The sequence below is a fragment of the Pseudarthrobacter sp. TRD_SC_9 genome, assembly GCF_055361265.1.
This window is the reverse complement of record NZ_CM143956.1, coordinates 228,536-455,922: the sequence shown is the minus strand read 5'-3', so window position 1 is coordinate 455,922 and position 227,387 is coordinate 228,536. Positions and strand designations below refer to the sequence as shown.

General features: G+C 63.2%; 215 protein-coding genes, 1 tRNA gene and 2 pseudogenes (2 of these 218 running past the window's edge). 74 read left to right on the top strand and 144 right to left on the bottom strand.

The window, feature by feature from the left end:
- Positions 1-249, top strand: partial view of an alpha-amylase family glycosyl hydrolase gene (locus tag ACWA13_RS02125; RefSeq protein WP_463936488.1) — the end only. The gene continues 2,823 nt to the left of window position 1, outside the view; the window shows 249 of its 3,072 coding nt (coding positions 2,824-3,072); its start codon lies beyond the left edge, outside the window; the stop codon is at positions 247-249.
- Positions 250-344: 95 nt separating this feature from the next.
- Here the strand turns inward: ACWA13_RS02125 and malQ are convergent, their stop codons facing one another.
- Positions 345-2,600, bottom strand: a complete 2,256-nt coding sequence (gene malQ / locus ACWA13_RS02120) for a 4-alpha-glucanotransferase (RefSeq protein ID WP_463936486.1) — start codon at positions 2,598-2,600, stop codon at positions 345-347.
- A gap of 238 nt (positions 2,601-2,838) precedes the next feature.
- Between malQ and ACWA13_RS02115 the strand changes: the two genes are divergently transcribed.
- Positions 2,839-3,288: a DapH/DapD/GlmU-related protein gene (locus ACWA13_RS02115; RefSeq protein ID WP_463936485.1), complete on the top strand. Its 450-nt coding sequence runs from the start codon at positions 2,839-2,841 to the stop codon at positions 3,286-3,288.
- 131 nt (positions 3,289-3,419) lie between these two features.
- Here the strand turns inward: ACWA13_RS02115 and ACWA13_RS02110 are convergent, their stop codons facing one another.
- The 7 genes from ACWA13_RS02110 to ACWA13_RS02080 form a co-directional block, all read right to left on the bottom strand.
- The gene (locus tag ACWA13_RS02110) at positions 3,420-4,760 is read right to left on the bottom strand and encodes a right-handed parallel beta-helix repeat-containing protein (protein ID WP_463936484.1); all 1,341 of its coding nucleotides are present in this window, start codon (positions 4,758-4,760) and stop codon (positions 3,420-3,422) included.
- Positions 4,761-4,786: 26 nt separating this feature from the next.
- Positions 4,787-5,725, bottom strand: coding sequence for a carbohydrate kinase family protein (locus tag ACWA13_RS02105; RefSeq protein WP_463936482.1), 939 nt, complete (start codon positions 5,723-5,725; stop codon positions 4,787-4,789).
- Between the two features lie 33 nt (positions 5,726-5,758).
- The gene (locus ACWA13_RS02100) at positions 5,759-7,342 is read right to left on the bottom strand and encodes a glycoside hydrolase family 32 protein (protein WP_463936481.1); all 1,584 of its coding nucleotides are present in this window, start codon (positions 7,340-7,342) and stop codon (positions 5,759-5,761) included.
- A 39-nt stretch (positions 7,343-7,381) separates the two neighbouring features.
- Complete coding sequence (locus ACWA13_RS02095) at positions 7,382-8,425, bottom strand: LacI family DNA-binding transcriptional regulator (protein ID WP_463936480.1); 1,044 nt, start codon at positions 8,423-8,425, stop codon at positions 7,382-7,384.
- Positions 8,426-8,506: 81 nt separating this feature from the next.
- Positions 8,507-9,460, bottom strand: coding sequence for a carbohydrate ABC transporter permease (locus tag ACWA13_RS02090; protein WP_463936478.1), 954 nt, complete (start codon positions 9,458-9,460; stop codon positions 8,507-8,509).
- A complete protein-coding gene (locus ACWA13_RS02085; RefSeq protein WP_463936476.1) occupies positions 9,460-10,347 on the bottom strand; it encodes a carbohydrate ABC transporter permease in 888 nt (295 codons plus the stop codon). Before ACWA13_RS02085 ends, ACWA13_RS02090 begins: the two co-directional genes overlap by 1 nt.
- A 78-nt stretch (positions 10,348-10,425) precedes the next feature.
- The gene (locus tag ACWA13_RS02080) at positions 10,426-11,703 is read right to left on the bottom strand and encodes an ABC transporter substrate-binding protein (RefSeq protein WP_463936474.1); all 1,278 of its coding nucleotides are present in this window, start codon (positions 11,701-11,703) and stop codon (positions 10,426-10,428) included.
- Between the two features lie 389 nt (positions 11,704-12,092).
- Between ACWA13_RS02080 and ACWA13_RS02075 the strand changes: the two genes are divergently transcribed.
- Positions 12,093-13,406 (top strand): NosD domain-containing protein, encoded by a 1,314-nt coding sequence (locus tag ACWA13_RS02075; RefSeq protein ID WP_463936472.1) that lies wholly within the window; start codon positions 12,093-12,095, stop codon positions 13,404-13,406.
- A gap of 66 nt (positions 13,407-13,472) precedes the next feature.
- Here the strand turns inward: ACWA13_RS02075 and ACWA13_RS02070 are convergent, their stop codons facing one another.
- The 15 genes from ACWA13_RS02070 to ACWA13_RS02000 all read right to left on the bottom strand — a co-directional run bounded on the left by ACWA13_RS02070 (position 13,473) and on the right by ACWA13_RS02000 (position 25,717).
- Entirely contained in the window at positions 13,473-14,543 is a 1,071-nt protein-coding gene (locus tag ACWA13_RS02070) for a HoxN/HupN/NixA family nickel/cobalt transporter (protein WP_463936471.1), read from the bottom strand.
- A complete protein-coding gene (locus ACWA13_RS02065) occupies positions 14,543-15,457 on the bottom strand; it encodes an urease accessory protein UreD (RefSeq protein ID WP_463936470.1) in 915 nt (304 codons plus the stop codon). Before ACWA13_RS02065 ends, ACWA13_RS02070 begins: the two co-directional genes overlap by 1 nt.
- Positions 15,454-16,071, bottom strand: coding sequence for an urease accessory protein UreG (gene ureG, locus ACWA13_RS02060; RefSeq protein ID WP_463936468.1), 618 nt, complete (start codon positions 16,069-16,071; stop codon positions 15,454-15,456). Before ureG ends, ACWA13_RS02065 begins: the two co-directional genes overlap by 4 nt.
- A 16-nt stretch (positions 16,072-16,087) precedes the next feature.
- Positions 16,088-16,768 (bottom strand): urease accessory protein UreF, encoded by a 681-nt coding sequence (locus ACWA13_RS02055; protein ID WP_463936466.1) that lies wholly within the window; start codon positions 16,766-16,768, stop codon positions 16,088-16,090.
- On the bottom strand, positions 16,749-17,234 hold the full coding sequence (gene ureE / locus ACWA13_RS02050) for an urease accessory protein UreE (RefSeq protein WP_463936464.1): 486 nt from the start codon (positions 17,232-17,234) through the stop codon (positions 16,749-16,751). The genes ACWA13_RS02055 and ureE overlap by 20 nt, the downstream gene beginning before the upstream one ends.
- Before the next feature lie 8 nt (positions 17,235-17,242).
- Positions 17,243-19,000, bottom strand: a complete 1,758-nt coding sequence (gene ureC, locus ACWA13_RS02045) for an urease subunit alpha (RefSeq protein ID WP_463936462.1) — start codon at positions 18,998-19,000, stop codon at positions 17,243-17,245.
- Positions 18,997-19,368, bottom strand: coding sequence for an urease subunit beta (locus ACWA13_RS02040; RefSeq protein WP_463936460.1), 372 nt, complete (start codon positions 19,366-19,368; stop codon positions 18,997-18,999). Before ACWA13_RS02040 ends, ureC begins: the two co-directional genes overlap by 4 nt.
- Before the next feature lie 7 nt (positions 19,369-19,375).
- The gene (locus ACWA13_RS02035) at positions 19,376-19,678 is read right to left on the bottom strand and encodes an urease subunit gamma (RefSeq protein WP_463936458.1); all 303 of its coding nucleotides are present in this window, start codon (positions 19,676-19,678) and stop codon (positions 19,376-19,378) included.
- A 174-nt stretch (positions 19,679-19,852) separates the two neighbouring features.
- A complete protein-coding gene (locus ACWA13_RS02030) occupies positions 19,853-20,428 on the bottom strand; it encodes an HhH-GPD-type base excision DNA repair protein (protein WP_463936457.1) in 576 nt (191 codons plus the stop codon).
- Positions 20,429-20,431: 3 nt separating this feature from the next.
- Positions 20,432-21,718, bottom strand: coding sequence for an Nramp family divalent metal transporter (locus ACWA13_RS02025; RefSeq protein ID WP_463936455.1), 1,287 nt, complete (start codon positions 21,716-21,718; stop codon positions 20,432-20,434).
- 166 nt (positions 21,719-21,884) lie between these two features.
- Complete coding sequence (locus ACWA13_RS02020; RefSeq protein WP_463936453.1) at positions 21,885-22,076, bottom strand: DUF2795 domain-containing protein; 192 nt, start codon at positions 22,074-22,076, stop codon at positions 21,885-21,887.
- Between the two features lie 11 nt (positions 22,077-22,087).
- On the bottom strand, positions 22,088-22,966 hold the full coding sequence (locus ACWA13_RS02015; RefSeq protein WP_463936451.1) for a glycosyltransferase family 2 protein: 879 nt from the start codon (positions 22,964-22,966) through the stop codon (positions 22,088-22,090).
- Positions 22,967-22,985: 19 nt separating this feature from the next.
- Positions 22,986-23,402, bottom strand: coding sequence for a CBS domain-containing protein (locus ACWA13_RS02010; RefSeq protein WP_463936449.1), 417 nt, complete (start codon positions 23,400-23,402; stop codon positions 22,986-22,988).
- A gap of 226 nt (positions 23,403-23,628) precedes the next feature.
- Positions 23,629-24,633, bottom strand: coding sequence for a LacI family DNA-binding transcriptional regulator (locus ACWA13_RS02005; protein WP_463936447.1), 1,005 nt, complete (start codon positions 24,631-24,633; stop codon positions 23,629-23,631).
- A 178-nt stretch (positions 24,634-24,811) separates the two neighbouring features.
- Positions 24,812-25,717 carry an EamA family transporter gene (locus ACWA13_RS02000; RefSeq protein WP_463936446.1) on the bottom strand — a complete coding sequence of 302 codons (906 nt, stop codon included), beginning with the start codon at positions 25,715-25,717 and terminating at the stop codon, positions 24,812-24,814.
- Between the two features lie 88 nt (positions 25,718-25,805).
- Between ACWA13_RS02000 and ACWA13_RS01995 the strand changes: the two genes are divergently transcribed.
- Positions 25,806-26,303: a MarR family winged helix-turn-helix transcriptional regulator gene (locus tag ACWA13_RS01995; RefSeq protein ID WP_463936444.1), complete on the top strand. Its 498-nt coding sequence runs from the start codon at positions 25,806-25,808 to the stop codon at positions 26,301-26,303.
- A gap of 71 nt (positions 26,304-26,374) precedes the next feature.
- On the top strand, positions 26,375-27,379 hold the full coding sequence (locus ACWA13_RS01990) for a family 43 glycosylhydrolase (RefSeq protein WP_463936442.1): 1,005 nt from the start codon (positions 26,375-26,377) through the stop codon (positions 27,377-27,379).
- 6 nt (positions 27,380-27,385) lie between these two features.
- Here the strand turns inward: ACWA13_RS01990 and ACWA13_RS01985 are convergent, their stop codons facing one another.
- The 12 genes from ACWA13_RS01985 to ACWA13_RS01930 form a co-directional block, all read right to left on the bottom strand.
- Positions 27,386-27,940, bottom strand: a complete 555-nt coding sequence (locus ACWA13_RS01985) for a cysteine hydrolase family protein (protein ID WP_463936440.1) — start codon at positions 27,938-27,940, stop codon at positions 27,386-27,388.
- Between the two features lie 90 nt (positions 27,941-28,030).
- Complete coding sequence (locus ACWA13_RS01980; protein ID WP_463936438.1) at positions 28,031-28,321, bottom strand: CDGSH iron-sulfur domain-containing protein; 291 nt, start codon at positions 28,319-28,321, stop codon at positions 28,031-28,033.
- Complete coding sequence (locus ACWA13_RS01975) at positions 28,318-29,325, bottom strand: glycosyltransferase family 2 protein (protein ID WP_463936437.1); 1,008 nt, start codon at positions 29,323-29,325, stop codon at positions 28,318-28,320. Before ACWA13_RS01975 ends, ACWA13_RS01980 begins: the two co-directional genes overlap by 4 nt.
- Positions 29,322-30,353: an iron-containing redox enzyme family protein gene (locus ACWA13_RS01970; RefSeq protein ID WP_463936435.1), complete on the bottom strand. Its 1,032-nt coding sequence runs from the start codon at positions 30,351-30,353 to the stop codon at positions 29,322-29,324. The genes ACWA13_RS01975 and ACWA13_RS01970 overlap by 4 nt, the downstream gene beginning before the upstream one ends.
- A 184-nt stretch (positions 30,354-30,537) precedes the next feature.
- A complete protein-coding gene (locus ACWA13_RS01965; protein WP_463936433.1) occupies positions 30,538-30,807 on the bottom strand; it encodes a hypothetical protein in 270 nt (89 codons plus the stop codon).
- Positions 30,808-30,993: 186 nt separating this feature from the next.
- Positions 30,994-31,710: an AAA family ATPase gene (locus tag ACWA13_RS01960; RefSeq protein WP_463936431.1), complete on the bottom strand. Its 717-nt coding sequence runs from the start codon at positions 31,708-31,710 to the stop codon at positions 30,994-30,996.
- Between the two features lie 66 nt (positions 31,711-31,776).
- Complete coding sequence (gene arfA / locus ACWA13_RS01955) at positions 31,777-33,294, bottom strand: arabinosylfuranosidase ArfA (RefSeq protein WP_463936429.1); 1,518 nt, start codon at positions 33,292-33,294, stop codon at positions 31,777-31,779.
- Between the two features lie 78 nt (positions 33,295-33,372).
- The gene (gene araA / locus ACWA13_RS01950) at positions 33,373-34,890 is read right to left on the bottom strand and encodes an L-arabinose isomerase (protein WP_463936428.1); all 1,518 of its coding nucleotides are present in this window, start codon (positions 34,888-34,890) and stop codon (positions 33,373-33,375) included.
- Positions 34,891-34,924: 34 nt separating this feature from the next.
- A complete protein-coding gene (locus ACWA13_RS01945; protein ID WP_463936426.1) occupies positions 34,925-35,617 on the bottom strand; it encodes an L-ribulose-5-phosphate 4-epimerase in 693 nt (230 codons plus the stop codon).
- Positions 35,614-37,383: a ribulokinase gene (gene araB / locus ACWA13_RS01940; RefSeq protein WP_463936424.1), complete on the bottom strand. Its 1,770-nt coding sequence runs from the start codon at positions 37,381-37,383 to the stop codon at positions 35,614-35,616. Before araB ends, ACWA13_RS01945 begins: the two co-directional genes overlap by 4 nt.
- Before the next feature lie 111 nt (positions 37,384-37,494).
- Complete coding sequence (locus tag ACWA13_RS01935) at positions 37,495-38,511, bottom strand: LacI family DNA-binding transcriptional regulator (RefSeq protein ID WP_463936422.1); 1,017 nt, start codon at positions 38,509-38,511, stop codon at positions 37,495-37,497.
- 189 nt (positions 38,512-38,700) lie between these two features.
- Positions 38,701-38,773: transfer RNA gene (locus ACWA13_RS01930), tRNA-Lys, on the bottom strand.
- Between the two features lie 146 nt (positions 38,774-38,919).
- Here ACWA13_RS01930 and ACWA13_RS01925 point away from each other — a divergent pair.
- The 3 genes from ACWA13_RS01925 to ACWA13_RS01915 all read left to right on the top strand — a co-directional run bounded on the left by ACWA13_RS01925 (position 38,920) and on the right by ACWA13_RS01915 (position 41,564).
- A complete protein-coding gene (locus ACWA13_RS01925) occupies positions 38,920-39,579 on the top strand; it encodes a hypothetical protein (protein ID WP_463936420.1) in 660 nt (219 codons plus the stop codon).
- Between the two features lie 355 nt (positions 39,580-39,934).
- Positions 39,935-40,552: a DUF47 domain-containing protein gene (locus tag ACWA13_RS01920; RefSeq protein ID WP_463936418.1), complete on the top strand. Its 618-nt coding sequence runs from the start codon at positions 39,935-39,937 to the stop codon at positions 40,550-40,552.
- Between the two features lies 1 nt (position 40,553).
- Positions 40,554-41,564, top strand: coding sequence for an anion permease (locus ACWA13_RS01915; protein ID WP_463936416.1), 1,011 nt, complete (start codon positions 40,554-40,556; stop codon positions 41,562-41,564).
- Positions 41,565-41,627: 63 nt separating this feature from the next.
- Here ACWA13_RS01915 and pstB read toward each other — a convergent pair whose 3' ends face one another.
- From pstB to pstS, 4 genes are all read right to left on the bottom strand, one after another.
- A complete protein-coding gene (pstB, locus tag ACWA13_RS01910) occupies positions 41,628-42,407 on the bottom strand; it encodes a phosphate ABC transporter ATP-binding protein PstB (RefSeq protein WP_463936415.1) in 780 nt (259 codons plus the stop codon).
- Positions 42,408-42,476: 69 nt separating this feature from the next.
- A complete protein-coding gene (gene pstA / locus ACWA13_RS01905; protein WP_463936414.1) occupies positions 42,477-43,586 on the bottom strand; it encodes a phosphate ABC transporter permease PstA in 1,110 nt (369 codons plus the stop codon).
- Positions 43,587-44,522 (bottom strand): phosphate ABC transporter permease subunit PstC, encoded by a 936-nt coding sequence (gene pstC / locus ACWA13_RS01900; RefSeq protein WP_463936413.1) that lies wholly within the window; start codon positions 44,520-44,522, stop codon positions 43,587-43,589.
- Between the two features lie 112 nt (positions 44,523-44,634).
- Positions 44,635-45,750, bottom strand: coding sequence for a phosphate ABC transporter substrate-binding protein PstS (pstS, locus tag ACWA13_RS01895; protein ID WP_463936412.1), 1,116 nt, complete (start codon positions 45,748-45,750; stop codon positions 44,635-44,637).
- Between the two features lie 237 nt (positions 45,751-45,987).
- On the opposite strand from pstS, the gene ACWA13_RS01890 reads away from it, so the two are divergent.
- Positions 45,988-46,749: a class I SAM-dependent methyltransferase gene (locus ACWA13_RS01890; RefSeq protein WP_463936410.1), complete on the top strand. Its 762-nt coding sequence runs from the start codon at positions 45,988-45,990 to the stop codon at positions 46,747-46,749.
- Positions 46,750-46,778: 29 nt separating this feature from the next.
- Positions 46,779-47,906 (top strand): FUSC family protein, encoded by a 1,128-nt coding sequence (locus ACWA13_RS01885; protein WP_463936409.1) that lies wholly within the window; start codon positions 46,779-46,781, stop codon positions 47,904-47,906.
- Here the strand turns inward: ACWA13_RS01885 and ACWA13_RS01880 are convergent.
- The 6 genes from ACWA13_RS01880 to ACWA13_RS01855 form a co-directional block, all read right to left on the bottom strand.
- Positions 47,903-48,925 carry a Gfo/Idh/MocA family protein gene (locus ACWA13_RS01880; protein WP_463936408.1) on the bottom strand — a complete coding sequence of 341 codons (1,023 nt, stop codon included), beginning with the start codon at positions 48,923-48,925 and terminating at the stop codon, positions 47,903-47,905. The two genes, ACWA13_RS01885 and ACWA13_RS01880, sit on opposite strands and share 4 nt — an antisense overlap.
- Before the next feature lie 47 nt (positions 48,926-48,972).
- Positions 48,973-49,989, bottom strand: coding sequence for a LacI family DNA-binding transcriptional regulator (locus ACWA13_RS01875; RefSeq protein ID WP_463937993.1), 1,017 nt, complete (start codon positions 49,987-49,989; stop codon positions 48,973-48,975).
- Positions 49,990-50,081: 92 nt separating this feature from the next.
- The gene (locus ACWA13_RS01870) at positions 50,082-51,509 is read right to left on the bottom strand and encodes a GH1 family beta-glucosidase (protein ID WP_463936407.1); all 1,428 of its coding nucleotides are present in this window, start codon (positions 51,507-51,509) and stop codon (positions 50,082-50,084) included.
- Complete coding sequence (locus ACWA13_RS01865; RefSeq protein WP_463936405.1) at positions 51,509-52,447, bottom strand: carbohydrate ABC transporter permease; 939 nt, start codon at positions 52,445-52,447, stop codon at positions 51,509-51,511. The genes ACWA13_RS01870 and ACWA13_RS01865 overlap by 1 nt, the downstream gene beginning before the upstream one ends.
- Positions 52,444-53,475 (bottom strand): carbohydrate ABC transporter permease, encoded by a 1,032-nt coding sequence (locus ACWA13_RS01860; RefSeq protein ID WP_463936403.1) that lies wholly within the window; start codon positions 53,473-53,475, stop codon positions 52,444-52,446. Before ACWA13_RS01860 ends, ACWA13_RS01865 begins: the two co-directional genes overlap by 4 nt.
- Positions 53,476-53,548: 73 nt before the next feature.
- Positions 53,549-54,805, bottom strand: a complete 1,257-nt coding sequence (locus tag ACWA13_RS01855; RefSeq protein WP_463937992.1) for an ABC transporter substrate-binding protein — start codon at positions 54,803-54,805, stop codon at positions 53,549-53,551.
- A gap of 352 nt (positions 54,806-55,157) precedes the next feature.
- On the opposite strand from ACWA13_RS01855, the gene radA reads away from it, so the two are divergent.
- Both radA and ACWA13_RS01845 read left to right on the top strand, forming a co-directional pair.
- Positions 55,158-56,534: a DNA repair protein RadA gene (gene radA, locus ACWA13_RS01850; protein ID WP_463936401.1), complete on the top strand. Its 1,377-nt coding sequence runs from the start codon at positions 55,158-55,160 to the stop codon at positions 56,532-56,534.
- 42 nt (positions 56,535-56,576) lie between these two features.
- Positions 56,577-57,071 (top strand): NUDIX hydrolase, encoded by a 495-nt coding sequence (locus ACWA13_RS01845; protein WP_463936399.1) that lies wholly within the window; start codon positions 56,577-56,579, stop codon positions 57,069-57,071.
- Positions 57,072-57,074: 3 nt separating this feature from the next.
- Here ACWA13_RS01845 and ACWA13_RS01840 read toward each other — a convergent pair whose 3' ends face one another.
- Positions 57,075-58,688 (bottom strand): peptide chain release factor 3, encoded by a 1,614-nt coding sequence (locus tag ACWA13_RS01840; protein ID WP_463936398.1) that lies wholly within the window; start codon positions 58,686-58,688, stop codon positions 57,075-57,077.
- 282 nt (positions 58,689-58,970) lie between these two features.
- Between ACWA13_RS01840 and ACWA13_RS01835 the strand changes: the two genes are divergently transcribed.
- On the top strand, positions 58,971-59,216 hold the full coding sequence (locus ACWA13_RS01835; RefSeq protein ID WP_463936397.1) for a hypothetical protein: 246 nt from the start codon (positions 58,971-58,973) through the stop codon (positions 59,214-59,216).
- Positions 59,217-59,317: 101 nt separating this feature from the next.
- Here the strand turns inward: ACWA13_RS01835 and ACWA13_RS01830 are convergent, their stop codons facing one another.
- The 4 genes from ACWA13_RS01830 to ACWA13_RS01815 form a co-directional block, all read right to left on the bottom strand.
- Positions 59,318-60,121, bottom strand: coding sequence for an ABC transporter permease (locus ACWA13_RS01830; RefSeq protein ID WP_463936396.1), 804 nt, complete (start codon positions 60,119-60,121; stop codon positions 59,318-59,320).
- A 12-nt stretch (positions 60,122-60,133) separates the two neighbouring features.
- Positions 60,134-61,060: an ABC transporter permease gene (locus ACWA13_RS01825; protein ID WP_463936394.1), complete on the bottom strand. Its 927-nt coding sequence runs from the start codon at positions 61,058-61,060 to the stop codon at positions 60,134-60,136.
- Positions 61,061-61,180: 120 nt separating this feature from the next.
- Complete coding sequence (locus ACWA13_RS01820; RefSeq protein WP_463936392.1) at positions 61,181-62,377, bottom strand: extracellular solute-binding protein; 1,197 nt, start codon at positions 62,375-62,377, stop codon at positions 61,181-61,183.
- Between the two features lie 47 nt (positions 62,378-62,424).
- Entirely contained in the window at positions 62,425-63,423 is a 999-nt protein-coding gene (locus ACWA13_RS01815) for an ABC transporter ATP-binding protein (protein ID WP_463937991.1), read from the bottom strand.
- Positions 63,424-63,658: 235 nt separating this feature from the next.
- Between ACWA13_RS01815 and ACWA13_RS01810 the strand changes: the two genes are divergently transcribed.
- The 3 genes from ACWA13_RS01810 to disA all read left to right on the top strand — a co-directional run bounded on the left by ACWA13_RS01810 (position 63,659) and on the right by disA (position 66,527).
- Entirely contained in the window at positions 63,659-64,423 is a 765-nt protein-coding gene (locus ACWA13_RS01810; protein ID WP_463936390.1) for a winged helix-turn-helix domain-containing protein, read from the top strand.
- Positions 64,420-65,190, top strand: a complete 771-nt coding sequence (locus tag ACWA13_RS01805; RefSeq protein WP_463936388.1) for a cache domain-containing protein — start codon at positions 64,420-64,422, stop codon at positions 65,188-65,190. Before ACWA13_RS01810 ends, ACWA13_RS01805 begins: the two co-directional genes overlap by 4 nt.
- A gap of 260 nt (positions 65,191-65,450) precedes the next feature.
- A complete protein-coding gene (gene disA, locus ACWA13_RS01800) occupies positions 65,451-66,527 on the top strand; it encodes a DNA integrity scanning diadenylate cyclase DisA (RefSeq protein WP_463936386.1) in 1,077 nt (358 codons plus the stop codon).
- A gap of 70 nt (positions 66,528-66,597) precedes the next feature.
- On the opposite strand, the gene ACWA13_RS01795 is transcribed toward disA, so the two are convergent.
- The 8 genes and pseudogenes from ACWA13_RS01795 to ACWA13_RS01760 all read right to left on the bottom strand — a co-directional run bounded on the left by ACWA13_RS01795 (position 66,598) and on the right by ACWA13_RS01760 (position 75,285).
- A complete protein-coding gene (locus ACWA13_RS01795; protein ID WP_463937990.1) occupies positions 66,598-67,257 on the bottom strand; it encodes an IS30 family transposase in 660 nt (219 codons plus the stop codon).
- Positions 67,258-67,299: 42 nt separating this feature from the next.
- Positions 67,300-67,485: pseudogene (locus tag ACWA13_RS01790) on the bottom strand (helix-turn-helix domain-containing protein); the annotation flags it as partial.
- A gap of 226 nt (positions 67,486-67,711) precedes the next feature.
- Positions 67,712-68,386 carry a hypothetical protein gene (locus ACWA13_RS01785; RefSeq protein ID WP_463936385.1) on the bottom strand — a complete coding sequence of 225 codons (675 nt, stop codon included), beginning with the start codon at positions 68,384-68,386 and terminating at the stop codon, positions 67,712-67,714.
- 83 nt (positions 68,387-68,469) lie between these two features.
- The gene (locus ACWA13_RS01780; RefSeq protein ID WP_463936383.1) at positions 68,470-69,756 is read right to left on the bottom strand and encodes an ABC transporter substrate-binding protein; all 1,287 of its coding nucleotides are present in this window, start codon (positions 69,754-69,756) and stop codon (positions 68,470-68,472) included.
- Positions 69,757-70,974: 1,218 nt separating this feature from the next.
- Positions 70,975-71,130: pseudogene (locus tag ACWA13_RS01775) on the bottom strand (DapH/DapD/GlmU-related protein); the annotation flags it as partial.
- Between the two features lie 491 nt (positions 71,131-71,621).
- The gene (locus ACWA13_RS01770; RefSeq protein WP_463936382.1) at positions 71,622-72,644 is read right to left on the bottom strand and encodes a hydroxyacid dehydrogenase; all 1,023 of its coding nucleotides are present in this window, start codon (positions 72,642-72,644) and stop codon (positions 71,622-71,624) included.
- A gap of 189 nt (positions 72,645-72,833) precedes the next feature.
- Complete coding sequence (locus ACWA13_RS01765; RefSeq protein WP_463936380.1) at positions 72,834-73,898, bottom strand: LacI family DNA-binding transcriptional regulator; 1,065 nt, start codon at positions 73,896-73,898, stop codon at positions 72,834-72,836.
- Between the two features lie 103 nt (positions 73,899-74,001).
- Complete coding sequence (locus ACWA13_RS01760; protein ID WP_463936379.1) at positions 74,002-75,285, bottom strand: class I SAM-dependent methyltransferase; 1,284 nt, start codon at positions 75,283-75,285, stop codon at positions 74,002-74,004.
- Positions 75,286-75,359: 74 nt separating this feature from the next.
- On the opposite strand from ACWA13_RS01760, the gene ACWA13_RS01755 reads away from it, so the two are divergent.
- From ACWA13_RS01755 to ACWA13_RS01745, 3 genes are all read left to right on the top strand, one after another.
- Positions 75,360-76,322 (top strand): HhH-GPD family protein, encoded by a 963-nt coding sequence (locus ACWA13_RS01755; protein WP_463936378.1) that lies wholly within the window; start codon positions 75,360-75,362, stop codon positions 76,320-76,322.
- 101 nt (positions 76,323-76,423) lie between these two features.
- Entirely contained in the window at positions 76,424-76,852 is a 429-nt protein-coding gene (locus ACWA13_RS01750) for a DUF3592 domain-containing protein (RefSeq protein WP_463936377.1), read from the top strand.
- 38 nt (positions 76,853-76,890) lie between these two features.
- A complete protein-coding gene (locus ACWA13_RS01745; protein ID WP_463936375.1) occupies positions 76,891-77,397 on the top strand; it encodes a hypothetical protein in 507 nt (168 codons plus the stop codon).
- Here ACWA13_RS01745 and dhaM read toward each other — a convergent pair.
- The 18 genes from dhaM to ACWA13_RS01655 form a co-directional block, all read right to left on the bottom strand.
- Positions 77,377-78,087 carry a dihydroxyacetone kinase phosphoryl donor subunit DhaM gene (dhaM, locus tag ACWA13_RS01740; protein ID WP_463936373.1) on the bottom strand — a complete coding sequence of 237 codons (711 nt, stop codon included), beginning with the start codon at positions 78,085-78,087 and terminating at the stop codon, positions 77,377-77,379. The genes ACWA13_RS01745 and dhaM overlap by 21 nt on opposite strands.
- Entirely contained in the window at positions 78,084-78,713 is a 630-nt protein-coding gene (gene dhaL / locus ACWA13_RS01735) for a dihydroxyacetone kinase subunit DhaL (protein WP_463936371.1), read from the bottom strand. The genes dhaM and dhaL overlap by 4 nt, the downstream gene beginning before the upstream one ends.
- A gap of 2 nt (positions 78,714-78,715) precedes the next feature.
- On the bottom strand, positions 78,716-79,717 hold the full coding sequence (dhaK, locus tag ACWA13_RS01730; protein ID WP_463936369.1) for a dihydroxyacetone kinase subunit DhaK: 1,002 nt from the start codon (positions 79,715-79,717) through the stop codon (positions 78,716-78,718).
- A gap of 89 nt (positions 79,718-79,806) precedes the next feature.
- Positions 79,807-80,322, bottom strand: a complete 516-nt coding sequence (locus ACWA13_RS01725; protein WP_463936367.1) for an amino-acid N-acetyltransferase — start codon at positions 80,320-80,322, stop codon at positions 79,807-79,809.
- A gap of 103 nt (positions 80,323-80,425) precedes the next feature.
- The gene (locus ACWA13_RS01720; RefSeq protein WP_463936365.1) at positions 80,426-82,918 is read right to left on the bottom strand and encodes an ATP-dependent Clp protease ATP-binding subunit; all 2,493 of its coding nucleotides are present in this window, start codon (positions 82,916-82,918) and stop codon (positions 80,426-80,428) included.
- 34 nt (positions 82,919-82,952) lie between these two features.
- The gene (locus tag ACWA13_RS01715; protein WP_463936364.1) at positions 82,953-83,711 is read right to left on the bottom strand and encodes a thioesterase II family protein; all 759 of its coding nucleotides are present in this window, start codon (positions 83,709-83,711) and stop codon (positions 82,953-82,955) included.
- Entirely contained in the window at positions 83,708-84,409 is a 702-nt protein-coding gene (locus ACWA13_RS01710; RefSeq protein ID WP_463936362.1) for a beta/alpha barrel domain-containing protein, read from the bottom strand. Before ACWA13_RS01710 ends, ACWA13_RS01715 begins: the two co-directional genes overlap by 4 nt.
- Positions 84,406-85,116, bottom strand: a complete 711-nt coding sequence (locus ACWA13_RS01705; protein WP_463936361.1) for a hypothetical protein — start codon at positions 85,114-85,116, stop codon at positions 84,406-84,408. The genes ACWA13_RS01710 and ACWA13_RS01705 overlap by 4 nt, the downstream gene beginning before the upstream one ends.
- Complete coding sequence (locus ACWA13_RS01700; RefSeq protein WP_463936359.1) at positions 85,113-86,255, bottom strand: acyl-CoA dehydrogenase family protein; 1,143 nt, start codon at positions 86,253-86,255, stop codon at positions 85,113-85,115. The genes ACWA13_RS01705 and ACWA13_RS01700 overlap by 4 nt, the downstream gene beginning before the upstream one ends.
- Before the next feature lie 9 nt (positions 86,256-86,264).
- Positions 86,265-86,639: an ectoine synthase gene (locus ACWA13_RS01695; RefSeq protein WP_463936358.1), complete on the bottom strand. Its 375-nt coding sequence runs from the start codon at positions 86,637-86,639 to the stop codon at positions 86,265-86,267.
- On the bottom strand, positions 86,620-87,453 hold the full coding sequence (gene trpA / locus ACWA13_RS01690) for a tryptophan synthase subunit alpha (RefSeq protein WP_463936357.1): 834 nt from the start codon (positions 87,451-87,453) through the stop codon (positions 86,620-86,622). The genes ACWA13_RS01695 and trpA overlap by 20 nt, the downstream gene beginning before the upstream one ends.
- A complete protein-coding gene (locus ACWA13_RS01685; protein ID WP_463936355.1) occupies positions 87,450-88,493 on the bottom strand; it encodes a hypothetical protein in 1,044 nt (347 codons plus the stop codon). The genes trpA and ACWA13_RS01685 overlap by 4 nt, the downstream gene beginning before the upstream one ends.
- Positions 88,494-88,495: 2 nt before the next feature.
- Positions 88,496-88,768: an acyl carrier protein gene (locus tag ACWA13_RS01680; protein ID WP_463936354.1), complete on the bottom strand. Its 273-nt coding sequence runs from the start codon at positions 88,766-88,768 to the stop codon at positions 88,496-88,498.
- A gap of 63 nt (positions 88,769-88,831) precedes the next feature.
- On the bottom strand, positions 88,832-90,265 hold the full coding sequence (locus ACWA13_RS01675; protein ID WP_463936352.1) for an AMP-binding protein: 1,434 nt from the start codon (positions 90,263-90,265) through the stop codon (positions 88,832-88,834).
- The gene (locus ACWA13_RS01670; protein ID WP_463936350.1) at positions 90,262-91,137 is read right to left on the bottom strand and encodes a MaoC/PaaZ C-terminal domain-containing protein; all 876 of its coding nucleotides are present in this window, start codon (positions 91,135-91,137) and stop codon (positions 90,262-90,264) included. Before ACWA13_RS01670 ends, ACWA13_RS01675 begins: the two co-directional genes overlap by 4 nt.
- Positions 91,116-92,339: a beta-ketoacyl-[acyl-carrier-protein] synthase family protein gene (locus ACWA13_RS01665; protein ID WP_463936348.1), complete on the bottom strand. Its 1,224-nt coding sequence runs from the start codon at positions 92,337-92,339 to the stop codon at positions 91,116-91,118. Before ACWA13_RS01665 ends, ACWA13_RS01670 begins: the two co-directional genes overlap by 22 nt.
- A gap of 9 nt (positions 92,340-92,348) precedes the next feature.
- On the bottom strand, positions 92,349-93,575 hold the full coding sequence (locus ACWA13_RS01660) for an aminotransferase class I/II-fold pyridoxal phosphate-dependent enzyme (protein WP_463936346.1): 1,227 nt from the start codon (positions 93,573-93,575) through the stop codon (positions 92,349-92,351).
- A 138-nt stretch (positions 93,576-93,713) separates the two neighbouring features.
- Positions 93,714-94,679: an AraC family transcriptional regulator gene (locus ACWA13_RS01655; protein WP_463936344.1), complete on the bottom strand. Its 966-nt coding sequence runs from the start codon at positions 94,677-94,679 to the stop codon at positions 93,714-93,716.
- A gap of 144 nt (positions 94,680-94,823) precedes the next feature.
- Between ACWA13_RS01655 and ACWA13_RS01650 the strand changes: the two genes are divergently transcribed.
- Positions 94,824-95,366 (top strand): anthrone oxygenase family protein, encoded by a 543-nt coding sequence (locus ACWA13_RS01650; protein ID WP_463936342.1) that lies wholly within the window; start codon positions 94,824-94,826, stop codon positions 95,364-95,366.
- Between the two features lie 35 nt (positions 95,367-95,401).
- On the top strand, positions 95,402-98,992 hold the full coding sequence (locus tag ACWA13_RS01645) for a BTAD domain-containing putative transcriptional regulator (protein WP_463936340.1): 3,591 nt from the start codon (positions 95,402-95,404) through the stop codon (positions 98,990-98,992).
- 1,055 nt (positions 98,993-100,047) lie between these two features.
- Here ACWA13_RS01645 and ACWA13_RS01640 read toward each other — a convergent pair.
- From ACWA13_RS01640 to ACWA13_RS01625, 4 genes are all read right to left on the bottom strand, one after another.
- Positions 100,048-100,932 carry an NAD(P)H-binding protein gene (locus ACWA13_RS01640; RefSeq protein ID WP_463936339.1) on the bottom strand — a complete coding sequence of 295 codons (885 nt, stop codon included), beginning with the start codon at positions 100,930-100,932 and terminating at the stop codon, positions 100,048-100,050.
- Positions 100,933-100,985: 53 nt separating this feature from the next.
- Positions 100,986-102,374: an alpha/beta fold hydrolase gene (locus ACWA13_RS01635; RefSeq protein WP_463936338.1), complete on the bottom strand. Its 1,389-nt coding sequence runs from the start codon at positions 102,372-102,374 to the stop codon at positions 100,986-100,988.
- 13 nt (positions 102,375-102,387) lie between these two features.
- Complete coding sequence (locus tag ACWA13_RS01630) at positions 102,388-103,875, bottom strand: FAD-binding protein (protein ID WP_463936336.1); 1,488 nt, start codon at positions 103,873-103,875, stop codon at positions 102,388-102,390.
- Between the two features lie 74 nt (positions 103,876-103,949).
- Positions 103,950-105,509 carry a flavin-containing monooxygenase gene (locus tag ACWA13_RS01625; RefSeq protein ID WP_463936334.1) on the bottom strand — a complete coding sequence of 520 codons (1,560 nt, stop codon included), beginning with the start codon at positions 105,507-105,509 and terminating at the stop codon, positions 103,950-103,952.
- 238 nt (positions 105,510-105,747) lie between these two features.
- Between ACWA13_RS01625 and ACWA13_RS01620 the strand changes: the two genes are divergently transcribed.
- The 5 genes from ACWA13_RS01620 (at position 105,748) to ACWA13_RS01600 (ending at position 109,052) form a co-directional block, all read left to right on the top strand.
- Entirely contained in the window at positions 105,748-106,011 is a 264-nt protein-coding gene (locus tag ACWA13_RS01620; RefSeq protein WP_463936333.1) for a hypothetical protein, read from the top strand.
- Between the two features lie 3 nt (positions 106,012-106,014).
- Positions 106,015-106,995 carry a 3-oxoacyl-ACP synthase III family protein gene (locus tag ACWA13_RS01615; RefSeq protein ID WP_463936332.1) on the top strand — a complete coding sequence of 327 codons (981 nt, stop codon included), beginning with the start codon at positions 106,015-106,017 and terminating at the stop codon, positions 106,993-106,995.
- A complete protein-coding gene (locus ACWA13_RS01610) occupies positions 106,992-107,750 on the top strand; it encodes an SDR family NAD(P)-dependent oxidoreductase (protein WP_463936331.1) in 759 nt (252 codons plus the stop codon). The genes ACWA13_RS01615 and ACWA13_RS01610 overlap by 4 nt, the downstream gene beginning before the upstream one ends.
- 76 nt (positions 107,751-107,826) lie before the next feature.
- Positions 107,827-108,306, top strand: a complete 480-nt coding sequence (locus ACWA13_RS01605; RefSeq protein ID WP_463936330.1) for an anthrone oxygenase family protein — start codon at positions 107,827-107,829, stop codon at positions 108,304-108,306.
- Complete coding sequence (locus tag ACWA13_RS01600; protein WP_463936329.1) at positions 108,303-109,052, top strand: 4'-phosphopantetheinyl transferase family protein; 750 nt, start codon at positions 108,303-108,305, stop codon at positions 109,050-109,052. The genes ACWA13_RS01605 and ACWA13_RS01600 overlap by 4 nt, the downstream gene beginning before the upstream one ends.
- Positions 109,053-109,136: 84 nt before the next feature.
- On the opposite strand, the gene ACWA13_RS01595 is transcribed toward ACWA13_RS01600, so the two are convergent.
- The 3 genes from ACWA13_RS01595 to lysS all read right to left on the bottom strand — a co-directional run bounded on the left by ACWA13_RS01595 (position 109,137) and on the right by lysS (position 111,251).
- Complete coding sequence (locus tag ACWA13_RS01595) at positions 109,137-109,463, bottom strand: histone-like nucleoid-structuring protein Lsr2 (protein ID WP_463936328.1); 327 nt, start codon at positions 109,461-109,463, stop codon at positions 109,137-109,139.
- Between the two features lie 139 nt (positions 109,464-109,602).
- Positions 109,603-109,779 (bottom strand): hypothetical protein, encoded by a 177-nt coding sequence (locus ACWA13_RS01590; RefSeq protein ID WP_463936327.1) that lies wholly within the window; start codon positions 109,777-109,779, stop codon positions 109,603-109,605.
- Positions 109,780-109,781: 2 nt separating this feature from the next.
- Positions 109,782-111,251, bottom strand: a complete 1,470-nt coding sequence (gene lysS, locus ACWA13_RS01585) for a lysine--tRNA ligase (RefSeq protein WP_463937989.1) — start codon at positions 111,249-111,251, stop codon at positions 109,782-109,784.
- A 186-nt stretch (positions 111,252-111,437) separates the two neighbouring features.
- On the opposite strand from lysS, the gene ACWA13_RS01580 reads away from it, so the two are divergent.
- Both ACWA13_RS01580 and ACWA13_RS01575 read left to right on the top strand, forming a co-directional pair.
- Positions 111,438-112,346, top strand: coding sequence for an alpha/beta fold hydrolase (locus ACWA13_RS01580; protein WP_463936326.1), 909 nt, complete (start codon positions 111,438-111,440; stop codon positions 112,344-112,346).
- A 79-nt stretch (positions 112,347-112,425) separates the two neighbouring features.
- The gene (locus tag ACWA13_RS01575; protein ID WP_463936325.1) at positions 112,426-113,259 is read left to right on the top strand and encodes an alpha/beta fold hydrolase; all 834 of its coding nucleotides are present in this window, start codon (positions 112,426-112,428) and stop codon (positions 113,257-113,259) included.
- 100 nt (positions 113,260-113,359) lie between these two features.
- On the opposite strand, the gene ACWA13_RS01570 is transcribed toward ACWA13_RS01575, so the two are convergent.
- The 12 genes from ACWA13_RS01570 to ftsH all read right to left on the bottom strand — a co-directional run bounded on the left by ACWA13_RS01570 (position 113,360) and on the right by ftsH (position 124,771).
- Entirely contained in the window at positions 113,360-114,835 is a 1,476-nt protein-coding gene (locus tag ACWA13_RS01570; protein WP_463936324.1) for an MDR family MFS transporter, read from the bottom strand.
- Between the two features lie 126 nt (positions 114,836-114,961).
- Positions 114,962-115,525, bottom strand: coding sequence for a type 1 glutamine amidotransferase domain-containing protein (locus ACWA13_RS01565; RefSeq protein WP_463936322.1), 564 nt, complete (start codon positions 115,523-115,525; stop codon positions 114,962-114,964).
- A 110-nt stretch (positions 115,526-115,635) separates the two neighbouring features.
- The gene (gene panC / locus ACWA13_RS01560) at positions 115,636-116,538 is read right to left on the bottom strand and encodes a pantoate--beta-alanine ligase (protein WP_463936320.1); all 903 of its coding nucleotides are present in this window, start codon (positions 116,536-116,538) and stop codon (positions 115,636-115,638) included.
- Positions 116,539-117,492, bottom strand: a complete 954-nt coding sequence (locus ACWA13_RS01555; protein ID WP_463936319.1) for a Rossmann-like and DUF2520 domain-containing protein — start codon at positions 117,490-117,492, stop codon at positions 116,539-116,541. It lies immediately after the preceding gene.
- On the bottom strand, positions 117,485-119,083 hold the full coding sequence (locus ACWA13_RS01550; RefSeq protein ID WP_463936318.1) for a PH domain-containing protein: 1,599 nt from the start codon (positions 119,081-119,083) through the stop codon (positions 117,485-117,487). The genes ACWA13_RS01555 and ACWA13_RS01550 overlap by 8 nt, the downstream gene beginning before the upstream one ends.
- Before the next feature lie 41 nt (positions 119,084-119,124).
- Complete coding sequence (locus tag ACWA13_RS01545) at positions 119,125-119,637, bottom strand: PH domain-containing protein (protein WP_463936317.1); 513 nt, start codon at positions 119,635-119,637, stop codon at positions 119,125-119,127.
- A complete protein-coding gene (locus ACWA13_RS01540; protein WP_463936316.1) occupies positions 119,618-120,208 on the bottom strand; it encodes a DUF3180 domain-containing protein in 591 nt (196 codons plus the stop codon). Before ACWA13_RS01540 ends, ACWA13_RS01545 begins: the two co-directional genes overlap by 20 nt.
- A 4-nt stretch (positions 120,209-120,212) precedes the next feature.
- Positions 120,213-120,749, bottom strand: a complete 537-nt coding sequence (gene folK / locus ACWA13_RS01535; RefSeq protein WP_463936314.1) for a 2-amino-4-hydroxy-6-hydroxymethyldihydropteridine diphosphokinase — start codon at positions 120,747-120,749, stop codon at positions 120,213-120,215.
- Positions 120,746-121,105: a dihydroneopterin aldolase gene (gene folB, locus ACWA13_RS01530; RefSeq protein ID WP_463936313.1), complete on the bottom strand. Its 360-nt coding sequence runs from the start codon at positions 121,103-121,105 to the stop codon at positions 120,746-120,748. The genes folK and folB overlap by 4 nt, the downstream gene beginning before the upstream one ends.
- 2 nt (positions 121,106-121,107) lie before the next feature.
- The gene (folP, locus tag ACWA13_RS01525; RefSeq protein WP_463936311.1) at positions 121,108-122,028 is read right to left on the bottom strand and encodes a dihydropteroate synthase; all 921 of its coding nucleotides are present in this window, start codon (positions 122,026-122,028) and stop codon (positions 121,108-121,110) included.
- Positions 122,029-122,038: 10 nt separating this feature from the next.
- Positions 122,039-122,701: a GTP cyclohydrolase I FolE gene (gene folE / locus ACWA13_RS01520; RefSeq protein ID WP_463936310.1), complete on the bottom strand. Its 663-nt coding sequence runs from the start codon at positions 122,699-122,701 to the stop codon at positions 122,039-122,041.
- A gap of 9 nt (positions 122,702-122,710) precedes the next feature.
- Entirely contained in the window at positions 122,711-124,771 is a 2,061-nt protein-coding gene (ftsH, locus tag ACWA13_RS01515) for an ATP-dependent zinc metalloprotease FtsH (RefSeq protein ID WP_463936309.1), read from the bottom strand.
- Between the two features lie 358 nt (positions 124,772-125,129).
- Between ftsH and ACWA13_RS01510 the strand changes: the two genes are divergently transcribed.
- Positions 125,130-125,963 carry an endonuclease domain-containing protein gene (locus ACWA13_RS01510; RefSeq protein WP_463936308.1) on the top strand — a complete coding sequence of 278 codons (834 nt, stop codon included), beginning with the start codon at positions 125,130-125,132 and terminating at the stop codon, positions 125,961-125,963.
- 185 nt (positions 125,964-126,148) lie between these two features.
- Here ACWA13_RS01510 and hpt read toward each other — a convergent pair whose 3' ends face one another.
- From hpt to dacB, 4 genes are all read right to left on the bottom strand, one after another.
- Positions 126,149-126,700 (bottom strand): hypoxanthine phosphoribosyltransferase, encoded by a 552-nt coding sequence (gene hpt / locus ACWA13_RS01505; protein WP_463936307.1) that lies wholly within the window; start codon positions 126,698-126,700, stop codon positions 126,149-126,151.
- 26 nt (positions 126,701-126,726) lie between these two features.
- The gene (gene tilS / locus ACWA13_RS01500; RefSeq protein ID WP_463937988.1) at positions 126,727-127,764 is read right to left on the bottom strand and encodes a tRNA lysidine(34) synthetase TilS; all 1,038 of its coding nucleotides are present in this window, start codon (positions 127,762-127,764) and stop codon (positions 126,727-126,729) included.
- A gap of 131 nt (positions 127,765-127,895) precedes the next feature.
- Complete coding sequence (locus ACWA13_RS01495; RefSeq protein ID WP_463936306.1) at positions 127,896-129,014, bottom strand: zinc-dependent metalloprotease; 1,119 nt, start codon at positions 129,012-129,014, stop codon at positions 127,896-127,898.
- 68 nt (positions 129,015-129,082) lie between these two features.
- The gene (gene dacB, locus ACWA13_RS01490; protein WP_463936305.1) at positions 129,083-130,558 is read right to left on the bottom strand and encodes a D-alanyl-D-alanine carboxypeptidase/D-alanyl-D-alanine endopeptidase; all 1,476 of its coding nucleotides are present in this window, start codon (positions 130,556-130,558) and stop codon (positions 129,083-129,085) included.
- Positions 130,559-130,714: 156 nt separating this feature from the next.
- Between dacB and ACWA13_RS01485 the strand changes: the two genes are divergently transcribed.
- Entirely contained in the window at positions 130,715-131,206 is a 492-nt protein-coding gene (locus tag ACWA13_RS01485; protein ID WP_039239147.1) for an inorganic diphosphatase, read from the top strand.
- A gap of 100 nt (positions 131,207-131,306) precedes the next feature.
- Here the strand turns inward: ACWA13_RS01485 and ACWA13_RS01480 are convergent, their stop codons facing one another.
- From ACWA13_RS01480 to ACWA13_RS01470, 3 genes are read right to left on the bottom strand one after another with little or no spacing between them, the layout of a single operon-like run.
- The gene (locus ACWA13_RS01480) at positions 131,307-133,118 is read right to left on the bottom strand and encodes an ABC transporter permease (RefSeq protein WP_463936303.1); all 1,812 of its coding nucleotides are present in this window, start codon (positions 133,116-133,118) and stop codon (positions 131,307-131,309) included.
- Positions 133,115-134,185, bottom strand: coding sequence for an ABC transporter ATP-binding protein (locus ACWA13_RS01475; protein ID WP_463936301.1), 1,071 nt, complete (start codon positions 134,183-134,185; stop codon positions 133,115-133,117). The genes ACWA13_RS01480 and ACWA13_RS01475 overlap by 4 nt, the downstream gene beginning before the upstream one ends.
- A 41-nt stretch (positions 134,186-134,226) precedes the next feature.
- A complete protein-coding gene (locus tag ACWA13_RS01470) occupies positions 134,227-135,303 on the bottom strand; it encodes an extracellular solute-binding protein (RefSeq protein ID WP_463936300.1) in 1,077 nt (358 codons plus the stop codon).
- 234 nt (positions 135,304-135,537) lie between these two features.
- Here ACWA13_RS01470 and ACWA13_RS01465 point away from each other — a divergent pair, with 234 nt between their 5' ends.
- The 5 genes from ACWA13_RS01465 to ACWA13_RS01445 all read left to right on the top strand — a co-directional run bounded on the left by ACWA13_RS01465 (position 135,538) and on the right by ACWA13_RS01445 (position 140,781).
- On the top strand, positions 135,538-136,062 hold the full coding sequence (locus ACWA13_RS01465; protein WP_463936298.1) for an adenylyl-sulfate kinase: 525 nt from the start codon (positions 135,538-135,540) through the stop codon (positions 136,060-136,062).
- 48 nt (positions 136,063-136,110) lie between these two features.
- Positions 136,111-137,448 carry a carboxylesterase family protein gene (locus tag ACWA13_RS01460; protein ID WP_463936296.1) on the top strand — a complete coding sequence of 446 codons (1,338 nt, stop codon included), beginning with the start codon at positions 136,111-136,113 and terminating at the stop codon, positions 137,446-137,448.
- Between the two features lie 110 nt (positions 137,449-137,558).
- A complete protein-coding gene (locus ACWA13_RS01455; RefSeq protein WP_463936294.1) occupies positions 137,559-138,842 on the top strand; it encodes a hypothetical protein in 1,284 nt (427 codons plus the stop codon).
- Between the two features lie 2 nt (positions 138,843-138,844).
- Complete coding sequence (locus ACWA13_RS01450) at positions 138,845-139,591, top strand: ABC transporter ATP-binding protein (protein WP_463936292.1); 747 nt, start codon at positions 138,845-138,847, stop codon at positions 139,589-139,591.
- Entirely contained in the window at positions 139,588-140,781 is a 1,194-nt protein-coding gene (locus ACWA13_RS01445) for an ABC transporter permease (RefSeq protein ID WP_463936290.1), read from the top strand. Before ACWA13_RS01450 ends, ACWA13_RS01445 begins: the two co-directional genes overlap by 4 nt.
- 57 nt (positions 140,782-140,838) lie before the next feature.
- Here ACWA13_RS01445 and ACWA13_RS01440 read toward each other — a convergent pair whose 3' ends face one another.
- The gene (locus ACWA13_RS01440) at positions 140,839-143,220 is read right to left on the bottom strand and encodes a phosphoketolase family protein (RefSeq protein WP_463936287.1); all 2,382 of its coding nucleotides are present in this window, start codon (positions 143,218-143,220) and stop codon (positions 140,839-140,841) included.
- A 127-nt stretch (positions 143,221-143,347) separates the two neighbouring features.
- Between ACWA13_RS01440 and ACWA13_RS01435 the strand changes: the two genes are divergently transcribed.
- Positions 143,348-143,947 carry a hypothetical protein gene (locus tag ACWA13_RS01435; protein ID WP_463936285.1) on the top strand — a complete coding sequence of 200 codons (600 nt, stop codon included), beginning with the start codon at positions 143,348-143,350 and terminating at the stop codon, positions 143,945-143,947.
- A 38-nt stretch (positions 143,948-143,985) separates the two neighbouring features.
- Here ACWA13_RS01435 and ACWA13_RS01430 read toward each other — a convergent pair whose 3' ends face one another.
- Positions 143,986-144,873 carry an HAD family hydrolase gene (locus tag ACWA13_RS01430; protein ID WP_463936283.1) on the bottom strand — a complete coding sequence of 296 codons (888 nt, stop codon included), beginning with the start codon at positions 144,871-144,873 and terminating at the stop codon, positions 143,986-143,988.
- Positions 144,874-145,112: 239 nt separating this feature from the next.
- Here ACWA13_RS01430 and ACWA13_RS01425 point away from each other — a divergent pair, with 239 nt between their 5' ends.
- The gene (locus ACWA13_RS01425) at positions 145,113-146,123 is read left to right on the top strand and encodes a hypothetical protein (protein ID WP_463936281.1); all 1,011 of its coding nucleotides are present in this window, start codon (positions 145,113-145,115) and stop codon (positions 146,121-146,123) included.
- 74 nt (positions 146,124-146,197) lie between these two features.
- Here ACWA13_RS01425 and serS read toward each other — a convergent pair whose 3' ends face one another.
- The gene (gene serS / locus ACWA13_RS01420; RefSeq protein WP_463936280.1) at positions 146,198-147,478 is read right to left on the bottom strand and encodes a serine--tRNA ligase; all 1,281 of its coding nucleotides are present in this window, start codon (positions 147,476-147,478) and stop codon (positions 146,198-146,200) included.
- A gap of 90 nt (positions 147,479-147,568) precedes the next feature.
- Here serS and ACWA13_RS01415 point away from each other — a divergent pair, with 90 nt between their 5' ends.
- The gene (locus tag ACWA13_RS01415) at positions 147,569-148,675 is read left to right on the top strand and encodes a diacylglycerol/lipid kinase family protein (protein ID WP_463936278.1); all 1,107 of its coding nucleotides are present in this window, start codon (positions 147,569-147,571) and stop codon (positions 148,673-148,675) included.
- On the opposite strand, the gene ACWA13_RS01410 is transcribed toward ACWA13_RS01415, so the two are convergent.
- The 3 genes from ACWA13_RS01410 to ACWA13_RS01400 form a co-directional block, all read right to left on the bottom strand.
- On the bottom strand, positions 148,672-148,872 hold the full coding sequence (locus ACWA13_RS01410) for a hypothetical protein (RefSeq protein WP_463937987.1): 201 nt from the start codon (positions 148,870-148,872) through the stop codon (positions 148,672-148,674). The genes ACWA13_RS01415 and ACWA13_RS01410 overlap by 4 nt on opposite strands.
- 133 nt (positions 148,873-149,005) lie before the next feature.
- The gene (locus ACWA13_RS01405; protein WP_463936277.1) at positions 149,006-149,332 is read right to left on the bottom strand and encodes a rhodanese-like domain-containing protein; all 327 of its coding nucleotides are present in this window, start codon (positions 149,330-149,332) and stop codon (positions 149,006-149,008) included.
- A 78-nt stretch (positions 149,333-149,410) separates the two neighbouring features.
- Complete coding sequence (locus ACWA13_RS01400; RefSeq protein WP_463936275.1) at positions 149,411-149,965, bottom strand: DUF4190 domain-containing protein; 555 nt, start codon at positions 149,963-149,965, stop codon at positions 149,411-149,413.
- Positions 149,966-150,180: 215 nt separating this feature from the next.
- Between ACWA13_RS01400 and ACWA13_RS01395 the strand changes: the two genes are divergently transcribed.
- The 3 genes from ACWA13_RS01395 (at position 150,181) to pgm (ending at position 154,883) form a co-directional block, all read left to right on the top strand.
- Positions 150,181-151,650 carry a peptide MFS transporter gene (locus tag ACWA13_RS01395; protein WP_463936273.1) on the top strand — a complete coding sequence of 490 codons (1,470 nt, stop codon included), beginning with the start codon at positions 150,181-150,183 and terminating at the stop codon, positions 151,648-151,650.
- 72 nt (positions 151,651-151,722) lie between these two features.
- Positions 151,723-153,126 carry an amidase gene (locus ACWA13_RS01390; protein WP_463937986.1) on the top strand — a complete coding sequence of 468 codons (1,404 nt, stop codon included), beginning with the start codon at positions 151,723-151,725 and terminating at the stop codon, positions 153,124-153,126.
- Between the two features lie 83 nt (positions 153,127-153,209).
- The gene (gene pgm, locus ACWA13_RS01385) at positions 153,210-154,883 is read left to right on the top strand and encodes a phosphoglucomutase (alpha-D-glucose-1,6-bisphosphate-dependent) (RefSeq protein ID WP_463936271.1); all 1,674 of its coding nucleotides are present in this window, start codon (positions 153,210-153,212) and stop codon (positions 154,881-154,883) included.
- A 236-nt stretch (positions 154,884-155,119) separates the two neighbouring features.
- Here the strand turns inward: pgm and ACWA13_RS01380 are convergent, their stop codons facing one another.
- Positions 155,120-155,725 (bottom strand): malonic semialdehyde reductase, encoded by a 606-nt coding sequence (locus tag ACWA13_RS01380; protein ID WP_463936269.1) that lies wholly within the window; start codon positions 155,723-155,725, stop codon positions 155,120-155,122.
- Positions 155,726-155,929: 204 nt separating this feature from the next.
- Here ACWA13_RS01380 and ACWA13_RS01375 point away from each other — a divergent pair, with 204 nt between their 5' ends.
- From ACWA13_RS01375 to ACWA13_RS01365, 3 genes are all read left to right on the top strand, one after another.
- Complete coding sequence (locus ACWA13_RS01375; protein ID WP_463936267.1) at positions 155,930-157,294, top strand: uracil-xanthine permease family protein; 1,365 nt, start codon at positions 155,930-155,932, stop codon at positions 157,292-157,294.
- Positions 157,295-157,368: 74 nt separating this feature from the next.
- On the top strand, positions 157,369-158,478 hold the full coding sequence (locus tag ACWA13_RS01370; protein WP_463936265.1) for a VanZ family protein: 1,110 nt from the start codon (positions 157,369-157,371) through the stop codon (positions 158,476-158,478).
- Positions 158,479-158,754: 276 nt separating this feature from the next.
- Positions 158,755-160,260 carry an amino acid permease gene (locus ACWA13_RS01365; protein ID WP_463936264.1) on the top strand — a complete coding sequence of 502 codons (1,506 nt, stop codon included), beginning with the start codon at positions 158,755-158,757 and terminating at the stop codon, positions 160,258-160,260.
- Here ACWA13_RS01365 and ACWA13_RS01360 read toward each other — a convergent pair.
- Positions 160,257-161,189, bottom strand: a complete 933-nt coding sequence (locus ACWA13_RS01360) for a LysR family transcriptional regulator (protein ID WP_463936262.1) — start codon at positions 161,187-161,189, stop codon at positions 160,257-160,259. The two genes, ACWA13_RS01365 and ACWA13_RS01360, sit on opposite strands and share 4 nt — an antisense overlap.
- A 51-nt stretch (positions 161,190-161,240) precedes the next feature.
- Here ACWA13_RS01360 and ACWA13_RS01355 point away from each other — a divergent pair, with 51 nt between their 5' ends.
- Positions 161,241-162,608 carry a glucarate dehydratase family protein gene (locus ACWA13_RS01355; RefSeq protein ID WP_463936260.1) on the top strand — a complete coding sequence of 456 codons (1,368 nt, stop codon included), beginning with the start codon at positions 161,241-161,243 and terminating at the stop codon, positions 162,606-162,608.
- Complete coding sequence (locus ACWA13_RS01350) at positions 162,602-163,648, top strand: 2-hydroxyacid dehydrogenase (RefSeq protein WP_463936258.1); 1,047 nt, start codon at positions 162,602-162,604, stop codon at positions 163,646-163,648. The genes ACWA13_RS01355 and ACWA13_RS01350 overlap by 7 nt, the downstream gene beginning before the upstream one ends.
- Here the strand turns inward: ACWA13_RS01350 and ACWA13_RS01345 are convergent.
- From ACWA13_RS01345 to ACWA13_RS01320, 6 genes are read right to left on the bottom strand one after another with little or no spacing between them, the layout of a single operon-like run.
- A complete protein-coding gene (locus tag ACWA13_RS01345) occupies positions 163,627-164,349 on the bottom strand; it encodes a sulfite exporter TauE/SafE family protein (RefSeq protein WP_463936256.1) in 723 nt (240 codons plus the stop codon). The genes ACWA13_RS01350 and ACWA13_RS01345 overlap by 22 nt on opposite strands.
- Positions 164,346-165,371, bottom strand: coding sequence for an ABC transporter ATP-binding protein (locus ACWA13_RS01340; protein ID WP_463936254.1), 1,026 nt, complete (start codon positions 165,369-165,371; stop codon positions 164,346-164,348). The genes ACWA13_RS01345 and ACWA13_RS01340 overlap by 4 nt, the downstream gene beginning before the upstream one ends.
- On the bottom strand, positions 165,364-166,485 hold the full coding sequence (locus tag ACWA13_RS01335) for an ABC transporter ATP-binding protein (protein ID WP_463936252.1): 1,122 nt from the start codon (positions 166,483-166,485) through the stop codon (positions 165,364-165,366). Before ACWA13_RS01335 ends, ACWA13_RS01340 begins: the two co-directional genes overlap by 8 nt.
- Positions 166,482-167,471 carry an ABC transporter permease gene (locus tag ACWA13_RS01330; RefSeq protein ID WP_463936250.1) on the bottom strand — a complete coding sequence of 330 codons (990 nt, stop codon included), beginning with the start codon at positions 167,469-167,471 and terminating at the stop codon, positions 166,482-166,484. Before ACWA13_RS01330 ends, ACWA13_RS01335 begins: the two co-directional genes overlap by 4 nt.
- 8 nt (positions 167,472-167,479) lie before the next feature.
- Positions 167,480-168,409 (bottom strand): ABC transporter permease, encoded by a 930-nt coding sequence (locus ACWA13_RS01325; RefSeq protein WP_463936248.1) that lies wholly within the window; start codon positions 168,407-168,409, stop codon positions 167,480-167,482.
- A 28-nt stretch (positions 168,410-168,437) separates the two neighbouring features.
- The gene (locus ACWA13_RS01320) at positions 168,438-169,994 is read right to left on the bottom strand and encodes an ABC transporter substrate-binding protein (protein WP_463936246.1); all 1,557 of its coding nucleotides are present in this window, start codon (positions 169,992-169,994) and stop codon (positions 168,438-168,440) included.
- Positions 169,995-170,292: 298 nt separating this feature from the next.
- Between ACWA13_RS01320 and ACWA13_RS01315 the strand changes: the two genes are divergently transcribed.
- The 5 genes from ACWA13_RS01315 to ACWA13_RS01295 all read left to right on the top strand — a co-directional run bounded on the left by ACWA13_RS01315 (position 170,293) and on the right by ACWA13_RS01295 (position 175,625).
- A complete protein-coding gene (locus ACWA13_RS01315) occupies positions 170,293-171,243 on the top strand; it encodes a 2-hydroxyacid dehydrogenase (protein WP_463936244.1) in 951 nt (316 codons plus the stop codon).
- Complete coding sequence (locus tag ACWA13_RS01310) at positions 171,240-171,632, top strand: universal stress protein (protein WP_463936242.1); 393 nt, start codon at positions 171,240-171,242, stop codon at positions 171,630-171,632. The genes ACWA13_RS01315 and ACWA13_RS01310 overlap by 4 nt, the downstream gene beginning before the upstream one ends.
- Positions 171,633-171,739: 107 nt before the next feature.
- The gene (gene kdgD, locus ACWA13_RS01305; protein WP_463936240.1) at positions 171,740-172,654 is read left to right on the top strand and encodes a 5-dehydro-4-deoxyglucarate dehydratase; all 915 of its coding nucleotides are present in this window, start codon (positions 171,740-171,742) and stop codon (positions 172,652-172,654) included.
- Positions 172,655-172,686: 32 nt separating this feature from the next.
- On the top strand, positions 172,687-174,300 hold the full coding sequence (locus tag ACWA13_RS01300) for an aldehyde dehydrogenase (NADP(+)) (protein WP_463936238.1): 1,614 nt from the start codon (positions 172,687-172,689) through the stop codon (positions 174,298-174,300).
- On the top strand, positions 174,297-175,625 hold the full coding sequence (locus tag ACWA13_RS01295; protein ID WP_463936236.1) for an enolase C-terminal domain-like protein: 1,329 nt from the start codon (positions 174,297-174,299) through the stop codon (positions 175,623-175,625). Before ACWA13_RS01300 ends, ACWA13_RS01295 begins: the two co-directional genes overlap by 4 nt.
- A gap of 58 nt (positions 175,626-175,683) precedes the next feature.
- On the opposite strand, the gene ACWA13_RS01290 is transcribed toward ACWA13_RS01295, so the two are convergent.
- Positions 175,684-176,262, bottom strand: a complete 579-nt coding sequence (locus ACWA13_RS01290; RefSeq protein ID WP_463936234.1) for a TetR/AcrR family transcriptional regulator — start codon at positions 176,260-176,262, stop codon at positions 175,684-175,686.
- A 186-nt stretch (positions 176,263-176,448) separates the two neighbouring features.
- On the opposite strand from ACWA13_RS01290, the gene ACWA13_RS01285 reads away from it, so the two are divergent.
- A complete protein-coding gene (locus tag ACWA13_RS01285; protein WP_463936232.1) occupies positions 176,449-177,321 on the top strand; it encodes a poly(ethylene terephthalate) hydrolase family protein in 873 nt (290 codons plus the stop codon).
- A gap of 139 nt (positions 177,322-177,460) precedes the next feature.
- Here ACWA13_RS01285 and ACWA13_RS01280 read toward each other — a convergent pair whose 3' ends face one another.
- A complete protein-coding gene (locus ACWA13_RS01280) occupies positions 177,461-177,976 on the bottom strand; it encodes a hypothetical protein (RefSeq protein WP_463936230.1) in 516 nt (171 codons plus the stop codon).
- A gap of 189 nt (positions 177,977-178,165) precedes the next feature.
- Between ACWA13_RS01280 and ACWA13_RS01275 the strand changes: the two genes are divergently transcribed.
- From ACWA13_RS01275 to ACWA13_RS01265, 3 genes are all read left to right on the top strand, one after another.
- Positions 178,166-178,699 (top strand): DUF6328 family protein, encoded by a 534-nt coding sequence (locus tag ACWA13_RS01275; RefSeq protein WP_463936228.1) that lies wholly within the window; start codon positions 178,166-178,168, stop codon positions 178,697-178,699.
- A gap of 63 nt (positions 178,700-178,762) precedes the next feature.
- Positions 178,763-178,900, top strand: a complete 138-nt coding sequence (locus ACWA13_RS01270) for a DUF6766 family protein (RefSeq protein ID WP_463936226.1) — start codon at positions 178,763-178,765, stop codon at positions 178,898-178,900.
- On the top strand, positions 178,879-179,352 hold the full coding sequence (locus ACWA13_RS01265; protein WP_463937985.1) for a DUF6766 family protein: 474 nt from the start codon (positions 178,879-178,881) through the stop codon (positions 179,350-179,352). Before ACWA13_RS01270 ends, ACWA13_RS01265 begins: the two co-directional genes overlap by 22 nt.
- An 18-nt stretch (positions 179,353-179,370) precedes the next feature.
- Here ACWA13_RS01265 and ACWA13_RS01260 read toward each other — a convergent pair whose 3' ends face one another.
- Positions 179,371-180,507: a glycerate kinase gene (locus ACWA13_RS01260; RefSeq protein WP_463936224.1), complete on the bottom strand. Its 1,137-nt coding sequence runs from the start codon at positions 180,505-180,507 to the stop codon at positions 179,371-179,373.
- A gap of 212 nt (positions 180,508-180,719) precedes the next feature.
- Between ACWA13_RS01260 and ACWA13_RS01255 the strand changes: the two genes are divergently transcribed.
- On the top strand, positions 180,720-180,983 hold the full coding sequence (locus ACWA13_RS01255; RefSeq protein ID WP_463936222.1) for a hypothetical protein: 264 nt from the start codon (positions 180,720-180,722) through the stop codon (positions 180,981-180,983).
- Positions 180,984-180,989: 6 nt separating this feature from the next.
- On the opposite strand, the gene ACWA13_RS01250 is transcribed toward ACWA13_RS01255, so the two are convergent.
- The 3 genes from ACWA13_RS01250 to ACWA13_RS01240 form a co-directional block, all read right to left on the bottom strand.
- Entirely contained in the window at positions 180,990-181,736 is a 747-nt protein-coding gene (locus ACWA13_RS01250; protein ID WP_463937984.1) for a glycerophosphodiester phosphodiesterase, read from the bottom strand.
- Positions 181,737-181,805: 69 nt separating this feature from the next.
- On the bottom strand, positions 181,806-182,051 hold the full coding sequence (locus ACWA13_RS01245) for a hypothetical protein (protein WP_463936221.1): 246 nt from the start codon (positions 182,049-182,051) through the stop codon (positions 181,806-181,808).
- Between the two features lie 84 nt (positions 182,052-182,135).
- Positions 182,136-182,960: a Cof-type HAD-IIB family hydrolase gene (locus ACWA13_RS01240; RefSeq protein WP_463936219.1), complete on the bottom strand. Its 825-nt coding sequence runs from the start codon at positions 182,958-182,960 to the stop codon at positions 182,136-182,138.
- A gap of 137 nt (positions 182,961-183,097) precedes the next feature.
- On the opposite strand from ACWA13_RS01240, the gene uraD reads away from it, so the two are divergent.
- Both uraD and uraH read left to right on the top strand, forming a co-directional pair.
- Positions 183,098-183,595 carry a 2-oxo-4-hydroxy-4-carboxy-5-ureidoimidazoline decarboxylase gene (uraD, locus tag ACWA13_RS01235; RefSeq protein ID WP_463936218.1) on the top strand — a complete coding sequence of 166 codons (498 nt, stop codon included), beginning with the start codon at positions 183,098-183,100 and terminating at the stop codon, positions 183,593-183,595.
- Positions 183,592-183,933, top strand: a complete 342-nt coding sequence (gene uraH, locus ACWA13_RS01230) for a hydroxyisourate hydrolase (protein ID WP_463936217.1) — start codon at positions 183,592-183,594, stop codon at positions 183,931-183,933. The genes uraD and uraH overlap by 4 nt, the downstream gene beginning before the upstream one ends.
- Here the strand turns inward: uraH and ACWA13_RS01225 are convergent.
- Together ACWA13_RS01225 and ACWA13_RS01220 are read right to left on the bottom strand one after the other, a co-directional pair.
- A complete protein-coding gene (locus ACWA13_RS01225; protein ID WP_463936216.1) occupies positions 183,918-184,451 on the bottom strand; it encodes a GNAT family N-acetyltransferase in 534 nt (177 codons plus the stop codon). The two genes, uraH and ACWA13_RS01225, sit on opposite strands and share 16 nt — an antisense overlap.
- Before the next feature lie 18 nt (positions 184,452-184,469).
- Positions 184,470-185,273 carry an aminotransferase class IV family protein gene (locus tag ACWA13_RS01220; protein ID WP_463936214.1) on the bottom strand — a complete coding sequence of 268 codons (804 nt, stop codon included), beginning with the start codon at positions 185,271-185,273 and terminating at the stop codon, positions 184,470-184,472.
- A 25-nt stretch (positions 185,274-185,298) separates the two neighbouring features.
- Between ACWA13_RS01220 and ACWA13_RS01215 the strand changes: the two genes are divergently transcribed.
- A complete protein-coding gene (locus ACWA13_RS01215) occupies positions 185,299-185,685 on the top strand; it encodes a MerR family transcriptional regulator (RefSeq protein ID WP_463936212.1) in 387 nt (128 codons plus the stop codon).
- 330 nt (positions 185,686-186,015) lie between these two features.
- Here the strand turns inward: ACWA13_RS01215 and ACWA13_RS01210 are convergent, their stop codons facing one another.
- The 5 genes from ACWA13_RS01210 to ACWA13_RS01190 all read right to left on the bottom strand — a co-directional run bounded on the left by ACWA13_RS01210 (position 186,016) and on the right by ACWA13_RS01190 (position 191,778).
- Positions 186,016-186,243, bottom strand: coding sequence for a hypothetical protein (locus ACWA13_RS01210; protein ID WP_463936211.1), 228 nt, complete (start codon positions 186,241-186,243; stop codon positions 186,016-186,018).
- Between the two features lie 293 nt (positions 186,244-186,536).
- Positions 186,537-188,345: an anthranilate synthase family protein gene (locus ACWA13_RS01205; RefSeq protein ID WP_463936209.1), complete on the bottom strand. Its 1,809-nt coding sequence runs from the start codon at positions 188,343-188,345 to the stop codon at positions 186,537-186,539.
- A complete protein-coding gene (locus ACWA13_RS01200) occupies positions 188,335-189,000 on the bottom strand; it encodes an isochorismatase family protein (protein WP_463936207.1) in 666 nt (221 codons plus the stop codon). Before ACWA13_RS01200 ends, ACWA13_RS01205 begins: the two co-directional genes overlap by 11 nt.
- A 2-nt stretch (positions 189,001-189,002) precedes the next feature.
- Positions 189,003-190,187: a 3-deoxy-7-phosphoheptulonate synthase gene (locus ACWA13_RS01195; RefSeq protein ID WP_463936206.1), complete on the bottom strand. Its 1,185-nt coding sequence runs from the start codon at positions 190,185-190,187 to the stop codon at positions 189,003-189,005.
- A gap of 76 nt (positions 190,188-190,263) precedes the next feature.
- Complete coding sequence (locus tag ACWA13_RS01190; RefSeq protein ID WP_463936204.1) at positions 190,264-191,778, bottom strand: MFS transporter; 1,515 nt, start codon at positions 191,776-191,778, stop codon at positions 190,264-190,266.
- A gap of 389 nt (positions 191,779-192,167) precedes the next feature.
- On the opposite strand from ACWA13_RS01190, the gene ACWA13_RS01185 reads away from it, so the two are divergent.
- From ACWA13_RS01185 to ACWA13_RS01160, 6 genes are read left to right on the top strand one after another with little or no spacing between them, the layout of a single operon-like run.
- Positions 192,168-193,094, top strand: a complete 927-nt coding sequence (locus tag ACWA13_RS01185) for a helix-turn-helix transcriptional regulator (protein WP_463936203.1) — start codon at positions 192,168-192,170, stop codon at positions 193,092-193,094.
- A gap of 21 nt (positions 193,095-193,115) precedes the next feature.
- Positions 193,116-196,481, top strand: coding sequence for a thioester reductase domain-containing protein (locus tag ACWA13_RS01180; RefSeq protein WP_463936201.1), 3,366 nt, complete (start codon positions 193,116-193,118; stop codon positions 196,479-196,481).
- Positions 196,482-196,500: 19 nt separating this feature from the next.
- Positions 196,501-197,133 carry a 4'-phosphopantetheinyl transferase family protein gene (locus ACWA13_RS01175; protein ID WP_463936199.1) on the top strand — a complete coding sequence of 211 codons (633 nt, stop codon included), beginning with the start codon at positions 196,501-196,503 and terminating at the stop codon, positions 197,131-197,133.
- A 31-nt stretch (positions 197,134-197,164) separates the two neighbouring features.
- Entirely contained in the window at positions 197,165-198,409 is a 1,245-nt protein-coding gene (locus ACWA13_RS01170) for a beta/alpha barrel domain-containing protein (protein ID WP_463936198.1), read from the top strand.
- Positions 198,406-199,332, top strand: coding sequence for a ketopantoate reductase family protein (locus ACWA13_RS01165; protein WP_463936197.1), 927 nt, complete (start codon positions 198,406-198,408; stop codon positions 199,330-199,332). Before ACWA13_RS01170 ends, ACWA13_RS01165 begins: the two co-directional genes overlap by 4 nt.
- Entirely contained in the window at positions 199,329-200,714 is a 1,386-nt protein-coding gene (locus ACWA13_RS01160) for an MFS transporter (protein WP_463936196.1), read from the top strand. Before ACWA13_RS01165 ends, ACWA13_RS01160 begins: the two co-directional genes overlap by 4 nt.
- A 301-nt stretch (positions 200,715-201,015) precedes the next feature.
- Here the strand turns inward: ACWA13_RS01160 and ACWA13_RS01155 are convergent, their stop codons facing one another.
- On the bottom strand, positions 201,016-201,498 hold the full coding sequence (locus tag ACWA13_RS01155) for an HIT family protein (RefSeq protein ID WP_463936195.1): 483 nt from the start codon (positions 201,496-201,498) through the stop codon (positions 201,016-201,018).
- 368 nt (positions 201,499-201,866) lie between these two features.
- Between ACWA13_RS01155 and ACWA13_RS01150 the strand changes: the two genes are divergently transcribed.
- The 6 genes from ACWA13_RS01150 (at position 201,867) to ACWA13_RS01125 (ending at position 207,113) form a co-directional block, all read left to right on the top strand.
- The gene (locus ACWA13_RS01150; protein WP_463936194.1) at positions 201,867-202,679 is read left to right on the top strand and encodes a class I SAM-dependent methyltransferase; all 813 of its coding nucleotides are present in this window, start codon (positions 201,867-201,869) and stop codon (positions 202,677-202,679) included.
- Positions 202,680-203,418: 739 nt separating this feature from the next.
- The gene (locus ACWA13_RS01145; RefSeq protein WP_463936193.1) at positions 203,419-203,850 is read left to right on the top strand and encodes a LexA family protein; all 432 of its coding nucleotides are present in this window, start codon (positions 203,419-203,421) and stop codon (positions 203,848-203,850) included.
- Positions 203,843-205,141, top strand: a complete 1,299-nt coding sequence (locus tag ACWA13_RS01140) for a Y-family DNA polymerase (RefSeq protein ID WP_463936192.1) — start codon at positions 203,843-203,845, stop codon at positions 205,139-205,141. Before ACWA13_RS01145 ends, ACWA13_RS01140 begins: the two co-directional genes overlap by 8 nt.
- A 34-nt stretch (positions 205,142-205,175) precedes the next feature.
- Positions 205,176-205,559, top strand: coding sequence for a hypothetical protein (locus ACWA13_RS01135; RefSeq protein WP_463936191.1), 384 nt, complete (start codon positions 205,176-205,178; stop codon positions 205,557-205,559).
- A gap of 47 nt (positions 205,560-205,606) precedes the next feature.
- Positions 205,607-206,113, top strand: a complete 507-nt coding sequence (locus ACWA13_RS01130; protein WP_463936189.1) for a metallophosphoesterase family protein — start codon at positions 205,607-205,609, stop codon at positions 206,111-206,113.
- 49 nt (positions 206,114-206,162) lie between these two features.
- On the top strand, positions 206,163-207,113 hold the full coding sequence (locus tag ACWA13_RS01125; RefSeq protein WP_463936188.1) for a leucine-rich repeat domain-containing protein: 951 nt from the start codon (positions 206,163-206,165) through the stop codon (positions 207,111-207,113).
- 402 nt (positions 207,114-207,515) lie between these two features.
- Here the strand turns inward: ACWA13_RS01125 and ACWA13_RS01120 are convergent, their stop codons facing one another.
- Genes ACWA13_RS01120 through ACWA13_RS01105 form a run of 4 tightly spaced genes read right to left on the bottom strand, consistent with a single transcriptional unit; the run spans position 207,516 to position 211,234 of the window.
- Positions 207,516-208,304 carry an SDR family NAD(P)-dependent oxidoreductase gene (locus ACWA13_RS01120; protein WP_463936187.1) on the bottom strand — a complete coding sequence of 263 codons (789 nt, stop codon included), beginning with the start codon at positions 208,302-208,304 and terminating at the stop codon, positions 207,516-207,518.
- A 40-nt stretch (positions 208,305-208,344) separates the two neighbouring features.
- Positions 208,345-209,379 carry an NAD(P)-dependent alcohol dehydrogenase gene (locus tag ACWA13_RS01115; protein WP_463936185.1) on the bottom strand — a complete coding sequence of 345 codons (1,035 nt, stop codon included), beginning with the start codon at positions 209,377-209,379 and terminating at the stop codon, positions 208,345-208,347.
- Complete coding sequence (locus tag ACWA13_RS01110; RefSeq protein ID WP_463936184.1) at positions 209,376-210,191, bottom strand: iron-sulfur cluster assembly protein; 816 nt, start codon at positions 210,189-210,191, stop codon at positions 209,376-209,378. The genes ACWA13_RS01115 and ACWA13_RS01110 overlap by 4 nt, the downstream gene beginning before the upstream one ends.
- Positions 210,191-211,234: an amidohydrolase family protein gene (locus ACWA13_RS01105; protein ID WP_463936183.1), complete on the bottom strand. Its 1,044-nt coding sequence runs from the start codon at positions 211,232-211,234 to the stop codon at positions 210,191-210,193. Before ACWA13_RS01105 ends, ACWA13_RS01110 begins: the two co-directional genes overlap by 1 nt.
- A gap of 168 nt (positions 211,235-211,402) precedes the next feature.
- Here ACWA13_RS01105 and ACWA13_RS01100 point away from each other — a divergent pair, with 168 nt between their 5' ends.
- On the top strand, positions 211,403-212,908 hold the full coding sequence (locus tag ACWA13_RS01100; RefSeq protein WP_463936182.1) for an AAA-type ATPase lid domain-containing protein: 1,506 nt from the start codon (positions 211,403-211,405) through the stop codon (positions 212,906-212,908).
- Between the two features lie 1,083 nt (positions 212,909-213,991).
- On the opposite strand, the gene ACWA13_RS01095 is transcribed toward ACWA13_RS01100, so the two are convergent.
- The 4 genes from ACWA13_RS01095 to ACWA13_RS01080 form a co-directional block, all read right to left on the bottom strand.
- On the bottom strand, positions 213,992-214,570 hold the full coding sequence (locus ACWA13_RS01095; protein WP_463936181.1) for a dihydrofolate reductase family protein: 579 nt from the start codon (positions 214,568-214,570) through the stop codon (positions 213,992-213,994).
- 762 nt (positions 214,571-215,332) lie between these two features.
- On the bottom strand, positions 215,333-216,019 hold the full coding sequence (locus ACWA13_RS01090; RefSeq protein WP_463936180.1) for a hypothetical protein: 687 nt from the start codon (positions 216,017-216,019) through the stop codon (positions 215,333-215,335).
- Positions 216,016-216,288 (bottom strand): hypothetical protein, encoded by a 273-nt coding sequence (locus tag ACWA13_RS01085; RefSeq protein ID WP_463936179.1) that lies wholly within the window; start codon positions 216,286-216,288, stop codon positions 216,016-216,018. The genes ACWA13_RS01090 and ACWA13_RS01085 overlap by 4 nt, the downstream gene beginning before the upstream one ends.
- A gap of 21 nt (positions 216,289-216,309) precedes the next feature.
- A complete protein-coding gene (locus ACWA13_RS01080) occupies positions 216,310-216,951 on the bottom strand; it encodes a hypothetical protein (protein WP_463936178.1) in 642 nt (213 codons plus the stop codon).
- A gap of 85 nt (positions 216,952-217,036) precedes the next feature.
- Here ACWA13_RS01080 and ACWA13_RS01075 point away from each other — a divergent pair, with 85 nt between their 5' ends.
- Positions 217,037-217,669: a TetR/AcrR family transcriptional regulator gene (locus ACWA13_RS01075; RefSeq protein ID WP_463936177.1), complete on the top strand. Its 633-nt coding sequence runs from the start codon at positions 217,037-217,039 to the stop codon at positions 217,667-217,669.
- 231 nt (positions 217,670-217,900) lie between these two features.
- On the opposite strand, the gene ACWA13_RS01070 is transcribed toward ACWA13_RS01075, so the two are convergent.
- On the bottom strand, positions 217,901-218,272 hold the full coding sequence (locus ACWA13_RS01070) for a hypothetical protein (RefSeq protein WP_463936175.1): 372 nt from the start codon (positions 218,270-218,272) through the stop codon (positions 217,901-217,903).
- 219 nt (positions 218,273-218,491) lie between these two features.
- On the opposite strand from ACWA13_RS01070, the gene ACWA13_RS01065 reads away from it, so the two are divergent.
- Positions 218,492-219,928 (top strand): fibronectin type III domain-containing protein, encoded by a 1,437-nt coding sequence (locus tag ACWA13_RS01065; protein ID WP_463936174.1) that lies wholly within the window; start codon positions 218,492-218,494, stop codon positions 219,926-219,928.
- A 536-nt stretch (positions 219,929-220,464) separates the two neighbouring features.
- Here ACWA13_RS01065 and ACWA13_RS01060 read toward each other — a convergent pair.
- The 5 genes from ACWA13_RS01060 to ACWA13_RS01040 form a co-directional block, all read right to left on the bottom strand.
- Positions 220,465-221,124: a nucleoside/nucleotide kinase family protein gene (locus ACWA13_RS01060; RefSeq protein WP_463936172.1), complete on the bottom strand. Its 660-nt coding sequence runs from the start codon at positions 221,122-221,124 to the stop codon at positions 220,465-220,467.
- A gap of 455 nt (positions 221,125-221,579) precedes the next feature.
- Positions 221,580-222,374 carry an SDR family oxidoreductase gene (locus ACWA13_RS01055; protein WP_463936171.1) on the bottom strand — a complete coding sequence of 265 codons (795 nt, stop codon included), beginning with the start codon at positions 222,372-222,374 and terminating at the stop codon, positions 221,580-221,582.
- 53 nt (positions 222,375-222,427) lie between these two features.
- Positions 222,428-225,301, bottom strand: coding sequence for a molybdopterin-dependent oxidoreductase (locus ACWA13_RS01050; protein ID WP_463936170.1), 2,874 nt, complete (start codon positions 225,299-225,301; stop codon positions 222,428-222,430).
- 2 nt (positions 225,302-225,303) lie between these two features.
- Entirely contained in the window at positions 225,304-226,266 is a 963-nt protein-coding gene (locus ACWA13_RS01045) for an FAD binding domain-containing protein (RefSeq protein ID WP_463936168.1), read from the bottom strand.
- Positions 226,257-227,387 carry the 3' portion of an XdhC family protein gene (locus tag ACWA13_RS01040; RefSeq protein ID WP_463936167.1) on the bottom strand. Its footprint extends 75 nt past the window's final position, so only the last 1,131 of its 1,206 coding nucleotides appear in the window; its start codon lies beyond the right edge, outside the window — the gene reads right to left on this strand; its stop codon occupies positions 226,257-226,259. Before ACWA13_RS01040 ends, ACWA13_RS01045 begins: the two co-directional genes overlap by 10 nt.

Sequence of the window (227,387 nt, the reverse complement as noted above, 5' to 3'; positions counted from 1 at the left end):
TGCGATGCGGATTGGCTGCCGGACTGCGCGGCGGCCCATATGTCGCTCGATCCCGCCGATCTGGTGTGGAAGAAGACGGTGGACCTGCCGGCGGGCTCGTACGAGTTCAAGGCAGCGTTGAACGAGTCGTGGACGGAGAACTACGGTGCCGGTGGAGTGGCCAACGGCGGCAACGTCCAGTTGGCGCACGACGGCGGCCCGGTCACCTTCCGCTATGACCACTTCACGCACCTGATCACGGCCCACTGACCGCGAGCCCCGGTCCTTCCCGTCCCAACTAAGTAGCAGTAGTTGCCCTTTAGAAGCCTCTAAACGGTGACAAGTGCTACTTAGTTGGGGGCGGGTCAGGCCTTCCGGAGGGACTTTTCGACGGCGGCCAGCAGCCGGTTGAAGCGGGCGTTGCCTGGCAGATTATCCAGTGAGACTGCTTTTCCGTCCGCATCGGCCAACGGCACCTGCCAGTTCGGGTAGAGCGCCTCCGTGGTGCCCGGCTGGTTCTGAACCCGCCGCTCCCCTACTGCATCCACCAGTGCAACACCCAGCAGTACCGATGGCGTCTGGGCCAGCAAAAGGTGCAGGGCCTCGATAGTGCGCTCCTCGGTTCCGCTTGGGTCGCTCTCGATGGAACCTTTACCTTTCACCCGGGCAGGCAACAGGCGCCGTTCTTTCAGCAGGTCCATCATCTTTGCCAGGGAGGCCTCATGGTCAGTTCTCTCGTCCGCCTCGGACCGCTCCAGGATCCCCAGCCTGCTGCGCAAAGCAACATGTTCCCCGGCGAGATAGCCGGCGGTAGGCGGAAGGTCGTGGGTATTGACGCTGGCGAGTGCCTGCACCCGGTACTTTTCCGGTGGAAGGGGAGATTCGCCGTCGTATTCGAACCAGAGGATGGAGGTACCCAGGATGCCGCGGCTGGCGAGGTAGTCCTGCACCCACGGTTCAAAGAGACCAAGATCCTCGCCAATCACCACGGCACCGGCGCGGTGGGCCTCCAGTGCCAGCACACCGATCAGCGCGTGGTGGTCGTACCGGACGTAGGCACCGTCTGCGGGGCTGCTGCCGGCTGGAATCCACCATAGGCGGAACAGTCCCAGGATGTGGTCCACCCGGATTCCGCCGGCATGGCGCAGCACTGTTCCCAGCATGTCGCGGAATGGCCGATAGCCGGCTTCTGCGAGCCGTTCCGGGTGCCACGGCGGTTGGCCCCAGTCCTGGCCCTGCTGGTTATACATGTCAGGCGGGGCGCCCACACTGGCACCGGGCGTCAGAACGCCCCGCAGGGTCCAGGCATCAGCACTGCTGTGATCCACTCCCACGGCCAGATCGTGAACAACTCCCAGCCGCATCCCGGAACGCATGGCTGCACGCTGGGCGTCTTCCAGCTGCTCATCACAAATCCACTGCAACCAGCGGTGGAAGTCGATGCGGCCTGCCAGCTTTGCCCGCTTGGCCTCCGCCCGCTTGGTGCCGACGGCGGACTCCGCATCCTGCCAAAATTCCTGTCCGGGCCCGGTCTTCTCCCGGATCGAGGACCACAGGGCAAAATCGTCCAGGCCCTTGCCGGTTTCGGCGCAGAACTTGTCCAGGGCTTCCTGCCGCGCAGCCGAACGCCTAACCTTGAAGACCAGTTCCAAGGCCTCCAGTTTTGCCTTGAAGGCCTTATTACGATCCAGCCTGTCGGCATCTGCGTTGAGTTTTTTCACCTGCCTGAGAAGCTGGTCCACCACGGCGCGCTTCTTAGGTTTGAGGTAGGCAAACTCCGGAATGGCTTCAATCCGGATGTACAGCGGGTTGAAGAAACGCCGCGAGGACGGAGAGTAAGGAGAGGGCTGGAGCGGCGGAACCGGCTCCGCCGCGTGCAGCGGATTGACCAATACATAATCCGCGCCACGGCTGCCGCTGAGAGCTGCCAGATCGGCCAGGTCCGCGAAATCGCCAATTCCCCAGGACCGCTTGGACCTCACCGAGTACAGCTGCGCCGCTAGCCCCCAGCCGCGGCGTTCATGCAGCGGCTCAGCGGTGTGAAGGCGGGCCGGAACAACGATCAACGCCCCGCTGGCCCGGAGGTCATCCGATGAGGCGTGCAACGTGTGATAGCCAAGAGGCAAGTCCGCAGGTACTTCGAACGTCGCGCGTCCCACCTGGTGACCATCGACGTCGGCCGGCAGCACCCACACGTCCTGCTGTTCGGCGGCAGAGACTTCCCCGTCCTCACGCTCGATCGTGAGGCGGGCGGGCCTGCCATGCGGGACGTGGACCGGAACCGTGGCGGATTCGCCCTCGGTCACGACGACGGTGGGCGGCACCATCCGTCGCCAGGGCGCCAGTTCGGCGTCGCGGAGGGCCTTTTCGATGAGTTCCTCAGTATCTGCCTGGACGCCCAAGGCTGCCAAGACCTTCACCAAGGTTTGGTCCTCGACTTTGTGCACCACATCGCCCCAGCCGAGGAAGGAGGTACCCACGCCGTGGGCAGCGGCAAGCTGCTGGAGCGGCGTCTTGGGCTCGTCCGGTTCCACGGGGCCGGGGGCTTCCGCTTCATCCGGTGCAGGAAATTCTGCCGCCGCTGCCATAGGAAGGGTTGTCTGCTGGTCCGGAGTGTTCATGGACGTCCGCCTCGTCTTGATGTGCCAGAACTTACGCTGCTGCCTGGCGCATGCTGATCAGCATCCGCGCAAACCTTTGGTCCGATTATTGCAGGGCATACAGGCATTTCCTCAACGCTGGGGATCGACTGCGCGGGAGTAACGAAATGAACACCGTTCGACGGCGCAAACTCAACGGGAATCCTGTGGCCCTCTCGACCGTTAAGACTTATGAACAACTCGTCTGTAAAGGAACCGAATGAGCAGGAAGTTTGAGTCAGTAGAAGACGACGCCGGCAAGGTCACCCGCTACGTCCGGCACCTGAATGGTGGTGGGCTGGTAGCGCCCGGAGCCGCCGTCGCCGATAATGTGCGGATCGGTTCCATGAGCTATGTGGAGCCCGGCGCCAGTATCGGGTCCGGAGCCCGGATCGGCCGGGGCAGCTGGATTGACCGCGGTGCCAGGATTGGCGATCGCGTGGTCATTGGTGACGCGGTGCATGTTGGCCACGGAACGGCTATTGGCAACCGCGTCCATATCGGCAGCCACGCCCGGATCGGCTCCGGTGCCGTCATTGGCCACGGAGCTCTTGTCCATGCAGACACGATCGTGCCTGATGGTGCCCGGATTCTGGCCGAGCCCGAGCACGGCCGCCCTGCCCCCGGCAAGCGCCGCCCCACGCGCAAGCAGCACGGCCTGGCCGCATAGCAGCACGGTCTGAGCGCTCCAAAGCCGCCCCGCAACCCTGAACTTCGACTCCTCCTGCCCGCCGGAAGCTTGAGGAACTAAGCCAATATGCGTGCGACCTGAGCTGGTAGAGACGCAAGATCGTTCGACGCCTAAGAACTGACCGTGGGGGTGGCTCTGAAGGCGTTAACGGCCCTGTCCGCGCTAACTTGGGCGTCGCTTCCGGAATCGAGGATGGTATTCCGAGTCGATTCAGAGTGGACCATGACTGCCGTGACTGCGAGGCCTTCGGAGGCCTCGGTGGTCAGCAGTGCGTCCACCTGCGCTGCGAAGCAGGAGTCACTGGACCTGGCGTGGACGTCCATGGCCACCACGTGGTTGTTGGAGACGAAGTTGCCCGTGCCCTCCTTCAGCCGAATAATGACAGGCGTGGCACCCGCCGGACGGATGCTCTGTGCGTCGATGACTTCGGAAAAGTGGTTGCCTACTACCGAGTTGTTGCTGCCGCTGACGCTGAGAAGTCCGGTGAGGTCGTCCAACCCGTTGTCCACTCCCAAGAAGGGGGTCCAGGGTTCATGGTCGCGGAGGAAGTGGTTTGTGGCCACGAGGTTTTCCGAACTATTTGCCTCAAGGATCACCATCCCGGGGTAAAAGGAGTGCAGGCGGTTGTTGGTGACGCTTGAACGGGTGACACCCTTGAAGTGGACGCTGCTGGCGCCCCGGGGGAAGACGTTGTTTGCGGTGATCAGGAGCCCGCCGTGGTTCTCTGCGTAAATTGAGTGGCCTTTGAAACCTGCTCCCACCAGGTTGTCGGTAATCTTTGATGCCTGTCCCCAGCCCCGCAGCTCAATGCAGCTTCCGCATTCGGCGATGAAGTTGTCGTGGATGGACAGCGCGTCCGCGTTGTAGATGGTGAGGGCGTTCTCCAGATAGACGAACCCCATGCCGGTGACGCGGAACGAGTCATTGGCACTCGCGGCGTAGATGCCGGTCTTGCCGTTCAGATAGGTGTTTTCTGCCTGCAGTCCCGAACCGTCCGCGCTGAAGTGCAGCCCGTCGATGCAGAAGTTGGAGAACTCCACCGAGCTGATCCGCGGGCTTCCGCTCCGTTCGACGTAGAAGGCAGCGCCCTTGGCTTCATTTGCGTCGCCGGCGGGGGGCAAATCGACAATGATCCGGCTCCCGCCAGGCCACAGCTCATGCAGGTCTGCCCACTCCTCCTTGGGAACGTTGAACCGGATACTCGACGACGTGAAGCCGTGTCCCGAACCCTCTATCCGAAGGAAGCTGACATCTATCACCACCTGGGTGCGAAGGTGGTAGTCCCCAGGCGGAAGGTAAATCACCGCGCCCGGCTTTCCGCCGTCGTTCACATCAGTGGCGGACTGCCGTTCCTTGACGTCAGCAATGATGCTGTTGATGACTTCACCGACGTCCTTGGCAGGATTCCCGACAGGCCATGTAGTCACGTCATAGTAGTTGTTGCTTGGCATGGGCTCTTCTCCTTGTGTACTGGTTGTCATGGTGCCACTGCCTGATGCTCCGGGAGTTCCGCCTGCAGTTCCTCTGACGATGGAGGGTTCGCGCCGGCACGGCGCACTGTAATGGCCGCTGCTGTGGCAGCCATCCGACCCAGTGATTCCACCACGGACGGTGCCAGCCCGTCTGCTCCCCGCATGAGGAGTCCATAGATCAGGGCGGACATGTATGAGTCGCCGGCGCCGATGGTGTCAACTACGACAGACTTGACCGCGGGAACTACTACCTGCGCGGCAGGCGTCGTGAGCAAAGATCCTTCCCCTCCCCTGGTGACGGCGACGAGTCCTGGCCCGAATCCAAGAATGCGATGCACGATGTCTTCCATGGGCAGTCTCGGATAAAGCCACTGTGCATCCTCGTCACTGAGTTTGACGACCCCCGTGAACGGGACGAGTTCTTCGAAGGTTTTTCTCGCCTCTGCCTGGCTGCCGAGCAGTGCAGGGCGGATGTTGGGATCGAGGGTTACCAGACAGCGCTCATGTGATTGCTCAAGGAGCTCTCTGACTACTGCCGCTCCCGGCGCCTGAAAGGCCGCGATCGAACCGGTGTGCAGGATCCTCGGGAGGGTGGCCGGGGTGATCTGCGGTAAGTTCCAGCGGATGTTGAAGTCATAGTGTGCCGACCCGTCGGAAGCCAGGGTCACGGTTGCCGTCGCGGTTTCGCCGGAGCCCTTGGAACCAGGCAGCAGATCAACGCCCGCGCTTCGCAGGTGCTTCTCGATAGCCGCGCCGTGGGTGTCGTCACCGATCGAGGTCAACAACGCCGTAGTCACACCCAGCCGCCCGAGCCCGTAAGCCACGTTCGCCGGCGACCCGCCGGCATGCTTCACAGTGCCCCGGGACGAGACAACAATGTCCACAAGGGCTTCACCCACAACAACAACGTCAAGGCCTGGGCTGAAGTCATCTTTCGTGTGCATTCTTCGACCTTTCATAAGTTACCCATATGCCAGTCAGGTAAGGGTTGAGACCGTAAGTTTCAGTACCGTTGCCAAATCGCCCCCGGCTTCCAGCCGGTTCTCTTTGTTCTCGGCGTTCGGGAAGATGAGGTCAGTCAGGACAACCGTGCCGTTCTGAGCAAAGACCTCCACAGAGCACTGGTCGATGACGATCTGCAGCTTGAGTTCGCCGTCCTCAAGGACCAGAGGGGCTGACTCAACGGAGGGGAACTTTTCGTGGAAATCCGTGTTGCCTGACCGCCTGCGGTCCAGGACAAGCCGGCCAGTGGCGGCGTTGTAGCTCAGCTCGGTACCAGCGCTTCCGTCATCATTGGCGTACAGATGGAAGGCCACGTGCCCGGCGCTTCCGGGGAGGATAGCCGCCTCGATGACCTGGGCGCTGCCGGGTGCCGCATCCGGCAACCGCAAGACAGAATCCTGCAGTTCGAAGGGGCCTGCGATTATCTGCTCCACGGCAGCGGACGGCTCTTCTCCTGCAGAGTGGCCGGCCAGGACAGGCTGCTGGACCAGGCGGACTGAGCCGTTGACTGCGGTGAGGCTTATTACGCGGGCGAGGGTCATCGAGGACCGCCAGGGGGCGGTGGGCAGCTGGTTCGCGTAGTCCCAGTTGTTCATCCAGCCGATGATGATGCGCCGGCCATCCTGGACGTTGCTAAAGGACACGGAGGCGTAGCAGTCACGCCCCCAGTCCAGCCAAAGGCATTGCTGCAACGCTGCAGCGACCGAGGCGGAGTCGCCCAGGGCGCTGACTCCGGCCGGCGCTGCGACCGAACCGGCGTCCGGGATAAACCGGATGCCATCAAACTGCCCCACGAAGTACTGGCCCCCGGAACCTCCGGCCACCGCGCCGGGGTTGACGTTGACGATCAAGACCCATTTAACGTTGTCCGGGTCCTCGTCCACAGCCAGGGGAAAGAGATCGGGGCACTCCCATTCGCCCTGATCAGCGTTCAGCGGGCCGAAGTCGCTGAGGAAGTCCCAGGTCTTGAGGTCTTCCGAACGGTAGAAGACCACTTTCTGGTGCTGCGCTTCGACCGCGGTCATGACCCAAAAGGCGCCATGCTCGCCCTGATAGCGGAACACTTTCGGGTCGCGAAAATGCGCGGAATTCCGGGTGAGGACCGGGTTATGGTCGTACTTGTGCCACGTCATTCCCGCGTCGGAACTATAAGCGAGGGACTGCGCCTGCGTGCCGTGGTGTTCAGAAGCGGACTTGTAGGCGCTGGTGTAGATCGCGACGAGGGCGGGTGCGTCCGCCGTGCCCAAGCCGGAGGTGTTTCCGTGGTCCACCACCACGCTGCCCGAGAAGATGTCCTCTGTCTCATCGCATGCAATGGCAACAGGGTGTTCCGTCCAGTGGAGCAAGTCACGGGAGGTGGCGTGGCCCCAGGACATGTTGCCCCACACGTTCCCGTACGGGTTGTTCTGGAAGAAGAGGTGGTACAGGCCGTTGTGGAAAACCAGGCCGTTGGGGTCGTTCAACCAGGTGTCTTTAGCGGTGAAGTGGATGGCCGGACGAAACCGGGTGGTCCCGTTCGGAGGTGTTTCCGGGCGAGCAGCATCAAGGAAAGTGGACATGTACGTGCGGTCCTCTGGGAAGTGGAAAGGGGCTGGCTGCTAATCCCGCGGCGCCGTTATGGAGTCGCGACCCACCAGCGGGCAGCTCAGGATGGTCGGGTGAAATGCCATGAGGGTCAGATCTGTCTTCCCTTCGACGGCGTCAATTAGGTGCTCGGTGGCCCAGGCACCCATCTCGTAGTGGGGCAGGGCCACGGTGCTGAGGCCCGGGTAGAGGTTGGCTGCGATCAGTTCCTGGTCATCGAAGCCGACGATGGAAACGTCGGCGGGGATGCTGAGTCCCAGCTCGGCGGCGGCGCGGTAAGCTCCCATCGCCATTCGGTCGTTGTAGCAGAACAAGCCGGTGGGCCGGTCCTTACGTGCCAGGATCCGCCGGGCCGCCTCATAGCCGCCCTGAACCTCGGAGACCTCGGACTCGACAGGAGCCGCGGCACCGTCAAGCCCTGCTTCAGCCAGCATGGCCCGGAAGGCCTGGAGCCGCTGGCGGGTTGCCGGGACATCGTCGGTGTTGTTGATGAAACCAATACGGGTGTGGCCCGCCTCCAGGAGCGCACCCACGGCGGCGCGTGCACCGCCGTCTTCGTCTGGAATCACGGCTGTGATGTTTGTGCCGCTGGCCACCGAGTCCACCAGTACGGAGGGCACGCTAACCAGGTTGTCCGGCAGTTCCACGATGCGGTGGTACATGGTCGCGTAGAGGATACCGTCCACCCGGCGTTCCAGGAGGGCCTCGACATCAGCGCGCCGGGATTCGAGGCTCGCCGAGCCGGAGGTATTAACGATCATGAGGCCGTACCCCCGGGCCTTGGCGGCCTCGTCAGCACCGAGGATGATGCGGCCGGCGTGGGGCGTCGTCGCAATGTCCTCGCTCACCAGGCCGAGCATCCCGGTCCGCTGCGTGCGCAGGGCCTGGGCAAGGCGGTTCGGGCCGTAGCCGAGCTCCTCAGCGGCGGATTTGACCTTATGTCTGGTTTCGGGGCTGACCCGGGCGTAGGAAACGTCGTTTAGCACGTGGGAGACAGTTGTCACTGACACGCCGGCGGCGACGGCCACGTCCTTGATGCCGATGTTCTTGTTGCTCATCTGTCTCCCACGTCCTTATGGTTTGCGATGCCCTGTGTGAAGCCCCTGGGCGTCATCAGTAGGCTACTCGGTGTTGGTGACCTAGCCCTTGACCGCGCCGAGCGTCATGCCTGCGACGATCTTGCGCTGCAAGAGGAGGGTCAGGAGGATAACCGGGATGGAATAGACGGCGGCCAGCGCCGTCATGGATCCCCAGTCCAGGCCGAACTGGGTTTGGAAGTTGGCTATCACCACGGGCGTCGTCTGGGAACGGATCGCTGTCATCAGGAGTGCGAAGAGGAATTCGTTCCAAGAGGCCAGGAAGGCGAAGATCGCGGTGACGGCGATGCCGCCGGAGACGACCGGGATCACCACCCGCCACAAGGCGCCGAGCCGGCTGCAGCCATCCACCGTGGCAGCTTCTTCCAGATCCTTCGGTACCGATTCGAAAAAGCTGGCCATCAGCCAGATCGAGAGCGGCAGCGAGATGGTGGTGTGGGCGATGGACAGTGCGATTGGTGTATCGGACAGCCCCACGGATGCCATCATCGAAGCCAGCGGAATCCCAATCGCCACCGGAGGTACCATTCGGGTGACCAGGGCGGCCATGATGAAGATCCGGCCGCTGAGGGTCTTGTACCGGGTGATCCCATAAGCAGCCGGTACCGCCAGCACCAGCGACAGCGCCGTGCTGATGATGGCTGTTTGGATGCTGTTGATGAAGGAGGCCAGTACTCCGCTGCGGCCCAGAGCGTTGGTGTAGTTCTCCAGTGTCCATTCCCGGGGAAGGATGGTGGGCGGCACCGCGATGGTATCGATCGGGGTCTTGAAGGATGTGAAAAGCAGGTACAGAAACGGGAAACCGTAGAGCACCATGGCAACTGCCAGCAGGATCCACAGCAGGGTCCTGGTGCTCCGCCGGCCCGCTTCCAGGCCTTCACGGTTGACGCCCCGGCGCTTGCCGCCGCTGCTGCTTCCGGTGGTGGGTACGGAAGGTCCGGCAACCGCTGAAGATGCCTTTTCGCCGTCGTTCTTGATTCGCTCCGCGACACGCATTAGTTGTCCTTTCCTGGCCGCCAGATGGTGGACACAGCGACGAACGCGACGGCGAGCATGGCCAGCAGGTAGAGGGTACCCATGGCGCTGGCCAACCCGGGGTCACCAAAGCGGATCATGGTCCGGTAGACCAGCAGGCTCATGGTTTCCGAGGCGGACTGGGGACCACCGTTGGTTTGGATGAGGATGGAGTCGAACGCACGCGCCGCGTCGATTCCACGAACCACCAGTGCGACGGCGATAACCGGCCTCAGGAGCGGGAGGATGATGCGGAAGAGCATGGCCGGTGCACGGGCTCCGTCAAGGCGTGCTGCCTCGATCAGGTCCCCGGGGATGTTCTGCAGCCCGGCGAAGAGCACCAGGCACATGAACGATGTGGTCAGCCAGATGTCGGGAACGGCTACGGAGTAGAGCACGATGTTCGGGTCTGACAGCCAGCCGATCTGGTTGGGGTTGGACAGGATGCCTGCCTGGTGCAGGAGGGTTCCGATGAGGCCGAAGTTGTCGATCATCAGGAACTTCCAGAGGAGGCCTGCAACGATGGGCGCGATCATCAGCGGGTACATGAACACGGTCCGCCAGAGCTGGGAGCTTCGGCCCAGGGTGGTGAACAGCAGCGCCATTCCAAGGCCCAGGGCGAACTCGAGGGTGACCACGATCAGGGTGTAGGCCAGGGTCCGCCAGCCGGCGCCAATGAAGGCCTCGGAGGCGAATGCCCGGAAGTAGTTATCCAAGCCCACGAAATCGCGGGGGCCGCCGGCGATGGGGGAAATCTTGAAGAAGCTGTCCGCGACGAGGCGGAACAACGGGAAGGCCACGAATATTGCCAGGAACAGCGCCGCTGGTGCCATTAGGAACAATGCGAAGCGGCGATCGGAGATGCGCACGGTTTTCTCTTCCGGTGGTTGGGGTCGCGGCCGGCACTGGACTTGCTGTGCTCTTCGGCAGGTGCCGGCCGCGGGGTCTTACTTGAGGAGGTCCTCAATCTGCTTTTTGGCGTCGGAGAGGAGTGCGGCGGAGTCACCGCCGGCCACGGCCTTCTGCAGCATGGGAACCAGGACGGTGTCCACGATCTGCTGCCACTTCTCGGTGGCCGGACGGGTGGCGGTCGCTTCGCCGTTGAGGGTTTTGATCAGCGGGCCGAAACTCTCGTAGCCTTCCTTGTCCTGGTACTCCTCAAAGGCGGAGATTCGGGAAGCCAGACCCAAGCTGGATTCGATTCCCAGGCTGTTGTGGTCGTAGGCACACTTGACGAACCTCTTGGCCGCCTCGATGTTCTTGGTGGCTTTCGGGACCGTTAGGTACCAAGGGCCAGGAACGCCGCCAATGCCGGCAGACCCGGCGATCATGGGAGCGGTTCCCACATTGCCTGCCACCGGGGAGTCCTTGGGGATCTGACGGTAGGCGTGGGCCCAGAACCGGGTCATGGCGGTCTGGCCCTGGTTGAACAGGTTCTGCGCGGCGGCCCAGTCCACCTGGGCAGCGCCGGAGGGAGCGTACTTGGCGAGGCCCACGTAAAAGTCCAGGGCTTCCTTGTGGGCGGCGTTGTCAATAACCACCTTGTCCCCGTCCAAAACCATGGGTGAGCCGGCCTGCAGGACGTGGGCCAGCCATTCTGTTTCCACGCCGCCCTTGACGTCCGTGCCGTACATGCCGTCCCTGGTAAAGAATTCAGAGATGTCCTGGTACTGCTTCCATGTGGTGGGGGCAGCCAGCTCGTAGCCGTACCTGGACTGGAAGTCGGCCTTGTTCGCGGCGTCCTCGAACAGGTCCTTCCGGTAGAGGATGATTTCAGCATTTGTCCAGGCGGGGAAACCAACGTAGTGCCCGTCCACGTTCGCTTCCTTGACGAGGGACGGAAAGATGTCTTTCTTCGCCTCGTCCGTGAAGATCTCGTCGAGGGGCTGGAGGGCATCCTTGAAACTGGGCAGCCAAACGGAGTCCAGGGCGGCCACATCGAAGGAGACGGTGCCGGACGAGAACTCGCTGGAAAGCCGGTTGAACATGCCGTCGTAGGGCAGTTCGACGAAATTGACGTCAACGCCGGCGTCCTTTTTGCACTGTTCGGCGACGCCTGTCAGTTCGGCGCGGCCGCCGGCTTCGACCAGGACGTTGACAGTGTTGGTGCTGGCGCTGCCGGTAGACGTGTCCGGGCCCCCGGCGCCACATGCGGAGGCGGCCAGTGCGACGGCGGTGCAAATGCCGCCGGCGGCTATCCTATTGATGAATTTACGAGTGGACATCGCTGTCGACTCACTTTCTATTGGACGGAATGGGGAGTGTGATCTAAGCTGACAAATCGTTTTGCCAAAACGACTTGGCAATCACCATACGCAGGGTCTCTTCGACGTGTCAAGGGTCACTGCGGTGCCAAAAACCCGGGAAACTTTGGCGTTGACAGCCATTGGTCTCCCCTCCTAGCCTCGATGTATCCGGCGAACCAAATCGTTTTGGCAACAGTCTTTAGTCGTCCGGCTTCATCACGACAAAGAACTCTTCCCTCTGAAGGCGCGCAGCGGAGGGCATTAAGACACCTCCGCACTGTGTAGCTAGAACGGATCCTTGCGGTTCCGGATGCCCACACATTCCACGATGCAATAAGGAGACAGCGTTGACATACAAAAATTCGGAATTGGTTGACCCAAGCCGACGCAGACTGCTGGGCGCTGGCGCTGTTGCCACCCTGACGGGAGCGCTGGCTTTAGGCGTCACAGCACCAGCGCAGGGCACCGAAAAGCCGAAAGAAACAAACATCTACGATGTCACGTCCTGGAAGATCCAGGGCCAGCCAAAGGTGACGGCACGCGTCGACATCGGCGCAGTCATCAATGACATCATCGCGGACATCAAAAGGCGCCAGACCACAACAAACACCAGGCCAGGCGCCGTAATCACGATCCCCCCGGGCGACTACGATCTTCGAACTCAAGTCGTCGTGGACATCAGTTACCTGACCATTGCCGGCTTTGGCCATGGGTTCTTTTCCCGCAGCATCAAAGACAATGTAGACACGTCCGGGTGGCTCGAACTGCAACCCGGCGGCAGCCACATTCGCGTCCTTACTGCGTCAACATCTCCCCAGGCCTTCCTCGTACGCCGGGAGGGAAGCCCTCGCCTGTCCGGCATCATTTTCCGCGACTTCTGCCTTGACGGCGTGGAGTTCCCGCCAGACGGTAACAGTTACCGTAACGGCAGGACTGGCATCGAAGTCGCATCAGACAACGACTCCCTCCACATCACGGGCATGGGTTTCGTATATCTTGAACACGCGCTCATAGTCCGTGGCGCCGACGCTCTCCGTGTTCACGACAACATGATCGCTGAATGCGGCAACTGCGTCGAACTCACAGGAGCAGGCCAGGCGACAATCGTCAGCGACAACCTCATGGGAGCCGGACCGCATGGGGTCACTCTCCTGGCAGAAAATCACGAAGGTCTTCTTATCACCGGCAACAACCTGTTCCCCCGGGGCAGGAGCCTGATCGAACTGACTGGCTGCAACAGATGCTCAGTGACCTCGAACAGATTCCAGGGATTCTTCCCCGGGATGATGCGACTCATCAACAACTGCAAGGAAAACCTCATCACCAGCAACCACTTCCGACGGGGGATGGAAGGCTTCCCACCGTTCCTCGGAACATCCAATGGCCTGGATGACCTTTACGGCGTGGTTCACATCGCCGGGGACAACAACCTTTTCTCCAACAACCTCATCGCATACGACGTTGCACCCGACAGGATCGTCCCGCCGAACGCCCAACCAACAATGATTCTCATCGCCGGGGGTGACAGCAACGTAGTGGCAACCAACCATGTTGTGAGCAGTGTCGAAGCACAGAACGTCGTTCTGGACGCTTCCGCAGTCCGCTCAAAAGTGTTGGACAGCGGCCCCGCTTCGAAGATCACTTCCCACAGTGCCGATACTGCTATTCGACCAACGCCCTAGGCTGTAAGCAATTTAGCCGTCTTCACTGCCAGTCCCTCAGCGGTGAAGACGGCTATGCCATGAAGCTCACGGGGCGGTCCGGCCCAGGCGCAGAAGGTGGTTTGCGCCCCACGCCGCCAGCAAAAGGCCAACCAGGAGCAACCCGGCGTGCCCCAGGTCAATGGAACCAAGCCAGGTGGTGAGCGGATCGTCCAACACAAACGCCGCATTCGCGAAGCCGCCCAGCGTGATCACGGCGATGAACAGGGCGGACACGGCAGAGATCCCGGTGACTACAGCGTTGAAGCCAAGCTTCCGCAGCGGGTCATCCAGCGCAGAGCGGTACATCCGCATCATGGCCACGCCGTTGAGCGAATCGCACAGGGTCATCGCAGCGGTGAAGGCCAGCGGCAGCGCGAGCAACGCCAGCGGGGACACCCCGGCGAGCGAGGCCGCCGTGGTCATCACCAGCAGCCCGATCGTTGTGGCAGTATCAAACCCGAGCCCGAACAGGAACCCGATCACGTAAATGTTCCGCGGCCGCCGCACTCGGGACAGCGGCCTGGCCAGCAGCCGCGCCACCAGCCCTTTTGCTTCGAGATCGTCGACGGCGATGCTCCCGCCGCCGCGCGCACTCCTGTACACGCCGGCCGCACGCATAAAGGCGGAGCCGTTGTAAAGGCCCATCGCCAGCAGGAACAGGCCCGAAACGCCGCTGCCGATCAGCCCCAGCACCAGGTTTCCGGCTGTTCCGTCCTCCATGAATTGCCCCACTGCAGAAGCACCGGCAATGACCAGCACGCCCGCCAGGATCACCACCGAGCTGTGCCCCAGACTGAAGGCGAACCCCACGCTGACCGGATCCTGCCGTTGGGCCACGAACTTGCGTGTGGAGTTGTCGATAGCCGCCAGGTGATCCCAGTCGTAACTGTGCTTCACACCGGCCAGGTATGCAGTGAGCACCAATCCCAGCACTATCGGTTCGCCACCTGGAATTGACATGCCGGCTGAGGTCCCAGCGGACATCCCCAGGAGCAAAAGTATGACGGCGGCACCATGGAGTGCGGCCACCGCGCCGAAGGTGAACAGCAACCGCGTCCGGAAGGGCAGGTGCTCCCGACGGCGGTAGAACGAGGCGAACTCCGTCAACGTCGTCATCAGTACTTCCTCAGGTTCAGGGGCTGTTGCCCGTACCAGCGATTTCGAAGATAGCCAGTGCAGGCGCCCAGCAGGTGGTTCAGCTCCCCCGTACTGTTGGACAACGCCCGGAGGACCAGTCCGGTGGTGCCGGCCAGCGTACGCGTCAGCGAGATCCCGGTATACGCGCCGTGTCCGGCTGCCAGGTGGTGGAGTTCATCGGCGAGCGCCTGGTCCACGCGGGGATCAACCACCAGAAGTGATCCCAGGTGGGTGTAGCCCTCCATAAAGCCCAATCCGGTCACGTCCGCCGAGGGTGGCCGGATCAGCACGTTGTCCAGCGCCAGGAGGTCGCTGCCGTGCCCGGCGCCTATCCGGATTTCAGTCCGCAGCCGCAGCTCCTCGTAACGGAACGATGCCCCATCCGGGGACCACCCGGGCGTCACCACCTCGGCTATCACCAGGCTGGACGTCGGACTCATGGTGATGTGCGTGTGCTGCCGGTAGTTGGCCTCGCGGTAGGCAATAAGCTGGTCCGGCAACAGTTCCAGCCGCGCCCCCTCCCCCAGCCGCACAGTCATCCGCTGCTCAGCAAAGGACCCAGGAGTCCGGTAGACCTTCGTGGCGGACTGCGTCGTCAGCAGCAGATCAGCCCCTGCTTCAACCTCCATATCGAGTAAGTAGAGGTCAGCGCCCAGGTAAGCTCCGCCGGGATTCACCATGACATAACAAACCTGCCCGCTGTCATCCAGGTAATGCGGCCGCAACACTCTCAGAGCACCCTGATGAAACTGCTGCGAAGCGACGGACCGTCCGTTGCGGTCGCCAATCACCAGGTTGAGGACTCCGCGGGGTTCCGGCGATTGAGCCTGTCGAAATCCACGGGTCTCGACAGGCTCGACCACCGAAGGCTCGGCCACCGGCATCGTGGTCATGAGGCGAGGTCGAGCATCAGGACGTCGCGGCGCACCCACTCGATCACGCCGTCGAGCCCCTCATCTGTTTTGAGGTTGGTGAAGCAGAACGGCTTGGCGCCCCGGAACTCGCGGGAGTCCCGCTCCATGACGGAGAGATCCGCGCCAACATGCGGGGCCAAATCGGTCTTGTTGATAATGAACAGGTCCGACTTGATCATGCCCTGGCCGGCTTTGCGCGGGATCTTCTCGCCCTGGGCCACGTCGATGATGTAGATGGAGAAGTCCACCAGTTCGGGGCTGAAGGTGGCGGAAAGGTTGTCGCCGCCGGATTCCACAAAGATGACCTGCAGGTCCGGGTGCCGTGCCTTCAGCTCCTCGATAGCTGCGGTGTTCATCGAAGTATCCTCGCGGATGGCGGTGTGCGGGCAGCCGCCCGTTTCGACGCCGATGATCCGGTCCTCGGGCAGGATTCCGTTGACGGCGAGGATTTTGGCGTCCTCGATGGTGTAAATGTCATTGGTAATGGCGGCCATGGAGATGTCAGTACTCATGTGCCGGGTGAGCCGCTCCACCAGTTGCGTCTTTCCGGCTCCGACGGGCCCGCCGATGCCGATTTTGATGGGTTCAGACATGTTTCCTCCTCAAGGGTCAGCTCATGAACATGCGGGCGCGTTGGCGTTCGTGCCGCATTTGTGAAATTTCCAGCCCGGGGCTGATGGCACCGAAGTCGTCCGGAGCGAGGTGCGGGACCTTTTCGACGGCGGCAGCGACGTCGTCGGCCGCTTTCCGCAGCAACCGCTGCCCTGCGTTCTGGCCCAGCGGGATGGCCCGCACCGCGTTCTGCGTCAGGGAGGTGACGGCGGCAAAAAGGTACGCGGCCAGCGCTTGGGTCAGCGGCACGCCCAGGGAACGCGCGATGACGGCAAACGCCAGCGGCTGGTGGCCGGCGGCCTGTCCGGTGGTCACCAGGTCCCGGTACAGCGCCAGCGCCGGTGACGGGAAGACGTCCTGGCCGATCTCGAGCAACCGGGTGCCCATCTTGATACTGGCCTCGCGGACCTGGCGTGGCAGCAGTTGAGCCGTGAGCTGGGAGTCGAGTTCGCCAACGGGTACTCCTTCATAGGAAAAACGGATGGCCAGGCCGTCCGAATAGGTCAGTTGTTGCGCCACAAACGCGGAAAGCCAGGTCCCGAAAGAGGCCTCGTCGTGGACCAGCCCGCGCTCGATATACCCCTCGAAGCCCAGCGAATGCGCGAAGGCCCCGGTAGGCAGTGCGGAATCGGTGAGCTGCTGCAGGGCCAGCTGGTAGCTAGTGGCTGTGTTCGGCATGGCGGAAGGGGACAGGCATCACGCGGTCCTGCCGTTCATAAGGGACGCCAACGTGTTTGAGGTAGTCCACCACAGTGTGGTCGTACTGGCACACCATCACCTCGGCGCCGTACTCGGAAGAGGCATCAAAGAACTGCGCCTGCAGGTGCCGGTTGCCCAGCGAATGCGCCACTACCCCCATCTCGTAAACGGACCGCGGAGCAATGACCAGGACGTCTGTGGGCAACACTGACACCACAATCATGTTGGTCTCGGCCACGTGCAGGATGTCGCCATCGCGCAGGTCCCCGGCAGTGGAGGGCAGCCTGATGCCGAGCTCCTTGCCGTGATCCGTCGTAACCCGCTGGATGCGCTTGACCAGCTGGGCACTGGGCAGGACTACTTTCTCCTTGTGGTGGCGGGACAGAACCGCGGCTTCAGCGACGGGCAGTTCGTGGAGGTTTCCTAGAATCTTCTCAATAATCACAGTGGCTCCTAAAAGAGGAAGTAGCGCTGCGCCATGGGCAACTCATCCGACGGCTCACAGGTGACGTCCTCGCCGTCGACCGTTACCTGGTAGGTTTCCGGATCCACCTGGATATCCGGAGTGGCACCGTTGTACTTGAGGTCCGCCTTGGTCAGCGTCCGGATCCCGGAGACCGGGCGGATCACCTTCTGCAGGCCCAGCTCTTCAGGAACACCGGCATCGATCGCGGCCTGCGACAGGAAGGTGATGGACGACTGTTGCAGCGCCTTGCCGAACGTGGCAAACATGGGGCGCATGGTGCGCGGCTGCGGCGTCGGGATGGAGGCGTTGGCGTCCCCCATGAGGGCGTAGGCGATCTGGCCGCCCTTGAGAACCAGCTCCGGCTTGACCCCGAAGAACGCCGGATCCCACAGCACCAGGTCCGCGAACTTGCCCACCTCCACGGAGCCGATGGAGTCCGCCATGCCCTGCGCGATCGCCGGGTTAATGGTGTATTTGGCCACGTAGCGCTTGAGCCGGAAATTGTCGCTGTCCACTGAACCGTGCGCCGCGCCTGTTTCGTCCTTCAACACCCCGCGCTGCTTCTTCATCTTGTCCGCCACCTGCCAGGTGCGCGTGATGACCTCCCCTACCCGGCCCATCGCCTGCGAATCGGACGAGGTGATGGAGAAAATGCCCATGTCCTGCAGCACGTCCTCCGCGGCGATGGTTTCGGCCCGGATCCGCGAATCGGCGAAGGCCACATCCTCGGGGATATCCGGGTTGAGGTGGTGGCAGACCATCAGCATGTCCAGGTGCTCTTCGATGGTGTTCCGCGTGTACGGCAAGGTGGGATTGGTGGACGCAGGGAGCACGTTGGGCAGCCCGGCAATTTTGATGATGTCCGGAGCATGCCCGCCGCCGGCGCCTTCGGTGTGGAAGGTGTGGATCACCCGCCCGTCGATGGCTGTGATGGTGTCCTCCACAAACCCGCACTCGTTCAGGGCGTCAGTGTGAATGGCCACTTGGACGTCGTATTCGTCGGCGACTTTCAGGGAATTGTCGATCGCCGCCGTCGTGGTTCCCCAGTCCTCATGGACTTTGAGCCCCACGGCACCGGCACGGATCTGCTCGGCAAGGGGTTCGACGGCGGACGCGTGGCCTTTGCCGAGCAGGCCGATGTTGACGGGCAGCCCCTCAGCCGCCTGCAGCATCCGTTGAATGTGCCACTTTCCGGGAGTGACGGTGGTGGCTTTGGTCCCCTCCGCCGGGCCGGTGCCGCCGCCCACCATGGTGGTGACGCCGCTGGTCAACGCCGTGGGCACCTGATCCGGGGAGATGAAGTGGATGTGGCTGTCGATCCCGCCGGCCGTGAGGATCTTTCGCTCGCCGGCAATGATCTCCGTGCCGGCGCCGATCACAATGTCCACGCCGTCCATGATTTGCGGGTTGCCGGCCTTGCCGATCGCGAAGATGTGTCCGTCGCGGAGGGCAACGTCTGCCTTGTAGATACCGGTGTAATCCAGGATCACGGCGTTGGTGATGACGGTGTCCGGAACGGCGTGTTCTGCGCCGGTAGCGGCGCCGTTGCCATCGCGGGTCAGCTGGCCGTTCTGGCCCATGCCGTCGCGAATCACCTTGCCGCCGCCAAACACCACTTCCTCGCCGTAGACGGTGAGGTCTTTTTCAATTTCCAGGAAAAGTTCAGTGTCCGCCAGCCGGATCGCGTCGCCCGTGGTGGGCCCGTAGAGGTCCGCATACTGTTTACGCGGCAGGTCGAAACTCATGGCCGGCTCCCCTCTTCAGGTGCGGATGCGGTGGTGACGTTCGGCTCCTGGCGCGTGCCGCCGTCGAGCTTTCCGTTTACTTTGTTACTGAGCCCGTACACTTCACGGTTGCCGGCAAGCTCCACCAGCCGGACCGTGCGGGAGTCGCCGGGCTCGAAGCGGGCGGCGGTGCCGGCCGGGATGTCCAGCCGGCGGCCGTAGGCGGCATCGCGGTCAAACTCCAGGGCACTGTTGGCCTCGGCGAAGTGGTAGTGCGAGCCCACCTGAATGGGCCGATCGCCGCGGTTGACCACCTCGACGGCGATGGCTTCACAGCCGGCGTTGCAGGCAACGGGCTCCGGGCGGAGCCGGTATTCTCCGGGAATCATGGCACTCCTAGCGGATGGGATCGTGGACGGTGACCAGCTTGGTGCCATCCGGGAAGGTGGCTTCGATCTGGACGTCATGAATCATTTCCGGCACGCCTTCCATCACGTCGTTCCGGGTGAGGAGGGTGGTTCCGTAGCTCATCAGTTCGGCGACGGTGCGGCCGTCGCGGGCGCCTTCGATGAGTTCGTAGCTGATGATGGCTACCGATTCGGGGAAGTTCAGCTTCAACCCGCGGGCCTGGCGGCGGCGGGCAAGGTCAGCTGCCACCACAATCATGAGCTTTTCCTGCTCACGGGGCATCAAGTGCATGGCGGATCCCTTCAACATCCAGGCGAAACGGCGTGGGTTCAGCGTAGGGGCCGCACGTTTCAGGGGCGTTTCGGGAATGTCTCCGGCAAGGTCCACCCAACCCAACTAGCTCGCATTTAAAGCAACTGAAATGGCGTTTTGAGTGCATTAAAAGCAAGCCAGTTGGGTAAGGGGTTACGTCTTGGCGGCTTTGGCTGCTGCCTTCGCTGCCTGCTTGCTGGCCCGCACCTTGGCCAGCGACTCGGGGTCCACGATGTCCGCGACGGAGGTGTAGGAGCCTTCCGCACCGTAATGCCCGGCGGCTTCACGCCAGCCCGGTGCCTTGAGCCCGCACTGCTTGCCCAGCAGTGCGAGGAAGATCCTGGCTTTCTGGTCTCCGAAACCGGGCAGTTGCTTCAACCGGCGCAGCACCTCGGGCCCGTCCGGATCGCCCTTCGTCCAAATCGCTGAAGCCTCGCCGCCCCAGTCCCCCTCAACAGTTGCCGCAAGAGCCTGGACCCTGGCGGCCATCGATCCGGGGAACCGGTGGACGGCGGGGCTCTGTTTGAACACCTCCAGGAACTCCTGGGGATCGTAGGCTGCGATGACGGCAGGATCCAGGGTGCCGATCCGGTCACGGATCTTCTGCGGCCCCGCGAAGGCTGACTCCATGGTGACCTGCTGGTCCAGCAGCATGCCGGTCAGCAGCGCAAAAGGGTCCGAACCCAGCACGGCATCTGCGTCCGGGTTCCCGGTAATGTGCAGTTCCACGTTTTACCCTCCGATGGCCTTCTGGATGGTGGTGACGAGCTGATAGCCGCCAAGCACAATAAACAGGACGGCGATGATTACCAGGGCCGTGTTGTGGTGCCAGCGGTTCCGCCAGGTGGCAGGAATCCCATATCTCTGCATGTTCAACAGAGGCAACAGCGTGACCGCGAGGAACGGCATGAACAAGGCACCCAGGACGCCATAGGCCAGGACCAGGCCGATAGGCTCGTCCAGCATCAGCAGCAACATGGACGGGAAGGTCAGCCAGATCAGATAGAAACGGAAGTACTTTCCCTTCAGCCGGGCATCAGGGTGGTCCGAGCCCTTGTTCCTTGTGTTCGCCCAGAAGTCCGCGAACATCAGGGAGACGCCGTTCCACACACCCAGGATGGAGGAGAAGGCAGCGGCGAAGAAGCCCCACAGGAAGGCGATGCCAATAACGTCTCCGTAGCGGTCCTGCAGCACGCCGGTCAGATCCAGCAGGCCCTTATCTCCAGCGGAGATGCTGACACCAGCCACCTGCACCACTTCGACGCCCACGATCAGCATCGAGAGCACGAAAATACCAGTCATCACGTAAGCCATGGTGTTGTCGATCCGCATCACCCGCATCCAGCCTGGGGTAATCCAGCCTTTTTCGCGCAGCCAGTAGCCGTATGCAGCGAGAGTGATGGTGCCGCCTACCCCGCCTGCCAGCGCCAGCGTGTAGAAGAGTCCGCCGTCCGGGATCATCGGGATCAGTCCAGTGAACATGGCGGGAATATTGGGGACGGCTATCACGGCCAGCCCCACTATGGTGATAAACATCAGGCCCACCAGAACCGCTGTTATTTTCTCAAACACGGCGTACCTGTTGAACCACACCATCACGAAGCCGGCAAGCCCGGTGCCGATAGCAAAGACCCAAAGCGGAACTGCCGGAAAAAGCGCGGCCAATGGCAGGGCGGTAGATGACATGGCCGAAGCGCCGTACACAATGCCCCAGATCATGATGTAGGGCCCGAAGTACCAGACGGGCCACCGGCCCAGGGAACGCCAGCCCTGGAAGATCGTCTTGCCGGTGGTCAGGGAGTAGCGCCCCGCGCCTTCAACCAGGACAATTTTGAGCAGGATGCCCAGGATGACTGCCCACAGAAGCATGTATCCGTACCGGGAACCCGCGGCCAGCGTTGCGACCATGTCCGCCGCGCCCACACCGGTTGCTGCCACCACAAGCCCCGGGCCGATGATCTTCCATTTGTGGATGCGGGCCCGCTCCTCAGAGTCGGCGTGCGCAGTTTTCTCTGCCATGGAAACCTTCCGGTGCGACCGGCCCCGCTTCGCGGCCCGGCAATGGGTGACGTAAGCAAATGTTAGCGCGTCACCTCCCTCTGACACCCGGTACCCGCTCCTGAACATGCGTTACCACCTCCGCCTGCGGCGCGACGAAGGCGGAGGTGGTACCAGTTGCGCGCAGCTAGCCGGAAACGGCGGAGCTGACGGCGGTGGGACTGTCGAAGTCCTGATCAGGCAGGCCCTCGAGCGCCTTCAGGACGTCGCCGTCCGCTCCGGACTCCTTGGCCTTGTCCAGCAGTGCCGCCTTGCTGGCGGGATATTCAATTCCGCTCAGGAACTTCTGCACTTCGATGGGGGTGGGGTTGCTGTTCATCGTTCCGCCTTTCATTTCTGATGTGAAAGAACCTCTTCATTCAGCACGTATTGATGTGCTTCCACGGAGCGGTCAGTGACCGTGGTGGGTGATTCGAGGTGGACCGCTCCGGATGGCAGGATGCCTGCGCCCCCGAACCGCTCCATGGTTTTCCATTGCGCCAGGACGTCCTCGCCCGCGTGGTTGGGGGGAAGGATCTGCCAGAATGTGAATCCGCCGGACTCCACAAGTGCTGTCCGGTCGTACAGGACGCAGCCGCCAACCCAGGCAATTCGGTACGCCATCCACTCATCATCGTCGAGGTCCAGCTCATGGCTGAGGTGCGCCAGGTTGGCGGCGTTGTGGAGCGGCCAGCGCTGGAACCCGGGAGTTTCCGGGCGGACGTATTCAGGCTCCACCGTTCCCGCCCAGGGCTCGAAGGTAGCGACTTCTTCAGGCCGGGAGTCGTCAAGGTAGGACAAGCCCTGGGGAGCCATTCCGACGAAACCGCACTTGAGGGCGTCCATTGCCGATACCATCCGCTGCAGCGCGCCGGGCTCAAGCCAGATGTCGTCGTCGAGGTATAGGACCCGCGCGGCACTCGAGTTCTCCAGCAGGAACTGCCGGTGCTCCGCCAGGCCCCGTGCCGGCACGTGCCGCAGCAAGCTCACCTCACGGCCCTGGGCGCGCAGCACCCGCACTATGGCAAGGACGGCAGGGTGGGCCCAGCCGGGCTGGCCCCTTGATTGATCGCTGATGACCACCCGGAAGTCCGGGCGGGCCTGGGCGGCAAGGCCCGCGAGCGTTACGGCAAGTTCATGAGGCCGCTCAAAACTCGGGATGAGTACTTCCAGATCAGCAATGGCCGCCGTTGGCGGGGCGGCCCACCGCGCAGAATTGCGCCTGCCCATGTTCGTCCCCCTTGGCCGCCTAGTAGGAAATGAAAGCTACCAATTCCCCGACTCTGTCCTCCGGATAACTGCGTGCAATATCAGCTTGGGAGACGATACCGACGAGGTCGTGGCCGTCAATGACCGGGAGGCGGCGCACCTGGTACTCCTGCATGGTACGGATGGCTTCTTCCACCGAATCATCGGCCCCCACGGTGACGGGCTTGCCCTGGGCGAAGTCGCCTGCTGAATGGGCTTGTGGATTGCCGCCGTCGGCGATGCACTTAACCACGATGTCCCGGTCCGTGATCATTCCCTTAAGCCGGTTGTCTTCCCCGCAAATGGGCAGCGCTCCGACGTCGAGTTCCTTCATTTTCCTGGCAACAACTTCGAGGTTGTCCCGTTCGCCGACGCATTCGACTCCGCCGGTCATGATGTCCCGTACAACTGTAGGCATTGCGACGCTCCTTCTTGCGAAAAGTGGCGTCGAGGGTCCTTGCGGAGCAGAATGCGAAGGCTACGCTCAACGCCCTTACTTTTGCTGTGAGTTTCCCATTGAATTTTTGCCTTGGAGGACCGGTCCGGTTCCTGAGCTGCAGTCCACGTTCAGGCTAGTGCTGGCTACTACTGTGGGCAAGGGCTGGAGCAATGGTTACCACCGGCCCCGCCTTGTCGCTTCCTGCTCAGGGGGCCGAGCTGCGGATTTCCAGCGTAAAGTCCGCCTCGATGTGCACGCCATCCGGCGAGGTTTCCTTGCCATCTATCCGGTTTAGGAGGAGCCGCAGGGACCGTTGGGCGATCTCGTCCGTGCCGGGGGTCACCGTGGTCAGGGACGGCGAGGCATAACTCGCTTCATCGATGTTGTCGAAGCCGGCCACGGCCACATCCTCGGGCACCTTCACGCTGCGGACCAGCAACTCGTGCATCGCGCCGAGCGCCACCGCATCGTTGAGGCCAAAAACGGCATCGAACCTGATGCCCCGGGACTGGAGGGAAGCAACTGCTGATGCGCCGCCGTCGCGCCGCCACTGGCACTGCACCACTAGCTCCGGATCAAAAGAAACCCCCGCTGCCGCGAGCGCTGCCCGGTAGCCGTTCAGCCGCAAACCGGGACTTCCGGCGTCGTCCGTTGCTTCGGCACCGAGGACGGATATCCGACGGCGGCCTCCCGCGAGAAGGTGGGCGGTGACAGCCTGGGCGGCTTCATGGTTCTTCATGGTGACCAGGTCCAGGCGCGGATCCAGGACGTGTTCGCCGAGCAGGACCAGGGGTTTGCTGCCGCGCCGGGCAACGATGGTCTCCGGCTCCAGGGTCAGCGGCGTGAACAGCAGGCCGTCCGTGAGCTGGCGGAAGGGCCCCTGGAGGGCAGCCAGCTCGTTGGCTGCCCCGGCGTTGGATTGCTCAACCAGCACCCGGTAGCCCGCCTCCGAGGCAACAGTCATCAGCCGCGATGCCAGCTCGGCGTAGTACGGGACGGAAAGGTCGGAGAGCACCAGGCCCAGCATGCGGGTCTTGCCTGAGCGTAGGCTGCGGGCTGTCAGGTTTGCCTCGTAGCCCAGCTCCTCTATGGCCTTCTGGACCTTTGCCTTGGTGGAGTCCCTGATGAATTCGTAGTCGTTGAGAACGTTGGAGACGGTCTTCAGGGAGACGCCGGCCGCCCGGGCAACATCATGCATGGTGACGGCCAAGAGGTGTTTCCTTACTCGCGGAGTGTTTGTAGATACATCGTTGCAGAAACACTACGTCCCTGGTGGGCCGCTTGCCGCTTCGACCAGGCAAGCCGGATGACCCGCGACCTTTCCAGGGCAGATCGTCAGCGTCCAGCCGGGCTTGAACGGACTTCCCGCACCGTGTTGCAGCGCTCCGCTAGCGGGGAACACCGAGTGGCTGCGCCGTAGCCCTCCTGGTTCCGTACAGCCCGCTTCCCGGGGGTATTTGGCCGCCGACTATCGCAGCAAGGGCCAGGGCGAAACCGATCAGCTGGACGGCACCCAGGGTCTGCCCAAGGATGAGCGCTCCGAGGACCGCGGCAACCAGCGGCGAGAGGAGTCCCAGCACGGCCACTGACGCCACCGGCAGACGGCCGATGCCGCGGAACCAGAGCGTGTAGGCGAGGAGCCCGCCAATGATGCCGAGCCAGGCGAAACCGGCCAGGGCCGGGCCATCGATGGCTTCCGGCACGCCCTCGAAGGCCAAGGTGATGGGCAGGAGGAACAGGCCGCCGGCGGTGAGCTGCCAACCAGTGAGACCCATCGCCGATACCCCCGGCGGCCGTCCCCACTTCTTGGCGAGGGTGATCCCAAGGCCCATGGAAGCAGTCCCCAGCAGCCCGGCGGTGACACCGACCGCGTCGAGTGCGGCCGCGGCACGCAGGACCACCAAGGCGACGCCAATAACGCCGAGGATGCCCCAGCCGAACCGCCAGAAGGAGAACCTCTCCCGGAGCAGGACGACAACCAGGCAAGCGACAACAAGGGGCTGCGCCGCTCCCAGTGTGGCCGCTACGCCGCCGGGCAGCTGGTAGGCGGCCACGAAAAGCAGCGGGAGGAAGAGGCCGATATTGAGCACACCCAGGACGGCGGACTTCCACCACCACGAGCCCCTGGGAAGCGTGCGGGTCAGCGCGATTGCGATTAAGCCCGCCGGCAGGGCCCGCACCAGGGCAGCAAACAGCGGATGACCGGGCGGGAGAAGCTCGGTAGTAACGACGTACGTTGTTCCCCATACTGCCGGCGCGATCGCTGTGAGCAACGTGTCCCCAACCCTGCCCATAAGAACTCCTTAACGTTGAACTATTCAACCCTGAACACTTTAGGTACTACAATTGACATCGTCAACAGCCAAAGCTGAAAGGTTCCCCGTGGAAGACAGTGTGGACCGCATCATTGCCCAATGGAATGTGGTGCGGCCGGGGGTGGATGTAGCCCCGATGGGCATCCTTGGCCGGCTCTCGCGCCTCACGCGCGTAGTGGAACGTGAACTGCAGGTTGTCTTCTCGCAGTACGGCCTGCAGCGTGGAGAGTTCGACATCCTGGCGACAATCCGGCGTACGGACATCGAGGGCCGGGGTCTTACGGCGGGAGAACTGGCCCACAGCACCATGGTCACGTCGGGTGCAATCACCAACAGACTGGACCGGCTGGTTGCAAAGGAACTGGTCACCCGGGAAACGGACCCGGATAGCCGGCGCACCATTCGAGTTGCCCTCACGCCACAGGGGCGGAAGATGATCGACGCCGCCCTGGAGGATCACGTAGCCAACGAGGAACGCATCCTCGGCGGACTAAATCACCGGGAGCGCGGCCAGTTGGAGGGGTTGCTGCGGACTTTCCTCAACAGCCAGGAAACTAGAGGCTGACGTCCAGGGCAAGCTGCCACGGGCCGAAATGTCCTCTACCATCCAGGTTTACAACGTTATACAATCGCGGGATGACGCCTGCCGCACCACTGTTCCGTTGCCCTGTTTTCGACGGCGCCGCTGATCCCACGGTCATCCACCGCCGGGGAACGGACGAATGGTGGATGTTCTACACGGCGCGCCGCGCGACGCTGACCACAGCGGGTTGCGACTGGATCACCGGCACCCGGATCGGCGTCGCGGTTTCAACCGATGCCGGTGCTACCTGGACCTACCGGGGTGTGGTGGAGGGGCTGGACCCCGCGGACTCCCCCGGCCTGAACACGCACTGGGCTCCCGAGGTGGTGTGGCACGCCGGGCAGTATCATCTCTTCCTGACGTGGGGGGCCGGTGCCCCAGGGAGCTGGGCCGAAAAGGTCGAGCGCCGGCTTGTCCACTACACCGGGGCGGACCTGGTGGACTGGAAGTATCAGGGAACTCTCGACGTCGGATCCCCCAATGTCATTGACGCCGCCTTCGCCGTGGTCTCGGACGGGACGCCGCGGCTTTGGTTCAAGGACGAAATGGACGGTTCCACCACGTGGTCCGCGGTGTGCAGCAGCGACGATCTGAATGACTGGCAAACCGAAGGCCAGGTAATCGGGCTGCCTGCCCATGAAGGGCCCAACGTCTTCAGGCTGGGCGGCTGGTACTGGATGGTGGTGGACGAATGGCGCGGCCAGGCCGTGCACCGTTCCGCAGACGGGCTCGCCTGGCAACGGCAGGAATCCAACGACGGCCTGATCCTGGACCGGCCCGGCAGCGGAGCGGACGATGCCACCTATGGCCGGCATGCCGACGTCGTGGTCCAACATGCCGGCTCCAACGGCACCTCGGAAGACTTCGCCTACATTTTCTACTTCACCCATCCGGAGTGGCAGGATACCGACATGGTGAGCGGCCTGGAAGACCCGGAGCGGGCAGTCCGCGAACAACGAACCAGCATCCAGGCGGCCCTGCTGCACGTGGAGGACGGCGTGTTGGTGTGCACTCGAGACCTTGACTCGCCCGTGCGGCTGGACCCGGCCCTGCTGTAGGGCGGGCTAGTCGGCGGCCAGGTCCGCCAGAATCTCTGTGTTGGACTGGACGGCTTGGCGGTATTCGTCCGTGAGGATCCTCAGCGTGTCTGCCTCGGCTTCCTTGTCCTCAGACGTCATGGCATCCTGCGCATAAGTGACGCGGAGGTTCCTGGCAAAGGCGTCAGCCGCGGTGTGTGCCAGGCAGTTGTGCGAGGAGACGCCGGCCAGCACCACCCGCTCAACGTTCCAGTTGCGGAGCCGGGCCAGCAGGTCAGTGTCCACAAAGGCACTGTCGCGGGTCTTGACCAGTTGCGGGTGGCCGTCTGCCTGCAGGCCCGGCACAAACTCCGCCTGCTTGCTGCCGCGGAAGATAAACCCTTGGTCATCGTCCAGCATGTTCAGGGTCCAGGTGGATTTGTCGCGCTCATGCTCCGTGCGGACCAGCAATACTTTGTGGCCCGCGGATCGAAAACCAGCAATCAGCTCGTTGCACCCGCTGACCACTTGCTCCTGGTTCGCGCCCAGTCCCGGGTCCTCGAAAAAGGCGTTCTGCATGTCGATCACCAGCAGTGCTTTCACACGTTCCTCCTCCATAATCCTGGAAAAATAAGCCTAAAAGAGGGCGGCCCGAACGCAACAGGCTTGCCCCAAGGCTTAGGGATCATCCCGTCAATCGCCCGTGCCTGATCCGTCTGCTTTTTTGTCAGCGGACGCCGGAGGTTTGGGCTCTGTTCGGAATCCGTTGAACTTGTGTGTCCCGTCGCAGTACGGCTTGATAGCTGACCCGCCGCAGCGGCAAAGTGCCACCGTCCGGCGCTGCCTCGGCAGGAGTTCACCCGTGGTGGAGACGATGTCGAAGTCTCCACGCACCAGCAGGGGCCCGTCCGGGCAGACGACGATGACTTCCCCCGCGTCCCGTTGGGTGGCAGGCTTTTCCGGGCCGGATGTTGGGACGGTCATGATGTTGTTTGCCTCTTTCGTAACTGGGCTTGAGTATGTGCTGCGACTTTAAGCCGGGATCCGGCGTAGGGGACCCCGCCGGTCAGGCGCATGGCGAGGGCGGCCCAGATGGTGAAGGCCCGTTCACAGAACCATAGTGGCGCCCATAGTGCAGAACCGGCATCGAACACCTGCGTTCCGTCATTTCGCCGTCGCCCGCACTCCGCTGCCAGGCACAGTGCGGCGAAGAGTCCCGCCAGAGGCCAGGGCCTGCCCGCAACGGCTTTGCGTAACGCCAGCACGAGGACGGGCAGGTAAAGCAGCTCCACGACCAACCGCTCGGGCTGGGCGAAGTCGTCATAGGCCTGCCGCACCCGCTGACGCAGGAAGTGTGCACTCTCGGGAGGAATCCTTCGCACGAACAGGTCCCCGGCAATCAGCTCACGTCCTCCGCCAGCCCGGATGGTCCGCAGCATCTCCAGGTTCTCGAAAAGGACGCCTGCGTCATAGCCATTCGTAGCCAAAAGGGCCGAGCGGCGCACGCCGAAGGTACCCGGGTAGTCATTGCCAAAAGCCCGGTTAAGGAGTGTGCGGGATGTGTCCCACCGGGCGTGCCAGGGCAATGGCCGGAAGTAGTTCTGGGGCCGGACCACCTCGGCGTCCGCAAGGAGTTCCAGCAGACGAGCCACTGTCCTGCGGTCGTACCGCACATCGTCGTCGGCCAGCACCATCAGCTCGGTGCTCGCGTGCCGCAGGCCGGTCAGGACGCCGAGAACCTTGCCGTTGGCGGGACTTCCACCTGCGTCCGGAGAGCCATGGGACGGGACCTCAGGAGGCAGGTGGCGCACTCCAGGCGGAAAGCGCTTTGCGTGCTCAGCGAACAGTGCGGAGGGCGAACCATCAATGACAAGGACTGACATGTAGCCGCTGAGCTCCGTCAGGTAGTCCACCAACTCCTCCAGGCCGTCGTCGGACTTCCAGCGCAGCGGGAGGATGTATGTAGCCGGCGGGAGGGCAGCGCTCATGCCGGCAGCATCAGGGGCAGCCGCAGTGACGACGCACCGTTCTCCCAAGCGGTGATGATTTCCTCAGTGAGCCACTGATCAACCACCAGAGCAGCAGCTGCCCCGAAATAGATGTCCGGCAGCAGCGCCGGTTCCGCCTCGAACAGTCCACCTGCAAGGTCCCTGCCGGCAATCTGCTCGTGCACCGCGTCAGCCTCCACATGCTCATCGAAGTACCCGGTAGCTGACTCGTCGAAGCCGTGCCGGCGGAAGCCCCGGCTGTAGAGCCTGTTGGGCTGCGATGACGTCATCTCGTAGGCGGCAAGGTGCCCGACGATGGCCCCACGCAGGCGCCTGTTGAGGCCGAACATCGACATCATGTTCACCGAAGTCAAGGAGAGCGCGGGGACGGCGTCCACATATGCCCCGTAGCTGTCGTCCAGATCCAGGGTTCGCATGGTCCGGGCGAACAGGGCGGAGTGCATCCGCTCCGGGCGGCCGCCGCCGTATTCGTCGGCCTGGATCTCCACAAGCGCCGCCTTGGGGCGGCCGGCGAGCCGTGGAATGGCGAAGGTGTGGGGGTCGGCTTCCTTGAGCTGATAAATGGATTTGTGGATCAGGAATTCCCGCAACTGTGCCAGGTCCGCCTTTCCAGCAAGGAAGCGGGACATGCTGGGTCCGCCGTCCTTACCGGTGAGCTCAAAAAGGACGGCAGCGACCGCATCGCTGTCCGCTGCGTCCAAGGGCGGAAGCTCCACGGCCACCCTAAGCGCTGCCTCAAAGACTTCTTCGATGCTTTGCCGGCAGGCAATCAGCCCCGGATTCCATTCCCACCGCTCATCTACGCCGTCAAGCCCGCCATAGTGGAGTTCATAGAGGCAGAACAACGCGAGCTGCAGATCTTCATCAGTCGCTATGTTTTCGTGCTGTTCCAGTGCGGCGGTGACCGCTGGCATCAGGGCAGCTGCGGCGTCGCCGTTTCCCGGCTCTTCGTGCAGTATGTCCAGCAGTGCTGTGCTGACTGGTCCTCTGGGGGATGGCAACTTCAACTGGAGGCTCCTAATCCAGAGCAGCTGATTGTCGACAGCTGCTCTTCAACACAACACTTCACCAAAACCGCACCATCGCGGCAATGCTCAGTATACTGACGAATCTCGAACAGGGCGCAGGCCGGCAGGTGTGCTGCCCCTGACCGGTGCCGCCGGGCGGCAAGGCGCTGTGTTTCAGCTGTGCTCAAACAAGGCTGGGATGGCTTGAAAGAATGTAGTCAACAGCGGCCGGGCCCGTCATGGTGAGCCCGCGCCATACACGATCACCGCCACTGGTGTAGCCCAGCGCCTTCAAGGCCACCCAGAAGTCCTTCTCCTCACCGGGCTCTTCCTGATTGAGCGCGCACCAGCACAGGAACATGCCCCATATGTCGTCGCCGCGAAGGCCCGCTTGTTGCTCATGATTCCGCACGATGCATTCGGACAAGAACCGGGGGAACTTTACATCGCTCATATTTGTAATCCTTCGGCGAGAGACTTCGAACTGCGGGCGCGCCAGCGGAGCGGCGGCAACCCGTCACTGGCACCGGTAGTTCGGAGCGATCCACGCCATGGATGGGTAGCAGTTTTTTGGCGACGTTTCCGGCAGCCGAGTCAACCCCGGTGGGGACACTGCGAAAGCAGTAAACCGGCCCTTGTTTCAAAGGTGGCGCAGATACCTTTCCGGACCTTCCATGAATGACCTCCAGTTGGACACCAGTTCCAGCTCTTCCCACTCCTGGCGCCGCAACCCCCACGGCCCCACTTCGAGGATCTGCGCGCCCGGCAGCGCTGCCAGGACAGGTGAGTGGGTGGACATGATGACCTGAGAGTTGCCCTCTGCCAGAAGATCCTTCAGGACAGATAGAAGGCTGAGGCAACCAGCGAAGGACAAGGCAGACTCAGGTTCATCAAGCACCCAGAGACCCCGGCCACGGAAGCGGTCCAAGGCCAGTTCCAGAAACGACTCGCCATGGGACATATCGTGGAACGCGATGTCCCTCTTCCCCGGGTTCAATTCCAGATAGGTGAAAAAGCCGTGCATGGTCTCGGCCCGCAGGAAATAGCCACGCCGGGTTGCGCCGGCGTTCCGGACCAGCTGCAGGTGATCTGCGAGCAGGGATTCCGTGGCGCGGGTAGTGTGCCGGGCCCCCGTGGAACCACCTTCCGGCGACAGCCCGTAGGCCAGAGCAATGGCTTCCACCAAGGTGGACTTTCCGGACCCGTTCTCCCCCACGAATACTGTGGCGGGCGTTAGGTCCAGCCCCTGGTCCAGGACCTGCGCCACCGGAGGCAGGACCGCTGGCCAGCGGCCACGGTCCAGCGCATGGGCCGGATCTTCGGCCAGCCGCCGGATCGGAAAGTTATGCGCGGGCATGCCCCATTCTTGCAGTCCCCAACCTAGGGCGTGCCCGCGCTGCTTTCCTCTGCCTCTGGGAATCCCTTACTTGACCGCCAGCCGGATCATTGACCAGGACACGGCCGGCAGCTGGGCGGTGAGGCGGCCGGCGTCGATCTTCACACTGACGTTCCCAGCCGGCAGGACCGACGTCGAATCGTCAGCGGTTGCCTGCCAGTACGGGTCCTTATTGGAGTATGTCAGCGCCTCGATGACGGTGGCGTCGCCCAATCCGGCGACTGCGGCGTCGAGATCCAAGGCGTCCGTGGCTGATCGGTTCACGGCAAACACCACCGCTTCACCGGCGTCGGCATCGTAGGTGGCAACGGCGGACAATGCCGGGAAACCGGCAGTGGTTCCGCCGCTGAGCAGCGGGGATTCGACGGCGAGCTGCAGCACGGTGCCCGCGGCGTGCCGGGAGGTCAGGGCGAACGGGTGGAAAGTCGTTTGCTTCCATGCACGGCCGGCGGGCTCGGTCATGATCGGCGCGATCACGTTCACCAGCTGCGCGAGGCTCGCCGAGTGCACGCGGTCGGTGTTGCGCAGCAGGGTGATCAGGAGGTCACCCACGACGACGGCGTCCGCCACGGTGTAGCGGTCCTCCAGCAGGACCGGGGCTACCGGCCAGTCCCTGCCCGTGGGAGCCTTCGACTCCGCGCGGCTCATATGCCAGACGTTCCACTCATCAAAGGAGATGTTGACCTGCTTGCTGGACTTCTTCACCGACTTCACGTGATCGATATGGCTCACGATGTCTGCGATGAAGCTTTCCATTCGCTGGCCCGCGGAAAGGTGCTCCTGCAGGTCGCCGAAATCCTCGAAGTACTGATGGGCCGAAATCAGGTCAACCAGTTCATAGGTCTCGGTCAGGACCACCCGCTCCCACTCGCCAAAGGTCGCCATGGTGGGTGCGGAGGAACCACAGGCCACCAGCTCAAGGTCCGGGTCGATCATGCGCATGCCACGGGCTGTGTCTGCGGCAAGGCGCCCGTATTCGAGGGCGTTCTTATGGCCGATTTGCCACCAACCGTCCATCTCATTGCCCAGGCACCACATTTTGATGCCGTAGCCGTTTTCCGCGCCGTTGGCCTTGCGTTGATTGGAAAAGGCCGTACCACCGTCGATATTGCAGTATTCCAGCAGGTCGAGCGCTTCCTGTGTTCCGCGGGTGCCCAGGTTGACGGCCATCATGGGTTCCACGCCTGCCTCGACGGACCACTTGGCAAACTCGTCCACGCCCACCAGGTTGGGATCGGTGGAATGCCATGCCAGGTCCAGGCGGGCGGGACGCTGTTCCACCGGGCCGACGCCGTCCTCCCAGCGGTAACCGGAAACGAAGTTGCCGCCCGGATAGCGCACGGTGGACACACCCAGCTCGCGTGTCAGCTCAAGAACATCCGTCCGGAAGCCGTCTTCGTCTGCTGTGGGGTGCTCCGGCTCGAAGATCCCGGTATAGACGCACCGCCCGAGGTGCTCGACGAACGCCCCGAACGTTCGCGGCCGGACCGGACCTACCGTAAAGGCAGGATCGATGGTGACTTTTGCTGTTGCCGGTGCGTCCACGAACACGTCCTCGCTAGATTTACAACGTTATAGAAACATTGTTGGTGCTAGCTCCCCCCGGCGTCAAGGCGTTCCTGGCTAGATCTTTCCTGCCAACCGGTAATACGCGGCGTTCCAGGCAAGTTCTTTCTTGAACCCCTTGAGGGTGGTGCCCTCATCGATCGTCAGCAACTCGGTCTCCGCAATTTCTGCGAAGTCCTCGAAGACTTCGATCCCCACGGCAGTGCTCAACACGGTGTGGTGCGCAGCGCCGGCCGTGAGCCAGGCCGCAGCAGAGGTCGCAAAGTCCGGCTTGGGCTGCCACAGCGCGCGGGCCACAGGAAGGTTGGGCAGCGGCTGGTCCAGGTCGACCACGTCCACCACATTGGCCACCAGGCGGAAGCGGTCGCGCATGTCCGACAGCGCCACAACAACGCCCGGCGAAGCGTCCGTATCGAACACCATGCGGACGGGGTCTTCCTTGCCGCCGATACCCAGCGGGTGGATCTCCACGCGTGGTTTGCCTGCGGTCAGCGAGGGGCAGACCTCCAGCATGTGGGCGCCCAGGATTTTTTCCTCCCCGGGTACCAGGTGGTAGGTGTAGTCCTCCATGAGTGATGCGCCGCCGGGCAGCCCGGAGCCCATTACCTTTGCTGCGCGGACCAGGATGGCGGTCTTCCAGTCGCCCTCGGCGCCGAACCCGTAGCCGTCCGCCATCAGGCGCTGGACTGCCATGCCAGGCAGCTGGCGCAGCGTTCCCAGGTCCTCGAAGGAGGTGGTGAAGGCAGCCGATCCATTGGCTTCCAGCATGGCCCGCAGGCCCAGTTCGATCTTCGCACTGTAACGCAGCGACTCGTGCCGGTCACCTCCGCTTTGCAGCTCCGGCGCCACCTCGTAAAGACGCTCATACTCGGCAACCAAAGCGTCGACGTCGGGCTCTGCGGCGCCGTGCACAGCATCGGCGAGCTCGTTGACGGACCAGGTGTTCACGGAAACGCCAAACCGGAGTTCTGCTTCCGTCTTGTCGCCTTCAGTCACGGCCACGTTGCGCATGTTGTCGCCGAACCGGGTCAGCTTCAGGGTGCGCACGGCCGCCCAGCCGGCAGACGCGCGCTGCCATGCACCTACCTGGCGCTGGACTTCAGGGTTGGACACGTGCCCGACGACGGTCTTCCGCGGCACACCGAGGCGGGTCTGGATGTAACCAAATTCGCGGTCGCCGTGGGCGGCCTGGTTGAGGTTCATGAAATCAAAATCGATGTCCGCCCAGGGCAGCTCCACGTTTGCCTGGGTGTGCAGATGGAGCAACGGCTTGCGGAGGAGGTCCAAGCCCTGGATCCACATTTTCGCCGGGCTGAACGTGTGCATCCAAGCCGTGACGCCAATGACGGCGTCGTTCGAGTTTGCCTCGAGGGCAGTGCGCCGGATCGCGTCCGAATCCGTCAGGACCGGCTTCCAGATAATTTTTACCGGCACCTCGGCGGAGGCATTCAGAGCGTCGGAAATCTCCTGCGACTGGGAGGCCACCTGCTTCAGGACGTCCTCGCCGTAGAGGTGCTGGCTGCCGGTCAGAAACCAGACTTCGTAGTGGTCAAGGCTGGTGGTTGCTGCATTCATCAAGGACTCCTGGAAAATTTCGGGCACGACGGCGTCAGTTGCCGTAGACGTTCTGGTAACGGTCATAAAGCGAGCTGATCTGCGCAGGATCAATGGGCAGCGGTTCTCCCAGCTGCCGGGATATATGAACGGTGCGGGCGACTTCCTCGCACATCACGGCTGCCTTGACCGCAGATTTGGCATCACGGCCGATGGTGAAAGGGCCATGGCTTTTCATCAGGACTGCTGGAGAGTTGGAGTTCTTCAGCGTCTCCACGATGCCCTGGCCAATCGAGTCATCACCGATCAGCGCGAAGGGACCCACCGGAATTGGTCCGCCAAATTCGTCAGCCATCATGGTCAGAACGCACGGGATTTCCTCACCCCGGGCAGCCCAGGCCGTGGCGTAGGTGGAGTGGGTGTGAACCACGCCGCCGACGTCGGGCATGTTCCGGTAGACGTACGCATGCGCTGCCGTATCCGACGACGGCGAAAGGGGCGGATTGCCCCAGTTGCCTTCGGCATTGCCGTCCACGGGCACCCCGAACAGGTCCGTAACCACCATGTTCGCGGGGGTCAGGTCGTCATAGGAGACACCGGAGGGCTTGATCACCATGAGCTCGTGGCCGGGAACCCGGGCCGAAACATTGCCAGCAGTCCAGACCACCAGTTCGTAGCGGGTCAGCTCGGCATGCAGGGCGCACACATCTTCGCGGACCCGGGCGATGACATCCAGAAGCGCGCTCATGCCGAAACTCCTGCCGGGGTTGCAGCGTTCGCGGAGGCGTCTGGCGCCGTGTCCGCTGGCCCCGCGGGTTTGCCAGCATTGCGCCGGATAGCCTTGAGCCTGTGCATCACGTTATTGGTGCCCCGTCCGAAGTAGTCGTGCAGCGTCCGGTATTCCTCGAACAGGACGTTGTAGGCGGCTACGTTTTCCGGAATCGGTACATAGACGTCGCCCGGTTCTGCACCCATGGCGGCGGCTGCCGCGCGGATGTCCGGGTATTCCCCGGCGGCTACCGCGGCGTGAATAGCGGAACCAAGCGCCGGACCCTGTCCCGAACCGATGGTGGAGAGCTGCAGGCCGGTGATGTCAGCGTAGATCTGCATCAGGAGCCTGTTCTTCAGCAGGCCGCCGGCCACGATGAATTCCTTGACCGGAACCCCGGAATCGCGGAAGGCGTCAACGATGGTGCGGGTGCCGAAGGCTGTGGCTTCCAGCAGTGCGCGGTAGGTGTCCTCGGGCTTGGTGGCCAGGGTCTGGCCCACCACCACACCGGAAAGTTCGTGGTCCACCAGCACTGACCTGTTGCCTGAATGCCAGTCCAGAGCAATCAGGCCATGCTCGCCGATCGCTTGGCGGGCGGCCAGTTCGGTGAGGTATTCGTGGATGCCCAGGCCTGCTGCTTCGGCAGCCTGGTGGTATGCGGGAGGCACGCCGTTCTTGGTGAACCAGCCGAAGATGTCGCCGACGCCACTCTGACCGGCTTCATAGCCCCAGAGCCCTTCGACGATGCCGCCGCCCACCACGCCGCACATGCCAGGGACTTCCCGCAACTCTGAGCCGCTCATGACGTGGCATGTGGACGTGCCCATGATGGCTACCAACTGGCCGGGTTCAACGGCCTTGGCTGCCGGTGCCGAGACGTGCGCGTCAACGTTGCCTACGGCGACTGCGATGCCTTCCGGAAGGCCTGTCCAGGCGGCGGCTTCGGCAGTAAGCCGTCCTGCTGCTTCACCGAGGCGGCCGATACGATGTTCCACTTTGTCGCTGACAAAGCTTGCGAAGTCAGGGTTCAAGGCCGAGAGGAAATCCTCGGACGGGTAAGCGCCGTCCTGGTAGATGCCCTTGTAACCGGCGGTGCAGGCGTTGCGCACGTACTGGCCGCAGAGCTGCCAGACAATCCAGTCAGCCGCTTCCACCCAGTGGTCCATGGCAGCATAAAGTTCCGGATCCTCTTCCAGGAGCTGCAAGCCCTTGGCAAACTCCCATTCGGAGGAAATCAGGCCGCCGTAGCGGGGCAGCCAGCTTTCACCCCGCTCTGCAGCCAACTGGTTGATCCGGTCCGCCTGCGCCTGGGCCGCGTGGTGGCGCCACAGTTTCACGTAGGCGTGCGGGCGGTTGGCGTAGCCCTGGACCTCATTCAGAGGGGTGCCGTCCGCCAGGGTGGGCACCATGGTGCAGGCGGTGAAGTCGGTGGCGATACCAACCACCTTGGCAGGATCGATTCCTGCGTCAGCAATGGCGGCCGGCACTGCATTGCGGAGCACCTCGCGGTAATCGTTGGGCACCTGAAGGGCCCACTCACGCGGAAGAGTGGCGCCCGCGTTATCCACGGGCAGTTTGTCAGTGACCACGGCGTGCGGATAATCAAAAACCCCGCTGCCCAGTTCCTTGCCATCCCGGACCCTGACTACCAGGGCCCGGCCGGACAGCGTGCCATAGTCCACGCCGATGACATACTTGTCCGCTTCTGTACTGCTTTCGCTTACGACGCCTGCGCTGCCGTCCATAATTCCTCCAAGTCACTGCGGCCGGAGTGATGGCCTGTCTCAATTGTGAGCGCTAACAAGCTGCACTGTCAAGAGCACGGGACCATCCTTCCACTTCCCGCAGCCGCAGAATCAGGCTGCAGGTGGTGCCGTGCTTTCCCTGGCCACCAGTTCAGGTGTGACCACTGTGGAACTGGCGGCGGCGCCGTCCTCGATTTTGCGAAGCATAATGTCCATGCAGCGCCGCCCCAACTCCTCAAAATCCTGCCGCACCGTGGTGAGCGGCGGGCTGAAGTAGCCCGATTCAGGCTGGTCGTCGAACCCCACTATGGAGACGTCGTCGGGCACGGCAACGCCTGCCTCACTGAAAGCGCGGAGGACGCCCAACGCCATCTGGTCATTGCCCACGAACACGGCTGTGGCAGTGCGCTCGGCTGCCAGACGACGGCCCAGCTCATAGCCGCTGCCTGCACTCCAGTCACCTTCCAGCAACAAGTCATCATCCAGCCCGCCCTGCCGCAGCGCGGCCCGCCAGCCCTCCGCACGGGCGGCACCGTCGATCCAGTCCTTGGGTCCGGAGACGTGGGCAATACGCCGGTGGCCCTGGGAAATGAGATGCCCGACGGCGGCCTCCGCCCCACGCCGCTGGTCCACCATGGCGCCACTGACCTTCGCATTCCCCGTGGACCCGACGGCCACCACGGGCACTCCGGTGTTGAATTCCTCCAGGACGTTCAGCGTCTGGGTGTGGGGCACCAGCACCACAATCCCGTCCACGGACTGGTCCATAAAATGCCGCAGGGCGTCTGCAATGGACTCGCTGCTGACTGAGCGGAGCGCTGCGATACTCACAAAATAACCGGCGTCACGGGCGGCCTGTTCAACACCGAGAAGCGTATGCGCAGGACCGTACTGGGAGAGCTCGCTGGCCAGGACGCCGATCGTCTGGGACCGCCGGGTAACAAGGCTCCGCGCCGCACTGTTCCGCCGGTAGCCCAGCTCCGCTATGGCAGCTTCCACTCTTTCCCGCGTGGCAGCACTGACGTTGGGGTGGTTATTGACCACCCGGGACACAGTCTGGTGCGATACGCCGGCGCGCTGTGCGACGTCCTCCAAACGGGGCAGCCGGCCGCTGCTGGTCTTGGTCATGTATCCATTCTCAGTGAAGACGCGCCGAAACGCTGCGAAGTGGCAGTTCACGGCCGTGTTCACAGCTGGTGGCTGCCACGGAATGTCATCTGGCGGCGCCGGCGAACTGGTTGGCGGCTTCGGCAACCCGGTTGTTGTACTCAAACGAAAGCAGGCCAGAGACGGCGTGTCTCTGACCTGCGAAAAGGGTGGGCCCTGTGGGGCTCGAACCCACGACCCACGGATTAAAAGTCCGATGCTCTACCAACTGAGCTAAAGGCCCCAGCCAAGCGCAGAAAACCACACTCAGCCCAGTCCATTTCTGGACGTTAACACTGTACCCCACGCCCGCCGCGGCCGCGGACCAGCCAGCCCATGGAGATGGCCCGGCGCTCGATTCACAAGAAGCGCAGGAGTAGCGTGGGGAACATGAACGAGCAACCAGCCTCAAGTTCCAGGGCAAACATGCCCCGCCAACACAAGCCCAAGCTCTTCGCGCCCATCGACTTTGAGCCCTTCGCCGGCGGCGCTGATCCCGCCCGGGTCTCCGAGGCCGCACACTTGGCCGCACAGGCGCTGGTGCGCCATGGCCGGGACAGCGACGACCCCCAGATCACCGAGCGGCTGGTGAAACTGACGGACGAGCAGGGCCTGGACGCCATCGCCGAAATGTGGGCGGAAAGCCCCGCCCGTTCGCTTCCGGGCGCCCTGTGGCGTTTGTACGCGCTCAGGGCCGCAACCGTCCAGGACCCTGAGCGGATTTCCGTGTATTTCCGCGCCGGACGGGACACTGCGCAAGTCTCGAACGTTGTTGCGGGAGCAGCGGAACCGCCCGGAGCCGAGGAAATGCGGACCATGGCGGACGCCATCCTTTCCGGAGCGTTCGACGGCGAGTTCGATGTCGCGCTGGAACGTTCGGCCGCCTTCTGCCGGGTCGTGGCCCTCGGTCAGGCCACCATCGCTGACGGCGCCGAGCACAGCAACGAGGGTCATGCGAGCAAGCTCACCCGCAACTCCAACCAGCTCGTGAAAACAGCCGAGGACCTGGAACATGCCGCCAACGCCTGGCGGCTGGGCGAGCTGGATTAAGCGCCAATTAGAGGCCAAGACCGCGCCGCTGTCAATGTTGACTTGGTCCGCGCAAAGTAGAAAACTGAGATCGGTGCCGAACCGCGAAACCCCCGGGCTTCAACAATTAGCCGCCTAGAGCGGCCTACCGCCGAGAGGCGTATCCGGTTCGGCACCATTTTTCTGCCCGGCATCTCCTCGCCGGAGCATTGCGGTCCGCTGACGCATCGCGCCACCCCTCGAAGTCCTTGCAGGCGCCGAGACTTTACTACCGGTTCGACGATGGCGGTAAAGTAAGCTGCAGTTTGCGGGCCGACGTCAAGTCACATCGCGCACTGTTCCAGCCCCAGTAACCCTTCCGGAGACCGGTAACCACGTGAAGCTGCGCCTTTTTCCCCAGGAGCCCGCCGGGCTGATTCTGCTGTCCCAAATGGCGCGGCAAATCGTGTTGGCCAGCGGTACCCTCTCCGAGATTCTCGGTGTGCCGGCCAGCGAACATGCGCACCTGGTGGACACCATGCACGAACACGAGGCCAAATCCAACGAGCTCCACTTCGCGCTGCTCACCCACATGCGCACCAGCTTCGTCAATCCGCTCCCCCGCGAGGACATGTACTCCCTGTCCCGGTTCCTGCATGAGGCTCTGGAGCGGCTTGATGCCGCCGCCGAACTGGTTGCCCTCTACAAGTTGGAACGGTTGCCCAAGCGCGCCGCGGACCAGCTGGAAATCATCAGCCGCCAGGCCGAGCTCACGGTTGACGCCATGCGCCGGCTTGACGATCTGGACGATCTGGAGGACTACTGGATCGAGATCCTCAGGCTTGCCAAGCGCGCCGAACGGACCCACAGGGTGTGGGTAGCGGACCTCCTGGCGGACATGAAGGGCGCCCAATACGCGCGGCACCGGGACATCGCTAACCAGCTGGTGGACGTTTCCCGGGACCTGCGCCGCGTTGCCACCCAGGTGGGCAGCATCATCGTCAAGGAATCCTGACGTGACACCAGCTCTCTTTGGCGTGGTGGTTCTTTTCACCGCCGCGTTCAGTTTCGTGAACGGCTTCAGGGATGTCTCTACCGCCGTCGCCCTGGCTGTCCGGACCCGGGCCATGACACCCAGCATCGCCGTCCTGCTGGCCGCTTTCTTCAATCTGCTGGGTGCCCTGCTGAGTGCCACCCTGGCTGTCTCGGTGGCGCAGCACTGGGTGACGCTACCGGAGGGCGTCAGCGGGCTGAGCATCGTGATCTCGGGTTTGGCCAGCGCCGTCGCCTGGGGAGTGCTTACCTGGTGGAAAGGCATTCCGTCGTCTTCAACCCATGCACTGGTTGGCGGGCTCGCCGGTGCCGGCGTGGCCAGTGTCGTCGTGGGCGGCAATACCGTCGGGGGCGTTGATGAGTCGCTGCTGTTCCAGGTGGTTCTTCCACTGCTGATCTCGCCGGTTATAGCTTTTGCAGGCGCCTATACATCCGTGCTGCCCCTCGTCTGGGCCACCCGGTTCGCCCAGCCCAACATTATCAACCGCAGGTTCCGCCGCGCCCAGTGCGTTGCCGCAGGAGCGGTCGCCTTCGGCCACGGGCTTCAGGACGGCCAGCGCGTCAGCGCCGTGCTGTTGCTGGCCATGATCTCCGCAGGGTATTACGACGGCGGGATCCCCCTCTGGGTGATTCTCTTGACGGCCCTGACCATCACCGCGGGGACGCTCTGTGGGGGTTGGCGAATCTCGCACACCCTGGGCTACAAGCTGACCCGGATTGATCCGCTGCGTGGCTTCGTGGCCCAGACGTTCAGTGCCGTAGTGCTCTTCGTCGGTGCCATTGCGCTGCACTGGCCGGTGTCCACCACACACTCGGTAACTGCAGCAGCACTGGGCGCCGGAGAGACCCAAAGGTTCGCCTCCACCAACCGGCGCCTGGTGATCCGGATCCTCGGCTATTGGCTGCTGACTCCTGTGATCACGGCAGCCCTGGCGTTCATTATTGAACTGGCGTTGTCGCCAATGTCCAAATGACAGCGGCCACGGATATCTCCGTGGCCGCTGGTTAAGAGCCGGGTCCTGGCGTGCCGGTGGGCTTTATCCGAAGCGGCCTGAGACGTAATCCTCGGTGGCCTTCACTGAAGGATTGTTGAAGATGGTGGAGGTCTCGGCGAACTCGATCAGCTTGCCCGGCTTGCCGGTACCCGCAATGTTGAAGAACGCCGTCTTGTCCGACACGCGCGCGGCCTGCTGCATATTGTGCGTCACGATGACCACGGTGTACTGATCCTTGAGCTCGTTGATGAGGTCCTCAACGGCGAGCGTGGAGATGGGGTCAAGGGCTGAGCAGGGCTCGTCCATCAGGATCACTTGAGGCTCCACGGCGATGGCCCGGGCGATGCAGAGCCGCTGCTGCTGGCCACCGGAAAGGCCGGAGCCGGGCTTCTCGAGGCGGTCCTTGACCTCGTTCCAGAGGTTGGCGCCGGTCAGCGAACGCTCCACCAACGCATCGGCTTCGCCCTTGGAAATCCTCTGGTTGTTCAGCTTCACGCCCGCCAGCACGTTGTCCCGGATGGACATAGTGGGGAATGGGTTGGGACGCTGGAAAACCATGCCGATCTGAGAGCGGACCATGACCGGATCCACTCCGGGGCCGTAGAGGTTGTCACCGTCCAACAGGACTTCGCCTTCAACGCGGGCCCCCGGGAGGACCTCGTGCATGCGGTTCAGGGTCCGCAGGAACGTGGACTTGCCGCAGCCTGACGGGCCAATGAAAGCCGTGACGGATTTGGCCTCGATGTTGATGTTGACGCCTTCTACGGCAAGGAAGCTGCCGTAGTAAACGTTCAGGTCCTTGACGTCGATGCGCTTAGACATGGTGTTCCTTCACTGCTGAGAGTATGAATTAAGTCTAGCCACATGCCTGGTGCGGCAGGTGAAATTTTTCTAGCGTCCAGTCTTGGGGGCGAAGGCCTTGGCAATCAGCCGGGAAGCCAGGTTCAGGGCCATCACCAGGATGATCAGCACCAGCGCGGCGCCCCAGGCACGCTGCGTCGACGGATCCGGGTTGGACGGCGACGTGGGATTGAGGATCTGTGTGTAGATGAACGTGGGCAGCGATGCCATCCAGCCGCCGAACACGTTGCTGTTGATGTTGGTGGCGAAGCCAGCCGTGACCAGGATCGGAGCGGTCTCGCCGATAACGCGGGCGATGGCCAGTGTGACGCCGGACGCGATGCCGGAGATCGCCGTGGGGATAACCACCTTCAGGATGGTCCGCCATTTGCGGACGCCCAGGGCGTAAGCGGCTTCACGCAGTTCGTTGGGCACGATCTTGAGCATTTCCTCGGCAGAGCGAACTACCACCGGGATCATCAGGACGGAAAGCGCGACGGCGGCTACTGCGCCGGTTTTGGTTCCCGGTCCGACGATCGCGAAGAAGAACGCTGCCGCGAAGAGACCTGCCACGATCGACGGAATACCTGTCATTACGTCCACGAAGAACGTGATGGCCCGGGCCAGCCGGCCGTCGTTGCCGTACTCCACAAGGTAGATGGCGGTCAGGAGACCAACCGGTACGGAGATGACGGTGGCAAGAAGAGTGATCTGGATTGTGCCCAGGAGAGCGTGGTAGATGCCGCCGAGCACGGGGGTTCCGTCTTCAACCGCCCTGTTGTCATAGACGCCGGTGACGCCGTTCATGGAGCTGGTCAGGAACCCGGGCGTGATAAGACCGGGAACGCCGTTGGCCAAGACTGTCCAGATCACGGAGATCAGGGGAAGCAGCGCGATCAGGAACGCGCCCACCACCAGGCAGGTGGCCAGCTTGTCCTGGGCCTTGCGTGCGCCTTCGACGGCACCGCTCCAGCCCACCAGGCCGATGGTGAACAGGATGGCGGACACCAGGCCCCAGCCAAGGGCGTTGAATCCGATCAGTGCAAGGATTGCGGCGCCCAGGAGCAGGGCTGCACCAAGGACGACGTACGGCGCGGCCTTGGGCAGCTGGCCCTTGGTAAGGGCCGAGCGCTTACGAACGGGAGTAAGGGTGGACGTCATTTAGTTGGCTCCCGAGAATTCTTTATGCCGGCTGATGATCCAGCGGGCGATCATGTTCACAGCGAGGGTGATGACGAAGAGGATCAGGCCCGCTGCGATCAGCGTGCTGACCTTGAGGCCGGAAGCTTCAGGGAAGTTCAGCGCGATTTCAGCAGCGATGGTCTGGTTGCCGGACTGGATCAGGCTGGCAGTCAGCGCACCGGAGGAAAGCACCAGGGCAACTGCCATGGTCTCGCCCAAGGCACGGCCCAGGCCCAGCATGATGGCACTGATGATGCCAGGCCGGGCGAAGGGCAGCACGGTCATCCTGATCATTTCCCACCGGGTGGCTCCAAGTGCCAGTGCGGCTTCCTCGTGGAGCTTGGGCGTCTGCAGGAAGATTTCCCTGGACAACGAGGTAATGATGGGAATGACCATCACGGACAGGACAATGCCTGCGGTGAGGATCGTTTTGCCGGTGGCGGAGGCGGGTCCGGCGAAGATGGGCAACCAGCCCATGTTCTCCGCGAGCCAGATGTATGCCGGTGAGATCTGCGGAGCCAGGAAGGCGGCACCCCAGGCGCCATAGACCACGGAAGGAATTGCCGCCAGGAGGTCGATGACGTAGCCCAGGCCGGACGACAGCTGCCGTGGTGCGAAGTGGGAGATGAAGAGTGCCACGCCGATGGAGATAGGAGTGGCGATGGTAAGGGCAATCAGCGCCGCGATCAGGGTGCCGATGACGATGGGCCAGATGTAGGCGAAAAAGCCCTCACCGCCCTGGATCTCGTCCGCGGGGGCAGTGAGCGCCGGAATGGCCTGAACCACCAGGAACAGGGCAACACCGAACAGGACAGCCAGGATCAGGCAGCCGGCGGCCATGGTTGCCCCGGAAAACACTTTGTCACCAGCGCGGCCTGCGGCAGCTCGTGAACTTGTCAGGGAGGTGGCGGTCATTCCCGACCCTTCGGATTGTGGTGGCGCTGGGACAGCTGAAAGCTGGGCGGACAAAGCCAAGTTCCCCGCCCCGCCTCTCGGCGCGGCGGGGAACTTGGTTCAAAGCCAGGTATTAGGACTTGACCTTGATGGTTTCGATGGCCTTGACGGCCTTCTCTGCGAGCTCCGCGGAAAGCGGTGCCGACTTGGCGGAGTCAGCAGCTGCCTGCTGGCCCTCTTCCGAGACTACGTAGTTCTCGAAGGCCTTGACCAGGTCAACGGTCTCCTGGCTGTCGTAAGCGGAGCAAACGATGTGGAAGGAGACGAGGACGATCGGGTAGGCGCCCTCATTGGTGGTCTTGCGGTCCAGCTTGATGGAAAGGTCGTTGGCGGTGCGGCCTTCAACGGGGGTACCGGCGTCAACAGCCTTGGCGGCGGCTTCGGCGGAGATCTTGGTGAAGGTCTCGCCAACCTTGATCTGCGCTACGCCCAGCTTGCCGCTGACAGCGGAGTCATCAGCGTAGGTGATGGCACCGGGGGTGTCGGTGACGGTCTTGACCACGCCGGAGGTGCCCTTGGCGTTTTCGCCCTGCAGGGAAGCAGGCCAGACGCCTGCAGCCTTGTCCGTCCAGGTCTCCGGAGCAGCAGCTGCGAGGTAGTCGGTGAAGTTGCTGGTGGTACCGGAATCATCGGAGCGGCTCACCGGGGTGACCGCAAGATCCGGAAGGTCGACGCCCTCATTCAGGGCGGTGATGGCGGGATCGTTCCAGGTGGCGATCTCGCCGCGGAAGATCTTGGCAACCGTGGTGGCGTCAAGCTTGAGTTCGGTGATCCCCGGCAGGTTGAACGCGATGGCGATCGGGGAGATGTAAACCGGGATGTTCAGCGCGCCTTCGGGGCCGCAGATGGTCTTGGAGGACTCGTACTCTTCGTCCTTCAGGTAAGCGTCAGAGCCGCCGAACTGGGCCGAGCCATCCAGCAGCGCCTTGCGGCCTGCACCGGAACCGTCCGGGGAATACTGCACGGTGGCGCCGGTGTTGGCGGCTGCGAATTCGGTCTTCCAGGCATCCATTGCCGCGCCCTGCGCGGAGGAGCCGATGCCGGTCAGCGTGCCGGTTACTGCAGCGCCGGTGGAGTTATTGGTGGGCGCGCTGCCGGTGACGTTGTCTGAACCACAGGCGGTAAGCGCGAGTGCGCCGGCTGCGATAGCGGCAAGTGCCGCGTGGCGGCCAAAGCGTTGTGCCTTCACTGAATGTGCCCCTTCCAGGGAATCTCATGTGGGTGGAGGATCCGGAGGTTGCCCGCCACGCCGATGCGTACGTTTTGTACCTCAATTGAAGTTAGGCGCGCAGGGTTACGAGACTGGCCTCCCAGAATGAACGGAAGGTTAACGACGGCGGGACAGTGGGTTACATCTGCCGGGTCGCTATTGCATAGATCACATTCTCGGATTTATGGCGTGGAATGGCAAGTGGACAATGGCTCCATGACACGTGCCGACTTGCTGGACCGTCTCCGCCAAGTTCACGCGACGGCCGGGATGCAGGGCTGGGATTTTTCGATCCTCGATGGGCGGGTGGAAAGCGACAATCCGCCATGGGATTTCGAAGCTGACTGCCTCGACAGGCTACGTACCGCGGAACGCGTTCTGGATCTGGGCACCGGGGGCGGCGAACGCATCCTGCGCCTGGCCTCCCAGCCGCCGGTAGGCCGGCTTCCACACCTGGTCGCCACGGAGGGGTGGAAACCGAACGTAGCGGTGGCCCGCAGGAACCTCGCCCCGATCGGCGTCGAGGTTTTTGAGTACAACGCCCACGCTGGAGACACGCTCCCCTTCGACGATGCTTCCTTTGACCTCATCATGTCCAGCCACGAGCCGTTCGACGCCGTCGAAGCCGCGCGGGTCCTTGCGCCGGGCGGGACACTCCTCAGCCAGCAGGTGGACGGGCGGGATGCGCAGGAACTGCGCGACTGGTTCGGCGCCACGCCGCAGTATCCGAAGGCGCGCCTTGCGGTTGAACGGGAAGCTTGGACCAAAGCGGGGCTCGCCGTCGAGTTGGCCGAGGAATGGTCTGGCTCCATGGAGTTTGCCGATCTGGACGCACTGGTGACGTTCATGGCCCTGGTCCCCTGGAACGTCCCCGGCTTCCGCATCGATGACCACCGGGTAACCCTCCAGGAACTGGACCGGCGTGGCCCCCTGCGAGTGACCCAGAGGCGCTATCGCCTCTACGGACGCAAGCCTTAGGTTATCCACCTGGCAAATACACTGGTCTCATGGCCCTCGCGAACCGTCTGAGCACAAGCAGGCGATTCCTGCATGGCCGGTTACGCACCGGCGTCATCCGAAGCCGGAATTCGTTGCTTCCCGCGATCCAGATGACGGTCTGCGCGGTGGGTGCCTACGCCTTCGCGGAGTATGTGCTTGGCCATTCCGGTCCGCTGTTTGCAGCTACGTCGTCGCTGATCGCACTCGGCTTCTCCCGTGAACCCCGGCTGCGGCGTGTGGTGGAGGTTGGCCTGGGCTGCACCATCGGGATCGCTGTAGGTGACCTGCTCCTGCACTGGCTCGGCAGCGGAATCTGGCAGGCCGCCGTCGTACTTCTTTTCTCCATCCTGCTGGCCAGATTCCTGGACAGCGGCAATATTTTCACCACCCAGCTGGCGCTTCAGTCGTTGTTGGTGGTGCTGCTGCCGGCCCCTGAAGGGGGCCCGTTCACCCGCAGCCTCGACGCGGTGGTGGGCGGGCTTTTTGCCCTGATAGTCACCATCCTGATTCCCAGGGATCCCCGCCGGGAACCGCGTAAGGACGTCCGAAACCTGCTCCACGAGCTGGCTGAGGTGCTTCGTGAATGCGCCGAGGGCCTGGCCAAGAGCGATTCCACCCTGGCCTGGCATGCCCTGGTGCGCGGGCGCAGCTGCCAACCGCTGGTTGACGGCATGAGGCAGTCACTGCGATCCTCCGGCGAAGTAGCTACGCTCTCCCCCGCCTACCGACGGCATCGTGACGAGCTGGAGCGGCTGCAACAGTCCCTCGATTTCATCGACCTCGCGTTGCGGAACAGCCGCGTCTTCGCCCGCAGGCTCACCAGCGCCATCAACCATGCAGCCCTGTCCGACGCCGCCACAGAAGCGATCGCGGAGGTACTGCAGGAGACCGCCGCCGCTATTGACGAACTCTCGCTGGGCCTTGCAGAAACCCACGACGGCGCCCGCCGCGCCCATCTGCGCACCGCCCGACGGAACCTGAGTGAGGCTGCGCTGCGGGTCCACCCGAAGATGCTGGGGGTGGAGCGGCTGGAAGGCGAAACCGTGGTGATGTTGCTCCGGCCGCTCATGGTTGACCTGCTGGAGGCCACGGGAATGGACGGCCAGGAGGCCAGAGACCTGCTGCCGGAGCTCTAGGTTGCCTGGTCGTTGGGGTAGCTGACGCCCATCTGCTGCCGTGCCTCGTCCAGGAGCTGCATGGTCCTGATGCTGTCCGCCCAGGGCATGAGCGGGCTCTCCTGAAGGCCGGAACGGATGCACCGGCCCGCTTCGCGGAGTTCGTGGATAAAGCCTTCGGTGTCTTCCTCGAACCGCTCAATCCGGGGCACGCCGTCCTGGCCACAAACCTCCAGCTGGCGGGGGTTGTACAGCGGAGAGCCGGTGCGCAGCCAGCCCTTGCTGCCGCTGATGGTCACCATGCCTGGCCCGTTCGCCTGCAGCGAGGAGGTCAGCTGGGCAGACGCGCCGTCCGGGTAGCTGAGGGCCAAGGTGTTCTGGACGTCAACACCGTCCTCGTTGAGATGCCCGGCAGCCTTGAGGCCGGCAGGGAAACCAAGCGCACCGATTGCCCAGGTGAGTGGATAGATCGCGAGGTCCAAAAGCGCTCCCCCGCCTGCTGCCGGGTCCCACAGCCTGTCCGCGGGATCATAGGCCGCCGCAAATCCCAAATCTGCCTGCACCCAACGGACCTCGCCGATCGCACCGGACCGGAGCAGTTCGAGGGCGCGCTGCGTTGCCGGGAGGAACCTGGTCCATACCGCTTCCATGAGGAAGAGCCCGCCGTCACCGGCCAGCCGGACAAGATCCTGTGTTTCCCGGGCATTGACGGTCAGTGGCTTCTCACACAGCACGTGCTTGCCGGATTTCAACGCCGCCTGGGCCACCTCCAGGTGCTGGGCGTGCGGCGTGGCGATATAGACGACGTCCACCAGGGGGTCATCGAAGAGCTGCTGGAAGCCGGTAATTCCCGCTTTGTCGTGGTAACTGGCCGCGAAGCCGAACTTAGCGGCGAAGGTGCTTGCCGCCGCTTCCGTGCGTGAGCTGACGGCGTGGAGCACGGCGCCTTCCAGGCGGGCGAGGTCGCTGGTCACCCGGTGGGCGATCCTGCCCGTGGCTACAACGCCCCAGCGCAGGGGACGGTCCGCAGTCAATGTCATGGGAATGCCTTTCGGTAGCCTGCCGTCAATGAGGAGGAACGCAGGTGCTAGGCAGATTCCCTTAGCACCAGCGAGGTATGGATCTGGGTGACATGTTCCGTGGGTTTACCTTCAATCAGGCTCACCAGGGTCTCCGCCATTTTCTTGCCCATCTCAATGATGGGGTGGTGCACGGTGGTCAGTCGCGGGGTCACGGACGTCGCAAAGGAGTCGTCGTCGAACCCCACCACCGCAATGTCTTCCGGAATGCGCAGGCCCCGCTGGTGCAGGACGGTATAAGCGCCCGCCGCCATTTGATCGTTTGCGACAAAGACACCGTCAATCGGCTTGCCACGGTCCAGCAGCCGACGCATGGCGGTGGCGCCGGAAGCCAGGGTGAAATCGCCGTATTCCACCAATGAATCGTCCAGGCCGGCGTCTGTCACGGCTTTTCGCCAGCCACTCAACCGGTCCACACCCGGCGGCATGTCCTGCGGTCCGGCAATAGTTGCAAGGTGTTTGCAGCCGCGGGCGGCCAGTACGGCAGTAGCACCCTCTGCGGCAACTTCGTTGTCCACCTCCACGTAGTAGCTGGCGGTTTCGCCAAAGGGCTTGCCTGCAAACACCATGGGCAACCGTTCGCTCAGGTGGGTCCAGGAACGGTCCCCCATGTGGTGCGAGACCACCAGGGCCCCTGCCACATTCCCACCCAGGAGGAAGGCCCGGGTCTTTTCCGGCTTGGTTTCGGAAGCAATGACCATATTCAGCGTGTAGTCGGTGTCCGCCAAGTGGAGGACAACACCCTGCACCACGGAAGCGAAGAACGGGTCAGCAAAGACCTTGGACGTCGATTCAGGAACGATCAACGTCACCGAATTGGGCCGCCGGCTGGCCAGCGACCTGGCCGCACGGTTGGGCGTGTAGTTGATCGCCTGGATCGCCGTGCGCACCTTGGCAGCGATGTCCGGGTCGACGCTGGGCACCTCATTGACTACACGTGAAACGGTGGCACGGGAGACCCCGGCCAGCGCCGCCACCATTTCAAGCGTGGGCGCCGGCCGGCTGCCGCTGTGGTCCTGCTTCACTATGGTCACTCCGTGATCTCCAGCCATCCCTAGGGACTCCAGTTTAGGCTGGCAGGGGAAGCCCCCCCCCGGCCCGGAGTGGGTTTCCGTTATCAGGCGTGCTGCTGTAGGTTCTGCCGCGAGGCCGCGATCAGCCGGGCATAGGCCTTGCCACTGTCCTTCACTGTCCGCTCCAGCGTTTCATAATCAACCCGTATGATGCCGAAACGCTTGCCGTAACCCCAGGACCATTCGAAGTTGTCCAGCAGGGACCACACGAAGTAACCGCGGACGTCGGCGCCCTGATCGATTGCCTCACCCACTGCTGCGACGTGGTCCAGGATGAACTTTGTCCGTTCCTCATCGTGCACGGCACCGTCCGGGCTGACGGTGTCCTCGTAAGCTGCACCGTTCTCCGTGATGTACAGCGGCGGCAGCGTCGGGTACTCCTCGCCCAGGCGGACCAGGAGTTTCCTTAGGCCGTCCGGGTTCACCTCCCAGTTCATAGCCGTACGGGGCAGCCCCCGGCTGGGAAACGAGATGTGCTCGGAACCGATCCACGGCGATGAGGTTGCACGCTCAGCACCGCCGGAATGTCCGTCGCCGCCCTCGTCCGCGGGGTGCCCGCTGATGAGGTCATCGTGGTAGTGATTCACGCCCAGGAACTCCAGGGGCGCACTGATGATCTCCAGGTCGCCGGGCTGGATGACTTCCTGGAGCCCGAAAGGTGCCAGGTCCGCCAGGGTGTCCGCAGGGTAGCTGCCGCGAAGGATAGGATCCAGGAAGATCCGGTTCTGCAGCGAGTCGAAACGACGGGCCGCGTCCAAATCAACGGGATCGTTGCTGTCCCGCGGGATGGAGTTACTCAGGTTCAGGGTGATGCCCAGATTTTGCGCGCCGAGCTCCCGCAGAGAGTTAACGGCCAAGCCGTGCGCGAGGTGCTGGTGGTGCACTGCGGCTATGGCTGCACGTGGTTCCTGCCGGCCCGGCGCATGGACTCCTGAGCCGTAACCCAGCAGCGACGAGCAGAAGGGCTCGTTGAATGTGGTCCAGTGCTGCACCCGGTCCCCCAGCGCCGCGTACACATCATTGGCGTACTCGACGAACCGGTAGGCGGTGTCCCTGTTGGCCCAGCCGCCCTTTTCCTCAAGCGCCTGCGGAAGGTCCCAGTGATACAGGGTCAGCCAGGGCAGGATTCCCGCTTCCAGCAGTTCGTCCACCAGGCGGGAGTAGAAGTCCAGCCCCTCGCGGTTGACTTCCCTGTCCCCCGGGCGCACCCGTGCCCAGCTGGTGGAAAAGCGGTAGGAATCCAGGCCGAGTTCCTTCATCAGCCGCACGTCCTGCGGCATCCGGTGGTAGTGATCCACCGCCTGCTCCAGGTTCTCGCCGTTGGCGATTGCTCCCGGGACGCGGGCAAACTCGTCCCATACGGAATCCTCCTTGCCGCCTTCGTGGCCGGCACCCTCAATCTGTGCTGCCGCCGTCGCGGATCCCCAGATAAAGCCTTCCGGCCATTGCCGTGTATTCGTTGGTGCTGGCATTAGCCCTTCACTGCTCCTTGCATGATTCCTGATATGAGTTGTTTGCCTGCCAGTGCGAAGAGCACCAGCAGCGGGAGCGTGGCCAGAACTGCACCGGCCAGGACCACAGAATAGTCCACATACCGTGCTGATTGCAGCTGGCTCAGCGCCGTTTGAAGAGTGGGATTGCCGGGGTCCAGCACCAGCAGCGGCCAGAGGAAATCGGTCCAAGCGGTCATGAACGTAAACAGGCCCAGAATGGCCATGCCGGGGCGGGCGGCCGGGATGGCGACGTGCCAGAAGGTGGAGATCATGCTGGCACCGTCCATGCGGGCGGATTCAATCAGCTCGTCGGGGATCACGTCCACCAGGTACTGCCGCATAAAGAACACCCCGAAGGCGGTGACCAGGGTGGGTACCACCACGGCGCCGATCTCGCCCGTCCAGCCCAGGGTCCGCATCACCATAAAGAGCGGGATGATGCCCAGCTGGGTAGGAATGGCCATGGTGGCCACCACCATGAGCATGAGTCCGTCACGGCCGCGGAAACGGAGCTTGGCAAAGGCGTAACCGGCCAGGGTTGAAAAGCCCACCACGGAGATCGTAATGATGCTTGAAATGAGCACGCTGTTGCCCAGGGCCAGCCAGAACGGAATCGTGTCGAAGACTTCGGCCACGTTCTTCCAGAAGTTTCCGCCGGGGAGCAACGGCGGCCAGGTCTCGCCCAATGCCTCATTGGAGCGGCTGCCGATGACCGCAGACCACCACAGCGGGTATGCCGAGGACACCAGGAAAGCCAGCAGCAGGCCGTAGCTGAGGAAACCGGGTCGCGTGCCGGATCCCAGGAGGCGTTGCCGGAGCGGCACAGGACCGGCGGCCCGCCCTGCAGCGGCAGCGGTTTTGGTGGCGGCAGCTTCAGCGGCGGTACCGCCGGGCCGCATCCTGTCGATGATGCTCATCGTTTGGTCCTTTCAATGCGTTTCCGGTCGCCACGCGTCAGCCGGGTTTTGGGAACCCTGGGACCATCCGCCGTCGCGATTCTTCGGGAGATCAGGTAGTTGAATACGCCGAACAGGACGATGATGAGGAACAGGAGCCAGGCGATGGTTGAGGCCTTGCCGAAGTTCTGCCGCTGGAAGGCCATCTCCCAGAGGTACAGGACGGTGGTTTGGAACTGCCGCTGCGAACCTCCTGCGGCTACCGGATCGAACAGGCGCGGTTCGGTGAAGATCTGGAGGCCGCCGATGGTGGCGGTAACAACCACGAACACCATAGTGGGCCGGATGCTGGGGAGCGTGATGCTGAAGAACCGACGCAGGGCCCCGGCGCCGTCAAGGGCTGCCGACTCGTACAGGTCGCGTGGGACTGCCTGCATTGCCGCCAACAGGATCAGCGCGTTGTAGCCTGTCCAGCGCCAGTTCACCATGGTGGCGATGGCGACGTGGCTAGGGAAAGTCTCGTTCTTCCACATCACGGGATCCAAGCCGAAGTTGCCCAGAATGTTGTTGATCAGGCCGTACTGCTCTCCGAACAAGTTGGTGAAGATCATGGCAACCGCCACCGGAGTGACGACGTAGGGCAGCAGGACGCTCATGCGCCAGAAGGTCTTGGCCCGCAGGTTCTGGTCCAGCACGGCGGCGAGGAAAAGCGCCACCGCCAGTTGCGGGATGGCAGAGAGCAGAAAAATGCTCAAGGTGTTGACGAGCGAATTCCAAAAGAAGCGGTCCTGCAGGACTTCCACAAAGTTACCCAGCCCCACAAAGTCCCCTTGGCCCTTCAACAGGTGCCAGTCGTAGAGGCTCACGACGAAGGTGTAGACGAGTGGGAACAAACCCACCAGCGCAAAGAGGATAAAAAACGGGGCGATATAGAGGTAGGGGGATGCCTTGACGTCGAAGACGTTCAGGCGCTGCTTGAAGGTGGGCTTGGCTTTTGTCACGGCGCTCCCTCGGGGAGTACTGGCCGGGCGGTTCACAGTGGTTGTCATGTTCTCTCGCACTCTTTCGCAGTCCATGTGCGGGCCCCACGGCGTGCGCCGGAGGACCCGCACATGGTGTTCGCTAGTTGTTGACGACCAGGTCGTTGAGGAGCGTGAGTGCTTCCTTCCACGCAGCATCAGCGCCGGCGGTTCCGGTGTCGAGCATCTTCAGGGCCGGACCGAACACGTTCTCCTGGATCACTGAATCGTCCGGACCCTTGAACTGGGCCACGACACCCTTGGCGCGGTTGGCCAGAATGACGCCGGTCGGAGCATTGTTGAAGATCACGTTGGGCGTCGCATCCTTGACCAGCTTTTCCTGCGCCTTGAGGGTGCTGGGGAAGTTGTTGGCGGCCGCGGACTGCTTGACCTGCTGTTCCGGAGCGGTCAGCCAGGCTGCGAGCTTGGCGGCTTCTTCGGGGTGCTTCGAGGTCTTGGGTACGGAGAGGAAGGCACCGCCCCAGTTGGAGGCGCCGCCGGGGAACACGTCGGCGAAGTCCCAGCCGCTATCTGCCCCGCCGCCTGCAGATTCAAGCTGACCCTTGATGGTGCCCAGCATCCAGCCGGGGCAAACGAACGTAGCGAAGGAACCGTCAGTGAAGGCCTTGCCGTTGCCCCAATCGAACTGCGTCTGGTTCGCGGAAAGGCCGGAGGCCGTGCCGTCGGCCAGCATCTCGAAGCGGGCCTTCATTTCGGAGTTGCCGTCGACGTTAAGCTCGCCGTCCTTGGTGTAGTAGCCCTCTTCCATCTGGTTCACCATGGAGTTCCAGACGAAGCCGGACTGGTCATACCAGGCCTTGCCCGTTGCTGCCTTGTACTGCTTGCCCAGCTCAAAGTACTTCTCCCAGGTGGCATCTTCGCCGCCGAACAGTTCAGCTACGGCTGCGCGGTCGCTGGGAAGGCCGGCGGCTTCGAAAAGCTTGCCGTTGTAGCAGAGGCCCTGCGGTCCGATGTCCGTGCCATAGCCAATCACGCGGCCTTCGGGATCGGTGCCCTGCTTGAACTTCCAGTCCACCCAGTTGTCCTTGATGTCCGCTGCGCCGTGCTCGTTCAGGTCAACAAACTGGTCCGAGACCTCCATGATGGAGCCGAGCCAGCCTTCTTCGATGGCGGTGACGTCGCTGAGGCCGGAGCCTGCTGCCAGCTTGGTGAAGGCGTCGGTGCGGGCGTTGGCGCCGCGGTCAATGTTGGTGGCCTTGATCTTGATGCCGGGGTTGGCCTTCTCGTACTCCCCGTAGAGGTCGTTATAGCCAAAGGTTCCAAAGGTGGTGACCGTCAGTTCCAAGGGGTTGTCTGCGCTTGCTGTCTGTCCTGAATTACTGGAGCAGCCTGAAGCCATAAGGGCCAGGGCTGCTGCTCCCGCTATTGCGGCAGCGGTATTGCGGCGTGAGAATTTCACGATCACTCCTTTGTGGGGGACGTTCTTGGAAGGGCGAGAGAGCGCTCTCTTGCAAGTTCCATAACCGTAGGGGTGATAGGCATCACTGTCAAGAGAGCGCTCTCTAGGACTCCGTTCCGCTGCTCTCCCGGGTTGAGACCAGATTGCGCAACTTTTGCGTTTCCCGGGCTGTCCGCACCGCGGAGACTCAAGGGCTGAGGCATTTGGTGCGGCTAAAAGTTACGCATTCCGGTCAGCGTCCCTTTGCCGCCGTCGAACGTCTTTGTCTGTCCCCGCAGCTAGGGTGGAACGCATGGCAACAAAGACATCCCGGGCCGCCAAGGCGCCCGCCTACAAATGCGCCGAATGCGGTTGGACCGCGGTCAAGTGGGTTGGCCGCTGCGGCGAGTGCCAGGCCTGGGGCACTGTTGAGGAATCCGGTACCGCTGTAGCACGCACGACGGCGGCAACAACAGTTCTGCAGCCGGCCCGCCGGATTGCCGAGGTGGACGCCACTACCGCGGCATTCCTGCCCACTGGCGTTGATGAGCTGGACCGGGTTTTGGGCGGCGGCCTGGTTCCGGGCGCCGTCATCCTGCTGGCCGGTGAGCCAGGCGTGGGCAAGTCCACCTTGCTGCTGGACGTTGCCGCCAAGTTTGCCCGCACCGCCCAGGACGTCCTGTACGTGACGGGCGAAGAATCCGCGGCGCAGGTGAAGCTCCGCGCGGAACGGATCGACGCCGTCGCTGATTCGCTGTACCTCAGCGCGGAAACGGACCTTGGCCAGACGTTGGGACAGGTGGAAAAGATCGAGCCCCGGCTGCTCATTGTGGACTCGGTCCAGACTCTCAGCAGCGCGGATGTGGACGGCAGCGCCGGTGGCGTCTCGCAGGTGCGTGAGGTCGCGGCGTCCATCATCGCTGCGGCCAAGCGCCGCAACATGACCACACTACTGGTCGGCCACGTAACCAAGGACGGCTCCATCGCCGGACCACGCCTGCTGGAGCACCTGGTGGACGTGGTGTGCCAGTTCGAGGGTGAGCGGCATTCCCGGCTGCGGCTGCTGCGGGCAGTGAAGAACCGCTACGGCCCCACAGACGACGTCGGTTGCTTTGACCTGAACGAGGACGGCATTGTGGGCCTGGCGGACCCCAGCGGGCTTTTCGTCAGCCGCACCAAGGAGCCCGTGTCCGGCACGTGCATCACCGTCACTATGGAGGGCCGCCGCCCACTCCTGGCTGAGGTGCAGTCGCTGCTGGCGGAAAGCGCCAACTCGCAGCCCCGCCGCGCCACCAGTGGGCTGGACAGTTCACGGGTTTCCATGCTGTTGGCGGTGCTGCAGCAGCGGGCCGGCTGCCTGCTGCACAAGGACGATTCCTACGTGGCCACGGTAGGCGGCGTGAAGCTCAGCGAACCGGCCACGGACCTGGCGGTGGCGCTGGCCGTGGCCTCGGCGAAGGCCCGCAAGCCGCTGCCAATCCGGCTGATTGCCTTCGGTGAGGTGGGGCTGGCAGGCGAGGTCCGGCCGGTGCCCGGAATCAACCAGCGCATCCAGGAGGCCCACCGGCTGGGCTTCACTCACGCCGTGGTTCCGGCCAGCCACACCGGGCCAGGTCCTATTCCGGCCGGCTTCTCCGTGCGCGAAGTGGAACACCTGACCGAGGCCCTGACCCTGCTGATCGGGAGCTAGCAGCCAGGCTTTTCACACACAGCAACTGGTTTTGGAGGGGCAATGACAGTTCGGAGCGCAGGCATTCTGCTGTACCGGCATTCTGCGGTACCGGTTGCGCGGGAACAGGACGCCGCGGAACTGCAGGTATGGATCGCCCACATGGGCGGGCCGTTCTGGTCCAGGAAGGACGCCCGTGCCTGGTCAATCCCCAAGGGCGAATACCTCGAGGACGAAGATCCCCTGGTGGCGGCCCTGCGTGAATTTGAGGAGGAGATGGGCGCTCCTCCCCCGGTGGCCCGCTACGTACCGCTCGGGGAATTCCGCCAGCCTTCGCGCAAGATCATCACGGTGTTCGCGGCAGAATCCGATTTCCGGCCGGAGCGCATCGCCAGCAACACCTTTCCCCTCGAATGGCCCAAGGGTTCGGGCAATGTGCAGCAGTTCCCGGAAATCGACGACGCCCGCTGGTTCAGCGAAGCAGATGCCCGCATCAAGCTAGTGAAGGGCCAGCTGGCCATCCTGGACGCGCTGGTCCAAAAGGTCAGCGGGGGTTGATCCCTACTTCGCGGGGTTGTGCGTTCCGATCGGCGCAAGGCTGAGGTCCGGGTAGTTCTTCTCGATCCGGCGCAGGGCCCAGACGTCGTTGAACAGGGCCAGGTACTCGCCGTCGGACCGCAGCAGCACCTCAGCCCCCTGGACGTTGGCGAGCACCGGCATGGCGTCCGGCGTCGTAATCCTTGCCATGGAGTAGTTCAGGCGCTCCAACCGCATGGGGGCGCTAAAGTCGTGGGCCATGCGGTCCTCCACCACCTCGAACTGCATGGGGCCGACGGCGGCAAGCACCGGCGCCTGGTCACCGCGGACGTCGGAGCGGAGCACCTGGATGACGCCCTCGTGCTCCAGCTGCTCGATGCCGCGGCGGAACTGCTTGAAGCGGCTGGGGTCCTTGGACCGTGCCACCTGGAAGTGTTCGGGGGCGAACAACGGGATGGCCGGGTATTCGACGGGTTCCTCGACGAACAGGCTGTCCCCCACACGGAGCGAGGACGCGTTCACCAGGCCAACAACGTCGCCGGGGTAGGCCTCGTCAATCACTTCGCGTTCGCGGCCGAACACCTGCTGCGCATATTTGGTGGCGAACGACTTTCCGGTGCGGGTCTGGGTGACCACCATGCCGCGCTCGAAAACGCCGGAACAGACGCGGATAAAGGCAACGTGGTCCCGGTGGGCCTTGTTCATCCCGGCCTGGACCTTGAAGACGAAGCCGGAGAAGGGAGCCTCAACGGGGCGGGGTTCGCCGTCGACGTCCGGGCGGGGGGCGGCCGGAGGGGCGAAGTCGACCAGGGCATCCAGGAGTTCTTTGACGCCGTAGTTCAGGGCGGCAGAGCTGAAGAGGATGGGCGTGGCCTCACCGGCGTGGAAGCTTTCGACGTCGAACTCCAGGTTCGATTCGATGACCAGGCCGGCTTCATCGACGGCGTCCGTCCAGTTGCTGCCCTGGGTTTCCGCGGCTTCCTCCGGGGTTAGGTACTCGGTGAGGGCAATCTTGGCCCCGGCGTTGTTGCGCTCGAAACGGGCAAAGCGATCGTTCTTCAGGTCCCAGACGCCACGGAAGTCGCCGGAGATGCCTACGGCCCAGGTCAGCGGCATGGGCTGCAGGCCCGTGCGCTCGGTGATCTCGTCCATCAGCGCCAGCGCGTCCAGGCCAGGGCGGTCCCACTTGTTGATCACGGTGATGATGGGGAGGTTGCGCTGCTTGCAGACCTCGAAGAGCTTCATGGTCTGGGTTTCCAGTCCCTTGGCTGCGTCCACCAGCATCACGGCACAGTCGACGGCGGCCAGGACCCGGTAGGTGTCCTCGGAGAAGTCCGCGTGCCCGGGGGTGTCCAGCAGGTTGATCACGGTGTCCCGGTAGGAGAACTGCAGGGCCGCAGAGCTGATGGAGATACCGCGGTCCTTCTCCATCTGCATCCAGTCGGACACAGTCTCCTTGCGGTTGGCCTTGCCGCTGGATGCGCCGGCTGTGCCGATGACTTTTGCGTGCAGGGCCAGCGCCTCGGTAAGTGTGGATTTGCCGGCGTCGGGGTGGGAAATAACAGCAAAGGTCCGACGCCGGGCCGCCTCTTTGTGAATCTCGTGGACTCGGGCGGGGCTCAGGACATCTTGGGACACGGTGCTACTTTCGCTGCGGCGGGGAACCTGCCGCCTTGTTGGGGCGCTTGACTGGGTTTTGCATCTGACTTCGCATCAGTATTTGCATCTGGGAGGCTTTGGCAGGAATGGATCGGCTGACAAGCCAAGTTCCAGTTTATCGCAGGGGTGGCCTGCGGCCGAAGGCGCCACTTAACCCGGGCGAAACGCTGAATTCAAGACGGCGAAATATCCGCCAGGTACTTTGGTCCGGTGAACACAATTATTGGGGTTTTTTCACGTTCGGAACGGGACTGATCCGTCATGTCCTCCGCAGCCCTTTCAGGCCTTTTCTTTGATCCACTGGCTTCGTCCGGCGCCGCTGTTCCGGCGGCAGCCACCGCAGCTGTGCCTCCGGCCCAAAGCGAGCCAGCGCCGGATGCTCCGCCGGCCCTGACCCGCAGGCCGGAGAAGACGCACCGGTCGGAGAACCGCGCTGCTTCCCTGCAGGAGGTCCGCAGGGATCTTGAGCGGCTGTCCCGCCGGCGGGCGGCGGGACAGCGGCCCTGACCTGGCACCTCACGATGGTCAGCCAGGCTCATTGAGCCTCGTTTCCATGCCGCTGCCCGGCGCCTTGGCGGTCCACGTTGCCCGGCTGGACGTCACCTGAGTCATTTCTTGTGGTCTCCGGTCATACGCTGGCTGAGGTAGACCGGAACCATGGACGCGAGAATCAGCAGGGCAGCGATCACGTTGACGACCGGCGCCTGATTGGGCCTGGCCATGTTGTTGAAGATCCAGATCGGCAGGGTCTCCGTCCCGGGAGGAGCGGTGAATGTGGTTACTACGATCTCATCGAAGCTCAACGCGAACGCCAGCACCCCACCCGCCACGAAAGCGGACCGGAAGCCCGGGAAGGTAACCGTGAAGAAGGTCTTCACTACATTGGCTCCCATGTCCATGGCCGCCTCTTCCAGTCCCCTGTTGATTCGGCCGAGCCGGGCCTGCACGTTATTGAAGACCATCACGATGCAAAATGTTGCGTGCCCCACAATCACGGAGAACAGTCCCAGCCCAATGCCGATCGGTTCAAGCACCGTCTTGAAGGTGTTGTTCAAGGCGACGCCGGTAACGATGCCTGGCAATGCGATTGGGAGTACGACCAACAGATTCACAGTGTTCTTGCCGAAGAATTCGTAGCGCGAAAGCGCAAAGGCGATCATGGTACCCAACACGAGGGCGATGATCGTGGCCAGTGCGGCAACCCGCAGGGAGGTCCAGAGTGCCTCCCTGACGCCTTCGTTGTGGAAAGCGGCGCTCCACCAACGGGTAGTGAAGTCAGTGATGGGGAACGTGCCGGACGTTGAGGCATTGAAAGAATTCAGGACTACCAGCATCAGCGGCAGGTAGATGGCTGCCATTATCAGACCGGCGAAGAGCCGCAAGGAAAGTTTGGCGGAGGATGAAAATCTCATGGACTCGGGCTCCTAAAGCTGCTTGAGGGCGCCGGACTTGCGGGCGAGGAATAGATACAGGACAACGACGACGATCGGCACCGTGCCGAATGCGGCCGCAAGCGGAGGATTCAAGTTGATATTCGAGGCGATCACGGTGCCAATGACCTGCGTCTTGCCGCCTACGAACTGCGCCGCGATGTAGTCTCCCAGGCTCAAGGAGAAGGTGAAGATAGACCCGGCGATGAACGCCGGCTTGAGGAGCGGGATGGCCACGGTCCTGACAGTTGCCCAGGCTTTCGCACCCAAGTCTGAAGAGGCGTCAAATAGGTTGTCCGGGATCTGGCGGAACGCTGAATACACCGGAACGGCCATGTAAGGGAACCACAAGTACGCCAAAGTCACTATCAGGGCCGGGGTACCGTAGCCGGGGCCGGTCATGCCCAACGGCGCCAACAGCCAATCGAGCGGACCACCATTCATGAACGTGATCCGCCACGAGAACACCTTCACCAGGTAGCCTGCCCAAAGTGGCAGCGTTATGCCGACTGCGAGCACGGCACGCACCGTTGGAGATGCCACCTTCGCCATGTACAGGCCAAGCGGCAGTGCCACCACGGCGCACAGGACGGTCACGGCAAACGCGATTCCGATCGTGCGCAGGGCAGTGAGCTGATAGGCGGGAACCGTGAGGATCTCCAGAAAATTGTCCAGGGTGAATGCCGGGATCACCTTCGAGGTGAAGGTGTCCGTTGTCCAAAACGCAGTGACAAACAAGAGGACAAGCGACCCTATGTACAGCACGCCGAGCCATGCCAGCGGAAGGGTCAGCAACGCGGTCAACCTGAGCTTCGGCCTGGCGTAAAGGAGCCTGGAGATACCGTCGCCGTGTCGGCGGGGATGACCGTCCGGCGTGGGGGCGCCGGATATTACCTCCGGCTCGATCGTAGATGCTGCCATGGCGGTTATCGGCGGGTTTACCCGCCGTTCCTCCTTCGGAGTGGGGTGCTGACTGCGTGGGCAGGGTGGCGCAGCGCGCCGCCCTGCCCACGCCTGAATGGGGAAGCGGACGAATTGCTTCTAACCCTTGACCTCTGTCCAGGCCTTGGTCCACTCCTGGTAGTTGGTGCAGGTTGCATCGGTTCGGCCGTCAATGCACTGCTCGACCGGAGTGGTCCACATCCAGACCTGCTTGTAATAGTCCTCGTCAGTAGCGTGGAAGGTGGCGCAGTGTTCCTCGTTCTCTTTGGAACCCTCGCAGGCGAGCGCATTCGCCGGGGCCATGCCGAAGTTCTGGGCGATCTTGGCGTTTACGTCCGGGCTGGAGGCCCAGTCCATCCACTTGTACGCGCAGTTGGCGTTCTTCGTCTTTGAGGACAGCATCCAGGTATCGGACCAGCCGGTAGCACCTTCTTTAGGCAGAACAGACCCGACCTTGCCGCCGTCGGCCTGGGCGATGTTTACCACTACCTGCCATCCGGTACCCAGTGAAGCGGTACCTGATGAGATGGAAGAGGCTGCCTTCAGAGCGTCGTTCCAGTACTCTCCGGCAATCTTGTTCTGGGACTTGAGCAGCTCAACCGCCGCAGCCAACTGATCCTTATCCAGCGCGTAGGGATTGGTGATGCCCAGGTCCGGCTGGGTCGCCATCAGGTAGACGGCGGCGTCAGCGATGAAGATCGGGGAATCGTAGGCCATGACCTTCCCCGCGTACTCGCTGTTCGGATCCCAGGTGGCTTCCCACGAGTCCGGAGCTTCCGGAACTGCTTCTGTGTTGTACATCAACACGTTTGCACCACGGCCGATGGGAACTCCGTAGCTCTTGCCGTTAAGGGTGTCGTAAATCTGGCCCTTGAGGCCATCGACGATGTTGCCGAAGTTGGGGATCAGATCCGTGTTGATAGGGGCAACATCACCTCCCGCGATCAAGCGCAGGGATGCGTCCCCGGATGCCGAGACGAGGTCATATTCACCGGTGCGCATCAGTTGCACCATCTCATCGCTGGTTGCGCCGACCTTCCGGTTGACGCTGCATTGGGTCTGCTTCTCGAACTCGGTCACCCAGTCAGCGTCGGGGTTGGTGGAACCATCTTCAACGAAACCGGCCCAGGCAATGATGTTGACTTCGCCTTCGGACGCCCCTACCTCAGTGGCAGCAGGAATGTCGGGGACCTGGATGCCGCCGCTTGATGCCGCGGGTGTCGAGCCGCCGCATCCGGCCAAAACCAGGGAGAGTGCGGCAAGTGCTGCGAGCGGCAGGGCTTTGGTCGTATTCATGGGTACCTTCTTTCGTGGTGCGTGGTGATAACAGAGATGGCGCAGAACTAAACGGTGTAGTTGAAGCGGGACGGCCACTGGAGCCGGACGCGGTCCCCACGGCTTGCTCCGGACGCACGGGAATTGTTCTGTTCCTGAACGATGAGGGTTTGCCCGCCGTCGGTGCGTGCCACGTAGCGCGTAGCCGGACCCGTGTAGACGATCTCCTCGATTACCGCTTCCAGACTGGAGACATGGTCCGCAATAGGTGAAGAGTCATTGAGGTTCCGAACTTGGATCCGCTCCGGCCTGATGCTTAGCAGCGCTGTGGAACCTGTCAGTTGCCGTGCCAATTCGCCCTCCACCAGGTTGGTACTGCCCAGAAAGGAAGCGACGAAGCGGGTGCGGGGTCTTTCGTAGAGGTCTTCCGGCGTGCCCACTTGTTCGACAACACCCTCGTTGAAGACCGCAACACGGTCAGAAAGCGTGAGCGCTTCTTCCTGGTCGTGGGTAACGAAAACAAACGTGATGCCCACGGTGCGCTGTATTTGTTTGAGTTCGACCTGCATCTGCTCGCGCAGTTGTTTGTCCAGGGCGCCGAGCGGCTCATCCAGCAGCAGCACCTGCGGACGCAGTACCAGGGCTCGGGCGAGGGCCACACGCTGCCGCTGGCCGCCCGAAAGCTGCGAGGGCAGCCTGTCCGCCACGTGGGGCAGCCGGATCATCTCCAACGCCTCTTTGACCAGCCTGCTTCGCTCCGCTCGAGCGGTCTTGCGCAGCTTCAGTCCGTACTCAACGTTCTGCGCCACGCTGAGGTGGGGGAAAAGGGCGTAGTCCTGGAAAACGGTGTTGACGTTGCGCTCAAACGGCGCGAGGCGGGTTACGTCGCGTCCACCGAGGTCGATCCGGCCTGAGGTGGGCAGTTCAAAGCCGGCAATCATACGAAGCACGGTGGTCTTACCGGAGCCGGAAGGCCCCAGCAGTGAGAAAAACTCACCCCTCCGAATGTCCAGGTCCAGGCCTTTGACGGCAGCGAACTCCCCGAAGGTTTTCACCACATTGCGCATCGCAATGGCGGGCCTGCCAGCGGGGTCCGGGGTTTCCGGGGCAGAGGCTGCGGAAGCAGCGGGGGATGCTGTGGCTTGCACGGCTAAGGTCCTTCCCAACGATGACTGTGATGCGGGCTACACATCAGGAAGTTAAACATATGGAACCAGATGCTATATGTAAAGAGCATCACACCATGTAAATTTGGTAACGCAATGTGTAGTTAGTGGCGGCGGCTCAGGAAGGATTGAAGTTATGCCTCAAAACTCGTCGCCTCGTCAGCGCATGCTCTCCACCGTTTTTGCCCCATTGGGTGAGGCGGGTAAGGCTCAGCGGGTGCAGGACAGAATCGTCGAGGGCATCGCGGCCGGCGTGCTGCGGGACGGTGATCGCCTCCCGAGCGAAGCTGAATTGGCTTCCATGATGGGCGTCGCCACGGTCACGGCAAGGGAGGCCCTCGTCGGACTTAGGTCGCACGGGCTGGTGACGACCCGCCGAGGACGTGAAGGCGGCACCTACGTTACTGTCCCTGCTGGTCGCCGCGCCGAACTGGTACGTGCCCGCCTTCGGGGTATGAGCCGGGTAGAGGTTCGCGACCTTGCGATTCACTACCGGGCTATTGCAGCGACAGCGGCCGAGCTCGCAGCCGACTTTGCGGGACCCGAGGATGCCGGAGTACTGCACGGGATGCTACGCGGTCGCGGCTTCGGGGGAGCCGCGGTAGGAGAATTCTTCCTCGAACTGGCCGCGTTGAGCCAGTCTGCGCGGCTGACGCGTGAGTTCGGCCGGCTTCATAAAGAGTTCGGTCCACTGATGCTGCTGCTGCAGGAAGACGGAGAGTTCGACGCCACCATGGTTCAGTTGTGCGAGCGTATCGCCGACGCGGTGGCCTCAGCAGATGCCGCCGCCGCACGCGAGGCTGTGACTACCCAGATCCGAACGGGCCTGACAGCTCTCATTGACGAACACGCCCGGCTTGTTGACTCTCAACCGGATGACACCAAAAGGAGGACAGGATGAACGCCGTGACCGAATGGGCCGAGGAAGGTCCGGTGGATCCACTTAGCCGAGTAACGGGTTTTTTCGAATACATTCTCGCTGAAGTCTCAGGCTGGGTGCCTGTGCTGGCAGACCTGTTCCACGATCCGGGCCATCCCCCGCGGGCCAAGCAGCTCAATGTAGTCACGCGACCCTTGGCAGCCGCCCTGGTGAAAGGCCGCCGCTCGCCCGTAGTCGGAGCTGGATTCGTGGCCGCAGAAGACGCCCTGGCAGATGCCGCCTGGCACATGGCCTGGTGGCAGGGCGAAGCTATGGAACCGCTGGTACTGCTGTCAGCGACTTCCGCATCAGAGACCTACATGCGGCGCGAATGGTTCACCAGGCCGATGGAAACCGGGCAGTCACACGTCACCGGGCCATATGTCGATTTCCTATGCACGGATGAATACACCGTGACCATGACAGTGCCTGTGGCGGCAGCAGGCCGGAGGGTGGGAGTGGCAGGTGCAGATGTGTTTGTTGAGTCACTGGAACACCACCTTCTCCCGATGCTGAGGGCGCTGCATCCGGCTGCCAGCCTGGTCAACCAGGCTGGCAGGGTGGTGGTCTCGGCGGATGCCCAATTGGCCGCGGGCACTCTTTTGGCTCCCTACTCCCTGGCTGCAGGGCAGACCGTACGTCCACGGGGCGACTGGTACGCAGGCGCGGAGCTCCTCGTACTGCCCTGCGGGCGGCTGCCGCTGGCAGTCGTCCATCCAATCGCACTGGGTACCAGCGCAGACCGCTGAAACGCCGTCGGTCGCACCTCGCACTGCCTGAGTCGAAGGACGGGCAAAATGCCCACCGGCCGGCCGCCGTCGAACCCTATTCCGGTAGCGGTCTCGAAACTCCCCGACGGGGCACTTTGGGGCTTGCCCGTGCGGTTGTTGGCGATCTTTACCTCTATCATGGTGCTTGCGGGAAAACGTGCACTTTGGCCTCTCGCCAACAGACCGCCGAAAACGGCATCTTTGCAGGCATTGGCCTGCACCATTGAAGGGAAACAAGCATGGCTCGGAGCCCCGAAGAATCGCTCAAGGCGACTCTGGGCAGGGTGGCTCCCGGCACGCCGTTGCGCGATGGCCTCGAACGCATCCTCCGCGGTCGGACCGGCGCGCTGATCGTCCTTGGCTCGGACCGCACCATCGAATCCATCTGTTCGGGCGGCTTCGACATCGGAATCGACTTCTCCCCCACAAGGCTCCGTGAGCTGGCCAAGATGGACGGTGCCATCATTTGCGACAGGGACGCCGGCAACATCCTCCGCGCCGCGGTCCAGCTGGTCCCCGATTCCAGCATCGAAACCCAGGAATCCGGCACCCGGCACCGCACTGCTGAGCGCGTGGCCATCCAGACGGGTGTGCCCGTGATCTCCGTGAGCCAGTCCATGCAGATCATCGCGCTGTACGTCAACGGCCTGCGCCACGTGTTGGAAGGTTCCGAGAAAGTCCTGGCCCGCGCCAACCAGGCCCTCGCCACGCTGGAGCGCTACCGGTCCCGCCTGGACCAGGTCACCAGCTCGCTGTCCGCGCTGGAAATCGAAGCCATGGTCACCGTCCGGGATGTCGCCGTCACCCTCCAACGCCACGAAATGGTGCGCCGGATCTCCGAGGAAATCTCGCAGTACGTCCTGGAGCTTGGCGAGGACGGCCGCCTCCTGTCCCTGCAGCTGGACGAGCTCACGGTGGGCCGTGGACCGGGCAGTGACGTCATCATTCGCGACTACGCCGGCCCGAACGCTTCTCCTGAGGACATCGACGGCGCGGTCAGCGCCCTGGTGAACCTGGGCCCCACTGAACTGATCGACCTTGGCAAAATTGCCGGGATCATTGGCTTCGCCGGCGGCGTGGACAGCCTGGACGCCGTGGTGCAGCCGCGCGGCTACCGGCTGCTGTCCGGACTCAAGGCCGTTCCCAAGGCCGTGGCGGACAGGCTGGTGGACCACTTCGGGGGTCTGCAGCACCTGATGGCTGCCACCATCGAGGACCTCATGACCGTGGACGGCATCGGCGACCAACGCGCCCGCACGGTCCGCGAGGGACTCAGCCGGATGGCAGAAGCCAGCCTGCTGGACCGGTTCCTGTAGCCCTCTACTGACTGGCATTTAACGCACTCATAACCCGTTGATGTCAAGGGGTCCTTGCAACACGTGCGGCTTATGCCGCGGCTTGTTCGAGTAGTTTAGCCATTCGGTTAGCTGGCGTGTCCAGGCCCAGTGTGGGCCTGGGCCGCTGGTTGAGCACCTGGGCTACATCGGCGAGGTCCTTTGCGGTATGGGAACCAAGATCGGTGCCTTTGGGGAACCAGTGGCGTAGTAGCCGGTTCGTGTTTTCGTTCGTTCCGCGTTGCCATGGCGAATGCGGATCACAGAGGTAAACCGGGGCACTTAGTTCCATCCGGATCCGGTCGAACTGAGCTATTTCCGTTCCCCGGTCCCAAGTGATTGACCGACGCAGGTGCTCGGGAAGAACCGCCATTTCCCGTAGCATCGCCTCGGTGACGGACTCGGCAGTATGGTCGATTGGTAAGTGCAGCAAGATCACGAACCGTGTGTTGCGCTCGACCAGGGTCCCAATTGCCGAGCCGGAGTCCTTGCGGAGCTGGCCCCGGGACTGGACGTATAAGCACTGGTAGATCGTCTCGTGGCTGATCTGCATGCTTCTATCATCAGGGTTCTCCTGCCGCAGTATCTTCGCAATCAGGCCAGGACTCCACCCCTTGTTGAGCGTGGCCTCGATCGCCTCTGACAGATCAGCACTTACGATCTTGAATGCCTTCGGCCGGCGGGCCTTGAACCGGGCATTCTGCTGAGCCACCCGGGCACGGTAGACACCATCAGGACCGGTGTTACGCCTCAGTTCCCGACAGACCACCGAACGGTGCCGACCTAACCCGGAAGCGATCCTCGCCTGCGAGTGCCCAGCCCCGATTCCTGTCTGTATCAGAATTCGCTCGTCCAGACTCAATGGATGCCCAGGACCCGACGGGCCCTCCACGCTCACGAGGACATCGATGCCACCCAGACGGCCGAAACTAAGGTTCATGCCCCCAGCCTGCTGCCACCATCTCGCGCCGGCCTCCCGTGACACGCCCACCAGCCGGCACGCTCCTGACATCGACGCCCCCGCAGCCACCAACTCAATCAGCCGCTCTCGAACCTCACGCGGTGTATAACGACCATCGACCACAACAACAACCCCTCAGTAGGGTGTTGCAACGACCACTGGACTCCGCCCCCGTTTTCACAACGTTAAATGCCAGCCGGTTGGGCTATTCGAGCTGGAAGACCGCTTTCTGGCTGGTCCGGGCCCCCAGCTTAGCCACATACACGTAGTACGCTCCGCCGGATCCGGGCACCGCGGCGACGGGCTCGCAGCCCTCCACGCTGCGGTTCCGCTGCCAAGGAAAATTGGCACTTTCGCTCTGGCCCGGCTGGATTATCTTCACCAGGTCCTCACTCTTTGCCTGGCAGTCCCGGGAGGAGAATATCCTGTCCGTGCCGCTGGTTATCAGGAACTCCATTTGCGACGTTCCCATGTTCACTTCGCAGGCAACCGTTCCGCCGTTGGTAACCTGCAGCGTCAACATGGGCATTTCAGTCGCTGCGTAGGTGGTCTTGTCCGTAGCCGCGGCTACCGAAACCAGGCTTTGGTCACAAGTGGGCGTGGACGGCGCCGTGGGGCTTGGCTCTGCACTGGGGGCCGACGGCGGGTCCACGGCTGGCGCAGTCTCGGCGGCTGCCGGCGAGGTGCTTTGCGTGGACGACGCCGGCTGGCTGGATCCGCTGAATGCGCCGGCAGCAGCGAGCATGGCCAACAGCATGGCCAACACCACAAGGAAGGCACCACCTACAACCAGCCGGCGACGCCTGTACACCGCCGCGCTCGCGGGCCGCTTTGCTGCGGGGCGGGACTTGCCGCTTGACGATTTACCTTGCCTGACCATTCTCCTAGGCTAAGGACGCCCGCTGTCTCCGCGGGTATCCCACGCCGTAGGGCGGGCCAACGGTGCGGTGGGAAAGCTGCACCTCAGGCGTTCTGCTTTATGAGGTCTTCAGCTTCTTTGAACCACGAGTCGACCGCGCTGTCCAATGACTCCTTCCCATAGTTCAGGTCTGAATTAACGCGCTTGAACGAGGTTTCGAGGGTGCCGAAGCCGACAATTGGAGGCTCGGGGGCGTCCTTGAGGTACTGCTCGATGGACTTTTCGTAAGCCATGACGGCGGCGTCCGTTCCCGTGTAGGTAATCCCATCGCGTTGGGCTTTGGATGCGGGGATTCCGCGGGATGTTTTGAAGATATCCCCCACCCGAGGGTCGTTAACCATGAAGTTTATGAACCTGGCAGCGCCGTCCTTGTTCTTTGTTTTGGCGCTGGCCACCATCAGCTGTGACGGCTTCAGGAACAGTCCCAGGTTGTCGGGGCTGTCCGATGGCACCGGGAGGAGCTTCAGGTCCTTGGCGCCGCTGTCCGACATATAGCCGGCCATGAGGTTGTCCCAGTACATTTCCGTTGCTGTCAGGTTGGCGCCGAAAGGGGATTTGGGAGCCACCTGTGCCACCCGTTCTTCGGGTATCAGGGCAGGTGTGCCGCGCAAATCGGATGTCAGATTCCACCACTCACGGAGATCGTCTTTTGTGAAGCCTAGCTTGCCGTCGGCGGTGAACGCCTCGGTGTTTTTCTGCCGCAGCCATATGTTGAACATCCACCAAATGCCCGTGAAGTCCGCCGATCCATAGACCGTCCCCCCACTGTTGGAACCCACCTCCCGGAGGAATTCCTTGTATTCGTTGTAAGTCCAGTTTCCGTCCGGCTCAGCAACGCCCAGGGAAGCGAGCTTTGCCGGATCGTAGAACACTCCGAAGGCGTTGGTGCTGTTGGGGATCCCGTAGGTTTTACCGCGGACCTGCCCCGAAGGAAGCAGCGATTTCTCGAAGCCGCTGGTGTCGATGTTGACCGTGCCAAGATCAAGCAGTTGCTGACGCTGGGCGTAGTCGCGCAGGAAAATGAGGTCGAACTGCATGACGTCGGGCAGGCCGCCACCGGCGGCCTCCGTCGCCCGTTGCTGGAAGTAGCTCGCACCGTCCGAAAAATTGCCGTTGACCTTGATGCCGGGGTTGCTTTCCTCGAACAGGGCGATGGCTTTGCGAGTACGTTCTGCCCGGTCTTCATTGCCCCACCAGGTGTAGCGCAGGGTAATCGGGTTTTCTGCAGAACCGTCCGGACTTGATGTCGAGGCGCCGCAAGCAGCCAGGGCTACGGCGGATGCGGATCCGGCCGCAATGGTGGTGATAAACGTCCTTCGGTTAATAGTCATGAGAGCCTCCTTGCTCTGTTACTGCAGTGCACTTGGCACGGCACAGGCTGCTGCCGGAAACCGGCAACAGTACTGCGTGTGATGGTTTGGGTAGTGCGTTTACATTGTGGGCAGAAGGAAGGCCGGTTCGGGCCGGTGGACGCCGCGGGGCCGGTAGCCCAGCGCTTCCGCCGATCCCACCACATCAGCCAGGTACCAGATGATGGCGAGCCACATCTCGGTGCCCTGGAGTCCTGCCCGGTTCTGGCTGCCAGCGTCTGCTGACACACTGAAGGCCATTCCGGCGCCCGGCTGCCAGTGGGTCAGGGCTTCTTCCAGTTGGGCGGCAGCCCAAGCCCGGATGTCCTGCTCACGATGGTTGGTCTGCTTCCGGGCCAGCCACAACGGATGGACAACATCCAGGACGTTGCAGGCGTTCTGCTTTCCGTGGGCGAAGTAGCGGGGATCGGCGCCGTGCAGAAGTACCGTGTCGATCAGCTTTTCAGCGTGCGGAACCGGAAGCCCGAATTGGGCGAAGGTTCCGCGGGTTAGCCGATAGTAGCCATTGACTATTTTCAGCCGCGTGTCATCTGACGGGGTGCCCCATGTTCCTGTTGCGGGGTTGATCCGGGTTAGGAGCCAGCCGAAGAGCGCCTCGAGGGAACCTGCCGCTCCAGGGTGGTTCTGCGCGAGGTTCCAGTAGGTGGCGGTTCCCCATGCATCAACCCAGGCCCCCGATTCCCAGGCTTCTTTCCGCCAGGGCAGCGTGTCCAGCGCTTCCGTCAGCTCCGAGGGCCCGACGTCGGCAGTAGCCCTGATCGGGTAGGGGAAACGGGCTCCAAGGAGGTCCAGGGCGTATCCCACGGAGAGGATGTGATACGTCACGGGCCCGTTGCCAAAAGCCGGTTCGCGCTCCTGCGGAAGCCCGTCTGCTCCGAACTCCGGAACAAGACCCGTCATCGGGTCCTGGAGGGAGGCCAAAGCGCGGACGTGCTCTTCAGGCGTCAACTGAGGAGGCGAGGACCGGAGGAGAAGATCGTAAAGCTCGATGGCGTCGCAGTGGGCACGCACCGTTGGTGCCGCCCCCGGCTGGTCCACGAAGCGTCCCCGCCCGTCGCGGTGCTCCCAGGATGCGGCGATGATCTCTGGGGCCTCGGCACGCGCAATTTCGGCGAAACGGGCAAGCCTGGTATCCAGTCTTTCGCCACTGACGGCAGGCCGCCCTGCCGACGTGGATCTTCTGTCGCGTAGTTGTCTGGCTGGATTACCGCCGACGATTGCCCAGGCAGGTACGTCCTTGGTGACGACCGCCCCGGCAGCGATGACTGCATGGGAACCTACAGTGACGCCGTCGAGCACCACCGCATTCGAACCGATCCAGACGTCATCGCCGATCTGGATCCCTTTGCTGGTGAGCGGTTGCCGGAAGACGGGCTCGGATGGATCCATTGAGTGGTTGAACCCCAGAATTGAGGTGTGGGCGCCGATCCGGACCGCGTCGCCCATGCTGACCGCGCCCCGGACCACCGTGAAGGCGTTCACGGTGCAGTTCCCGCCCATCTCAATCACGCCGGTCACGTAGGCATGCGCAGCGATCAGCGACTCCGCACCCATGATCAGCTTCTCAGGATCCACCATGGCCGTAGGTGAGATGAACGCGTTCTCACCTATCCTGACAGTGCCCTGTTCCGCTAGCAGTTTCTGGTGCTCCAGTTGCGCCTGGCCTTCAGCATCGGAGGCGTTTGGCCAGAAAGTCCACGGTGAGTAGTCGTAGCTGAGGGCGTGTTGTACGTTCACTGTGTCTCCGCAATTGTTGGTTGATCGTGCTGCCGGTTCTCCCGGGGCGGTGAGCTGGAGATTCGCAGTTGCAGCACCAGTCCGCGATGTCATGCCACCACCTGCAGTTCGGAGCTCCGCACGGGGTACAGTTGGTCCCGCCCCTCGGCGAGACGGGCCACCTCGGCAACGGCCGCGGCACCCATACGCCGAAGTTCGTTACCCACGGAGCCTGCGATGTGGGGGGTGAGGACCACATTGTCCAGCTTGTACAAGACGCTGCCGACGGGCAAAGGCTCGGGTTCAGTGACGTCCAATACTGCGTTGATCCGCCCGGTCAGGAGCAGCGATTCCAGTGCTTCCTGATCTACGAGCGAACCGCGCGCGGTGTTGATGAACGTGGCCCCGTATTTCATGAGTTCCAGCTGATGCCTCCCAATCATCCCGACCGTTCCGGGCAGCAAGGGTGCGTGCAGTGAGACCGTATCTGCTCGTGCCATCAGGTCATCGAGGCCCACCAGGGTAACCCCCAGTGCTTCCGCCTCATGGATGCTCACGGTGGGGTCCGCGAGGAGAACCCGATGATCAAAGGCCTTGAGCCGTTCTAGAACCAGCCGGCCCGTTCGGGAGGCGCCGATGATACCCACGGTGCTCCCGCAGTTTCCCACATCTGCGGGAAGGACCTTTGGGTCAAAATCCTCCTGCAACCGGCGCAGCCCGCTGGCAGCGTAAAGCGCTTTTTTCCCGGCCAGGAGGATGAACGCCAAGGTAAATTCCGCGACAGGGACCGCATTCGCCTGGGCAGCCGTTGTAAAAGCTACGTCCCGGTCCAGACACGCCGGGTGCACATGCTGCTTGATGGTTCCGGCCGCGTGGGCAACGAGCTTTAATCGCGGTGCGCCATCAAGGACCCGTGTATCTATCGGTGGTGCTCCCCAACCAGTGATAACCGCGTCAACATCCGATAACACGCGCAGCGCTGTTGCAGAATGAAATTCCGCCAGCGGTTGTTCGTGGACAACATCGGCAACAGAGCGAAGGTGCTGCAGCACATCCTGCGGGAACAGCTGATTCATCAGCTCCGGCGAGCGCAGGGCAAAGGCTACCCGCGGTCGAAAACGTAAGCCGGTCATTTCGCGCTGCCACTCGGCCGACCGAATGCAGAAACTAAAAGCTCAAACCACTGTTGATTTGAAGCTGGTGATCGGCGAAACATAAGGGCTCCCGGTAGGCACAGACTCGAATAGCGGCGACTTGCTGCTTAATCGTCACGCGGCATCACCCTTCGGTCAATGGAAATCTGCCCGATCGATCACATTCGGTCAGCAGGTCGGAGCCGTCGTCGATTCCCGGACTACCAGCCGTGGAAGCAGGGAAACGTGCTGCGTCGGCATGTCGCCGGAGTCCCCGCTGTTGATGCGCGCGTCAAGCACAATCATTGCGGTTGCTCCAACAGCACGCTTTGGCGGGGAAACGGCAGTCAACGGAACGGCGCAGAACGCTGCAACCTCGTCATCGTACGCAACGACGGACAAGTGTTCAGGGACTGGGATATCCCTTGAGGCCGCGAGCTCCACCAACCTGGAAGCGTGTGTGTCCACATGGACAATCACCGCCGTCGTTCCTGTTTCCAGGCAGTCGTCCAGGAAAGCATTCAGGGCGGCGTCGGTGCCTGCCGGGTCAAGCGCGATATTGGGTAACGCCCTGTAGGGAGCCGCCACATGCAGGCCGAGCTGGTCCACCGCCTGTTGATAGCCTGCCTTGAGCCTGCCGGCCGTGGGCGTCTCCTCATGCATGGCGAGGCCGATGGACCGATGTCCCAGATGCGCAAGGTGGCGGACGGCGAGGGCCCCGCCGAACAAATGGTCCGATTGGACGCTGTCATACTCCTTTGACGTCTCCGGGTAGGTGAAAGACCGTTCCATCAACACCACAGGCACAGCAAGGGAATCCAGCCATTTCCCCGTTTGTCCGCCGGACGGTTCATAGCTGCTGGTAGTGAGAAGCAGCCCGCGGATTCCCAGTTCGACAAGCCGCCGCACCCGGTCCTTTTCGGTGTTCGGATCGTAGTGGGTGACCCCCAATACCAGCCGGGTAGCGAGCGAGCCGGCGGTAATTTCCGCCCCGGCGATGACGCGGGCGTAATAGTAATCTGACGTGGGCACCACCAGACCCGTGACCGAAGCCTGCGAAGAGTTGCGGCTGTCCCGGCCGGGCAGCGTCGCACCCCCATGCACTCTGAGCAGGAGGCCAGCGGAACACAGCCTGTTGATAGCGCGACGGGCGGTAATTTCCGATATCCCTAGCTCGCGGGCGAGCGCCATGGTCAGTACCCGGCCGTCGCGCCGTGCGATGTCCAGGATTAGGTGATCTCTCTCAACCGACAACACTTGACCGCCCCTACGTGTGTACTGATGGATTGATCATACGGTCACGAACGGTCGTTTGTTAATTTCTTAGATTGCGGGGATATGCACACTCAATGGGCGCCTAAATCCACTCCCTCCGGCGCAGCGGCGGATCCTCGCCGCCGGGCTTTTGCAGGAGCACCTGGTTCACACCCGTAAGCCTTTCTTCAAAGCCCAAGGCGCTTGATGCCATGTACAGCCGCCACACCCGGGCACGCCCGGGAGAGGTCAACCGCACCGCCTCGTCCCAGTTCTCTTCGAGGTTCCGTACCCAGGCCCGGAGGGTCAGGGCGTAATGACGGCGCAGGGCCTCGACATCCAGCACCTCGAACCCGCCGCTTTCCAGGGCAACCACCATGCCGGAGAGGCTGAGCATCTCTCCGTCGGGGAATACGTAGCGGGGAATGAATGAATCGGGGTCCTCTGCGGCAGGCCCGGCATTCCAGGAGATGGCGTGGTTGAGCAGCCGGCCGCCGGGGCGCAGCAGGCCGTGCAGCTGCGAGACGTAGCGAGCGAGCTGTGCCCGGCCGACGTGCTCTGACATTCCGATGGAGCTGATTGCGTCGTAGGGCCCGTCGATCACGTCCCGGTAGTCCTGGACGCGGATCTCCACCTGATCGGTCAGCCCGGCTTCCGCCACGCGCTTTCGTGCGCTCTCCGCCTGCTCCCCGGACAGCGTGACGCCAACGACCTTCACCCCGTAGCGCTTCGCGGCGTGCAGGGCGAAACTGCCCCATCCGCAGCCCACGTCCAGCACCCGCATTCCCGGCTTCAGCCCCAGCTTCCGGCAAACCAAATCAAGTTTGGCTTCCTGGGCGGCCTCCAACGGGGTCTCCGCACTGTCAAAGACCGCGCAGGAATAGACCATTGACGGACCGAGCACCAGGGCATAAAAGTCGTTGCCGACGTCGTAATGGTGTGAAATTGCCGCGGCGTCGCGCTTCTTGGAGTGCCTCCTGCCGTGCTTTTCGATCTTCACTTCCTCTGGCGGCGGTGCAGGCTCCGGCCCCAACGCGCCGAGCCCGATGGCGGTGGTAATGAGCGTACTGAGCTCCGCGACTGTTGGCTTGCTGAAGGGGCCCGGCTCCGCGAACTTGCCCTGTGAACTCAACGCTGCGAAGGTGGCAAAGATGTCTCCGTGCGCCACTATTTCGCCAGCAACATACGCCCGGCTCAGGCCTAGCTGCCCGGGTGACCAGAGGATCCGCCGCAGCGCCCGCCGCGAGGTGAATTCAACAAGCGGCGCACCCTCCGGACCGGATTCCGAGCCGTCCCAGGCCCGCAGCCGGATAGTGACCTGGTCCGCCCCCAGGACAATGGCCAGTGCTTTGGCCAGCCGTGGTGCTGCTCCCGGTGTCTTTGCCATGTTCATCGCCTCCTGCCCGGCGCATCAACTACAGTGTGTGCATCAAAGCTAATGCCATAACTCCCGCCCCGTCGATGGACACTCCTATCTTTCGCCAGGCACTTCCGGTCACGCCTGCCATCCATCGAGCCATCACCGACTGGTTTGCTGCCGAAGCCCGCGATCTGCCCTGGCGTCTGGAGGATTGCACACCGTGGGGAATCCTGGTCAGCGAGGTGATGCTGCAGCAGACCCCTGTGGTGCGCGTGCTGCCCGTCTGGAAGGACTGGTTGTCCCGCTGGCCCACTCCCGCGGACCTTGCCGCTGAGCCCGCAGGCGAAGCGGTGCGTCACTGGGGCCGGCTGGGCTACCCGCGCCGGGCGCTGCGGCTGCACGCCGCCGCCGTCGCGATTACAGACAGCCACCGCGGCGAGGTTCCCAAGGACTATGAAGCGTTGCTGTCCCTGCCGGGCGTGGGCAGCTACACCGCTGCCGCCGTCGCCGCTTTTGCATACGGCCGCCGCCAGACAGTAGTGGACACCAACATCCGGCGCGTCCATGCACGGCTCTTCAGCGGGACAGCCCTCCCGGCACAGGCGCTGACCGCAGCGGAGATGCGGCTGGCCGCCGATCTGCTGCCTGTCGACGCCGGGCCGTCGGTCCGCTGGAACGCTGCTGTTATGGAACTGGGCGCCGTGATCTGCACGGCCCGCTCCCCCAAGTGCGCGGACTGCCCGGTCCGGAGCGTTTGTGCCTGGCGTCTGGCAGGTGAGCCGCCGCCGTCGTACATTCCCAAAGGGCAGGCATGGCACGGCACGGACAGGCAGGTTCGAGGAGCCGTGATGGCGGTGCTGCGGCAGGCGGACTCCCCCGTCACCGCGGAACTGTTCCTGACACCGCCGGCGGACCTGGGACTGGGCCCGGAGGGCATCGCCGTTCCGCTGGCAGCCCTGCACCGGCTCAACGCGCCACCGGAGCAGCTGGACCGCGCTCTGCTGGGACTGCTCTCCGACGGCCTGGCAGAGATGTCCGACGCCGGTTACAGCCTGCCGTCGTGACCGCACCTTCGCCAGGAGTGCCGCCACGCAACTGGCATACTTTCTTGAGTGACTGAGACAGCCGCTGTTCCAGCCCTGACCATGCCGATCCGGGCGGACCCATGAGAACCGTAATGTACGTCGGGTGGGCGGTGTTTGTGGTGGTTGCGGTGCTCTCGGCCATCCAGATGGTGAGCAGGAGCCGGCAGCACGAGCGGGAAACCGCCGACTGGCCGCGGACGAATGCAACTGTCACAGGCCATATCGCCGGTTGGAGCAGGGGCGCGGGCGGTGCCAACAGGAACCGACGCTATTTCACCGCCTACCAGTTTCTGGACTCGCACGGGACGCTCTTCGCGGGTCAGTCGGAGATTCCGGGCGGTGAAATTCCCGTCCCGGGGAGCATCCTCGAGGTGGCCTACAACCCGGCGAATCCCAACCAGTCCTTCCACCAGTCGGACAAACCAAGGCAGACTCTTGGTTGCGCCATTCCCTTTATGGCAGCCATGGCAGTGGCTTTCTACTTCTTCATCGGCATCTTCCCCGATTAACCAGTGCCGGTCCAGCGCTCCGGGAATACCATGGAGCCATGTCCAGGGCCGCGGTACTGCTGATGGCAACTACGACGGCGTTACTCACCGCCGCGTGTTCGCCCGGGGACGCCGTGTGCCCGGAAATCGCTGCGGCGCCCGTCGTATCCGTCACCGTTGACCGCGCCTACGTGCCGCAGGTCCGGTCGCTGCACCTGAAGGCCTGCCAGGACGGAACCTGCACCGAGGGCCCGCTGGACCTGCAGCCGGGCTCCGTAAGTGTGGGCGGGGAATGCGATCCCCGTGGGGGCCCGCATGGCGTCTGCTCAGCCACTGCCTCGCCTGACGGGACTCTGCGGGGCATGCTGCTGCTGGGGCCGCTTACCGAATCGCCGGTGGACGTGACCCTGACCGGCGTAGGAAGTGACGGCGCGCCGCTGCCCCTGCGCACCCACACCATCACGCCCATCGTGTCGACGCCCTACGGCGAACAATGCGGCCGCTTCATATCCGCCTCGGTCACCCTTGACGCGGACGGCCTCAGTTCAGGTCTCGCCGAAGCCTGACCGCACCAGGTCGCCCACGTACTCCACGGCCTTCTCGGCATCCGGTCCGGACGCCTCCACCCGCAGCACGGAGCCCCTCCCCGCGGCGAGGGTCATCAGCCCCGTCATCGAGGAGGCATCGATGCCGTTGATGCTCACTTCGGCATCCAGCGAGGAAATTCCACCGGCGATCTTCGCCGCCGGCCTGGCATGCATCCCCGCCTGGTTCACCAGTTCAAAATCCCCTGTTGCGTCTGGCGTGGCATCGGGCGCGCCATCCGCTGTGCCTGTTTCTACTTCCGGGTCCCCTGGTTGGGTCCGTCCGGCACCGGCAAATGTGGCCGCAACCGCTTCAGCCGCTTCCCGGACGGCCTTGGCATCGGCTCCGCTTTGGGCGGCGACCGCAGCCGCCACGAGTCCTTCCACCAGCGGGGCGTCCGCCAGCAGGATTTCACCGGCCTCCTCAGCAAATTCAATGGCGGATTCGGCCGTCATCACCGCAGAACCAAGATCGGCCAGAACCACGGTTCCCTCATCCCCTGTTGCCCTGTCCAAGGCCTCCATGACCTTCTCCAGGCTGGTGCCGATCCTGCCGTCACCGGTTCCCCCGGCTGCGAGGATCTGCACGTCAGGTGCCATTTGCCCGGCAAGTTCCACGGCGCCGTCGGCGATCTTTTCGCTGTGCGACACCACTACCAGCCGCACGCTCACAGAGCCGCCTCCGCGGCCGCCCGCAGGATCAGCGCGCTGGACTCCGCCCCGGGATCGCGGTGCCCGGCGCTGCGCTCACCAAGATAGCTCGCCCTGCCCTTGCGGGCGACCAGGGGCTCCGTGGCTTCGGCCCCGGATGCGGCAGCGTCAGCAGCCGCCTGGAGGACTTCGCGCGGCGGGGCGCCATCGCCGGCTGCCTTCCGGGCAGCCTCCACCGCCGGCGTCCACGCGTCCACCATGGTTTTGTCCCCCGGCTCGGCTTTGCCCCGGGCCACAATGCCGCCGAGCGCCGCCTCCAGCGCATCCACCAGCAGCGAAGGTTCGACGTCGGCAGCGTCACCCAGCGCCGTTGACGCGCGCAGGAAGGCGGTCCCGTAAAGGGGACCGGCGGCCCCGCCAACGCTGGACATCAGCGCCATGGCCGTCATCTTCAATGCTGCAGCGGGACTCTCCGGCGGTGCCTCTGCGAGCTTGGCCATCGCCGCCTGGAACCCCCGGTCCATGTTCTCGCCGTGGTCAGAATCCCCGATGGCCCTGTCCAGATCGATCAGGCGGCCACGGTTTTCCTTCATGGCCTCAGCTGAGAGTTCCAGCCACTTCAAAGCCCACTTGGTATCCAGCCCCATGCTTACACTCCCCAACGCAGTGCGGCCGTGCGGACGGGCGCGTCCCAAAGTTCGGTCAGTTCATCATCCAGCCGGAGGACGGAAATGGAACAGCCCTGCATTTCCAGGGCTGTGATGTAATTGCCCACCAGCGAACGCGCCACCGTGATGCCTCGCTCTTCCAGGACCTTGGCGGCCCGGCGGTAGACGATGTACAGCTCGCTTTGCGGCGTTCCGCCCATGCCGTTGACAAAGAGCAGGACGCTCTCCCCCTGCTTGACATCAAGGTCGGTCAGGATGGGCCCGAGAAGGCGGTCCGTGATTCCATCAGCGCCTTCCATGGGAATCCGGTGTCGGCCTGGCTCGCCGTGGATGCCGATGCCGATCTCGATTTCGTTTTCTTCCAGGTCGAAGCTGGGCCGGCCCGCATGCGGCACGATGCACGCGGACAGGGCAACGCCCATACTTCGCACGTTGTTGTTCACCCGGCCGCCCAGTGCGGCCACGGCATCCAGGTCATCACCGCGTTCTGCGGCCGCTCCCGCGATCTTTTCCACCAGGACAGTGCCGGCAACACCCCGCCTGCCGGCGGTATACAGCGAATCCTCTACCGCAACGTCATCGTTGACCAGGATGGTGCGGACCTGCACGCCTTCGGCCTCGGCCATCTCTGCCGCAGTCTCGAAATTCAGGACGTCACCAGTGTAGTTCTTCACGATGTGCACCACACCGGCACCCGAATCGACGGCGAGGGTGGCGGGAATGATCTGATCCGGCGTCGGCGAGGTGAACACCGCCCCGGGCACGGCGGCGTCGAGCATCCCACGTCCCACGAAACCGGCGTGCAGCGGTTCGTGACCGCTGCCGCCCCCGGACACCAGCCCCACCTTGCCGGCCACCGGCGCGTCCTTGCGGGTGATGAACGCCGGTGTGGTGTTGACGGTCACGAGGTCTGGATGGGCCATCCCGAATCCTTCAACGGATTCTGCGACCACGGCTTTGGGATCATTGATGAGCTTTTTCATGGTGCTCCTGGGCTTCGTTTGGCTTCCTGGAGAGTGCGCTCTTGACCCTACTACCCGGAGACGGCAGCGCGGAAGGTCCGGGTGTGTTCTTAGCCTTCCAGCTGGCGGATCATCCGCGTGTTGCCCAGCGTGTTCGGCTTCACCCTGGCAAGGTCAAGGAACTCCGCCACGCCCTCATCATGGGAGCGTAAGAGCTCCGAATACACCACCGGGTCCACAGCGCTTTGGTCGGCCATGACCTCGAAGCCATGCCGCTTGAAGAAGTCCACCTCAAAGGTCAGGCAGAAGACCCGCGAGACCCCCAGCAGCCGGGCCTCCTCCAGGAGCCGCTCCACCAGGACATGCCCCACACCCCTGCCGCGCCAGGACTCATCCGTTGCCAGGGTGCGGACCTCCGCCAGGTCCTCCCACATCACATGCAAGGCGCCGCAGCCAATGACCGTGCCGTCAGAGGCCTCGGCGATCCGGAATTCCGGCAGGCTCTCGTAATAGGCGACTGTCTCTTTGGCCATCAGGATCCGCTGCTCGGCCAACGGAGCCACGAGTTCCTTGATGGCGGCGACATCGCCGGTACGGGCAGGGCGGATATGGAAGGAATCAGTCACACGCCTATCCTATGGTTGCCACGTGCGGGGAAAACGCAAAAGGCGTCCGGCGACTGTTTCCAGCCGGGGACGCCTTTGCGGTTACTGCCGCGGTTGCGGATTGCTACACGATCGGGGCAATCTCTGGGATACGCGGCTTGGCGTTGCCCTGGAACGTGAACTTGGCGTCGTCTCCTTCGCCATCCACGTCCACCACCACTATGTCGCCGGCGTGGAGCTCACCGAACAGGATCTTCTCGGAGAGCTGGTCCTCGATCTCGCGCTGGATGGTGCGGCGCAGCGGCCGGGCACCCATTGCAGGATCGTAGCCACGCGTGGCCAGGAGCCGCTTGGCTGCCGTGGTGAGTTCGATGCCCATGTCCTTGTCCTTGAGCCGCTTTTCCAGCCGGCCTACGAACAGGTCCACGATCTCGATGATCTCGTCCTGCGTCAGCTGCGGGAACACCACGACGTCGTCAACACGGTTCAGGAACTCGGGACGGAAGTGCTGCTTCAGTTCCTCTGTGACGCGGGCGCGCATCCGGTTGTAACCGGTCTGCGTGTCCGTGCCCGATTGGAAGCCGGTGGCAACGCTCTTGGAGATATCCCGGGTACCCAGGTTGGTGGTCATGATGATCACGGTGTTCTTGAAGTCCACCACGCGGCCCTGGGAATCGGTCAGGCGGCCGTCTTCCAGGATCTGCAGGAGCGAGTTGAAGAGGTCAGCGTGGGCCTTCTCAACCTCGTCGAACAGCACCACCGAGAACGGCCGACGGCGGACCTTCTCGGTCAGCTGGCCGCCCTCCTCGTAGCCAACGTAGCCCGGAGGGGCACCGAAGAGCCGCGAGACCGTGTGCTTCTCGGAGTACTCGGACATGTCCAGGGTGATCAGGGCTTCCTCTTCACCGAAGAGGAATTCCGCGAGCGCCTTGGCCAGTTCGGTCTTGCCGACGCCGGTGGGGCCGGCGAAGATGAACGAGCCGCCAGGACGCTTGGGGTCCTTCAGGCCTGCACGGGTGCGGCGGATCGCCTGGGACATCGCCTTGATGGCTTCGTCCTGGCCGACAACGCGCTTGTGCAGTTCCTCTTCCATCTTCAGCAGGCGCGAGGACTCTTCCTCGGTCAGCTTGAAGACCGGAATACCGGTGGAGTTGGCGAGCACCTCGGCGATGAGATCCTCATCAACCTCGGAGATGTCGTCCATGCCGCCAGACTTCCAGTGGCGTTCCTTCTGGGAGCGCTCGGTGATCAGCTTCTGTTCCTTGTCGCGGAGCGACGCGGCGCCTTCGAAGTCCTGCGCGTCAATTGCGGACTCCTTCTCCATCTTGAGATCGGCTATCCGCTCATCCATGGCCTTCAGCTCCGGGGGAGCGGTCATCCGGCGGATGCGCAGCCGTGCGCCGGCCTCATCGATAAGGTCGATCGCCTTGTCCGGCAGGAAGCGGTCCGAGATGTAGCGTTCGGCAAGGCTTGCGGCCGAGGCGAGGGCGCCGTCGGTGATCGTCACGCGGTGGTGTGCCTCGTAGCGGTCGCGAAGGCCCTTAAGGATCTCGATGGCGTGTGCAACCGAGGGCTCCTTGACCTGGATGGGCTGGAAACGGCGCTCCAGCGCTGCGTCCTTCTCGATGTGCTTGCGGTACTCATCCAGCGTGGTGGCGCCGATGGTCTGCAGCTCACCGCGGGCCAGCATGGGCTTCAGGATGGAGGCCGCGTCAATCGCGCCTTCCGCTGCGCCTGCACCAACCAGGGTGTGGATCTCATCGATGAAGAGGATGATGTCTCCGCGGGTACGGATCTCCTTGAGAACCTTCTTCAGGCGCTCTTCGAAGTCACCGCGGTACCGGGAGCCGGCTACAAGGGACCCGAGGTCCAGCGTGTACAGCTGCTTGTCCTTGATGGTCTCCGGAACGTCACCACGGACTATCGCCTGGGCCAGGCCCTCGACGACGGCAGTCTTGCCGACGCCGGGTTCGCCGATCAGGACGGGGTTGTTCTTGGTGCGGCGGGAAAGGACCTGCATGACGCGTTCCATTTCCTGTTCGCGGCCAATCACAGGATCCAGCTTGTTTTCGCGCGCTGCCTGGGTCAGGTTGCGGCCGAACTGGTCCAGCACCACGGAACCGGCGGGGGTGCCTTCGGGCTGGCTGGAACCGACGCCTGCGCCGGTGCTTTCCTTGCCCTGGTAGCCGGAGAGCAGCTGGATAACCTGCTGGCGCACCCGGTTCAGGTCAGCGCCGAGCTTGACCAGCACCTGCGCCGCAACACCCTCACCCTCGCGGATGAGTCCCAGCAGGATGTGCTCCGTGCCGATGTAGTTGTGGCCCAGTTGCAGGGCTTCGCGAAGCGAGAGCTCCAGCACCTTCTTGGCGCGCGGTGTGAACGGGATGTGACCGGACGGCGCCTGCTGGCCCTGTCCGATGATCTCCTGTACCTGCTCGCGGACGCCGTCAAGCGAAATGCTCAAGGACTCCAGAGCTTTAGCCGCAACGCCTTCACCCTCATGGATAAGACCCAACAGGATGTGTTCGGTTCCGATGTAATTGTGGTTCAGCATGCGTGCTTCTTCTTGGGCAAGCACAACTACGCGACGGGCACGGTCCGTAAATCGCTCAAACATTTCGCCACACTCCTAGCTACGACGTACTTTGATGCTACGTGGCTGGCTTCAAGTTGTGGAGCGTGTTCGCCACAGGGGAAACCCCGGCCAGTAATTCCAGGGCCTGCAGGCATCGGCCGGCTTCCTCAAACGGGAAGAAGTGCCCGCCGTGGAAGGCTTCAAGTTCCGGGAAAAGGGTGTAATCCTCCCAGCCGTGGACCACGTCCGGAGGCGCCAGCGGATCGGCAGTACCGCACCAGCCAATTAGCGGTACGGGCAGCGGGGCCCGGCGGCGCGCTGCCAGGTCCGGCCGGTATGTGGTGATGATCCGAAGGTCATTTCGCAGGGCGGGAAGGAACAGGGGACGCATGGGGCTGGTCCGCAACTCCGGGTTCACTGCGCCCACAGCCTCCAGGGCATCAAGGAAGTCCTCATCACCCAGTTCGATCATCGGTGCGAAAACATCAGCCGAAGAGTTATGCGGCGGCCGGCTGCCCATGACCAGTACGGATTCAGGGAGCCGGACGCCGCGGCGGCACAATTCGAACGCAGCCTCGTAGGCAAGCAGGCCGCCCAGGCTGTGGCCGGCCAGGATGAAAGGCCGGTCGGCGGGCAGCGAATCGGCGATGGCTGCCGCCAGGTCGATGAGGGTGACCTTTCCGCCGTCCCCGGCAAGCTGGGCCTGTATCAGCCTGACGTTCAGCGGTTCCAGGACAATGCCTTCTCCCGCCGCCCTCAGCCAGGGACGAAAGGTGGCCACTGATCCGCCGGCGGGCGGCAGGCAGAAGACAACCGGCGGCTCTGACCCTGTCACGCCGGCTCCCGGGTGCGGAAGTTGCCGCTGGTTACCGCTTCCCAGTCCGCCAGGTCCTGCCCGGCCAAGAGGGCAGTGCCCACCAGGAGGGCCTGGTAGCCGGCGTCCAGCAAGCCAAGTGCCGCCGCCGGCGAATTCACCCCGCTGGCGCTGACGGGACACCGGGTACCCGCTGCCCGGACAGCATCAATCAGCCGTTCGCTTCGGGCCAGGTCCGGCGCGCCCTTCTCCTTGCCCCGAATGTCCTTGTTGTTCACGGCAATGATCACATCCGCCGGGTTTTCGATCGAAGCAATCTCCTCTTCGGACACCACCTCGACAAAAGGCACCAGCCCCAGTTCCAGTGCCTGGCCGGCGAGGCTGTTGAGTCCCTTGGCGGGCAGCAGCTGGGCGGTCAGGAGCACTGCGGAAACACCCAGCCGCCGGGCGGTTTCCAGCTGCCCCCGACGGGTTATGAAGTCCTTTTGGAGGATGGGCAGGTCTGTCAACCCCCGAACTTCGCGGAGCAGGTCCTGGTCACCGCCGAACCAGCGGCCGGTCACCACGGAAAGGCAAGGTGCCCCCGCGCGGTGATAGGCGGCAACGACGTCCGGCACTGACCGGCCGTGCAGCAGGTCTGTACCGTCGGCGTCGTTCTTCTTGATTTCCATGATGAGCGGGCTGGGACCGGCCAGCACGGCGTCAATAAAGCCGTTCATACTGCTGCTCCCGCAGGCATCCGGGCACCGGTTCCCAGCCAGGCTGCGCCGATGGACTCGATGTTTGGAGCGGAAAAGCTTCCGTCCGGTCCCCTGGTGGCGGAGTCCGCGTCCACCCCCCGGAACGTTGGGAGGCTCCGGAGCCCGGCGTGTGCTCCCGCATTGTCGGGGCTGATCCCGCCCGCAGCGAGGAATGGCAGGTCCAGATCGAGGGCGGCGGCCAGCAAGGCATCCGGCGGAATCTCGTGCCCGGTGCTGCCCACCATTCCGTCAGGAGACATTGCATCGAAAATCGCGACGTCGGTTCCTGCCCTTTTGTAGGCCCCGTAATACGGCTTCTCGAGGCAGGCTGCACCCTGGAAGTGGAAGACCTTGACGATCACGGCGTCCGCAGGCAGCAGGCTCCGCAGTTGCGCCACCATTTTGGGCGTCTGGAAGGCGTGCAGCTGCACCCACCGGATTCCGGCCCGGTTCATAACGGCTGCCAGTTCCACGGCGTTGGCAGAAAACGTTACAAGGCAGGGGTGCAGCCCGTCTATCCCCCGGCAGGCTGCCGCGAGTTCCACCAGGGAATCGTCGGCCAGCGAGCGCCTGGAGCCTGGAATCCGCCACCACAGGCCAGCCAGGGTGGCTCCCCCGCCGGCCAGGGCATGGAGTTCATTGCTGGTGGTGGCTCCGCAAGCCTTCAGCTGGATACCGTGGCTCATTTCAGGCCGATCATGGAGGCGATGCGGTTGTACTGGAGCTCATTGGTGCCCGAATAGATGGACCCGGCAATGGAGTTCCGGACCTCTATTTCCAGTCCGGACTCCGTGACGTAGCCCCTGCCGCCAAACACCTGCACGGCGTCCAGGCTTGATGCGAGGTTGTGTTGGCTGGTCAGGAGTTTGGCGATTGAGACTTCACGGGTTGCGCGTTTGCCTTCGGAGATGAGGCGTGCCGCCTCATGCAGCCACATCCGGGACGTGGACGTTCCAATGGACATGTCCACGATTTTCTGCGATACCTGCTGGTAGCCGCCAATCGCCCTGCCGTACTGCTGCCTGGTCCTGGCTTGGTCTACGCACCTCGCCAGTCTGTTGGCCATCTCGCCCACATTGACAATGAACGAGTAGAGGATCTCCCGTTCCATCACATGGTCCAGCACCAGGAAACCGCCGCCCACCCGGCCCAGGACATTGCCCGCCGGAACCCTGCAGGATTCCAGTACGACGTCGGCCATCGGCGAAGTGCCCAGCCCCATCTTCTGTACCGGGTCTCCAGTGGACAGGCCGGGTGTGCCGGCCTCCACCAGGAACGCCGTGATGCCAAGCGGGCCTGCGTTCTCGGCGGTCTTGGCGTAGATAACGTACACATCAGCAAGCCCGGCGTTGGTAATGAAGCACTTCCGGCCGTCCAGGACGTAGTCACCGCCGTCCCGCACCGCCGTCGTGCGCATCCTGAGGGCATCTGAGCCGCTCTCCGGTTCCGTGATGGCATGGGCGCCGATGAGTTCGCCGGAACACAGCCCGGGCAGATACTTGCCTTTGAGTTCGGCGCCGGCAAAATCGTTCAGGGGCGTGGCCGAGCTGGCCATGCTGGTCACGGCCGAGAACGCCAGGCCGCTGTCCCGGGACACCTCGCCCAGTATCTCCAGGGCGTCCATGGTTTCCCGGATGGACCGCCCCGCTCCGCCGTACTCCGGATCAAAGGGCATGGCCAGCAGGCCGGTGGCCCGGAGCGCGTCCCACGATTCCCGGCTGAAGGTCCCCAGCCGGTCTCTCTCGATATGGCCTGCGCTGAGCTGTTCGCCCAGCCCGCGGATTGCGGTGCCAACGTGGCCGGCCCGCTCTGCAGTTGCTGTCATGGCAGGCTCCTAGTAGGCCGAGAAGCCGGAGGGATCAAGGGTGTGCGTCTCGTCCCCGCGGATGGGCGGATTAAAAACCGAGATCAGCTGCATGTCCTCGTGCTCGGATGCCTGGAGGTGGTGGGCGTCGTGTTCATTGAGCGCATAGAGCACCCCGGGCACAATCTCGTGGCGCGTGCCGTCAACTTCCACCACGGCGCCGGACCCGGAAATGCAGTAGCAGGCCTCCAGGTGCCGCGAGTATTTCAGCATGGAGCTGGTCCCTGCCTTAACAACAGTGTGGGCAATAGCAAAGCCCATGCTGTCGTTCTCTACGAGCAGCCGGCTGCTGGTGCCGTTTCCCCAGTTGACGGTGTTTACGTCTTCACGCCTGCGAATGAGCATGGGATTTCCCTTCAGTTTGTTTGATATTTGGGGGTGAAACCTTGTCCAGGAAAGTGTTGAATACGGATCGGAGCCGGCCTGTGGCCAGCCCATCCTCCACGGCTGCTACTGCCGCCGTGCCAATGATGGCGGCGTCAGCGCCGATGATGCCCAGCTGGTCGATGTCCGCGCGGTCCGTCACGCCGAATCCCACAGCAATGGCTGCCGGCCCATACGCGCGCAGCTCCGCCACGGTTTCCCGCAACGCCGCATAGCCCTCGTCAGGCCGGCTTCCGCTGCGCCCGTATTTGGCCACCAGGTACACATAGGCGGTGGCTGCCTGGGCGGCTTCCTGAAGGGTTTCCGGGCGGGACACGATGCTGTAGCACGTTGTCACCACGGGAATCCCCTTCTCCGCCGCGGCTTCAAGGAAGTCCTTCCGCAGGACGGGCGGCAGGGCGTGGATCAGGAGACCGTCCGCGTCGGATGCTGCCACTGCTGCCAGGAAGGCGGCCATTCCGGGGCCCTTGACGGTGTGGCTCCAGTCAGCCAGGAGCACAATCTTCAGCCTGTCCAGTTGTGGCTTGATGGAACGGATGAAATCCAGGACCTGCGCCAGGGTGATCCCCGATTCGATGGCGCGGCTGGCAGACCTTCGGATCACCATGCCGTCCGTGACCGAGTCCGGAAAGGGCACAGCCAGTTCCAGGCAGTCGATGCCGGCCTTGTCCATATCCAGCACCAGGCCGTGAAGCTGGTCAAGGGGCGGATCGCCTGCGTTAAGGAACAATACGGTGCCGGGGCTGTTGGTGGTGCCGGTGAAAAAAGCGGTCATGGCTGAATCCCTTTCCGGGCGGTTGCTGCCTGGGACGTTGCTGCCTGGGACGTCATCCGGCTGGCAAGGGCCAGCGCCTGCCCGGACCGGACACTGTCCATGGCGGCATCAAATGCGGAATTCCAGTTCTGTTCCCGGCCGGCGGCAAGCAACAACCCCGCTGCGTTCAGGCAGATGGTGTTGGTGACTGTGGGGTTCACTGTCCCGTCCAGTGCGTCCATAAAATGCCCGACGGCGGCATCCGCACCCACCGGTTCAAGGTCCGCGAGCCGCCCGCCCGGGTCCGCAACGGAGCCGGGTTCGAGGTGCTCCACCGTGCCGTCCGGGCGGTAGACGCTGTTGGCCGTGAAGCTCAGCAGCTCGTCCACACCGTGGTCGTTGGACGTGACCCAGACCGGGTGTGGCCGGTGGACCTGGGCGAGCTCGCGGATCATGGCCAGCGGTGCCCTCGCCGACACCCCTGTCAGTTGGGCCCGTACGGGAACGTCTGCCAGGAACGGGCCGACAACGTTGAGGAACTTGCCGAACGTCTTCATACCGATCGGCACAATAAGCCGGGCCAGCCTGGTCAGCTCCCTGGGGTAGACATACTGGCCGGCGAATGCCAGCCCGAACTCGTCCAGGTGCCGCTCGGTTTCCGCGCCGTCGGCCGCAGTCACTATGCCGGCGCGGCCCAGGAGGTCCACGGAGCCCAGGGCGCTGGCGTAGGACCGGGATCCCGTCTTGATGATGGCCGCGCCGGTGCTCGCGGCGACGAACGCGGCCGCCGTCGAAATGTTCATGGTGGCCGGCCCGCCGCCCGTGCCGACGATGTTCACGGTGTCCCGGGCCGGCGTTCCTCCCGGTTCCGGCGCCAGGCTCTCGATGAAGGCGAGGATGGTGGCAGTATCCGGCAGCCAGGTCGCGGCGGACGCCAGAACCCCCACCACTTCGGCCTGGTTGGCGCGGCCGGAGCCCACCTCTGCCCAGAAACGGGACCATTCCTCCGCAGAAACGCTCTCCTGCCTGCGGATCAGGGTCTCAAGAACCTGACCGGGCATCGCTAGACCGTTGACTTCAGGGCAGCTGACTTCAAACGGGCGTTGGTGATGAACTGGTCCATGGTGGCCAGGCTCCTGAAGTTCTCCGGGTCAAGGTCCTCGTCGCCAACGGACACGTCGAAGTTGGTCTCGATCCAGGCGATCATCTTCAGCAGGCCCAGGCTGTCGATGATCCCGCTGTTCAGCAGGTCCATGTCCTCGGTGATTTCTTCAGGACCGGTGCCTGGCAGAAACTCTTCGATGACGTACGTGCGGATTTCGGTGATGGCGTTCATGGTGGTGCTCCTTTTTATTGGCTTGCGTGGGTTTGCGCGGGTTTTGTGGATCAGGTGGTGGCGTCAGACGGTTTCCGGGAAGTAGTCCCGTTGGGCCTGCAGCCTGTTGATCTTGCCGGTGGTGGTGAGGGGAAGGGCCGCATCTGTGACCCTCAACTGCGAAGGCACAGCGGTTCTGGGGAGGTGGGTGGCGCAGTGGTTGCGCAGTTCCAGTCCGGACACTGCGGATCCGCTTTTACGTTCGACGACGGCAAGCAGCCGCCGTCCTCCCACGGGATCCGGGGCGGTCATCACGGCGGCCGCACCCACGTTGGCGTGCAGCTTCAGGATTCGCTCCACCTCGGCGGTATTGACAGCCACGCCCCGGATTTTGACCTGGTGGTCTGTCCGGCCCAGCAGCTTCAGCCCGCCGTCGGCGTCGCGGCGGAAAAGGTCGCCGCTGCGCAAGAATGGCCCCTGCCCGCCCGGGTGCTGGACAAACTTCCCTTGGTTCAGGGCAGGGTCCAGGTAGCCGCGGGCCTGGAATGGCGTGCGGACCAGCAGCTCTCCGTCGCCGGGACCCGATACTTCCCGGCCGGCGTCATCCACCAGCAGGACCTCGGCTCCCGCAACCGGCGTGCCCGCAGGGAGTTGAACGGGCAGCTCCGCTTCTGGCGGCACGCTGTGCATCAGGCTGTCGTTGGTCTCAGTGCAGCCGTAGACGTTGTGCAGGGTGGCGGCCGGAAAGAGCCTGCGCATGGCCGTAAGGGTGTGGTGGGGAGTTTCATCACCGGTCAGGATCAGGTGCCGCAGTGCCCCGCTCCCCTGGTCCTGGCCGGCATCAGCCACCAGCTGGAAGAACATGGGAACGCCCTGCGCCACTTCCACCCGGTGGTCCACCAGTTGCTTCAGCACGTAGGCGCCGTCCACCGCTTTGGCCGGCGGAACCAACACAACGGTCCCGCCGTGCCCAAGGGTGGCCCAGACGTCCAGCAGCGACAGGTCAAAATTCAGTGGTGCCAGGCTGAGCACAGGAGTGCCCTGGCCGATTCCGAAGGCAGCACCTGCCCAGGCGGCAAAGCTGTCCACCGCCGAATGGTCCAGGAGGACAATCTTCGGGGTGCCGGTGGATCCCGAGGTGGTCAGCATAAAGCCGGTACCCTCGGCCACCCCGGGCCGCCGGTCCGGGGCCAGGAGTTCCAGGCCCCGCGCCTGCGGGTTCAGGATGGCTGTGCAGCCGGAGTCTGCAAGAAGGTGGTCCCTGGTGGCCGCCGGAAGCAGGGGCGAAACCAGCAGGAACGGCCGGTCCTGCCGCAGGCAGTCCAGCACAGCCGCAATCGCCTCGCTGCCCTTGTGCGCCAGGATGGCCAGCGGACCTGCGCCAGCCAGCATCCCGGTCATTTCGTCCGCGAGGGCCAGCAGCTGACCGTAGCTGACGACGGCGCCGCCTTCCACAAGGGCTGCCGCTTCGGGCCTCGCTGAAGCGTGGGCCAGGATCCGCTGCGCAAGTCCACTCATGGCTGCGCGTCCGCAGGGCGGATACTGATCCATCCCGCCTTGACGGCCGGACCACGGGGGGTGTTGCAGGAGAAGGCGAAGCTGCCTTCCAGGACGGTAGGCCGGAACGAAAACAGGAGCGGCTCGCCGGGCAGGATGGGGGCGGAGAACCGGGCACCGAGGCTGATGATCCGGCCCACGTCACCGCCGCCAAAATGGTCTGCGGCGATTTCGCAGCCTACCGCGATGCTGCTCATTCCATGGGCGATAGGTCCGGGAAAACCGGCTTCCAGGGCCGCCGCCGGGTCCGTATGGATCGGGTTGTGGTCACCCGAGGCATCGGCGTACGCCGCTACGAAGGCTTCGGTAGGCGTTACCTCGAAGGTGAAGGCGTCCTGGTCCGGCAGTGGTTTTGGCACCGCAGGATGCCCGGGATTGCCGCCGAAGGAGTCGGGGTGCTGGTAGCCAACCACCAGCACCGTTGCCTTCAGCTCCGTCACTGTTGCGCCGCCGTCGTCCGTTTGACGGCAGTTGATGGTGACCCGCGAGCCTTGGGGTTCGGCCCGCACTGCAACAACGTCAGCGCGGGTGGTGATGACGTCCCCGGGCACCATGGCGCGCACCGCACGCAGCTCCTGCTGCAAGTGGACAATGCTCTTGGGGCCGGGAACCAGCTGGTCGATGAGCTGGTTGAAGGCCGGGTGGGAGACGGTAAAGCCGTGCACCGGGCTGGCGGCCCGGCCGCTGCTGTTGAACAACAGGCTCCGGGCCGCGGCGCGGTAGGCAGTGATGTCCGTGGCTGCCACTTCGGTGACGGTGACCACGCCGGCAACCGTTCCCGAGGCTGCTTCCTGTTCTGCCGCCAGGATGCTCATGGCGCCAGCACCAGGCATGCGTTGTGTCCGCCGAAGCCGAACGAGTTGGACAGGGCAGGCAGTGCAGCGATTTTCCGTGGTTCAGTCTTCACGATATCCAGCTCAATTCCAGGGTCGGTGATGGTGTGGTTGGCTACCGGCGGTACAACCCCGTGGCGCAAGGCCAGGAGTGTGGCAACGGCCTCGGCTGCCCCGGCGGCGCCGAGCAGGTGCCCGGTAACCCCTTTGGTGGCAGTGACCGGCGGAACGTTGTTGCCGAAGACGGCGTTCAGCGCGTGCGCCTCAATGCTGTCGTTCAGCCGGGTGGACGTACCGTGGGCGTTGACGTGGCTGATTTCATCCATTCCGACGCCGGCGCTGGCCAGCGCGGCTTCCATCGCCTTCCGGGCGCCAAGGCCTTCGGGATGGGGCATGGCCAGATGATGGGCGTCCGCGGTGGCTGCATAACCCAGCACGGAACCGTACGTCCGTGCACCTCGTGCTGTGGCGTCCTCCTGGCGCTCCAGCACTACAAAGGCCGCGCCTTCCCCCATGACGAAGCCATCCCGGCCGGCATCGAAGGGCCGTGACGCCTCGCCCGGACTGTGGTTGCGGGCGGACAGCGCACCCATATTGGCAAACGCCGCAAGCGTCACGGGCGTCACCGTTGCCTCGCAGCCACCGGCGATGGCAACGTCCACAACTCCGGCGCGCAACAGGGCCATGGCATGGCCGATCGCGTCGGCGCCGCTGGCGCAGGTAGTGGCGAGAGTCAGGGCCGGGCCCATGGTGCCCAGTTTCATCGAAATCATGGCGGCCGCCGCGTTCGGCATGGTCATCAACGGCATCAGCGGGCTGACTCCCTGCGCCCCGGCGGTGTGGAACATGCCGCTCTGCTGGTCGCTGGTGTGCCGGCCGCCCACTGCGTTACCCACTACTACCGCCGTCCGGACCGGCTCGGTTTCCGGGGATCCGGCGTCACTGAATGCGTTCATGGCTGCCACCAAGGCGTACCTGGAGAACGGATCGAGACGGCGCAACTCCTTGGCGGAGATACCGGCAGGGACGGCGGGCTCCTCCGCCCGGCAGGCCAACCGGACGGCATGGCCGGCGAAGGCGGGCCCTTCGAGATAGCCCGCCAAGGACTTTCCAGCAAGCAGCGCGTCCCAGAAAGCGTCCACGGTGTTGCCTGCGGGGGTGACCAGGCCTATGCCCGTCACCATGATGGTCTGGCTGCCCATGGCGTAGCCCTAGCCGCCAATCAGGCCGCAGCGCTCGGCTGCGCGCAGGAAGCCGCGGGTGGCCTCATCGATGATCTCGGGCGAGTGGCTGGCAGTGATGGCAATGCGCAGGCGGGCAGTGCTGACAGGCACGGCCGGTGTTACCACAGGCAACCCGACGATCCCTTCGTCACGGCAGGCCGTGGCGAAGTCGTAGGCCTCCAGGTCAGTACCGATTATGAGCGGAACAACGGCTGTTTCGCTGGCTCCGGTCTGCATGCCGGCAGCGGACATGGTGGTCCTGAACCTTGCTGACTCCTTCTGGATGTGGCTGACCCGCCAGGGTTCCTGGTCCAGGATGCGTACCGCTGCGAGGGCCGCTCCGCTTTGCGCCGGACCCAGTGATGCCGAGAAGAGGAACGGGCGTGCCGCATAGCGGAGGTGGTAAATGAAGTCAGGAGTACCGGCCACCCAGCCGCCCATGGAGGGAATGCCTTTGGACAGTGTCCCCAGCTTGACGTCCGCCGTCACCTCGTAATTGAAGTGTTCCTCGATACCCCGGCCCGTTGCTCCGATAACACCCATGGCGTGGGCTTCGTCCACCATCAGCAGCGCACCGTGTTCGTCGCAGACCCGGCGCAAGGCCGGCAGCGGCGCGATGTCCCCGTCCATGGAGTAGACGCTGTCAACGATGACCAGCCGGACTCCAGTGGCTGGAGCGTCGCGCAGGCGGCGGTCCAGGTGCTCTGGATCGTTGTGCCGGAACCGGGTGACGGTGGCCCCGCTGAGCTGGCAGCCGTCCACAATGCTGGCGTGGTCGTACTTGTCGATGAACACCTGGTCTCCGGGGCCGCAGATGGCTCCCACGGTGCCTACGTTGGCGGCGTAGCCTGAGCTGAAGACCAGCGCCGATTCGCGGCCGTTGAAGCGCGCGATCTCCGCTTCAAGCTCCTCGTGGAGGGGTGTGGTCCCGGCAAGTGCCCGCACGCCGTGGGCTCCGGTACCGTAGGTGTCCAACGCCTGCTTGGCTGCCTCGTTGACCCGCGGATCCCCGCTGAGTCCGAGGTAGCTGTACCCGGACATCATCAGCAGCCGCTCGCCAAAAAGATCTACGAATGGAGTGCCCGCCACCGGAATATACGGCATAAAGCTGTTGCGGCGGTTCGGCTCGGATTCGAGTTCCTTCACGCGCCGGTGGGTGCCCTGGACCTTGGCGTCGAGTCTGTCCCTGGATGCGGATGCAAGGGTTGCGGTCATCGCGTGTGTCCTCCTGTTGAGACCGGACAAGCGGGGCCGGGACCATGGGTCCAGGCCGGCCGGGGCCGGTGTTTGCGGTTAGGACTGTTGTAGGACAGCCACCGCAACGCGAGCGCAACAGGTGTTCTTCGGGGGGCGTCAGAGGCCCGCGGGTGCCCCACCCACACCAGCGGCCACGGGCTGCCTACGGCGGTACTCCTGCGGGCTCACGCCGTAGCGCTTCTTAAATGCAGTGCTGAAGCTGAACGGGCTGGCATACCCCACCTGCCGGGAGATGGTGGTCAACGTGAATTGCGGATCTGCCATGAGGTCTGCGGCCTTGGCCAGCCTCCACTGGTTGAGGTAAGTCATTGGCGGTTTGCCCACGCGTTCGTGGAACCGACGGGCCAGCGAAGCCCTGGACACTCCCACACTGCCGGCGAGCGAACCAACCGTCCAGGGCTTGTCCGGGGAGCTGTGGATCAGCCGGATGGCCTGCTGCACGGCCGGGTCCCGCTCTGCCGTCAACCAGTTATGCTCTGCGTCAGAAATCCCGGCCGTCCAGGTGCGGACCGCGCTGATGAGCAACAGATCCAGGAGCCGGTCCAGGACGCTCGCCTGGGCCACACCGTCCCGATGGATCTCCTGCCTCAGGACATCGATGATGGGGTTCCCGGCAGCATCGACCAGCACGTGCGGCGGCAGGGACGAAAGCAGGATGTCGCCTACTTCGCCGCTGCTCCGGTACGTCCCCACCAGCATCGAGTCCCGCCCGCCGGCGTCGTTTCCCCAGGAGCGCAGCCCTGTGCTGAGGTCCTGGGCGAGGTCCTCGCCATTGGACCCGGAACAATTCTGGTCCACGCCGATGAAGTAGCTGGGCCGTTCATGCGGCTGGTCCGCCAGCACGTAGGCAGCGGAATCCCTGATCAGCAGAAGGCTCCCCGGTTCCAGCAGCAGGGGATCTGCCCCTCGCTGGGAAAACCAGGCGGAACCGCTCAGCATTGCCACGACCGTCAGCGGGGCATCATCCTCGACCCGGATGGCCCAGGGTGGCGACATCTTGACCTGGAGCAGGAACGCATTGCGGGCCCGTGGCCCGTCGAGGAAGTCAGAGAGGGGATCCATAGCTCAAATCGTAGACTATCCGTTATGAAACTGATTGTTCAGATAATGTAAAGTCTCCGTTCACCCAACCAAGCTTAGGTGGGCAGGAACGCCACACAGCTGGCGGTTACCTGACTATCAACCGAGTATCAACTAGGAGGCAGCATGGCCCGCACGCCCCGCCTGATTGCGCTGACTGCAGGACTTGGCTCCTGCGCAGTAGGTGCCGTCTACAGCGTATTCTCCCTGAACGTTTTACCCGCGCTGGCCAAGCTGCCGGCCAGTGAAGCGATCGAGCGCATGCAGCAGTTCAACAAGGATGCCGTGATGTGGCCGTTTATGTCACTGTTCTTCGGCACCGCCGCCCTCAGCACCTACATCCTGGCCAAGGAAGGCGTGCGCGCCGGTACCATCCCCGGCTCCAGGCTCCGGTCCGCCGGTGCCGGCATGTACCTGGGCGGATTCCTCCTGACCATCGCCTTCCACGTGCCCAGGAACAACGTCCTGGAGCAACTCAGCCCTGCCGCCGCATCCGCCCCCGCCGCGTGGGATCGATTCCTGACTGAATGGACGGCGGGCAACCACGTGCGTGCTGCGTTGTCGGTAGCCGCGGCAGGCGCCCTGGTGTTGTCGGCTGCGGGCCGGCACCGTGCGGCGTCACCGGCGGCGGCTTCCGCCAGCCTGCCGGCATCCGGAAGAGACGCCTGAGCGGCTAACCGGCAGCGGAGATGGGGGATCTGCAGATGGACAGCAACAGCAGCAAGGCAAAGGACAACAGCCAGGCACTCGGCCACGGCACAAACCAGCCCACCACGGAGCTGAGGCTTGCCGGTCCGGTGTGCCTGGTCACTGCGGGCCGGCAGCCCGTGCGGCTGGCCAGTGCTCAGGCACAGGCCGCCGTGGCAAGGCTGGTGATGGACCGGCAGGGCAACGGCACCACCCGTGAACAACTGGCGGACGTCATCTGGCCTGAAGGACTCCCTGACACCTGGGCTTCCGCAATGCGAAGCGTGGTCAGCCGGATCCGGAGGTTCCTGGCCATGTCCGCCGTTCCGGGCGCGGACCTCGTCTCCCATGGCGGCCGGTACTATCTCCAGCTCCCGGCCGCGATTTGCGTCGACGTGGAGCAGGCGGAGAAGGAACTTGCCCTGGCCGGTGCGGACCTGGAGGATCCCGAGCGCGCGCTCCGGCAGGCTGAAAATGCCGTGCGCTGCTTCCGCCGCCCGTTCCTTGCGAACCGGGAAGGTGACTGGGCGGCGCACGTCCGCCAGCACCTGGCGGGCCGGGCTAATGAAGGACTGGAGATCGCTTCCCGTGCTGCGCTCCTGGCCAACGAGATCGGCGCAGCCATCTCCCACTCGGCTGAGCTGATCGGCAGGGCCCCGCTTCGCGAAAGCGCCTATCGAAGCCTGATGAGTGCCAGCCTGGCCGCCGGAAACCGCGGTGATGCCCTCTCCACCTACACTGCGCTGCGAAGGCAGCTCCGCGACGAACTCGGCGTTAACCCCTCAAAGGAGACCCAACAGCTGTACTACGAGGTGCTGGGATCTGCCCCGGCCTCTGCCGACGCACCACCAAAAGCTGCCCAACGCCGTCGTCCGTTCATAGGCAGGCGCGAGGTGCTGGACACGCTGGACCGGGCCTTTAAGGCCAGCCAGGCAGGCTCAGTGCAGTTGGTCCTGGTGACCGGAGAGCTGGGAATCGGAAAGTCCCGGCTGCTGCACGAATTCGGCCGGCACCTGAGCCAGTCGGACGTCGCCGTGATCCCCGTCCACTGCCAGGCTTATGCGGACAGGGGATGCGCGCTGGCCAGCAGCTTCGCGGACGCAGCCGACGCCGCAGAGCCCGGATCGGTCCACGCGGGCACCCGGAAGCGGCTCGGGCAGATCGTCGCCAATTACTCGGGGGACCCGGAGCCTGACCGTCGGGCGGGCAGTTTCGGTGCCGAGCTTGCCGAGCTGGTGCTGGACGTGGCCGCCAGTGTGCCCCTGGTGCTGGTCCTCGATGATGTGGACACAGCAGACGAGACCACCGTTGAAGTCCTGCGCCGGCTGATCTTCCACACCGGAGGCAGGCAGGTTCGGCTGATGGTGGTTGCGGCCGCCACCTCACCCCGAAGTGCAGCCGCGTTCGTGCGCCACGGCCATGAACTGCCGCAACCCAATTTCTGCACCATGGCGGAACTGGAGCCGTTCACGCCCTATGAGGTCCACCAGCTGGTGACCAGCCTGCCGCACCAGGGTCCAAGCCCTCGACCCGGAATCGGCCACCTGCTGGACCGCTCCGGAGGCAACCCTTTCCTGCTGACGGCACTGCTCCCCGACACTGGAACGCAGGCCCCGGCCGACGTCGGTGTTTCCCCATTGGTCATTGATTACGTCCATGCCCGGACAGACGGTCTCGACGCAGATTCCGCGGCTTTGCTGCGGTACGCCGCGGCCTACGGCTTGGCGTTCGGATTCGATGTGGTGGCCAGGGCATACGGATCTTCCGACACCGCAGCGCGCGCCATTGGCACCCTGGTCCGATCCGGCCTCCTGTTGGATGACGTGGACGCCGGCCAGGCGGCCGAACGGGAAGGGCACTGCTACAGGTTCCGGCACGGAATCCTGCGGGAAGCCGTGTATGCCGCCCTCAGCACGGCCGAGCGCTTTGAAATCCATACCCGCCTGATCAGCATCCTCCGTGACGTGCACCGGGATGACCCGGAGGGCGGGGTCCACGAACTGGCCAACCAGCTGCTGGCGAAAAACAGGCTGGGCAAAGAAGGCCAGGCATCCCGCCAGATGGAGACGGCAGAGGCCTGCCGCGAGGCTGCTGCAACCGCAGAGCAGCGGGGCCACACCTGTGAAGCCATCCGCCTCTACCGGCAGGCATTGGGATTGGCCGCCCCGGACGACACGCGGTTGAGGGCCCGCACCTTGACGGCACTGGGCAGGCTTGAACTTGCGCACTCTCCCACTGACGGCCTGGAGAACCTGCGTGATGGCACCCTCCTTGCACTGCAAAGCGGGGCAATCGAGACTGCTCTGGCAGGCGCCTGCGACCTGGCCGACCACCTGGCAGGAGTGCCGCATCTGCGCGGCGAAGCGGCAGCGCTCGCGGACCTCGTGGCCGAGGACCTGTCACGGCTGCCGGTTGAATCCCTTGAATCAGCGGCCATGGGCAATGTGCTGGGACGCTTTATGGCACGTGTGAGCGCTTGGGGAACCAAGTGCCCCCCGCCTGCCCTTGTGGAACGCGCCATTGAAGCACTGGGCAGGCAGCTGACCGTAACTGTGGCGCCCGAACGCGTCACGCAACGGGCAGCGCTTGCCGAGGACCTGTGGCGGCTGGCATCCGATGCGGACCACCCGGAGGGAAAACTCCTTGCTGCGGAACACGGTGCAGCTGCCGCCGCCATCCTGGGCAAGGCTGATGATCTGGCGGTTTGGTCCGGCAAGCTCCGCACAGCCGTCATGAGTCAAGGTGAGCCCGAACGGTTCGGCTACCTCACCGATGGACTTGCCCTGATGATGCACATCACCAGCGGAACGGTCCCGCATGGCCTGTGGAACCAGCCATGGCGCCCGGACAACCGCCTGACTGCCGACGCGATCGCCGGTCCCTTTCTCCGCCTGGGTCAGGGCCCGGGCCCAGGCCGCCAGTTGCTCATTGGCCGGTGGCTCCGCGCTCCGTCCACAGGCCGCCAGGCCGATCCCGGGACAGAACGCTGGCCGGACCCTCCTGGTCCCGGCGGTTACCCGGGCATTTACCGCGCCGACGACTGCCTCCGCGACCTCCTGGACGGCCAGCTTGGAACCGCCAGACTCAGGCTCCGCGGCCTGCTCCTTGGACCACTGGGCACTCCGGACAGCGACGAGGCGCTGCACTCCCTGGCGGTGATGGCCATCACTGCAGCGGAATTGGCAGATCCGGTGGCAGCCGGCCGGCTCTTCGGACTGCTCTTACCGCTGCGCAACCTCGCAGCGTGCCACAGCGTCTTCAGCTATGCCGGACCGGTCTCCTACCACCTGGCCAGGCTCGCCAGGATCAATCAGGACCTGGACCTGGCGCAGGAACTGGCAACAGCCTCCATTGCCGGCCTGTCAGCCATGTCCGCCCGGCCCTGGGTGGCGCTGGCGCAGCTGGAACTCGCCGCCACTCTTCAGGCCCGCGGCCGGCCCGGTGAGCGGCGGTTCATCGAAGCCCTGCTTGCCGAGTCTTCCCGGCTGATGCGCCACCGTGGCCCTGCGGACGCCGCGCCGGAGCATGCAGTCCCGGCGTATGCTGCCCCTGCCGGCCATACTGCTGATCCGGGTGCCGTGCCTGCCGTGGGGATGCAGCAGGGCTGACCTGCATGTGCAGGATATCCACGCGGCGGACCCTGGACATGAGGAGCCCCAATTCCTCCGAGACTGCCTCCCCAGGCTGTGAGGTGATCACGGAGAAACCAGGGAGTGAATCGTCTTGCAGCAGCCGTTCAATAAGCACGCGGCTGATGTCGTCCAGGGCACCGGGATCCGGTACCACAATGGTGGTCGGGCCTTTCCGGGCAACCGACTGCAACCAGGCTTCCAGTTCGTCGATCCGTGCAAACCCTGACGCCGAGGCAGGCTGCCAGGGACCGCCGGCACCACTCCACCCGTTGGCGGGGAGCAGTTGGGTCATCAAGTCCAGCAACACAATGCCGCCGTGGTTGTTGGGGCGCCGGCGGTCTGCCCTGAGTACCACCCCGCCATGCGCATGTGCCTGGAGCGCCAGCCCGGCGATTGCAGACTCAACGGAAATGGGTCCACCTGCACGGGCGATGACCAGGCGTGGAAACCGGCTGGCTCCAGGGGTGGCAACCGCCGCTCCCCGGGACCCTTCATGGGAGGCATGCCTGCGGGCCCACTCAATGCACGGCGAAACAAATTCTCCGCCACCGGGCCTGGCCTGGATCCGGAAGACCGGGCCGGCATGCCCGGCCACAATGTCTTGGGCCAGGACGAGTTCAAAGCCCGGCGTCAGCAATGGACCGGCAACCATGGCAATAGAGCCGCAGGTCACGGCTGCACCAGTGGGTGCTGCCGCCAGGAGCGCGCGGGCCAGCGCGACTGCTGCAACAGCATCAACGGGATCTCCCGTACTCCCCCAGCCATACGCAGCAACAGCGAATGTTGCCGGCACTCCGGCGTCGGAGGCTGCCGCCATGAGGCGTTCCACTGCCTGTACGACGTCGTAGCTGGTATCAAAATGTGCCGCCACCAATTCCGGACCGGTCAAGGCGGCCGGCATGGCTTCCGCCGCACCGGCCCCGGACAGCCGGGCTCCGGTAATGGAGCCCAGCTGCCCGGTGAGCCAGTGCAGGTTAGCCTGGTCAGTGCCAGCCAGAAGCATGGTTCCGGAACTCAGGATGGTACTCATTTCAGCGGCTGGCGGATCCGGCCGTTACTGCTTCGTCGGCCGTGGCCCAGACGCCGGTGGCTGCCGCTTCACGGGCAAATTCACTGAAGTCCTTGGGTTCACGGCCCAATGCCCGCTGCACGCCATCCGTCAGGGAAGCGTTGCGTCCGTCCAGAATCAGGGTGAACAGGTCCACGAAATCGCGGGGCAGCCCCTCCTTGGCCAGGATCACTTCGTACTCGGCGGCCGTCACCGGGCTGTAGATGATCTCGCGGCCTGAGGCAATACTGATCTCCCGGGCCACCTCGTGGAAGCCCAACAGGCGGGGACCTGAGAGTTCGTAGACCTGGCCGTCGTGGCCTGGTTCGGTCAACGCAGCTACCGCGACGTCAGCGATGTCATCTGCGTCGATGAATGGCTCCACGGCATCTCCGGCCGGGATGGAAATGACGCCTTCCAGGACAGGGCCCAGGAAGAAGCTCTCATTGAAGTTCTGGTTGAACCAGTTGCACCGCACGATGGTCCAGGCAACGCCCGAGTTCTGTACGGATTCCTCGCTGGCCAAGGCACCGTCCTCGCCCCGGCCGGAGAGCAGCACAATCTTCTTGACGCCGTGGGCCACTGCGGCTGCGGAGAAATCGGCAATGAGTTCGGAGACGCCGGGAAACGCGAGGTCCGGGTAGTAGGTGACGTAAGCGGCGCTGATGCCTTCCAGAGCGGCGTCCCAGGTATCGGGCTTGTCCCAGTCGAAAGCCGGGCTGCCGTTCCGTGATCCGATCCGGACGGGGATGCCCCGCTCCGTGAGGCGTTCGGCCACGCGGCGGCCGGTTTTGCCCGTTCCGCCGATGACGAGGATGGTGCCGTTGTTGGTCAGGTCAGTTGCCACAGTGGGCTGGTTGTTTTCCATAACTCCATCGAACCAATTACGGGCTGTGCCTGACATACGCTGTCCACTCACCTTCATTCGCTCCCGTATACGCCGGAAGCGGCATTTGCCGGACGTTTGCCAAGCATTTGCACAATGGCCTCCACCACCACATCCGGCGCTTCAACATGCAGCATGTGTCCGCGCTCCGGCACCTCGATGAAGTGCGGCCGGAGGAAGCTGGCGGCACCGTTGCGGATGACCGACGGCGGCACCACACGGTCCTCTGCCCCTGCCATCAGGACAACGGGCAGGGTCAGACGGGACGCCTCGTCCCGAAGGTCAAGTCCAGGAATCAGCTCGAAGAAGGCGCGGCGTACCGCCGGCTTTACCAGGGAAAGTGAACCGGCCACGGCCTGGCGTCCGGCAAACGCGGCACTGGGGCCCATGGTGGCCGCGAGGATCCTTTCCGCGAGCGCGGGCATCCTGAGGAGCCGTGAAAACAATGCACTGCCCATCAGGACAAGCTCGGGACGGGATACTTCCTGTCCATGTACTGCTGCAGCCAGGAGCACCATGCCGTGCAGTTCAACGGCAGAGTCCTCCCGGGCGGCGAACAGGAGGGCTGCAAGCCCGCCGCCCGATTGTCCTGCAAGGACCACACTCTGTACACCTCGGGACTCAAGAACCCCCGCGATGTCCTCAGCCAGAAGGTGCAGGGAAAGTGCCGCGCTGCCGGTTGTTGAGCTGCCATGGCCGCGCAGGTCCAGTGCCACTACGCGGTGCCCCGCGGACAGCAGACCAGCTGACACTTCGTCCCAGGCCTCCTTACTGCCGCCCCAGCCATGGACCAGTACGACGGCGGCACCTGGCGGCTGTGACGTACCGTCGCCGTTGTGGGGCCATCTGTCCACCACAGCCAGCCGAGCGCCGTCGTCGGACTGCACTGTTCCTTCCCAGACTGTTCCTTCCCAGCCTTGAAAGGGTGGCTGCCCATCTCGCCCGGACGCATCGGGGCCACTGCCCAGCACGCGGTCAAGCACTTTGAACGCCGCCAGGGTCCCGGCGGAATGCTCTGCACCGATGTCCGTGACCTTGGCCAGTGCCTTCAGCCAGCCTTTCGGGCTGGCCACGAAATCCATGGCAAGGACGGTGCCGCCTTCGCCGTCCGGCCGCAGCCGGAAAACGCCAGTCCCGGTAAACACTCCGCTGATGTAGTCCATGGCGAGAAGTTCGCCCGGAACTGCCCGGGTGGTCCTGGCCGTGAAGCGCAGGACCGGCCCCGGCTTGCCGGCACCGTTGGGCCTGACTTCCATCCTGGTCAATGCGCCTGTTTCGTCAGGCGTGAGGTGCGTGGGGATGAAATCGTTCTTCGCGGCCCACCACTTCCGCGCCCCGCCGAGTTCGGCCACCAGGGCTTCCCATACCCGCTCCGGGGAAGCGGAGATGACTGCCTGGTCAGTCAGGTTGTATTTGGCACTCATGGTCACGCCCGGCTTACCCGAAGAAGTTCTGGCCGGGGGCAAAGAGGTACTTCGCGTCGAAGGCCGCCTTGTTTCGTTCGAGCAGGGCGAACTTGGCGCCGAAGTGGCGGCGCCAGTCCGCTGCAGTCATCCGAGGCACGGCACCGATGATGTAGCGCTTGCCGCCCATGGCAACCAGGCGGTCGTACAGGCGCCGGTTGCGTTCCAGCATCTCGTCAAAACCGGTGACCTCGGGGCCATGGAAGCTGAGGAGGTCGAAGAAGAAAACTGTTCCGTCAGCGCTTTCCGGCAACACAAACATAGGGCTGGTGATCTTCGCCGGATCAAGCGGGGACAGGAGGCAGAATCCGTCACCAAGGTCACCGCGCGTCAGTTCCGGCATGGTTGCGCTGATGAACTCCACTACCTTGTCGCCCGGAATAAGCAGGCTCAGCCACGGCTTCTTCTGCTCCCAATGGCCTGCTGACTTCAGGTAACCGGCGAACTCGTCAATGCGGAAGGCCCAGTCCCGGTAAGGAAGGGAGAAGGATGTGCGCAGTTCCCGGGTGTCGTTGAGGCCTTCGAGGACTTCGGTTGAGGGGCCCTGCTCCGGCGGCGTGAGGTAGGAGCCGAGCTCGATCTTGTACATCCAGCCGGAATCATCTGCGGTGCGTATCACTTCACCGGACTGGTGGTCATACAGGCCTGCTGCCATCAGGGTCTTCTGGTCTGCAGCATAGGCAGCGATATCGCTGTAGAAGAGGTTGGTGATGGTGGCGGTGCTCTTGGCCGGGACCAGCTGCACCCGAAGTTTGGTGATGACACCGGCCTGTCCGGCACCGGCCATTGCGGCTTCGAAAAGGCTGCGGTTCTGGGTACGGGAAGCGCGGCAGACGTCGCCGCGGCCGTTGACGATCTCGATTTCACTGATGATGTCGCTCTGCAGCCCAAAACGCTGGACGCTGGCACCCACGCCGCCCACGGAGACGGTGCCGCCAATGGACAGGTGCAGGTAGTCAGTCAGCGCGGGCACGGTCAGGCCGTGCGGCAGGGACGCATCCACCAGGCGTGCCCAGGTAACGCCCATGTCCACCCAGGCCGAACTGGCGGAGATCGAGTGGATGGTGGACAGGCCCTGGGCGTCGATCTGCAGGCCGCCCGGGGTCAGCGCCTGGCCGTAGTTGGAGTGTGACTCCGTCTCCGAGTTATCTCCACTCTGGCCGTTCACCGAAACCTTGATTTTCTTGTCCTGCGCAAACCGGACCATTACCTGTATGTCCCTGACCGAGCCGGGGCGCAGCACCGCCGCCGGAAGGGCGGTGGTGAACCGGCCGAAGTCCCGGGAGAACCCGGAGCGGGCAGCGTCGGAGAGCTCAAGGGTGCCGTCCAGCCGCGGTGTCCGGAAAACATCGCTGGCATGCGCGGCATCGGTGGTCCAGGCGGCTTGGGACACGCTCCAGCCAACGACGGCGGCTGCCGCGCCTTTGAGCAGGGTACGGCGGGCAAAGGATGAGTTTGACATGGGATTCCTTCTTCTTGGGCTTGTCTTGGCTTGCTGGTCTTTGGGGGTATGGCTGGCGCTGATGCGTGCGGTGGTCAGCCGGCCGAAGTGGCGGCAGCGGTTGCCGGCCGCAGGCCTGCGCCGGCCGTGAGTCGGTAGTCGCTCGCTTTGAACGTGGCGGTGTGCTTGCGGAACAGCCAGGTGTACGTGGGCCAGATGGACGGGTTTTCGCCGTTGCTGTCCTGGTACCAGGACACGCAGTTGCCGGCGGCCCAGACTGTTCCTTCGAAGCGCTTGTTCAGCCAGTCCTTGTACCTGGCCTGCGCCTCCGGGAGGACATCCACTGAGCTGAGTCCACGCTTGTCCATGGTCTTCATGGCGGAAACCAGGTACTCCAGCTGGGCCTCAATCATCACTGTTTGGGCAGAATGTCCCAGGGCGGTATTGGGGCCAAGGAGCATAAACAGGTTGGGGAATCCGGAAACGGTGGTGCCGGCGTAGGCGGACATCCGTTCGGACCAGGCCTGGGCCAAGGTGGTTCCGTCGGCCCTTTCGATCAACTTGGCGACCGGCCGCTCCACTGCCTGGAATCCGGTGGCCAGGATGATGACGTCCGCGGGCCGCTCCTTGCCGCCGCTCACCACCAGCCCTGACCGGACTTCGTCGACCCCGCCGCCGATGGTCTTCACGTTTGGCTGGCTGATCGCCGGGTAGTAGTCGTTGGAGAAGAGGATTCTCTTGCAGCCCACGGTGTAGGAAGGCGTCAGGATTTCCCGAAGTTCCGGGTCCTGTACCTGCTTGTGCAGGTGCCCCAGCGCCGAACCCTGCAGCGTCTTCTGCATCATGGCGGGCCGGGCCATCATAAAGGCGAGGATTTCCCTGCCCCACATGTTGAAGTTCCTGCGGAAGTTCTGGTAGCCGGGAAGGTTGCGCCGCATCCAGAGCTGCGATGCCGGGATTTTCCGGTCGGGCTTGGGGGCGATCCAGGCCGCGGTCCGCTGGTAAATGTCCAGGGCAGCCACCTGCGGCTGGATCTTGGGGATGAACTGGATGGCCGAGGCGCCGGTGCCGATCACCGCCACGCGCTTTCCGGCCAGGTCGAGGTCATGGTTCCAGTTGGAGGAATGGAAAATCTCGCCGGTGAACCCGGAAAGGCCCTTGATATCCGGCAGGACCGGATCGCTGAGGTATCCGGTCCCAGTCACCAGCAAGGTGGCGGTGTATTCCCCCTGCGACGTAGTCAGGCGCCACAGCTGGGCAGCTTCGTCCCAGCGCGCAGATTCGAGAGAGTGGTTGAAGCGGATCCGGTCACGCACGCCGAACTTCCGTGCACAGTCCAGAAGGTAGTCGAAAATCTCGTCGCGTTTGCCAAAAGTTGTGCTCCATTCCGTGTTCTGGGCAAACGAGTAGGAGTACAACAGGGACATAACGTCGCAGGCGCAGCCCGGATAGCTGTTATCCCGCCAGGTGCCGCCCAGCTCTTCCGCCCGTTCGAAGACCAGGTAGTCGCCCAGCCCTTCCTGCTCCAGCCTGATGGCAGCACCAAGGCCCGAGAAACCCGCTCCGATGATGGCCACACGGATATGCGGGGTGCTTCCCCCGCCGGAACTGTCCGCTTCCAGTACTTCCGGCGCCTGCTCGTGATACGTCGTCATGGTTCTGCCTCTCATCCCGTGGATGGCCTGTTTCCATCCCGCTGGTTCTGTGAAGAGGCTCGCGGCAGGCCGCAAGAGAAGCGCAACGCCACCGCATGCCGGCCGGAGCCGTGCGCCCGTAAGGCGGCATTGCGCCCGCGTTGCGCTCCGATAGTTGGCTGGTCCCGGACCTGCTGCCGCAGTACCTGCCGCAGCCGGTCTTCGTATCCGGTCAGAACCATTCACAAGGAGAACCGCCATGAACATTCCTGCCCTCGAAGACCTGGTAAGCCAGCTCGAATCCGTTTCCGGTGCCCAGGACATCGATCCGAACGTCCCCCTCATGCAGATTCCCGACGTCGATTCGATGGACCTCATGGAGTGGCTCTACAGCTTCCAGAACGACTTCCCGGACATCAAGGCAGACGCTGCACTGTTCGAGAACGAGGACGGCAAGACCACCTTAAAGCTGGTCCATGACCGCCTCCTGGCAGTGGCCGGCGCCCCGGTTTCAGCCCGCTGAGCCATGGCCTACGTACAGATCACGGGGTGGGGCACCGCCGTCCCGGACAACACGGTCACCAGTGCCGAGATCGCGCGGAAGTTCGACGTCGACGAGGACTGGATCGTGAGCCGCTGCGGGATCCGCGAGCGCAGGCACGTCCAGGACGGTGAAACCACGGCGTCACTGGCAGTCGAGGCCGGGCGCCGCGCCCTTGAACGGGCGGGGCTGACGGGAACCGACGTTGCGCACCTGATTGTTGCCACGGCGACTCCGGAACAGCCATCTCCGGCTACCTCCGCCTTCGTCCACCACGAACTGCAGATTGCCGGCAGCGCACACGATGTCAACGCCGAATGTGCCGGCTTTGTGTACGGCCTGATCATGGCTTCGGCCCTGATGCAGATCGATCCGCGGCCCATCCTGCTCATTGGCAGCGATACGCACTCCCTCACCACCAACCCCGCTGACCGGGACCTGGGAATCCTGGTGGGCGACGGCGCAGGAGCCGTTGTGCTGACGCCCGGAGACACGGACTGGATCCATTCATGGGACCTCGGAGCGGATGGTTCACGTACCGGAAGCCTGCAGGCGCTGGCCGGTGGAAGCCGGATGCCCATCACCGAAGAGGCAGTCCGGGACGGCCTGCACTACGCGAAGATCAACGGTAACGAGATCTACTTGAATGCCGTCCGCCTGACGGTGGCCACAGTCAGGAAGACACTGCAGGCTGCGGGCAAGGACGTTGGCGCGATCGACCTGGTGATCCCGCATCAGGCCAACATCCGCATCATCAACTCCATCGCGAACCACACCGGCCTGGAACAGGGCCAAATCTTCACCAACCTGGAGCGGTACGGCAACACCGCTTCTGCCTCCATTCCCATTGCCCTCTCCGAAGCCCTGGATTCCGGCCGCCTCAACGAAGGCGACCTGCTCCTGCTGGCTGGATTCGGGGCGGGCATGACCTGGGGTTCGGTCCTCATGACCTGGGGCGGGAAATGAACGCGCCCCGCAAACCCGTCCGCGGCCGGCCGGAATCACCGGTGGCCCTGGTCACCGGTGCCTCCGGGGATCTGGGCCGCGCCCTCGCCATCGAACTGGACAAGCTCGGCTGCCGGGTGGCAGTGCACTACAACCGTTCGGAACAGGCAGCGAAAGAGGTGGCCGCAGGGCTGCTGAACCCGTCCCTCGTGGTGGGCGGGGACGTCGCTTCCTGGGCTGACGTGACTGCCCTCTACGAGGAGATCAAGGCCGGGCTGGGCCCGGTGGACGTAGTGGTGAACAACGGCGCGCTCCGGAAGGACTCGCTGATGGCCATGCAGGCGCCGGAGGACTGGCAGGAGGTCATCGCCACCAACCTGGTGGGAACCTTCCACGTCAGCCGCGTATGCCTGCCCCACATGTTGAGCCAGAGGTGGGGCCGGGTGATCAACATCGTGTCGCCGTCGGGCATCATTGCCACCGCGGGCCAGACCGCCTATTCCGCATCCAAGGCGGGGGTCATTGGCATGACACGGACGCTGGCGGCCGAATGCGCGCGCCGTGGCGTCACTGCTAACGCCCTCTCGCCGGGCTTCATGATCACCGGAATGACTGAAGCCTTGCCCGATTCGGTCAAGGACGGCATCCGGGACAAGTGTCCGATGGGCAGGTTCGGAACCACCACCGAGGTAGCCTCCAGTATGGGGTTCTTCCTTGATGCCGATTACATGACCGGCCAGGTCATCAGCATCGACGGCGGCGTTTCCATCACTTAGCCCGCGCGCCCCGACCAGGGCCGTATCCATCACCGACCGCCGGGGGCATCGTGTCCCCCGGCACAGGACCGGAGCCATGCACATCCTCATCATCCTTCTGACAGCGTCCTCCGTTGCCCTCGCCGGAATCGGCGGGCTCTATTACTCCTATGCCTGTTCGGTGATGCCCGGACTGCGCAGGACGGATGATGCCACGTTTGTCAGCGCCATGTCCCGGATCAATGCAGCCATCCAGAACCCCTGGTTCGCACTGAGCTTCTTCGGCGCGTTCCTGGCCCTGGCCGGAGCGTCCATCTACTCCTGGAGCAACGGCCTCGCCGCAGCCTGGCCGGCGACGCTGGCCTGGGCACTTTACACAGTCACCCTCGGCATCACCATGGCGGTCAACATCCCGCTGAACAACCGCCTGGACATTGAAGCACGGGCAGGTGATCCGGGCCGCGCCAGGGCCTCCTTCGAAGGGAAATGGACCCGGTGGAACATCCACAGGACCTGGATCTCGCTGGCTTCCATCATCTCCCTCAGCTTCGCCTGGACAGCCGTGGCGGTGCCATGACGGCCACTTCGCTCCGGTCTGCTCCCCTCCCCTCGTCCGCTCCCGGTTCCGGTCAGGGGTCCCCGCCCGGATCCGGACCGGGGTCCCGGCCAGGATCCTTCCTCCCGCCCGGGTTCCACCTCTCCGTACATCGGGGCCCGGACCAGGAGTCACTTCCCTGGCCCGGCGAAGAAGAACTCGTGGGGCCGGCGCTGGCAGCGAACAGGTATCAGTCGGTGTTGGCCAGGGAGTGTGCCCGGCGCGCCATGGGGATGCTTGGCCACGCGCCGGCAGCCATTCCACGCCTGCCGCAGGGAGGGCCCGCCTGGCCAGCGGGACTGACGGGAAGCATCACGCATTGTTCCGGCTACAGGGCTGCCATTGTGGGCCGGTCCAGTGCCGGCCGATCTGCCGGCCTCGACGCCGAACCGCATAAAGCATTGCCGGCAGGGGTCCTGGACTTGATTTCCAGCCCTGCCGAGCAACGAATGGTTGCCAGGCTGCATTCCACCAATCCAGGCCTGCACTGGGATACCCTTCTTTTCTGTGCCAAGGAGGCCGCATATAAGGCGTGGTTTCCGCTGACAAAGACGTGGCTGCCCATGAATCAGGCCGCAGCCTGGCTTAATGTGGACGGCTCCTTCAGCGTCATTATCCGAATCCGTGCAAATCAGCCTGCCGACCTGTCATTGTTGAGGTGGACCGGCCGTTGGATGCTTGACGGCGAATTTCTGCTGGCAGCTGTAGTCAGGAAACCACTGCCTTGAATTTTGGAAACCGGAAACAAACAGGGGTGCCACGCCTTGCGGCGGGACACCCCTGTTCGCGGTTGAAACCGTAGAAGCGGTCCGTTAGGAATTCGCCTTCTGGTAAGCCTCCTGGATTTCAGCCTGGATCCGGCCGCGGCTGTTCACGGTGTAACCGTGCTCACGCGCCCATTGGCGGATCTGGGCTGAATCCTGATTCCGCGCCGCGCCGGCTTTGCCGCGAGGAGCCTTACTCCCGGACGCCTTGCGCGCAGCCGCAACAAAACGTTCCAGTCCGGAGCGCAGCTGCTCCACGTTGGCTGAGGACAGGTCAATCTCGTAATTAACGCCGTCCAGGCCAAAGCGAACGGTTTCGTCCGCAGATCCCCCATCCAGATCATCTACGAGGATGATTTCTACTTTCTGTGCCATGTAATTATTCCTTTTGGAAACTTGAGCTTTCAGAAAAGCTGGATGCTTTACCTACAAATTATGATCCCGAAAATGGCGGTACGTCAAAGTGACGGCTCCCGGCACGACCGTAAAGCCTGTCCCGAGAATGCGGGATTATTTATTTTCCGGTTCCGGATTCGTTACCGTCGGAGGAATTTGCCACGTCACCGGCCTCGGCCTGGGCCTGGGCTTCGGCGCGGCGTTCGGCCCTGTCCGCATTAAAGATCGACTTCATGGCAAACCAGAACAACAAACCAACTACCAGTGACGGCAGCAGTACGGCCACGTATTCCACGATCAGTTAGCCTCAGGCTTCAGCAGGGGGAAAAGAATGGTTTCGCGGATACCGGCTCCGGTGAACAGCATCACCAGGCGGTCAATACCCAGGCCGATGCCGCCCATGGGCGGGGCGCCGTATTCCAGGGCACGCAGGAAGTCCTCATCCAGCGCCATGGCCTCTTCGTCGCCGGCAGCGGCACGGCGGGACTGTTCGGTCAGCCGTTCGCGCTGGATGACGGGGTCGATCAGCTCGGAGAATGCCGTACCGCGCTCCATGCCGCCGATGATCAGGTCCCAGGCCTCAATGAGCCGGTCATCGGTGCGGTGCTGGCGGGCCAGCGGCTGGGCGGACGGCGGGTAGTCGTAGACAAACGTGGGGTTCAGCAGTGTGGGCTCAACGATTTCCCCAAAGAGCTCAACCACCAGCTTTTCGGCGTCCCACTTTGGATCGACCTTTACCTCATGCTTCGCCGCGAGCTCGCGAAGTACCTCGACGCCGGTGTCCGGAGTGATCTCCTGGCCTACCGCCGTCGAAAGTCCCGGGTAGACCGGCAGCCATGCCCAGTCGCCGTCCAGGTTAATTTCTCCTGCCTCCGTCTTTAGCGTGCGGCCCACTCCGGCGGCATCGGCGGCGTCGAGGATTATTTCCTTCATCCGCTCGGCCATCACGAACTGGTCAGCCCACGCCTCGTAACACTCAAGGGTGCTGAATTCCGGGCTGTGGGTGGAGTCCACGCCCTCGTTGCGGAACACCCGCCCCATGTCGTAAACGCGGTCGATGCCGCCCACCACTGCCCGCTTGAGGAACAGCTCGGTGGCGATGCGCAGCGTCATCTTCTGGTCGAAGGCGTTCATGTGGGTCTCGAACGGGCGCGCAGTGGCACCGCCGTGGACCAGCTGCAGGATGGGGGTCTCCACCTCCACGTACTGGTGGCGGTGCAGGGTCTCGCGGACTGACCGTGTGATCGCCGCCCGCGTGTAGACCATCTGGCGGGCTTCATCCCGGACCATCAGGTCAACGTAGCGCTGGCGGACGCGGGTTTCCTCGTTCAGGTCCGCATGCAGTACCGGAAGCGGGCGCAACGCCTTTGACGCCATGGCCCAGGAATCGGCCATGACGGAAAGCTCACCGCGGCGGGAGGAGATGACCTCGCCGTGCACAAAAACATGGTCGCCGAGGTCCACCAGGGCTTTCCATTCCGCCAGCGACTCCTCGCCTACGTTGGCCAGGCTGAGCATTGTCTGCAGCCGGGCGCCCTTGCCGTCTGTGCCGCCCTCCTGGAGCGTGACGAAGCAGAGCTTCCCGGTGTTGCGGATGAAGACAACGCGGCCGGTGACGCCCACGATGTCCCCCGTGGTGTCGTCCGCTTCAAGGTGTGCATACTTCTCGCGGATTTCAGCCAGCGAGTGCGTGCGGTCAACTCCCACCGGGTAGGCCTCAACACCGCGCTCGATCAGCTTGGCGCGCTTCTCCATCCGGATGCGCATCTGTTCGCTGGCATCAACGGGTTCGGGAGCGTTCTTCGGGGCAGGGGCCGTTCCGGGGATGTTTTGTGAAGTCACAATTCCCAAGTTTACCGGTAGTACCGGCAGCGCTTCCCCGGCCTTCCCCGCCGGAGCGGCTATTACGCCCGACCTGCCCGGAGACCGGGGCGGCGGGCATACACTCAAAAGGTGGAGACGTGGACAGTCGATTCCGAAGACGGCGGCCGGCTGCTGCTGCATTCCTTTACCCGCCCTGAAACTGTGCCTGTGCAGCGCCGTCCTCTCTCCAGGGGACAGGCAGAAGCTCAGCGGACGGCGGGCTTGGCGCCGTCCTCTGCCTCCGGTGTCGTGCTGGTACATGGAACCCTGGTCACGGACAAGCTCTACCGCCCGTTTGCGCATAACCTGGGGGTGCTGCTGGGCCGGCCGGTGCACTGTTACAACCGGCGCGGGCGCGCCGGTTCCAGCCCCCAGGAAAACGGCTACTCGGTCCAGACCGAGATCAACGACCTCGCCGCAGTGATGGCGGCCACCGGTTCCACAGACGTCGTGGGGCACAGCTACGGCGGTTTCGTGGCGCTGCAGGCCGCGCTGACCCTGCCCATCGGCCGGCTGGTGACCTACGATGCCGCGGTGTCGCTGGACGGCAGCCTGCACCATCGGTGGCGGCCGGAGCTGGAGGTAGCCGTCACCGCCGGCCAGATGAACCACGCCTGGGCGCACCTGGTACAGGGGCTTGGCACCGCCGGGCCGGTGTCCTACCTCCCCATGGGTGCACTGCGGATGCTGAGCATCGTTTCCGCCCGCACGCGGCTGGGCGCTGAGATGCGGCAGCTGCTGCCCACTGCTGTGAAGGAAATGCGGGCCGTCCTGGATGCTGATGCGGACGCCGCCGACTTCGCTTCAATGACAACACCCACACTGATGCTCACCGGCGGCTGGAGTCCTGGATACTTTGCCGAGACCGGCCGCCAGCTCGCGGCCATCTCGCCCGCCGTGGACTTCGCTGTAGTGCCGGGGCAGCTGCACGAGGGACCGCTCCGGCCGGGAAAACGGCTGGCCATGCGGATGGCTCGGTTCCTGAACGCAGTTTCCTGACGGTGACACTTCGGATACTTTCGCGCAGTCCAGCCATGCAGTCGTGCGGGCACCCGGCTTGCTCGGTTAGGCTCGGAGCATGACCCGCGAGATTATCACCACACCCGACGGCGGCACCCTGGAGTTGTTCTCAACCGGTGCCGAACTCGCCTCCGCAGGTTCCGGCGTCGTGGTGGTGGCAGCCTCCATGGTGACGGCTGCCGACTACACCCGTTTCGCTCAAAAACTCAGTGCCGCGCTGGGCCGGCCTGTGCACACTTTTAACCGCCGTGGGCGCGGCGCCTCCAGTCCCCAGCCGGATGACTACACGCTGGAAGCGGACATCCGGGACCTGGACACCGTCATGAAGCACACGTCCAGCACCGACGTCCTCGGGCACAGCTTCGGCGGGGCCGTTGCGCTCCACGCGGCCCGCACCCTTCCGGTGGAGCGGCTGGCTGTTTATGATCCGGCCGTCTCCGTCAACCACAGCGTCAAGGCTGACTGGACTGGCGAGTACGAGCGCGCCACAACCGCCGGCGACGACGACCGGGCGCTGGCCGTGCTGACCAAGGGCCTGGAAACCGGTGGAGCGTTCGCCCGGATGCCGCTGTCCATGCTGACCATCGCGCACAAACTCACCGCCGGAACCCACGCGGGCAAGCAGATGCGCGAACTGATGCGCGCCGGGGTCAGGGAAATCAAGGCAATTATTGCCGCGGATATGCCAGCCGAGCCGTTCCTGGAACTGCCGCTGGAGACGCTGATCGTGGTGGGGGAAAAGAGCCCGGCGCATTTTGGCGTGGCCTGCGGCCAGATCCATGACGTCCTGTCCGGCTCCAGCTACACGATCCTGACCGGCTACGGCCACGACGGCGTCATCAAGGCACCGGACAAGCTGATCACGGAGCTAAGCGACTTCTTCGCAGGGTAACTTCCCGCCCGTGCGTCACCCCGCGCCTGCCCCGCCCAAGTAGGTAGCAGTAGGTGCCGTTTACAGGTCTGTAAAGGGCACCTACTGCTACTCAGTTGGATTAGTGGGCTCCGTGACCCGGCCCGGCACCTTCGGTCTTGCGCATCATGGCCGAGAGCACGATCGCCGCGACCGAGATCAGGGTAGCCGCAAAGAATGCCGCGTTCATGCCGGCGACAATTCCGGAGGACGCCGAAACCACCGCGTAGATGGACACCAGCAGCGCAGTACCCGCCGCACCGGCAACCTGCTGCGTGGTGCTCATGATCGCCGAACCGTGCGAATACAGGTGCTTCGGAAGCGGGTTGAGGCCAGTGGTGAAGGCAGGCGTGAACAGGAGCGCCAGTCCGAAACTCAGCCCCACGTGGAGGGTTATGATCCACGAAATTGAGGTGCCGGCGTCGAGCATGGAGAACTGCCACAGGGACAGCACCAGCAGGATGGAACCGGTGAGTGTCAGCGGCAGCGGGCCCACTCTGTCGAACAGGCGTCCAATGAACGGCCCCAGCAGGCCCATGGCCAGGCCGCCGGGCAGGAGCGAGAGCCCGGTTTCCAGTGAACCCAGGCCGCGGACTTCCTGCAGGTAGAGCGGCAGCAGGATCACGCCGCCGAACAGCGCCATCATGGCCACGATCATCAACAGGACCGAGACTGTAAACATGCGGAACTTAAACGCCCGCAGGTCCAGCAGCGGCGATTTCCCCTTCTGCAGCCCCAACTGGCGTCCGATGAACGCTGAAAGCGCAAGAAGGCCCACTACCAGCGCACCGATGGCGACGGGGCTGGGACCGGCCTGGCCGCCATGGCCGCCGCCGATCTGGCTCAGCCCGTAGACCAGGCCGCCGAAGGCCGGAACAGTCAGGATGACGGACAGGAAGTCCAGCTTTCCCTTCTCCGTTTCGCCCACGTTGGTGAGGTATTTGGCACCGATGGCGAAGGCCGCAATAGCCACAGGCAGCACGAAGACGAACATAAAACGCCAGGTAAAGTGCTCAAGGATCAGTCCGGACACGGTGGGTCCCATGGCCGGGGCCACCGAGATGGCGATGCTGACGTTGCCCATGACCGAGCCGCGGCGTTCCACCGGGACCAGCGTCAGGATGGTGGTCATCAGCAAGGGCAGCATGATTGCGGTGCCACCGGCCTGAATGATCCGGGCCAGGAGAAGAACGGTGAAGTCCGGGGCGATGGCTGCCAACGCGGTGCCGGTCGAGAACAGGCCCATGGCCAGCATGAACACGGCGCGGGTGGAGAGCCGCTGCAGGATAAAGCCGGTGGTGGGAATGACAACCGCCATGGTCAGCATAAAGCCGGTGGACAGCCACTGAACGGTAGGTGCGTCGACACCCAGGTCCACCATCAGGCGCGGCAGGGCCACGTTCATGATGGTCTCGTTGAGGATAACGACGAACGTGGCTACCAGCAGCGTGGCAATAATCGTGACCGATTCGCGGGACATCTTCCCGGATGCGGCTGGCTTAGCTTCCGATACTTTCGCGGGATTACCGCGCGCGTCGGAAGAGACTTCTGTGGACATGGATGTTCCCCCAGGGAGATTTGGGATGAGTGTTCTGGCGTAGTCGCTGCAGACTCCAACACTCTACCCGCTGGAGTAATTCCGTTGCGGGGAAAATTTATTAACCCTGGGGGAACATTGTCCGCGCTAGGCGGTCTGTCCGGCGTGCTGTCCTTCCCGGATTTCTTCCAGCATGGCACTGCAGAAGGCCGGGAGGTCACCCGGGTTGCGGCTGGTCACCAGTCCCTGGTCAACCACCACTTCCTGGTCGGTCCAGTTGGCGCCGGCGTTTTTCAGGTCGGTCGCCAGCGTGGGATACGAGGTGACGTTCCTGCCCTTGGCTACCCCGGCGTCGATCAGCATCCACGGTCCGTGGCAGATCGAGGCCACCGGCTTGTGCTGCTCGAAGAACTCCCGGGTAAACCTCTGGGCGTCTTGGTCCACACGCAGGTGGTCAGCATTCACCACGCCGCCGGGAATCACCAGAGCGTCAAACTCCGAGGCACTGGCCTCGGCGACAGTGAGGTCCACCCGGAAGGTGTCCGCCTTGTCGGTGCCGTTGAACCCCTGCAGCCGCCCGCTGGACGGGGCAACCAGTGTGGGCTGTCCGCCGGCTTCCGTCACAGCCTGCCATGGGCCGGTAAGCTCCACCTGCTCCACGCCGTCCGTCAGCAGGAATGCGACTTTCTTGCCTGAAATGTTCTCTGTCATGGTCGTTCCTCGGTTCGAGACTCGATTGAGAGTTTTGTGCCTGACAGCAACCAGACTAGGAAAGCCCTAAGTAATAAGCAAGCTGACTACTTTGTTCAGTTCCAGTACCCCTACGACTCCAGGGGCACGTTGTCGATCAGCCGCACCGGACCCACTTTTGCCGCAATCAGCGCCAGCCCTTCGCCGCGGAACGGGGTGTCCTTGCAGTTCTCGGCCAGCGGTTCGAGCGTGAGCGGATCAACGACGTCGAAATAATCCAGTTCCACCAACGGCTGGGACTCCACCAGCGCCCGGGCCGAATCCAGGTCAAGCGGCAGGTGCGCATCAGCGCGCTCCCCGATCAGCCGGAGTGCGCGCGAGAGCACCAGTGCAGCATCCCGCTCCTGGGCTGACAGGAAGCGGTTGCGGCTGGACAGCGCCAGCCCGTCGGCGTCCCGGACGGTGGGAACGGGCACAATATCCACCGGGAAATTCAGGTCCGCCACCATGCGCTGCACCAACGCCAGTTGCTGGGCATCCTTTTGGCCGAAGTAGGCGCGATAGCCTGCCTCACCAAGGCCCGGCAGGCCGTAATGCAGCAGCTTGGCCACGACTGTCAGCGCGCCGTCGAAGTGCCCCGGCCGGGAGGCACCCTCCCACTTTTCACCCAGCGGGCCGGACGTGATCCGCACCAGCGGCAGGCCACCCGGGTAAACCTCATGCACAGACGGCGCGAACGCCAGGTCCACGCCTTCGGCGTCCAGCAGTGCCAGGTCAGCATCCAGGGTGCGGGGGTAGCGGTCCAGGTCCACCGCCTCACCGAACTGGAGCGGGTTGACGAAAATGCTGGCCACCACAACGTCGTCATGCTCGACGGCGGTACGCGCCAGCTGCGCGTGCCCCGCGTGGAGTGCCCCCATGGTGGGCACGAGCCCTTGAGAGGGCGCTCCTGCTTCTCCTGCCCCTGCCGCCGCCAAAAGGCGGGCACTTTCGGCCCGCAGCTCCGCCGCCGTGGTGACCAGCTTGATGCCCATTTACGTATGCCCTTCGGGTGTGTCCGGACCAGGAGAATCAGCGGGTCCACCAGTGTCATCCTCCGGGGAATGACCGCCCAGCGCCGCGCGGACCGCTTGCGCCTGCCCCGCTTTGAGGAGGCCGCGCACCTCAGCCCGCCGGGCTGTGGCTTCCGCCATGGAACGGTAAGCCTGCAGCACGTCCCCGGACGCGCCGTCGTCGAATTCAGTCAAGGCCGCAGTGTGGGCGGCGACCGTTCCGGCATCACCCCGGGCAACGGGTCCGGTCAGGGCGGATTCACCGGAGGCCAGCGCGTTCTCCAAGGTGGCGCGGAGCAGGGGCCCCAGCATCCGGCTGGGATCCTGGACTCCCACGGTCCTGAGCAGCTCGGACGCCTGCGCCACCAACGTGACCATGTGGTTGGAACCGTGGGCCAGTGCCGCGTGATACAGCACCCGGTCTGCCTCGGCAATGGCAACAGGCTCGGCGCCCATCTCCACCACCAGCGCTTGGGCGATGGGCAGCATGGCGGCGTCGGCGGTCACGCCGAAAGTGCAGTCGGGCAGCCGGGTGAGATCCAGGCTCATGCCGGTGAAGGTCATGGCGGGGTGCAGCGCCAAGGGGATGCCTCCGGCCACCCGCACGGGATGGAGGACGCCCACGCCGAACCTGCCGGAGGTATGTGCCACCAGCTGGCCGGCCTGCCACGCGCCGAGCTTGGCCAGACCGTCCACCAGACCCTCGAGGGCGTCGTCCGGAACAGCCAGGATCACCAGCTCGGAACGCTCCACAATGTCCTCAACGGCCATTACCGGAACGCCGGGCAGCAGCGCGGCCGCCCGTTCCAGGCTGGCGTCACTTACCGCAGAAACCCCGACGACGGCATGTTCGGCCGCGCGCAGGGCGGCACCGAGAACGGCGCCCACTTTGCCGGCGCCAATAATTCCGATGCCCAGCCGTCCCGGTTTAGCCATTGCTGATGTGTTCCTGTCGATCGTCGTACGGAGGCTGTTGTGTTGCGGGCGGAGTGTGGGGCGAATCCTGCGGGTGCTGCGCGAGCGCCTGCTCCTGCTCCTGCCGTAGCTTCGCCAGTTCCGGCCCCGCACCCACCGCTGCCAGCCACTGCTCGCTGGTTTGCTTCCTGCGCGCCGCGCGGGCCCGGGCCGACTGCTCGTCGAACAGCTGCGCGGCCAGCTTACGATCCGCCTGGATCAGCCTCGGGGAAACCGGACCGGCGGTGGTGTGCAGGACCAGGTCCACTACATCGAAGCGGCGGGCCAGCGGCCCCTGCTGCAGCGCCATCGACTGGGTCCTTTGGTGCGGCACCACCACCAGCGTCCGCCACCAGCGTCCGGAACGCAGCAGCAACGCCGTGTCCGTCGAGGCGAACCCGTTGCGGCGCCAGCCCAGCGGAGCCAGCAGGCGGATGCGTCGCGGCGAGGTGACAAAACCGCCGTCGGAATCCACTCCGTGCATACCGTCCGAAAAGAGCTCCCCGGGCCGGTCGGTGCCCGGATCAGGCAACACCAGGGCGAGGATCCGCATGGCATCCTCAAAGCTGCCCACCGGAAGAAGCGTGGTCCGGGAAGGACTGTCCGGACCCATCCCGTAACCGGCCACGTTGACGTGGACCTTGTACCAACCGAACGGCCGCCACAGCGGCGATTGGACCACCTTGAGCGCCTGGATCCGTCCCGGCGGCAGGGTTTGCGCCTGCGTGTCCAGCAGGCCGTACCGGAGCCGGATTCCATCGGGCGAAATGGCTGCCGTGAAGTTGTAACCCTTGTTAAACCCGGACCAGTAGGACGCCACGATGCCCAGCCCGGCGGGCACCAGATAAAGGTAAAAGACGGAGCTGCCGGTCAGATTCGCCAACACCACCGAGGCCAAGGCGCCCACGGTGATGCCGATGGTCTGCTCACCCAACAGCAGCGAACCGAACAGGCGCGACGGCGGCACGGTCAGCACCGGCAGTTCCGGCGCCTCAGGTGCCTGGACCGTTTGCTGTTCGGGATCGTGCGGAACTCCGGCGGCGCGGGCCAGGATCGTGGCCCGCAACTGCCTGGCCTGGTCCATCTTCAGGAAGGCGAGCCGGACCGCTGATTCGCCGCCGTCAGCCACCTCGAATTTGAGCTCCGCGAGCCCGAAAATGCGCGCCATCAACGGCTGCACAACGTCGATTGCCTGCACTCGGTCCAGCCGGGCCTGGCGCTGTTGCCGGAAGATAAAACCGGAGTTGACCCGCACGTAGCCTTGAGAAACCTGGTAACGGGTGAAGTACCAGCTCAGCACAAAGCCGCCCACCGCCAGGAGGAGCAGCCCCCCGCCGATGCCCAGCAGCCACGGTCCGCGCCGGGCCAGCTCGTCTTCCAGTACGGGCCCGCCCTGCAGCAGCCTCTCGAACGAGTCCCGTCCCACGAAGAACACAATGGCCACCAGCGCCAACCAGCCACGCACGAAAGGTGACGCCGGATGTACCCGCGACCACTCGCCGTCGTCCGCTTTTTGTTCGGCGCCCTGCTGCACTGGCTCTGGGGGGCCAGGCTGCACCGCTGACTCTGCCACTGCCTCTGCCGTTCCTTCTGGGGCGCGGGGGTCCGGCGTTGTCACAAGCCTGCCAGCCTGGCTTCACCCCGGGCGGTGAGCTGCTCCCGCAGCCGGGCACCCTCCGCGGCGGGAAGCCCGGGGATGGTGGCGTTGGTACCCACAGCGGCAGTGTGCAGTTTCAGAGTGCACAGGCCGAGGGAACGCTCCACCGGGCCCGCGCCGATGTCCACGTATTGCATCCGGCCATACGGAACCACCATGGTGCGCTGGAAGATAATGCCGCCGCGGATCAGGAGATCATCCTCCCGTTCGGCGTAGCCAATAGCACGCACCTGGCGCGGAATCAGCAAGAGCTCCCACACAGCGATGACCGCAGCGAGCACCGGAAGGGCCACGGCGATCCACAACGGCGGCCAGGACCACCAGCCCAGCTGCACAAAAACCAATGGCAGGGAAAGCAGCACCAGTGCAATGCCTGAGCCAATGGCCCAGGAGATCAGCCGTAGCTTCAGGAACTTCGGCGACACCCGCTGCCACGCTATCCCGTGCGGATCAATCGCCTCGATAGGCATATTCGCCTTCCCCCTCAGTTTCCCCCGGAGTCCCGGGTTCGTCCCCCTGCATATCATCCGGTGGAATCCTGCAGAACCATTCCACCAGCAGACCCACCGCCATCATGGCAAGACCACCGACGGCCATGGCCAGGGCCAGCCAGATGATTCCCCCGCCGACACCCATGCTCCAGACACGCAGCTGGTCCAGGAAGATTCCGGCATGCCAGCCAAGCAGTACTGTGCCGGCATACGCGCAGGCCTGGGCCAGGACCACGGTGCGGGCGGCCAGCAGCGGATTGAGCATGGCCTTTTTGGCAGCGGCTCCCCGCTTGGCCGGGTTGCCTGGCTTCGTGCCGTTGGAACCGTTGCCGCTGTTTCCCTGGCGGTCCCTGAGGCTGTTCCGCCAGCGCAGCACGCGAAGGCCCAGCAGCAGCGTGATCACAATGATGACGCCCATGGTGGCAAGGGCCGTGGCCGGTAGAACGGGCGTGGACAGGCCGAACCGGCTGGTCAGGACCGTAGCGAACCAACCGGCCAGGGCAAGCGACAGCCCCACCAGGAGCAACCGTACGGGCTCGATGGGCTTCATAAATCTATTCAACCGCCCCTGCGGTGGGCAGTCCGTCAAAATCCCCGAATCCATCGAACGGGGCAAGGTCCGGATAGTCCGCGGCACGGGCGGCCAACTCGCTGATGCGTTCACCATTCAACGTGGCTGACGGTTCAATCAGGGACCAGGGGTAGAGCACAAAAGCCCTGATGGCGGCACGCGGGTGGGGCAGGGTGAGCTCAGGATCATCGCTGGTGACGTTGCCGTACACGATGATGTCGACGTCGAGCGTCCGCGGCCCCCAGCGCACCTCCCGGACGCGGTGGTGCTTGTGTTCCACTGCCTGGCAGTGCTGCAGCAGTTCCCTGGGGGACAGCGAGGTCTCCACGGTAACCACCATGTTCAGGAAGTCGGGCTGGCCCGGCGGGCCGCCCACCGCTTTGGTCTGCACTATGGGTGAGACGGCCAGCAGGCGCACTTCCGGCGGATCAACCAGGTCTGCGACCGCGCCGGAGAGGGTGTCGTTACGTTCGCCGAGGTTGCTCCCCAGCGCCAGGACGGCCTTTACGTAACCGCTCACGCCCGGCTCCGGTGCACGGTCACGGCAACATCACCAAAAGGTACCTCGATGGGAGCCTTGGGCTTGTGCACCGTGATTTCCACGGCCTGCAGGGGGAACGCCGCCAGCAAGTCCTCAGCCATGGCTACGGCCAGTGCTTCGATGAGGTTGAACGGTTTGCCGGTGATCCAGCCCTTGATCCGTTCCGCCACCTCGCCGTAGTGGGCAGTGTCCAGGACGTCGTCGGAGGCCGCGGCCTTACTGAAGTCCAGGTACAGCAAGGCATCCACCACAAACGGCTGGCCCTCCCGCCGCTCAAATTCGAACACGCCGTGGTTCCCCGTGGCGGCTACCCCCGTCAGCGTGATCTTGTCCATGGTCAGTCTTTCGGACGGGGTGACGCGATACGGGCGGCCACCTTAACGGCGTCGAGGCTGGGCCCGACATCATGGACCCGTACGGCCCAGGCGCCTTTGAAGGCGCTGATGGCGGTGACTGCTGCGGTGGCTCCGTCACGTTCCTCGGGGGCTGCAGTCTTGCCGGAAACCGTCAGCAGGCTGCCCAGGAACCGCTTGCGGGATGCGGCTACCAACACCTTGTGGCCCATGGCCTGGAACGAGTCCAGGCCGTGCAACAGCTGCCAGTTATGATCCTCGTTCTTGGAAAAACCCAGGCCCGGGTCAACAATGATCTGTTCCGGAGAGACGCCCGCAGCGTATAGCTTGTCCCGCACTCCGGACAGCTCGCCAACAACGTCTGCCACAACGTCGTCGTAGTCAGCCAGCCCGGTCATGGTGCGGGCATCGCCACGGCGGTGGGTGAGGATGTAGGGCGCCTTGGAACGGGCCACGAGCTCCGGCATCCCGGGCTCGATCGTCAGGCCCGAGACGTCGTTGATGATGGTGGCTCCTGCTTCGAGGGCCGCTGCCGCCGTGCTGGCGTGTGTGGTGTCGATGCTCACCAGGGCGCCGGCCTTCACCAGGGCCTGGATCACGGGGATCACCCGGCGCTGTTCTTCTTCAGGAGTGACGTCCTCGGCTCCGGGGCGGGTGGATTCGCCCCCGACGTCGATGATGTCAGCGCCGGCGTAGAACATCCGCAGGCCTGCGGCGATGGCGGTGTCGGCGGTGGGGTGCTTTCCGCCGTCGCTGAAGGAGTCAGGGGTGACGTTGAGGACGCCCATCACCAGGGTGCGGTCGGTGGGAAGATCGGACATCCGTGCCGGACGGCGGGATTTCCGCAGAATGGGCATGGGGCTGGTCGCGGGCCCGGTTCCAGGCGCCGCTGCTAGTGAATCCATGGGCTGGTTCTTACCTTCCGAGTATGAGGCTCATTGCTTCGGCCCGGGTGGCCGGATCATGCAATTGCCCGCGCACGGCACTGGTGACAGTCTTCGCGCCAGGTTTACGGACACCACGCATGGACATGCACATATGCTCGCACTCAACGACAACTATGGCACCACGGGGCTTGAGGTGGCTGACCAGTGCTTCGACGATCTGGGTGGTCAGCCGCTCCTGCACCTGCGGTCGGAGCGCGAAGATATCCACCAGTCGGGCCAGCTTGCTCAGCCCGGTAACTTTGCCGTCGTGCGACGGAATGTACCCGACGTGGGCCACCCCATGGAACGGCACCAGGTGATGCTCGCACGTGGAGTAGAACGGGATGTCCTTGACCAGGACCAGTTCCTCATGATCCAGGTCGAAGGTGGTGGACAGGACTTCCGCCGGATCGTGGTGAAGTCCGGCGAACACCTCCGAGTACGCCTTCGCCACACGCTTTGGGGTGTCCACCAGCCCGCCGCGGTCCGGGTCCTCGCCGATCGCCAGCAGGATTTCGCGGACGGCCGCCTCAATCCGGGGCCGGTCCACCGGGGTAAGGGGAAGCCCGTTCCCGGGTGTCTGGGGCGGAAGGACGTCCCCGTTTCCCGGGAAGGCAGCGGGGAAGTCGTCGTCGTCGTCGAAGGAAGTCACAGAACCAGCTTATCCGTGCTGGTCGTCAGGATTGTTCCCGGGGGTCTGGAAGGCGTCTTCGGCCGGAACTCCCTGTGGATGCGGAGGCTGGGCATCCAACGGTTCCTCCAGGCGTGCCTTCCGGGCTTCCTCCTGGGCTTCACGCTCTGCCTTTTCCTGGCGGGACTCCACCGGACCGGAACTCTGCACGGGCCGGGTTTCCTTGGAAAGCCACACTTCGCGGAAGTCGCTCTTGCGGACGTCAGTGAATATCTCGGCGATCTCTGCCTGGTTAAGGGTTTCGCGTTCCAGCAGCTCCAAGGCCAACTGATCCAGCACGTCGCGGTTCTCGGTGAGGATGGCGTAGGCCTCATCGTGGGCCTGGTCGATCAGCCGGCGGACTTCCTCGTCCACCACGTACGCGATCTGGTCTGAGTAGTTGCGCTCGTGGCCGGCATCGCGGCCCAGGAAGGGCTCGCCGCCGCCCTGGCCAAGCCGTACAGCGCCAACGCGCTCACTCATGCCGTATTCGGTGACCATCTTGCGGGCGGTGGCGGTTGCCTTTTCAATGTCATTCGAGGCGCCGGTGGACGGATCGTGGAAGACGATTTCCTCAGCGACGCGGCCACCCATGGCGTAGGCCATCTGGTCGAGGAGTTCGTTGCGGGTGACCGAGTATTTGTCGTTATCCGGGACCACCATGGTGTAGCCCAGGGCACGACCACGGGGCAGGATGGTGATCTTGGTGACCGGGGCCGAATTGCGCAGGGCGCCCGCCACCAGGGCGTGGCCGCCCTCGTGGTACGCGGTGATCTTGCGCTCGTGTTCCTTCATGACCCGACTGCGCTTCTGTGGACCGGCCATGACGCGGTCGATTGCCTCATCCAATGCGCGGTCATCGACCAGGTTAGCGTTGGAGCGGGCTGTCAGCAGGGCGGCCTCGTTAAGGACGTTGGCCAGGTCCGCACCGGTGTACCCAGGCGTCTTCTTGGCAACTGCGCGCAGGTCCACTCCGGGCGCCATCGGCTTGCCCTTGGCATGGACGCTCAGGATTTGTTCGCGGCCCACAAGGTCCGGCGCTTCCACCGAAATCTGGCGGTCAAAACGGCCCGGGCGAAGGAGTGCGGGGTCCAGCACATCCGGGCGGTTGGTGGCGGCGATCAGGATCACGTTGGTCTTGACGTCGAAGCCATCCATCTCCACGAGCAGCTGGTTGAGGGTCTGTTCACGTTCATCGTTGCCACCACCGATGCCGGCACCACGGTGACGGCCGACGGCGTCGATCTCGTCCACAAAGATGATGGCGGGCGAATTGGCCTTGGCCTGCTCGAAGAGGTCGCGGACACGGGAAGCACCGACGCCGACGAACATTTCAACAAAGTCCGAGCCGGAGATAGAGAAGAACGGGACGCCAGCTTCACCTGCGACAGCGCGGGCCAGGAGGGTCTTTCCGGTACCTGGCGGGCCGTACAGCAGCACGCCCTTGGGGATCTTGGCACCAACTGCCTGGAACTTGGCCGGTTCCTGGAGGAATTCCTTGATTTCCTGCAGTTCCTCAACGGCTTCGTCAGCACCGGCAACGTCCACGAACGTCACCTGCGGCATGTCCTTGCTGACCATCTTGGCCTTGGACTTGCCGAACTGCATGATCTTGGAACCACCACCCTGCATGCGGGTCATCAGGAACCAGAAGAGTGCTCCCAGGAGGAGGACGGGAATCAGGAGGGAGAGCAGTCCGGAGAACCAGTTGCTCTCCAGAGGCTGATCAGTGAAGCCTTCCGCGGGTTCGGCTTTGGTAACGGCCTCGACCACGTCAAGGCCGCGGGCATCAACGAACTTGAAGTAGACAGTTTTGCCCTTGTCCTGGTCGTCAATCACCAGAGTGTCCTTCAGCGTCAGGTCTACCCGATTCTCGCCGTCGAGGATCTTCGCCTGCTCCACTGCCCCGGGCTCGTCAAGAAGTTCAAGGCCCCGGTCCGTATCGATTTGAGCCGAACCGCCGGGCGCAAGCGTTGCAAAGGCAATCAACATCAAGCCGATAACAACGACAATCCAGATGCCCGGACCCTTGAAGAAACTCTTAGCTTTCATCTGATCGGGGGCTGGCCCCGTCCCTCCTGGTAGTGCTGCACGGCGCATCCTCTGAGCGCGCGTGGGGTGCTGCGTCAGCTACTAGCTATACACCGTCCGCATTAGTTCACGCATAGTCAAGGTCAAAAGTTCCCTCTGGGCGTAGCGGGGACATGGCCGTGTCAGGGAAACGGTTGGGTGCCGGCACTTCTGCACCGTTATGCCAGCCACTCTCGCGGGCGCACCACCTTGAGCTGGGCCAATGCCTCGCAAGGTTTCCTCGACCAGCTCAAAGTCGCGCAGAACTGCGGCAAGGTTTATCCACATAGAAGGCTTCAAGCGTGCCGGGCGGCCCAGGGCTTGCCGGAAACTTGGAGCCATGGACGCGGCAGATTTCCTTGCACGGCAGGGCGGAGTGGGGAGGCTGGCCCATCTTCGCCGCGCAGGCTTCTCCAGGCACCATATTGAGTCCGCCCTGCGCGCCCGGCGGATCCTTCGCGGCCGGCAGGGTGTCTATCACGTTGCCGGTGCCCGCTGGGAATTCCTGGCTGCCATGACGGCCAACGCGGCGTTGACCTGCCTGTCCGCAGCGGATCATTACCGGTTGTGGACCCTCCAGCCGGCCAAGCGCTTACACCTTGCCTCTACTCACAGGCGGCTGGGCACAGACCACGTCCCGCATCGGATAGACGGGAAAACCAGTGCCCTGCAGCCACCGGTGCTGGCACTGAAGGATGTCCTTGTCCACGCGCTGCAATGCCTGCCGGAACTGGAGGCCCTGGTGATGGTGGAGTCAGCCTGCAAGCGCGGCGAATCCAGTCCGGCGTTCCTGCGCAGCCTTCTCCCCGGAGCCAGGAACGGCCAGGCCCGTAAGGTCCTGGACCTGGTGGAAGCCGGTGCAGATTCACTGCTGGAAACCGTGGCGCGGGTCCTGTTCCGGAGGCATGGTTTCGAGGTGGAGACCCAGGTGTACCTGGCGGGAATCGGCTATGTGGACTTCCTGGTGAACGGCTGCCTGATCGTGGAGATCGACGGCGCTGCATTCCACGTGAACAAAAAGCAGTTTAAGAAGGATCTTCGACGCAACAACATCGGCGCTGCACTGGGTTACAGGGTGCTGAGGTATGCGTATGAGGATGTGTTATATAGGCCCGAGCACATGCTGGCACAGATCACGCAAACCCTGCTTACGCCTCCGCGTCTGGCGCACTAGCAACCAGCCGCCGTCTAACCCTGAAGCAAGTCCAAGCGGCTGGTCCAAACAACCGCGGATTTGCACCACTTTGGCCACCGAGAAGATCCCCCGCCCCGGGTTCACTGGGCTCGGCCAGGCCGGGAAGCCTCGAAGTGGTGCAGAAGTGCCGCCGGAAGCATAGGGCAGGCAGGCAGAAGTGCGGCCTACTCGTAAACGTGCGGCGCCAGGGTGCCCACAAAGTCCAGGTTGCGGTATTTCTCCGCGTAGTCCAGGCCGTAGCCCACCACGAACTCGTTGGGGATGTCGTAGCCGACGTACTTCACGTCGATCTGGACCTTCGCGGCCGTGGGCTTGCGGAACGCCGTGCAGATTTCCACGGAGGCGGTGCCGCGGGATTCCAGGTTGGTTTTGAGCCAGGACAGCGTGAGGCCGGAGTCGATGATGTCTTCCACGATCAGGACATCCTTGCCCATGAGGTCAGTGTCCAGGTCCTTGAGAATCCGGACCACGCCGGAGCTCTGGGTACCCGAGCCGTAGGAGGAGACGGCCATCCAGTCCATGGAGACGTGGCTGTGCAGCGCGCGGGCGAGGTCTGCCATGACCATTACAGCACCCTTCAACACGCCGACAATTAGAAGTTCCCGGCCTTCGTAGTCCTTGTCGATCTGCGCAGCGAGCTCAGTAATCCTCTGCTGGATCTGCTCCTTGGTATAGAGAACGTGCTTGAGATCTGCCGTGACGTCGTTTGAATCCACCAATGGCTCCTGTATAGATGCGGGGACTATATTTGGGGCGGTTTTTGAGGCCGGAATACAAGCTTCCCACAGCGGGCGGCTCCCCGGGGAACCCCCTCTTGGCCGGTTGACGCGGAGTGGGCATCCAGCTGGGCGAGTGAGAGCCGGAACACACTGACGCCACCGGGCAGTTCCACTGGACCGGCCGAACCGGTCCGGCGAAGCAGTGCCTCTGCCGCCAGGAGCCGCTGGTAACTGGGCTGTTGACCGCCGACGTCGGCAGCGGCCTTGGCGATCACCCGGAACCTGATGGCCGGGGCAAGTGCGCTCAAGGCGGCCTCAGGGAGGTCGATGCCACCGTCCAGCCGCTCCGCCAGCTGTTCATAAGCCTGGCTGGCGGTGTCGTCGAGGTAGTCGGCGTCCAGCTGCAGGATGGCGGCCGTCCGGGCCAGAGATTCGGCAACACCGGGGCCAAGCTTTTCCTCCAGAAACGGAAGCACTTCCACCCGGGTTCTGGAGCGGGCGTAAGCGGGGTCAGAGTTGGTGGGGTCATGCCAGGGATTGAGTTCCTCGGCCTCGCAGATTTCCAGGGTGTCCGCCCGCCGCAGGCCCAGGAAGGGCCTGAGCAGGATCCCGCGGGCCGGGCGCATCCCGGCGAGCGAGCGGGTACCGGACCCCCGGGCCAGGCCCAGCAGCACCTGCTCAGCCTGGTCGTCCAGGGTGTGGCCCAACAGGACGGCACCGGCGTTGAGTTCCAGGGCAGCGGCTTCGAGGGCGGCGTGCCGTGCATCGCGGGCAGCAGCTTCAGGTCCCGCACCGGTTGATGCGACATCTACGGCCCGGACCAGCACCGGGTCCAGGCCAAGTTCCTTCAGGGCAACAGCAGTCGAAGCAGCAACAACCGCCGAACCGGGCTGCAACTGGTGATCAACCACCACGGCACCCACGGTGATCGGGTGGCCCTGCACATGGCCACGGCGGGCGAAATAGGCGGCAACAGCTGCCAAAGCAAGCGAATCCGGACCGCCGCTGCACGCTACAAGGACCCGTTCCTGATAGCCGGCCGCCGCCAAAGCGTCCGCCAGAGCCTTGCGCGCAGTGCCAACGACCGGCGCCAAACGGCCGGGCCGCCGTCGGCCGCTTGCAGGTCCTCCTGCAGCAGGACCGGCACCGGCAGAACCAGAACCGGCGGAACCAGAACCGGCGGAACCTTCGGTCACCGCAAACCCATCCGGTCAATCCACCGGGCGGAATCGTGAATCTCTTCTTCGCTGGGCAGGTTCTGGGCCGACTCCCACACCCGGTTGAAGCCCTCCATTCCGGCCACGGCAACCACGGCGCGGACAAACTTGGCACCGTCCGAATACTGCTTCATCTTGGCGTCCAGGCCCAGCAGGTTGCGCAGGAATTTCTCGATGGCGCCACGGTCCTTACCGCGCGCGTTGAAGCGTTGCCGGATGGTTTTGACGGACGGCACAATGCTGGCGTCCACGGCGTCCATCACCACGTTCGCATGGCCTTCCAGCAGGCTCATCACCGCGGTGAGCCTGGAAAGTGCGGCTTTCTCTTCGGGATCCTGCAACAGGTCCAGGATGGCACCGCGGCCTGGAGTCTCCCCCGCGACGTTGCGGTCCTTTAGCGACTTAGCCGCTGCGGTGGCACGTTCCATGAGCGAGTCGACATTGCCCAGCAGGTGGCCGCTGAGGCCGTCGATTTCGGCGAGCATGTGGTGCCGGAGCCAGGGCGCGGCGGCAAACTGAACCCGGTGCGTCTGTTCGTGGAGGCACACCCAAAGCCGGAAGTCGTCCGGGCTCACGTTGAGCTGGCGTTCCACGGAGATGATGTTCGGGGCCACCAGGAGCAGCCGGCCTGCTGCAGGGGCGTGCGAGTTTTCAGCCAGCGCGGCGAAGGGATCATACTGGCCCAGGACCTTGCTGGACAGGAACGCCAGGATGGCGCCCAGCTGGCTTCCCGTCACGGCTCCACTGATGGCCGCCGCCGTAGGGCCTACGGAACCCTTACGGCTCTCCAGCATTTTCTCGATGGCCGGCTTGAGCATCACAGCGAAACTCTGGGTGTTGGCCTTGGCCCAGGTGGCGCGGTCCACCACCAGCACGGAGGAGTCACGCAGGTCACGCGCGGCCTCCAGCCGCGTGATCTGGTGGACGTAGCCCACCGAACGGTCCGCCATCAGCCGGAGATTACCGACGGCGTCACCCATCTCCCGCGGGGAAAGCTGCGGTCCGGCGGGGGTCAGCCGGGCGGCGGTTGAGGCGGCCAGCTCCCAGTTGATGAGGGCCGGCGCGGGCACAGGACTAGCTTGGGGAGTCGCCATACTCCCATAACATCACAGCAGCCTGTGCATGCGCCCTTAAGTTCGCTGACCGGCGAACCGGAGCAGGCTCAGCGGCAGCCGCAGCCGGCCAGCAAAGTGGCGGCCCGGTCCAGGGCAGGCTTGTTCCCTGCCGCGCCCGGAGTCAACCCGTTGCCGACGAACGAAAAGACCAGCAGCCGGCCGTCAGCGTCCACCACATACCCGCTGAGCGCCAGCACGGTGTTAAGCGTTCCGGTCTTGGCGCGGACCAGGCCGGCGCCGGCCGCTGAGGACTGACTGGCGCCATAACGGCCGTCCAGCGTTCCTGTCAGCGCCGCCACGGGAAAGCCGGGAAGTGCGTGCCTCAGCCTGCTGTCCGCGCCTGACGTCATGGCCAGCACCACTGCCGTCAACTGGGCTGCGGAAACGCGGTTCGCCATGGTCAGACCGGAGACATCCGCCAGCGCCATGGATGCCGTGGCGATGCCCATCTTCTCCACTTCGGCGAGTACAACTGCCGTGGCGCCGTCATTGCTCCCGGGCAGGCCGGCGGCCAGCGCGGCCATCCTGCCCAGCACCTCGGCAAGGTAGTTGTCAGAGGTCTCCAGCATGAGTGCCACCTGCTCCGCAACAGTCGCGGACTGCACCTCCGCCAGCACTGGTGCGTCCGTGGGTGCAACTGAACGTCCGACGTCGGCTGTCACCACCAGTCCCGCGGCGGCACCCAGGTTGCGGAGGGACGCAGCAAACGCCTCCGCAGCGGCCATCGCGGAGTCCTGCGGCCGCTGGCCGGTGGTGACGGACGCATTGAACCTGGCTGAGTTCAGGGCGAGCGGGAAGAGCGGCGCGGTTTCGCCGGCCGCGACGTCCCCGGAATCCCAGGCCGGGTTCAATGACGGGCCGGAAAACAATGAGTCGTCAACATGGACGGTGACGGCACCGTTGATCCCGGCGGCCTGCAGCGAGGCAACAGTATTCGCCGCGAGGGTGCCAAGTCCGGCGGCGCCCATCACCTGGTCCGGAGCGGAATCGCCGGAGGAGAGCAGGACGTCACCGCCGCCGCGCAGCACCACGGTTCCGGGTTCCCCACCCTGCAGCACTGTGGTGGAGAAGCGCCGTGCGGGGTCCATGGTGCGCAGGGCTGCCGCGGCGGTCAGGAGCTTGGTGTTCGACGCCGGCACCCGCGCTTCCGTTCCACCGCGGCTGAACAGGACTTCGCCGGTGAGCGCATCCTGCACGTGCGCCGTGAAGTCACCTCCGCCGTCGGGCATTAACAAAGGTTCCAGGCCAGCGGCAAGGACGGCAGGTTGCGGAACAGGAGCGGTGGCCTGCAAAGAGGAAACGCCGCCGCGGGTAGCCGGCGCCATGGGCAACTGCTGCCAGGCAGGAGTGGGGACGGGTTCCACGGCGGCAGGAACGGGCGGACCGCTGAAGCCCGGGATCAGCGAAACGCCGGCCGGAACGGCAAGCGCAATGGCAAAGACGAGAAGGAGGGCCAAAGGCCAATTGCCGCGCAGCACCTTGCCCGGCGCCGGACCGGCACCTGCCCCCTTCGATGACGTCATAGTGCTGCTGGTCCTCAGTCCTGAATTCCCCACAAGTTCCTGAAACAGGGGGCTATCGCTATATCCTCAATAGTAGTCGGCGGCACTGACAGCCCTTTGTTTTAGCAAAAGCGTCATCGTTGCCGCGAACCCCCTGCACTAGCCGAGGAGCATTCCATGAAGCATGACGTGACCATCGAGATCCCCAAGGGATCGCGCGTCAAGTACGAAGTTGACCACGAGACCGGCCGCGTCCGCCTGGACCGCGTCCTCTTCACCTCCATGCAGTACCCCACCCACTACGGGTTCTTCGAGAACACGCTGGGCGAGGACGGCGATCCGCTGGACGCACTGGTGCTCCTGCAGGACTTTGACCTCCACCCGGGCGTCATCGTCGAGTCCCGCCCCATCGGTGTTTTCAACATGACGGACGACGGCGGCGGCGATGCCAAGGTGCTGTGCGTTCCTGTTGACGCCCGCTTTGACCACATCCAGGAAGTCAGCGATGTCAGCGAATTCCTGATCAAGGAAATCGAGCACTTCTTCACCCGTTACAAGGACCTGGAGCCCGGCAAGTGGGTCAAGGCCGAGGGTTGGGGCGACCGCGCCGCGGCGGAAGCCGAGCTGGAAGCGTCCATCAAGCGCTACGTTCCGGCAGCAGGGCACTAGTCCCTCCTGCTGGTGGTTGAGCCTGCCGAAATCCCACCTCGGTCTCGACAGGCTCGACCACCGGAACTAACCCGGTCTCGACAGGCTCGACCACCAGTTATCAGCGCACCGGAGCTGTGTTCTCCCTGCTGCCCTCAACCGGGGCGGAGCCGGCGGCCGGCGTGGCGCCGGGGCCGGGCGCGGCCACTGGCAGGCGTCGTTTGGATGTACCCTTCCTGACGGAACGGCCGTAGACCAGATACATGGTCACTCCGGTGATCACCATGAGCAGCACGGTGTAGACGAACGTGTTGGCCACCCCCTCCACCCCTTCGGCGCCGTCGGTGTTCGCCTTGATCACCAGGCCCAGCGGCTGGACCAGCGGGTGGGCCAGGAAGATTGCAGTGTCGTAGTCATCCAGCAGGGTGTTGAAGTTCAGCGCCGCGATGGCTGCGGCAGACGGCAGAACCAGCGGCAGCAGTATCCGCCGGAAAACGTAGAGGGTCTTGGCGCCCATGATGGCCGCCGCCTCCTCCATTGAGGTGTTGACCGACGCGAAGGATGCCTTGAGCATCCGGAGGGTGAAGGGGATCTTGACCGTCACGAAAGCGATCAGCAAGATGACGGTGGTCCCCGTGAGGACAGCCCCGCCCACCAACGGGTTGGGGTGGTCGTAGCTAATGATCAATCCCAGGGCCAGCAGGGACGAAGGCAGGATCCAGGGGATATGCAGCAGGTATTCAAATGTCGATGCCACCCAGTTCCTGTATTTTTGCAAAAGCCTCGCTACAAAGAAGAGACCGCCCACGGCAATCACAGTCGCGAGTGCGCTGTACACGACGCTGACAATGAAGGGGCGCAGGCCTGACTCCTGGGTGAGGATACGCACATAGTTGTCCAGCGTCAGGCTCCCCAGGCTGATCCGACCCGTCTGGATGGCGGCGCCGTCCGCAAACGAGTACAGCACGATCAGCACTACGGGCAGCGTGTAGAGCGCGAACAGAAGGTATGCGGCGATGTGCACGGCAGCGTTGGCAGCAGGACTGGAAATCTGCTGTTTCTGCAGCACCGAGGACACCTTGGACAGCGAGTGGTAGGTACCGCGCTTTTCCAGGCTGGACATCACTGCCAGCATCAGGATGGTGGACAGACCCAGGATCACTGCCAGCAGCGCAGCCAGGTCCCGGGAGGTGGCACTGTTGGCAAAGGTCAGGATCATTGGCGTAATGGTTTGAAACTCCCGGCCACCCAGCACCTGGGGTGCGCTCAGCGCGCCCAGCCCCGTGAGGAAGGACAGGATGGTCACGGCAAACAGGGTGGGTTTGAGCGTCGGCAGCACAATGCGGCGCAGAATGGTCCACGTTGAGGCCCCCAGGTTCCTGGCCGCCTCAATGGTCTGGTAGTCGATGCCCTTGAGTGCGTTACCCACGAACAGCATGTGGTTAGTGGTGGTGGCGAACGTCATGACGACCAGCACGGCGAAAAAGCCCGAGAACCAGGCCGGATCCATGCCCGGAAACACAGAGAGCAGCAGGGACGTGACGATCCCTTTATCGCCGTAGATGAACTTGTACCCGGCGGCCAGCACGATCCCGCCGTAGATAAAGGTCGTGGCATAGCCCAGGAAGAGGATCCGTGAGCCCCGGATTTTGAAGTAGTGCGTTACCAGGACAATGAAGAGGCCCACAACATTGACCGTGACGGACAGCGCCACCGCCAGCATAAAGCTGTTGCCCAAAGACTTCATGGCGCGCTCGGATGACAATAGCTTTTCCGCCGCGCGTCCCGAGAAGCTTCCGTCGGGAAAGAAGGTCGTCATCAGGACGTTCAGGTTCGGCCACACCAGGAACGCAGCGATGAACCAGGTCAGGATCGCGCCGACTATCAGAACGAAGGGCGAGCGGAGCATTTGGCGGACGGGCGTGCTGCTCATGGTGCGACTGCCGCCTGCCGCTCCCGGAGGGCAACGCCGGTGTCCGGCTGATACTGCAGGATGTGCCCGGGCTGGAGGTAGATGGTGGTTTCCGTCCCGGGCTCGGGTTGAACGCCGCCGTCCTCCCTGACCAGCAGCCGGATATCGGCGCCGTGGCTGCGCACCACATAACGGCTGTGCAGGCCATGGTAGGTGCGGGAAACCACTGCGCCGGGTACCCCGACAACGCCGCCGTTGGACCCTTCTGCCGGCGCCGTCAGCGTCGCCTTTTCCACCCGCAGGTAGGAGTTGGCATCGGTATTGAGCTGCGCCCCTGATCTCAAGTTCACTTCCGCCACGAAATCAGGGGTCAGGGCGGAGCTGTCACCGATGAAGTTGCAGACGAACTCGGTGGCCGCGTGGTCGTAAATTTCCTGCGGCGTTCCCAGTTGTTCCACGACGCCCTTGTTGAACACGGCAACCCGGTCGCTCATGGCCAGGGCCTCGTCCTGGTCGTGCGTCACGTACACGGTGGTGATCCCGAATTCGCTTTGCAGGTCCTTGAGCTGTTGCCGGAGCTGGTGGCGAAGCTTGGCGTCCAGGTTGGACAGGGGCTCGTCCAGCAACAGGATCTTCGGTTGCAGCACCAGAGCGCGCGCCACAGCTACCCGCTGCTGCTGCCCGCCGGACAATTCCGAAACGTTCTTGGCCAGTTGCTCATCAGTCAGTTCCATCCGGGCAGCAATGTCGCGCACCATCCGGTCGCTGGCCGCTGTCTTTTCCTTCCGCACCCGCAACCCGAAGGCGATGTTCTCGTACACGCTCATGCTGGGGAAGAGGGCATAGTTTTGGAACACCATGCCCACCTGCCTCTTGTCGCTGGGGAGCCGCGTAACGTCTTTGCCGTCCACGTGGATGGTCCCGGCTGTTGGCTGGATAAACCCCGCCAGGGTACGCAACGCCGTCGTCTTTCCGCAGCCGGACGGGCCCAGGAGAGTGAAGAACTCCCCCGGGCGCACGTGCAGATCCAGCTGCGGAATGGCGGTGAAGTCGCCGAATGAAACTTCGATGTTGTCAAAGCGGATCATGGCAAACCTGTCTGGTGGAGCGGCGGGCTGGTTGAGGAGGGTTACGTCATGTACTCGAGTTCAATTTTCTCCACCCAGGAACCCATGTTCTCCTGGACGAAATCCCAGTCGATGTCCTGCTGCTTGAGCTCCGCGAAGAAGTCCACCACCTCCGCGTTGGCCTTCTCTGCCGCGGCCGTGTTCACCGGCATGGAGTTGAATTGCTGCGCGAACTCGCCCTGGACCTCGGCGCTGCCAAACCAGTCAATGAACTTCTGGGCCTGTTCCTTCTTGTCAGTGCCCTTCACCAAGGCAATTTGCTCTACGGCCAGCGGAACGCCCACCGAGGGGATCACTGTTTCGACGTTGACCTTGAAGGTCTTTTCGCGTTCGGTGATGATCGAGGACGGCATCTGGCCCATGTCCACTTCACCGGAGGCAATCCGGGCAAACAGGTCGGTCTTGGCCACGGCGGGGCTGCCGTTCTGGAAGTACTGCTCCACCTGCTGCCAGCCTTCGTCCGAGATGCCAAGATCGCCGGAGTCGTCACGGTAGCGGCTGAGGATACCGGCAAACACCAGCTGTGCGGTGGCGGTGCCCATCCCGGTGACCCGCTCGTAGCGGGTTTTGAACTCATCCTTGGTCCAGAGGTCCGTCCAGTCCTGGGGCGCGGCATCCTTGGAAACCTTGTCTGAGTTGTAGCCAAGGAGGATGGCCTGCTTCACCAACGGCCAGTAGCTTTCGCCGTCGCCCAGTTCTTTGTCTACGTCTGCCGCCCAGGCGGGCTCGTAGGGCTCAAGGGCATCTTCGGCCTTGACCTGGGAGAAATACATATTGTTCAAGCCAAACGCCACATCCGCGATGGGGTTGTTCTTCTCTGCAATGAGTTTGTTGGTGGCATCGGCACCGCCGGCGCCGACGATCTCGATGGTGAATCCGGCCTCCTTGGCCTTGGCCGTCCACCATTCCCCGCGGCCTTCACCGTTAGAGTTGGTGTAGACAACAAGCGTTTCATTGCCTCCTGCAGCCGGTGCCGTGGACGCATCACCCGAGGCGGCGGGCGACGCGGAGCCGCCGCCACATCCGGCAAGGAAGGTGACGGCGACGGCGGCGGCAACCAAAGTCTTCAATTTACGCACGATCTGTACTCATTTCTGCCTGGAATCGAAGCATGTCCGGCAAGCCTATAGCTGCCGATGCCAAAATACGGGCAGTAGTGCTATCGATTCGATAAACCGCCCGGCTGGCCACTATGACCCAGCCAGGGGAACACCCGGAAGACTATGCATGAATGGGCAGTAAACGTTCCGACGCGGCAGCACTATGCGGCCTGGATCTCGCCGTAGATGGAACTTCTGGACCATACTCAAGAAGTGAACAGGCAGACTGAAGCGCTCTTTATCGGCGGGCGTTCCGGCGTCGGAAAGAGTTCCGTAGCCTTTGAGCTCCATGCGCAGCTTTCCCAACAGGACGTCAAGCATTGCGTGATCGAGGGCGACACCCTCGACCTCGCGCATCCCGCTCCCTGGGAACACCACTTGGCCGAGCGGAACCTGTCTGCGGTGTGGAGTAACTATCGCGCCCTCGGGTACCGGCGGATGATCTACACCAACACCGTAAGCGTCAGGTACACAGAACAGCTGGCAGCGGCCATGGGTGAGGACGTCAAAATTACGGCAGTGCTTTTGACCTCAAGTGACGCGACGGCTCATGCAAGACTGAGGAGCCGGAGCCAGGGGGACGAGCTCTTGGAGCACGTCAAGCGCAGCGATGCCAGGGCGCGCGAACTCGATGCCCTGACGCCAAGCTGGGTGCGTCGGGTAGCCACGGACGGGCGAGATGCGCAATCGGTTGCCTCAGAACTGCGGACACTCATTGCCTGGTCCAGTGGTTCGTAGAGCAGTGCACCCGCCGTCGGCGTCTGATTGTTGTGAAATCCTTAAGCCATGACCGCAGCCCTGCACCTTGACCCTGCATTCACTCCGCCCTGCGGCCCGGTCACTGGATGGCGGGACGGCGACGTCGTGCGGGCAACCGGCATTCCCTACGCCACTGCCGCCCGTTTCCAGCCTCCGGCCCCCGCTCCTGATTGGAGCACACCCCTGGCTGCGACGTCGCCCGCCCCGGCCTGCCCCCAAGGTCCCGTGCCTTTCCTCGATGACGTCCTGGGCACCCGCTACGGGGAACTTCCGGGCAGCGAGGACTGCCAAAACCTCTCCATCACCATGCCGGCTGACTTGGCCGAAGGCGAGCGCCTGCCCGTGATGGTGTGGCTGCATGGCGGCTCTTACACGACGGGCTCCGGGGACCTTGCCATCTTCGATCCGGCACGGCTGGTGGCAGAGAACCGGGTGGTGGTGGTTTCGGTGACCTACCGCCTGGGCCTGTTCGGGTACCTGGCTACCCGCCACGGCCGGCCCGGGAACCTGGGCCTGCTGGACCAGCTCGAGGCCTTCCGGTGGGTGCAAAGGAATATCAGCGCGTTCGGTGGCGATCCCGGGCGGGTGACGGCCTTCGGCCAGTCGGCGGGCGGCGACGCCGTGGCCCACCTGATGGCGACGCCGGAAGCGCCCTCACTGTTCCAGCGGGCCATCATCCAGAGCGCTCCGCTGGGCATCGCCCGGGGCCGCGCGAAAATGAACGCCGCCATGGGCATCGCTGCGGAAGCCGTCACCGAAGAAACGCCCGCCATGGACGTGGTGGCCATGGAACAGGAAGTAGCCCAGGTGTCGCGCAAGTTCGGGATGCTGGCCGCCATGCCCTTCGGCACGCAGTACGGGCATGCTCCGCTGCCCCAGGAGTCCGCCATTGAAGCCGCGTGGAAGCAAACAGCGCCAGGAATCGAAGTCCTGATCGGGCACACTTCCGAAGAGGCCCGGCTGTTCCTGCCGCGGAGTCCGCTGCTAACGAGGCTGCACCGGGTTCCGATGGTGGGTGCAGCCATGCTGCGGGCCGTCAACTGGGTGGTAACGGAGACCGTCTACGGCCACGCAGCCCGGAAATTTGCCAGGCGGCACGCCAGAGCCGGTGGCAAAGCCCACCGCTACCTCCTGACCTGGCACGCGCCGGGGACGATTTTCGGCGCCGCGCACACCGTGGACCTGCCACTGCTCTTCGGCGCCAGGGACACGTGGGAAGGCGTTGGGCTGCTTTCGGGATTGTCCTGGGAGCAGATCGACGCCACCGGGCGTACTGTCCGCCGGATCTGGGCGGACTTCGCCCGGGGCGAGGACTTGGGCACCCGGGGCGACATTCCTGGCGTGCTGGAGTACCGGGAGGTGTAGCCGGTCCAAGCCGTGCTCCCGTGACATGCGCCGAGTGCGTACTCAGTATATGGTGTGGAGCGACACACTCCCGCAGAGCTGGTCTGACGGGAGTTACTGATGGGGGCAGTATGAGGATTTTCAGGCGCATTGTGATGCCGGTGGCGTGGCTGGCGATTTTTGCCGTGATTGCCGTGGCACTGGTAAAGATCGCGTTCATCGATGGCATGAAGACGGAACAGGATGCCATCGGCCCTTCCGCGGAGGTGGCAATTCCGGTGGTCCAGGCAACCCGGTCAACGGTAACCAACACCGTAGAGGTCGAGGCCACCGTGGACAGCGACGCCGCCATCCCCGTGAAGAATACGACGGCGGGAACCGTCATTTACCTGCACGTCTCGCCGGGCGATGAGGTACTGGCGAATGCGCCGCTTTATCAGGTGCGCACCGAAGTCCAGCCCGAGCCGCCGGCCGAAGCCTCAACGCCACCGGCAGTGGAGACGGAAGGCGAAGTGCCGTCGGCACCGGTCCGCACCACGCCAGTCCGCACCGCCCCGGTGTACACCTACACGGACGTCCACGCTCCCACCTCCGGCACGGTGGAAACCCTCACGGTCCTGCTCGACCAGCAGGTCGGCGTCGGCGAATCGACGGCAAGCATTAACCCCGGAACCTTTACCGTCAGCGGCTCGATCGACGCCGCCCAGCAGTACCGGCTCCTGGCCAAACCCGGCTCCGCGGTGATCTCCGTCGTCGGCGGTCCTGCTCCCTTTTCCTGTTCGGCCGTAACGCTGAAGAGCCTCGCCAGTACTGCCGGCGGCGCGGCCGGCCCCTCCGGCGGAGGAGGAGCCGGCGGGGTAAGCCGTGGGGTTCCAATCGCAACATCGGGCGGCATGATGGGGGGCGGCCCTCCGGAGAGCGGTACACCTACGGGAACCATCAGCTGCGCCGTCCCCACCGGAGTTGAGGTCTTCGCGGGGCTGGGCGCCACCATGACTGTCACAGCCGGCCAGTCCACGGATGTAGTCACCGTTCCGCTCACCGCTGTCAAGGGCAGCGTCACGGACGGCATCGTTTGGGTTTCCGCCGGCGGTCCCGTCCAGGGCGGTCCCGTCCAGGGCGGTCCCGCCCCGGATGGAGCAATTCTCGACGGCGGCGGGCCGGTCGGCGGTCCCCCTACGGCAGCAGCCGGGGGTCCAGTGGAGGGCGGTCCCGGCAAGGGGGTTCCCGGCGGATCAGCTGCCTCTGGCCCGTCCGAAGAACGGAAAGTCCAGCTGGGCCTTAACGACGGCTCCCGGGTAGAGGTTGTTTCCGGGCTGGAAGAGGGCGAGTTTGTCCTCGAATTCATTCCAGGCGCCCCGGCCCAGGTGCCTTCCGGGCCCCAGTTCGGCATGGCTTACCCGATGGGAGGGTAGCCATGGAGGAACTGGTTTCCCTCACAGGAGTGACCCGCACCGTCAGGCTCCCCGACGATGCGGAACTGCACATTCTCAAGGGCATCGACCTCGCCGTCCACGCCGGCGACCACACGGCCATCATCGGCCGGTCCGGCGGCGGAAAGTCCACCCTGTTGAACCTGATCGGCCTGCTGGACCTGCCCACCACCGGTGAAATCCGGTTCCTGGGCGAGCCCGTGGACCACCTGAGCAGCAACACCCGGGCAAGGCTCCGCGGCTCTTCCGTAGGTTTCGTATTCCAGCAGTTCAACCTGCTTCCCGGCCGGAGCGCCCTGGACAACGTGATCACCCCACTGCTCTACGCCAGGGGTGCCGACTTTTGGCGCCGCCGCGAACTCGCCCTGGAAATGCTGGACCGGGTAGGCCTCAGCGCCCGGGCGGACGTGATGCCGAACATGCTTTCCGGGGGCGAGCAGCAACGCGTGGCAATCGCGCGGGCCCTGGTCCGGAAGCCCCGGCTGATCCTCGCGGACGAACCAACAGGAGCACTCGACGTCGAAACCGGGCAAACGGTGATGGCCCTGCTGGACGCCGTGGCAACGGAATCCGGCTCCGCCCTGATCACCATCACTCACGACACCAACGTGGCCGCCCTGGCCCGCGCCTGCTACCGGCTGGAAGCGGGCGTCCTGACGGCAACGGAGGTTCCGTCCTTCCCGGATCCAGCGGGAGTTTCCGCCGGTGCAGCCGCAGGAGCGGTGGCATGACGGGCCTGGTGTCCACCATTGTGGAAGCCTGGCAGGAACTGCGGATCAACAAGACCCGTATCCTGCTCGCGCTGATCGGCGTGGCCCTTTCTGTTGCCGCCCTGACCACGGTGGTGGGGATGGGAAACCTGGTCCGCGAGGGCTACAAAGCCTCATCAGAACGCAACGGCGGCCGCTCCGCAACACTCAACCTCGGCGTGTACGGTCCCACCACGCCGGACCCTGAGCAGCTCAGCCAGGCCTTCCGCGGCATCCAGGAACGCTACGGCATCAAGTACTCCAGCAACGTAGCCCAGGCCCAACACGACTTCCAGTTTCCGCACGGCGTCCAGCCAGTACAGCTTCAGGTGGTTGACCCCGGCTACGGAGTGATCCACCGCGTTGACATGACCCGTGGCAACTGGTTCGAGGACACGGATGAGCAACGGTTCGCGCCCGCCTTGGTTGTTTCAGAGAACTTCTACAATGCCGCGGGACGGCCCAACCTCACCACCAATCCCGTGGTGACGCTGGCCGGTCCACGGAAAACAACAGCCGTGATCATCGGAGTGGTTCCGAATGCGTATCCGGACATGCCGCCGTCGGCCTACATGCTGACCGGGGCCGCAGAGAAGTCAGGCGTATCGTCCGGCGGCCAAGGGATGTCCAGCCAGTTCGAGATCTGGGTCCAGGACACCCAGGCTGAGCAACTAAAGGCCGCCATAGCTGCGGATCTCCAGCAGCAGTTCCCCGGCATGCAGGCCCAGGTCGATCGCCGGGACTACGCCAGCTACGGGGATCCGTTCGCCATGGTGCAGCTGGCCGTGGCAGGGATTGCAGGGCTGGTCATGCTTCTCGGAGCCGTCGGCATGCTGAACATCTCCATGGTCACTGTGCGGTACCGGGTACGTGAGATCGGCATCCGGCGCAGTTTCGGGGCAACGTCCCAGCGGATCTTCGTGGGCGTGATGATGGAGTCCGTGGTTGCGACGGCGGTGGCCGGGATTGCGGGCGTAATGCTCGCCGTTGCCGTGGTCAAGAACCCATGGATCGAATCCACGATCGCGCCGGGGCTGACCGAGTTTCCGCCGTTCCCTTTGGAGGCGGCCATGCTGGGCCTCGGTGCAGCCATCCTGGTGGGCGCCCTGGCCGGAGCAATTCCGGCGCTGGTAGCCGTGCGGGTCAAGGTCATCGACGCGATCCGCTTCTAATGCAACCGGCCCGCCCTGCCATCAGGCAGGGCAGGCCGGCCGGTGGCTAAATGGCGGTTATATCCAGTCCGGGTCCTCGCCGTGCTCGCGCGTATACTCGCGCGCCAGTATCCGGCGGTCCTGCAGGGACTGCCGCAGCGACGCGCACTTCGCGGCGAGGCCGGGAACACGGTCGAGGGCATCGATCGCAAGCTGGAAGCGGTCGATCCGGTTGAGCATTGCCATGTCGAAAGGCGTGGTGGTGGTGCCTTCCTCCTGGTAGCCTCGCACGTGCAGCCCGGCCTGGTTGGTGCGCCGGTAAGTCAGCCGGTGGATCAGCGACGGGTAGCCGTGGTAAGCGAAAATGATCGGCCGGTCCGCCGTGAAGATTCCGTCAAAGTCGCGGTTGTGGAGCCCGTGCGGGTGCTCGCTGGAGTCCTGCAGCCGCATCAGGTCCACCACGTTCACCACGCGGATCTTGAGGTCCGGCACACCTTCCCTCAACAGCTTTGCGGCGGCCACTGTCTCGACGGTGGGGACGTCACCGGCACAGGCAAGAACGACGTCGGGCTCCTCCCCCGCAATCTCGGAACCGGCGAACTCCCAGATTCCCAGCCCGCGCCGGCAATGCAGTGACGCCTCCTCCGGACCCAGCCAGGCGGGGGAAGGCTGCTTGCCGCTGACCACGATGTTCACGTAATCCCTGGACCGGAGGCAGTGGTCCATTACGCACAGCAGCGTGTTCGCGTCTGGTGGCAGGTAGGCGCGGATCACCTCTGCCCGCTTGTTGACGGCGTGATCGATGAAGCCCGGATCCTGGTGGCTGAAGCCGTTGTGGTCCTGCTGCCACACGTGCGAGGACAACACGTAGTTCAGCGAAGCAATGGGCTGGCGCCACGGTAGGGCGCGGTGCACCTTGAGCCACTTCGCGTGCTGGTTAAACATGGAATCGACAATGTGGATGAACGCCTCGTAACAGCTGAAGACTCCGTGCCGCCCGGACAGCAGGTACCCTTCCAGCCAGCCCTGGCACAAGTGCTCGCTGAGTACCTCCATCACCCTGCCAGCACGCGCAAGGTGCTCGTCGACGTCGTCAATCCGGTACTGCCACACCTTGTCGGTGACGTCGTACACGTCCTGCAACCGGTTCGACGCCGTTTCGTCCGGGCCGAAGAGCCGGAAGTTGTCCGGATTCAGACTGATCACGTCCCGTATCCAACCGCCCAGGACGCCCATCGGACCCACTTTTTCCGCGCCGGGCGTGGAAACTTCGACGGCGTGCTTGCGGTAGTCAGGCAGCTTAAGGTCCCGGAGCAGGACCCCTCCGTTGGCGTACGGGGTGGCGCTCATCCGGAAATCATCCTGCGGCGCGTTGGCCGCGACGTCGGCACGAAGCCGCCCGCCGTCGTCGAACAGTTCCTCCGGGCGGTAGCTTCGCATCCACTCCTCCAACTGGCGGAGGTGATCCGGGTTGGTCCGCACCTCGGTCAGTGGCACCTGATGGCTACGCCACGTTCCCTCCACGGGGAGGCCGTCCACTTCCTGCGGGCCGGTCCAGCCCTTCGGCGAGCGCAGTACGATCATGGGCCACTGCGCGGCGGGCCGGCCCTGGCGTTCCCCACCCCCGGGGCTGCCCCCGCCCCGGTACTCGGACTGGATTTCCCGGATCTCCGCCAGGCAGGCGTCCAGCGCGGCAGCGAAATCGGCGTGCGCGGTGGCAGTATCCCGCGGGTCCTTGACTGTCACGAAATGCGGCCGGTGCCCGTAACCGCGGAGCAGCTCAGCCAGCTGTTCTTCCGGCATCCGGGCCAGCACGGTGGGGTTGGCGATTTTGTAGCCGTTCAGGTGCAGGATGGGCAGCACCGCGCCGTCAGCTTCCGGATCAAGGAAGTTGTGCGAGTGCCAGCTGGCCGCCAGCGGTCCGGTCTCCGCCTCACCATCGCCGATCACGACGGCGGTGATCAACTCCGGGTTATCGAACACCGTCCCATAGGCATGGGCCAGGGCGTATCCCAGTTCGCCGCCCTCATGGATGGAGCCGGGAGTTTCCGGAGCCGCGTGGCTTGGAATGCCGCCGGGATAGGAGAACTGGCGGAAGAGTTCAGCCAGGCCCGCTTCGTCATTACCCACGTGGCTGTAGATCTCCGCGTAGGTACCCTCCAGCCAGGCATTGGCGACCACGGCGGGGCCGCCATGTCCGGGACCTGCCACAAAGAGCAGCTCCTGTGAGTCGCGGCGGATGACACGGTTCAGGTGGGAGTAGACGAAGTTCAACCCGGGGGTAGTACCCCAATGGCCCAGAAGCCTCGCCTTTGCATCCTCCGCTTCAAGCGCGGTGCGGAGCAACGGATTGCTCCGCAGGTAGATCTGGCCGACGGAGAGGTAGTTTGCGGCCCGCCACCAGCGGTCCACGAGTTCAAGTTCATCTTCTGGGACGGTGGAGCCTGGATCAAGGGTCATCGGGTTCCCTCCACGGAGTGGGCAGTGGCGCGTGTTCCCATCGCATCACATCATTTCGCCTGAGGGAAACCCCGCCATGGCTCCCCATACCGTCGGAGTGCTACCAGCCGGTAGTCTGTGATCCACAATGTTCACGTTGACAATTAACCAGACGGACAGCCGGCGCGATGGCGACCTGGTTCCCAAGCTGCTGAAGGAACTTCGGCATATCCCTGCACGCCTGGACTTTGACCGCTCCATCGAAGACGAGGTCCAGGGGGTTCTGGACTGCCCGCACCAGACAGTCGAGGCTGCACTGATTGCCCTGCGGGCCGGCGAATGGTATGTGGGGATCGGCGTGGGCCCCCTTAATGAGCCGCTGCCCAACCAGATCAAGGACGCCTCCGGGCATGGCCTGATCTACGCCCGCAGGGCAGTGGACCGGCTTCGGCAGGGCAAAGACCGGGTTCCCGTCGCCGTTGACGGGCCCCTGCCCGAACTGACCACCGAAGCCGAAGCCGTGCTGCGGCTCCTGGGCCACATTGTGCGCGACCGCAGCCAGGCCGAGTGGCGGGTGCTGGACCTGCTCACCCCCGGTGTGCGCGGGCAACAGAAGGCCGTGGCACAGGCGCTGGGAATCAGCACCCAGGCAGTCAGTAAGGCCGTGGCCCGCTCACAGTGGAATGAAGAACACGCCGCCCGGCCAGCCGCTGCGCGATTGCTGGCGCTGATCCTCGAGGTCCGCTAACCGGGCCTGTTTGTCTCCCGGGCTGACTGGCGCAGTGCTTAGACGAGGCTACGCAGTACGGCTGCTGCACCGTCGTCTAACACTGACTTGGTCACTTCATCCGCGGCAGCCAGGACTTCTTCCGGCGCCTGGCCCATGGCCACTCCGCGGCCAGCCCAGCTGAGCATCTCGATATCGTTACGGCCATCGCCGATAGCCACGGTGTTCCCGGCATCGATGTCCAGCCGGACCCGGAGGGATTCCAGGGCGCTTGCCTTGGTGACTCCCGCCGCGGCGATGTCCAGCCACGCCGTCCAGCCGACGGAGTACGTCACCCCTGCCAGGCCCACCTGCGCGATAGCTTCCTGGAATTCTTCGGACGTGTTCTGGCTGCTGAAAACCACCACACGGACGGCAGTGGATTTCAGCATGGTCTGGAAGTCCACACCGATTGCTTCCACGCCAAAACTGGCATCTTCGAAGCGTTCGGTGGCCAGGAAGTTGCCATCCTCGTCCTCCAGTGCATACTTGGCCGTGGGCAGCTTCTTCCGCAGGGCACGCAAGGCTGGAGCGGGATCAAAAGTTGCCTTGTGGATGACCTCGTAGCCGGCTTCCAGCTCAGGATCCAGCCGGAGTGTCACGCCGCCGTTGCAGCAGACGGCGTACCCGCGGTCAATGCCGATCTGCTCGATGATGGGCAGTGCGGCATTAAGTGAACGGCCGGTGGCGATCATTACCTCGTGGCCGGCGGCAACAACGGCTTGCGCGGATTCGCGGACGGCGGGTGACATGTGGCCGTCGTGGTCCACCAGGGTCCCGTCAACATCCAGGGCCACCATAAGCCGCGGGGCGCTCTTGCCATTCAAGGCGGCTTTGCGCTCGGTTCGGATTTCTGTGTTTCGCTGGTCTTCGGTGCCAGCGACTGAGGATTCAGTCAAAATAGTCATGCCTCCAGTAGACCAGAAACCCCTGCCCGGAGCCTAGGACGTAGGCCACTGCCGCCATGAACTCCGGGTAAATACCCACAGGCTTCCCACAGCGTGAATGTTTACCGAATCCCCCGCTAGTGGAGGATTCACCGGCGTATGCGGCGGGGATTCCACCAGAAGGCGGTGATTTTCCCGAGTTGTCCACATGGCGCGTTTGCCCGGTTCCCCGCTTCCCCTCTCCGCCACATTATGGAGCCATGTTTGAAACGGACGGATTTATTGTGGCGGCCGAACTGCGGCGTTCACGGGGCGACACCCGGACGCTGAGCCTTCGCTACGAACGGGGCGAACTGGTCCGCGTGCGCCGGGGAATTTACTTCGACAAAGCCAAGTGGATCGCGCTGGAACCCTGGGAGCGCTACGCGCGTACCGCCGTCGGAGTTTCCCTGGAGCTGCCGGGAAGCCTGTTCTGCTACGAAACCGCGGCGCTCATCTGGGGCCTGAACCTGGTGGGAGTCCCGGGTCATATCCATCTGGCGGGGGCAACGGCGTCGCACGCGGGGCGGAAGCCGCCCACCACCGGCTCCGCCTTCCAACGCAACGCCGGCACTTCCGGGTTGGAACGGATACGCGGTTACGGCGTCTTCCGGCATCATTGCCATCCCCGGGCCATCCTCCGCCGAGGCCTGCCGGTCACGCCACTGCCGGAGACCATTATCGATGTGCTGGCACGGTCGCCGTTCGCCCAAGCCGTGGTCACAGCCGATCACGCCATCAGCCCGGAGCGCTTCAAGGGACTCGCCGTGACGCGTGACGAGCTGGCTGCTACGGCCGCGTACCTGCCCTCCGCGGCCAGGCGGCGCTGGGTATCGGGCGTTCTTGAGTTCGCCAACCCCATGTCCGGTTCCGCCGGCGAATCCCTGAGCCGGGCGAACATGCACCTGCTGGGATTCCCGGCGCCGGAGCTGCAGGCCGAGTTCCACGATGCTGCCGGCTTTGTGGCGCGGACGGACTTCTTCTGGCGGGCGCAGCGCATCGTCGGGGAGTTCGACGGCGATGCCAAGTACCTGCGCCCGGAATACCTGGGCAGCCAAACGGCCAAGGAAGCCGTGCTCGCCGAGAAAAAGCGCGAGGACCGCCTGCGTGCCATGGGTTTTTCCGTGGTGCGCTGGGATTGGGAAACCGCCTCCAACCCCCGGATGCTCACGCGGAAACTCGAGGGCGCCGGGCTGCGGGTGGAGTCCCGGTCAAGGAAAATCCCCCGCTAGTGGAGAATTCACCGGCGTACGCGGCAGGGAATCCTCCACTAGCGGGGGATAAATGGTTTCACCCAAAGTAGCGGCTACAGGACCGGCAATACCTCGAGCCCGCCCAGGTACTTCCTAAGGGCCATGGGCACGTTGACCGAACCGTCGGGGTTCTGGTGGTGCTCGAGGATAGCCACGATCCACCGCGTGGTGGCCAGCGTTCCATTAAGGGTGGCCACGGGACGGGTGCCCTTGGTGACACCTTCGGCATTAACCGTGCGCTCTCGGATGTTCAGGCGGCGGGACTGGAACGTGGTGCAGTTGGAGGTGGAGGTCAGTTCACGGTAGGCGCCCTGCGTGGGAACCCAGGCCTCGCAATCGAACTTACGGGCGGCGGACATGCCCAGGTCACCGGCGGCGGTGTCGATCACGCGGTAGGGCAGTTCACACTTGGCCAGCATTTCCTCTTCCCAGGCCAGGAGGCGGGCGTGCTCCGCCGCTGCTTCCTCAACCGTGGTGTAGATGAACATTTCCACCTTGTTGAACTGGTGGACGCGGATGATGCCGCGCGTGTCCTTGCCGTGCGAGCCGGCTTCGCGGCGGTAGCAGGAGCTCTGGCCGGCGTAACGGACGGGGCCGGCAGACAGGTCCAGGATCTCGTCGGCGTGGTAGCCGGCCAGGGCCACCTCCGAGGTACCCACCAGGTACAGGTCGTCTTCCGCCAGCCGGTAGATCTCGGCGTCGTGCTTCACGTCAAAGCCCGTGCCCTGCATGGTCTCCGGACGTACCAAGGTAGGTGTGATCATGGGGACGAAACCGGCGTCGATTGCCTGCTCCATGGCCATCTGCAGCAGCGCCATTTCCAGCCGGGCACCTACACCGCGAAGGAAGTAGAACCTGGAACCGGATACCTTGGCGCCGCGCTCCATGTCGATCGCGCCAATAAGCTCACCAATTTCCAGGTGATCGCGCGGTTCGAAGTCGGTGAACTCGCGGGGTGTGCCAACAGTCTTGACCACCACGTAGTCGTCCTCGCCGCCCTCGGGAACGCCGTCCTCGACGAGGTTGGGGATCACGCGCAGGAGTTCCTCCTGGGTGGCCTGGGCGGCATCGGCCTCGGCGGAGGCAGCCTTCACCGCGTTGGCCAGCTCGCGGACCTCAGCCAGCAGCGCCTGCTTCTCTTCGCCCTTTGCCTGCGCCACCTTCTTGCCGAAGAGGTTCTGCTCGGCACGAAGGTTCTCGTAGCGGATCAGTGCGGCACGGCGGCCGGCATCGGCGGAAATGATCGCGTCCACCACGGATTCGTCGGCGCCGCGGGCGCGCTGGCTGGCACGGAACTTGTCCGGGTTTTCGCTGAGTTCTTTTACGTCGATCACCAGATAAGGGTATCGAATGCGGCACCGGCCGACTGCCCGCCACCTGCGCAGGGCAGCCGCGTGCCGTACGCGGGTTAGTGTTGAACCACCATGGGCGACTGGATCATAATCTTTCTGATCGCTGGGGGCGTGGTGTTCATCGTCTCCAGTTGGTGGGGCGTGCGCCGGCTCAAGGCCCGCCACACCCGCAGTGCCGTGCAGGACGATCCGCAGGGGATGGCTCCCGGCCAGCAACGCGTGGCCCTCATCCTCAACCCGGTCAAACACCGCTCGTCCGAGGCAAAAACACTGATCCAGCGGGCCTGCCTGTCCGCCGGGTGGGCGGAGCCGCACATTTACGAAACCACGGCTCAGGAGCCGGGATATGCACAGGCGCGTAAGGCACTGGCGCAAGGGGCCGACGTCATACTGGTGGGCGGCGGGGACGGCACCGTCCGCGCCGTGGCTGAGGCACTCGCAGGCACCCAAGTGGCCATGGGCCTGATTCCACTGGGCACGGGCAACCTGCTGGCCCGGAATGTGGGCGTGGACCTGAACGACCTCCACACCAATGTGCAGACCGCCCTGCATGGCCAGCAGCGCTTTATTGACACCGCGCGGATAAAGATCGAAAACGCTTGGACCGGCACGTCTTCGGAGCACGGCTTCCTGGTGATCGCCGGGATAGGGATGGATGCCGAGGTGGTGGGCGATACCAACGCGCAACTGAAGAAGGCCGTGGGCTGGCTCGCGTACACAGAAGCAGGAGTGCGCCACCTGCCGGGCCGGCGGAAAAGGGTTTCGATCACACTGGACGACGGCCCTGAGCAGGTGCGGAAGATCCGCTCGGTGCTCTTCGCCAACTGCGGCCTGATCCCCGGCGGTATTGACTTCATTCCGCAGGCAATGATTGATGACGGCGTGTTGGACGTTGTGGTGATGAGTCCGCGCAGCTTCGCCGGCTGGCTCATCATGTACTTCAAGATCGTCTTCAAGCACGGCGGAACGCTGCCGTTCATGACTGTTTACCGCTCCAGCAAGATCGTCATCAAGTGTGCCGAGCCGATGCCCACCCAACTCGACGGTGACCCCCATGGCGAGGCCACAAAGGTCACCGTAACTATCGATCCGCTGTCATTGCTGATCAGGGTGAAGCCCACTGTGGTGGGCCCGGCGCTGATGGCAGGGGCGGAATCACCAGGCCTCCGGGAATCCTAGCTCGCCTTCTTGGCAGCTTCCTCGGCAGCAGCCTTGGCGGCGGCGCGGGCCTCGGACTGTTCCCGGATCATGGCCTGTTCCTCTTCGAAGCGAAGGCGGTCGGCGCGGTCGGCTTCGTCCCCGTCCCAGTCCTGGTTGTCTGCCGTCGGCTTGGGATTCACGATGATTCCCTGGCCGTCGTTGTTGTCAATGCTCATCTCTGGCATGACGCACTCCCTTCACTGGGGCCCTTCGCCCTTTGGATCAAGTAAGCATACGCATTGTTTGACGACCAAGGAAGTACCCCGGCCGGGCGTGGCGCGAACGGGGCGGCGAAGGCTAGGGGCAGGCCTAAAGGACAATCGGCTTGAGGCCGTTATCCGAGACCAGCGGCTTGCCCGCTTCCAGCCAGTGGTCCATGCCGCCGGCAACATTCACCGCGGAGTAGCCCTGCCCAACGAGCCATTGGGCGGCCCGGAACGAGCGCCCTCCCGTGCGGCAGATGACGTACAGGTCCTGGTCCGGGTCCAGCTCGGAGAGGCGGGCCGGCAGCCGGTCCAAGGGGATGTGCAGGGCGCCTTCAGCATGGCCGGCCACCCATTCGTAGTCCTCGCGGACATCCAGCAGTGTGGCATCGGCGGGCAGCCCGGTGACGTTAACGGTCTCGAAATCGCTCATGGCAGTCCTCAATCTCAGGTCTCAGGGTTCCTGTTTAAAGCCTGGCGTCGGCAGTGCCGGCGCCGGAAAGCCGGGGTTTCAGTAGCTGTATGTGGAACTGGCGATTGTCATGCCAACGATAGCCAGCACCCAGAAAAAGCCGTAACCGAGCAGGCACAGGTAGCCCAGCACCAGACCGGTGACGGACAGTGCCTTGCCCGCTGGTTCCCGCTTCAACCCGAGGTGACCGGTGACGATGGCGGCAATCTGCGGAAGCATGATAATGCCGATGACCACGGCCACGATGCCGCATACCAGACTGGCGATGCTCAGGCCCTTGGGCTGTGGCTGCGCTCCGTAGTACATGGGCGGACCGTACTGGCCAGGCTGGCCCGGCTGGGCGTACTGGCCCGGCTGGCCATAGGGGGTGGAACCGTACTGTTCCTGACCGTACGGCGCCCCGGCTTGACCTGGGTTGTAACCCTGGTTGAACTGGTTCGGTTTGTAGGGGTCCTGGCCGTACTGGCCCTGGTTATACAGCGGGGGTGGCGGAACCTCGGAGCCCTGCGGCGGCACGAAAGCCGGAGGTTCATAGGATGGCGGGGTATCCGCCGGGCCGGACCCTTCCGGGCGCTGGTTCGGTTGTTCGGTCATGGTTCCCCCTCGGAAATTATGCTTTTCTCCAGCCTACAGCCGAAGCCTGCCGTCGAAGCCCTCACCGCAGCAGCCGAGAATGCGGTGCTGGGGCTTCTGACGCGAGGTTGCCAAGCCAGAAAGTTCTGATGGACCCGGTCCAGCCGTCGGAAAATGGTTGCCCAGGGACGGCAAAAATGTGACAATAACGGGTTTTCGATGCCAGCATGGGGTAAATGACCACTTCCCAAGACACCGTCGTCCCGGCCAAAAGCCACGGCGACACCGCATTTTTCGGGCACCCGAAGATGCTGGCCAGCCTGTTCTCCGTTGAAATGTGGGAGCGCTTCTCCTTCTACGGAATGCAGGGAATCCTCCTCTACTACATGTACTTCACGGCCGACCAGGGCGGATTGTCGATTGACAAGGCCCTCGCAGCGACCCTTGTAGGCGCATACGGCGGCGGCGTATACCTCTCCACAATCCTGGGAGCCTGGCTGGCTGACAGGGTGTTCGGTTCCGAACGGGTCCTGTTCGGCTCAGCCATGCTGATCATGGCCGGCCACGTGGCTCTTGCCCTCCTGTCCGGCATCCCCGGCCTGACTGCGGGCCTGATCCTCGTGGCCATCGGCTCCGGCGGCCTGAAAGCAAATGCCACCTCATTGGTGGGCACGCTATACGGCGAAAAGGATGAACGCCGTGACGCTGGCTTCTCCATCTTCTACATGGGCATCAACCTTGGCGGCCTGTCGGGACCGCTGGTGACCGGCTGGCTGCAGGAAAGCAATGGCTTCCACTGGGGCTTCGGCGCCGCGGCCGTTGGCATGGCTATCGGCCTGGGCATCTACTCACTGGGCCGGAAAAGACTGCCGGCCGAAGCACACCACGTAGCAAATCCCCTGCCGGCCGCAGACCGCAAGCGTTACGGCCTGATTTTCCTGGGAATCATCGCCGTAATCATGCTTCTTCTGGTCACGGGGATCGTCCATGCGGAGAACCTCGCCCGCACCATGGCCTATGCGGCAATCGGCGCCTCGATCATCTACTTCACGCTGATCTTCCGCAGCCGTGAAGTAACCGCAGTGGAACGGAGCCGGGTGCTCGCCTTCATCCCCCTCTACATCGCCTCAGCAGGTTTCTGGGCGCTGTTCCAGCAGCAGTTCACGTTCATCGCCGTGTACTCGGAGGAGAAGCTGGACCGGAACCTCTTCGGCTGGGAGATGCCAGCAGCATGGGTGCAGTCAATTAATCCGGTCTTCATCATTATCTTCGCCGGTGTCATGGCAGCCCTGTGGACCAAGCTGGGCCAGAAGCAGCCCAGCTCACCCGTGAAGTTCGCCGCGGGCCTGCTGGTGATGGGCCTGGCCTTCCTGGCGTTCATCCCACTGTCGGGGGCCGGAAAGACGCCGCTGCCGGCGCTGGTGGGAATCCTTTTCCTCTTTACGCTCGCGGAACTGTTCCTTTCGCCCATCGGCCTGTCGGTGAGCACGAAGCTTGCCCCCAAGGCCTTCCACACACAGATGGTGGCCTTGTTCTTCCTCTCGGTCTCCCTGGGCACCACGCTCGCCGGGATTCTGGCCGGCCTGTACAACCCTGACAACGAACTTCCGTATTTCCTTGGCATTGGCGGCGCGGCCGTGGTGCTCGCCGCTGCCCTGGCGGCCGGCGCACCGGCTATCCGGAAGCTCATGGCAGGAGTCCGCTAAGCTTCCCCAAGACCCCGAGGAGGACCGTTGCCCGCTGAGCAGTTATCCGACGCGCCGACCGAAATCCACGACATGCCGGCCGTACGGCTAAGGGACGCGCTTCGGACCGGCGAGCTGTCCGCCCGCGAGGCAACAGCGCATTTCCTCACCCGGATCGACAAGCAGAATCCTTTGCTGGGTGCCTTCGTGACCGTTACGGCGGAGCAGGCGATGGCGGATGCCAGGGCAGCGGATGCCCGGCTTGCCAGGAGCGGCAGGGACGGCCTGCCGCTCCTGCACGGAATGCCGGTAGCGTTCAAGGATCTGACGGATGTGGCAGGCGTTGTAACCACTCACGGGAGCGCTGCGCTGGAGCACAAACCCGCTCCTGCCGACGGCGCCCTGCCGGCAGCCCTGAAAGCCGCGGGCGCCGTCTCCCTTGGCAAGACCCAGGTTCCGGAGTTCGGACTGACGGCCTACAGCGAAAACCGGATTGCGCCGCCGTCGCGCAATCCCTATTCCGCTGCCCGCAGTTCCGGCGGTTCCTCAGGAGGCAGTGCTGCCGCCGTGGCCGCGGGGCTCCTTCCTTTTGCGCCCGGGACCGACGGCGGCGGGTCCATCCGCATCCCGGCTGCCGCCTGCGGGCTGGTGGGCCTGAAGCCGGGCCGGGGCGTGGTGGCAACCGGCGAGAGTTCCGGTGATCCGGCCCGCCTGGTGGTAGCCGGTCCGCTGGCCAGGAGTGCAGCGGACGCCGCCTTGATGATGGATGCGCTGGTGCCGTCCCTGCCGGGCAGCAACGGCAGTTTCCTGGACGCCGTGGACCACGGACCGGGACCGCTGCGGATCGGTGTGACCCTGGACAGTCCGTGGGCCGGCTCGTTCCCCTTCGAGACCGGACCGGAGGCGCTCGCCGCGCTCCGGAAGGGCAGTGAAATGCTCGAGCACGCCGGACACACAGTCACCGAAACCTGCATCCGCTACGACAACCGCTACCCGGTTGCATTCACCACGGCCTGGACTGCCGGCGTCGGAAATGCCCGGATCAGCCCGCACCGGGAGGCGCTGCTGACCCCGCTGACCCGGACCTTCCGGCGCCGTGCCCAGCAACGCAGCAGCGCCAAGCTCAATGAAGCATTGGCGTTCCTGCGGAAGTTCGAGCGGGATACCGTCACGCAGTACAACGCCTGGGATTTGATGCTGATGCCTTCCCTGGCCCAGACCCCGCGCCCGGTGGGCTGGTTCACCGGGGCAACGCACAATAGCGCTCCCTGGCCGGCGGCTGAGTGGCCCCACGATGCCGACGGCGACTACCGCAGGCAGTGCGAATTCGCGCCATGGTCCTCCATGGTGAACGTCTGCGGCCTGCCGGCAATCACACTCCCGGTGTACTGGACCGGCGGCTCTCACGGAATGGGGCTGCCGATGGGAATCCAGCTTGTTGGACCGGCGGGATCGGAGTTGCTGCTGCTTCAGGTGGCATCCCAGCTCGGGTTTTAGGCACAAGCAGGGGGATGACGTCACAGGAGCGGGAATTGGTGCCGATCGTTTTTCCTCCGCGTATGGTCTGGCATGCTGGTTCAATGGCTAGCCGAGCGGGCACAGTTGCCCAACCCCAGGACCTTGTTGACATCACGGCTCTTCTTGACGCGTACTATGACGTCAGCCCTGACCTATCCGATCCCGGCCAGCGGGTGGTTTTCGGAACCTCCGGGCACCGCGGATCCAGCCTGAAGGCATCGTTCAACGAAAAGCACATCCTCGCGATCACCCAGGCGATTGTGGAATACCGGGCCGGGCAGGGCATCACCGGGCCGCTGTTCCTGGCCAAGGACACCCATGCGCTCAGCGAGCCCGCGCAGAACTCCGCCCTGGAGGTCCTCGCGGCCAACAACGTCCAGGTGCTCATCGACGCCCGGCACGGCTACACGCCCACGCCGGCCCTGAGCCACGCCATTCTCAGCTACAACAACAAGGCAGCCGCAGGAGCCCCGCAGGCTGACGGCATTGTGGTTACACCCAGCCACAACCCGCCCGGCGACGGCGGCTTCAAGTACAACCCGCCGCACGGTGGCCCCGCCGATTCTGACGCCACCGGCTGGATCGCCAACCGCGCCAACGAACTCCTGGAAAACGACCTCCGCGGTGTGAAGCGGGTTCCGGTTGCCGAGGCCCTGAACGCGGACAGCACCGGCAAGTTCGATTTCCTCAGCGGCTATGTGGATGACCTGCCGTCCGTACTAGACCTGGATGCCATCCGCGACGCCGGAGTACGGATCGGTGCCGATCCCATGGGCGGCGCCGCTGTGGATTACTGGGGCGAGATTGGCGAGCGCCACCACCTCAACCTGACGGTGGTCAACCCGGCTGTGGATCCGCAGTGGGCGTTCATGACCCTGGACTGGGACGAAAAAATCCGTATGGACTGCTCGTCACCGTCAGCGATGGCCTCACTGATCAACCGGATGGCTGCTTCGCCGGACGGACAGTCGGCGTTCGACATCGCCACAGGTAACGACGCCGACGCGGACCGCCACGGCATCGTCACTCCCGTTGTTGATGGAGTGGGCGGGCTGATGAACCCGAACCACTACCTGGCCGTAGCCATCGACTACCTCTACCGGAACCGCAGCGGCTGGAACCCGGCGTCCGTCGTCGGCAAGACCCTGGTCTCCTCCTCGATGATCGACCGCGTGGCCGAAAGCCTGGGCCGCAAGCTCGTTGAAGTGCCTGTCGGTTTCAAGTGGTTCGTCCCCGGGCTGCTCTCCGGCGAAGGCGCATTCGGCGGAGAGGAATCCGCTGGCGCCTCCTTCAACAAGAAAGACGGCAGCGTCTGGACCACCGACAAGGACGGCATCCTGCTTGCCCTGCTGGCCTCGGAAATCACCGCTGTCACCGGCAAGTCGCCGTCCCAGCTGTACAAGGGCCTCACCGACCAGTTCGGCGCACCCGTCTACGCCCGGATCGACGCCGCCGCGACGCGGGAGCAGAAGTCGGCACTCGGCAAGCTGTCGGCGTCGGATGTCACTGCCACTGAGCTGGCGGGCGAGGCGATCCTGGCCAAACTGACGGAAGCACCGGGCAACGGCGCGGCGATCGGCGGACTCAAGGTGGTGACGGAGAACGCCTGGTTCGCGGCCCGGCCTTCCGGCACAGAGGACGTCTACAAGATCTACGCCGAGTCCTTCAAGGGCGAGGAGCACCTCAAGCAGGTGCAGGCGGAAGCCAAGGCCCTCGTGGACGGCGTGATCGGCTGACCGTTGTGAAGAATTTGTGGAAGACGTGGGCCATACCCATCATCACGATTCTTTTCGTGATTGTATTTGCTGTGCTGTACTTCAACGGGCTTTTAGGTAACACCCCAGTTCCCTAGCAAGTAGCGGACACGCGCAAAATACCTGACGACACACGAATGCGCTGGGCCCCGGTATATCTATGGGAGCGCCAGCGCATTTGCGCGTCGCAGAGGATTATCCGCAACGAAAACCGAGAGTCAGACGGTACGCACAACGTCCTCGTAGGCGAACTTGGGCTTGGCCTCACCGAAGGCGTCCGGGCCCGGCTGGCCGATGTTGACCACGAGGAAGCTCTTCTGCTCGCCCTCCGGGAAGAAGGCTGCGTCGATGGCGGAGAAGTCCGCGCCGGTCATGGGGCCGGCGGCAAAGCCCAGCGAGCGCACGGCGAGGATGAAGTAGCCGGCCTGCAGGTGGGCGTTGTTGTTGCCGGTCTGGGCGGCAAAGTCGGGGGCGGCGTCGTACATGGCCTTGGGCGCGTTGTAGCCGGGGAGGAAGGTGTCCCACTGTTCGGTCCAGGCGGTGTCGTAACTGAGGATGGCGACCAGTGGAGCGGCAGCGGTCTTGGCCTTGTTGCCGGACATCATGGCGTCAACCAGCTTGGCCCGGGCTTCCTCAGACCGCACGTAAGTGATGCGCAGCGGCTGGGAGTTGAACGCGGTGGGGCCGAACTTGGTGAGCTCGTAGATGGCACGGGCCTGGTCCTCGGTCACCTCGCCAGTGAAGGAGCTGGCGGTGCGGGCCTGGGCAAAGATTGCGTCTACGGCGGCGGAATCGATGATGGCTTCTTCGTGGGCAATGGTCATTGAGGGTCCCTTTCGTGGGGCCAAATATCGGGCTGGCCGGATGATTCGCTGTCCCCGGCTTCAACTGGGTATCACCGCCGCCACTTCCCTTCCGCGCAGTGAGCTTCCCCACACGCCACAGCATCAGGCCCTGTGGCGGTAAAGTTGCAGCGAACCTGAAGCCCTCCGGCTGCACTCCCCCACATTTTTGAAAGGCCTCCGCCCATGAGCATGCTCGGAACCAACTGGAAGCTGCACGGCAACGGCAAATCCATCCGGCCTGGTCACGTGGTGGCCCCCAATGAACGCCTTTCCTGGCCGCTGACCATCGGCGTCGGCATGCAGCACGTGGTCGCGATGTTCGGCGCGACGTTCCTGGTCCCTATCATCACCGGCATGCCGCCAGCCACCACACTGCTGTTCTCCGGCATCGGCACCCTGCTGTTCCTGGTGATCACCCGCGGCCGGGTGCCCAGCTACCTCGGTTCCAGCTTCGCGTTCATCGCACCCATCGCAGCGTCCCAGCAGCAGTACGGCGTTGCCGGTGCGCTGGGCGGAGTGGTGCTTGCCGGCGTCGTGCTGGCCCTGATTGGTGCGGTGGTCCATAAGTTCGGCGCGGGCTGGATCAACCGGCTGATGCCGCCGATCGTTACCGGTGCCATCGTGGCGCTGATCGGGCTCAACCTGGCACCGGCGGCAAAGAACAATTTTGACGCCGCCCCCGTCACCGCCTTGGTCACGCTGGCCACGATCATCCTGGTGAGCGTCCTGTTCCGGGGAATCCTGGGCCGGCTGAGCATCCTGGTGGGCGTGGTGGTGGGCTACGTCGTGGCCATGCTGCGCGGTGAAGTCAGCTACGAAAAGATGGATGCCGCCGCGTGGATCGGGCTGCCGCACTTTCAGACGCCGGAATTCCACCTTGGCGTGGTGGGCCTGTTCGTGCCGGTGGTGCTGGTGCTGGTGGCTGAGAACATCGGACATGTGAAGTCGGTCGCGGCGATGACCGGTCAGAACCTCGACGACGTCTCCGGGCGCGCGCTGATGGCAGACGGCGCCGCCACCGTACTCGCAGGCTTCGGCGGCGGCTCCGGGACCACCACGTACGCGGAAAATATCGGCGTCATGGCCGCTACAAAGGTCTATTCGACGGCGGCCTACTGGGTTGCGGGCGTCTTCGCCATCCTGCTGAGCTTCTCGCCCAAGTTCGGTGAACTGATTGCCACCGTTCCCGCCGGCGTCCTGGGCGGCGCGGCCACCATGCTGTACGGCATGATCGGCATCCTGGGTGTGAAGATCTGGGTGCAGAACAAGGTCAACTTCGCCAACCCGATCAACCTCACGACGGCGGCAGTCGCCTTGATCATCGGCATCGCAGACTACACGTGGACCATGGGAGAGCTGACGTTCACTGGAATCGCCTTGGGTTCCGCGGCCGCCCTGGTGATCTATCACGGCATGAAGGCCATTGCGCGCTGGCGCGGCACCGTCGCCGAGCCGGAAACCGAAGCGGAATCTGGAACCAAGGGCCGTCCGCCTGCGGTCACGTCGGCCGTAAACGCGGCGGCCAAGCGGGCCGGGAAGAAGCGCTAACAGCAGGCCGGCCGCTGTTTCGTCCCCGTTAGGATGAACCTGTTTGGAGTGCGGCAATAGTCTGGGGGGGAGCTGTGGGCGAGTGGGTCTGGCCGGCGTACGTAGGCGTCATCGGCGGAGCGATGCTCTTCATGGCGTTTATGGTGCCGATCGTTGCCATCCAGTACCGGATGTACGGCCGATTCACCCTGCTTCGTTTCCTCGGCGCCGCAGGTCTCAGCATCTACGGGGTAGGGCTGGTTGCCTACACCCTGCTCCCGTTACCTGACCCGGCCTCATTGCTGTGCCCGCCGGGCGGCAGTGTGTTCCAAGGCGTTCCTTTCGCCTTTGTCGCGGACATCCGGCGGGAAACGGCGGGACTGGGTGTCACCGGCACACTGACCAGCCACGCCACCTTGCAGGTGGCGTTCAACGTCATCTTGTTTATTCCTTGGGGTGTCATTGCCCGGCGGTTCCTGTCATGGGGCATGCCGGTTTCAGTGCTCTCCGGCGCTGCTGCGTCCTTGGTGATCGAACTGACGCAGTACACCGGGCTGTGGGGCCTCTACGACTGCGCCTACCGGGTGGGCGACGTGGACGACCTCATGACCAACACCCTCGGGGCGTTGATTGGCGCAGTGCTCGCACCATTCCTGCTCTGGTTCATGCCTCAGCGGAAAGAACTCCTCGTCACCCGGCGCGAGAGCCGGCCGGTCACAGTGTGGCGGCGGTGGCTGGGTATGGTGATCGATTACGCTGCGCTCAGCCTGCTGGGATTCACGTTTGTGGTGCTGTACCGCATAGCGCTGATCGTCTTGGGCATGGAGCTTCCCGCCCCAGAGGATCCAGCCACGCAGGTCCTCGCCCTCCTGGTTCCCGGGTTCCTGGTGTTCTACCTGCCCGCTTTCTTTGCACCCGGAGCATCCTTGGGCCAGCGTGCGGTGTGGCTGACGCCCGAGTGGCAGGCGGGCACACCAGCCCGGCGGCTCCTCCGGGCAAGCGCCACTGGAGGTCTTTACACGCTGCTTGCGTTCCTCGCCGCGGTGCTCCCGCTGCCCGTCCTCGATACCCTCTCCGGGCTGGTGCTGTTTACCGCATTCGTGGCCGTTCCCTTGACCAGGAAGCGCGGACTCTCGGGGGTGGCCAGCGGTGCGCAGATGGTTGATGCCCGTGCGGTACCGGAACCGGCCAGGTCACAGGCTTAGTCCGGAACGAATTCCCAGCATACGCCAGCGATACTTGCAACAAAGTCACTTGAGCATCAGCCCTGCTGTTGCTCACCCCGCGTCGTTCCATCCCAACGACGAGCGTTTTTGGCGAATGTGGCCTGCGTCTCATGCGACGCCGACTGCGTGCTAACTTGATCACCGCGCATGGTCCGGACGGGCGCTCCCCGAGTACCCTGAAGGCCAAATCCGGCATCAGCCAAACCGATTCCTTGCGCCCGATTTTGCCCGACGTACCAACCTCACGGAGGATCCATGAGCGCCGCCCCGCAAGAAGCCGACCTGACCGGCAGCACGGCACATCCGCAGGAACCGGGTCTCCGGCGGTCCATGGAGGCCCGCCACCTGGTGATGATCGGACTCGGTGGCGTGATCGGTTCGGGCCTGTTCGTCAGCTCCGGATACACGATCTCCCAGGCAGGTCCGCTCGGCGCGGTGATCGCCTACCTGATCGGCGCCGTCGTGGTTTACCTGGTCATGTCCTGCCTCAGCGAGCTGGCCATCGCCTATCCCGTGTCGGGCGCGTTCCACATCTACGCTGCCCGTTCAATTGGCCCGGCCACCGGCTTCACCACGGCGTGGCTTTACTGGCTCACTTGGGCGGTTGCACTGGGCTCGGAATTCACGGCCGCCGGCCTGCTGATGCAGCGCTGGTTCCCGGACGTTCCCGTCTGGATCTGGTGCCTGCTCTTTGCCTCGGTGCTGTTCGGGATGAACGCCATTTCCTCCCGCGTCTTCGGCGAAAGCGAATTCTGGTTCGCCATGATCAAGGTCGCCGCCGTCGTCGGCCTGATCATTTTGGGCGGCGCTGCCCTGCTTGGCTTCCATCCGATGGCGGAGGGCAACTACCCCCACCTGTTTGAGAACTTCACCACCAGCGAGGGGCTCTTCCCGAACGGGTTCACCGGCGTGCTGGTCACGGTGTTGGTGGTGTTCTTTGCCTTCTCCGGATCCGAGCTGATCGGTGTGGCCGCCGGCGAGACTACCGATCCGGCGAAGAATATCCCCAAGGCCATGAGGACCACCGTCCTGCGCCTGGTGATCTTCTTCATCGGCGCCATCACGGTGATCGCCGCCACCATCCCCTACGAGCAGGCCGGACTCGATGAGAGCCCCTTCGTGACGGTTTTCGCCACCATCGGTGTCCCGTATGCCGCGGACATCATGAACTTCGTCGTCATCACGGCACTGCTCTCCGCCGGCAACAGCGGCCTGTACTCCTGCGCGAGGATGCTCTTCTCACTTTCCAGCGAGGGGCACGCGCCCAAAGCGTTCCGCAAGCTCACCAAGCGCGGCATCCCCATGCTCGCTTTGGTGGTCAGCATCCTTGGCGGCCTGGCATCACTGATCAGCAGCGTGGTGGCACCCACCACCGTGTACCTGATACTCACGTCTGTGGCAGGTTTCGCCACCGTGGCCGTGTGGATGTCCATTGTGGCGTCGCACTTCTTCCACCGCCGCGCCTTCGTCCGCAATGGCGGGGACCTCTCCGCCCTCCCCTACAAGGCGCCACTGTTCCCGCTGGTCCCGATCCTGGCCTTTGTGGCCTGCCTTGGCTCGATGATCGGCATCGGCTTCGATCCCACCCAGGCCCCGGCGCTGTACTTCGGCGCTCTCTTCACCATCGCCTGCTACGTACTCTTCCACTTCAAGTACGGCAAGGGGAGGCGTGACCGGACGCCGGAAGCCCTGCCGGCCGCAGAGGCGTCCTACCGGGAGAAAGCAGCGTCAGGCGAAGAAGCAGAGAAGGTCCCGGTCTAGCGGCCACCGGATTCCTGCGTTGCCACTTCGATCAATTCAAGCAGTCTCAGCACGGCTGGATTGGCTGTCTCCTCATTCCATGCCAACTCCAGGTCTGCCCGGTTCAGTTCCCGGATGCCGTGCCGCCCGTCGATCTCATAAAAGTCGACGCCCTGTGGAGCAAAGGCCATGGCGGAGGCGGGCACCAGCGTTACACCGAGGCCGGCCTGCACGAATGCGAGGAGAGCCGGGACCTGGCTTGCGTACTGCGTGATATTTGCGTGGGCACCCGCGCTGGCGAACAGCCGCAATACGAGGTCATGAAAGTAGCGGGCCTCCTTGGTGGAATACATCAGCAGCGGCCGCCTGTCCAGGGACCCCAAGGGCAGGGGCTCGCCCGGGGCCACTCCGGTGTTGCCGAGCATCGAACTGCCTTCCGGCAGTGCCACCACCAGCCGATCCTGCATCAGGGGCCTGGACACCACGCCGGGCCGGGCCACGATTGGCCGGAGCAGGCCAATATCAACTGTCCCCTTTACGAGCCCGTCCATCTGATCCGTTGAAACGAGCTCACGAAGGACGAAAGACACTCCAGGCATACCCTCCGCCGCCTTCCGCAGCATCATCGGAAGGGCACTTTGCCCGGCAATGGCTGTGTAACCCACGGTGATGACTCCTGCCTGGCCGGCCGAGACCCTGCGCACATCCAGATCTGTCTTGATGCACATGTCCAGGATCTGCCTGGCCCGGGGCAGCAGCGTTGCGCCGGCGGCTGTGAGCTCCACCTTGCGGCTGGTCCGGCTGAAGAGCAGAGCGTCGAGTTTCTTCTCCAGGATCTGGATTTGGCGGCTCAAGGGTGGTTGCGTCATGTTGAGCCGTTCAGCGGCGGCACCGAAATGCAGTTCCTCAGCAACCGCCACAAAGGCCTCCAACTGGAGTAGTGAAAACATTCATACCTTTACTGGATAGTTGAGTGCACAAAATGGCTTGGACGTGCATGGATGGCTTCCCCTATGGTCGGTGATCAGGACCACTTCCGCAAGGCCGACCACCAGGAGTACACCGCCGTGACGAATGAAGATATTCCAGCCCCCCACCTTAACCAGGCCAGGATCACCGCTGTTTCGATCACCCCCGTGGCCTTCAAGGACCCACCGCTCCTGAATACTGTGGGCGTACACGAGCCCTTCGCCCTACGGGCCATCATTGAAGTCAGGACGGATGCAGGGGTATCAGGTTTCGGTGAAACCTATGGTGACGCGGGCCATATCGGCCGGCTGAGGCTCGCCGCGGCAGCTCTGCCCGGTACGGACATCTTCAACATCAACCAGTTGCGAAGCCACGTTGCGGAGTCGCTGCGGGAGGACGTAACCCAGGGCGGTCACGGCATGAGCGGAATGGTCACCGGCTCAAGCACCGTCGACCGCGTCCTGTCCGCCTTTGACGTTGCAGCCCTGGACGTCCAAGGCAAACTCTTGGGCAGACCCGTCAGCGATCTCCTGGGCGGAGCAATCCGTGACGCAGTGCCGTTTAGCGGTTATCTGTTCTACAAGTGGGCCGGGCACCCGGGGCAGGAGGATGACTCCTGGGGTGAAGCGTTGGACCCGGAAGGTATCGTGCGGCAGGCCCGTACCATGGTGGACCGCTACGGTTTTACGGCGCTGAAACTGAAGGCCGGTGTTTTCCCGCCGGAACAGGAAATAGCAGCCATTCAAGCCCTACGGAACGAATTCCCCGCTATGCCGCTGCGGATTGATCCGAACGCAGCCTGGACCGTGGAGACATCCATCCGGGTGGGAAAGGAGTTGGATGGGGTCTTGGAGTATCTCGAGGATCCCACTCCCGGCATCGAAGGCATGGCGGCTGTGCGCCGGGCAGTAGGGATGCCGCTGGCAACCAACATGTGCATCGTCAGCTTCGCAGACGTGGCCCCTGCCCTGGAGGCCGGCGCTGTGGATGTCATCCTCTCAGATCACCATTTCTGGGGTGGCCTGCGGAGGAGCCAGTTACTTGCAGGCGTCGCCGAAACATTTGGCCTGGGGCTTTCCATGCACTCAAATTCCCACCTGGGGATCAGCCTTGCCGCAATGGTTCATCTCGCATCAGCCACCCCGAACCTGGCCTACGCGTGTGACACCCATTGGCCATGGAAGGATCCCACTGAGGACGTGATCTTCGCCGGTACGCTCTCCATTAAGGACGGCTCCGTTGGAGTGCCTGCCGGCCCGGGCCTCGGCGTCGAGGTGGACCACGATGCCCTGGAGCGCCTGCACCGCCAGTATCTGGACTGCGGCGTTCGGGAGCGCGATGACACCGGCTACATGAAACGGGTGCACCCGTCCTACGAGTTGCAGAGTCCCCGGTGGTAGCGGCGCCCCCGGCTGATGACCGTGACGCGGAATCACTCAGGATCGTTGTCACGGACGCTATCATCAGCCGGTTTGAAGAGAATCTGCGGACCGACGGCGGCACGCACCACTGGGAGATGGCCGCGGACTGGACTGCCCGGCGCCGGCTGGAAGCGCTGGCGGCCGCCGACGTCGTCGTTTGCTCTTCCCTCAGCGCTGTGGAAGCCGAGGCTGCGTCCAAAGCCCGCCTGGTCCACGTTACCGGGGCAGGCTACGACAAGATCTGCCTGCAGGGCCTCGCGCCGGAAACTGAGGTTGCGAATACCTTTCACCACGCCCGGCCCATTGCGGAGCATGTCCTCATGGTCACCCTGATGCTGTCACGGAACGTGGCCACAGCTGACAGCGCGGTACGGCGCGGGCAGTGGCGCACCATCGCCACCGCTGCCGATGTACCTTTCCATCCCGTCCTCACGGACCTGACAATGGGACTGGTGGGCCTGGGCACTATCGGGGCGGAGACTGCCCGGGTGGCGGGAGCGCTGGGGATGAAGGTGCAGGCCGTACGGCGAAATCCCCTGGCGCCTCTCCCTGCCGGATTACACCTGGACTGGATCGGGGGGGAAAGCGAACTCCACCACCTGCTGTCAACGTCCGACGTCGTTGTGGTGACGGTCCCGCTGACTGCAGGGACGGAAGGGATGATCGGGACAGCAGAACTGTCAGCGATGAAGACCACTGCACTGCTGATCAACGTAGCCCGCGGCCCGGTAGTCGATCAGTTTGCCCTGTTCAGCGCTTTAAAGGAGCAGCGGATTGCCGGTGCTGGTATCGACGTCTGGTGGGGCTCTCCAGAAGGTGATGCGGCCCCATCATCCGTTCTGCCGTTTGCTTCACTCCAAAACACCGTCCTTACCCCACATCACTCGGGCCATGCCCGGGTGACCTTCGAACGCCGGGCAGCCGATATCGCCGCCAACGTGGCCCGGCTTGCCCGGGGCATGAAGCTGATGAATGTAGTGGGCCGCCCGGGTTCCGATCAGGAAAATATAGTCAGCTGAATAATCAGCAAAGCACTACCCAGCGCCGAGGCCGCGAGGGCAAGCGCCTTCAGCCGTCCTGCCGTAAGGTACCGGTTGGCATAACGGGAAGCGACGTAGCCGGCCAGAACGGCCGGGACCATCGACAGGGCAAGTACCAGTAGCTCTGCTGTTACCGCTCCGGCTATCCAAAGCATCACCATTGAAATGAATGAGCCGACCATAAAGAAGGCGCTCATGGTTCCCCTCAACTTGGGGCCGTTGTGCCGCTGCCACATCAGGGCCATAGGTGGGCCGCCAATTGAAGTGGCCGTCCCCATGATGCCCGAAGCCGCCCCCGCAACCACGAGGTTCAACGGCACAGGCCGGGGCGCCCAGCCGAGGCGGGCCAGCAGCAGGCCCGTCAGTACAACAACGACAACCACCCAGGCGAGCCCCTCTTTGGAGACCGCAGCCACCAGCCAGGCGCCGAGGAAGCTGCCCGGAATCCGGCCTGCCAACGCCCAGCCCGTGCCGCGCAGGTCAAGACTTTGACGCTCCCGCACCGTTACAAGAACGGTCACGAGCAAGGCAAGGAGTATCAACGTAGCGGGCAGCATTTCCGGTTTCACCATGGCGATCACCGGCGCGGCGAGCATTCCCATGCCGAAGCCGCTGGACGCCTGCAGGCACGCGGCCAGGAAGATCACGCCCGCAATGACCGCATACTCGCTGCCCGTCACAAGGCCGTGGCAGTGGCGCCGGTAAGGCCCTTGATCGAACTGAGCGGAAAGTGGCATTCGGCGCCGTGCCGCCTGCCGTCAGAGGCTGTGACGACGTGTGGTTCCGGCGCGATGGTGGCGCAGATGTCCTGGGCCTGCCAGCACCGGGTGCGGAAGCGGCAGCCGGATGGCGGGTCCAGCGGTGAGGGGAGTTCGCCTTTGAGGACGATCCTGTCCCGCCTTACCCCGCTGACATCGAGTTTGGGCGACGCTGACATCAGGGCTGCTGTGTATGGGTGGCGGGGATGGTCAAAGACCTCCTCAGTCTCCCCTGTCTCGATGATCCTGCCCAGGTACATCACAGCCACCCTGTCCGCCACATGCCGTACCACTGTCAGATCGTGAGAGATAAAAATGTAGGAAACATTCAGCTCCCTTTGCAGCTCGTTGAGCAGGTTGAGCACCTGCGCCTGGACCGAAAGGTCCAAGGCGGAAACGGGTTCATCGAGGATGATCACATCCGGATTCAGTGCCAGGGCCCGTGCTATGCCGATCCGCTGGCGTTGACCGCCGGAGAACTCCTGCGGTGACTTTCGGGCGTCGGATGGGCGTAGTCCCACCATGTGCAGCAGTTCGCGGACACGGGCTTCCCGTTCCCGGGACGTCGGATAAAGGCTGCGGTGGGTGGCCCAGGGCTCAGCAATGATGTCGCCTGCGTTCATGCGGGCGTTGAGGGAGGCGAAAGGATCCTGGAAGACCATCTGCACCCGCCGCCGCCAGTTCAACAGTTCCTTGCCGCGAAGCCCGAACGGGTTTGTCCCCTCAAAGGTGACAGTGCCGTCGTCGGGCGTTTCCAGCATCATCAGTGTGCGCGCGAGGGTGGATTTGCCGCAGCCGGATTCGCCCACCAACCCGAGGGTTTCACCCCGGCCCACCGTGAGGCTGATGCCGTCCAGCGCTTTAAGCCTCGTGTTACCGCTGGCACTTCTGGCCACGTGGAAGGTTTTGGAGAGGCCGTCGATCTTCAGGAGCGGCTCAGACATTGGTGATCTCCTCGCTGAAATGGCAGGCGGCGGCCCGAGTGGGCCGCCCGTCACTCCCGGGAGGAACACTCGCGGGAATGCTGGTCTTGGATGCGCCCTTGCCCAGTCCAACGACTGGACGCAGCACTGGCCGCTCAGCCCTGCAAATTTCCCGCGCCATGGGGCAGCGGGACTGGTACACGCAGCCGGCGGGAATGTCGTGAAGTTCGGGCGGGCTGCCCGGAATGGACTTCAGCTGGGCGCCACGTTCCAAATGCACGGGCACCGATTCAAGGAGCCCTTTGGTGTAGGGGTGGCGGGGATCCGCGAACACTTCCGCCACCGGCCCGCTTTCCACGACGTTTCCTGCGTACATTACAGCCACAGAATCTGCCTCCTCGGCCACCACCGCAAGGTCATGGGTGATGAGGATGACAGCCATCTGGCCCTCCTCACGGAGCGTCCTCAGGAGCTGCATTATCTGGGCCTGAACGGTGACGTCCAGGGCAGTGGTGGGCTCATCGGCGATCAAAAGACGGGGGTTGAGCGCTACCGCCATTGCAATGAGGATTCGCTGGCGCATGCCACCGGAAAACTGGTGGGGATAAGAATTGATCCGGGACTCCGGTTCTGGAATCCCCACACGTTTCATCAGGTCAATGGCTTCTGCCCGTGCCTGTTTGGCGTTGAGGCCGCGGTGGATCCGGAAGGCCTCGCCCAGCTGGGTACCGACCGTATAGACCGGGTTCAAAGCTGTCAGGGCGTCCTGGAAGACAATGCCCAGCTCAGGGCCGGCAAACTTTAGCCGCTGCTTGGGACTGAGGGCAGCCAGGTCTGTCCCGTTGAGGACGATCTTTCCGCCGGCCAGGTCGCAGACGGGGTCCATAATGCCTGCCAACGCCTTCGCCGTCATGGATTTGCCACAGCCCGACTCTCCAAGCAACGCCAGCGTCTCGCCGGCACGGGCCTCAAAACCTACGCTGTTCACGGCACGAACCGTCCCCCGGTGGGTTCGGATATCGACCGCCAGGTCGCGGACCGTGAGGACCACGTCATGGGCTTTCGTTCGCAGGTGCGCTGCCCCTGCGTCGGTACGGGAACTTGCAGTGGGTGCTTGTTCGGCAGCTGCTTTCACGGCTGTGCCTCCTTGACTGGAATGCGGGCAATGAGCCGCTTACGGGGAAGGGCAAGCCGCCAGCGCTGGGCAGGGTCCGTGGCGATACGGAGCCAGGCGGCGAGGACATTGGCAGCAATGGTGGTGATCACAATGGCGACACCAGGGAAGATTGACAGCCACCAGGCCGTCTGGAGGTACTGCCTTCCCTGGGACACCATCAGGCCCCAGCTGACATCCGGTGGCTGGATGCCGATGCCCAGGAAGCTCAATGATGACTCTGCAAGCATGACGTAGCAGAACTCAAGAGTGGCCAGCGTCAACAGGGTGGGCAGCACCACAGGGATGACGTGCCGGAAGATGATCGCATTGGGTTTCGCGCCGAATGTACGGGCAGCATCCACGAACGTCCTGCTCTGCAGCTCGGACGACTCCGCCCGCGCAGTACGCAAGTAGATGGGTATGCGGGTAAGTGCCAGGATCAAAACGATGTTCGCGGCGCTGGGGCTGAACACGTAGAGGACCACGACGGCCAGCAGAAGCGACGGGAAGCTCATGATGACGTCCGCGATGCGCATGGATACGTTCTCCCGCCAGCCGCGGTGGTACCCGGCCCAGACGCCCCACAAGGAACCTATGAGCAGCGCAACTGCTACAGCGGGCAATGCCACCGAAAGGGTGGTCCGGCTGGCGACCACCAGCCGCGCAAGCATACTGCGGCCCAGCGAATCGCTGCCCAGAAAGTACTCCCAGCCATGCGCCAGCGTGAACGGAGCCTTGTTTGCGAACAGCAGGTTCTGTTTGGTGGCGAGATCACCGACCACAGCGGGCCCGATGAGGGCGGTCATGCCGACGAGGATCAGGACCAAGGCAGAAGCAGTAGCAAAGCGATCCTTGAGCAGGAGCCGAAAGAGGCTGAGCTTTCCGTCTTTATTGTCGTCCTTCCCCTCAGCGCCGGCTGCAGGCTTCTGCTCCGGAAGCACGTCTTCAGTGAATGAACTTTTCATAACTGCTCCTAAGCCTTGGCAGTGACGGGCCGGACACGCGCATCCAGCAGGGCATAGCCCATGTCGATGAGGATGTTCAGGGCGAAAATCGCGACGGCGGTGAGTAGCACTGCCGCCTGCAGGACTGCAAAGTCCCGCTGCAGGATCGAATCGATCATGAGTTTGCCGATGCCTGGCCAACCAAAGATGGTCTCCACCACGACAGCGCCGTTGACCAGGCCCACAGTCAGGTCGCCGGCAACAGTCAGGGCCGGGGCAGCCGCGTTGCGCAGGGCATGGTGCGTCACGACCCGAAACTCCCCTGCCCCGCGGCTGCGGGCAAGTTTTATGTAGGGCTCCGACAGTGCCGAGACCATGGAACCCCGAACAATCTGAACCAGCACGCCGAAAGGCCGCAGAAGAAGTGTGGCGATGGGCAGCACCCAGGCACCGGCTCCCGACACACCTGATGTCGGAAGCCAGCCCAAGGTGATGGCAAAGACCCAGATTCCAACGATCGCCAGCCAGAAGTCCGGGATTGAAGCTGCAGCCATGGAGACAAAACTTGAGATCCGGTCGGCGATGCCATTGGGCTTCAGTGCCGCCCAACAACCAACCACCAGGGCCAGCAGCACGGCCAGGACCATGGTAATGGCCGCCAGCTGGAGGGTCGCCGGAAAGGCACGCAGCGCCATGGCAGCCGCATCCTGCCCGGTGCGCAGCGACTGCCCGAAGTCGAGCTGAAGCACTCCACCAAAGTAATCTGCCATCTGGACCAACAATGGCTGGTCCAGCCCATTACGTGCCGTAAAGTCATCACGCATCTGTTGGGTGGCGTTCAGCGGCAGGTACAGGCTGGCCGGGTTACCCGTCATTCTGGCGAGTGCGAACACGCCGACAATCACGACCACCAGCGGCAGGGCGCTGGAGACAATGCGCTTTCTCAAGTAGATCAGCATGGCTGTCCTTCTTTCCGGGAGGTCCCGGCTAGTTTGCCGGCGTCATTTCCGAAACACGCAGCTCATCACCTGTTGATGAGTTGGGTGAGTAGTTGACGGACTTGGACTTGCCAAGAATGCCGGTCTGGTGGGAAATGTGCGCAAACTGAGTGATCTTCTCGTTCTGGTAGGCGAAGATCTCCTCGAACTTGCTCTTGCGGTCATCACCCGAGGCAGCGTCCGCTTCCTTGATCATCGCGTCAAATTCAGGGGTGCCGAAGTAGCTCTGTGCTCCATTCGAGAACATGTACTGGTCCACCGTGAACGCTGCGTCGCCAGCCTGGTTGCCATGCTGGGTCATCATCGCGACCGCGCCTTCATCCTCAGCGAACGGACGGACCTGGTAGGTCAGGTGCTGGCTCGTTTCGAGCATTTTCAACTTCACATTCAGTCCTGCCTGGCTGAGCTGCTCTTGGAGGACCTGGCCGAGTTCGGTGATCTTAGGGAACTGAGCGCTACGGACTACCAGGGAGATCTGTGCGGAGGTGTCCACGCCATCGGCTTTGGCTTCAGCGACGAGGGACTTCGCTTGGTCGAGATCGAAGGCCCAGCCCTTCAGCTCGGAGTTGTGGCCCACAATGCCCTCCGGAACCAGCTGGGCGGCTACCTCGTGCTTGCCCTGGTAAAGGGAGTTGACAATGCCCTCCTTGTCGATGGCGAAGTTGATGGCCTGGCGGATTCGGATGTCATTGAGCGGTGCCTCATTGGCATCAAGCCGCAGCGCGACAGTCTCGTTGTTGGGGAAGTCCACTCCGAGGTCACCGATATTGTCGTCAGGGCTCAGGCTCATGGCCAGATCTGCTTCGCCGCTGGTGATCATCGCCGCACGAACCGAGCTCTCGGAGCGCCACTGGTATTCGGCCTTGGCGTAGGCCGGCTTGTCTCCCCAATAACCGTCCCAACTCGACAAGGTGATCTTCTGGCCCGCGTCCCACTTTTCAATCTTGTATGGACCGGTACCGATCGGCTCCCTGACCTTCTCAGTTGTGCTGGTAGACGTTGGCACGACTTCCAGGAAGGAAAGGCGCAGCGGGAGGATGGGATCCGGTTCGGGCGAGGTGACAGTCAGGGACGTTGCATCAGCCACCTTCACCACAAGGTCGGCATCTCCAAAAACGTAGCCCTCCACGTTGCAGCCGAGCTTTGAGTTGACTGCCCTTTCGATGGTGAAGGCGGCGGCCTCAGCGTTGAACGGAGTGCCGTCCTGAAAGGTCACACCTTCGCGCAAGGTGATCGTCCACTCGTTGTCACCGGTGGCCTTCCATTCGGTGGCAAGCTTTGGCTCAAGCTCGCCAGTCTGGGGGTTGCGTTCGATCAAGGGCTCAGTAACGTTCGATCGCACCACTACGCCGGTGGAAGTCAGGTTGGATTCGCAGGCCTCAAGGGTAGGCGGTTCCTGGGCCAGGACGACCCGAACAGTATCGGAAGCCGCTGTTCCGGCCTCGGAATTGGCGACGGAACAGCCACTCAATCCCAGCACCGCTACGGATGCCAGGGCGGGCCACTTGAACACAGCAGCTGGGAAGGGGAGTTTTGAAGAAGACATCGTTGGGTTCCTCCGAAATTGATACATACGGCAGCGGGTTGTTCTTGTGCTAAAACATCGGATGCTTTCGCGCGGCGCTGGACTCAAGCTAGATGAGGTGTGAGCCGCCCCACAAGGATGTTGCGGCGGTGAACCCCCTCATACGAACCCGCTGTTCGTGGATCCAAAAGGGCAGGCGGGTGGAAAGGCTTCCGGATTCCGCGTGATTCCGGGGCTCCCGCCAATTGATACCGTTAGGGCATTGATCAATGTCATTTACGTGTTGGACCTGCATCCATGTGAAACCTAGTGTGCAGATATGAAGAACATCGCTGTCCTGCAGGTTGGGCCCCTCATGCCACTCGTCCAGGATTCGCTCCTGAGCGATTACCGCGCGCTGAGGCTTCCCGATTCCGAGAGCGAACGGGAGGAGTTCCTGCGGTTGAACGCGCACTCCGTCGAAATCGCAGTGACGTCCGGGAAAGTGGGCGTCGGGACGGACCTGATGCGCTCCCTTCCTAACCTGCGCGCTGTCATCAATTTCGGCGTCGGCTATGACACCACGGACGCAGCTCAGGCCGCCGAGCGCGGTATTGCTGTGAGCAATACCCCCGATGTCCTCAATGACTGCGTGGCTGATACCGCCATCGCCCTCTACCTGGACGTGCTGCGCCGGGTTAGCGCCGCGGACCGCTTCCTTCGCCGCGGTGACTGGCTAAGTAAAGGCAATTTTCCCTTGGCCACCAAAGCAAGTGGCAAGAGGGTGGGAATCTTGGGCTTGGGCAGGATCGGCCGCGTGATCGGGAAGAGGCTGGAAGGCTTCGACTGTGACATCAGCTACCACAGCCGCAATCAGGTGGACGGAGTCAGCTACCGGTATGCCTCTTCCGCCCGGGAACTTGCCATGGGATGCGATGTCCTCATTGTTGCCGCTGCGGGAGGTGCGGATTCGGTCCGGCTGGTGGATGCGGACGTCATCGAGGCCCTAGGCCCTGAAGGGTTTCTGATTAATGTTGCCCGCGGCTCAGTGGTTGACGAGGAAGCGCTGGTTGCGGCGTTGTTGGCCGGGCGACTGGCGGGAGCGGGCCTGGATGTCTTCGCCGACGAGCCGAAGGTACCGGAGGATCTACTCACACTGGACAACGTGGTCCTCTTGCCCCATCTGGGCAGTGGGACCCACGAGACGAGGGCAGCAATGGCCGATCTCGCACTTGCGAACCTACGCTCTTTCGTGCTCACGGGTTCCGTTCTGACAGCGGTGCAGGCATGAGCATTGCCGTGGGATATGTAGCCACCGAGGAGGGACGCGCCGCCTTGAGTGCCGCCATTGCAGAGGCTGCCTTGCGCCAGACTTCCCTGCAGATCCTGGGCCCCACAGTGGCCGCTGGTTCTTCAGAGACGGACCTGGATATACAGGCAGCCCTGGCCGCAGCAGCCGCGACAGGAGTGCAGGCCTCACTGCTCTCTGGCGAGGGCATAGACGCCGCAGATTGGATGATCGACGCCTCCTACGAGGAGGATGTCGAGCTGATCGTCATCGGCGTCCGGCGCCGGTCCCCCGTAGGAAAGCTTTTTCTCGGCAGCACCGCCCAGCGCGTCATTCTCGAAGCGGGTTGCCCTGTAACAGCGGTAAAGGCCGACGTCGGTCCACGTGTCTGACACACCCGCCTCGCCCGGACCCAACGCCAGTTCGCGCTTCTGGGATATGGCTGCATCATCGATCACCCCACGCCTGCAACATTGGCGCCAAATCGGAGGACAAAATCATGGCAAAGTATTCACCCCAGGAACTCGCGGACACTCTCAAGGAAGGCTTGTTGTCTTTCCCCGTGACCTCGTTCGACGCAGAGCTGCAGTTCGATGAGGAGAACTACCGCAAGCACTTGGCCTGGCAAGTGAGCTTCCCCGTGGCGGGCCTGTTCGCTGCCGGTGGCACCGGTGAGGGCTTCTCCCTTTCAGCGGCCGAGTCCGAGCGCGTGGTCCGCACTGCCGTGGAGGAAGTAGGTGGGCAGGTTCCTGTGCTCGCCTCCGCCGGCGGATCCACTGTCCAGGCCATCGAGAATGCCAGGGCGGCCGAAGCTGCCGGTGCCGAAGGCATCCTCCTGCTGCCCCCGTACCTCACGGAGGCAGACCAGGCCGGCTTGATTGAGCACGTCAGTGCAGTTTGCCGCGCGACTTCCCTGGGCGTCATCATCTACAACCGCGCCAACGCAATCTACAAGGACACCACCGTTGCCACCCTGGCGGACCGGCACGAAAACCTCATCGGCTTCAAGGACGGTGTGGGCGACCTTGAGCACGACGCCCGCGTCTATGCCAAGCTTGGTGACCGGCTCTTCTACCTGGGCGGCCTCCCCACTGCCGAGACCTTCGCACTGCCGCTGCTGCAGCTGGGCATGAGCACCTACTCCAGCGCTATGTACAACTTCGTCCCGCAGTTCGCACTGGACTTCTACCAGGACGTGCGCAACAACGACCGTGTGGCCGTCAACAAAAAGCTCAACGACTTCGTGATCCCATACCTGGACATCCGTGACCGCGTGAAGGGCTACTCGGTCTCCATCGTCAAGGGCGGGCTGGATGCCATCGGCCGGTCCGCCGGCCCCGTCCGTCCGCCGCTGCAGAACCTCGCAGAGCAGGACCTCGCGGACCTCAAGGCCCTGATCGCCCGCGTTTCCTGATTCCGATCACCGTTTCACAGGAGGAACCCTTCATGACTCTTACCGGACACTCCCTGATTGCCGGACAGACCGTCGTCGGCGACGCGAAAAAAGCCTTCGGCTTCAACCCGGCTACCAACGAACAGCTGGATCCGCCCTACTCGCTCATCACTGAAGAGCAGCTCCGCACAGCGACCGCCGCAGCGGCCGAGGCCTACCCCTCCTTCAGCACGCTGGAACCGGAAACCCATGCAGGGTTCCTCGACGCCATCGCGGATAACATCGAGGCCATCGGTGAGGAGTTGATCACCCGGGCCAGCCAGGAAACAGGCTTGCCCACCGCCCGGCTGCAGGGCGAAAGGGCGCGGACCACCGGCCAGTTGCGTCTCTTCGCAACGGTCGTCCGCAAGGGCGACTTCCGTGGGGTCCGCATTGACCCGGCGCTGCCCGAACGTACGCCCCTGCCCCGCGCGGATATCCGCCAGCGCCAGATTCCGCTGGGACCCGTTGCCGTCTTTGGTGCCAGCAACTTCCCGTTCGCTTTTTCGACGGCGGGCGGAGACACTGCCTCCGCCCTGGCTGCCGGCTGCCCGGTGGTTTTCAAAGCACATAATGCCCACCCCGGAACCGGCGAACTCGTCGGCCACGCCATCGTCAAAGCCGTCCAGGACTTCAACCTCCACCCCGGCGTCTTCTCCCTGGTCTACGGCCCCGGCGCCAGCATCGGCCAGGCTCTGGTCGCGGACCCCGCCATTAAAGCCGTCGGCTTCACCGGGTCGCAGACAGCCGGCATCGCCCTGATGAAGACGGCCGCTGCCCGCCGCGAGCCCATCCCCGTCTACGCGGAGATGTCTTCGCTGAACCCGGTCTTTGTCTTTGAAGGTGCGCTGAACGGCTCCGCCGAACAGATCGACGCGCTGGCACAGCAGTACATCACCTCCGTGACTGCCAGTTCCGGCCAGCTCTGCACCTCCCCCGGCCTGCTCTTCGCCCCCGCCGGCGAGGCAGGCGACAAACTTGCAGCCGCCGTCGCCCGCGCAGTATCAGCGATCCCAGGGCAGACCATGCTCACCGAAGGCATCGCCGGATCCTGGAACGCCGGCACCGAAGCCCTCGGCAAGGCAAAAGGCGTCGACCTCATCGGCAAGGGGCAGGAGGGTGCAACACAAAACGCGCCGGCCCCCGCAATCTTCGGAACCCAGGTCCACGACTTCGTCACCAACCACGTCCTGCACGAGGAAATCTTCGGCGCCGCGTCCCTGGTGATCCGCTACGACACGTCAGAGGACCTGCTCCAGGCCATCAACGGGTTGGAAGGCCAACTCACAGCTTCACTGCACCTCACCGAATCGGACTACCCCACCGCAGCGCCCCTCATCCCGGCACTGGAGCAGAAAGTGGGCCGCATCATCATCAACGGCTGGCCCACCGGCGTCGAAGTCGGCCACGCCATGATCCACGGCGGCCCATTCCCCGCCACCTCCGACTCCCGCACCACCTCCGTCGGAACCCTCGCCATCAACCGCTTCCTGCGCCCCGTCGCCTACCAGAACCTCCCCCAGGAACTCCTCCCGGTTCCCCTGCAAGACGCGAACCCCTGGAAGGTCAACCGCCTCATCGACGGTGCCGTAGTCCTGGCAGAAGATAAAGCACAGGTCAGCGCATGAGCAACCAGCCAACCATCGCCGGGGTCGAAGTAGTCCCGGTAGCAGGCCACGACAGCATGCTGATGAACCTCAGCGGCGCACACGGCCCCTTCTTCACCCGCAACGTCGTCATCATCACCGATTCGCACGGCCGAACCGGACTGGGTGAAGTTCCCGGCGGAGAAAAAATCCGCACCACCATCGAAGAAGCCGGACACCTGATTGCAGGCAAGCCGGTGGCCCGCTACCGCTCGCTCCTGCGCGAAGTGGCAGCAACGTTCGCTGACCGGGACGCCGGTGGCCGCGGCCTGCAGACCTTCGACCTGCGCACCACCGTCCACGCCGTCACCGCCGTCGAGTCCGCCCTGCTTGACCTGCACGGCCAGTTCCTCGGCGTCCCGGTCGCGGAACTGCTCGGCGACGGGCAGCAGCGCACCTCCGTATCGATGCTCGGCTACCTGTTCTTCATCGGTGACCATGCCCGTACCGACCTTCCCTACCTGGTGGAGGACGCGCCGGCCGACCGGTGGGAGAAGCTCCGCCGCCAAGAAGCCATGACGCCGGAGGCCGTCGTCGCCCTGGCAGAAGCAGCCCAGGAACGCTACGGCTTCAGCGACTTCAAACTCAAAGGGGGCGTGCTGTCCGGCGACGACGAAGTCGATGTGGTGACGGCTCTGGCCAAGCGCTTCCCCGAAGCCCGCGTCACGCTCGATCCCAACGGCGGCTGGCTCCTGGAAGAAGCCATCCGGCTGGGCAACCGGATGCAGGGCGTCGTGGCTTACGCCGAGGACCCCTGCGGGGCCGAAGGCGCGTTCTCCGGCCGTGAAGTCATGGCCGAATTCCGCCGCGCCACCGGCCTCAAGACGGCAACCAATATGATCGCCACAGACTGGCGGGAAATGTCCCACGCCATCCGCAGCAACGCGGTGGACATCCCGCTGGCCGACCCCCACTTCTGGACCATGCACGGCTCGGTGCGCGTGGCCCAGATGTGCCACGAATTCGGCCTCACCTGGGGATCCCACTCCAACAACCACTTCGACATTTCCCTGGCCATGTTCACCCACACCGGCGCCGCAGCACCCGGTGAAATTACCGCCCTGGACACGCACTGGATATGGCAGGACGGCCAAGGCCTCACCAAGCAACCACTGCAGATCAACGACGGCGCCATCAAAGTCCCGACCGCCGCCGGCCTTGGAATCGAACTGGACCGCGAAGCCCTGGACAAGGCACACCAGCTGTACCTGGCTCACGGCCTCGACGCCCGCGACGACAGCATCGGCATGCAGTACTACATCGACGGCTGGTCCTTCGACCCCAAACGGCCCTGCCTCGTCCGGTAGGTGCGGGCTGTAAGGGACCCAGGTCAAGAACTTTTCCGGAACACTCTGGAGTCGACCGCTAGCGGACAGACGACGCTTCGGAATCCAAAAACGCCTCAAAGGCTGCAGTCACCCGTTCTTGGTCACCCGTAACAAGCAGGTCAGTCATCAGCCCTCGCATCACGGCGAGGATGATAGTAGCCGAGGTCATTGACTCAGATTTCGAGCGGCCCGTGCTTTCGATGGCGCTGGCAATGAGCTCCGTACGCCTCCGGATGGAACGCTCCACGGCGCCCGCGTATAGGGGTGATCCGTACAGGCTACTACCAGTGATGGCGATGAAAAGGCGCACGTGCCGCCGCCCCTCAGGAGCCAGCGCACGGTGCCACATAGCGCGGAGCGGGTGCTCATTGCCAACGACAAGGTCCGGAGACGAAAAAGACTCCGTGAGCACCCGCTCCACGATCTCGGCGATGAGTTTGTCACGGGACTCAAAATGGTGGACGAGCGTTGCGTGGCTCACCCCGACAGCATCTGCGATCTTGCGCAAAGTAAGGTCGCTCAGTCCAAACTCGAGAGCGTGCTCGGTAGCCGCGCTCAACAGCTCCGCGCGGCGGTGTGCATATCGCAACCGCCGGCCATCGATTGATTCCTTCACCAAGATGACACTAGACCTCACCCACCCAAGATGACAGATGGGGTTCTTTCCTCAAAAATAGCTTGACCAGTTGGTAGAGCATCTGTAGCGTGCACATTGACCAATCAAAAGCTGGCATCGCCGCCCCTTCGCGAGCCCACGTGCGGACGAATACAGGCACGAGCCCGATTCTCTTAAGGACAGTGAATGTTGAAAAACACGGGTAGGCATCACGCGAGACTTATGGCGATTGCGATGGTTATCGCAGCGACCGTCTTTGGCATCCAGGTACCCGCCCATGCTGCGACGAATCCCTACGAGCGCGGTCCGGCGCCCACCACGGCGAGCATCGAAGCCACCCGCGGGTCGTTTGCAATTGCTGAGACCACGGTCTCCCGCTATGCCGTGAGCGGGTTTGGAGGCGGCACCATCTATTACCCCACGACCACCAGCGCGGGCACCTTCGGGGCAGTCGCGATCTCGCCGGGATACACCGCACGCCAGTCCAGTATTTCCTGGCTGGGGCCGCGCCTCGCGTCGCAGGGCTTTGTTGTGTTTACCATCGACACCATTTCCACCTCCGACCAACCGAGTTCGCGCGGTGATCAACTTCGGGCCGCCCTGAGCTACCTCACCACCAGCAGTTCGGTCCGTAACCGGATAGACCCGACGCGTTTGGGCGTTATGGGTCACTCCATGGGAGGTGGCGGGTCACTTGAGGCCGCAAAAGACGACCCCAGCCTGCAGGCAGTGATCCCGCTCGCTCCGTACAACTCCGACAAGACCTGGCCAGAAGTGGTGACGCCGACGTTGATCATCGGCGCGGAGGACGATCAGACCGCACCCGTCAGATTGCACTCCGAGCCGTTCTACGAGTCACTCTCGGCAGCGCCCGAGAAGGCATATCTGGAACTGCGCGGCGCCAGCCATTTCGCCCCCAACAGCTCTAACACCACCATCGCGAAGCACAGCATCTCGTGGCTGAAGCGTTTTATCGACGACGACCTGCGCTACGAGCAGTTCATTTGCCCTCCGCCTGCCTTAAGCCTGCAAATCAGCGAGTACCGCAGTACTTGCTAACCACCCCGGTACCGGGCATTGGCTGCGATCATCGCTGACATCCCATGACGGGAGTAGTGGGATGTCAGCGATGACTGTGGTGCACGCTGATACTTCCCAGTGATCAGTTCTTATGTGAGGCCCAGCTCCGTGCCGGCGGCTATTCCGCCGTTTCCTCCGTCGGCTCCGATGTGAAGGGAACCCCTGGCGGGCGTTCCTCGGTGTTGCCTTCGTCCATTTCAGCATCGGAGGACGGCCGGATGACGTCCTCATCCTCAACGTCTTCTCCACTGTCCTCGGGTTCCCCCGCTTCCACCCCTGCATCACCAAATCCCTGCCGGCCTGTTGCCTGGTCCGCCGCAGATTCCTGCTGCACCGGCTCGAAGCCGGGCTCTCCCGCTTCCATTTCCGCGTGGCTTTGATCATCGGTCCCGCCAAAGCGGCCGGCTCCCGGTTCACCCGAGCTGTCCTGTTCCTCCGGATCAAAATGGCTCAGGGTCGGCGCGGCAGTGGGGTACCGTTCGCCGTCGGACGTGTCCTGGTTCAGGCCTGCGGCGTCAAAGTCTTCTTCTTCGCGTGGCTGGGCAAATTGCTGGCCGCCCGCCTCCTGCTCTGCGGTGGGAGTGCCGTAGCCGCCGACTTCCTCTTCGGGCTCGTGCTGCTGGTTCTCGCTCATATTTCCTCCTGTACCGTTCACATCAATCGCCATTCCCCTCGACGCTAACGCAGCCCTCGGCGCGCGTCCATGCTTTCCACCAATTTAGTCAGTAAACTTACCAAATCATTGAAAGCGCTGCGGCATCGGCCTAGGTTTGGAGCACCGGGGACGGGCTGAAATTTCACAACGGGCTGCGAAGGAGCGGTGATGTCGAACCTGCAGGCAAACGCGGAGAGTGGCCGGAACGAGACGCGCGAAGAACGGATGGACCGTAACTGGGGCGAACTCCTTCAGGAACTGCGCGTACTCCAAACAGGCGTCCAGATCCTCGCCGGCCTGTTGCTGACCCTCCCCTTCCAGGAACGGTTCACCACCCTGGACGACTTCCAGATCCGGCTCTACCTCACCAACGTAGTGATCGCCTCGCTGACCACGGCATGCATCCTGGTCCCGGTCAGCATCCACCGACGGCTGTTCCGCAAGCGGCTCAAGGAAAAGCTGGTGACCAGCGCGAACATCCTCACCAAGGTAGCGCTCGCCGGCGTCGGCTTGTTGAGCACGGGGACGGCAGCGCTGGTCTTTGACGTTGTTGCCGGGCGGACGGCCGGACTGATCGCCGGAGGAGTCCTGCTGGCCGTACTGCTGGTCATGATGGTTTATGTGCCCAGCAGACTGAGCAGGGGCGCCGTGACCACCATCGATGGTTCACCAACACACCGGGGAGGGACTGAAGATGAGTAAGTGGGTTAAGGAACACGGCCCGCTGCTGGTTAACCTCGGGCTGTTCGCAGGATTTCTGGCGGAATGATCCTGACAGGTGCCGCGAACCACAACGAGGAGCAGTCAGCACACGGCCAGCCCGCCGTCTCCGTTCTCGGCTTTATGGGTACGGGTGAATTCATCGAGGCGACCTTTGAAAACTGGGAGTCGGAATTCCTCTAGATGGGCATGTACGTGGTGCTCACATTTTCCTGTTCCAGAAGGGTTCCTCGGAGTCCAAACCCATTGGTCCCGAGGCCGACCAGGACGCGGATCGGCGGGATACGTTCGCCAAGGAAGACATTCCGGGCCCGGTCAAGAAGGGCGGGCCGGTGTTGAAGGTTTACGAGCACTCCCTGTCCATCCTGCTGTTCAGCCTGTTCTTCGCTTCCATAGTGCTGCACGCGATCGGCGGCGCGGATGCCTACAACGAGGAGCAGCAGGTGCATGGCGGGGAGACCGTCACGGCGCTGCAGTACGCGGGCACCAGCCGTTTCTGGTTCGAATCATTCCAGAACTGGCAGAGCGAATTTCTGGCCGTTGCGGTGCTGGTGGGCGCCTCGGTGTACCTGCGCGAAAAGGGCTCGCCCGAGTCTAAACCCGTGGACGAGCCGCATTCGGAAACCGGCGCCTAAGACGCCCCGTGCCGCGTGTCAGGCTCCTTCGAGGACCTGGGTGGTCGCCCGGGTGAGGTAACCGGCAGCATTTGCGACGGCGTCATCCGGGCTTGCCGCGATGTCGAGCAGTTGCGCGGCGGCCTCGATCCCGTGGCCGGCCAGCTCCTCCAGCGTCACCAGGATCCGGCCCGCCACCACTATCACCGGAATCCCGCGTTCACGGGCGGCATGCGCCAGGGCAATGGGGGCCTTCCCGGTCAGGGACTGCGAATCCATGGATCCTTCGCCGGTGATCACCAGATCGGCCTGCTCCAGCTGCTCCGCCAGCCCCGTAAGGCCGGCCACCAGTGCAAAGCCGCCTTCCAGCCGGGCATTGGTGAAGGCAAGGAAAGACGCCGGGAATCCGCCTGCCGCGCCGGCTCCCGGGATGTTAACGTCCCGGCCGGTTGCTTCGCGCAGCACCGATGCCCAGTTGCGCAGGCCGGCGTCGAGCTGTTCAACGGCGTCCTCGTCGGCTCCCTTTTGCGGTCCGAACACATGTGCCGCGCCATCCGGACCGTACAGCGGATTCCGGACGTCCACCGCAATCCGGAAAGTAACGGCGGCAAGGCGCGGATCCAGTCCGGAGACGTCGAGGCTCACGACGTCGGCAAGGAAGCCGCCGCCCAGCGGCACCACATTGCCGGCGGCATCGAGCGGTTTCAGGCCGAGCGCACGGAGGGCACCGCTGCCGCCGTCGGTCATAGCCGAACCACCGAGTCCCAGCACAATTTCGGTGGCACCGGCATCCAGTGCCGCCGCAATGAGCTGGCCGCAGCCGTAACTGTGCGCGCGGAGCGCGTTTTCGCGGGTGGGTTCAACGTGCGCCAGCCCGGAGGCCTGCGCGGTTTCGATGACGGCGGTGGTGCCGGCCGTGGCAGTACCGGCGTCGTTTTTCCGGAGTGCCCAGGCTGCTCCGACCGGCGCCAGCACCGGGCCGACCACCGCGTTCAGCCGCTCTTCGTAGCCGGCTGCGACGGCCGCCTCCAATGTTCCTTCGCCGCCGTCGGCAATCGGGAACTGGGTGGCAACGGCATCCGGGTACACCCGCAGGGCACCCTCGGCGATGGCACTGGCAGCTTCGGCAGCGGTAAGCGAGCCCTTGAATTTGTCCGGGGCAATAAGAATGCGCATGGGTACATCCTGCCAGCTACCTCGGGGAAAGCGCTTGCCGCGGCGGTCGGCACCCCAATATTTCTTCACCTTCCTCAGCAGGGGCTCGAAGTGAGGAACAACCTGGGCGGATTCCTTGTCGTTTATGGAATAATCGTAAGCCTGCTGATTATTCTGGTGTTGGCCGCCCCGGGTAGCGGGACAGTCGCACCCTTACGAGAAGGAGTACGCAAATGGGAATCGGAGACAGCATCGGCAAGGCCGCCGAAAACGCGATGGAGGACCTGGCCGGAACCTCCACCCCGGCGGAGGAGGCATCAAAGAGCGGGGACAAAGCCGGAAAGGAAGGAACCGTCCCGGACCCGGCAGACCCGAACGACGACGTCGAAGTTCACTCCTCGCTCAGCGAAGGCTCCAACGCGATGGACAAGGAGCGGCAGCAGGAAGGCGAACCGGACACTTCGGCCCCGGGGTCACTGCATAACGACGGCGAATAGTCCCGGCTAGGCGCGAGCCCACTCACCGCGCTCCCGCAGCACATTCCGGAGCAGGTCCGCCCGGTCCGTGACCAGCCCGTCCACGCCCAGGTCCAGGAGACGGCGCATTTCCGCCGGATCGTTGACGGTCCAGACGTGGACCTGCTGGCCGGCTTCGTGCGCGCGGCGAACCATACCGGCGGTAACCACCGGCACAAACCACTGCCGCACGGGCACCTGCAGCGCATGGACATTGCGCAGCAACCGTGACATGAGCGGGCGCCTCAAGCCCGCCGGAAGCAGCGGCCCCAGAAGCACAAACACGGCATTCGTCACCACCCCGGCGGACGAAGCCACCGGACTGCCGAGCCGCCGCAGGACGGCCCGGCGTCGGCGGTCCGAAAAACTGGCCACCAGGACGCGGTCATGCAAACCTAGTTCCTCAATCGCCTGCGCCAGCGGCCCGACTGAATTCCAGTCCTTGACGTCCAGATTCAGCTTTACGTCGGGAAACTCCGCCGCCAGCTGGACGAGTGTGGGCACCGGCTCACGGCCGCCAATCCTGGCCTTGCCCACTTCAGCGCTGGACAGTTCCGCGATCTTTCCGGACGTACCGGTGACACGGTCAAGGGTACTGTCGTGGAAAAGCAGAACCACGCCGTCGGACGTGGTGTGGACATCCGCTTCAAGGTACTGATACCCGAGTGCGACGGCGGCACGGAACGCGCCCAGCGAATTCTCCAGTCCCTCCTGCGAAAACCCACGATGCGCCATGGCAATGGTTCCCGGCGGGAGGAAGAACGGCAGCGGATCAATCACATTCTGAAGCGTACTCCGCGCAGGTCAGCCGTGCGGCAGAATGTCCACGCCGTCGCTGCAGTGCAGCAGGGTGCGTCCGCGGCCCTCATCCAGGTGGACCCAGACGGTGCTGTGGTCCGGCGTCATGTCTTCGACCAGGCCGCCGGTTTCAAACCCGGGAGCGAGGCGGACCTTGACGCGGTCGCCCGGCCGGAGGTTCTTCCAGTGCGAGGCCGGCTGGGCCAGGTGCTCTGGTGCGTCCAGCAGTTTACGGCTTGTTTTGCGTCCCATGATTTCCCCAGAATCTTCGTCGTCGCCTCATGAACTGAGCTTTACCGTAAACCCCTCAGGTGAACGCGAGGTGATACCCAGGTGTCAGTTATGAACGGAGGAGATGCCAAGCGCCGCGAGCCTGGCCTCAAGGACCTGGGCCACACCGTCGTCGTCAAAAGCGGGCGCCAGCTGCCCTGCCGCCCGGATGGCTTCAGGGTGCCCGCTGGCCATGGCATATCCGTGGCCGGCCCAGCGGAGCATCTCGATATCGTTGGGCATGTCCCCGAACGCCACCACGTCAGCGGCGTCGATGCCCAGGGATTGGGCATACTTGGCCAGGGCAACGGCCTTATTGACGCCGGACACACAGATCTCGAGCATGGCCACGTTTGGCGCCGAATGCGTCACGGCGGCCAGATGCCCGACGGCGGGAGCCACTTCCGCGAGGAAGTCATCCGCGCTGCCCTCCCGGACCACCGCCAGGAACTTCACGACGCCGTCATCGGCAGTAAGGGTCTGGGCCAGGGGTGCCGGGGTGAACTGGGCCAGCAGCTCACTGGAATCGTTTTCGATGAAGCCGGGCTCCAGGTGGAAGCCGGTCAGGGTTTCGGCTGCGAACAGGGCTGACGGGTGAAGTGTCTTGATGACGCGGCGTATCTCCATGACATCGTCCAGGGCCATCAGCTCCGCCGAGATGACGCGCTCCGCGTCGAAGTCCCACACCACCGCCCCATTGGAGCAGATGACGGTACCGGTATGCCCCATTTGTTCCTCGAGCGGCTTGAGCCAGCGCGGCGGCCGGCCGGTGACGAACACCAGCTGGATACCCGCCCTCCGGCAAGCATGGAAGGCACGAATGGTTCGGCTGCTGATTCTGCCGTCGTGCCCCAGAATCGTTCCGTCCATGTCACTCGCTACCAACCGCATCCCGCCAGTCTACGATGGACCGCATCGTGGCCGCAGTTGACGCAGGACACACCGAGTCCAGTAACATTACGTTATTCGGAATTTTAATTCCGCTATATGAAATACTCTGCTGGAGATGTCCCGAAGAAGGGTGCCCGATGTTGCTCGCCGAATTCAATCAGGCCGACCGCGCCGCCGCGGAATCCGTCCTGCGGCCCTGCCTCGATATCCAGCGTTGGATACACGAGGTGGTGGACGCCCGGCCGTTTGGCACTGTGGCTGAGCTCAGGTCGGCCGCTGCAGATGCCGCCCGGCCCTTCACGCCTGACGAGGTCGAATCAGCACTGGCCCACCACCCCCGCATCGGCGAGAAAGCAGCCGGCAACAGCACCGAAGCCAGGTTCTCCCAGAAGGAACAGCAGAGCCTGGGCGAGGCGAGCGCCGAAACCATGGCCGCCCTCGCTGCCGGCAATGCTGAGTACGAAAAGAAGTTCGGGCAGGTTTTCCTGATCCGCGCGGCCGGACGCAGCAAGCCTGAAATTCTGGAGGCCCTGCAGGAACGGCTGGGGCACACGCCCGCCGAGGAAGAACCCATTATCCAGGAGCAGCTACGGCAGATTGCCCTGCTCCGGTTAGAAGGAGTTATCAGCGAATGAGCGTTTCATTCATCACCACCCACATCCTGGATACCACCACCGGGAAGCCCGCAACAGGTGTCCCCGTGGCCCTGCTGGCCAGGAATTCAGCCTGCTGGGAGACCATCGGCAAATCGGTCACCGACACCGACGGCCGGGTTAAGGACCTCGGCCCGGAAGCGCTTGAAACCGGCACATACCGCCTGGAGTTCCAGACGGCGTCGTACTTTGAGTCGCTCGGAACAGAAACCTTCTTCCCGGAGGTGGTGCTGACCTTCTCCGTCCGGGCCGAGGAAGCGCACTACCACGTACCACTGCTGCTCAGCCCGTTCTCGTTCTCCAGCTACCGCGGCAGCTGAGGCAGGGAAGCGGGCGGCAGCTCCTTGGCCATAACCAGCCGTGGCCAGGCATGCAGCCCGTGGGCAATCTCGGCAGCAACAAGCCGCCGGATTTCGTCCGTCCAATGCGCTTCCGGAACCTCACTGAAACCAAGCCGCGCGTAGTACGGGGCATTCCAGGGAACGAACCTGAAAGTGGTCAACGTCAGCCGTCGGGCGCCGGAATTCCTTGCCCACTGCTCAAGATTTTCAATGAGGCCCCGGCCAATGCCCTGCCTGGCAGATGAGGGGAGCACCGTCACCTGCTCGATGTGCACGTCGCGCTCCATGACGCCGGCAAGGAGATAGGCAACGGGCTGGCCTGCACTGCCTTCAGTAACCCAAGCGTGTCCTGCACTGGCATAGGACCGAAGCACGCTCAAGGCGGGCGGATCGTCGTCAGCTATCGGATCCATCCCAAGGGCACGGAACATCTCCCCCGCCGCGACCTCGATGTCCCGGAGGTGCTCCAAATCATCGCTCTCAGCAAGTCGGATCATTGGCCCATTCCATCACGGCTACTCAAGGCTGACGGGCGGCTCCGATGCATACGCCTCGTGCAGGAGGTCAGTCAGCTCACGGGCCTCGGCAAGCTTATGGTCAGCGACGCGTTCAATAGGGATGCCCGGACTCCACGAATTCATCACCGCGGCAGCAAGTCCTTCGCTTAGGTCCGCTGTACGGATCGGGCGGGTGACTTGCTCAACGGTGCGGGCGGACAATTGGCGCTTCAGGATCTGCATGGTGATCCCGGGCAGCACCTCAGCTTGAGGCCAGATCACTGATCGCCCGTCCCAGAACGCAATGTTCCATGTCGTTACTTCGCTGAGGTAGCCAGAGGCATCTGCGAACATGGCGTCGTCGAAGCCGCGCTGATTGGCGTAGCGAAGAAACTGGGTCTTTGCTACTTCCCCTACATGCTTGACGTGCGGAAGGTGTCGTGAATGAGACACGACATCAAGGGATAGTGGTCCTGTGGACGGCGTGACGGGGTCCGTGACTTTCATGAGCACGTCGAGCTCCGCCTTCCCCTGACTTCGCATGAACTCCCCAGGCCGTGAACTGACAAAGACAGTCAATGAGACGTCGGGCGGCGTGGACCTGACGGCGGACGAAAGGAGCTCGCGGATGTGCTCGTCTGGCAGGTACCGTCCGAAGAGCTCTTCACTGGCGGTGCGCAGACGGTCGAGGTGGAGATCAAGTCCAGGGACTGCCCGATTGCGCACCTGCATGGCTGTGAAGTGCGCGTACCCCGCGAACGCCAGCGGGGCAAGGTCGTCAATGCTGGCAGGCTTACCGTTGAAGTACGTTTTGGAGATCATGCATACAACGTAGGAGTTGACACTAGTGACAACTGCAAGCGCCGAGGGTTTGCTCCGGGTGGGAGAGCTCTCAGCACGTACCGGGGTCAGTGCCAGGCTGCTGCGCTATTACGAAAATCAAGGCATTCTTCCGGGGCACCGGTCATCGACCGGGCAGAGACTGTTCGAAACCAGCGCCGTTGAACAGGTCCTGCACATCCGTGAGCTGCTTGGAGTTGGGCTACCCATCCGCGTCATCCGTGACCTGATGGACTGCATCTATGAACCTGGCCGCCTGGCCCCCTGCGCTGTACCCGTCCTTGAGGAGCACCTCAACGACTATGACGCTCGAATTGCCTCGCTTCTCAGCACGCGAAGGTCACTCCAGGGACTCATTGACGCCTCAGGCGCTCCGGGCTCACCTGGCGGTTGAATGATGCGCTCAGCCAGGGCCACTGACTCCTCCTGCCCCGCCCCCGCAGGTGGTTGGTCAGGAGCGGTCGTCAGTTTCGGCCTGCTCTGCTGGAAACCGGCGCTGCCCAGCGCTAACCGGCAGGCTTAGTGCATTCGAAAACCTTTTCAGTTCCCTGAATCAGCTAGCTCTCCACAATCTCGATGGCTACCAGGTGCCGCACGCCGTTCCGGCCTTTGGATTGAATCCGGGACTTTTAGATCGAAGTTCCTCGATAGTGCCAATAATGCGTTCATCACGAGGTTTGGTGGTCCGTAGAGATGCACAGTCCGGGGCAGCTCACAATCGAAGTTAGGACGGGCCAGCTCGTTTCCTTGGAACGATATTCACATCAACCCACATTTCGTGCTTTAGGGATTTTTCGTACATGGTGCGCTGTTGAGCTCCGTATGGCGCCAGCCACAGGATGGAGGAGTCAGCCATGGCGTCTTCGACGACACCTCGCGCAAGCGTTTCTCCCTGTCGGCGTATTTCAACGGGCAGCCCGATCAGATTCTTCCAGTCGAGGTACTTGTCCATCAGTGTTCTTTCGCTAAGGCAGCAGACGCAGCTCAGTCAGAGCCGGATGCCGGCGTGTTTGGTTTCCCGTAGGTTCTCCTGGCCTTGGGTGCGGCCTTCGCGGCCGAGGCCCGATTGATCGTGCCGCCGAAGGGCGAGGTGCCCTCCCAGGCAAAGGATCCTTTGGCGAAGGACGGGCGGCGTCTGCTGGACGTCAGCGAACAAGCGAGGAGGCCCCGGGATATACCGGGAACCTCCTCGCCAAAGTAAACGCGGATCCGGTGTATCCGGACCGGTTGACCGCGTCCTATTGGTTACGCAGCGGCAGCGAGGTCACTCACGAGAGCTGCAACCGACCTGCGTAACACCTCCGCCCCGTCCACGCTCAGAATGGATTCCGGATGAAACTGCAGGCTGATGATCCCATGAGTCCGGAGCGCATAAATCTCCTCCGTCACCGGGTCCCGGGCCACTTCCACATCAGGGCTATGCTCCCCGGTGTCGTAGGCACTGAACGAGTTATAAAAGCCCACCCGCACTTCCTCTCCGAACAGTGAAATGTTCCGCTGGCTTCCCTGATTGGGCTGGGGAAGGCGCCTGACCTCGAAGCCGAGTTCCCGGCTGACCAGCTGGTGGGACAGGCACACAGCCAAAGTGGGAATCTGCCGTGTTTCCACCACCCACCGGGCCAGTTTCCGGGCTGAGCTGATCCGGGGATCGGACTCGTCGTTGGGATCACCGGGACCGGGCCCCAGCACCAGCAGGTCAATGCCTGCGAGTTGTTCAGGCGTGGGAGTTCCGGTAACCACGGAGACTTCCAGCCCCAAGGATTTCAGATGGGCTGCGAGCATTCCCGTGAAGCGGTCCTCATGATCGACCACTACCGCTTTGAGCTTCCCAGCAGCACCGTCATGCCGGCCACCGGCCCTGACCCAGAAGCCGGCGACGTCGTGAACCCTCTCCTCCAGGATTTCGATCGCCAGGGAGCGTAATGCTTTCTGGTTCGGACGGGAAAACGCCGCCAGCACTCCGGAAACCTTTGCCACTGTTTCAGCTGCTTCCATCGCCGGGTCCGAGTCCCTGACGATAGTGGAGCCAATCGGAATCGAGACTTCACCGGTGGTTTCAATGCACGCCGTCCGGATAAGGATGGCTGAATCAAAGCTTCCGTCCCCACCACCCCTCACATGGGCCAGCACCCCGCCCAGATAACTCCGCGGACTCAGGTCGTTGCGGTGGGCCATGCGGAATGCTGACTCAAGCGGGCTGCCGAGGACAGTCGGCGCTACCAGGGATCCGCGCAGTGCCGCCGTCCAGGGCAGCGAGCTGTATCCGTGGATGTAATACTCCGTATGCGCAAGGTTGGACATGAAGCGCAGGTTCGGCTCTGAGATCCACGGCCGGTCATCACAAAGGTCCGACATGATCTTCAGTTCCTCATCAACCACCATGTACAGCTCATTGCGCTCCTTGGGGTCCTGAAGGAAGGTCCGCATGGAGCTTTCATCAGGACCCCCCTTCGGGAACCGGTATGTTCCCGAGATCGGATTCATGGTGGTCAATCCGTCAGTGTCGCGTTTTAGATGTACTTCCGGGCTGGCACCGATCAGGGTGTGGTCCGGGAAATGAACCAGGAACGTCCAGTAGGCTCCGGATTCGCCGCGGAGCAAGGACCGGAAAATCGCCATCTCCGTCTCCACGTCCCTGGAGGCAATCCGGCCGCGGTACGTGCGGTGCAGCACGAAGTTGGAACCGTGGCCGGCCCGGATTTCGTGATCCACCACCGACCGGACCCGCTCTGCATAATCCTCATCGCTGACATCGAATTCCCCGCCATGAAGTCGGGTCTCTAATGCTTCACCGGTCAGGAGGAACTCCTCAACGCTCCATTCCCTGTGGCCCAGCACCCGGATTGCGGAGACATGCCGGCGGGCCAGTCGCTCGGGGCCGGACATGGGCCTGTTCCCCCACAGCGCCTGGCGGAACGGCAGGGCAAGGATCAGCTCATCGGACTCACCCTGGGCCTGCTCAATGTCATCAAACAGGGCGGAATCGCCGTCGTAGCGGTGTACAACGCCGTCCTGCATGATCAGCGCGAATGCATCGTCACGGTCAGCTTTCATTGTTGCTTTCCCATTCGTTCAAGACAGTTTCAGTAGGTACCACCCGCGCAGAGGTGCGGGCCAGGTAGTGAAGAGTGTTCAGATGCTGGTTACGGTCAAAATCAGCCACAGCATCTGCCAGGACGAAGGTCTCGATGTCGCGGGTGTAGGAATCCAAAGCCGTAGCCAACACTCCGACGTGGGCATAGATACCGCAAATGACCAGCTGGCTCCGGTCGATCGCGCGCAGATGCTCTTCCAGCGTTGAACGCGCGAATGCCGAGTACCGCCACTTATCCAGCACAAGATCCCCGGGCTCCGGGGCGAGACGGTCAACGACACGGCGGTGTTCGGGTGCAACCGTCATTCCCGGTCCCCAGAAATCCTTCAGGAGGCCGCGCTGCTCTGGTGTCATGTTGCCGGGCTGCGCTGTGTAGATGACCGGTATCCCGAGTCTCCTGGCCGTCGTGATGGCCCGTTCGATGTTATCGACCAGGCCGGCGGCAGGCTGTTCCTGAACATCGAAACGATGCAGGAAGTAGTGCTGCATGTCATGGACCAGCAGCACCGACGTGGCAGCCGACGCCTGCCAGTGCACCACCGGTTCGGGATACTCGTCGGGCCTAGGGGTGTCGTAGCTGATCGTCTGTGCCTGATCCCAGTGAACGTTGGTCATGGCTACGCCCCCATCTGCCAGTGCTTCAGCACATCCAGTGCCTGCCGGACGGTCAGCCGCGGATCGCAGAGCGTGGTGTATGGGTCGTCGCCATACCGGGTCTCCTCTTCATTGACCAGGCATTCCCTGACATCATCGATGGTCGTTTCCAGATGCACTCCCCCGACAATCACACCGGCGGCCTGTGCAATCTCCTGGAACCGGACCAACTCATGCCTGATGTCCTCCACGTAACGTGTCTTCCGTCCGTCGGCGGCGGTAACAGTGTTTGCATGCATCGGATCGCACAGCCAGATAACCGGCTGTCCCTGGCGCTTTACTGCCTCCATGAGCTCGGGGAGCTTATCGATGGCCGCGCCCATACGGGCGATCAGCATCAGCTTGTCGGATTTCCGTTCGGGATTGATGGCTTCAACCAGTTCAACCAGTTCCTCCGGGGTGGTCGTGGCCGCGACTTTGCATCCAACGGGGTTGATGACGGCAGCCGCCAATGCCACATGGGCGTGGTCAATCTGGTTTGTCCGCGCCCCGATCCACACGGTGTGGGCTGATGTCAGCATCACCCGTCCGTTGGAGGTGGGCCTGATCTGCGGAAGCTCGTAATCCATCACCAGCGCTTCGTGGCTCGTCCAGATCTTCTCGGCGTTCCTTGAGCGGAGGTGCCCGGTGATCAGCTCCGCCGCCGCCCGTGCCCTCACCAGACGCTCGGACTCGTGTTCCCGCGCTCTGGCTGAAGGGTAAGGGTCATTCACCAGCGCTCCGCGGTACGTCGGGATCAGTGAGCCGCTGACTGTTTCGTGAGTCTGTGAACGGGGCTTGGCGAACTGCCCGGCAATACGCCCGATACGCAGCACCGGCAGGCCCGTGGTGTGTCTGAGAAGCTGACTCATGATGTCCAGGGCGAGGACTTTCTGTTCCACGACATCCTGAGAGGTATCGGTCATAGGTTCAGCACAGTCACCGGCCTGCAGGATGATCGACCCGCCCTCAGCTACCTCCCGGAGCCTGCTCCGGAAATCAAGGATTTCAGCCTCCGTCACCAGCGGCGCCGACTCTTCGAGGGAAGCTATGGCTTCACTGTGTTTGTCATCGCCACCCCAGTCCGGTTGCTGTTGTGCCGGCAGCGCGGCTATGGTGTTGCGTATTTCTTCGACAGGCGTGATCAGGGCAGTGTTGTTGCTAGACATTCGAGTCTCTTTCCAGTGAAAAAGTGGCAATAAGGTTTTGGTGAGCCGAGGCTGCTAATGAAGTCTGCTGTGATGCTCAGACGTGCTGGTCCTGGTCTTGGTGCTGGCGCTGGAAGTCGGAAGTCTTGGGAAGCCAACGGATGGCGAGAATTCCCAGGCCGATGCAGATCACTGCAGCCGCGGCCGCGACCGTATGGAACCCGGTGAGGAAAGCCTCCTGTGCCTGCATGAACGCTTCTGATCCGGCGCCGTGGCGGTCCAGGACTTCACCGATGCCGCTTTCTTCGCCGGGGTACACCGCGCGGAAGACCACTGTGGCCAGCGATCCCAGCAGGGCGATTCCGAGGGCGTTGCCAATCTCGTTGCTGGTTTCGGCGATGGCACCGGCGGATCCGGCCCGTGACTCCGGAACGGCTGAGACAGCGGTATCGGCGACAAGGCTGAAGGAGATACCGAAACCGACGCCGGCCACCATGGTTGAGGCCACGTAGAACAGCGCACCTGTGGTGTCGTTGGTGAACAACAGCAGCAGCATTCCCAGGCCCATGGAGAAGTGACACAGCAGCAGGGCCTTCCGGACACCTACCTGTTCGACCAGACGCGGTGTCAGTACGCACGTGAGCGTCAGGACAATGGCGCCCGGGATGGCCAGGAGTGCGGCGTCCAACACGGACAGGCCCAGCACCGACTGCAGGTAGTTCATGCTCAGGTACGCGGCCGCCGACCATACAAACAGTGAAAGCAACCCGGTCAGGATCGCCACCGCGAAGACGTGCTCTTTGAACAGGCCCGTATCGAGCAACGGAAGCTGTAGTCGCTTCTGACGGCGGATGAACACAACAGTCAGCGCAAGGCCGGCTGTGATCGTTACGGCGCTCAGGCCGTCGATGCCGTAGGTGGCAGCGTGTTTGACGCCGTAGATTGCGACCAACAGGCCGATGGAGGACAGAACCACGCTGAGCAGGTCGATCTTTCCCGGACGGGAGCCATGGACTTCTTTCAACAGAACCGGTGCAAGGCACAGGAACAGCACGATGACAGGGATGTTGATGAGGAAGACCGAGCCCCACCAGAAGTGGTTCAGCAGCAGGCCGCCGACGATGGGACCGATAACGAACCCTGCAGCGAATGTCGCGGCGAAAATACCGATCGCCCGGGCACGCTGTGCCGGGTTCTGGAACAGCTCACTGATGACGGCCAGGCAGGAAGGCAACAGTGTTGCGCCGCCCAGGCCCATCAGCGCCCTGGAAGCGATCAGCAGTTCAGGGGTCGGAGACAGTGCTCCGCACAGGGATCCGATGCCGAAGACTGTGGCTCCGATGAGCAGGAGCTTTTTCCTGCCGAACCTGTCGCCAAGATTGCCGAAGGTGATAAGCAGCGAGCCCACTGCGAAACCATAAATGTCCAGGATCCAGAGGCTTTGATCTGTGGTGGGCCGGATGGCCTCATTGATGCTGGGCATGGCCAAGAAAAGGATCGAACCGTCCATGGCCACCACCAGGACCGGGCCAAGGGTGGCAATAAGGCCCCACCACGATCTGCGTGGGGCTGAATCTGTTTTAGGTTTACCGCTCTGCTGAATGACATCCATGTCCTTCATGCTTGGAGATCAGCAGGGGTACAACAAGGCCACAGTCTTGGGTACTCGCAGCAATGGATACACCGGCTATGAGTACCCATAACAGGTGTACCCGCCAGTGGACTCTGCCGCGGTGCTTATTGTCGTGTCACAGGGCAGGAGTTCGGCCATGGTTTTGCTGCAGAGCCCGGCGCCAAAGAGTACATGCCTCTCCCAAGAATCAGGTCTTGCGGTACAAGCATGATGACCGCACCAACCCCGCCCCGGTGAGGTTAAGTGATCAGGCTGGGGTCGACGTTACCCCTGTCTGTGAACGCAGGCCGGCTGCCTGCGACTGGGTGCACCAAACAGGGATACCCTCGGCCACCCAAACGCGCTTCACACACGACTAGCCTGAAATTATGAAAGGCACTCTCGGCAGTTTCCTGAAGACGCGGCGCAACAAGACAGACCCCGCTTCGATCGGTCTTGATCCCGGTAACGCACCCCGGCGCGTGCCCGGCCTCCGTCGTGAAGAGCTGGCACGCCTGGCGGGCGTGAGCGTCGGCTACTACACCAGAATTGAACAGGACCAGACCCGGACTGCGTCCATGCAGGTGCTGGATGCTCTTGCCACCGTCATGAGGCTTGAAGACGCCGAGCGTGTCCACATGTACAACCTGGCCAATACCACGTCGTCGTCGTCGCGGATGGTTCGCGATCCCCTGGAGAAGCCGCACCGGAGGGTGATATCGCTCTTTGAGTCACTGCATGAAACTGTCCCGGCTGTTGTCCTGGGACGGCGCGGGGACATCCTGGCCTGGAACCATTCCGGCCACGAACTGCTCTTTGAGCACCTGCCGTTCGAGGCTCCGATGGACATCAACCGGCGGCCTTCGGTTCCCCTGCTGTTCTTCCTTGATCCGCTTACCCGGGACCTGTACAGCAACTGGAAGGAACTCGCACGCATCCATGTTGCGTACCTGCGGTTGACCTCGGGCCGGTATCCCACTGATGCCAGGCTCGCCGAACTCATCGGCGAACTGGCCATGAAGAGCAGTGAGTTCGCCAGCCTTTGGGCCGAGGGCGACGTCGCAGACTGCACCGTGGGAAACATGCTGCTCTCGCACCCCACCATCGGGACCCTGGATGTCGACTACCAGGTCTGGCTGCAGCCCGAATCCCCGGATCATCGTCTTGAGGTCTACACGCCCAACGATGACGCATCACGGGACGGGCTGAACGTTCTGCCCAACAGGTTCCGGGATCCGCTGCCTGTGCCCGACAGGCGCTCCATCACGTCCAGCCGGCTCAGCTCCGCACCCTTGCAGCACTCGTTGGAGCACTGAAACATGCGTCTCCGGAGCAGAATGATATCTGCCTTCTCCCACTTCGGTGATCGCCCGGCACTGGCCGAACGCCGGCCCATCCCTGTCACCAACGACCAGCTCAACCGCATGGACAACCGCGTCCTGGACTCCTACGAGACACTCTCCTACCGTGCCCTGGGCAGGCGCGTAACAGCAGTGGCAAGCCAGCTGCAAGGTGGTGCTTCCGACTGCACTCCGATCACGCCCGGAGAATGCATCGCCATGCTGGGATACGCCGGTATTGACTACACAACCGTTGACTTCGCCTCAAATTTTACTGGTATCACGACTGTTCCGCTGCAGACCAGCGGCACCTATGAGCAGCAGAACGCAGTCATCGCAGAAACCACTCCGCGGCTTCTGGCTGTCACGGTCGCCCTGCTGGAACGTGCCACACTCCTGGTTACGGCAAACCCGTCCATCGAGCGGTTCATTGTCCTTGATTACCGCGGCGGCGAGGCAGCGCACCGTGACGCTGTCGCAACACTGGCCAAGAACATCCCGATGGTCCCCGAGACGCTGGACATCGACCTGGATGACGACGGGTTCATACCGGACCCGGGACAGAACAGCTCTGATGATGCGCTCGCGATGCTGCTGTACACCTCAGGCAGCACCGGCACGCCCAAGGGTGCAATGTACACCCAGCGACTGGTAGCTGAGATGTGGGGCGGGGAAGGCTGGTCTGAGTTTTTCGCTGAAGCAGCCGACATCGTCAACTTCCACTACATGCCGATGAGCCACGTCGCCGGCCACTCGTCGGTCAGGAGCACTTTGGCCCGTGGTGGCCTAACCTGCTTTGCGTCCACGACCAACCTGTCCAGCTTTTTTGACGACCTCAACCTTGCCCGGCCAACTGAGCTGTCCCTGGTTCCCAGGGTGTGTGAACTGCTGCACCAGGAATACCAGCGCCGGCTCCACGATGCGGATGCTGCCGATGTCCTGGCGGACATGCATGAAAACATCCTGGGCGGCAAGGTCCAGTGGGCCAGCTGCACCTCCGCCCCGGTGTCGGCGGAGCTGAAGAGCTTCATGGAATCATTGCTCGGCATCGAGCTGCACGAGCTTTATGGCACGACCGAGATCGGCGGCGTCCTCGCCGATGGCCGGTTCCTGCGTCCCCCGGTCATCGACTACCGGCTTCAGGACGTTCCGGAGCTAGGGTACTTTTCCTCTGACCGGCCTGATGCCCGTGGAGAGCTGCTCGTCAAGAGCACGTCGACGGTCCCCGGCTACTACAACCGTCCTGAACTCAATGCTGAAATCTTCACCGAAGACGGTTACTACCGCACCGGAGACATTGCTGCGGTCGACCCCGAGGGCAACGTGCGGATCATCGACCGCAAGAACGCGATCATCAAACTCTCCCAGGGGGAATTCGTCGCGCTGCCATCATTGGAGGCCAAGTACACCGCGGGAAGCGACATCGTCCGCCAGGTGTTTCTCTATGGGGAAAGCAACCAGTCCTCTATCGTCGGTGTCGTTGTCCCTTCCGATGATCTGCGTGCTGAACTCAATGACGACGCGACGGCCATCCAGAAGAGGCTTCTGCGCGAACTCAGGAACACCGCCACTGAGGAAGGCCTGAACTCCTATGAGATCCCGGCCGCCGTCCTCGTGGATTTCGAGCCCTTCAGCGAAACCAACGGGCTGCTTTCGGACCACCGGAAGCCTGTACGGCCCCGCCTGACCGAAAAGTACCGGCCCAGGCTCATCGCCCTGTATCAGGAGATGAAGGCAGGTCAGGATGAACTTCTTGATTTGCTGGTGGCCCACGGCGCTGCCGATGAGACTGAATCCACTGTGCGCACGGCAATCGCTGTGTCCCTGCAAAGCGATGTGGAAGACATCGCAGTAACAGCAAAGTTCCGTGACCTGGGCGGAGACTCGCTCACTGCCGTCTATCTGTCCCGGCTGCTCGAGCAGATTTACAGCGTCCGCGTCCCGGTGGACACCATTGCCAGCGAGTCCTACACAATCGGCCAATTGGCTGGGTACATTGACGCCAAACGCCTCTCGGACGGCCGTGACACGGCGTCTTTTGAGCAGATCCACGGTGCTGAGGCCAACCGCCTCCAGGCAGCTGACCTGATACTCCCCCGGTTCTTTGAAAATGAGATTCCTGCCCCGGGTGGGCCGGCCACGCCCGGTGCTGCAGAATCAGTCCTGATCACCGGTGCCAGCGGCTACCTCGGCCGCTTTCTGTGTCTGCAAAAACTGCGTGAGTTCGCCGGTACCCGCCACCGGGTAACCTGCCTGATTCGGGCCAGTGACGATGCTGCGGCCTGGGCCCGGTTACGAAAAACGTTCTCCACCACTGAGTCCCTGCTCGCTGAATTCGATCATCTCAGCTCAAATCTCGATGTCATCGCCGGCGACATCTCCGAATACCGGCTGGGGCTCGATGATCCGGCTTGGGAACAGCTCTGCCGCGGTATTAGTGGGATCATCCACGCGGGAGCGATGGTCAACCACGCTCTGCCGTACCGGGAGCTTTTTGCCTCCAACGTCAGCGGGACCGCCGGCATCATCCGCCTGGCCCTGACCGGGACGCTGAAGCCTGTGACGTTCATGTCCAGCATTGCAACGGCACTCCTGACCGGGCCTGCAGCCCCATTGGATGAGGTCTCCGACATCCGCCAGGCACTCCCGGAGATTGAAACAACCGGCGGCATTGTCGATGGCTATGCAGCGACGAAGTGGGCCGGTGAAGTCCTCCTGCGCGACGCCCACGACAGATACAACCTGCCCGTCACCGTCATCCGGTCCAGCATGATCCTGGCCCATTCCAAGTATCGGGGGCAGATCAACGTCCCCGACACCTTCACGCGGCTGTTGTACAGCCTGATCAGGACAGGGCTTGCACCTGCGTCCTTCTACACCCACGAAGGCGGCCGCGCCCACTACGACGGACTTCCTGTCGATGTTGTTGCCAAGGCAATTTCTTCGCTCTCGTTGGCAGGAGAACGCCAGGACAGGGCTTTTGCCACCTACCACCTGGTGAACCCGTTCGATGATGGCGTGTCCCTGGACACTATGGTGGACTGGCTCATCGAGATGGGGATACCGCTGACCCGGATCGGGCCCTACGCTGACTGGTTTGCCAGGTTCACCGTGGCTCTCAATGCCTTGGATAAGGACGATAAGCGCGCTTCGGTGCAGCCGCTGCTGGAAGGCTTTTCACAGCCGGAAGCGCCTGCCTTCGGTTCCTTTATCGGATCTCCGGAACTCACTGTTGCGCTGGGATCAGACCCAGCCTTCAACTTGTCAAGCCTCACCCGTGGGTTCCTTCTGAAATGTGTTGACGACCTTGAGCATGTTTTCGGTCAGTCGATACCCCACCAATCACTGGCGGCAGCCAGATGATTCGGTGACGGCGGTGAAGGTGACATTGGGGGACGCCTTCACCGCAATTGCACTCAGTAATGACGTGCTGCGGAATATCGAGGGTCCGCCTCTTGCCGCGGCCGACGCGGATCGCTGCCGCAGACTTACCAGGGCACAGGACCGCGAGGACTTCACAGCCGTCCGGAGAGCTGCTTTGCTTCTGATGGGATACCTGCACGGCATCCCTGCTGCAGCTTTTGAAATACACCAGCACTGCGCCGTCTGCGGCGGCCGACACGGGCGTCCGCGCATCCCCAACCCCGGCAACCTTGATGTGTCCTGGTCCCACCACCAGGGGACAGTTGCCGTCGCCGTCGGACCAGGACGCATCGGCGTAGATGTCCTGATCCCACATACACGGCCTGCGTCGGCTGAGCCCTCTGCCGAGGTCATGACACAGATTGAAGCACTGGTCAAAACCGGCGTAGGAACCCTGAATGACCTGCTGCGGTACGCCAGGCAGCCAGGCGCGCCGGAACTTACCAACGAACTTCATCTCAGCGATACCAATCAACGCGTAACCCTGAAAACCGTAAAACTCCACAGCGGTGCGACCCTCTCCGTGGCCAGCACCCGCCGTACCCGGTTCATCACACTGGATGACCTCCAACGGCCTGCACCTTTTCTCTGATCACTCTTCCCATCGAGCGTTAGGCGATACCATGCTGCAGTTTCCGAAAGCCCACCGACCCCGATACAACGACTTTTCGATCAAGGCCATCTCCGATGAGACAATCCGCGAAGGCGGTGAACGCGCACCCTTTGGCGCAAGCAATGCTGACAAACTGGAGCTGGTCATGAAGATCACCAACTCCGGAGTAAAAGACATCGATGTCGGGTCAGGGATTCTGGAACCGATCTTTGTTGACCAGTTGTTGCGCGCCCAGGACGCCGGCAAGATCCCGGCCGACGTTACTTTTTCCTTCAACCTCACGCTCAAAACCTGGGAACCGCTGTGTCAGGCGCTGGAAGACACGCTGACCCGCGGGCAGCTGGAGCGGCTTTACGTGAGTATCGGCATGATCGAGATCGACTCCCACCATCATCTCTTCGAGCGGGTAGCCGAGCGGGTACGCTCGCTCGGCGTGGGCACCTTACGGTCAAGTCTGCTCAACGCGTTCTCCAACACCATCGAAGAGGACAAGTACGCGCACCTGATGAGCCAGATCGAACGCTGCCGCCAACAGGGCATTTCATTGATCCGGATCAATGACTCCATAGGCACCCTCTACCCGGACGCGACCGCCGTCCTTGCAGCGAACCTTGTTGCCGACAACCCGGACACTGTGTTCTACCTCCATGGGCACAACGACCGCGGCATCGGCACCGCCAACTCTCTGGTCAGCATTTTCCATGGCTTCCAGATGATCGAAGGAGGTGTTGCCGGTGTCGGTAACAGGGCGGGCCTGGCCGAACTTGAGTCCATCGCCTCTGTGTTCGCCGACAACAACATCACTGTGGATTCAGGGCCGTTGGACATCGATGGATTGATCGACGCCGCCCGCTGGTCTGAACGAACCTACCTGACGACGCCCACACCCTTTCGACCAGTCAGCGGTTTCCTTGTACTGAATGAGAACGCCGGCATAGTCAACGTCCCCGACTACCTTGGTGTAAGTCGTGAGGTGGAGTACTTCATCAACGAGATCGGATTATTTCCCAGCTACATCCGTCAGATCCTCATTGATAACGGGGTGCCGGCCGAACGTATCACCGAAGAGCTGATCGCGGACGTCTACAGTACTTTGAGCTCGCGGATGCAGGATCTGTACGAAAACCGCCAGCAGGTCTTCGTCCAGCTGCACGAGCAGATTCTGGACTTCTACAACCCCATCGTCAGGCTTCCCGATGTCGGCAGGCTGGGCATGGAACTGCTCGACTACCACGATGAGAAGATGAGCCGATGAGGATACTTATTTGCGGTGCCGGAGCCATGGGACTGTACTTTTCTGCACGTCTGGCCCAGGCAGGGCACGATGTGGTCCTCAAATCCCGATCCAGCACCGAGGACACCGGGATCCAGCTGGACAGCGCATTCCAGCAGGAGCGTGTATCCGGTGTGAGCGTCATTTCAGAGCTGACCACCCCGCTGGAGGTGGACGCTGTGCTGATTGCCACGAAGGCATGGCAGGTCGAAAAAGCCCTGGTGGGCCTTCAGGGCAGGCTCAGTGACAGAACTGCCCTGGTAACTCTCCAAAACGGCATAGACGCGCCCGAAGTTGCCCGACGCCTCTTTCCCGAAAGTCCTGTGATCGCCACAACGTGCGTTGTGATCGTCAAGCGCACGGGCCCGATGGCTCTTGAACTTATTGGCGGAGAAGCGAACCTCAGCGTCGGGCTCTTCGATGCGGTCGGCACCGGCACCGGAATCGCCGAGCAAGTAGTAGACGCATTCAATGACACCCCGATGGCTGCCACCCTTGTCCAGGACGTTCACCGGGCGCTGTGGAAGAAAATCGCCCTCATCGCCTCCTACGGCGGAGTCGGTGCCGTGTCCGGTGTGCCTGTTGGTGTGACCCGGGCCCATCCTGAAACCCGCTCGATGGTTTTGGAAGGCATCACCGAGTGCGCATCGGTGGCTCGTGCCTGCGGGGCGGAATTCTCTGTTGAGGATATTGAAGAGGTCTTTTCTGTTTATACAGATAGCTTCGACCCATCGACGACCTCATCCATGCAGCGTGACCTTGCCGCAGGACTGCCCTCAGAGCTGGAAGATCAAAACGGGGCAATTGTTGCCCGGGCCAAGGAGGTAGGAGTGCCAACGCCGACGCATTCGTTCATTCTGCGGTCACAGCTGCCCCGCGAACGACAGGCCAGGTCCCGTCAATGACGGCCCCTCCCGCGGCACAACGCCTGGCGATCCCCCTGCTGATTGCCGTCAGCATTGGGAACTTCTTGGTCGCCTTCGACGCCTCTGCAATCAATGTTGCTGTACCGCAGATCGTTGAGGAGCTTGGCGGCAGCACCACGGACCTGCAGTGGATTCTCGACGGCTACACCATCCCGCTGTGTGCTTTCCTGTTTCTGTCAGGGGTCCTCGGAGATCGGTTTGGTGCCTTCCGTGTCTACCGTTGGGCGATGCTGGCCTTCCTTACCAGCTCCATCGGATGTGCCCTGGCATGGTCTACCCCGGTACTGATTGGAATGCGTCTGATGCAAGGGGCGGCTGCCAGCTTCATGCTCCCCATGACGCTTGCGATCATCGCCGCCGCAGAACCGGACCGGAACCGACGGGCCCGCGCTGTCGGGGTATGGGGCGTCGTTGGCGGGTGTGCGATCGCTCTGGGTCCATTGCTGGGCGGGGTGCTCTCTGAGACTCTGACGTGGCGATCCATTTTCTGGTTGAACCTGCCGGTCTGCGCCATAGCCCTTCTGGTCATTCACAACCGTCACAGTAAGCCTGCCGACACACCCCGACGTATCTCAGTTCTCAGCCAGGTGCTATTTCTGAGTTTCCTTTTCTCCGTCGCCTGGGTGCTGATTTCGATGACCCACGAACAGATCTCAACCGGGGCCCTGGTCCTGCGGTGGGGACTGGTGGTGGCCCTTGGTGCCGGGCTGGTTGCAGCGGACCGGCGGGCACCAACACCCATGATCCCAGAACAATTGTGGCAGGACCGAAGCTTTCTCCGGCTCACGTCAGCGGGAGCCATCTACCAGTTCTGTTCATACGGGTCTTTGCTCGTTTTCACCCTATGGGCCTCGACCTTCCAGACAGACAGCCCATTGGGGGCCGGGATGTTGGTGCTGCCCTGCTCGATAGCCTGGCTCTGCGGCAACCTGACTGTATGGGCCAGCCAACCCGCCTGGCGGCTGCGGATCATCGCTGCCGCAACGGTCGCAGGAGGTCTCGGTGCTGTGGCTGCCGTAGCCTCCGGCGGGCAGCCTTCCACTGTTCTGGTTATCGGCATGGTTCTTGTCGGGTTCGCCTCCGGCCTGCTGGCATCCACTCTGAGTGCACAGGCAATGCACGTAGCGCCGGGGGAAGTCAGTGGAGCGGCCTCGGGAATGTTCAACACCAGCCGTCAGTTCGGGATGGTCGTGGCCATCGCCACGGTAGGAGGAATCGGCTTCGAATCCGGACTCTTGCCGCAGTTCGGCATCGTCACCATCGGCTTCGCGCTCATCTTCGCGCTGGTCTTTTTCCCCGGCAGGCGCAGCCGAAAGGAGCAGTCTAGAGAAATCCAGGTCCTGAACGCTCCCCCAGTCTGATTCGAGCTTCACCCAACGAGCCGACCCTATGAACGCCAGCCGCTACGCCTACGCAGTAGACGACCCCATTAGCAACAGCGACCCGTTTGGTACGTTGTACCGACCGCTCCGGTTGTCCCACTCCCTATAGAAGTGGAACACCCTGGTGGGACACTCCCCGCCGGCCCATGGGTGCCTCACTTCCTTGGAAGTGGAAACCCTGGTGAGATACTCCTCCCCGGATCTCGATCGTAAACTTTTGGGGATTGATGGCGGAGTTTCACAGCCCTATTTGGCGCATGGTGCAGCCGCAAGGGATCCTTCAGCGGGCGGATCGCGCGTCGTAGCCGCTCGCATCTCTCAGATCAGCGGTTAGAACATTCAGATTGTCGACGTATCCAACCTTCTTAAGCGTGCCCGCCCCACTCGCCCAGGGGCGTACTAGGTCGTCTCCCTGATAACGAGGGACAAGGTGTACATGAAGGTGGAATACGTCCTGCCACGCTGCGGTGCCGTTGCTCTGTATCAGAGTCAGGCCTTCGGGATTTAACCGTCGTCTGAGCAGGTTGGCAACGTGCCAGGCGCCTCTCATAGCGGCTGAGAATTGCTCTCCGCTCATGTCGAAGGCGGTGGCCGCGTGAATACGTGGCACTACCAAGGTGTGCCCTTGGGTAGCCGGATCGATATCGAGAAAGGCCACAACATCGTCGCTGGAGAAGAAAATCTGATCCCTGGAATCGTGACTAACAATGCAGCAGAATGGGCAATCGCCCTGAGCGGTGGATTCTGGAGCCTCTGGTGTCATACTCCCATGTGTACAGGACTGGGACGCGTGCCCGGAAGGCGGTCCTCCGTTGGCCGACCCAACGGCATGCACGGGCGTTCCAGAGCGTCCTCGACTGGCGCTTGCGGACTCCCGTGAGGCCCGCCCGAAATATGCCCCGTGAAGGCGCCGAAACCACCATCGTCCCGTGTACTTGGAAGTGGGACAACCCTGGTGGGACGCTCCACCGCGAACCTACGACGGTCGGCTCGGAGCGACCGCTAAGCCGCCGGCACCATCGAATCAATATGCCCAACAGCCTGCACACTGTCCCGCTGATCGGCAGGAGCCGGAGGGCACCGGACCGCTGAGCCCCGTCCGCTCCTGAAAGACCCGTTAGGCTGGCAGGCATGCAGTGCCCGCGCGCAATAACCATTCCAATGGATGGGCCCGCACTGCATGATGAAGTTCGCCCAGCCTGGTCTGAGAACGTAATTTCCTGGCTGCTCGGATCATCCGCGTGCGGATACCCGCTATCTGTTCTGGATCTCGGCGCCGGAACCGGACTTGGAACCAGGACCATCGCAGCCCTCGGACACGCTGTCACGGCCGTCGATACAGACAGTGACAGGCTCTCCGTCCTCATGAAAGTATGCGACGATCTCCCGCCCGACATCGCCGCCCGCATTACCCCGGTCACCGGCTCGGCGGAAAATATCCCTATGAAAGACCAGAGTGTCGATGCCATCACCTGTCTCCAAGCCTGGCATTGGATGGACCCGACCGAGGCAATATCTGAATGTGATCGAGCGCTCACCCCCAACGGCACGATTGGGCTCGCCTGGCATACATGGGACCGCACCAGCTCGTGGGTCCAGGATCTGGCGTCAATCGTCTACCCTGACGAAATGCCGGCGGACCAGACCCAAAGCGTCCCTGCAGACTTTGCCGGACGAGGCTCCTTTGAACGCAAGGAGTTCCACTTCAACTACGACCTGACCGTCGACCAACTCATACAACTTGCAAGTTCATGGACTTTCGTTTCGGGGAGGGCTGACTGCCATTCCGTCTTGTCAAAAATCCGTCGACTGGGTGAGCAAACAGCGTTACCGGACACCGGAGTTGTGAGCTTTCCTCACATCACGGCCGCCTATCGGCTGAAAACGCTGACGCCCGCGGAGGCGTACAGAAGCGACGAGGAAACTACTGTCCCAGTTCCTTAGAATCGGGACGCCGCTGGTGTTGGGATAGGCCTCCGAGGATCCCGTGACTGTCAGTTAGGAACGTTGAGCGATGATTGCCACCTGGGGCCGTTGGCCTGTGGTCTTTCTGAGGTGGGTCTCGACCACGTCAAAGCCGGCCGAGATTAGCTCGTCACTGAGGTCACTCACGGGCCACCGGTATGCCGGGGCCACCGCATGAGCAAACCTTTCGACCACGGGGCCCTCGAAGAACCCGATGAAGCAGCGCACCGCGGGTCTTAGTACGCGACTGAACCCCAACAGAGGAAGCCTGATCGCGCCGGGCTCATGGTGAATGAGGGAGTAAAGGATCCTGCCTACCGTTCCTGATCACACGGTCGAGTCCAGGCACACTTCAGATACGCGCCCGGAAGCCAGTCCCCACGGCGCACTCCGCCTTTCCCAACACACAGAGTAAATGGCCTCATCCTCATCAAGGAGTGGAAGCTGGTGGTTCTCCAGGGGACGGTGCCGGCGCCGGCAGTGCTCGGCGAACCATACCCGGCATGGAAAAAGCTCCTTAGGGCAACTGGGCTGCGGACCAATCCCGCCAGCGTGCTCACTGCCGGGCAGGTGGAGCCCTCCGCACAGCTCAAAGCGGTCCCCTACTGGGTACAACCCGCGGCACCGTTCTCTGGACGTGCCATCCAGCAGAATGACTACTGTCGGGGGCAGCGCGTACACTGATCTAATCGAACATATATTCGAATGAGGGTGTGTTGTGGGCGTTGTTGTCGGTCCCCGTGTGATAGATGCGGGTACTTCTTTGCTGTCGGTGTTGATCTCACCGGTGCTGGTCGCCGCGGGCTACCCCTCGCCGGCCCAGGACTACTTTGACGGCCGGATCGACCTGAACCAGCACCTCATTCAGGACATCACCAGCACCTATGTGGTGAGGGTGTCCGGGGATTCGATGGAGGGCGCCGGCATCAGTGACGGTGACGAGCTGATCGTGAACCGTGCACTTGAACCCAAGGACGGCTGCGTGGTCATCGCCGTCCTGGACGGTGAGCTGACGGTCAAGCGGCTTCGGATGACAGCTGCCGGCGTTGTCCTGCAGGCCGAAAATCCGGCGTACCCGGATATCCGGGTCCCGGCCCTGTCTGACCTGGTCATCTGGGGCGTGGCCACCAGGTGCCTTCACCATGTCTAAGCCGGCGCTGATGCGGCACATGCCGCAGATCGCGCACGTGGATGTGAATTGTTTCTACGCCTCGGCTGAACGGGCCTTCGACCCTTCGTTGGAGGGCAGGCCGGTCATTGTGCTTTCCAACAATGATGGGTGCGCGGTCACCCGCTCCCCGGAAGCGAAAGCCCTGGGCATCCCATTGGGTGAGCCCTGGTTCAAGCTCGCTCCCAGGGCAAAGGAATGGGGCCTGATCGCGAAATCGAGCAACTACGAACTTTACGGAGACATCAGCGCCCGGGTCATGGAGCTGCTGGGCCGGTACTCGGCCTGGCTGGAGGTCTACAGCATCGATGAGGCCTTCCTCGGCGTCAAAGGAAGCCCGAATGAACTATTGGCACTGGGCCGGACCATGAAAACGACAGTACGGCGGAACGTTGGTGTTCCGGTTTGCGTCGGAATCGCCCCAACGAAAACCCTGGCGAAGCTCTCCAACAAGTGGGCGAAGAACAACCCCGTCTTCAATGGAGTGTGCCACTGGGATTCGGTGCCGGCCGGGCAGCGGGAGAAGCTGTTGGGGTACCTGTCCGTCATCGAAATTTGGGGCGTGGCCGCCAGGCTGACAAAACGGCTCAACGCCCTGGGCATCCACTCGATCCTGGACCTGTCCCGGGCGGATCCTGTGATGATCCGGGACCGTTTCTCCATCGTCATGATGCGTACCGTACTCGAGCTGCAAGGTACGCCCTGTATTGCGATGGAGGAAGAACGCGTGGGTCGGGAACAACTGATTTTCTCCCGCTCCTTCGCCAAACCCATCACCTTGGCAGCGGATATACGGCAAGTACTAAGCATCTACGGCCAACAAGCCTCAGCGAGGCTCGGCAAGCACGGACAACAAGCCAAAGTCCTCACCGCGTTCGCCGGCACCTCACACTTCAACCCCCGGGACACCTCATTTCCGTCCGTGTGCGTCCCGCTGCCGATGCCTACCGCTGATCCTGTCATCCTGACCAAGGCAGCCCACGCGCTGCTGCCGCTCATCAACGACGGCGTCCGGTACGCCCGGGCCGGGATCATCGTCACGGATCTGCGCCCTTCCGGGAACCAATCCCCGCTATCTCTGTTCGAGAACCCGCACGAGGAACGCCGCGTCGGGGCCCTCCTGGAAGACGTCACCAAACGCTACGGCCGCGGATCCATCGGCCTCGGTCACGGCGGGATCCGGGGTGGCCCGGACTGGACCATGAAACGGGACATGCTCTCCCCCAGGTACACCACCCACTGGGACGAACTCCCCCTCGTCAAAGCCGCCTGACAAATACTGCAGCACCAACGAAAGAACCCTGGACATGACCCTCGCACACGAAGCCCCCACACAGCGCCCAAACCCGGTGCGGCGCCATGCCGATCACCCCTGCGCAGCGCCACCGGAAACAACAAACCCGGATGTCCCGGTGGACGTCCGGTTCACCGATAACGGAACTCCCCTCGCCGTCCGTTACGACGGCCGGGTATGGCCCGTCGCCGCTGAACCTGTGCACTGGTTCGGCCGGCGCGCCTGGTCGTCGGAGTGCCGCCGCACACCCGTCGGTTCCGGTGACCTGGTCAGCATGGAGTACTGGCGGGTGCAGGTTCACGCCGGGTCCACGTCTTCACCGTTGAGGACCTTCGAACTGCGCCACGATCCCCAGTCTGAGCATTGGCTTCTGGAATCAATCTCCGACCTGGCCTAAGCAGGTGAACCTCCGCCTTCCGGATGCCTGCGTGGCAGGATGTGCGTATGCCGCTGAACCTTGTGCTGGTTGCCGACACGCATGTGCCCAAGCGCGCCAGGGAGTTGCCCCCGCAGGTGTGGACCGCCGTCGAAAGTGCCGATGTGGTGTTCCACGCAGGCGACTGGGTGGAGGAGGAACTGCTGGACGCGTTCCTACAGCGCAGCCGCTGCCTGGTGGGTGTTTACGGCAATAATGACGGTCCTGGCCTCCGTGGCCGGCTGCCGGAGACGGCAGTCGCCACGTTGGAGGGCGTCAGGTTTGCCATGGTGCACGAGACAGGAGCAGCCAAGGGGCGGGAAGCGCGGTGCGAAGCGCTCTACCCCGATGCCGACGTGCTGGTTTTCGGACACAGCCATATACCTTGGGACAGCACGTCTCCACGCGGGCTGCGGTTACTGAATCCCGGTTCCCCGACTGACCGGCGGCGGCAGCCAGCATGCACCTTCATGACTGCGCTGGTGGATGCCGGAGCGCTGAGCAGGGTTACGCTCGTGACGGTGCACCGCGATTGAGTTGCCGGTTGGGCGACGGCGGCCAGACTAAGCACCGAATTGCCGGTCCGTGAAAGGTGAGGAAGCGAAAGCCGTATTGGAAGCAGCTGTGCCGGAAGGGACAAATCTATTGGACTTTGAGTTACAGCCGTATGAGAGCGGAACAGACCTCGTTGTGAAGGGGCGCTGGACCTCCGCATGTGAAGACGCCATAGTTACCGGAACGGTAGACGGTTTGGTCCTCAACACTGCTCTGGGGTTCGCCGAATCCAGTCTTGAATTCCTTGACGCGTTGCCGATATCCAGGCTGAAGGTACTGGCGAGGAACATCACCGGCCTATCCCCCATTTACCGCTTGTCCGGGACCTTGAGGGATCTGGACGTGCTGACTGCACCAACCTCATCACTTGATCTGTCACAACTGCCAAAGATTGAGAGGCTCAGCGCAGATTGGGATCAAGTGTCGAAAACACTCCCACAGCTGAAGGAGCTGAGAAAACTATTCCTGCGCTACTTTGATGGGCATGACTTGCGTGAGTTCACGTCCAACTCTGCGCTCGAGAGCATACGCCTGAAGGATCGACCCAAAGTTGTTTCCCTCGATGGAGTACAAGACTTTGCAAACCTCACCGAACTCGGGGTATTTCTTGCGGCTCAGCTCCGCGACATCTCATCCCTGGCCTCCCCAACCAGACCCCCGCTAAGGAAGCTCGAACTGGTTGCTTGCAAAGGAATCCGAGACATCACTCCCCTCGAGCGGCTCATGAAGTTGCAGTATCTAAATCTTGGGGATTGCGGTGAAATCCAATCGATTCAGCCATTGTCCGATTTGCCGGAGCTGGAACAGTTCCATGGCTACGGCTCAACCAAAATCAGCGACGGCAACCTGTCCCCGTTGCTATCTCTTCCCCGTCTCAGGACAATATCCCTTCAATCCCGTAGAAATTACACCCCGAGCCTTCAGGATGTCAGGGAACTCTTGGAGTCGAGAGCTCCTGAGCAGGCTGGGGAAGAGCGCTAACTGCCCCAGACGGGAAACGCGGCCGCGGCTGTACAACCACCGGCCCAACTTTCGGACCTCCGGGTGGGCAGCCCTGGCAGTGGGAAACATTCGGTGTTCCTGGATGAGACTCCTATCTGGCGCATGGTGCAATGGGAGACTGCGAGAGGACCTCCCAGGGCGTTCCACTTCCTAGGATTTGAAGGGGGTCTGGGACTTTGTAGATTCGACAAGAAGGAACCATCTTGCGCTCAGTTTTCGATCCATTCAACACGTGTGGCGACAGTAGATGAGCTGGTCTTGTTGCTATGGCGAACCCGGCCAGTACTGCCACACGGCGGCAACGCGCCTCAAGGGAAGAAGTGCGTCGCCGCCGTTATTGCAGAACCATGATGGAGGGATTGGCACTACGCCAGCGACTCGTCAGGAGAAGTTGATGCCACCATCAATCAATACTGTCTGGCCAGTCATGTGGTCGGAATCTGGCCCTGAAAGATAGGAAACGAGCTTGGCGACGTCGGCTGGTTCCGACACCCGGCCGGCAAGGATGTTATCCACCTGTGCCTGCAGGGCACTGCCTCGCGGCTTGCCGTCACGCTCTGTGAGTCGCTCATCAATGAGATCCCACATAGCGGTGCCAACAACACCGGGTGCGTAGGCGTTCACAGTGATTTTGTACTTGGCGAACTCCATTGCGGCTGCCTGTGTCAGGCCTCGAACTGCCCACTTCGTCGCCGAGTAGGAAGCGAGTACGGGGAAGGGTCGGAATGCCACGATGGAGGCGGCAGCGATGATCTTTCCTCCCGTTCCTTGGGCAATGAACCGTCGAGCCGCCGCCTGGTAACAGTAGTAGACACCCTTGATGTTGACGTCGATTAGTCGGTCCAGGTCGTCCGGCTTCACATCAAGGATTTCGTCCACCTGGGCTATGCCTGCGTTGGCGATGAAGACGGACAGATGTCCGAGCGCCCCGGTACCCTCGGCGATAATGCGTGCCATGTCTTCGGGATTGGCCACGTCTCCGGTGACGCCGATGGCCCGACGCCCGCGGGCCTCCACTGCCGTGACCACCTCGTCGATATTCGCCTCCGCACCTGGTATATCGGCCACGATGATGTCTAAGCCGTCCTCGGCGAGCCTTTCGGCTATCGCCCGGCCGATACCTCGGCCGGCTCCGGTGATCAGCGCAATACGGGATTCATTTTCTGACATGGAATTTTCCTCTTTCTTTTCGGATATGTGGTGAAGCAGATTAGGGCACCAGAATGGCGCGGCCGCGGACCTTGCCGGCGTCGAGATCGTTGATGGCTTGCGGGAAGTCATCGAGAGCGTACTTCTGCGTGTGGAGCGTGACTGCTCCGCGCGCGGCGAGGGCCATGAGGTCCTGCAGGTCGTTGTAGCTGCCGACGAGGTTGCCGATTATGTTGATTTCCGAGGAAACCAAATCGATGGTTGGCACATTGATGTTCTCGCCATAGCCGACGACGAAATAGTCGCCCGCCTGCCGGGTCATGGCGATGCCCTCGGTGGTTGCACCACCTTCACCCACGAAATCAATCAGCACTTCGGCGCCGTTGCCACCGGTAAGTTCCAGGACCTGTTTCACATGTGTGCCGTCGGCGATGACGCCTTCATCGGCCCCAATGCTCTTAGCGAGGTCTAGCGCGGCCGGGTTACGGTCGACAACGATGATACGGCTGGGCGTGAGTGCTTTGATGACCTGGATACCAATATGGCCGAGGCCTCCTGCCCCGATGACAACACATGTGTCGCGTGGGGTTAGGCGCTTGGCTGCTTTCGCCGCCGCATGGTAGGCAGTGAGGCCGGCGTCGGCCAGTGCGGCGACGTCGGCCGGCTCGAGCGAGTCGTCGATCTTCACGACCGAGCGGGCGGAGGTGAGCAGATACTCGGCGTATCCACCGTGAGTGTCGATGCCGGGAAACTTGCTGGTCTCGCAATGCACATCGTCACCGGAGCGGCAGGCGCGGCAGAGACCACAGGTAACGAGCGGGTGGAGGATCACCTTGTCGCCCACCTGAACATTGGTGACCGCGCTGCCGATGGCATGGACCCACCCTGCGTTCTCGTGCCCGATTGTGTACGGCAACTGGACCTGGGATTTCTCTGCCCATTGTCCTTCAAGGATGTGCAGATCGGTTCGGCATACCCCGGCTCCGCCGACGCGGACGACAACGTCCCAAGGGCCCGATACTTCCGGCATGGGAACTTCTGCCATTTTCAGGCCTTCGTGATAGCCGACGACTTGTACTGCTCGCATAGTGCTCACGCGTGGATCTCCTTGACAGTGACTGGAAGCAGGGTGTGGTGGTCGGTGGGTTCAGCGCCTTCGAGGCGGGCACTCTGGTCCGCCTCGGACCCCGTGTAGCGGGTGCGAAGCAGACCCCGACAGAAGTGGGCGTTGCCGTCAATCGAGATACGGGTTGACCGGGCACGGCGCAGTGCCATGGGCACAGCCTCCGGCGTATAGGTGTGCCCTTCATGATCGACAAGGACGATTGCCTCGGGGCGGGTAGGCAGTCCTAGGGCTGCACGCCGGCGCAGGAGCGCTGTCTTGCTGCGTCCGGCCGGGAGGTCCATCACGCGGACGCCTCCGACGTTCGCCTCGAGAAGATTCCGGTCAGCCCGGAGAAGTTCGGTGAGGCAGCGTTCCATCGCGGCGGTGTGCGCTTTCTTTCGAAACGTCCACCGCAACTCGTCGAGGCTATCATCGGCTTCGTGGCGGAACGTTCCCCGATAACCTGCGTCAGCGGCCAGTCCTGCATTGATCAGGTCAGAGTCATGGTGGTCGTCCAACTCGACGATGACCCGCTCGATCCCCTCGAGGGCCGTGATGGCGTCCTTGCTGTCCGATGCCATGAGGTACGCGAAGTTCGGCGAGCAGAATGATGTTGGTAGACGTAGGTGCACGCTGACTACCGGCCCTTCGAAGCCTGGGACGACATCTATGGATCGCACGAACCCTAGGTCCGTGATGGGTTCGTCGAGTTCGGGATCCTGCACCGCGCTGAGAGCACACCAGATCTCTTCCGTTTCAAGCAGGGCAGCACGAAGGACTGGCCGCGTCTGGATGTCCGTCATCACACGGCCGCCAAGTCTGCCCGCTCCGGCTGTCGCGGTCCCGTCGCGGTCTCTGCGGCATTGGGCAGCTGCAGGGCCGCCGGCACCGGGATGTCGTACATTTTCGCCGCGTTCAGGCCGAGAATCTTCTTTTTTTGATCGATGGTGAGCGGAGCGTACTCCGTCATGTCCTCCTGGATCTGGAAATCCACGAATCGCTCGATCAACCAACGAGGCGTCCAGAGGGCGTAGTCGCTGGAGAACTGGATCCGGTCCTCACCGATCCAGTAGATGAGCTCGCCGATGATCTGGGCGAAGTACCGCGGCCGGGTGTGCATGAAGGGCATCGCTACTGCAAGGCCGCCATGGACGTTCGGTTCCTGGGTGGCGATCCAGCAGAAATCCTCAAGCCTGGGCAGGCCGACGTGCTCCACCACAAAGTTCAGGTCGGTAAAGTCCGAAGCGGCGTGGTCGATGTCTGAGACGTCGAACGCATCCCGGTCCAAGGGGCGAATGGTGGGGCCCTTGTGGACGTGAATGTTCCTGATGCCGAGCTTGCGGCACTCTTCGAAGTAGCGATAGGACCAGGGATCCGAGAGCTTGTAGCCGCGGGACTCGCCACGCCATTCCGCCGTGTAAAGCTTGACGCCCTTGAAGCCCATCTTTTCGTGGTTCGCGCGTAGCCTGTCCAACCCAGCTTCGCCGTCACGGGGGTCGTAGCAGTGGTTGTAGCTCAATTTGTTCGGGTGCGCGGCGGCCAGGCTGTAGGCCTCCTCCGTCTGCCCGAACCCCTTCTTGTAGAACTCTCCCAGGTAAGCCGGCTGGAAGATCGCATGGTCAACATAGCCGTCCTCAAAGATGTCCTTCATCAGGCGCTTACCGCCCTGGTACAGGTATTCCTCGTAAGTCCACAGCTCCTCCTCCGGGGAGAGGTTGCGGTGGTAGTCGTAGAAGCAATCGATGAACTGCTTGCCATGGACATTGAGCTGGTTTTCCGGGCGGGCATCCCACAGTGCGATGTGAGCGTCAACGATGAAGTAGTTCTCGCCGTCTTTGGTGTACATGCCTAATCTCCATCTCCTCACAACTGCCGTAGTCGTGATACGAGAAGACGTTATGGGCTTTTCACGACTCGTTGATGTGATCGGCGTCTCAATTTGAGACAGGTGCTTTTGCCTGTCGGGCCGACGTTCGCGTTATTGTCAGGATGACTACGTATAAGGAGGTCGGCAATGGAGCCGGACCGCAATGACTCCCCTATGGCCGAAGTAGAGGAATACGGCAGCCACGGAATCTCCTCGGACTCGCGCCGGCTTATAGCGTCTTGGACGCGGAGCCGGGAGTATGGGGTGTCCCCGGAAGCCGTTGACCCTGTCTGGGCCGACGAAGTGCCTGACGACTCGCTGTTCTTCCAGTGCGGCCAAGAGGTATTGGCTGGTCTTCACCAGACACTGTCCAACGAGCCTCTCAGCCTGATGCTGACCGACGCAGAGGGCTTGGTCCTCAACCGATTCAGCGGTGACTCCTCCCTTCTACGAGCACTGGACCAGATCTACCTCGCCCCCGGCTTCGCGTTCTCAGAACGGCAGGCCGGAACAAATGGCCTCGGCCTTGCACTGGCAGATAAGGTGCCCACCCTGGTCCGCGCCGAAGAACACTACAGCGCCAGCCTGCGCACTTACACCTGCGCGGCAGTGCCGGTCATTGATCCTGTCACCGGCAGCCTTGAGGGAAGCGTCAACATCACCACCTGGTCCAAAACGTCATCCAGACTTCTCCTGGCCCTCGCCCAATCTGCGGCCACCAACACCTCCACCCTCATGTTTAGCCGATCACAGGGGCGGACTCCGCCCTCAAAGTCCCACGGCGGAGTGTTCCGCGTGCAACGCCCCCGGCTCGAGCCCGCCGCGGGAACTATGCGTGCCATGTCCTCCTCTTGGACGGCAGCCCTTGAACAGGCGACGACGGCCCTGACAGCAGGACAGATTGTCGCAGCCATCGGGGAAACCGGAAGCGGACGCACCACGCTCCTCGGACAGGCCTTCCGTCGAGCGCATCCCACCTGCCGGATTCTCTGCGCCTCCGTCCCTGCACCAGAAAAAGTCGAAGCCTGGCTCGCGCTCTGGACACCCGAACTCGCCAAAGCCGGCACCGCGATCATCATCGAAAACGCCGACTTCCTCCCCGCCTGGGCCGCTCAAGAACTCGCCACACACGCCCGGAACATCCTGCACACCTCATCACGAACATCCGAAGCACCTCCTACTCTTCTCTGCGCCTTCACCGCCGAAGACCTCGAAAACGTCCCGCACGAACTCAAAGGATCTGTGGCAACCGTCGTCCCCGTGCCGGCACTTCGCGAGAGACCAAATGATGTGATGCCCCTCGCCAGATACACGGCGCGCCAAACCAGGCTGCGCGACCTTGACTTCACCGCGGCAGCCGAAAGGGCACTCACCAGCCATGACTGGCCTGGAAACATCGACGAATTAGTCCACGCGATACACGCTGCAGCCCTCATAACGGAGACGATTGACGTACGGCACCTCCCCCCGGAGATACTCGGTCCCGCTAATCGCAGAATGTCTCGCATCGAAAGCTTCGAACGCGACGAAATAGTGCGGATCTTGGCCCGACCCGGTATGTCCGTATCGAGTGCCGCGGCTGAACTAGGCATCAGCAGGGCTACGATCTATCGACGCCTTGCCAAGTTGGGAATCGATCCGCGCATACAGTGATCAATGAGCAAAAGCACTAATTTCACCATGCACGATGACTACGGCATAGATGCATCAATCCATCCTTAGCCTCGCCGGGACAACTCTTGCACCACAGTTGTTTTTCCTGCCCGTGACATGCCGGTAATTAATACTCGAGCCATAACAGCCAGCCTATTCGGTCCGCAGGAGCGCCCGTAAGCCGGTCCCTCACCGGCAGCATCTAACGTCAATCGAAGTCCCCACCGTTCCAGGACTACTGGATTCCCGTAAGACCCGCCCGGAAGAATGCCCGGTGAATGGGCCCTAAACGCTGCACCGTTGCAATGTCCCAATTCCTTGGAGCTGGGACACCGCTGGTGGGACATCTAGGTACGCATTCAGGACCCGCGGGCAGCCATGGCCTGGGATGTCGGTCGGATGTTCCAGAATGGAGGCAAAGTGATTGGGAGTTGTACCCAAGCCTGGGCCGAGGTCCGAAACGGCTATATTGCCAATGGAGGCCTAAATGTCACTCCCCGAAAGTCACCCAGGTGCACCGAAAACCTACTTCGAACCCGATGCTTCCCAACACAACTACGCCACGAATTTGGAATACTTTAATGCTCAGAAATGGTAGTGTCTACTGTCGAGTTTGCGGCTACCTTCCTTCTGATCCACCTTGGGGTGCTGACGGGCGGAGTCCGAGCTCGGAGATCTGTCCATGCTGTGCAGTCGAATGGGGTTACGAAGACTCCACGCCGCAAGGCATAGAGGCTTACCGGCGTCGTTGGCTCGAAGCAGGCGGTCAGTGGCACAGCCGGTATACCCCTCATGATGGACTCGAGACCAATCAGCGCCTTTCGCGTGTGCTAGGAAGATCTATAGACGAGAACAGCGCTCCGGGTTAGAGCAAACTAATCGAAATACCAGCGTGGGTTATTTTAATCCAAAGCGAGGTTGCAGCATGGGTCAAAAACTTTGACTTTGGACAGACGTCCTACCTGAGGGTGTCCCGCTTCCTTAGAAGTGGGACACAACGGTGCCCGTAAGGGGAACGCTCTCCGGGGCATCGGAGGTGCCCGGCATACCGGTCTCATTCAGGCTGAATCTGTCAGAGCGGATTCAGGCGCGGTCGTAAGTGAGGACCCGCAAGCCTGAGTCGAGCAGGGTCTCGTCGACAGGCCGGAACATGTGGGGCTGGAACGGACCGTCGAAGAGCGGGATGCCAGATCCGATGACCGACCGGTTCTGCTTGAGCACGAGCCGGTCGATTTCTGGCAGCAGCGAGTGGGCGAGAGTGCCGCCACCCACCAGCCACAGGTCCTTGCCCTCTTCGGCCTTGAGCGCGCGTACCCGTTCCAGGGCGCCGGAACGGACGATCTCGATGGCGGGATCATGGCTTTCCAGCGTGGTCGAAAATACAAGATGGCGAAGGTGGGGGTAGGCGTCGGTCAAGCCCGCGGCGAGGCCGATCTCGTAGGACGCCCGTCCTTCAAGAACTGTGTCGAACGTCCGACCTGGACTGCCGATACCCAGGGCGGCTCGCGCCGGCCCGGGAAGAGTCTCGGGATAGTGCTCAACGATGTACTGGACGACATCGGGCGTCAGCGGGAAGTAGTCCGCTCCGCTTGGATCGGCACCGTCCGGGCCAGCGATGTAGCCGTCGAGGGTCGTGGCCACGTAGTACACGAGCTTCCGCATAGAGATGATCCTTCCTGAGGTGCCCGCCGGGTGCCTGGGGTGTCGATTGCGTCCAATGCTGGTCAAGAAGAAGCTGCTGTGGATGATCTTCACTCATGCCCGTAAGGCGGTCCGCTACCGGCGGGTGAGCTTTCCCGCGACCTATGAAGGCTCCCAATTTAGGACGACGTCGCGAAGTTCCGCTACCGACATCTAGCTCCGCCCGGCGGCCGCTGATGGCCACGCCAGCGCTCCGCGAGAATTTGATGTCCGCGTGAACTACGAGCTGTCTATTTGGGCCCTCCAACTAACGAATGGACCCTTGTGACGGGCAGCAGACCCCGAACGATAGGGGCGGGCAAGGAATGCATAAGGATGCTCTCAACTTGCCCGCCCCGCGTTACTGGTGTTGCTCTGGCCGTCTCAAGCTGTCCGACGACCAGGTATTGCTGGTGTTGCTCTGGCCGTCTCAAGCTGTCCGACGACCAGGTATTGCTGGTGTTGCTCTGGCCGTCTCAAGCTGTCCGACGACCAGGTATTGCTGGTGTTGCTCTGGCCGTCTCAAGCTGTCCGACGACCAGGTATTGCTGGTGTTGCTCTGGCCGTCTCAAGCTGTCCGACGACCAGGTATTGCTGCAACGGTGCTTCCCCCTAAACAGGTAACTCAAGCGGGGGAACTTCCGTTCTCTTTTTCTTACGAGAAAAAATATAGCTACTATCTGAAATCTCGTCAACTCACGTTTAGGGGCCGTCAAACTCGGTGTGCTGTGCTTGGATGGGCCGTTAGCTCCGGCGCGTGAATTGGACTTGGATGTGCTTGAGCTCAGTGCGTGGAAGCACTGCGGTCACCACGCCGCCGTCTGCCAGTTGGGCTCCGATACCGTAGACGTACGGGTCCGTATCGACCTCCGCACCGGGCATATCGACTCCGTCGACGACGGTCCTAGCCTGACTGTTGATCATCCGGCCGGTTACTGTGGGGGCGTGTTGGTCCCATGGTTTGCTGCCCGGCCAGAGCTCTTGCCGAAATTGGTTCATCAGGATGTGGTTGACATGGTCAGCCAGTAGGCTTCGGACCGAAGAGCGCTCGGATGGAGCGCGGTGCCAGGTGGTTCGCACGGCCTCCACAAGTTGCGGGTAACGCAGTCGCTCCACGTACTCGATCAGCCAAGGGGGCCGAGGCCATGGCGGAACTTCCTCGATCGATCTGCGTGTTTTCTCGTCCAGGTCTGCGAGGTTTATTGGGTCTGAGCGGTCATCCGGGTTTCGCCAGAGCGTATAGGTGATGCTCGCCGTCATTTCGTTGTACCCACGATCATCTAGGCCGTAGGTCACGCCGACGCTGTCGGTGTCCTCCAATGACGGTTGGGGGGTGAGCCCCATCACCGGAATGGGCATGAATTTCAGGCGCTCGGCCCATTCGGCACGGGGGTCAGGAGCGTCTGAGGGGAGAATTCCAGCCACTCTCATACCCCGACTATGAGCCACACGAGGGTGCCTGTAAGCGGTGTGGCGCCCGTGCGTCCGAGGAGCTGCGCATCGATGGCGGCGGCGCCGAGTGCGCGCAGCCGGGCGAATACGACGAGGCCGACGACGAGCAACACAATCGCGAGGATGCCGCGGAGGATTCGGCGTTTCTCCCCTGCGTAGACGCGGTGGTATTGGACGGCGCGGGGAACGCGGGGAGTCGGAGCGGGTTTGTCGAGCCGGAGGAGCCAGTTCGAGGTGGTGCTGGACATGGTTTCTTCCTTTCGTGGAGGCTAGCTGGCGAGGTCGTCGATCCAGCTCGATCGCATCCGCAGGGCTCGCTCCGTGCTGCCGATGACGGCCCCGAGTCCAACGAGCAGGTTGATCTGGAGCGGGAGTTGCACGGGAGAAGTGAAGGTTCCGATCGAGCCAGCGATGGGAGGGATCAGGGTGAGCGATTCGATGATCTGCGGCACTGTGACGCACAGGCCCGCGAGGACAAGTGTTGTCGTGACGACGCCGACGAGCCGGCTCAGACGGGGGTGCTTGTGGTGCAACCGGGCACGACGACCTTCTGCGGATGCGGGGTCGGGCGTCAACTGAAGCTCGCGACCATCGGCGCGCACGTAGTGGCAGCGGCGAAGCCCAAAGCCGTTGATGGCGACCTCAATGTGACCGCCAGGCACTTCGAAGCGGGCCGGCATCTTCGAGTACGAGTGCAACGATCCGTTCACATAGAGGCGCGCCCGTACCTCGCCGTCGGCGAGGTCGCCGCCGTGGCGAACATCAACCGTGTAGGTGGACGATGTGCCGTCAGGGGCAGGAAGCGAGACTGTGCGCAAAGACCTGCCGAGCATTTGCCACCAGCGCAAGCGCCGCAGCGGCTCACCGGACCCGGTACGCACCCGGCGGTACCGCCACCCCTTGAATTCCATCTTTCTCCAACCCCGATTCCAACTAGTACAGTGTGATAGACCTCCGAGAGGATAAAGTAGCACACTGCAATAGAAGGCGTCACGAGTGAGGACAGAAATGGGTGGCTTACCCGCTGGATCGAAAGAACCGGGAACGCGCGACAAGATCCTGATTGCTGCAGCGACGATGCTCGGCGAGAACCCAACCGCGCGACTGAGTGTCCGGGCGGTGGCCGCGCGTGCTCAGGTGAGCACGGGCTCGTTGCGGCACTTCTTTCCCACGCAGCGGGACCTCGTCGACACCGTTATCGCCGGGCTCTATGACGTCGACATCCCGGATGACCCGATCAACGATCACGCGCTGCCGCCGTCCGAGCGCCTCGTCGCGTGCCTGCAGCTGATGCTCGCGCAAGTAGGCGTCGGCGATCGAGCCCGAAAACAATGGGGCGCCTTGTACGAGGCGTACGTGATGTCTCCCCCTTCCGAGGACGAGGCGGCCAATTATTTCGCGCTCGAGCGCATGGGTCGCCACCGCATTGAGCGTTGGTTGGCCGCACTCATCGAGGAAGACTCGATTCCCGCTGGCGAAATCGAACAGCGGGCACGATTCCTTGCCACCGTGATCAACGGCCTCATAATGGACCGTGCCCTGCCCGCCAAGGCCGTGGCGGCAGAGACGGAAACGGAAACGCTCCGGATCGCCGTACACGCCGTCACGATTTCATGGGCCGGGGCATGATCTAACCGGCGAAGATGACCTAACGCTCTACAGCCGCGTCCCACTTCCTTGGTATTGAGACACTATGTGAGAGCTGAAGTATGTCGTGACACCCTTCGTGGCCAGCCACCCGGCGCTGGCCCCTTAGTCTTCCCGGACTCACGCTGAGACGACAAAAGACCCTCCTGCCAGGAATGGAAAGAGGGTCTTTTCATGCATCCGGCAGGAGCCGGCTACATCGTCAGCTGCCTATCAGGCGACGCCGCCGAAGGCAGTGCTGCAGTTGTAGACGTAACCCGAGGTCTTGTTGACCCTGCAGACCTGGAGACGGACCGGCGTGCCCTCAGCCAGGCTGAGATTGGCGCTGTTGGTCGCGTTCAGGCCGCTGGCCCAAACGGTCGTAAGCAGAGCGCCGGTGTTGGAGTTGTACAGCCGGACCCTGGCTGAGGATCCATCCTCAAGGGTGTCTTTGGCGTTGACAGTTTCCGAGTACGCGCCGAAGTATCCGTAGGCCCCGGTCGTGGTGGCTTTGAGATCGGTGCCTGCATGTGCGGGCAGTGCCACTGCGGCGCTGGCGCCGATGGCAAGAGCTGCGGCCAAGACGGTCCTGGTGAGTCGCTTCATAATTCCCCCTAGATAATGAGCGGTTCCTGTACACAGTCTGCCAATGGGCATACCGACCGGCAGTTTCGCCGGTGAAACCATGCTCAGTCTCTTGTCTACCGGAGACCACTGTCAAGGAAACTTCTCGTGACGCGCCAGAGCATGTAGCCAGACCGTTTCAGAGCCCGTGGAGGCGTCGGTGGCAATCTCCTTGCCGTCCTCCGTCTTAGATGATGCTGCATGGTCGCAAGCATTTTTGCTGGTTTACTAAGCAGGCTTGTCATATCCGCTAACGATATGATTTCAACTTTTTATTTGCCCAATTTCGTATTGGCAGCAAAAACTCCCTTACACAACACTTCTTCAGGGGGAACAACTCCCACTCAACATCAAGGAGTGGAATTGAAGATTAAATTGTTGTCCGCAGCCGTGGTCTGCGGACTCTCGTTATTCGGTGCGGCCCCAATGGCCTACGCCGAGAATCGGTCAGAAGACACGTTCTCGGTGTCGCTCCAATCAAAGCCTTCGGTACGGATTGGAGCAGAAAAGGTAGCGCTTGGCGAGGTCTCCTCGGATATAGGGGAAAAGCATTTTTCCGGTGCTTCGAACGACGGGGATGCTGTGCGCGTTGTTCTCTTCGAAAAGCCAGCGAAAGAACCTGCAATGACTCCTGTCGATGCACCTGTTTCTGTTGACGGGACACAAGGTGCTGAGCAGGGATCGCTACCAATCCAGGAAGAACTAGTCCTTCGAGGGACTGCTCCGAAACCAACGGGAGCGATGAAGCCATCGATCGTAACGGCAGCTACCGATTCCAAAGTGAGCATCACATGGGCAGCCAGCAGTCCTTCTATTACGTACGACATTTACAAGGACGGACAGAAAGTCCGGGCATCGACCACGAATAGCTACACGGCACACGACCTTGCTCCCGACACCAGATACTTATTCGAAGTGAGGGATAGTAGAGTGGACGCCGCGCAGGCCACGTCGGAGCGGACCATCCCTGTTCAGACACTTCCGGAGGATGGTGCTGTCAAAGTGATACCTTTCACATATCAGCCTTACACCACTGCCTTCGTATACGAAACATTCATTCCCGAGGCGCAGGTGTCGTTGAATCTTGCAGCCGTCACCTCATGCAACGCGGTTGGCCAGTCGGGCATCACCTTCGGCGGTGACAACCGTTCGTACCGCACACCCGGAATCGGCTCACCGTATGACACACCCGACTATCGGACCATGATGTTCACCAATATCAACTGGGATAACGCTGCACCCTACGACGTGATCAATCTCAAACACGTAGCGCCGACGAAAAAATACAAGAACGGCAGCTTAGTTGAAACAAAGACTGCCTCCGCATCACAGATGTACTTCAAAGAGATCCAAAAGGGCGGATCCTACGCCCAGGTTAGATTCGACCACGCTGCAGGAAACCCCTTCTGCTCGATAGGCAATATCCGATACAACGTCGTCAACCGCTTTTACCGCAGCGGCGTCGTTGAGTCAGTAGGCTATCGTCAGCAAGCCCCAGCACACGAAGGATATGCGCGCTTCAACAACACCGGAGCCGAGTTCTGGGTGCCCATGTTCAGACTCCCGAACTCCTCATTCAACTGTCTTTTTGAGCACAGCTGCGCAACGGAGACAATCAATGCACGACAGGCACGATAACCAGTAGGAGGACCATGCCGCGGGCTGCGAAAGATTTGGAAAAGTCGAGGTTTTTTTGGGCGCTGCCTGGCGCATGCCTGCTCCTGTCCCTAGTCCTTGCCGCTTTCCTGACCCCGCCAGGCGCGGAGTTGATTCCGTTACTTCTACTAATATGTTTGGTTCTCGTCTCGGCTTTAGCTTGGACGGCTTTCGTGTGGTGGCCTCTATGGAAAAAAGTTTCTGAACTGACCAAACACGCCGTTCCCCAGATCTTGGTAATGTCCGGTGCCGGAGGCGCCATGAGCGTACCCTTTGCTCTCTATGAGCTGATCGTTGACAGAGCGCCCCCTGTCTTCGCGATCTTCGTCGGAATATTCGGTGCGGCAGCGGGTTTGCTCGGAACGTCGGTGTTCCTTGCTACATTTGCGCTTCTGCCCAACGCGTCCATGCCCGAAACTCCTCCGCCGAGAGAATAGTCCCAACCCCGACTTCCGGGATGCCAGGCGGTGTCCCACTTCCTTAGAAGTGGGACACAACGGTGCCCGTAAGGGGATCCCTCACCGGGCACTGGAAACCATGTCGGGACTGATGACTCTCGGTGACGTGAAATCCGCGTTATCCACCACGAACGTGGCGCGTTCCCACGGTCGTGCCGCATCGAAGTAGAGGCGCTGTCCTCCGACATATCGGCGCATCGTTGGGTGCTCAGGGTCTGGGTTACTGCCGTTTCGAACTGCCATTCGTGCCGCGGTTTCGGTGAAAGGAACGTCCAGGAAAACGGAAGCATCCCAGTAGGAGGCCAGTTCATCGCGGTGCAGGAACATGCCTTCCACAAAGACGAGTGCTTCTGATGGAGCAAGCAGGACGTCCACTTGCGCGGTTCGGTCGGTCACGGAGTTGTAGGAAGACGGTGAGTACCAGCCGGTCCCTCTTGGGCCGAGCGGTCTGAGTAGCCGATTTTCCAGGGCGGCGTAGTTGTAAGTGTCCTGCCAGAACCCTTCTGGTGAAGCACGTCCCTTGGCATGCCGGATGGACGACGGGTTTAGAAAGTCGTCGGCGTGGATGACGGTCACGGGGCGGTTCCGGATCTCCGCTACCAGGTTTGCGGCGAAGGATGTCTTGCCGCTGCCATCTACACCGTCGATTGCGACGAGTCGGCGCCCTGGTCCGATGTCGTCGAGGATGTTGTTGGCCAGCGATCGCATGAACTTCTTCATATCGTCATTTTCACAGAAGTACCCTTCGCCGGTGCTCGTAAGCCGGTCCCCCACGGCAGCATCCACTGTCCCTCAAAATCCCCGGTGAAGGGGCCCTAAACGCGGCACCGTTACCCGTCCTACTTCCTTAGAAGTGGGACCCCCCTTGTAGGAAACTCCCCGTGGATCCCGGTCCGCATAGACACGCGTAACCTGACTGTCCCAGATGTCGTCCCAAAACTGCCGGCACATCCGACGGTCACAGTGACAACTTTCGGTACGGTTCGCGGATGGACTTTGGGATCACACGTATAAACCACGAACAGGACCTCACCCGGCAGCTGGACGCCATGACGGCCGTCGGGATCGACAGTGGCCGCATACGCTGAGAGCAACCGGCCCACCCGTGACTTTGAGCTTCCTGTTACCTCGGCAATGTCCCGGACTGACGCATCTTCAAGCGCGAGGGAATGAGCCTAACCCCGCCCCACAAACGGCATGCCCGCGGCCGTCACCACCAGTGAACCGACGCTCGCCGTGGCCGGCATCCCAGCCATCAGGAGCACAGCCCGGGCGGCGTCAGCGACAGGAAAGGTGGGCTCCACCTTGCGGCTGCCGTCCGCCTGCAACGCCCCCTCGCCCACGCCGATCGTGTCCATGATGTCCGTGGCGGTGTTGCCGATGTCGATCTGGCCGCACGTGATGCCGAAGCCGCGGCCGTCCAGTTCGATGCTCTTGGTCAGGCCTGTCATCGCATGCTTCGTCACCGCGTAGGCCACCGTGCGGGGCCGCGGCGAATGGGCGGAAATAGAGCCGTTGTTGATGATCCTGCCGCCCTGCGGCGACTGCGCCTTCATGGCCCGGACGGCCGCGGCGGCGCACAGCATGGACCCGGTCAGGTTCACTGCCACCACGGCGTTCCAGTCGGCCAGGCTGATCTCGTCCACGGAACCTGCCGTCCCAAACACGCCTGCGTTGTTAAAGAGCACATCCACCCTCCCCCAGCGCGAGGTGGCGGCGGCGAAAAGGCGCTCGACGTCGTCGGGTTGCGTCACATCGCACGGCACCACCAGCGACTCCGGATGGCAGTCTGTCCCCGCCATCCGTGCCGTCTCCAGTAGCGCCTCTTCACGGCGGCCGGCCAGCACCACCCGGTAACCTCCAGCCAGCATCAGCTGGGCCACGGCCCTGCCAATACCGGAACCCGCACCGGTCACCACGGCGACCCGCGGTGTCTCTGATCCAGTGACGACGCCGGCAGCTTCACTCATGCATTTTCCTCCAGTTCAGGCGGGGCCCTGGCGGCCAGATCCCAGCATCGTTCTCACGTGGCCTCGACGGCCACCACTCCGGCAGCCTTCAGCCCCAGGTAAATACGGTCCCGCGAAATCGGCAACTCGCTGAACCGAACCCCGGTGGCGTCCCGGATGGCGTTGGCCAGCGCGGGAGCCACCGGGTTGAACGGGCTCTCACTCATCGATTTTGCCCCCATCGGGCCTAATGAGTCGGATGTGACCGCAAAATAGACCTCGCTGCGTGGTACGTCCGCGAACGTGGGAATGTGGTACTGCCGCAGGATGTCCGTGGTGACCTTGCCGGAACCGTCCACCACTACTTCCTCGTACAGCGCGGCACCGAGCGCCTGTGCGATGCCGCCTTCGATCTGCCCGCGGCACTGCCGGGGGTTCACCACCACACCCGCGTCAGCTGCCTGCACACTCTGCAGGATGCCCAACTCGCCGGTGGCGCGGTTCACGGCCACACGGAAACCATGCACGTTGAACGCCACGGACCGCGGAGTTCCGCCCCAGCGCCCCTCTGCAGCGAGTTCGATGCCGGCATCCGCTGCCGCCTGCGCCAGTTCCGCCAGCGGCACCCGCGTTCCCTCGCACACCACTGCGTCCGGCTCCAGCACGCAACCGGAGGCTTGGACCTGCCGGATACCGGCAGCGAAAGCCTTGATCCGGACCGCCAGTTCCTCCGCTGCGCCGAACGTCGCCTTCCCGGCCACCACCGTTCCGGCTGACCCGAACGCGCCGGTGTCGTGCTCCACCAGGTCTGTGTCCGACTGGCGCACCTGCACCCGGTCGGCCGTGGTGCTCAGCGCCGAGGCGGCCAGCTGCGCGTGCACTGTGGTGGTGCCGTTGCCGAATTCGGCCGTTCCGACGTCGGCCACGTAAGTTCCGTCCGGCAGGAGCCTGACGTGCGAGTGGGAAAAGTGCCCGCGCGGCGGAACAGTGTCGATCATCGACAGTGCCGTTCCTACTCCGATCGCCCAGTCGGGGCTTAGGTTGTCCAGGCCAGCCCGGCGGTAGCGTTCGGCGCCGCGGTCCAGCGCGTCCTGCACCAGGCGGATGCACTGGTCCAGCCCGTAGCTGCCGTAATGGACGTCCTCTTCCGGCTCCGCGTGCGTGGAGAGCATGTCATCGCCTTCACGGACCATGTTGCGGCGCCGGAATTCCAGCGGGTCCATGCCGATCTCCGCCGCCAGCTCATCCATGCCGGACTCGATCGCGAAGATCATCTGGCTCAGGCCGTAGCCTCGGAACGCTCCGGACGGAATCATGTTGGTGTACACCGCCTTGCCGTCCGCCTTCTTGTTGGCGCACTTGTACACGGCCAGCGATTCGCTGCAGCCATGGAACATCACTCCGGGCGCGTGGTTGCCGTAGGCGCCGGTGTTGGTCAGCACATCAACGTGCATCGCGGTGAGCAGGCCGTCCCGGGTGGCGCCCATCTTGAGCTTGATGGTGAACGGATGCCGGACCGTCGAGGCCACGAACTGCTCGGTCCTGGTGAACTCCAACTGCACGGGCCGTCCCAGTTTGAGGGCCGCGAGCGCCACGATGTCCTCCGTGAGCACTTCCTGCTTACCACCAAAACCGCCGCCCACCCGGCCGGCCACTACCCGCACCTGGTCTTCCGGCAGCCCAAATATCCGGCAGATGGTGCGGCGGACCAGGAAGGGGACCTGGCTGGAGGTCCGGATTTGCAGCCGCCCGGCCTCGTCAAGGTGGGCAATCGCGGCGTGCGTTTCCAGCGCCGTGTGCTGCACCCGCTGCGTCTGGTACGTCCGTTCATGCACGACGTCGGCACTGGCGAGTCCTGCCTCCACGTCACCCAGGTGCGAATGCAGTTCCGCAACCACGTTGCCGGACGGGTTGATGATCCGGCTGGCTGCCGGGTCCTTGTCACCGTGGAGGGCCGGAGCCCCGGGGGCGATTGCTTCCTGCGGTGAGAAGACGGCGTCGAGCGTTTGGTACTGGACCTTGATGGCCCGGACTCCCGCTTCGGCCGCCTGCACCGACTCGGCCACCACGGCGGCCACCCGCTGCCCAATGAAACGGACCACGGAATCGAGCACGCGGGTGTCGTCCGGGTCGTCGGTGAACAGCTCATGCTGGGCGGTGGAGAAAAGCTGGTCCGGTGCGTCCTCGTGGGTGAACACGGCCACAACGCCCGGGATTTCCAGGGCTGCCCGGGCATCGATGCTGATGATCCGGGCGTGCGCATGCGGCGAGCGGACCAGCTTCAGGTGCAGAAGGCCCGGCAGTTCCCCCGCCGGGACGTCCAGGGTGTAGCGGGCCTTGCCGGTCACGATGGCGCGGCTTGCCGGTGCCGGAACGTCATCGCCGGCCTGGCCGGGGATGGGTGCGCCTGCTGAGGCTCCCTGCCGCGTTGGGTTGGCCTGGTCCCTTTGGCCAATCTGGTCCGTCGCACTGTCCTTGCTTGCGGCGTGGCCGCCGTGCCCGCAGACTGCATCCTCGATAGCCCGGTAACCGGTGCAGCGGCAGAGGTTTCCTTTGAGGCTCCGCGGCAGGTTGGCGAGTTGGCCGTCGTCGAACGTTGCCGCCGTCATGATCATCCCGGCGGTGCAGAACCCGCACTGGAAACCCTGGCGTTCCATAAACTGCTGCTGCATCGGGTGCAGGCCACCTGCGCCGGAATCGTCCGGTGACCCGGCCGGCACCTCCGGAAGACCCTCGATCGTGGTGACGGAACGGCCCTCCGCCCGGACCGCGGGATAAATGCAGCTGTGGACAGGTTTGCCGTCCACGTGGACGGTGCAGGCTCCGCAGTCGCCGCCGTCGCAGCCCTTTTTAACGCCCAGGTTGCCCTCTTCGCGCAGGAAGGTCCGCAGGCATTGGCCCGGACGCGGCCGGGAATCCGTGCTGGCTCCGTTGATCTCGATGCCCATGGTCAGGCCTTTCCTTTTGTAACAGCCGGGCTAACTGCCGGCGAAGCTGCGGGCGGCCAGAAGTCACCAGATACGGGCACCCCGGCGTCGATGCCGTGGGCCGCGGGCGTGCCCAGTTCCATGCGAATCTCCTCCGCCAACCGGTACGTCATGTCCTTGCGCCACTGCGGGTGGCCGTGAATGTCGTCGTGATAAAGGTCGTCAGGGATGGCGTCCGCGAGCGCCTCAGCCAACTCGTCTGCGGTGGGCAGGGCAGCAAACCGCAACTGCACGGGCCGTTTAGTCGCCGCGGTGACGGTCAGGACGAACCCATAGGTGCCTTCGCCGGTATCCGCGAGCCTGCCGATCAGCAGCACTCCAGACCGGCCAAAGTTGCTCAGCGAGAGCCGGCGGAAAGCCACCCGCCCGGCCAGTGCCGACGCCGGGAGGTGGATGCTGCGCAGGAGTTCGCCCGGTGCCAGGGAGTTCCGGGCATCTCCGGTAACAAACTCTGCAACCGGAATTGTCCGGCTGGCACCGCCCGGGCCCAGGACCAGGGCCGTCCCGTCCAGCGCGGCGCAGAGCGAAATCATGGGTCCGGCCGGCAGCGACGTGCAAAGGTTCCCGCCCACAGTGGACATGTTCCAGACCTTGAAGGACGCCACGAAGGAGTCGCAGCAGGGCCGGAACAGGTCAAGGCCGGGCCAGCTGCGGACACCCGGATCCGAGGATGCGCCCAAGGATTCAGGCAGGGCATACAACTCTGCGATGGTGCAGGTGGCGGCGAGCTTGATGCCGTCGTCACTGACGGTCACGGCCTGCCAGCCGGCGTCGCCAAGGTCCAGCAGGCGGCGCAACGGCTTGGCCCCAAAGGCATAGCTGCCGTAGGAAAACAGCACGGTGCCGCCGGCCAGCCAGGCATCGCCCTCGTGGAAATCGGCAGGATTCGTGGTGCGGAGCACGGCCTCAATGGTGTTCATGTCCATGGTTGCTCCCCGGCGTTAATGGATGCGTGAATTGATGCGTGGATGGGACCGTGGCCGTCCTTGAGCGAGCCGACTCCCGCCAAAGTGGCACCGGTCCGGGACGCCAGGATCTCCGCGGTAATGGAGACGGCAACCTCTGCAGGCGTCACCGCGCCCAGGTCCAGGCCGATCGGCGAATGCAACTTTTCCAGCTGCCCTGCCGCCACTCCTGCATCGAGCAGTTCGGAGACCCGCTGCAGATGGCTGCGCCGCGATCCCATGGCCCCCACATACGCCAGGTCCAGGGAAAGCGCGGCGGACAGCAGTGGGATGTCGAACTTGGGATCGTGGGTCAGGACGCACACCACGGAGCGCGGATCGAGCCGACCGGCAGCGGCCTCAGCAGCCAGGTAGCGGTGCGGCCAGTCGCTGACCACCGAATCCGCCGTCGCAAATCTTTCCTGCCCGGTGAAGGCAGGCCGGGCATCGCACAGTGTGACGTGGTAGCCCAGGAGCTGGCCGGCCGGCAGCAAGGCTGCGCCGAAGTCGTTGGCGCCGAAGATCAGGAAGCGCGGCGCCGGGCGACGGCTCTCCACCAGCAGCTCCACCGGTTCCTCCCCACGGTCCCCCGCCCTGCCGGCGCGCTTGCGGCACGCGTCACTCGCCAGGCGCACCAGCCCCGCTCCCCCGCTGCGCAGCAATGGACCAAGCTGGGCCGCCGCCGAACGGATCAGGGCCGCATCACCGTCCAGCAAGAGGGCGAGTTCGGGCGAATCATCGGGAATGAACGACACAGGATCAGGCACGACGACGGCGCCATGGCCGCCGCTGTCCACCCTGCGGATCAGTGCCAGGCCGTTCGCCGTGGCCGGCCGGGGTACCCCGGCGGCCAGTGGGGAAAGGGTCAATGGCTCGATATGGATCTCCAGTTCGCCTCCACAGGTGAGTCCCACTGCGAAGGCATCCGCGGCGCTGTAGCCGAAGAAGCTGCGGCGGGTGACGCCGTCGTCGATTGCCTCCAGTGCCGCCTCCACCACGGCGCCTTCCACGCAACCGCCGGAGAGGCTGCCCAGCGTCTCGCCGGCCTCTGATACCAGCATGGAGGTGCCCACAGGCCGGGGAACCGAGCCGCCGGCTGCCAC

Bases quoted from the DNA above. Each gene is read 5' to 3' on its own strand.
- ACWA13_RS01785 (WP_463936385.1), bottom strand. From the start codon at position 68,386: ATGGTCAGGCAAGGTAAATCGTCAAGCGGCAAGTCCCGCCCCGCAGCA.
- ACWA13_RS01635 (WP_463936338.1), bottom strand. From the start codon at position 102,374: ATGAGTGCCAAATACAACCTGACTGACCAGGCAGTCATCTCCGCTTCC.
- ACWA13_RS01510 (WP_463936308.1), top strand. From the start codon at position 125,130: ATGGACGCGGCAGATTTCCTTGCACGGCAGGGCGGAGTGGGGAGGCTG.
- ACWA13_RS01195 (WP_463936206.1), bottom strand. From the start codon at position 190,187: ATGTCTAGCAACAACACTGCCCTGATCACGCCTGTCGAAGAAATACGC.
- ACWA13_RS01315 (WP_463936244.1), top strand. From the start codon at position 170,293: ATGAAGAACATCGCTGTCCTGCAGGTTGGGCCCCTCATGCCACTCGTC.
- ACWA13_RS01050 (WP_463936170.1), bottom strand. From the start codon at position 225,301: ATGGGCATCGAGATCAACGGAGCCAGCACGGATTCCCGGCCGCGTCCG.
- ACWA13_RS01720 (WP_463936365.1), bottom strand. From the start codon at position 82,918: ATGTTTGAGCGATTTACGGACCGTGCCCGTCGCGTAGTTGTGCTTGCC.
- ACWA13_RS01975 (WP_463936437.1), bottom strand. From the start codon at position 29,325: ATGAGCGCTGCCCTCCCGCCGGCTACATACATCCTCCCGCTGCGCTGG.
- ACWA13_RS01065 (WP_463936174.1), top strand. From the start codon at position 218,492: ATGGTCGCAAGCATTTTTGCTGGTTTACTAAGCAGGCTTGTCATATCC.
- ACWA13_RS01665 (WP_463936348.1), bottom strand. From the start codon at position 92,339: ATGGGCAGCCAGACCATCATGGTGACGGGCATAGGCCTGGTCACCCCC.
- kdgD (WP_463936240.1), top strand. From the start codon at position 171,740: ATGGCAAAGTATTCACCCCAGGAACTCGCGGACACTCTCAAGGAAGGC.
- ACWA13_RS01415 (WP_463936278.1), top strand. From the start codon at position 147,569: ATGGGCGACTGGATCATAATCTTTCTGATCGCTGGGGGCGTGGTGTTC.
- disA (WP_463936386.1), top strand. From the start codon at position 65,451: ATGGCTCGGAGCCCCGAAGAATCGCTCAAGGCGACTCTGGGCAGGGTG.
- ACWA13_RS01860 (WP_463936403.1), bottom strand. From the start codon at position 53,475: ATGACAACCACTGTGAACCGCCCGGCCAGTACTCCCCGAGGGAGCGCC.
- radA (WP_463936401.1), top strand. From the start codon at position 55,158: ATGGCAACAAAGACATCCCGGGCCGCCAAGGCGCCCGCCTACAAATGC.
- trpA (WP_463936357.1), bottom strand. From the start codon at position 87,453: ATGACCGCTTTTTTCACCGGCACCACCAACAGCCCCGGCACCGTATTG.
- ACWA13_RS01660 (WP_463936346.1), bottom strand. From the start codon at position 93,575: ATGACCGCAACCCTTGCATCCGCATCCAGGGACAGACTCGACGCCAAG.
- ACWA13_RS02105 (WP_463936482.1), bottom strand. From the start codon at position 5,725: ATGCACACGAAAGATGACTTCAGCCCAGGCCTTGACGTTGTTGTTGTG.
- ACWA13_RS01645 (WP_463936340.1), top strand. From the start codon at position 95,402: ATGGACAGCAACAGCAGCAAGGCAAAGGACAACAGCCAGGCACTCGGC.
- ACWA13_RS01160 (WP_463936196.1), top strand. From the start codon at position 199,329: ATGACGGCCCCTCCCGCGGCACAACGCCTGGCGATCCCCCTGCTGATT.
- ACWA13_RS02010 (WP_463936449.1), bottom strand. From the start codon at position 23,402: ATGCCTACAGTTGTACGGGACATCATGACCGGCGGAGTCGAATGCGTC.
- ACWA13_RS02115 (WP_463936485.1), top strand. From the start codon at position 2,839: ATGAGCAGGAAGTTTGAGTCAGTAGAAGACGACGCCGGCAAGGTCACC.
- ACWA13_RS01480 (WP_463936303.1), bottom strand. From the start codon at position 133,118: ATGAGCAGCACGCCCGTCCGCCAAATGCTCCGCTCGCCCTTCGTTCTG.
- ACWA13_RS01150 (WP_463936194.1), top strand. From the start codon at position 201,867: ATGCAGTGCCCGCGCGCAATAACCATTCCAATGGATGGGCCCGCACTG.
- ACWA13_RS01835 (WP_463936397.1), top strand. From the start codon at position 58,971: ATGTCCTCCGCAGCCCTTTCAGGCCTTTTCTTTGATCCACTGGCTTCG.
- ACWA13_RS01210 (WP_463936211.1), bottom strand. From the start codon at position 186,243: ATGGACAAGTACCTCGACTGGAAGAATCTGATCGGGCTGCCCGTTGAA.
- ACWA13_RS01945 (WP_463936426.1), bottom strand. From the start codon at position 35,617: ATGAGCGCGCTTCTGGATGTCATCGCCCGGGTCCGCGAAGATGTGTGC.
- ACWA13_RS01780 (WP_463936383.1), bottom strand. From the start codon at position 69,756: ATGACTATTAACCGAAGGACGTTTATCACCACCATTGCGGCCGGATCC.
- ACWA13_RS01450 (WP_463936292.1), top strand. From the start codon at position 138,845: ATGGAGGAACTGGTTTCCCTCACAGGAGTGACCCGCACCGTCAGGCTC.
- ACWA13_RS01240 (WP_463936219.1), bottom strand. From the start codon at position 182,960: ATGCGGTTGGTAGCGAGTGACATGGACGGAACGATTCTGGGGCACGAC.
- ACWA13_RS01110 (WP_463936184.1), bottom strand. From the start codon at position 210,191: ATGACGGACATCCAGACGCGGCCAGTCCTTCGTGCTGCCCTGCTTGAA.
- ACWA13_RS01090 (WP_463936180.1), bottom strand. From the start codon at position 216,019: ATGAGAGTGGCTGGAATTCTCCCCTCAGACGCTCCTGACCCCCGTGCC.
- ACWA13_RS01595 (WP_463936328.1), bottom strand. From the start codon at position 109,463: ATGGCACAGAAAGTAGAAATCATCCTCGTAGATGATCTGGATGGGGGA.
- ACWA13_RS01410 (WP_463937987.1), bottom strand. From the start codon at position 148,872: ATGAGCATTGACAACAACGACGGCCAGGGAATCATCGTGAATCCCAAG.
- ACWA13_RS01100 (WP_463936182.1), top strand. From the start codon at position 211,403: ATGGAGCCGGACCGCAATGACTCCCCTATGGCCGAAGTAGAGGAATAC.
- ACWA13_RS01105 (WP_463936183.1), bottom strand. From the start codon at position 211,234: ATGTACACCAAAGACGGCGAGAACTACTTCATCGTTGACGCTCACATC.
- ACWA13_RS01055 (WP_463936171.1), bottom strand. From the start codon at position 222,374: ATGAGTGAAGCTGCCGGCGTCGTCACTGGATCAGAGACACCGCGGGTC.
- ACWA13_RS01650 (WP_463936342.1), top strand. From the start codon at position 94,824: ATGGCCCGCACGCCCCGCCTGATTGCGCTGACTGCAGGACTTGGCTCC.
- ACWA13_RS01460 (WP_463936296.1), top strand. From the start codon at position 136,111: ATGACCGCAGCCCTGCACCTTGACCCTGCATTCACTCCGCCCTGCGGC.
- ACWA13_RS01965 (WP_463936433.1), bottom strand. From the start codon at position 30,807: ATGAGCGATGTAAAGTTCCCCCGGTTCTTGTCCGAATGCATCGTGCGG.
- ACWA13_RS01980 (WP_463936438.1), bottom strand. From the start codon at position 28,321: ATGACCGTCCCAACATCCGGCCCGGAAAAGCCTGCCACCCAACGGGAC.
- ACWA13_RS01300 (WP_463936238.1), top strand. From the start codon at position 172,687: ATGACTCTTACCGGACACTCCCTGATTGCCGGACAGACCGTCGTCGGC.
- ACWA13_RS02100 (WP_463936481.1), bottom strand. From the start codon at position 7,342: ATGTCCACTTTCCTTGATGCTGCTCGCCCGGAAACACCTCCGAACGGG.
- ACWA13_RS01640 (WP_463936339.1), bottom strand. From the start codon at position 100,932: ATGGAAAACAACCAGCCCACTGTGGCAACTGACCTGACCAACAACGGC.
- ACWA13_RS01600 (WP_463936329.1), top strand. From the start codon at position 108,303: ATGACGGCCACTTCGCTCCGGTCTGCTCCCCTCCCCTCGTCCGCTCCC.
- ACWA13_RS01060 (WP_463936172.1), bottom strand. From the start codon at position 221,124: ATGAAGAAGTTCATGCGATCGCTGGCCAACAACATCCTCGACGACATC.
- ACWA13_RS01615 (WP_463936332.1), top strand. From the start codon at position 106,015: ATGGCCTACGTACAGATCACGGGGTGGGGCACCGCCGTCCCGGACAAC.
- ACWA13_RS01225 (WP_463936216.1), bottom strand. From the start codon at position 184,451: ATGATCCGACTTGCTGAGAGCGATGATTTGGAGCACCTCCGGGACATC.
- ACWA13_RS01270 (WP_463936226.1), top strand. From the start codon at position 178,763: ATGATCCTGACAGGTGCCGCGAACCACAACGAGGAGCAGTCAGCACAC.
- ACWA13_RS01445 (WP_463936290.1), top strand. From the start codon at position 139,588: ATGACGGGCCTGGTGTCCACCATTGTGGAAGCCTGGCAGGAACTGCGG.
- ACWA13_RS02090 (WP_463936478.1), bottom strand. From the start codon at position 9,460: ATGCGTGTCGCGGAGCGAATCAAGAACGACGGCGAAAAGGCATCTTCA.
- dhaL (WP_463936371.1), bottom strand. From the start codon at position 78,713: ATGGGGCTGGATACCAAGTGGGCTTTGAAGTGGCTGGAACTCTCAGCT.
- ACWA13_RS01170 (WP_463936198.1), top strand. From the start codon at position 197,165: ATGCTGCAGTTTCCGAAAGCCCACCGACCCCGATACAACGACTTTTCG.
- ACWA13_RS01870 (WP_463936407.1), bottom strand. From the start codon at position 51,509: ATGCCAGCACCAACGAATACACGGCAATGGCCGGAAGGCTTTATCTGG.
- ACWA13_RS01810 (WP_463936390.1), top strand. From the start codon at position 63,659: ATGCCTCAAAACTCGTCGCCTCGTCAGCGCATGCTCTCCACCGTTTTT.
- ACWA13_RS01830 (WP_463936396.1), bottom strand. From the start codon at position 60,121: ATGAGATTTTCATCCTCCGCCAAACTTTCCTTGCGGCTCTTCGCCGGT.
- ACWA13_RS01330 (WP_463936250.1), bottom strand. From the start codon at position 167,471: ATGAAAAGTTCATTCACTGAAGACGTGCTTCCGGAGCAGAAGCCTGCA.
- ACWA13_RS02040 (WP_463936460.1), bottom strand. From the start codon at position 19,368: ATGATTCCCGGAGAATACCGGCTCCGCCCGGAGCCCGTTGCCTGCAAC.
- ACWA13_RS01165 (WP_463936197.1), top strand. From the start codon at position 198,406: ATGAGGATACTTATTTGCGGTGCCGGAGCCATGGGACTGTACTTTTCT.
- ACWA13_RS01355 (WP_463936260.1), top strand. From the start codon at position 161,241: ATGGCTTCCCCTATGGTCGGTGATCAGGACCACTTCCGCAAGGCCGAC.
- ACWA13_RS01285 (WP_463936232.1), top strand. From the start codon at position 176,449: ATGTTGAAAAACACGGGTAGGCATCACGCGAGACTTATGGCGATTGCG.
- ACWA13_RS01095 (WP_463936181.1), bottom strand. From the start codon at position 214,570: ATGCGGAAGCTCGTGTACTACGTGGCCACGACCCTCGACGGCTACATC.
- folB (WP_463936313.1), bottom strand. From the start codon at position 121,105: ATGGACAAGATCACGCTGACGGGGGTAGCCGCCACGGGGAACCACGGC.
- ureG (WP_463936468.1), bottom strand. From the start codon at position 16,071: ATGTCTGAACCCATCAAAATCGGCATCGGCGGGCCCGTCGGAGCCGGA.
- ACWA13_RS01815 (WP_463937991.1), bottom strand. From the start codon at position 63,423: ATGCGCAATGTGGTGAAAACCTTCGGGGAGTTCGCTGCCGTCAAAGGC.
- lysS (WP_463937989.1), bottom strand. From the start codon at position 111,251: ATGCGCATCCGGATGGAGAAGCGCGCCAAGCTGATCGAGCGCGGTGTT.
- ACWA13_RS01185 (WP_463936203.1), top strand. From the start codon at position 192,168: ATGAAAGGCACTCTCGGCAGTTTCCTGAAGACGCGGCGCAACAAGACA.
- ACWA13_RS01340 (WP_463936254.1), bottom strand. From the start codon at position 165,371: ATGTCTGAGCCGCTCCTGAAGATCGACGGCCTCTCCAAAACCTTCCAC.
- ACWA13_RS01070 (WP_463936175.1), bottom strand. From the start codon at position 218,272: ATGAAGCGACTCACCAGGACCGTCTTGGCCGCAGCTCTTGCCATCGGC.
- ACWA13_RS01155 (WP_463936195.1), bottom strand. From the start codon at position 201,498: ATGACACCAGAGGCTCCAGAATCCACCGCTCAGGGCGATTGCCCATTC.
- ACWA13_RS01485 (WP_039239147.1), top strand. From the start codon at position 130,715: ATGAAGCATGACGTGACCATCGAGATCCCCAAGGGATCGCGCGTCAAG.
- ACWA13_RS01295 (WP_463936236.1), top strand. From the start codon at position 174,297: ATGAGCAACCAGCCAACCATCGCCGGGGTCGAAGTAGTCCCGGTAGCA.
- ACWA13_RS01280 (WP_463936230.1), bottom strand. From the start codon at position 177,976: ATGAGCGAGAACCAGCAGCACGAGCCCGAAGAGGAAGTCGGCGGCTAC.
- ACWA13_RS01845 (WP_463936399.1), top strand. From the start codon at position 56,577: ATGACAGTTCGGAGCGCAGGCATTCTGCTGTACCGGCATTCTGCGGTA.
- ACWA13_RS01685 (WP_463936355.1), bottom strand. From the start codon at position 88,493: ATGCCCGGTCAGGTTCTTGAGACCCTGATCCGCAGGCAGGAGAGCGTT.
- ACWA13_RS01130 (WP_463936189.1), top strand. From the start codon at position 205,607: ATGCCGCTGAACCTTGTGCTGGTTGCCGACACGCATGTGCCCAAGCGC.
- ACWA13_RS01695 (WP_463936358.1), bottom strand. From the start codon at position 86,639: ATGCTCATTCGCAGGCGTGAAGACGTAAACACCGTCAACTGGGGAAAC.
- ACWA13_RS01675 (WP_463936352.1), bottom strand. From the start codon at position 90,265: ATGAGTGGACTTGCGCAGCGGATCCTGGCCCACGCTTCAGCGAGGCCC.
- ACWA13_RS02095 (WP_463936480.1), bottom strand. From the start codon at position 8,425: ATGAGCAACAAGAACATCGGCATCAAGGACGTGGCCGTCGCCGCCGGC.
- ACWA13_RS01435 (WP_463936285.1), top strand. From the start codon at position 143,348: ATGTTCACGTTGACAATTAACCAGACGGACAGCCGGCGCGATGGCGAC.
- ACWA13_RS01620 (WP_463936333.1), top strand. From the start codon at position 105,748: ATGAACATTCCTGCCCTCGAAGACCTGGTAAGCCAGCTCGAATCCGTT.
- ACWA13_RS01325 (WP_463936248.1), bottom strand. From the start codon at position 168,409: ATGCTGATCTACTTGAGAAAGCGCATTGTCTCCAGCGCCCTGCCGCTG.
- ACWA13_RS01610 (WP_463936331.1), top strand. From the start codon at position 106,992: ATGAACGCGCCCCGCAAACCCGTCCGCGGCCGGCCGGAATCACCGGTG.
- uraD (WP_463936218.1), top strand. From the start codon at position 183,098: ATGTTGCTCGCCGAATTCAATCAGGCCGACCGCGCCGCCGCGGAATCC.
- ACWA13_RS01080 (WP_463936178.1), bottom strand. From the start codon at position 216,951: ATGGAATTCAAGGGGTGGCGGTACCGCCGGGTGCGTACCGGGTCCGGT.
- ACWA13_RS01390 (WP_463937986.1), top strand. From the start codon at position 151,723: ATGCCGGCCGTACGGCTAAGGGACGCGCTTCGGACCGGCGAGCTGTCC.
- ACWA13_RS01865 (WP_463936405.1), bottom strand. From the start codon at position 52,447: ATGAGCATCATCGACAGGATGCGGCCCGGCGGTACCGCCGCTGAAGCT.
- ACWA13_RS01140 (WP_463936192.1), top strand. From the start codon at position 203,843: ATGTCTAAGCCGGCGCTGATGCGGCACATGCCGCAGATCGCGCACGTG.
- ACWA13_RS01555 (WP_463936319.1), bottom strand. From the start codon at position 117,492: ATGGCTAAACCGGGACGGCTGGGCATCGGAATTATTGGCGCCGGCAAA.
- ACWA13_RS01400 (WP_463936275.1), bottom strand. From the start codon at position 149,965: ATGACCGAACAACCGAACCAGCGCCCGGAAGGGTCCGGCCCGGCGGAT.
- ftsH (WP_463936309.1), bottom strand. From the start codon at position 124,771: ATGAAAGCTAAGAGTTTCTTCAAGGGTCCGGGCATCTGGATTGTCGTT.
- ACWA13_RS01310 (WP_463936242.1), top strand. From the start codon at position 171,240: ATGAGCATTGCCGTGGGATATGTAGCCACCGAGGAGGGACGCGCCGCC.
- ACWA13_RS02055 (WP_463936466.1), bottom strand. From the start codon at position 16,768: ATGCCGAACACAGCCACTAGCTACCAGCTGGCCCTGCAGCAGCTCACC.
- ACWA13_RS02025 (WP_463936455.1), bottom strand. From the start codon at position 21,718: ATGGCAGAGAAAACTGCGCACGCCGACTCTGAGGAGCGGGCCCGCATC.
- ACWA13_RS01425 (WP_463936281.1), top strand. From the start codon at position 145,113: ATGTTTGAAACGGACGGATTTATTGTGGCGGCCGAACTGCGGCGTTCA.
- ACWA13_RS01365 (WP_463936264.1), top strand. From the start codon at position 158,755: ATGAGCGCCGCCCCGCAAGAAGCCGACCTGACCGGCAGCACGGCACAT.
- ACWA13_RS01205 (WP_463936209.1), bottom strand. From the start codon at position 188,345: ATGAAAGCTGACCGTGACGATGCATTCGCGCTGATCATGCAGGACGGC.
- ACWA13_RS01045 (WP_463936168.1), bottom strand. From the start codon at position 226,266: ATGGACATGAACACCATTGAGGCCGTGCTCCGCACCACGAATCCTGCC.
- ACWA13_RS01885 (WP_463936409.1), top strand. From the start codon at position 46,779: ATGGCCCTCGCGAACCGTCTGAGCACAAGCAGGCGATTCCTGCATGGC.
- ACWA13_RS02065 (WP_463936470.1), bottom strand. From the start codon at position 15,457: ATGACCACGATGCCGGTGGCCGAGCCTTCGGTGGTCGAGCCTGTCGAG.
- ACWA13_RS01745 (WP_463936375.1), top strand. From the start codon at position 76,891: ATGTCCAGGGCCGCGGTACTGCTGATGGCAACTACGACGGCGTTACTC.
- panC (WP_463936320.1), bottom strand. From the start codon at position 116,538: ATGGGCATCAAGCTGGTCACCACGGCGGCGGAGCTGCGGGCCGAAAGT.
- ACWA13_RS01245 (WP_463936221.1), bottom strand. From the start codon at position 182,051: ATGGGACGCAAAACAAGCCGTAAACTGCTGGACGCACCAGAGCACCTG.
- ACWA13_RS01375 (WP_463936267.1), top strand. From the start codon at position 155,930: ATGAGCATGCTCGGAACCAACTGGAAGCTGCACGGCAACGGCAAATCC.
- ACWA13_RS02035 (WP_463936458.1), bottom strand. From the start codon at position 19,678: ATGCACTTGATGCCCCGTGAGCAGGAAAAGCTCATGATTGTGGTGGCA.
- ACWA13_RS01200 (WP_463936207.1), bottom strand. From the start codon at position 189,000: ATGACCAACGTTCACTGGGATCAGGCACAGACGATCAGCTACGACACC.
- ACWA13_RS01855 (WP_463937992.1), bottom strand. From the start codon at position 54,805: ATGGCTTCAGGCTGCTCCAGTAATTCAGGACAGACAGCAAGCGCAGAC.
- ACWA13_RS01710 (WP_463936362.1), bottom strand. From the start codon at position 84,409: ATGAACGGCTTTATTGACGCCGTGCTGGCCGGTCCCAGCCCGCTCATC.
- folP (WP_463936311.1), bottom strand. From the start codon at position 122,028: ATGGATTCACTAGCAGCGGCGCCTGGAACCGGGCCCGCGACCAGCCCC.
- ACWA13_RS01360 (WP_463936262.1), bottom strand. From the start codon at position 161,189: ATGTTTTCACTACTCCAGTTGGAGGCCTTTGTGGCGGTTGCTGAGGAA.
- pstB (WP_463936415.1), bottom strand. From the start codon at position 42,407: ATGTCTAAGCGCATCGACGTCAAGGACCTGAACGTTTACTACGGCAGC.
- ACWA13_RS01890 (WP_463936410.1), top strand. From the start codon at position 45,988: ATGACACGTGCCGACTTGCTGGACCGTCTCCGCCAAGTTCACGCGACG.
- uraH (WP_463936217.1), top strand. From the start codon at position 183,592: ATGAGCGTTTCATTCATCACCACCCACATCCTGGATACCACCACCGGG.
- ACWA13_RS02015 (WP_463936451.1), bottom strand. From the start codon at position 22,966: ATGGGCAGGCGCAATTCTGCGCGGTGGGCCGCCCCGCCAACGGCGGCC.
- ACWA13_RS01405 (WP_463936277.1), bottom strand. From the start codon at position 149,332: ATGAGCGATTTCGAGACCGTTAACGTCACCGGGCTGCCCGCCGATGCC.
- ACWA13_RS01705 (WP_463936361.1), bottom strand. From the start codon at position 85,116: ATGAGCCACGGTATCCAGCTGAAGGCTTGCGGAGCCACCACCAGCAAT.
- ACWA13_RS01605 (WP_463936330.1), top strand. From the start codon at position 107,827: ATGCACATCCTCATCATCCTTCTGACAGCGTCCTCCGTTGCCCTCGCC.
- dacB (WP_463936305.1), bottom strand. From the start codon at position 130,558: ATGACGTCATCGAAGGGGGCAGGTGCCGGTCCGGCGCCGGGCAAGGTG.
- ACWA13_RS01430 (WP_463936283.1), bottom strand. From the start codon at position 144,873: ATGACTATTTTGACTGAATCCTCAGTCGCTGGCACCGAAGACCAGCGA.
- ACWA13_RS01455 (WP_463936294.1), top strand. From the start codon at position 137,559: ATGAGGATTTTCAGGCGCATTGTGATGCCGGTGGCGTGGCTGGCGATT.
- ACWA13_RS02110 (WP_463936484.1), bottom strand. From the start codon at position 4,760: ATGCCAAGCAACAACTACTATGACGTGACTACATGGCCTGTCGGGAAT.
- ACWA13_RS01540 (WP_463936316.1), bottom strand. From the start codon at position 120,208: ATGAAGCCCATCGAGCCCGTACGGTTGCTCCTGGTGGGGCTGTCGCTT.
- ACWA13_RS01625 (WP_463936334.1), bottom strand. From the start codon at position 105,509: ATGACGACGTATCACGAGCAGGCGCCGGAAGTACTGGAAGCGGACAGT.
- ACWA13_RS02000 (WP_463936446.1), bottom strand. From the start codon at position 25,717: ATGGGCAGGGTTGGGGACACGTTGCTCACAGCGATCGCGCCGGCAGTA.
- ureC (WP_463936462.1), bottom strand. From the start codon at position 19,000: ATGAGTTTCGACCTGCCGCGTAAACAGTATGCGGACCTCTACGGGCCC.
- ACWA13_RS01750 (WP_463936377.1), top strand. From the start codon at position 76,424: ATGAGAACCGTAATGTACGTCGGGTGGGCGGTGTTTGTGGTGGTTGCG.
- ACWA13_RS01120 (WP_463936187.1), bottom strand. From the start codon at position 208,304: ATGTCAGAAAATGAATCCCGTATTGCGCTGATCACCGGAGCCGGCCGA.
- ACWA13_RS01680 (WP_463936354.1), bottom strand. From the start codon at position 88,768: ATGAACGCCATCACCGAAATCCGCACGTACGTCATCGAAGAGTTTCTG.
- ACWA13_RS01475 (WP_463936301.1), bottom strand. From the start codon at position 134,185: ATGATCCGCTTTGACAACATCGAAGTTTCATTCGGCGACTTCACCGCC.
- ACWA13_RS01570 (WP_463936324.1), bottom strand. From the start codon at position 114,835: ATGTCCACAGAAGTCTCTTCCGACGCGCGCGGTAATCCCGCGAAAGTA.
- ACWA13_RS01380 (WP_463936269.1), bottom strand. From the start codon at position 155,725: ATGACCATTGCCCACGAAGAAGCCATCATCGATTCCGCCGCCGTAGAC.
- ACWA13_RS01655 (WP_463936344.1), bottom strand. From the start codon at position 94,679: ATGGATCCCCTCTCTGACTTCCTCGACGGGCCACGGGCCCGCAATGCG.
- malQ (WP_463936486.1), bottom strand. From the start codon at position 2,600: ATGAACACTCCGGACCAGCAGACAACCCTTCCTATGGCAGCGGCGGCA.
- araA (WP_463936428.1), bottom strand. From the start codon at position 34,890: ATGAATGCAGCAACCACCAGCCTTGACCACTACGAAGTCTGGTTTCTG.
- ACWA13_RS01575 (WP_463936325.1), top strand. From the start codon at position 112,426: ATGACCCGCGAGATTATCACCACACCCGACGGCGGCACCCTGGAGTTG.
- ACWA13_RS01960 (WP_463936431.1), bottom strand. From the start codon at position 31,710: ATGCCCGCGCATAACTTTCCGATCCGGCGGCTGGCCGAAGATCCGGCC.
- pgm (WP_463936271.1), top strand. From the start codon at position 153,210: ATGGCTAGCCGAGCGGGCACAGTTGCCCAACCCCAGGACCTTGTTGAC.
- ACWA13_RS01805 (WP_463936388.1), top strand. From the start codon at position 64,420: ATGAACGCCGTGACCGAATGGGCCGAGGAAGGTCCGGTGGATCCACTT.
- ACWA13_RS01495 (WP_463936306.1), bottom strand. From the start codon at position 129,014: ATGGCGACTCCCCAAGCTAGTCCTGTGCCCGCGCCGGCCCTCATCAAC.
- ACWA13_RS01755 (WP_463936378.1), top strand. From the start codon at position 75,360: ATGGACACTCCTATCTTTCGCCAGGCACTTCCGGTCACGCCTGCCATC.
- ACWA13_RS01935 (WP_463936422.1), bottom strand. From the start codon at position 38,511: ATGACCAAGACCAGCAGCGGCCGGCTGCCCCGTTTGGAGGACGTCGCA.
- araB (WP_463936424.1), bottom strand. From the start codon at position 37,383: ATGGACGGCAGCGCAGGCGTCGTAAGCGAAAGCAGTACAGAAGCGGAC.
- ACWA13_RS01880 (WP_463936408.1), bottom strand. From the start codon at position 48,925: ATGACATTGACTGCGGACCGTCCCCTGCGCTGGGGCGTTGTAGCCACG.
- ACWA13_RS02070 (WP_463936471.1), bottom strand. From the start codon at position 14,543: ATGACGACGTTGACGGAGTTCGCCTCGTTCTACCGCCGTCGGGAGCAC.
- ACWA13_RS02080 (WP_463936474.1), bottom strand. From the start codon at position 11,703: ATGTCCACTCGTAAATTCATCAATAGGATAGCCGCCGGCGGCATTTGC.
- ACWA13_RS01820 (WP_463936392.1), bottom strand. From the start codon at position 62,377: ATGAATACGACCAAAGCCCTGCCGCTCGCAGCACTTGCCGCACTCTCC.
- ACWA13_RS01630 (WP_463936336.1), bottom strand. From the start codon at position 103,875: ATGTCAAACTCATCCTTTGCCCGCCGTACCCTGCTCAAAGGCGCGGCA.
- ACWA13_RS01770 (WP_463936382.1), bottom strand. From the start codon at position 72,644: ATGACCGGCTTACGTTTTCGACCGCGGGTAGCCTTTGCCCTGCGCTCG.
- dhaK (WP_463936369.1), bottom strand. From the start codon at position 79,717: ATGAAAAAGCTCATCAATGATCCCAAAGCCGTGGTCGCAGAATCCGTT.
- ACWA13_RS01925 (WP_463936420.1), top strand. From the start codon at position 38,920: ATGAACGAGCAACCAGCCTCAAGTTCCAGGGCAAACATGCCCCGCCAA.
- ACWA13_RS01760 (WP_463936379.1), bottom strand. From the start codon at position 75,285: ATGGCAAAGACACCGGGAGCAGCACCACGGCTGGCCAAAGCACTGGCC.
- ACWA13_RS01255 (WP_463936222.1), top strand. From the start codon at position 180,720: ATGGGAATCGGAGACAGCATCGGCAAGGCCGCCGAAAACGCGATGGAG.
- ACWA13_RS01180 (WP_463936201.1), top strand. From the start codon at position 193,116: ATGATATCTGCCTTCTCCCACTTCGGTGATCGCCCGGCACTGGCCGAA.
- ACWA13_RS01250 (WP_463937984.1), bottom strand. From the start codon at position 181,736: ATGGCGCATCGTGGGTTTTCGCAGGAGGGACTGGAGAATTCGCTGGGC.
- ACWA13_RS01190 (WP_463936204.1), bottom strand. From the start codon at position 191,778: ATGGATGTCATTCAGCAGAGCGGTAAACCTAAAACAGATTCAGCCCCA.
- ACWA13_RS02020 (WP_463936453.1), bottom strand. From the start codon at position 22,076: ATGAACAGCAACCCCACCCCCATCGAAGTGCAGAAGTTCCTGAGCGGA.
- ACWA13_RS01565 (WP_463936322.1), bottom strand. From the start codon at position 115,525: ATGACAGAGAACATTTCAGGCAAGAAAGTCGCATTCCTGCTGACGGAC.
- ACWA13_RS01700 (WP_463936359.1), bottom strand. From the start codon at position 86,255: ATGACAGCAACTGCAGAGCGGGCCGGCCACGTTGGCACCGCAATCCGC.
- ACWA13_RS01990 (WP_463936442.1), top strand. From the start codon at position 26,375: ATGACGCCTGCCGCACCACTGTTCCGTTGCCCTGTTTTCGACGGCGCC.
- ACWA13_RS01545 (WP_463936317.1), bottom strand. From the start codon at position 119,637: ATGCCTATCGAGGCGATTGATCCGCACGGGATAGCGTGGCAGCGGGTG.
- ACWA13_RS01670 (WP_463936350.1), bottom strand. From the start codon at position 91,137: ATGCCTGGTGCTGGCGCCATGAGCATCCTGGCGGCAGAACAGGAAGCA.
- ACWA13_RS01825 (WP_463936394.1), bottom strand. From the start codon at position 61,060: ATGGCAGCATCTACGATCGAGCCGGAGGTAATATCCGGCGCCCCCACG.
- ACWA13_RS01085 (WP_463936179.1), bottom strand. From the start codon at position 216,288: ATGTCCAGCACCACCTCGAACTGGCTCCTCCGGCTCGACAAACCCGCT.
- ACWA13_RS01275 (WP_463936228.1), top strand. From the start codon at position 178,166: ATGTCGAACCTGCAGGCAAACGCGGAGAGTGGCCGGAACGAGACGCGC.
- ACWA13_RS01220 (WP_463936214.1), bottom strand. From the start codon at position 185,273: ATGATCTCCAAAACGTACTTCAACGGTAAGCCTGCCAGCATTGACGAC.
- ACWA13_RS01440 (WP_463936287.1), bottom strand. From the start codon at position 143,220: ATGACCCTTGATCCAGGCTCCACCGTCCCAGAAGATGAACTTGAACTC.
- ACWA13_RS01320 (WP_463936246.1), bottom strand. From the start codon at position 169,994: ATGTCTTCTTCAAAACTCCCCTTCCCAGCTGCTGTGTTCAAGTGGCCC.
- pstC (WP_463936413.1), bottom strand. From the start codon at position 44,522: ATGACCGCCACCTCCCTGACAAGTTCACGAGCTGCCGCAGGCCGCGCT.
- ACWA13_RS01260 (WP_463936224.1), bottom strand. From the start codon at position 180,507: ATGCGCATTCTTATTGCCCCGGACAAATTCAAGGGCTCGCTTACCGCT.
- ACWA13_RS01135 (WP_463936191.1), top strand. From the start codon at position 205,176: ATGACCCTCGCACACGAAGCCCCCACACAGCGCCCAAACCCGGTGCGG.
- ACWA13_RS01395 (WP_463936273.1), top strand. From the start codon at position 150,181: ATGACCACTTCCCAAGACACCGTCGTCCCGGCCAAAAGCCACGGCGAC.
- pstA (WP_463936414.1), bottom strand. From the start codon at position 43,586: ATGACGTCCACCCTTACTCCCGTTCGTAAGCGCTCGGCCCTTACCAAG.